The sequence below is a fragment of the Providencia sp. CIM-Carb-044 genome (assembly GCF_033901115.1).
Lineage (GTDB): Bacteria > Pseudomonadota > Gammaproteobacteria > Enterobacterales > Enterobacteriaceae > Providencia > Providencia hangzhouensis.
Map to the genome: position 1 here is coordinate 161,402 of NZ_JAXADV010000001.1, position 230,686 is coordinate 392,087.

Annotated in this window: 193 protein-coding genes, 5 tRNA genes and 3 pseudogenes (1 of these 201 only partly in view); 103 read left to right on the forward strand and 98 right to left on the reverse strand. The window is 39.8% G+C overall.

Features of this window, described 5'->3' with window-relative positions; genetic code table 11:
* The 5 genes from SJ312_RS00720 to SJ312_RS00740 all read left to right on the forward strand — a co-directional run.
* A partial coding sequence (locus SJ312_RS00720; protein WP_259471128.1) for a DNA translocase FtsK occupies window positions 1–1,626 on the forward strand: 1,626 nt, incomplete at its 5' end.
* A gap of 88 nt (window positions 1,627–1,714) precedes the next feature.
* Window positions 1,715–2,335: an outer membrane lipoprotein chaperone LolA gene (gene lolA, locus SJ312_RS00725; protein WP_004256331.1), complete on the forward strand. Its 621-nt coding sequence runs from the start codon at window positions 1,715–1,717 to the stop codon at window positions 2,333–2,335.
* 84 nt (window positions 2,336–2,419) lie between these two features.
* The gene (locus tag SJ312_RS00730; protein WP_110591398.1) at window positions 2,420–3,763 is read left to right on the forward strand and encodes a replication-associated recombination protein A; all 1,344 of its coding nucleotides are present in this window, start codon (window positions 2,420–2,422) and stop codon (window positions 3,761–3,763) included.
* Between the two features lie 108 nt (window positions 3,764–3,871).
* Window positions 3,872–5,164, forward strand: coding sequence for a serine--tRNA ligase (gene serS, locus SJ312_RS00735; RefSeq protein ID WP_004256329.1), 1,293 nt, complete (start codon window positions 3,872–3,874; stop codon window positions 5,162–5,164).
* Window positions 5,165–5,348: 184 nt separating this feature from the next.
* Window positions 5,349–6,077, forward strand: a complete 729-nt coding sequence (locus tag SJ312_RS00740; RefSeq protein ID WP_096864169.1) for a sulfite exporter TauE/SafE family protein — start codon at window positions 5,349–5,351, stop codon at window positions 6,075–6,077.
* Here SJ312_RS00740 and SJ312_RS00745 read toward each other — a convergent pair.
* The 3 genes from SJ312_RS00745 to SJ312_RS00755 form a co-directional block, all read right to left on the reverse strand.
* Window positions 6,063–6,956, reverse strand: coding sequence for a LysR substrate-binding domain-containing protein (locus tag SJ312_RS00745; protein WP_096864170.1), 894 nt, complete (start codon window positions 6,954–6,956; stop codon window positions 6,063–6,065). The two genes, SJ312_RS00740 and SJ312_RS00745, sit on opposite strands and share 15 nt — an antisense overlap.
* Before the next feature lie 151 nt (window positions 6,957–7,107).
* Window positions 7,108–7,914 (reverse strand): BPSS1780 family membrane protein, encoded by an 807-nt coding sequence (locus SJ312_RS00750; protein ID WP_004256309.1) that lies wholly within the window; start codon window positions 7,912–7,914, stop codon window positions 7,108–7,110.
* A 346-nt stretch (window positions 7,915–8,260) separates the two neighbouring features.
* Window positions 8,261–8,728 carry an Lrp/AsnC family transcriptional regulator gene (locus SJ312_RS00755; protein ID WP_004256307.1) on the reverse strand — a complete coding sequence of 156 codons (468 nt, stop codon included), beginning with the start codon at window positions 8,726–8,728 and terminating at the stop codon, window positions 8,261–8,263.
* Window positions 8,729–8,877: 149 nt separating this feature from the next.
* Between SJ312_RS00755 and SJ312_RS00760 the strand changes: the two genes are divergently transcribed.
* On the forward strand, window positions 8,878–9,300 hold the full coding sequence (locus SJ312_RS00760) for a DUF2000 domain-containing protein (RefSeq protein ID WP_004256305.1): 423 nt from the start codon (window positions 8,878–8,880) through the stop codon (window positions 9,298–9,300).
* 47 nt (window positions 9,301–9,347) lie between these two features.
* Here SJ312_RS00760 and pflA read toward each other — a convergent pair whose 3' ends face one another.
* The 4 genes from pflA to SJ312_RS00780 form a co-directional block, all read right to left on the reverse strand.
* Entirely contained in the window at window positions 9,348–10,145 is a 798-nt protein-coding gene (pflA, locus tag SJ312_RS00765; protein ID WP_004256303.1) for a pyruvate formate lyase 1-activating protein, read from the reverse strand.
* A gap of 281 nt (window positions 10,146–10,426) precedes the next feature.
* Window positions 10,427–12,709, reverse strand: a complete 2,283-nt coding sequence (pflB, locus tag SJ312_RS00770) for a formate C-acetyltransferase (protein WP_096864172.1) — start codon at window positions 12,707–12,709, stop codon at window positions 10,427–10,429.
* Window positions 12,710–12,779: 70 nt separating this feature from the next.
* The gene (gene focA / locus SJ312_RS00775; protein WP_004256299.1) at window positions 12,780–13,637 is read right to left on the reverse strand and encodes a formate transporter FocA; all 858 of its coding nucleotides are present in this window, start codon (window positions 13,635–13,637) and stop codon (window positions 12,780–12,782) included.
* A 462-nt stretch (window positions 13,638–14,099) separates the two neighbouring features.
* A complete protein-coding gene (locus SJ312_RS00780) occupies window positions 14,100–14,873 on the reverse strand; it encodes an IclR family transcriptional regulator (RefSeq protein ID WP_094960677.1) in 774 nt (257 codons plus the stop codon).
* Between the two features lie 345 nt (window positions 14,874–15,218).
* Between SJ312_RS00780 and SJ312_RS00785 the strand changes: the two genes are divergently transcribed.
* From SJ312_RS00785 to SJ312_RS00795, 3 genes are read left to right on the forward strand one after another with little or no spacing between them, the layout of a single operon-like run.
* On the forward strand, window positions 15,219–16,112 hold the full coding sequence (locus SJ312_RS00785) for a dihydrodipicolinate synthase family protein (protein WP_319866700.1): 894 nt from the start codon (window positions 15,219–15,221) through the stop codon (window positions 16,110–16,112).
* Between the two features lie 51 nt (window positions 16,113–16,163).
* The gene (locus SJ312_RS00790) at window positions 16,164–17,477 is read left to right on the forward strand and encodes an MFS transporter (protein ID WP_004256294.1); all 1,314 of its coding nucleotides are present in this window, start codon (window positions 16,164–16,166) and stop codon (window positions 17,475–17,477) included.
* Window positions 17,478–17,501: 24 nt separating this feature from the next.
* Window positions 17,502–19,097 (forward strand): altronate dehydratase family protein, encoded by a 1,596-nt coding sequence (locus SJ312_RS00795; RefSeq protein WP_319866704.1) that lies wholly within the window; start codon window positions 17,502–17,504, stop codon window positions 19,095–19,097.
* 67 nt (window positions 19,098–19,164) lie between these two features.
* On the opposite strand, the gene ycaO is transcribed toward SJ312_RS00795, so the two are convergent.
* The gene (ycaO, locus tag SJ312_RS00800) at window positions 19,165–20,919 is read right to left on the reverse strand and encodes a 30S ribosomal protein S12 methylthiotransferase accessory factor YcaO (protein ID WP_110731821.1); all 1,755 of its coding nucleotides are present in this window, start codon (window positions 20,917–20,919) and stop codon (window positions 19,165–19,167) included.
* Window positions 20,920–21,113: 194 nt separating this feature from the next.
* On the opposite strand from ycaO, the gene ansB reads away from it, so the two are divergent.
* Together ansB and chiP are read left to right on the forward strand one after the other, a co-directional pair.
* Window positions 21,114–22,157: an L-asparaginase 2 gene (gene ansB, locus SJ312_RS00805; RefSeq protein ID WP_004256291.1), complete on the forward strand. Its 1,044-nt coding sequence runs from the start codon at window positions 21,114–21,116 to the stop codon at window positions 22,155–22,157.
* 537 nt (window positions 22,158–22,694) lie between these two features.
* Window positions 22,695–24,092: a chitoporin ChiP gene (gene chiP, locus SJ312_RS00810; protein WP_136134456.1), complete on the forward strand. Its 1,398-nt coding sequence runs from the start codon at window positions 22,695–22,697 to the stop codon at window positions 24,090–24,092.
* A 175-nt stretch (window positions 24,093–24,267) separates the two neighbouring features.
* Here chiP and SJ312_RS00815 read toward each other — a convergent pair whose 3' ends face one another.
* The 8 genes from SJ312_RS00815 to ybfF all read right to left on the reverse strand — a co-directional run bounded on the left by SJ312_RS00815 (window position 24,268) and on the right by ybfF (window position 33,853).
* The gene (locus SJ312_RS00815) at window positions 24,268–24,801 is read right to left on the reverse strand and encodes a bactofilin family protein (protein WP_231135914.1); all 534 of its coding nucleotides are present in this window, start codon (window positions 24,799–24,801) and stop codon (window positions 24,268–24,270) included.
* A 635-nt stretch (window positions 24,802–25,436) separates the two neighbouring features.
* Entirely contained in the window at window positions 25,437–25,886 is a 450-nt protein-coding gene (gene fur / locus SJ312_RS00820) for a ferric iron uptake transcriptional regulator (RefSeq protein WP_004256285.1), read from the reverse strand.
* A gap of 269 nt (window positions 25,887–26,155) precedes the next feature.
* Window positions 26,156–26,683: a flavodoxin FldA gene (gene fldA, locus SJ312_RS00825; RefSeq protein WP_004256261.1), complete on the reverse strand. Its 528-nt coding sequence runs from the start codon at window positions 26,681–26,683 to the stop codon at window positions 26,156–26,158.
* Between the two features lie 154 nt (window positions 26,684–26,837).
* Complete coding sequence (gene ybfE, locus SJ312_RS00830) at window positions 26,838–27,131, reverse strand: LexA regulated protein (protein WP_004256256.1); 294 nt, start codon at window positions 27,129–27,131, stop codon at window positions 26,838–26,840.
* 169 nt (window positions 27,132–27,300) lie between these two features.
* Complete coding sequence (locus tag SJ312_RS00835) at window positions 27,301–29,400, reverse strand: type I secretion system permease/ATPase (RefSeq protein ID WP_153673633.1); 2,100 nt, start codon at window positions 29,398–29,400, stop codon at window positions 27,301–27,303.
* 3 nt (window positions 29,401–29,403) lie between these two features.
* Window positions 29,404–30,732: an HlyD family type I secretion periplasmic adaptor subunit gene (locus tag SJ312_RS00840; protein ID WP_165879808.1), complete on the reverse strand. Its 1,329-nt coding sequence runs from the start codon at window positions 30,730–30,732 to the stop codon at window positions 29,404–29,406.
* On the reverse strand, window positions 30,729–32,834 hold the full coding sequence (locus SJ312_RS00845; RefSeq protein ID WP_094960684.1) for a peptidase domain-containing ABC transporter: 2,106 nt from the start codon (window positions 32,832–32,834) through the stop codon (window positions 30,729–30,731). Before SJ312_RS00845 ends, SJ312_RS00840 begins: the two co-directional genes overlap by 4 nt.
* Before the next feature lie 242 nt (window positions 32,835–33,076).
* The gene (ybfF, locus tag SJ312_RS00850; protein WP_110591447.1) at window positions 33,077–33,853 is read right to left on the reverse strand and encodes an esterase; all 777 of its coding nucleotides are present in this window, start codon (window positions 33,851–33,853) and stop codon (window positions 33,077–33,079) included.
* Window positions 33,854–34,178: 325 nt separating this feature from the next.
* Here ybfF and seqA point away from each other — a divergent pair, with 325 nt between their 5' ends.
* The 13 genes from seqA (at window position 34,179) to kdsB (ending at window position 49,438) form a co-directional block, all read left to right on the forward strand.
* Window positions 34,179–34,724 (forward strand): replication initiation negative regulator SeqA, encoded by a 546-nt coding sequence (gene seqA, locus SJ312_RS00855; RefSeq protein ID WP_004256238.1) that lies wholly within the window; start codon window positions 34,179–34,181, stop codon window positions 34,722–34,724.
* A gap of 56 nt (window positions 34,725–34,780) precedes the next feature.
* The gene (pgm, locus tag SJ312_RS00860) at window positions 34,781–36,415 is read left to right on the forward strand and encodes a phosphoglucomutase (alpha-D-glucose-1,6-bisphosphate-dependent) (protein WP_112308212.1); all 1,635 of its coding nucleotides are present in this window, start codon (window positions 34,781–34,783) and stop codon (window positions 36,413–36,415) included.
* Window positions 36,416–36,702: 287 nt separating this feature from the next.
* Entirely contained in the window at window positions 36,703–37,794 is a 1,092-nt protein-coding gene (gene serC / locus SJ312_RS00865; RefSeq protein WP_036957913.1) for a 3-phosphoserine/phosphohydroxythreonine transaminase, read from the forward strand.
* A 121-nt stretch (window positions 37,795–37,915) separates the two neighbouring features.
* Window positions 37,916–39,193, forward strand: coding sequence for a 3-phosphoshikimate 1-carboxyvinyltransferase (gene aroA / locus SJ312_RS00870; protein ID WP_094960687.1), 1,278 nt, complete (start codon window positions 37,916–37,918; stop codon window positions 39,191–39,193).
* 187 nt (window positions 39,194–39,380) lie between these two features.
* Complete coding sequence (gene cmk / locus SJ312_RS00875) at window positions 39,381–40,064, forward strand: (d)CMP kinase (RefSeq protein WP_094960688.1); 684 nt, start codon at window positions 39,381–39,383, stop codon at window positions 40,062–40,064.
* A 173-nt stretch (window positions 40,065–40,237) separates the two neighbouring features.
* Window positions 40,238–41,911 (forward strand): 30S ribosomal protein S1, encoded by a 1,674-nt coding sequence (gene rpsA, locus SJ312_RS00880; protein ID WP_004909559.1) that lies wholly within the window; start codon window positions 40,238–40,240, stop codon window positions 41,909–41,911.
* 56 nt (window positions 41,912–41,967) lie between these two features.
* A complete protein-coding gene (gene ihfB / locus SJ312_RS00885; RefSeq protein ID WP_004256221.1) occupies window positions 41,968–42,255 on the forward strand; it encodes an integration host factor subunit beta in 288 nt (95 codons plus the stop codon).
* 413 nt (window positions 42,256–42,668) lie between these two features.
* Window positions 42,669–44,972: a DNA internalization-related competence protein ComEC/Rec2 gene (locus SJ312_RS00890; RefSeq protein ID WP_319866710.1), complete on the forward strand. Its 2,304-nt coding sequence runs from the start codon at window positions 42,669–42,671 to the stop codon at window positions 44,970–44,972.
* 36 nt (window positions 44,973–45,008) lie between these two features.
* Complete coding sequence (gene msbA / locus SJ312_RS00895) at window positions 45,009–46,754, forward strand: lipid A ABC transporter ATP-binding protein/permease MsbA (RefSeq protein ID WP_004256213.1); 1,746 nt, start codon at window positions 45,009–45,011, stop codon at window positions 46,752–46,754.
* Window positions 46,751–47,749: a tetraacyldisaccharide 4'-kinase gene (gene lpxK, locus SJ312_RS00900; RefSeq protein ID WP_110591452.1), complete on the forward strand. Its 999-nt coding sequence runs from the start codon at window positions 46,751–46,753 to the stop codon at window positions 47,747–47,749. The genes msbA and lpxK overlap by 4 nt, the downstream gene beginning before the upstream one ends.
* A 402-nt stretch (window positions 47,750–48,151) precedes the next feature.
* Window positions 48,152–48,367 carry a cold-shock protein gene (locus tag SJ312_RS00905; RefSeq protein ID WP_004256206.1) on the forward strand — a complete coding sequence of 72 codons (216 nt, stop codon included), beginning with the start codon at window positions 48,152–48,154 and terminating at the stop codon, window positions 48,365–48,367.
* 139 nt (window positions 48,368–48,506) lie between these two features.
* Window positions 48,507–48,686, forward strand: a complete 180-nt coding sequence (locus SJ312_RS00910) for a Trm112 family protein (RefSeq protein ID WP_004256203.1) — start codon at window positions 48,507–48,509, stop codon at window positions 48,684–48,686.
* A 5-nt stretch (window positions 48,687–48,691) separates the two neighbouring features.
* Window positions 48,692–49,438, forward strand: coding sequence for a 3-deoxy-manno-octulosonate cytidylyltransferase (gene kdsB / locus SJ312_RS00915; RefSeq protein ID WP_096864230.1), 747 nt, complete (start codon window positions 48,692–48,694; stop codon window positions 49,436–49,438).
* Window positions 49,439–49,525: 87 nt separating this feature from the next.
* Here the strand turns inward: kdsB and elyC are convergent, their stop codons facing one another.
* On the reverse strand, window positions 49,526–50,353 hold the full coding sequence (elyC, locus tag SJ312_RS00920; protein ID WP_112308209.1) for an envelope biogenesis factor ElyC: 828 nt from the start codon (window positions 50,351–50,353) through the stop codon (window positions 49,526–49,528).
* 354 nt (window positions 50,354–50,707) lie between these two features.
* Here elyC and cmoM point away from each other — a divergent pair, with 354 nt between their 5' ends.
* The 9 genes from cmoM (at window position 50,708) to SJ312_RS00965 (ending at window position 69,229) form a co-directional block, all read left to right on the forward strand.
* Window positions 50,708–51,496 (forward strand): tRNA uridine 5-oxyacetic acid(34) methyltransferase CmoM, encoded by a 789-nt coding sequence (gene cmoM, locus SJ312_RS00925; RefSeq protein WP_140170786.1) that lies wholly within the window; start codon window positions 50,708–50,710, stop codon window positions 51,494–51,496.
* Window positions 51,493–52,818, forward strand: a complete 1,326-nt coding sequence (mukF, locus tag SJ312_RS00930; RefSeq protein ID WP_096864228.1) for a chromosome partition protein MukF — start codon at window positions 51,493–51,495, stop codon at window positions 52,816–52,818. Before cmoM ends, mukF begins: the two co-directional genes overlap by 4 nt.
* Window positions 52,799–53,524 carry a chromosome partition protein MukE gene (gene mukE, locus SJ312_RS00935; RefSeq protein WP_272514797.1) on the forward strand — a complete coding sequence of 242 codons (726 nt, stop codon included), beginning with the start codon at window positions 52,799–52,801 and terminating at the stop codon, window positions 53,522–53,524. The genes mukF and mukE overlap by 20 nt, the downstream gene beginning before the upstream one ends.
* The gene (mukB, locus tag SJ312_RS00940; protein ID WP_319866712.1) at window positions 53,524–57,966 is read left to right on the forward strand and encodes a chromosome partition protein MukB; all 4,443 of its coding nucleotides are present in this window, start codon (window positions 53,524–53,526) and stop codon (window positions 57,964–57,966) included. Before mukE ends, mukB begins: the two co-directional genes overlap by 1 nt.
* A gap of 413 nt (window positions 57,967–58,379) precedes the next feature.
* The gene (gene ldtD / locus SJ312_RS00945; protein ID WP_319866714.1) at window positions 58,380–60,131 is read left to right on the forward strand and encodes a L,D-transpeptidase; all 1,752 of its coding nucleotides are present in this window, start codon (window positions 58,380–58,382) and stop codon (window positions 60,129–60,131) included.
* Between the two features lie 390 nt (window positions 60,132–60,521).
* Entirely contained in the window at window positions 60,522–61,070 is a 549-nt protein-coding gene (locus tag SJ312_RS00950) for a YcbK family protein (protein WP_004256173.1), read from the forward strand.
* A 39-nt stretch (window positions 61,071–61,109) separates the two neighbouring features.
* Complete coding sequence (locus SJ312_RS00955; RefSeq protein ID WP_110591458.1) at window positions 61,110–61,757, forward strand: MBL fold metallo-hydrolase; 648 nt, start codon at window positions 61,110–61,112, stop codon at window positions 61,755–61,757.
* A gap of 232 nt (window positions 61,758–61,989) precedes the next feature.
* Entirely contained in the window at window positions 61,990–64,017 is a 2,028-nt protein-coding gene (locus SJ312_RS00960; protein WP_319866717.1) for an anthrax toxin-like adenylyl cyclase domain-containing protein, read from the forward strand.
* On the forward strand, window positions 64,010–69,229 hold the full coding sequence (locus SJ312_RS00965; RefSeq protein WP_319866718.1) for a calcium-binding protein: 5,220 nt from the start codon (window positions 64,010–64,012) through the stop codon (window positions 69,227–69,229). The genes SJ312_RS00960 and SJ312_RS00965 overlap by 8 nt, the downstream gene beginning before the upstream one ends.
* Before the next feature lie 101 nt (window positions 69,230–69,330).
* On the opposite strand, the gene SJ312_RS00970 is transcribed toward SJ312_RS00965, so the two are convergent.
* The 4 genes from SJ312_RS00970 to pncB all read right to left on the reverse strand — a co-directional run bounded on the left by SJ312_RS00970 (window position 69,331) and on the right by pncB (window position 75,713).
* Window positions 69,331–70,521, reverse strand: a complete 1,191-nt coding sequence (locus tag SJ312_RS00970; RefSeq protein WP_110591460.1) for an amino acid aminotransferase — start codon at window positions 70,519–70,521, stop codon at window positions 69,331–69,333.
* A 409-nt stretch (window positions 70,522–70,930) separates the two neighbouring features.
* Window positions 70,931–72,040, reverse strand: a complete 1,110-nt coding sequence (locus SJ312_RS00975; RefSeq protein ID WP_319866720.1) for a porin — start codon at window positions 72,038–72,040, stop codon at window positions 70,931–70,933.
* Window positions 72,041–72,608: 568 nt separating this feature from the next.
* Complete coding sequence (asnS, locus tag SJ312_RS00980; RefSeq protein ID WP_319866721.1) at window positions 72,609–74,009, reverse strand: asparagine--tRNA ligase; 1,401 nt, start codon at window positions 74,007–74,009, stop codon at window positions 72,609–72,611.
* A 489-nt stretch (window positions 74,010–74,498) separates the two neighbouring features.
* Complete coding sequence (gene pncB, locus SJ312_RS00985; RefSeq protein ID WP_272672083.1) at window positions 74,499–75,713, reverse strand: nicotinate phosphoribosyltransferase; 1,215 nt, start codon at window positions 75,711–75,713, stop codon at window positions 74,499–74,501.
* 544 nt (window positions 75,714–76,257) lie between these two features.
* Here pncB and pepN point away from each other — a divergent pair.
* From pepN to SJ312_RS01000, 3 genes are all read left to right on the forward strand, one after another.
* On the forward strand, window positions 76,258–78,876 hold the full coding sequence (pepN, locus tag SJ312_RS00990) for an aminopeptidase N (RefSeq protein ID WP_319866722.1): 2,619 nt from the start codon (window positions 76,258–76,260) through the stop codon (window positions 78,874–78,876).
* A gap of 324 nt (window positions 78,877–79,200) precedes the next feature.
* Window positions 79,201–80,211, forward strand: a complete 1,011-nt coding sequence (pyrD, locus tag SJ312_RS00995; protein WP_319866929.1) for a quinone-dependent dihydroorotate dehydrogenase — start codon at window positions 79,201–79,203, stop codon at window positions 80,209–80,211.
* Window positions 80,212–80,482: 271 nt separating this feature from the next.
* Entirely contained in the window at window positions 80,483–81,028 is a 546-nt protein-coding gene (locus tag SJ312_RS01000) for a cell division protein ZapC (RefSeq protein ID WP_004256145.1), read from the forward strand.
* Between the two features lie 125 nt (window positions 81,029–81,153).
* Here SJ312_RS01000 and SJ312_RS01005 read toward each other — a convergent pair whose 3' ends face one another.
* Entirely contained in the window at window positions 81,154–82,269 is a 1,116-nt protein-coding gene (locus SJ312_RS01005) for a YcbX family protein (protein WP_110591464.1), read from the reverse strand.
* Between the two features lie 98 nt (window positions 82,270–82,367).
* Between SJ312_RS01005 and rlmKL the strand changes: the two genes are divergently transcribed.
* From rlmKL to rmf, 6 genes are all read left to right on the forward strand, one after another.
* Window positions 82,368–84,476 (forward strand): bifunctional 23S rRNA (guanine(2069)-N(7))-methyltransferase RlmK/23S rRNA (guanine(2445)-N(2))-methyltransferase RlmL, encoded by a 2,109-nt coding sequence (gene rlmKL / locus SJ312_RS01010; protein ID WP_319866724.1) that lies wholly within the window; start codon window positions 82,368–82,370, stop codon window positions 84,474–84,476.
* Between the two features lie 11 nt (window positions 84,477–84,487).
* Window positions 84,488–86,395 carry an ABC transporter ATP-binding protein gene (locus SJ312_RS01015; protein WP_004256139.1) on the forward strand — a complete coding sequence of 636 codons (1,908 nt, stop codon included), beginning with the start codon at window positions 84,488–84,490 and terminating at the stop codon, window positions 86,393–86,395.
* Between the two features lie 30 nt (window positions 86,396–86,425).
* Window positions 86,426–87,700 (forward strand): membrane integrity-associated transporter subunit PqiA, encoded by a 1,275-nt coding sequence (gene pqiA / locus SJ312_RS01020; RefSeq protein WP_071585858.1) that lies wholly within the window; start codon window positions 86,426–86,428, stop codon window positions 87,698–87,700.
* Window positions 87,697–89,346 (forward strand): intermembrane transport protein PqiB, encoded by a 1,650-nt coding sequence (pqiB, locus tag SJ312_RS01025; protein WP_110591467.1) that lies wholly within the window; start codon window positions 87,697–87,699, stop codon window positions 89,344–89,346. The genes pqiA and pqiB overlap by 4 nt, the downstream gene beginning before the upstream one ends.
* Window positions 89,346–89,900: a membrane integrity-associated transporter subunit PqiC gene (pqiC, locus tag SJ312_RS01030; RefSeq protein ID WP_096864217.1), complete on the forward strand. Its 555-nt coding sequence runs from the start codon at window positions 89,346–89,348 to the stop codon at window positions 89,898–89,900. The genes pqiB and pqiC overlap by 1 nt, the downstream gene beginning before the upstream one ends.
* Before the next feature lie 350 nt (window positions 89,901–90,250).
* Window positions 90,251–90,421 carry a ribosome modulation factor gene (rmf, locus tag SJ312_RS01035; protein ID WP_004256131.1) on the forward strand — a complete coding sequence of 57 codons (171 nt, stop codon included), beginning with the start codon at window positions 90,251–90,253 and terminating at the stop codon, window positions 90,419–90,421.
* A 129-nt stretch (window positions 90,422–90,550) separates the two neighbouring features.
* Here rmf and fabA read toward each other — a convergent pair whose 3' ends face one another.
* The 3 genes from fabA to SJ312_RS01050 form a co-directional block, all read right to left on the reverse strand.
* The gene (fabA, locus tag SJ312_RS01040; protein WP_004256129.1) at window positions 90,551–91,069 is read right to left on the reverse strand and encodes a bifunctional 3-hydroxydecanoyl-ACP dehydratase/trans-2-decenoyl-ACP isomerase; all 519 of its coding nucleotides are present in this window, start codon (window positions 91,067–91,069) and stop codon (window positions 90,551–90,553) included.
* A gap of 96 nt (window positions 91,070–91,165) precedes the next feature.
* A complete protein-coding gene (locus SJ312_RS01045; RefSeq protein ID WP_110591468.1) occupies window positions 91,166–92,902 on the reverse strand; it encodes an AAA family ATPase in 1,737 nt (578 codons plus the stop codon).
* Window positions 92,903–93,110: 208 nt separating this feature from the next.
* Entirely contained in the window at window positions 93,111–93,287 is a 177-nt protein-coding gene (locus SJ312_RS01050) for a GhoT/OrtT family toxin (RefSeq protein ID WP_071585857.1), read from the reverse strand.
* Between the two features lie 173 nt (window positions 93,288–93,460).
* Here SJ312_RS01050 and matP point away from each other — a divergent pair, with 173 nt between their 5' ends.
* Window positions 93,461–93,928 (forward strand): macrodomain Ter protein MatP, encoded by a 468-nt coding sequence (gene matP / locus SJ312_RS01055; protein WP_004256123.1) that lies wholly within the window; start codon window positions 93,461–93,463, stop codon window positions 93,926–93,928.
* A gap of 171 nt (window positions 93,929–94,099) precedes the next feature.
* On the opposite strand, the gene ompA is transcribed toward matP, so the two are convergent.
* Both ompA and sulA read right to left on the reverse strand, forming a co-directional pair.
* Entirely contained in the window at window positions 94,100–95,191 is a 1,092-nt protein-coding gene (gene ompA, locus SJ312_RS01060; RefSeq protein WP_004256113.1) for a porin OmpA, read from the reverse strand.
* 355 nt (window positions 95,192–95,546) lie between these two features.
* Window positions 95,547–96,068 (reverse strand): SOS-induced cell division inhibitor SulA, encoded by a 522-nt coding sequence (sulA, locus tag SJ312_RS01065; protein WP_036957904.1) that lies wholly within the window; start codon window positions 96,066–96,068, stop codon window positions 95,547–95,549.
* Window positions 96,069–96,299: 231 nt separating this feature from the next.
* Between sulA and SJ312_RS01070 the strand changes: the two genes are divergently transcribed.
* Window positions 96,300–96,914 (forward strand): TfoX/Sxy family DNA transformation protein, encoded by a 615-nt coding sequence (locus tag SJ312_RS01070; RefSeq protein ID WP_094960708.1) that lies wholly within the window; start codon window positions 96,300–96,302, stop codon window positions 96,912–96,914.
* A gap of 98 nt (window positions 96,915–97,012) precedes the next feature.
* Here the strand turns inward: SJ312_RS01070 and yccS are convergent, their stop codons facing one another.
* Window positions 97,013–99,163, reverse strand: coding sequence for a YccS family putative transporter (yccS, locus tag SJ312_RS01075; protein ID WP_172767335.1), 2,151 nt, complete (start codon window positions 99,161–99,163; stop codon window positions 97,013–97,015).
* A 122-nt stretch (window positions 99,164–99,285) separates the two neighbouring features.
* Between yccS and helD the strand changes: the two genes are divergently transcribed.
* Entirely contained in the window at window positions 99,286–101,337 is a 2,052-nt protein-coding gene (gene helD / locus SJ312_RS01080) for a DNA helicase IV (protein ID WP_164565376.1), read from the forward strand.
* A gap of 56 nt (window positions 101,338–101,393) precedes the next feature.
* On the opposite strand, the gene SJ312_RS01085 is transcribed toward helD, so the two are convergent.
* Complete coding sequence (locus SJ312_RS01085) at window positions 101,394–101,852, reverse strand: methylglyoxal synthase (RefSeq protein ID WP_110591470.1); 459 nt, start codon at window positions 101,850–101,852, stop codon at window positions 101,394–101,396.
* A gap of 114 nt (window positions 101,853–101,966) precedes the next feature.
* Here SJ312_RS01085 and SJ312_RS01090 point away from each other — a divergent pair, with 114 nt between their 5' ends.
* Window positions 101,967–102,380 (forward strand): CoA-binding protein, encoded by a 414-nt coding sequence (locus tag SJ312_RS01090; RefSeq protein WP_096864214.1) that lies wholly within the window; start codon window positions 101,967–101,969, stop codon window positions 102,378–102,380.
* 83 nt (window positions 102,381–102,463) lie between these two features.
* On the opposite strand, the gene hspQ is transcribed toward SJ312_RS01090, so the two are convergent.
* Entirely contained in the window at window positions 102,464–102,784 is a 321-nt protein-coding gene (gene hspQ, locus SJ312_RS01095) for a heat shock protein HspQ (RefSeq protein WP_004256095.1), read from the reverse strand.
* Between the two features lie 220 nt (window positions 102,785–103,004).
* Between hspQ and SJ312_RS01100 the strand changes: the two genes are divergently transcribed.
* On the forward strand, window positions 103,005–103,283 hold the full coding sequence (locus SJ312_RS01100) for an acylphosphatase (RefSeq protein WP_004256093.1): 279 nt from the start codon (window positions 103,005–103,007) through the stop codon (window positions 103,281–103,283).
* Between the two features lie 7 nt (window positions 103,284–103,290).
* Here SJ312_RS01100 and SJ312_RS01105 read toward each other — a convergent pair whose 3' ends face one another.
* Window positions 103,291–103,620 carry a TusE/DsrC/DsvC family sulfur relay protein gene (locus SJ312_RS01105; protein WP_004256090.1) on the reverse strand — a complete coding sequence of 110 codons (330 nt, stop codon included), beginning with the start codon at window positions 103,618–103,620 and terminating at the stop codon, window positions 103,291–103,293.
* A 182-nt stretch (window positions 103,621–103,802) separates the two neighbouring features.
* Here SJ312_RS01105 and SJ312_RS01110 point away from each other — a divergent pair.
* From SJ312_RS01110 to SJ312_RS01205, 20 genes and pseudogenes are all read left to right on the forward strand, one after another.
* A tRNA-Ser gene (locus SJ312_RS01110) sits at window positions 103,803–103,890 on the forward strand.
* Window positions 103,891–104,051: 161 nt separating this feature from the next.
* Window positions 104,052–104,243 (forward strand): annotated as a pseudogene (locus SJ312_RS01115) (IS3 family transposase); the annotation flags it as partial.
* Window positions 104,244–105,209: 966 nt separating this feature from the next.
* Entirely contained in the window at window positions 105,210–106,454 is a 1,245-nt protein-coding gene (locus tag SJ312_RS01120) for an ammonium transporter (protein ID WP_319866731.1), read from the forward strand.
* A gap of 103 nt (window positions 106,455–106,557) precedes the next feature.
* Entirely contained in the window at window positions 106,558–108,147 is a 1,590-nt protein-coding gene (locus SJ312_RS01125) for an ABC transporter substrate-binding protein (protein WP_004256085.1), read from the forward strand.
* Complete coding sequence (locus tag SJ312_RS01130) at window positions 108,147–109,115, forward strand: ABC transporter permease (RefSeq protein WP_196725202.1); 969 nt, start codon at window positions 108,147–108,149, stop codon at window positions 109,113–109,115. The genes SJ312_RS01125 and SJ312_RS01130 overlap by 1 nt, the downstream gene beginning before the upstream one ends.
* On the forward strand, window positions 109,112–109,918 hold the full coding sequence (locus SJ312_RS01135; RefSeq protein WP_004256081.1) for an ABC transporter permease: 807 nt from the start codon (window positions 109,112–109,114) through the stop codon (window positions 109,916–109,918). The genes SJ312_RS01130 and SJ312_RS01135 overlap by 4 nt, the downstream gene beginning before the upstream one ends.
* Window positions 109,918–110,703, forward strand: a complete 786-nt coding sequence (locus SJ312_RS01140) for an ATP-binding cassette domain-containing protein (RefSeq protein WP_004256080.1) — start codon at window positions 109,918–109,920, stop codon at window positions 110,701–110,703. Before SJ312_RS01135 ends, SJ312_RS01140 begins: the two co-directional genes overlap by 1 nt.
* A gap of 205 nt (window positions 110,704–110,908) precedes the next feature.
* Complete coding sequence (locus SJ312_RS01145; protein WP_004256079.1) at window positions 110,909–111,211, forward strand: urease subunit gamma; 303 nt, start codon at window positions 110,909–110,911, stop codon at window positions 111,209–111,211.
* An 18-nt stretch (window positions 111,212–111,229) separates the two neighbouring features.
* Complete coding sequence (locus tag SJ312_RS01150; RefSeq protein ID WP_004256072.1) at window positions 111,230–111,655, forward strand: urease subunit beta; 426 nt, start codon at window positions 111,230–111,232, stop codon at window positions 111,653–111,655.
* 61 nt (window positions 111,656–111,716) lie between these two features.
* On the forward strand, window positions 111,717–113,435 hold the full coding sequence (locus tag SJ312_RS01155) for an urease subunit alpha (protein WP_004256069.1): 1,719 nt from the start codon (window positions 111,717–111,719) through the stop codon (window positions 113,433–113,435).
* Window positions 113,436–113,497: 62 nt separating this feature from the next.
* On the forward strand, window positions 113,498–114,160 hold the full coding sequence (gene ureE, locus SJ312_RS01160; protein WP_036957902.1) for an urease accessory protein UreE: 663 nt from the start codon (window positions 113,498–113,500) through the stop codon (window positions 114,158–114,160).
* Window positions 114,161–114,189: 29 nt separating this feature from the next.
* Complete coding sequence (locus SJ312_RS01165) at window positions 114,190–114,876, forward strand: urease accessory protein UreF (protein WP_036957901.1); 687 nt, start codon at window positions 114,190–114,192, stop codon at window positions 114,874–114,876.
* 29 nt (window positions 114,877–114,905) lie between these two features.
* Complete coding sequence (gene ureG, locus SJ312_RS01170; RefSeq protein WP_036957900.1) at window positions 114,906–115,538, forward strand: urease accessory protein UreG; 633 nt, start codon at window positions 114,906–114,908, stop codon at window positions 115,536–115,538.
* A gap of 2 nt (window positions 115,539–115,540) precedes the next feature.
* The gene (locus tag SJ312_RS01175) at window positions 115,541–116,506 is read left to right on the forward strand and encodes an urease accessory protein UreD (RefSeq protein ID WP_004256062.1); all 966 of its coding nucleotides are present in this window, start codon (window positions 115,541–115,543) and stop codon (window positions 116,504–116,506) included.
* Between the two features lie 170 nt (window positions 116,507–116,676).
* A complete protein-coding gene (yut, locus tag SJ312_RS01180; protein WP_004256061.1) occupies window positions 116,677–117,666 on the forward strand; it encodes an urea transporter in 990 nt (329 codons plus the stop codon).
* A gap of 31 nt (window positions 117,667–117,697) precedes the next feature.
* On the forward strand, window positions 117,698–118,873 hold the full coding sequence (locus SJ312_RS01185) for an ion channel (RefSeq protein WP_004256060.1): 1,176 nt from the start codon (window positions 117,698–117,700) through the stop codon (window positions 118,871–118,873).
* A gap of 100 nt (window positions 118,874–118,973) precedes the next feature.
* Complete coding sequence (locus tag SJ312_RS01190) at window positions 118,974–120,209, forward strand: SLC13 family permease (RefSeq protein WP_110591473.1); 1,236 nt, start codon at window positions 118,974–118,976, stop codon at window positions 120,207–120,209.
* 18 nt (window positions 120,210–120,227) lie between these two features.
* Window positions 120,228–120,827 (forward strand): ATP-binding cassette domain-containing protein, encoded by a 600-nt coding sequence (locus SJ312_RS01195; RefSeq protein WP_004256058.1) that lies wholly within the window; start codon window positions 120,228–120,230, stop codon window positions 120,825–120,827.
* 149 nt (window positions 120,828–120,976) lie between these two features.
* The gene (crcB, locus tag SJ312_RS01200; RefSeq protein WP_004256057.1) at window positions 120,977–121,357 is read left to right on the forward strand and encodes a fluoride efflux transporter CrcB; all 381 of its coding nucleotides are present in this window, start codon (window positions 120,977–120,979) and stop codon (window positions 121,355–121,357) included.
* A 12-nt stretch (window positions 121,358–121,369) separates the two neighbouring features.
* A complete protein-coding gene (locus SJ312_RS01205) occupies window positions 121,370–121,747 on the forward strand; it encodes a CrcB family protein (protein WP_110591474.1) in 378 nt (125 codons plus the stop codon).
* A 407-nt stretch (window positions 121,748–122,154) separates the two neighbouring features.
* Here the strand turns inward: SJ312_RS01205 and SJ312_RS01210 are convergent, their stop codons facing one another.
* Window positions 122,155–123,165: an FUSC family protein gene (locus SJ312_RS01210; RefSeq protein ID WP_110591475.1), complete on the reverse strand. Its 1,011-nt coding sequence runs from the start codon at window positions 123,163–123,165 to the stop codon at window positions 122,155–122,157.
* Between the two features lie 795 nt (window positions 123,166–123,960).
* Here SJ312_RS01210 and SJ312_RS01215 point away from each other — a divergent pair.
* From SJ312_RS01215 to SJ312_RS01250, 8 genes are all read left to right on the forward strand, one after another.
* Window positions 123,961–124,479: an Hcp family type VI secretion system effector gene (locus SJ312_RS01215; RefSeq protein ID WP_004250011.1), complete on the forward strand. Its 519-nt coding sequence runs from the start codon at window positions 123,961–123,963 to the stop codon at window positions 124,477–124,479.
* Window positions 124,480–124,563: 84 nt separating this feature from the next.
* A complete protein-coding gene (locus SJ312_RS01220; RefSeq protein ID WP_319866737.1) occupies window positions 124,564–126,705 on the forward strand; it encodes a type VI secretion system Vgr family protein in 2,142 nt (713 codons plus the stop codon).
* Between the two features lie 9 nt (window positions 126,706–126,714).
* Window positions 126,715–127,710, forward strand: a complete 996-nt coding sequence (locus tag SJ312_RS01225; RefSeq protein ID WP_004256048.1) for a DUF2169 domain-containing protein — start codon at window positions 126,715–126,717, stop codon at window positions 127,708–127,710.
* Between the two features lie 14 nt (window positions 127,711–127,724).
* On the forward strand, window positions 127,725–132,239 hold the full coding sequence (locus SJ312_RS01230; RefSeq protein ID WP_319866739.1) for an RHS repeat-associated core domain-containing protein: 4,515 nt from the start codon (window positions 127,725–127,727) through the stop codon (window positions 132,237–132,239).
* Between the two features lie 16 nt (window positions 132,240–132,255).
* Window positions 132,256–132,636, forward strand: coding sequence for a hypothetical protein (locus tag SJ312_RS01235; protein ID WP_110591481.1), 381 nt, complete (start codon window positions 132,256–132,258; stop codon window positions 132,634–132,636).
* Window positions 132,633–133,079 (forward strand): hypothetical protein, encoded by a 447-nt coding sequence (locus SJ312_RS01240; protein ID WP_319866741.1) that lies wholly within the window; start codon window positions 132,633–132,635, stop codon window positions 133,077–133,079. The genes SJ312_RS01235 and SJ312_RS01240 overlap by 4 nt, the downstream gene beginning before the upstream one ends.
* A 30-nt stretch (window positions 133,080–133,109) precedes the next feature.
* On the forward strand, window positions 133,110–133,739 hold the full coding sequence (locus tag SJ312_RS01245; RefSeq protein ID WP_319866743.1) for a GAD-like domain-containing protein: 630 nt from the start codon (window positions 133,110–133,112) through the stop codon (window positions 133,737–133,739).
* A gap of 18 nt (window positions 133,740–133,757) precedes the next feature.
* On the forward strand, window positions 133,758–133,937 hold the full coding sequence (locus tag SJ312_RS01250) for a GAD-like domain-containing protein (RefSeq protein ID WP_144140139.1): 180 nt from the start codon (window positions 133,758–133,760) through the stop codon (window positions 133,935–133,937).
* 501 nt (window positions 133,938–134,438) lie between these two features.
* Here the strand turns inward: SJ312_RS01250 and SJ312_RS01255 are convergent.
* Genes SJ312_RS01255 through tssB form a run of 16 tightly spaced genes read right to left on the reverse strand, consistent with a single transcriptional unit; the run spans window position 134,439 to window position 155,778 of the window.
* A complete protein-coding gene (locus SJ312_RS01255; protein WP_112308196.1) occupies window positions 134,439–136,175 on the reverse strand; it encodes a type VI secretion system baseplate subunit TssF in 1,737 nt (578 codons plus the stop codon).
* Window positions 136,168–137,511 (reverse strand): VasL domain-containing protein, encoded by a 1,344-nt coding sequence (locus tag SJ312_RS01260; protein WP_036957892.1) that lies wholly within the window; start codon window positions 137,509–137,511, stop codon window positions 136,168–136,170. The genes SJ312_RS01255 and SJ312_RS01260 overlap by 8 nt, the downstream gene beginning before the upstream one ends.
* Before the next feature lie 45 nt (window positions 137,512–137,556).
* Complete coding sequence (tssM, locus tag SJ312_RS01265; protein WP_164565371.1) at window positions 137,557–141,105, reverse strand: type VI secretion system membrane subunit TssM; 3,549 nt, start codon at window positions 141,103–141,105, stop codon at window positions 137,557–137,559.
* Complete coding sequence (gene tssA, locus SJ312_RS01270; protein ID WP_319866746.1) at window positions 141,105–142,553, reverse strand: type VI secretion system protein TssA; 1,449 nt, start codon at window positions 142,551–142,553, stop codon at window positions 141,105–141,107. Before tssA ends, tssM begins: the two co-directional genes overlap by 1 nt.
* Before the next feature lie 5 nt (window positions 142,554–142,558).
* On the reverse strand, window positions 142,559–143,209 hold the full coding sequence (gene vasI / locus SJ312_RS01275) for a type VI secretion system-associated protein VasI (protein ID WP_004256010.1): 651 nt from the start codon (window positions 143,207–143,209) through the stop codon (window positions 142,559–142,561).
* 1 nt (window position 143,210) lies between these two features.
* A complete protein-coding gene (locus SJ312_RS01280) occupies window positions 143,211–143,999 on the reverse strand; it encodes a helix-turn-helix domain-containing protein (protein ID WP_004256008.1) in 789 nt (262 codons plus the stop codon).
* Window positions 143,996–146,617 carry a type VI secretion system ATPase TssH gene (gene tssH / locus SJ312_RS01285; RefSeq protein WP_319866749.1) on the reverse strand — a complete coding sequence of 874 codons (2,622 nt, stop codon included), beginning with the start codon at window positions 146,615–146,617 and terminating at the stop codon, window positions 143,996–143,998. The genes SJ312_RS01280 and tssH overlap by 4 nt, the downstream gene beginning before the upstream one ends.
* An 8-nt stretch (window positions 146,618–146,625) precedes the next feature.
* Window positions 146,626–147,381, reverse strand: coding sequence for a type IVB secretion system protein IcmH/DotU (icmH, locus tag SJ312_RS01290; protein WP_110591488.1), 756 nt, complete (start codon window positions 147,379–147,381; stop codon window positions 146,626–146,628).
* Window positions 147,374–148,732: a type VI secretion system baseplate subunit TssK gene (gene tssK, locus SJ312_RS01295; protein WP_004908045.1), complete on the reverse strand. Its 1,359-nt coding sequence runs from the start codon at window positions 148,730–148,732 to the stop codon at window positions 147,374–147,376. The genes icmH and tssK overlap by 8 nt, the downstream gene beginning before the upstream one ends.
* Before the next feature lies 1 nt (window position 148,733).
* Window positions 148,734–149,285: a type VI secretion system lipoprotein TssJ gene (tssJ, locus tag SJ312_RS01300; protein WP_004908047.1), complete on the reverse strand. Its 552-nt coding sequence runs from the start codon at window positions 149,283–149,285 to the stop codon at window positions 148,734–148,736.
* A 1-nt stretch (window position 149,286) separates the two neighbouring features.
* The gene (gene tagH / locus SJ312_RS01305) at window positions 149,287–150,552 is read right to left on the reverse strand and encodes a type VI secretion system-associated FHA domain protein TagH (RefSeq protein ID WP_004908049.1); all 1,266 of its coding nucleotides are present in this window, start codon (window positions 150,550–150,552) and stop codon (window positions 149,287–149,289) included.
* A 5-nt stretch (window positions 150,553–150,557) separates the two neighbouring features.
* Window positions 150,558–151,595, reverse strand: coding sequence for a type VI secretion system baseplate subunit TssG (gene tssG, locus SJ312_RS01310; RefSeq protein WP_165879842.1), 1,038 nt, complete (start codon window positions 151,593–151,595; stop codon window positions 150,558–150,560).
* Window positions 151,559–153,286 carry a type VI secretion system baseplate subunit TssF gene (gene tssF, locus SJ312_RS01315; RefSeq protein ID WP_319866755.1) on the reverse strand — a complete coding sequence of 576 codons (1,728 nt, stop codon included), beginning with the start codon at window positions 153,284–153,286 and terminating at the stop codon, window positions 151,559–151,561. The genes tssG and tssF overlap by 37 nt, the downstream gene beginning before the upstream one ends.
* 55 nt (window positions 153,287–153,341) lie before the next feature.
* Window positions 153,342–153,773, reverse strand: a complete 432-nt coding sequence (gene tssE / locus SJ312_RS01320) for a type VI secretion system baseplate subunit TssE (protein WP_094960750.1) — start codon at window positions 153,771–153,773, stop codon at window positions 153,342–153,344.
* Window positions 153,774–153,778: 5 nt separating this feature from the next.
* The gene (gene tssC, locus SJ312_RS01325) at window positions 153,779–155,257 is read right to left on the reverse strand and encodes a type VI secretion system contractile sheath large subunit (protein ID WP_036957880.1); all 1,479 of its coding nucleotides are present in this window, start codon (window positions 155,255–155,257) and stop codon (window positions 153,779–153,781) included.
* A gap of 20 nt (window positions 155,258–155,277) precedes the next feature.
* Window positions 155,278–155,778 (reverse strand): type VI secretion system contractile sheath small subunit, encoded by a 501-nt coding sequence (gene tssB / locus SJ312_RS01330; RefSeq protein WP_319866757.1) that lies wholly within the window; start codon window positions 155,776–155,778, stop codon window positions 155,278–155,280.
* 1,045 nt (window positions 155,779–156,823) lie between these two features.
* On the opposite strand from tssB, the gene SJ312_RS01335 reads away from it, so the two are divergent.
* The 5 genes from SJ312_RS01335 to SJ312_RS01355 all read left to right on the forward strand — a co-directional run bounded on the left by SJ312_RS01335 (window position 156,824) and on the right by SJ312_RS01355 (window position 160,306).
* On the forward strand, window positions 156,824–157,507 hold the full coding sequence (locus SJ312_RS01335) for a hypothetical protein (RefSeq protein WP_187367839.1): 684 nt from the start codon (window positions 156,824–156,826) through the stop codon (window positions 157,505–157,507).
* A 204-nt stretch (window positions 157,508–157,711) separates the two neighbouring features.
* Window positions 157,712–157,990: a GNAT family N-acetyltransferase gene (locus tag SJ312_RS01340; protein WP_004255982.1), complete on the forward strand. Its 279-nt coding sequence runs from the start codon at window positions 157,712–157,714 to the stop codon at window positions 157,988–157,990.
* A 27-nt stretch (window positions 157,991–158,017) separates the two neighbouring features.
* Window positions 158,018–158,911, forward strand: coding sequence for a pirin family protein (locus SJ312_RS01345; RefSeq protein ID WP_096864199.1), 894 nt, complete (start codon window positions 158,018–158,020; stop codon window positions 158,909–158,911).
* Window positions 158,912–159,102: 191 nt separating this feature from the next.
* The gene (locus SJ312_RS01350; protein ID WP_110591491.1) at window positions 159,103–159,861 is read left to right on the forward strand and encodes a YnfC family lipoprotein; all 759 of its coding nucleotides are present in this window, start codon (window positions 159,103–159,105) and stop codon (window positions 159,859–159,861) included.
* Window positions 159,862–159,877: 16 nt separating this feature from the next.
* Entirely contained in the window at window positions 159,878–160,306 is a 429-nt protein-coding gene (locus SJ312_RS01355; RefSeq protein ID WP_004255976.1) for a TOBE domain-containing protein, read from the forward strand.
* Between the two features lie 50 nt (window positions 160,307–160,356).
* Here the strand turns inward: SJ312_RS01355 and SJ312_RS01360 are convergent, their stop codons facing one another.
* Window positions 160,357–161,025, reverse strand: a complete 669-nt coding sequence (locus SJ312_RS01360) for a Crp/Fnr family transcriptional regulator (RefSeq protein ID WP_165879732.1) — start codon at window positions 161,023–161,025, stop codon at window positions 160,357–160,359.
* Between the two features lie 135 nt (window positions 161,026–161,160).
* On the opposite strand from SJ312_RS01360, the gene add reads away from it, so the two are divergent.
* Window positions 161,161–162,189 (forward strand): adenosine deaminase, encoded by a 1,029-nt coding sequence (gene add / locus SJ312_RS01365; RefSeq protein ID WP_207951446.1) that lies wholly within the window; start codon window positions 161,161–161,163, stop codon window positions 162,187–162,189.
* Window positions 162,190–162,500: 311 nt separating this feature from the next.
* Entirely contained in the window at window positions 162,501–162,791 is a 291-nt protein-coding gene (locus SJ312_RS01370; RefSeq protein WP_165879731.1) for a putative quinol monooxygenase, read from the forward strand.
* A 65-nt stretch (window positions 162,792–162,856) separates the two neighbouring features.
* On the opposite strand, the pseudogene SJ312_RS01375 reads toward SJ312_RS01370, so the two are convergent.
* Window positions 162,857–163,245 (reverse strand): annotated as a pseudogene (locus SJ312_RS01375) (NAD(P)H-dependent oxidoreductase); the annotation flags it as partial.
* Between the two features lie 98 nt (window positions 163,246–163,343).
* A pseudogene (locus SJ312_RS01380) lies at window positions 163,344–163,472 on the reverse strand (helix-turn-helix domain-containing protein); the annotation flags it as partial.
* Between the two features lie 322 nt (window positions 163,473–163,794).
* Between SJ312_RS01380 and SJ312_RS01385 the strand changes: the two are divergent.
* The 5 genes from SJ312_RS01385 (at window position 163,795) to fdnI (ending at window position 169,454) form a co-directional block, all read left to right on the forward strand.
* Window positions 163,795–164,061 carry a DUF2798 domain-containing protein gene (locus tag SJ312_RS01385; RefSeq protein WP_094960756.1) on the forward strand — a complete coding sequence of 89 codons (267 nt, stop codon included), beginning with the start codon at window positions 163,795–163,797 and terminating at the stop codon, window positions 164,059–164,061.
* Window positions 164,062–164,124: 63 nt separating this feature from the next.
* Window positions 164,125–164,448: a YnfA family protein gene (locus SJ312_RS01390; RefSeq protein WP_004255956.1), complete on the forward strand. Its 324-nt coding sequence runs from the start codon at window positions 164,125–164,127 to the stop codon at window positions 164,446–164,448.
* Between the two features lie 411 nt (window positions 164,449–164,859).
* Window positions 164,860–167,907, forward strand: coding sequence for a formate dehydrogenase-N subunit alpha (fdnG, locus tag SJ312_RS01395; RefSeq protein WP_137019095.1), 3,048 nt, complete (start codon window positions 164,860–164,862; stop codon window positions 167,905–167,907).
* 10 nt (window positions 167,908–167,917) lie between these two features.
* A complete protein-coding gene (gene fdxH, locus SJ312_RS01400; RefSeq protein ID WP_004909723.1) occupies window positions 167,918–168,805 on the forward strand; it encodes a formate dehydrogenase subunit beta in 888 nt (295 codons plus the stop codon).
* Window positions 168,798–169,454, forward strand: coding sequence for a formate dehydrogenase-N subunit gamma (gene fdnI / locus SJ312_RS01405; RefSeq protein ID WP_004255903.1), 657 nt, complete (start codon window positions 168,798–168,800; stop codon window positions 169,452–169,454). Before fdxH ends, fdnI begins: the two co-directional genes overlap by 8 nt.
* A 79-nt stretch (window positions 169,455–169,533) precedes the next feature.
* Here fdnI and SJ312_RS01410 read toward each other — a convergent pair whose 3' ends face one another.
* Both SJ312_RS01410 and SJ312_RS01415 read right to left on the reverse strand, forming a co-directional pair.
* The gene (locus tag SJ312_RS01410) at window positions 169,534–170,100 is read right to left on the reverse strand and encodes a GNAT family N-acetyltransferase (protein ID WP_004255898.1); all 567 of its coding nucleotides are present in this window, start codon (window positions 170,098–170,100) and stop codon (window positions 169,534–169,536) included.
* A complete protein-coding gene (locus tag SJ312_RS01415; protein ID WP_036957876.1) occupies window positions 170,097–170,543 on the reverse strand; it encodes a GNAT family N-acetyltransferase in 447 nt (148 codons plus the stop codon). The genes SJ312_RS01410 and SJ312_RS01415 overlap by 4 nt, the downstream gene beginning before the upstream one ends.
* 221 nt (window positions 170,544–170,764) lie before the next feature.
* Here SJ312_RS01415 and agp point away from each other — a divergent pair, with 221 nt between their 5' ends.
* The gene (gene agp / locus SJ312_RS01420; protein WP_110591497.1) at window positions 170,765–172,018 is read left to right on the forward strand and encodes a bifunctional glucose-1-phosphatase/inositol phosphatase; all 1,254 of its coding nucleotides are present in this window, start codon (window positions 170,765–170,767) and stop codon (window positions 172,016–172,018) included.
* A 90-nt stretch (window positions 172,019–172,108) separates the two neighbouring features.
* A complete protein-coding gene (locus tag SJ312_RS01425; protein ID WP_226617109.1) occupies window positions 172,109–172,603 on the forward strand; it encodes a GNAT family N-acetyltransferase in 495 nt (164 codons plus the stop codon).
* A 194-nt stretch (window positions 172,604–172,797) separates the two neighbouring features.
* On the opposite strand, the gene SJ312_RS01430 is transcribed toward SJ312_RS01425, so the two are convergent.
* The 11 genes from SJ312_RS01430 to ttrS all read right to left on the reverse strand — a co-directional run bounded on the left by SJ312_RS01430 (window position 172,798) and on the right by ttrS (window position 185,121).
* Complete coding sequence (locus SJ312_RS01430; RefSeq protein WP_004255887.1) at window positions 172,798–173,235, reverse strand: universal stress protein; 438 nt, start codon at window positions 173,233–173,235, stop codon at window positions 172,798–172,800.
* 198 nt (window positions 173,236–173,433) lie between these two features.
* Complete coding sequence (locus SJ312_RS01435) at window positions 173,434–174,003, reverse strand: tetratricopeptide repeat protein (RefSeq protein ID WP_004255883.1); 570 nt, start codon at window positions 174,001–174,003, stop codon at window positions 173,434–173,436.
* Window positions 174,004–174,517: 514 nt separating this feature from the next.
* Complete coding sequence (locus SJ312_RS01440) at window positions 174,518–174,925, reverse strand: acyl-CoA thioesterase (RefSeq protein ID WP_004255881.1); 408 nt, start codon at window positions 174,923–174,925, stop codon at window positions 174,518–174,520.
* 207 nt (window positions 174,926–175,132) lie between these two features.
* Window positions 175,133–175,489 carry a hypothetical protein gene (locus SJ312_RS01445; protein WP_094960759.1) on the reverse strand — a complete coding sequence of 119 codons (357 nt, stop codon included), beginning with the start codon at window positions 175,487–175,489 and terminating at the stop codon, window positions 175,133–175,135.
* A gap of 110 nt (window positions 175,490–175,599) precedes the next feature.
* A complete protein-coding gene (locus tag SJ312_RS01450) occupies window positions 175,600–177,018 on the reverse strand; it encodes an NAD(P)/FAD-dependent oxidoreductase (RefSeq protein ID WP_004255876.1) in 1,419 nt (472 codons plus the stop codon).
* Between the two features lie 274 nt (window positions 177,019–177,292).
* Window positions 177,293–178,081, reverse strand: coding sequence for a PhzF family phenazine biosynthesis protein (locus tag SJ312_RS01455; protein ID WP_110591498.1), 789 nt, complete (start codon window positions 178,079–178,081; stop codon window positions 177,293–177,295).
* A gap of 153 nt (window positions 178,082–178,234) precedes the next feature.
* Window positions 178,235–179,764 carry a peptide MFS transporter gene (locus SJ312_RS01460; RefSeq protein ID WP_004255871.1) on the reverse strand — a complete coding sequence of 510 codons (1,530 nt, stop codon included), beginning with the start codon at window positions 179,762–179,764 and terminating at the stop codon, window positions 178,235–178,237.
* 383 nt (window positions 179,765–180,147) lie between these two features.
* On the reverse strand, window positions 180,148–181,374 hold the full coding sequence (gene mdtG / locus SJ312_RS01465; RefSeq protein WP_004255869.1) for a multidrug efflux MFS transporter MdtG: 1,227 nt from the start codon (window positions 181,372–181,374) through the stop codon (window positions 180,148–180,150).
* A 263-nt stretch (window positions 181,375–181,637) separates the two neighbouring features.
* Window positions 181,638–182,582 (reverse strand): Kdo(2)-lipid IV(A) acyltransferase, encoded by a 945-nt coding sequence (locus tag SJ312_RS01470; RefSeq protein WP_096864193.1) that lies wholly within the window; start codon window positions 182,580–182,582, stop codon window positions 181,638–181,640.
* A 59-nt stretch (window positions 182,583–182,641) separates the two neighbouring features.
* Window positions 182,642–183,238 carry a tetrathionate respiration response regulator TtrR gene (ttrR, locus tag SJ312_RS01475; protein WP_004255863.1) on the reverse strand — a complete coding sequence of 199 codons (597 nt, stop codon included), beginning with the start codon at window positions 183,236–183,238 and terminating at the stop codon, window positions 182,642–182,644.
* A gap of 125 nt (window positions 183,239–183,363) precedes the next feature.
* Window positions 183,364–185,121: a tetrathionate respiration histidine kinase TtrS gene (ttrS, locus tag SJ312_RS01480; protein WP_319866768.1), complete on the reverse strand. Its 1,758-nt coding sequence runs from the start codon at window positions 185,119–185,121 to the stop codon at window positions 183,364–183,366.
* A 254-nt stretch (window positions 185,122–185,375) separates the two neighbouring features.
* Here ttrS and ttrB point away from each other — a divergent pair, with 254 nt between their 5' ends.
* Genes ttrB through ttrA form a run of 3 tightly spaced genes read left to right on the forward strand, consistent with a single transcriptional unit; the run spans window position 185,376 to window position 190,208 of the window.
* Entirely contained in the window at window positions 185,376–186,113 is a 738-nt protein-coding gene (ttrB, locus tag SJ312_RS01485; RefSeq protein WP_036957869.1) for a tetrathionate reductase subunit TtrB, read from the forward strand.
* A complete protein-coding gene (gene ttrC, locus SJ312_RS01490) occupies window positions 186,095–187,141 on the forward strand; it encodes a tetrathionate reductase subunit TtrC (RefSeq protein ID WP_110591500.1) in 1,047 nt (348 codons plus the stop codon). Before ttrB ends, ttrC begins: the two co-directional genes overlap by 19 nt.
* On the forward strand, window positions 187,134–190,208 hold the full coding sequence (gene ttrA / locus SJ312_RS01495) for a tetrathionate reductase subunit TtrA (protein WP_004255849.1): 3,075 nt from the start codon (window positions 187,134–187,136) through the stop codon (window positions 190,206–190,208). The genes ttrC and ttrA overlap by 8 nt, the downstream gene beginning before the upstream one ends.
* Before the next feature lie 168 nt (window positions 190,209–190,376).
* Here ttrA and SJ312_RS01500 read toward each other — a convergent pair whose 3' ends face one another.
* On the reverse strand, window positions 190,377–191,384 hold the full coding sequence (locus tag SJ312_RS01500; protein WP_036957865.1) for a nickel/cobalt transporter: 1,008 nt from the start codon (window positions 191,382–191,384) through the stop codon (window positions 190,377–190,379).
* Window positions 191,375–192,010, reverse strand: a complete 636-nt coding sequence (locus SJ312_RS01505; RefSeq protein ID WP_094960764.1) for a DUF1007 family protein — start codon at window positions 192,008–192,010, stop codon at window positions 191,375–191,377. The genes SJ312_RS01500 and SJ312_RS01505 overlap by 10 nt, the downstream gene beginning before the upstream one ends.
* A gap of 253 nt (window positions 192,011–192,263) precedes the next feature.
* Here SJ312_RS01505 and SJ312_RS01510 point away from each other — a divergent pair, with 253 nt between their 5' ends.
* Window positions 192,264–193,310 (forward strand): rhodanese-related sulfurtransferase, encoded by a 1,047-nt coding sequence (locus SJ312_RS01510; RefSeq protein ID WP_004255839.1) that lies wholly within the window; start codon window positions 192,264–192,266, stop codon window positions 193,308–193,310.
* A gap of 328 nt (window positions 193,311–193,638) precedes the next feature.
* Entirely contained in the window at window positions 193,639–194,097 is a 459-nt protein-coding gene (locus SJ312_RS01515; protein ID WP_036957864.1) for an Hsp20 family protein, read from the forward strand.
* Between the two features lie 147 nt (window positions 194,098–194,244).
* Here SJ312_RS01515 and SJ312_RS01520 read toward each other — a convergent pair whose 3' ends face one another.
* From SJ312_RS01520 to SJ312_RS01535, 4 genes are all read right to left on the reverse strand, one after another.
* Window positions 194,245–194,838: a LuxR C-terminal-related transcriptional regulator gene (locus SJ312_RS01520; RefSeq protein WP_153673605.1), complete on the reverse strand. Its 594-nt coding sequence runs from the start codon at window positions 194,836–194,838 to the stop codon at window positions 194,245–194,247.
* Between the two features lie 209 nt (window positions 194,839–195,047).
* Window positions 195,048–195,302, reverse strand: coding sequence for a biofilm formation regulator BssS (bssS, locus tag SJ312_RS01525; RefSeq protein ID WP_004255804.1), 255 nt, complete (start codon window positions 195,300–195,302; stop codon window positions 195,048–195,050).
* 220 nt (window positions 195,303–195,522) lie between these two features.
* Window positions 195,523–196,572, reverse strand: a complete 1,050-nt coding sequence (gene pyrC / locus SJ312_RS01530) for a dihydroorotase (protein ID WP_166184882.1) — start codon at window positions 196,570–196,572, stop codon at window positions 195,523–195,525.
* 212 nt (window positions 196,573–196,784) lie between these two features.
* Window positions 196,785–196,860 (reverse strand) — tRNA-Asn (locus SJ312_RS01535).
* Between the two features lie 294 nt (window positions 196,861–197,154).
* Here SJ312_RS01535 and SJ312_RS01540 point away from each other — a divergent pair.
* Window positions 197,155–197,640 carry a LysR substrate-binding domain-containing protein gene (locus SJ312_RS01540; protein WP_228677251.1) on the forward strand — a complete coding sequence of 162 codons (486 nt, stop codon included), beginning with the start codon at window positions 197,155–197,157 and terminating at the stop codon, window positions 197,638–197,640.
* Between the two features lie 111 nt (window positions 197,641–197,751).
* On the opposite strand, the gene SJ312_RS01545 is transcribed toward SJ312_RS01540, so the two are convergent.
* From SJ312_RS01545 to SJ312_RS01555, 3 genes are all read right to left on the reverse strand, one after another.
* Window positions 197,752–197,827 (reverse strand) — tRNA-Asn (locus SJ312_RS01545).
* A 255-nt stretch (window positions 197,828–198,082) separates the two neighbouring features.
* Window positions 198,083–198,158: transfer RNA gene (locus SJ312_RS01550), tRNA-Asn, on the reverse strand.
* A 135-nt stretch (window positions 198,159–198,293) separates the two neighbouring features.
* Window positions 198,294–198,797, reverse strand: coding sequence for a YlaC family protein (locus SJ312_RS01555; protein WP_004265669.1), 504 nt, complete (start codon window positions 198,795–198,797; stop codon window positions 198,294–198,296).
* 479 nt (window positions 198,798–199,276) lie between these two features.
* Here SJ312_RS01555 and cspE point away from each other — a divergent pair, with 479 nt between their 5' ends.
* From cspE to mgtA, 4 genes are all read left to right on the forward strand, one after another.
* The gene (cspE, locus tag SJ312_RS01560; protein WP_004909801.1) at window positions 199,277–199,489 is read left to right on the forward strand and encodes a transcription antiterminator/RNA stability regulator CspE; all 213 of its coding nucleotides are present in this window, start codon (window positions 199,277–199,279) and stop codon (window positions 199,487–199,489) included.
* Between the two features lie 102 nt (window positions 199,490–199,591).
* Entirely contained in the window at window positions 199,592–199,783 is a 192-nt protein-coding gene (gene dsrB, locus SJ312_RS01565) for a protein DsrB (RefSeq protein WP_004255792.1), read from the forward strand.
* Window positions 199,784–200,176: 393 nt separating this feature from the next.
* On the forward strand, window positions 200,177–200,875 hold the full coding sequence (locus tag SJ312_RS01570; protein ID WP_004255789.1) for an MgtC family protein: 699 nt from the start codon (window positions 200,177–200,179) through the stop codon (window positions 200,873–200,875).
* A gap of 149 nt (window positions 200,876–201,024) precedes the next feature.
* Window positions 201,025–203,727 carry a magnesium-translocating P-type ATPase gene (gene mgtA, locus SJ312_RS01575; protein WP_110591504.1) on the forward strand — a complete coding sequence of 901 codons (2,703 nt, stop codon included), beginning with the start codon at window positions 201,025–201,027 and terminating at the stop codon, window positions 203,725–203,727.
* A 159-nt stretch (window positions 203,728–203,886) separates the two neighbouring features.
* Here mgtA and SJ312_RS01580 read toward each other — a convergent pair whose 3' ends face one another.
* The gene (locus SJ312_RS01580; RefSeq protein WP_004255760.1) at window positions 203,887–204,198 is read right to left on the reverse strand and encodes a DUF5339 domain-containing protein; all 312 of its coding nucleotides are present in this window, start codon (window positions 204,196–204,198) and stop codon (window positions 203,887–203,889) included.
* Window positions 204,199–205,244: 1,046 nt separating this feature from the next.
* Between SJ312_RS01580 and fliZ the strand changes: the two genes are divergently transcribed.
* Window positions 205,245–205,763, forward strand: coding sequence for a flagella biosynthesis regulatory protein FliZ (gene fliZ / locus SJ312_RS01585; RefSeq protein ID WP_004255757.1), 519 nt, complete (start codon window positions 205,245–205,247; stop codon window positions 205,761–205,763).
* 220 nt (window positions 205,764–205,983) lie between these two features.
* Here the strand turns inward: fliZ and putA are convergent, their stop codons facing one another.
* Window positions 205,984–209,967: a trifunctional transcriptional regulator/proline dehydrogenase/L-glutamate gamma-semialdehyde dehydrogenase gene (putA, locus tag SJ312_RS01590; protein ID WP_110591505.1), complete on the reverse strand. Its 3,984-nt coding sequence runs from the start codon at window positions 209,965–209,967 to the stop codon at window positions 205,984–205,986.
* Window positions 209,968–210,466: 499 nt separating this feature from the next.
* Between putA and putP the strand changes: the two genes are divergently transcribed.
* Window positions 210,467–211,951, forward strand: a complete 1,485-nt coding sequence (gene putP, locus SJ312_RS01595; protein ID WP_004255751.1) for a sodium/proline symporter PutP — start codon at window positions 210,467–210,469, stop codon at window positions 211,949–211,951.
* Window positions 211,952–212,026: 75 nt separating this feature from the next.
* Here the strand turns inward: putP and cycA are convergent, their stop codons facing one another.
* Window positions 212,027–213,427, reverse strand: coding sequence for a D-serine/D-alanine/glycine transporter (gene cycA, locus SJ312_RS01600; RefSeq protein WP_004255748.1), 1,401 nt, complete (start codon window positions 213,425–213,427; stop codon window positions 212,027–212,029).
* Window positions 213,428–213,682: 255 nt separating this feature from the next.
* Here cycA and SJ312_RS01605 point away from each other — a divergent pair.
* Together SJ312_RS01605 and SJ312_RS01610 are read left to right on the forward strand one after the other, a co-directional pair.
* Window positions 213,683–213,755 (forward strand) — tRNA-Lys (locus SJ312_RS01605).
* Between the two features lie 204 nt (window positions 213,756–213,959).
* Window positions 213,960–214,133, forward strand: coding sequence for a hypothetical protein (locus SJ312_RS01610; RefSeq protein ID WP_319866775.1), 174 nt, complete (start codon window positions 213,960–213,962; stop codon window positions 214,131–214,133).
* Between the two features lie 497 nt (window positions 214,134–214,630).
* On the opposite strand, the gene SJ312_RS01615 is transcribed toward SJ312_RS01610, so the two are convergent.
* The 22 genes from SJ312_RS01615 to SJ312_RS01715 all read right to left on the reverse strand — a co-directional run.
* Complete coding sequence (locus SJ312_RS01615; RefSeq protein ID WP_319866777.1) at window positions 214,631–216,307, reverse strand: hypothetical protein; 1,677 nt, start codon at window positions 216,305–216,307, stop codon at window positions 214,631–214,633.
* 2 nt (window positions 216,308–216,309) lie between these two features.
* Complete coding sequence (locus tag SJ312_RS01620; RefSeq protein WP_240105478.1) at window positions 216,310–216,876, reverse strand: hypothetical protein; 567 nt, start codon at window positions 216,874–216,876, stop codon at window positions 216,310–216,312.
* The gene (locus tag SJ312_RS01625) at window positions 216,821–217,597 is read right to left on the reverse strand and encodes a hypothetical protein (protein WP_319866779.1); all 777 of its coding nucleotides are present in this window, start codon (window positions 217,595–217,597) and stop codon (window positions 216,821–216,823) included. The genes SJ312_RS01620 and SJ312_RS01625 overlap by 56 nt, the downstream gene beginning before the upstream one ends.
* Window positions 217,579–218,193 carry a tail fiber assembly protein gene (locus tag SJ312_RS01630; protein WP_319866781.1) on the reverse strand — a complete coding sequence of 205 codons (615 nt, stop codon included), beginning with the start codon at window positions 218,191–218,193 and terminating at the stop codon, window positions 217,579–217,581. The genes SJ312_RS01625 and SJ312_RS01630 overlap by 19 nt, the downstream gene beginning before the upstream one ends.
* A complete protein-coding gene (locus tag SJ312_RS01635) occupies window positions 218,193–220,046 on the reverse strand; it encodes a phage tail protein (protein WP_319866782.1) in 1,854 nt (617 codons plus the stop codon). The genes SJ312_RS01630 and SJ312_RS01635 overlap by 1 nt, the downstream gene beginning before the upstream one ends.
* Before the next feature lie 12 nt (window positions 220,047–220,058).
* Entirely contained in the window at window positions 220,059–220,676 is a 618-nt protein-coding gene (locus SJ312_RS01640) for a phage tail protein (protein WP_319866784.1), read from the reverse strand.
* On the reverse strand, window positions 220,663–221,853 hold the full coding sequence (locus SJ312_RS01645) for a baseplate J/gp47 family protein (protein ID WP_319866785.1): 1,191 nt from the start codon (window positions 221,851–221,853) through the stop codon (window positions 220,663–220,665). Before SJ312_RS01645 ends, SJ312_RS01640 begins: the two co-directional genes overlap by 14 nt.
* Window positions 221,843–222,178 carry a DUF2590 family protein gene (locus SJ312_RS01650; RefSeq protein ID WP_048608849.1) on the reverse strand — a complete coding sequence of 112 codons (336 nt, stop codon included), beginning with the start codon at window positions 222,176–222,178 and terminating at the stop codon, window positions 221,843–221,845. The genes SJ312_RS01645 and SJ312_RS01650 overlap by 11 nt, the downstream gene beginning before the upstream one ends.
* Entirely contained in the window at window positions 222,171–224,270 is a 2,100-nt protein-coding gene (locus SJ312_RS01655) for a phage tail tape measure protein (protein WP_319866787.1), read from the reverse strand. The genes SJ312_RS01650 and SJ312_RS01655 overlap by 8 nt, the downstream gene beginning before the upstream one ends.
* The gene (locus tag SJ312_RS23485) at window positions 224,267–224,440 is read right to left on the reverse strand and encodes a DUF6890 family protein (RefSeq protein WP_413776468.1); all 174 of its coding nucleotides are present in this window, start codon (window positions 224,438–224,440) and stop codon (window positions 224,267–224,269) included. The genes SJ312_RS01655 and SJ312_RS23485 overlap by 4 nt, the downstream gene beginning before the upstream one ends.
* A 17-nt stretch (window positions 224,441–224,457) precedes the next feature.
* The gene (locus SJ312_RS01660) at window positions 224,458–224,721 is read right to left on the reverse strand and encodes a putative phage tail assembly chaperone (protein WP_096864679.1); all 264 of its coding nucleotides are present in this window, start codon (window positions 224,719–224,721) and stop codon (window positions 224,458–224,460) included.
* 101 nt (window positions 224,722–224,822) lie between these two features.
* Window positions 224,823–225,200 (reverse strand): hypothetical protein, encoded by a 378-nt coding sequence (locus SJ312_RS01665; RefSeq protein ID WP_319866789.1) that lies wholly within the window; start codon window positions 225,198–225,200, stop codon window positions 224,823–224,825.
* Window positions 225,197–225,607 carry a structural protein gene (locus SJ312_RS01670; RefSeq protein WP_048608857.1) on the reverse strand — a complete coding sequence of 137 codons (411 nt, stop codon included), beginning with the start codon at window positions 225,605–225,607 and terminating at the stop codon, window positions 225,197–225,199. The genes SJ312_RS01665 and SJ312_RS01670 overlap by 4 nt, the downstream gene beginning before the upstream one ends.
* The gene (locus SJ312_RS01675; protein WP_048608858.1) at window positions 225,604–225,897 is read right to left on the reverse strand and encodes a phage holin family protein; all 294 of its coding nucleotides are present in this window, start codon (window positions 225,895–225,897) and stop codon (window positions 225,604–225,606) included. Before SJ312_RS01675 ends, SJ312_RS01670 begins: the two co-directional genes overlap by 4 nt.
* 16 nt (window positions 225,898–225,913) lie before the next feature.
* Complete coding sequence (locus SJ312_RS01680; protein WP_048608860.1) at window positions 225,914–226,369, reverse strand: phage protein; 456 nt, start codon at window positions 226,367–226,369, stop codon at window positions 225,914–225,916.
* The gene (locus SJ312_RS01685) at window positions 226,369–227,487 is read right to left on the reverse strand and encodes a DUF2586 domain-containing protein (protein WP_319866792.1); all 1,119 of its coding nucleotides are present in this window, start codon (window positions 227,485–227,487) and stop codon (window positions 226,369–226,371) included. Before SJ312_RS01685 ends, SJ312_RS01680 begins: the two co-directional genes overlap by 1 nt.
* Window positions 227,488–227,499: 12 nt before the next feature.
* Window positions 227,500–228,198 (reverse strand): hypothetical protein, encoded by a 699-nt coding sequence (locus SJ312_RS01690; RefSeq protein ID WP_319866794.1) that lies wholly within the window; start codon window positions 228,196–228,198, stop codon window positions 227,500–227,502.
* Window positions 228,188–228,667, reverse strand: coding sequence for a phage tail protein (locus SJ312_RS01695; protein ID WP_164455410.1), 480 nt, complete (start codon window positions 228,665–228,667; stop codon window positions 228,188–228,190). The genes SJ312_RS01690 and SJ312_RS01695 overlap by 11 nt, the downstream gene beginning before the upstream one ends.
* A complete protein-coding gene (locus SJ312_RS01700; protein WP_048608868.1) occupies window positions 228,664–229,116 on the reverse strand; it encodes a head completion/stabilization protein in 453 nt (150 codons plus the stop codon). Before SJ312_RS01700 ends, SJ312_RS01695 begins: the two co-directional genes overlap by 4 nt.
* A 13-nt stretch (window positions 229,117–229,129) precedes the next feature.
* Window positions 229,130–229,354, reverse strand: a complete 225-nt coding sequence (locus SJ312_RS01705) for a hypothetical protein (protein ID WP_048608870.1) — start codon at window positions 229,352–229,354, stop codon at window positions 229,130–229,132.
* A 102-nt stretch (window positions 229,355–229,456) separates the two neighbouring features.
* Window positions 229,457–230,164: a phage terminase small subunit gene (gene gpM, locus SJ312_RS01710; RefSeq protein WP_048608872.1), complete on the reverse strand. Its 708-nt coding sequence runs from the start codon at window positions 230,162–230,164 to the stop codon at window positions 229,457–229,459.
* 3 nt (window positions 230,165–230,167) lie between these two features.
* On the reverse strand, window positions 230,168–230,686 hold the 3' portion of the coding sequence (locus SJ312_RS01715; RefSeq protein ID WP_048608874.1) for a phage major capsid protein, P2 family. Its footprint extends 510 nt past the window's final position; only the last 519 of its 1,029 coding nucleotides appear in the window; its start codon lies beyond the right edge, outside the window — the gene reads right to left on this strand; its stop codon occupies window positions 230,168–230,170.

The window sequence follows — 230,686 nt, forward strand, 5'->3', positions numbered from 1 at the left end:
CAGCAGCCACAGCAGCCACAGCAGCCACAGCAGCCACAGCAGCCACAGCAGCCACAGCAGCCACAGCAGCCACAGCAGCCACAGCAAGATAGCTTATTCCACCCGTTCTTAGTGCGTAATGACCAACCATTACCAAAACCAACAACGCCAATGCCGTCTCTTGATTTGCTGGCAAGTCCGCCAGCACAAGAAGAGCCAGTGGATATGTTCAAACTAGAACAAACAGCAAGGTTGATTGAAGCAAGGCTTAATGATTACCGCGTTAAAGCTGAAGTGGTTGGTTTTTCTCCAGGCCCTGTCATTACTCGGTTTGAACTTGACCTCGCACCGGGAGTAAAAGCTGCACGGATATCCACATTGTCACGTGACCTTGCTCGTTCGTTATCAACCGTAGCCGTACGTGTTGTAGAAGTGATACCGGGTAAACCTTATGTAGGCCTCGAACTCCCTAATGAGAAACGGCAAACCGTTTACCTAAGTGAAGTCTTAGACTGCGATGATTTCCGCAAAAACCCATCTCCTCTCACTATTGTATTGGGTAAAGATATTGAAGGTGACCCTGTTGTTGCGGATTTAGCGAAAATGCCTCATTTACTCGTTGCGGGGACAACCGGCTCTGGTAAGTCGGTTGGGGTGAATGCAATGATCCTCAGTATCTTGTATAAAGCCAAACCCGAAGATGTTCGCTTTATCATGATTGACCCGAAAATGCTGGAGTTATCCATTTATGAAGGTATTCCGCATCTATTGACTGAAGTGGTTACTGACATGAAAGATGCGGCGAATGCCTTGCGCTGGTGCGTGAATGAAATGGAACGCCGTTATAAACTCATGTCTGCATTAGGGGTACGTAACCTAGCGGGTTATAACGACCGCATTAAAGCAGCAGAAGAAATGGGGCGGCCAATTCCTGATCCACATTGGAAACCCGGTGATAGCATGGATGTAGAACACCCAATGCTGAAAAAAGAACCTTACATTGTTGTCATGGTTGATGAATTTGCCGATTTAATGATGACAGCAGGTAAAAAAGTGGAAGAGTTAATTGCACGGTTGGCACAAAAAGCACGTGCCGCAGGCATTCATTTAGTATTGGCAACTCAACGGCCATCGGTTGATATCATTACTGGACTAATCAAAGCAAATATTCCAACGCGGATTGCATTTACGGTATCCAGTAAAATTGACTCGCGCACGATCCTTGACCAAGGCGGCGCGGAATCTTTACTAGGCATGGGGGATATGCTGTATTTACCACCAAACTCTTCAATTCCAGTGCGGGTGCACGGAGCCTTTGTCCGTGACCAAGAAGTTCATGCCGTTGTGAATGATTGGAAAGCTCGCGGTAAACCACAATATATTGATAGCATTACAACCTGTAGTGATGATAGCGAAGGTGGTGGTTATGATAGTGGTGGCGAAGAGCTTGACCCACTGTTTGACCAGGCAGTTGAGTTTGTTGTTGAGAAACAACGCGTTTCCATTTCTGGGGTTCAACGCCAATTCAGGATAGGTTATAACCGTGCTGCAAGGATTGTTGAGCAAATGGAGCTCCAAGGTATTGTCAGTGAGCAAGGGCACAATGGTAACCGTGAAGTTCTTGCTCCTCCGTCAATGGGGCATTAATAATTTAGTGTGCTAATTGCTGGTTTAATTTAAGGGGTGTATAAAGACGTAACACCTCTTATGGTAATAATTTTAAGGTCTCTCATCGATGAAAAAAATGATGTTATTGGGTGCGTTAGCCCTGAGTTTACATATTGGCCAAGTATTGGCAGACGCAAGCCAAGACCTTCAAGAACGTTTGAATAAGGTCAATAGCTTCCAAGCTAGCTTCTCGCAAAAGGTGACGAGTCCTGAAGGGGATTTGGTTCAAGAAGGTGTTGGGGATTTATGGCTTGAGCGCCCAAATTTATTTAATTGGAACATGACATCACCTGATGAAAGCGTATTGGTGTCAGATGGTAAAGATTTGTGGTTTTATAATCCGTTCGTAGAACAAGTGACGGTGACTAATTTAGCGGATGCTACGCAGGATACGCCATTTCTACTAATTACACGTAACGACCCGAAAGATTGGAAACAATACTCAATCATTCAGCAGGGAAATACGTTTGATTTAAAACCAAAACAAACTAATGGGACTCTAAAACGTTTCTCCATTACGGTTTCTCCCGAAGGGACGATTGAGCAGTTTTCAGCGGTTGAACAAGATGGCCAAACCAGTGCTTATCAATTAAAAGAGCAAAAAAATGGTCGCGTTGATGCGAGTAAATTCAAGTTTACAGTACCAAAAGGCGTCACTTTAGATGACCAGCGTTCAAATGCTAAATAAGCTTGATTAGAGAAAATATGAGCCAGCAGTATTCATATTTGCTGGTTAATATAAGATATTTTAAGAAGTAAAAAAGAGGATATAGTGGGTAACCTGTCTCTTGATTTTTCGCAGAATGAATTTCAACCTTTAGCAGCAAGAATGCGGCCTGAAACCCTTGAACAGTATATTGGCCAAAAGCATTTATTGGCTGAGGGGAAACCGTTGCCACGTGCGATTAAAGCGGGTCATCTGCACTCCATGATTTTATGGGGGCCCCCTGGAACAGGCAAAACAACCCTTGCCGAAATTATTGGTAATTATGCGCAAGCCGATATTGAACGTATTTCAGCAGTTACTTCTGGTATTAAGGAAATTCGAGAATCCATCGAAAAAGCCCGGCAAAATCGCAGCGCGGGGCGGAGAACCATTTTATTTGTCGATGAGGTTCATCGTTTTAATAAAAGCCAGCAAGATGCATTTTTACCGCATATAGAAGATGGCACGATTACATTTATTGGTGCAACAACTGAAAACCCATCATTTGAATTAAATTCCGCGTTGTTATCACGTGCTAGGGTGTATTTGCTTAAATCCCTTGAAGAAAATGATATTGAACAGGTCTTGTTACAAGCACTGGCAGATTCATCTCGTGGCCTTGGTGGGCAAAATATTGTTCTGCCTGATAACACGCGCAAAATGGTCGCTCAGTTGGTTAATGGGGATGCTAGGCGTTCATTAAATCTCCTGGAAATGATGGCAGATATGGCAGAGGCTGATAGCCAAGGGCAGCGTATTTTAACCGCTGATCTGTTAAAAGAAGTTAGCGGTGAACGTACTGCACGGTTTGATAACAAAGGCGACCGTTATTACGACTTAATCTCTGCTCTGCATAAGTCGATTAGAGGCTCAGCACCAGATGCTGCACTGTATTGGTTTGCAAGGATTATTACTGCGGGTGCTGACCCTCTGTATGTTGCCCGTCGGCTACTTGCAATTGCATCAGAAGATGTGGGGAATGCGGATCCTCGTGCGATGCAAGTCGCCATTTCAGCTTGGGATTGCTTCACGCGAGTGGGGCCAGCCGAAGGCGAGCGTGCAATTGCCCAAGCTATTGTTTATTTAGCTTGTGCGCCGAAAAGTAACGCGGTTTATACCGCCTATAAAGCAGCGATTAAAGATGCACAAATGCAGCCAGACTACGATGTGCCAGAACATCTTCGAAATGCCCCAACTAAACTATTAAAAGAAATGGGTGCAGGGAAAGAATATCGTTATGCACATGATGAACCTAACGCATATGCTGCGGGAGAAAATTATTTTCCTGAACCTATGCAAACAACACGTTATTACTACCCTACGAAACGGGGCCAAGAAGGCAAGTTTGCTGAAAAATTAGACTGGTTAGCCCAACAGGATCAAATTAGCACCACAAAACGCTATCGCTAAACTAGGCAATGCGGTAAGGTTATATAGCGAAATACTTTACTTTATTTGTTGTGCTGGAATGCACCTCAAAAAGTATCATTAATTACTAACAATAATCACAGGATAAGCATGCTCGATCCCAATTTACTGCGTACGGAGCTAGACGCGGTTGCTGAAAAACTGGCTCGCAGGGGTTTTACCCTTGATGTGGAAAAGCTGCGTGAATTAGAAGAACGCCGCAAAGTTTTACAAGTTGAAACTGAAACCCTGCAAGCAGACCGTAACTCGCGATCGAAAACTATTGGTGCGGCGAAGGCACGTGGTGAAGATATCGAACCATTACGTCTGGAAGTTAACCAATTAGGCGAAAAATTGGATTCTGCAAAAGCAGAGCTAGATAAGCTGCAACAAGAAATCCGTGATATTGCCTTGAGTATCCCGAACATCCCTGATGACCAAGTACCTGATGGTAAAGATGATTCTGACAACGTTGAAGTTGCTCGTTGGGGTGAACCTCGCCAGTATGACTTCGAAGTTAAAGACCATGTTAGCCTTGGTGAGTTATCTGGTGGCTTAGACTTCCCTGCTGCGGTAAAACTGACAGGAGCACGTTTTGTTGTCATGAAAGGGCAAATTGCTCGCATGCATCGTGCCTTGGCTCAATTTATGCTTGACTTACATACTGAACAACATGGTTACCAAGAGTTGTATGTTCCATATTTAGTCAACCATGACACACTGTACGGAACTGGCCAATTACCAAAGTTTGGTGAAGATTTGTTCCATACTAAACCACTGGAAGAAGAAGCTGACAGCAGTACTTATGCGTTGATCCCAACCGCAGAAGTTCCAGTGACTAACTTGGTTCGTGATGAAATTTTAGATGAAGACTCACTTCCTCTGAAAATGACGGCACATACGCCTTGTTTCCGTTCTGAAGCAGGGTCTTATGGCCGTGATACACGCGGTTTGATCCGTATGCATCAGTTCGACAAAGTTGAGTTAGTACAAATCGTTCATCCAGAAAAATCCATGGATGCATTGGAAGAGCTGACTGGTCATGCAGAAAAAGTATTACAATTACTGAACTTGCCTTATCGTAAAGTGATTTTGTGCACCGGTGATATTGGTTTTGGTTCACGTAAAACCTATGACTTAGAAGTGTGGTTACCAGCGCAAAATACTTATCGTGAAATTTCATCTTGTTCAAACATGTGGGACTTCCAAGCGCGTCGTATGCAAGCGCGTTTCCGCGGTAAGAGTGATAAGAAAACACAACTTGTTCATACCCTGAATGGTTCTGGTTTAGCTGTTGGTCGTACATTGGTGGCGATTTTAGAAAACTACCAATTAGCTGATGGCCGTATTGAAGTTCCAGAAGTATTGCGCCCATATATGAAAGGGCTAGAGTTCATCGGTTAATTTCCGTTACTCTTTCAAACATAAAGCGCGACTGACGACAGTCGCGTTTTTTTTGTGTAAATTTAAAGTGTTCTGGAAAAAGCATCCTCAGGTTAAACCTGATCCCCCCTCAATATTTTCCAAATAGCAGCATTCAATGTATGACATTAATCTACGGTAAAATAAATTTATCGGAGTGATATTGATGGGTGTAATTATTGGTGTTTTCTTATTAGCAGGTATTGTAAAAGGGGTGATCGGGCTAGGCCTACCAACAATCGCGATGGGGTTATTAAGCACATCAATGGAGCCTGCTGCAGCTGCGAGCTTATTAATTATTCCATCGTTAATTACTAATATATGGCAATTATTGATTGGCCCACAATTTATGGCACTAATCAAACGGCTCAGTGGTTTTATTATTGGGGTCATGCTTGGCACATTATTCAGTTTTTTACCTTCTTTAACCTCGGCATCTCGTTGGACACTACCTACACTGGGTATCGTGCTTATTATCTATGGAATTTGGGGCTTAATTGCTAAAAAAACGCCATCTTTCGAGAAACATGAAACATGGCTTTCGCCAACAGTGGGTTATATTACAGGTGTAATTACAGCAGCTACAGGAGTATTTGTTATTCCAGCAGTTCCTTATTTGCAAACCTTAAAATTAAATAAAGATGAGCTTATTCAGGCTCTAGGGTTAGCATTTACCGCATCAACAGTTGCATTAGCCATCAAGTTATCCATTGACCATCAACAATATGATATTAATTGGAGTTTATCTGCCTTTGCCTTAATACCTGCTATTGGTGGAATGTACCTTGGTCAATATTTACGCAAGATTATTAGCGAGAAATTATTCCGTCGTTGCTTTTTTATTGGGTTAATCGGATTAGGTATTTACATGACGGCAAAACTAGCTTTCAGATGACCAGTTAATTAAAAAATGAATAAACTCGTTGGTATAATCAGGTAATTGGCTGAAATCTCGTGCGCAGATAACTAATTTTCGGCATGCCCAATCTTCGGTCAATTGCAGTATTTTACTAGTAGAAAATTGACTACGCTGTGCCGCTTGTTTGGGAATAATAGCAATGCCAATTCCATCGTTAACCCCTTGCATTACCGCATCTAGTGTTGGCATGCGTACCCGGTAGTTGAGCCGCTTGCCTTGCTGTTTGGCGTTATTATCAATATGCTTTTGTAATGGGTTATCTTCCATTAAACCAATAAATTCAGCATCAATAATATCAGAAAATAGAACGCTTTTTTGGCTTACCCAAAGGCTATCTTTATGGGCAAAAACGACTAATTCATCTGAGCTGAATGGCCGAATATCCAGACCAGTGAGGTCAGTAGAATCTGTGATAATACCAATATCTGCAATTTTATTTTTGATGGCAGTGACGATATTAGCACTTGGCATTTCTTTCACAGATACAGACATAGTGGGTTGTTGTCGTAAATAAGCGCTAACACGGGCGGGTAAAAATTCCATTTGAGCTGAAGTATTACAAAGAATATTAATATGCCCACGCAGGTGTCGACTATATTTTCGCAGTTCATCTTGCATTAATTCAATTTGCTGCAAAATTGTTTTCGCATGCTCAATAAATGCATGACCTGCATTCGATAATGAAACCCCTTTCACTGAACGAATAAATATATCGATGTTTAATTCATTTTCTAACCCACGTATTCGTTCACTTGCAGATTGCAGTGTAAGATAAGTTAGTTTTGCTCCTTGGGTGATGCTTCCTGCATTGGCGACATTAACACACAGTTTTAAATCAGTGGTATCGAAATACATGGAAAACAACTCCAAATTATGAAAAGAAGAGGGAAATTATCATTTAAAGGAATATATGTGAATTTTTTCGGAATAGCAAAAAGGAAAGCTATTGCTTTCCTTTTTTTAGATTTAATGATTTAACAAAGTCGTCAAATCATTAGATTTTGGTTTATTTTACTTGTGAGAAAAACAGGCTGCGATAGCTGCTGTAATAGCAAACATACATAATTGGCATAGAAACTAATAAACCTAAACCTAATGGGATAACTGAAATTATCATTAAGATTGATAAAACGATAAAGAACAGGATACCTGGTAGGAGGTTTTTCTTAACAGCTTGTAAGCTTGCTGAGATTGCAGCGCCAACAGTGAAGTCATGGTTCATCACTAATGCAGGAGCAAACCAAGTTAAGGCTGTACCCACTAATGCTGCAATGGCCATTATGATGATTGCAAAGAAGAATGTACCTGAAGACGCAAGGATAGCCGCGTCAGATGGCGAACCGTATTGGTTGCTTTCCATCAGTAAACCGAACATTGCAGAACCACCGATAATAAATGCGATGATCATTCCTACTAAGTTAGCAGCAAAGTTGATGGCTCCAACGGCAAATAGGGTACCAAATTTATTTTGGAAGCCTGCAAATAATAAGCCGATTTCTGCTTGGCCTGTTTTACGTTGATTTTCACTGATAGCAATAATACCACCGATAAAAATAGGTGTAATAAAAGTAATCAGTAAGTTCAAGAATGGGATCATTGAAATGATAAAGATCACCGCAAACAGAACGATGTTAATTAGGATCCACATTCCCAGTTTTTCTTTAACGAGAGACCATGATTGGCTGATCCAGTTAACACCTTCACCTGCATCTACTGCGCGAGGTTCTGCGTGAAAAACGAATGTATCGGCTTGAGTTTGTGCGTTAATTGTAGGTGCAGGATTGTTATCTGCACTGAAGTTTTCATTATTCATGATAAAAAAGGAACCTGTTAGTCGTAGTGAATTAGCGATATATTATTATTAATAAGTTTTTTGAGCTTATACTCATTCTTGTAACTTATCGGCAGTAGTATGCAGATAAGTTAGCTTATTATAAAGCAGACTATTCTGGTAAGATATTTTTGATTAAAATTTTCTTGTATAAAATATTTTCTATCAAAATAAGAAGGTTATCTATTCCTTAATGTACTGAATAAAATACGAATATTTAGTATATTTAGTGAAAAAAACTATTTTTTGGTTCTATCAACAAGGTTAAATCGTCAATTAAATAATCACGATTCATAATAATTAAGTAAGATTTTATTTAATTTAAAAGCTAAATAAGTGATATTGGGTAAGCATCCAGCGGCTTAATTTCTTTAAGTACAAACATACTTTGCATTTCTTTGATACCCGGTAACCGGCGAATAACCGTCATAGCAAAGTCGGCATAGGAGTCTAAATCATGGGATACAACCTGTAATAAAAAGTCAGTATCACCACCAATACTGTAGCAAGCGACGACATTTTCTAGCTCAGTCACTTCTTGTTCAAATTTTTGTGCTTCAGCCTCGCTATCACTATCAATAATGACGCGAACAAAAACCATCACACCTAAGCCAATCTTTTTACGATTGAGAATGGCGCGATATCCTTGAATAATATTTTCTTCTTCTAATTTTTTAACCCTTCGCCAACAGGGAGAGGCTGACATGCCTACTTTTTCGGCAAGCACTTGGTTAGTTATTCGAGCGTCATCTTGTAGTAATTTTAGTATTTTTATTTCTGTCTTATCTATTGCCATAAATGAAAATCTCTACCTTAAAAATGCTTTAAATGGGATAAATTTACCTAAATCTTAGCGTGTAATGACTGAGTTAGAAAGCCTATTTCTTTCTTTAAATGCCATAATTATTGGGAAATTGAATACACATAAAATCATAGGGGACAGGAATGATATTTAATCCAGCTGAGCATCGTTGCGCTATCGTCGTTAATCAGGATTTATCTAACGGGTTGGCAATGAATGCCGCTAGTGTGATTGGCGTGAGTTTAGGAAATAAAGTTAACAATATAGTAGGGGAAGATTTGAACAGTGCGGATAATATCAATTATCCCGGTGTGATTTATGCGCCATTACCGATTTTAAAATCACCGGAGCAGTATATTAAAGAGATTGAAGTGGCTGCATTAAAGGTAAATGAAATATACATTATTCCTTTTAGCTTATTGGCACAATCGTGCCGGACTTATGATGAGTATCAGCAAAAATTATTAGAACACGAATATAAAAATATTCAGTTAGCTGGTATTGGGTTGGTAGGAAATAAAAAGGCGGTGACGCAGCTTATTGGCCACTTACCTTTGTTTAGATAGGAATAATGGCAGATAAAGCAGAGGCTCTATAAAGAGCCTCAAATTGGTTAGTACATTACTTTGTGACCATAACTTTCTAGAATACTTTTAACTCGTTCCATCACTTCTTTTGATGGTGGTCTAACGCCATCTAGTTTGTATTCTTCACCCATGGTTTCCCATTTGTGTTTACCGAGTTCGTGGTAGGGCAGTAATTCGATTTTTTCGATATTGCTCATATCTTTGGTAAACTCGCCCAGTAAATGTACTGAATGGTCATCATCACTCCAACCCGGCACGACAACATAGCGTACCCAAGTTTTCTGGTTGCGTTTGGCAAGGTAACGAGCAAATTCCAAAGTACGATGGTTAGAAACACCCACTAATTTTTGATGAATTTCATCATCGATTTGCTTTAAATCTAACATCACTAAGTCAGTGACATCCATCAGTTCATCAATCACTGGGTCGTAGCGGCGCACGAATCCATTGGTATCAAGGCAAGTATGAATATTTTCTTTTTTACAGGCACGGAACCAGTCACGTACAAATTCAGCTTGTAAGATAGCTTCTCCGCCTGAGGCGGTAACACCTCCGCCAGTCGCATTCATAAAGTGGCGATAGGTTACGGCTTCTTTCATTAATTCTTCAACGGTAACAATGTTGCCACCGTGGGTATCCCAAGTATCGCGGTTATGGCAATACAAGCAGCGCATTAAGCAGCCTTGGAAAAATACAATAAAACGGATCCCAGGACCATCAACGGTTCCGCATGATTCAAACGAATGAATACGACCGAGTGTGGTTGGGGTTTCTGTCACATTAGTCGTCGCTATTGTTTTGGTTTTAGTATCATCGATAGACATAGCAGGCACTCCAAAATATCCTTCATACCGCAAACTTTAGAGCAAAAATATCGTTGCTGGTATAGATAAAAAGCCCCCGTGAGGGGGCTCAGACTGCTGACAAACATATTATGTTTGGCGGCAAGTTTAATAGGTTTTGAAAATAAACTAGGAAAATCAATTTATTGATTTTCGGCTGATAACACAAAGCGGGAAAAACCACGTTTTTATCCCGCTTTGTCAACAACCTCAGACCCCGTAAAGCGGGGTCTTTAATTTACTTTATTTTAATGAGCTAATTATTACATTGTACTGGTGAAAGTACGAGTAATAACGTCTTGCTGTTGTTCTTTAGTCAGTGAGTTGAAACGTACAGCATAACCAGATACACGGATAGTCAGTTGTGGGTACTTCTCTGGGTTTTCCATTGCATCTAACAGCATTTCACGGTTCATAACGTTAACGTTCAGATGCTGGCCGCCTTCGATAGACGCTTCGTGGTGGAAGTAACCATCCATCAGACCCGCTAAGTTCGTTTTACGAACATCATCATCTTTACCTAACGCATTTGGTACGATAGAGAAAGTATAAGAAATACCATCTTTCGCGTAAGCAAATGGCAGTTTAGCAACAGAAGTCAGTGAAGCTACCGCACCTTTTTGGTCACGACCGTGCATTGGGTTTGCACCTGGTCCGAATGGTGCACCTGCACGACGGCCATCTGGTGTATTACCTGTTTTCTTACCATACACTACGTTAGAGGTGATGGTCAGGATTGACTGAGTTGGTACCGCGTTACGGTAAGTAGGCAGTTTCTGAATTTTCTTCATGAAACGTTCAACTAAGTCACACGCGATATCATCTACACGAGAGTCGTTGTTACCAAATTGTGGATATTCACCTTCGATTTCGAAGTCGATAGCGATACCATCTTCATCACGAATTGGTTTAACTTTCGCATATTTGATTGCAGACAGTGAGTCAGCAGCAACAGATAGACCCGCAATACCACAAGCCATGGTGCGATAAACATCACGGTCATGTAACGCCATCAGTGAAGCTTCATAGCTGTATTTATCGTGCATGAAGTGGATGCAGTTCAGTGCAGTGACGTACTGAGTTGCTAACCAATCCATGAAGTGGTCCATTTGGTTCATCACAGTATCGAAATCTAAGATCTCGTCCATGATTGGTGCATGTTTAGGACCAACTTGCATTTTCAGTTTTTCATCAACACCACCGTTGATGGTATACAGCATGGTTTTCGCTAAGTTTGCGCGAGCACCGAAGAACTGCATTTGTTTACCAACAATCATTGGGCTGACGCAACATGCAATTGCGTAGTCATCGTTATTGAAGTCTGGACGCATCAGGTCATCATTTTCATACTGAACTGATGAGGTATCGATAGACACTTTAGCTGCGAATTTTTTGAAATTCATTGGCAGTTTTTCTGACCACAGGATAGTCATGTTTGGCTCAGGAGATGGGCCCATGGTATACAGTGTGTTCAGGAAACGGAATGTGCTTTTCGTTACCAGAGTACGGCCATCAAGGCCCATACCTGCTAATGATTCAGTTGCCCAGATTGGGTCACCAGAGAACAGCTCATCGTATTCAGGAGTACGTAAGAAACGTACCATACGCAGTTTCATGACTAAGTGGTCAATCAATTCTTGCGCTTGTTGTTCGGTGATTTTACCTGCTTCTAAGTCACGTTGGATATACACGTCTAAGAAGGTAGAAACACGACCAAATGACATTGCAGCACCGTTTTGTGATTTAACAGCGGCTAAGTAACCGAAGTAAGTCCACTGTACTGCTTCTTGTGCGTTTGTTGCTGGTGCAGAAATATCGTAACCGTATTTTGCAGCCATTTCTTTCATTTGACCCAATGCACGGTGCTGTTCAGCAATTTCTTCGCGCAGTTGGATAGTCATTTGTAGGTCTTCACCTTTTTCTAATCTTTCTTGCAAAGAGGTGAATTGGTTAAATTTGTCTTTCATCAGGAAATCAATACCGTACAGTGCAACACGACGGTAGTCACCGATGATACGACCACGACCATATGCATCAGGTAGACCAGTCAAGATACCTGATTTACGGCATTTTAAGATGTCTGGCGTGTAAACGTCGAAAACACCTTGGTTGTGAGTTTTACGGTATTCAGTGAAGATTTTTTTGATTTCTGGGTCTAAAGTACGGTCGTAAGCTTTGCATGAGCCTTCAACCATTTTGATACCACCGAACGGGATAAGACCACGTTTCAGAGGTGCGTCAGTTTGCAAGCCAACGACTTTTTCTAATTCTTTAGTAATGTAACCTGCATCATGAGAAGTGATGGTTGAAGCGACATCAGTGTCAAAATCAACTGGCGCATGAGTGCGGTTTTCGATTTTGATCCCTTCCATGACTTTATCCCACAACGTGTCAGTTGCTGGAGTAGAGCCTGCTAAGAAAGATTCATCACCTTCATATGGAGTGTAGTTTTTCTGGATGAAGTCACGTACGTTGACGTTATTCTGCCAGTCACCTTGGTTAAAACCTTGCCATGCTAAAGCGAATTTTTCATTTAACTCGGACATGATACTTTTACCTTTTAACAATGGATCTTTTAGGGATCTTAATAAATCTTTTCGTGTGTGTCAGTGGCTATTAATGTTTTTGGCCACTACGTAAATGCATAAACCAATAAATGAGGCCGACTAAAATCGCACCGCCAATAATATTTCCGATAGTGACTGGAATTAAGTTATCTGTAATAAAGTTACCAACCGTTAGGTGTGAAAATTGGTCAGGAGACATATTTATTTGAGACCAATATTCAGCGGGGGCGAACTCTTTAATCATAATGCCTAACGGGATCATGAACATGTTTGCGATACTATGCTCAAAACCGCTCGCTACGAACATCGCGACAGGTAACACTAGAACGACCAGTTTATCAGTTAAACTACGGCCGGAGTAACTCATCCAAACCGCAAGGCAAACCATTAAGTTTGCTAAAATTCCTAATGTAACCGCTTCAATAAAGGTATGGTGTAATTTATGGCTGGTGGTTTGTAATACATTTAACCCCCATTGACCATTGGCTGCGGTGTATTGTCCTGCAAACCAAATCAGTGCAACAAAGAATAACGCACCAATTAAGTTACCAATATAGACATTAAACCAGTTACGGAACATTTGCCCCCAAGTAATTCTTCCTGTGGCTTTTGAGACGATAGTGAGTACGGTGGAGGTGAAAAGATCTGCGCCACATACAACCACTAACATCAGACCTAAGGAGAAACAAATCCCGCCAATAAGTTTAGTGAAACCATAAGGCGCTTCAGCTGCCCCGGTTGTTGCTGTGATATAGAATACAAACGCGATAGAGATAAAAATACCGGCAGTGAATGCTGACAAGTAAGTAATTGCAGGATGTTTATTTGCCTTATAAAAAGAGGCATCATCTGCGACTTGCGCCATTACAGCAGGTGGCAATAAATTAAAAGGGTTGTCAGCTTTCATACCAACACTCTCTTACAAAGTTGATTAATTATAGCACGCAATAATAGTAACAAAGGGGTGAATTGATAAATTTGATATGGATCATGAACTCTCTAGAGAGAGCGGTGAAAATGGTTAGTAAATTGTTAAATTTAAATCTATCTTGTTGATATATAAGGTATAAATATTTTTTAAAATTTATTAAAAATTTTTATAAAGTCAGTTTTGAGCATTAAAATAAGTAAAAATATACGCGTAAATGTTAACTATTTAAGATGAATATGATCCTTTTGGCATATAATTTAACTTATGTTTGCATAATACCCTATTTAATTCGGGGGGATTCCGATATATATTCCTTAACCAAACCTTATTTCTGCAATATTTATCTAACAATAATGTAAATAATAAAAGATTCGTATAAATGAATCTACAAATGAAAGTGATATATGTTAACTAATCAAACAGCTTTTAATGTTATGGCTAGGTATAAAACTCAATATCTTCGAGTGTGTTCAATTCTTGCTCAATACGTTCACGACTTGCTAAAAGTGTTTTGATGACTTGGTTCACTTTGGATTCATCAATGCGGAAAGTTGGGATAGACACACTAATTGCAGCTATGATTTTATCCCGCTGACGCAATGCAACAGCATAGCAGGTCGTTTCTTCATTTATTTCTTTATTATCAACGGCATAATTATTTTCACGAACTGCGTTAAGCTGTAGGCGCAGTTCAGCCAAAGTTTGCACACTGTATTGGGTTAACGGGGTAAAACCTGAAGGATAAAGCTCGGAAATTTGTTGGTCACTGTAGTTAAAAATCATGGCCTTACCAAGTGCCGAGTAAATAGCAGGCAAACGAGTACCAATATTAGAGATTAATTGGACCTTTTGGGCTGATTGGACTTTATCAATGTATAGTACATCGGCACCGTCTAAAATCCCCATTTGACACACTTCATTGCATTCATCAACAATGTGTACCATTTCCCGATGAACCATTTTTAGCCAATAGGATTTTTCGAAAAATGAGCGGGAAAGGAGTGAGCAGGCGATACCTAAATAATACAGCTGGCTATTGTCATCATAATTAATATATCGATGTTCAACCAACGTTTTTAAGATAGGATAAATAGTCCCCTTTAAGATTTGTGTTTTATCAGAAAGTTGTGTCAAAGAAAGCCCAGTATTTTCAGCCGATAAAACTTGCAGTATTTCTAATACCCGAATTGTCGGCATGTGCCCCGTAGACATTAAACCACCTCACTGATTAATTTTGTCGCTATTTTAGGTTTAAAATACCACTATGTAAATCATCTCAGGAATACGTTTAATCTCAAATTGGTCATACCTGTTAATGGCTCAAGTCGCAATAAAGACGTGATTCTGTTCAAAATTTAGTAATAAAAAAATCATTTTTTAGCCAGTCTAATTGCTATTTCTTTTCTTTAAATTCTTTTTAATCAAATAATTATGTGAGATTTATATATAAATTGGATGAATTTGACTCAATCCATAATTCATGATTTCTTGTTTATTGTTTTTATTTATGAATGCAGTTTGTATATATGAACAATAATAGGTAAGGAGATTACCGGTATGGAAAGTCGTTATATCACTCCAGTAGTGACCATCTTTGATGACAAAGGTCGAGTGGATATAGAACAAAACATACGTGTTTATGATTCATTGAAAGGCAAAGTCTCCGGTTTTGTCACAATGGGAAGCACGGGGGAATTTTTTGCGCTTAATATGCAGAGCTCAAAAACACTAATCGACCTATGTAGTCGTTACCCAAAGGAGGAAATGCGTGTTTATGCAGGAGCAAGCCGCCTTGATGTGCAAGAGTCGGTTGAATTGGCTAACTATGCATATGAAAAAGGAATCGATGGGGTGATGATCATTAGCCCATATTATTTTCCGCTGGATGATGAAGGTGTTTTCCGTTTTTACAGCACGATAGCAGCCAAAACATCTGCTAACATTTTCATTTATAACTTCCCTGAACGAACAGGTTATTCTGTCTCTCCAGATGTTTGCCTACGTTTAGCGGATAAATATTCCAATATCATCGGGTTGAAAGATACCATTCCTGACACGACTCATACCGCCCAAGTGATTGAAACGGTGAAAACCCGCTTACCTCATTTTGAGGTATATGCAGGTTACGATAATAACTTTGCTCATGTGGTTTTATCGGGGGGAAATGGTTGCATTGGTGGGCTTTCAAATATTGTTCCACAGTTTTTTGCATCGTGGATGCAGGCGTTTATCCAGGGTGATTTAGCATTAGTGGCAAAACACCAACAACGAGTAGACCAATTGATGGCTATATATGGTGTCAATGCACCATTTATCCCAACCTTTAAAAAAGCATTGCAGCTAAAAGGTGTGGTTAATTCAGACTATTGTACAGCGCCATTTATTGGCTTGAACAATATACAGATTGAGCAACTTCAGCAGTTATTAACCCTTGCTGATTCACCGCTCTGACCTTTCCTGAATCAAACACAATAGAACATCTTACCAACAGGGAAAAATATCATGGCGACAACGAAAGCTTATAACAATCCTGTTTTAAATTCTGCGATAGCCAAATCGTGGAAACGTTTAGTACCTCTGATGTTTATTTTGTATTTTGTTGCATTTATTGACCGTGTGAATGTCGGTTTTGCTAAAGATGCGATGCAAGTCGACATTGGTTTATCCGATTCTGCTTTTGCATTCGGCGCAGGGATTTTCTTTGCTGCTTATGCATTGTTTGGCATCCCTGCAAACCTGATTTTAAACAAAATAGGGGCGCAAAAATGGCTAAGTATTACGACAGTTATCTGGGGCGTTCTGTCTGCAATGACAGGTTTTGTCACCAATGAGACGCAATTTATTATTTTACGTTTCTTATTGGGGTTGGGGGAAGCCGGTTTTTATCCAGGTATTCTATTATTAGCTTCCATTTATTTCCCCAATAATGTACGCGGGTCCGTAATTGGAATCTTTGTTTTAGGCGTACCTTTGGCGTTGACACTGGGCTCGCCATTATCCGGCGCGTTACTCGAATTGCATGGTTGGTTAGGTCGGCCGGGTTGGTTCTGGATGTTTGTCATTGAAGGCCTTCCCGCTGTTGTGATTGGTATTTTTGCCTTCTTTTATTTGGATGATAGCCCTGAAAAAGCCCGTTTTTTAACCGAAGAAGAGAAAAAAGCCCTAACTGAACAATTAGCTAAAGAAAATGCAAAAACTGAAACCACATCAGTATTATCTGCACTAAAAAATATCAAAGTTTGGCACCTTGCACTGATTTACGGCACGATCCAAATTTCAGTATACGGTTTGATGTTCTTTCTGCCTTCCCAAGTTGCGTCCTTAATGGGGGAAAGTTTAGGCTTTAAACAATCCTTAGTTGCTGCCATACCTTGGGCTTGTTCTGCATTCGGGGTGTATTACATTCCTCGTTTTGCTGACCGCCATCCAACTCGTCGCATCGAAATCTCAGTGCTGTGTATGTTAGCCGCAGCATTAGGTTTGGCACTGTCAGCATTTGCGAGCCCTGTTTTTGCTATTGCAGCATTATGTTTAAGCGCTGTTGGTTTTTTATCCGTTCAACCAGTATTTTGGACGTTTCCTCCTCAGTTATTAAGCGGCCCTGCATTAGCAGCAGGAATTGGTTTCTGTACCACCATGGGGGCATTCTGTTCATTCCTCGCACCAATCATTCGCGTGGAAGTCGATAAAATGATGAATAGCAATACCGCAGGTATCGTGACATTAGCGGTGATCACCGTCGGCTGTGCCGTTTTAATCGCATTACTTAAAAAAAACACTCATAACAACAACCTCAAAGCATTGTCATCTAACTAATGACAATTTTTAGGAAGGTGTGACATGCAAAAAATTCTCAAAATTGATGAGAGCGACAACCTAATTGTTGCTTTGAAAGACCTGCAAGCAGGCGATATCTACCACTGGGGAAGTGAAGAAGTGACCCTAGTGACCGATGTGAAAGCAAAACACAAGTTCGCCATGGAAGCGATACCCGTTGATGGCATTGTTTCGATGTATGGTACTGCAGTAGGAAAAGCCACAAAGCCAATCGCAAAAGGTGAAGTTATCACAGTCGATAATATTCGCCACTATGCAGCTCCGGTTTCTTTAGAGCAAGATGCGCCATATGAGTGGAATGCGCCAGATGTATCGGTATATCAAGGACGTACATTTAAAGGCTATATACGTGAAGATGGGCGAGTGGGAAATGCAAACTATTGGTTAATCTTTCCATTAGTATTTTGTGAAAACCGCAATGTAACAAAGCTCACTGATGCCTTAAATGAAGCATTAGGTTATACCAATAATAGTTTGAAAAACTTTGCGTTAGATTTAACCGCAGGGGAGCAAAGGGAAGCAGCAAAACCTAAATTATTCCCATATATAGAAGGCGTGCGTTGCATTACGGTCACGAGTGGTTGTGGTGGGGCGACTTCTGACAGTAAGACAATGTGTGATGTGCTTGCTGCCTATGCAGATCACCCTAATGTGATTGGTATTACGGTGTTTAGTTTGGGCTGCGAAAAAGCACAGCGCAAAATGTTTAAAGAGTCACTGGCTGCTCGAAACTCCAATTTTAATAAGCCTGCACTTTACTTCCGCCAGCAAGAATGGAATAGCGAAGAAGAAATGATGCAAACCGCTTTGAAGCAAACTTATGAGTGCATGAAGGCTGTCGAACCACAGTCCCGTGTGGATGTTCCGTTGTCTCATTTAAAACTCGGTGTGAAATGTGGCGCTTCTGACGGTTTTTCTGGTATTTCGGGTAACCCTGCGATGGGGCTAGTTTCTGATTGGTTAGTGACCTTAGGGGGTGCATCAGGTTTAGCTGAATTTCCTGAATTGTGTGGTGCAGAAGGGGATATGGTGAAACGGTGCGTGTCTTTTGAGGATAAGAAAAAATTCTTGGACTTGATGGAGCGTTATGAAAAGACAGCGAATTTCTTTAATACTACGATTGCCGATAACCCGAGCCCCGGTAATATTGCAGATGGACTAATAACAGATGCAATTAAATCGACTGGAGCGGCTAAAAAAGGCGGAACGTCGCCGATTAGTGCGGTGTGTGATTATGCGGAGCCTATGCCTGACAGCGGGTTATCATTAGTTTGCACGCCGGGTAATGATGTTGATGCGGTTACCGGCCTTGTTGCTGCGGGGTGTAATGTGGTTATTTTTTCAACAGGGCTTGGAACTCCTACAGGGAACCCGATTGTGCCAGTTTTAAAAATATCGACTAATAGTGCCATTGCAGAGCGTCTGTCAGACATAATTGATTATGATTGCGGGCCAATTATTGATGGGGTTCCACTACCAACAATTAGTAAAGGGTTATTTGAACGGGTGATTGAAACGGCAAGCGGTGACTATCAGGTTCAAGCGGACCGATTAGAACAGTTTGATTTCTTATTATGGAAACGTTCATTGGATTTATAATTAATATAAACCAATAAATTGTGAAAATGTTGACGGGGTAATCTCCCCGTCAACGATTCAATTCACATTATGCATTATCACGCTTTGCTTTTTGCAGCTTTTCATAAGCTGCCAGCAAGGCTTGGTGCGCAGGAAGTGCTTTAAGTTCTTCGTCAATAGACCACAAGCCATAGAAGCATGATTCCCCAGCGATAGCGGCTGATGCAGCATCTACTGCCTCTTGACCATACATACGCACAAAGGCGTTGTAGTATTGCGCAGGGTCACGTTCTTCTTCTTGAGATAACAACAACAGGGTTTGCAAGCAACGATAATAATTTGCGCGCTCGGCAGTAAATACTGAGCTATTGAAGTCTTGTGTCCATTCAACCCAAGCAAGTGCTTGCTCGAGATCACCACCCGCTAGTGCCAACATGGATTTTAACTCACCAATACGCAGGTTACTCCACCCATTGTCTTTACCTACTGCCAAACCAAGTAATTCACGAACACGGGTAAAATCATCTAAACCGTCGTCATCTAATTGCTCGATAAGGGCAAGATAGTCTTGTTTTTCCCATTGGCTATCAGGTAGGTTGATAATCGTGTCGCGTAAATAAGCGCCCATCGCGTTATTGGCGATATGTAAGTCTTCAACTGGGTAAATATCAGACATACCTGGGACTAAGATTCGGCAAGCGTAGACACCCAAGTGGTTATAATCTGCAATATAGACTTCAGCATCTAATGTATTGAAAATACTAATAAGCGTTGCAAATTCTTCTTGAGTTGTGCCTTTAAAGCTCCAATCTGCAAAGGCATAATCGGCATCATCTTTAAACAGATCCCAGCTAATTAAACCGCTTGAATCAATAAAGTGAGTTTCAAGATTCGTGTGCTCAGCCACTTCTTCGTCATCAAAGGTCGGTGCATTAAACACATCGAGGTCTTTTAAGCCACGGCCTTGCAGTAATTCCGTGACGGTACGCTCAAGGGCAACACCAAAGTCGGGGTGAGCACCAAATGAGGCAAAACAAGTCCCATTTTGTGGGTTAAATAACACCACACAAATCACAGGGTACTGGCCACCGAGTGATGCGTCATAACAGAAAATTGGAAAACCTTCTTTTTCTAAGGTTTCAACCGCTTCAACTACCGCAGGGTAGCGTGCCATGACGTCTGCTGGGATAGCCGGTAGGCTAATACTTTCAGCAATGATTTTATTTTTTACAAAGCGTTCAAAGACTTCGGAAAGCCCTTGTACACGAGCTTCGTTGGCTGTATTGCCCGCAGACATTCCGTTGGAAACATATAGGTTGCCAACGATATTCATTGGAATATATACGGTTTGATTGTCTGATTGGCGGGTAAATGGCAGGGCGCAGATACCACGTTCTTCATTGCCGGATTGTAAGTCAATTAATTGGCTGGCGGCTAAGGCGTTATCGGGGTCATAAAATTTAATCAAACGATTGTCTAATAACCCTTCAGGTAAACTATCATCTTCGGTTAGTGGAAACCATTTTTCATTAGGGTAATGAACAAAATCCCCTTCAGCGATAGATTTACCAAGGTAAAAGTCCGCAAAGAAGTAATTCGTTGATAAACGCTCAAAATACTCACCAAGCGCTGAGGCTAATGCGGCTTTTTTGCTCGCTCCTTTACCATTAGTAAAGCAAAGGGGACACGCTTTATCGCGGATATGTACAGACCAAACGTTGGGTACAGGGTTTAACCAAGAGGCTTCTTCAATATCAAACCCTAATTTCTTTAATTTGGTTTGAAATGCATCGATAGAATCTTCAAGAGCGGCATCTTTGCCGGGAATAAAAGTTTGGCTCATTGTCAGTCACTTGTGAATAGAGTGTTTCAAACGGCCTATGATACGGATTTTTGTCGCAAGCCTCACGCTTTTTATTTATTCACAGATAAATCATCTTAAAATTCATTATTTATCCTAAAATAATTGTATAGGTCACATAAAATTCAGCATAATTCCACATAATAACTGAAGTTTATTAATGAAAGGAAAATAGGATGAAAAACAGAAATAAAGCGCTTTTGGCGACATTGGTTTCACTGTTTGCCGTATCCGCTATCGCTCAACCTAATATTACAGTATTGGCGACAGGGGGAACGATAGCAGGTGGCGGTGATTCAGCCACATCTTCCAGTTATCAAGCGGGTAAAGTAGGGATTGATGCTTTAATTAATGCAGTGCCAGAAACCAAAAAAATTGCCAATTTAAGTGGTGAGCAATTGGTGAATATTGGCTCACAAGATATGAATGACCAAGTCTGGCTGAGCCTCGCGAAAAAAATTAACCAAGATTGCGATAAAACAGATGGTTTTGTAATCACTCATGGTACTGATACTTTAGAAGAAACGGCATTTTTCCTTGATTTAACCACGCAATGTAAAAAGCCAATTGTCTTGGTTGGTGCAATGCGTCCTTCAACAGCTTTGGGCGCTGATGGTCCTTTGAACCTGTATAATGCAGTAGTTTTAGCGACGGATAAGTCTGCTGGAGAGCGCGGTGTTCTGATGGCAATGAACGATAAAGTCGTGCAAGGCCGTAATGTGATGAAAATGAGCACCACTGAAGTACAGGCATTTGATGCAGTTAATGGTGGGGCAGAAGGTTTTATTCATGATGGTAAAGTCACTTATTTCCAAGCAGCGCAACCTCGTGGTGACAAAGCGGCATTCGATGTCAGTAAACTCGAAAAGCTCCCTGCGGTAGGCATTGTTTACAATTATGCCAATGCATCAGCGGCTCCGGTGAAAGCTTTGAGAGAAGAAGGGGTTGAAGGGGTTGTAAGCGCAGGTGTGGGTAACGGTAATATGTATAAAGCGGTATTTGACGCTTTAGCAAAAGCAGCGAAAGAAGACGTGGTTGTCGTTCGTTCAAGTCGTGTACCAACAGGTTATACGACAAGAAATGCCGAAGTGGATGATAACTTATATGGTTTTGTTGCTTCAGAAAGGTTGAACCCGCAAAAAGCGCGTGTATTGCTTCAGTTAGCCTTAACTCAGACTAAAGATCCTCAGCAAATTCAGGCATTATTCGAAAAATATTAATTATCAAAACAAGTGTTAATTTAATACAGCGGGGTGCAGTAGCCTGTACCCCGTTAGCTTTATTGTTTGTTAAGAAATTTTATATTTACGTATGTTATTTTTCAGTACAACAACATTTATCCTAATTATTTGACTCAGTAATCTGAGCTTTTTTAAGGCAATTAGGTCAATGTGGTGATAGAACTTTGAGAATTCCTACAAAATAGGAAAAATTAAGGTACAAACAGTTAATTTATTGATTTTATCTTGAACCCTTTCTTATGTGTATTCTCTATATATTTTTTATATTTATCAATTTATTACATTTTATTTTTAGCAAGGTCATCACTGGTGATAATGGCAATTAATTAAAATTAATGTGTCGTTGATCATATTTTGGCAACAAAGCCTGTATCTGTGTTGATAATTCGCGTTGCAAAAAATAGGCTAAATACATCGCAAGAGGCATAACTCATTGTGAATATTTAGATTTAAATGGAAAGTTAAATCGTATTTCGGCCGAAAAATAAAATTAAAAAATATTAGAGGAATACAAGAATGGTTAATAAAAATGTCAATACTGGCAGGAAATTGCTCGTCTTAAAAATCGCAATAGCGATGCTGCCTATTGGTTACCAGCCAATCATGCATGCGGAGCAATTTTTTGAAGATTCAAAACTTACTGGTGGCCTTTACTACTGGCAACGAGATCGTTCACGTAAAGATTTAGACCCTAATAGTGATAAATATAAAAAGTATGCGGATAATCTTAAACACTCAACGTTTAATGCCAGCCTAGATTTCTCATCCGGCTATTTTCAGGACATTATTGGGCTTGATTTAGCGGGTTTTACAGCTATTGAGCTATCGAACAGTGGGCCTGCTGCACCAAATGAAATTGGTTTTAGTGACGCAAAATCACGTTGGGATGAAAAATGGACAGGGGATCGTAGTGGTGTGACTTTTTATAAAGCGGCCGCAAAATTGAAATATGGCCCTTTCTGGGGGAGAGGTGGCTATATTCAACCAACGGGGCAAACGCTATTAGCATCCCATTGGAGTTATATGCCTGGAACATACCGTGGATTAGAGGTGGGCGGGGTGTTTGATTTTGAGCAAAATGGTGAACTCAGCATGTCCTATATGTGGACCGACCGCTATAAAGCACCTTGGTACCGCAGTATGTATGATTTTCGTGAAGCGGATGGTAAAACTGGGATCAGCTATTTACAATCAATTGGTTTCAAATATGACTTTAAAAACAACTTAGTTCTTGAAGGGGCATATGGGCAAGCAAAAAGCTATATGGACCAATATTTTGCCAAGGTTTCCTATGCTGTTCCTGTTGTAGACCGTGATTTACGTATGTCTTATCAATTTTATGGAGCAAAAGACAAGGTTTCAGACGGCGGAGTTAATGATGTTTATGACGGTTTAGCTTGGTTGCAAGCGATGACATTAGGTTACACTTACGATGAATTTGATTTTAAATTAGAGGGAACCTATGTAAAAGCTAAAGGTAATCAAGGTTATTTCCTACAGCGTATGACCCCTGGTTGGGCAACATCAAATGGCCGCATGGATATCTGGTGGGATGGCCGTTCAGACTGGAATGCTAATAATGAAAAAGCCGTTATGGCTGGTGTTATGTATGATTTAAAAAATTGGGATTTAGCTGGATGGAAAGTCGGAACCTCATATATTTATGGTTGGGATGCTAAACCAAGTACGAATAGCCAATATGCTCAAGATGTACGCTTAAAAGAAAGTGCATGGAACTTTGATATTTTATATACCGTGCAGTCAGGTAGAGCAAAAGATACGCTATTTAAGCTGCATTTTACCAAATATGATAATCATACAGATATTCCGAGTTATGGTGGTGGTTATGGAAATATTTTCCAAGATGAAAAAGATATTAAGTTTATGGTAATGATGCCATTTACTGTATTCTAGAGTAGAAAATATTTTAGTAACAAATGACTGCTATAGGGGAACTATGGCAGTCATTTGCCTAGATAGGAAAGAGGTTTGTTATATATTTTAATATTAATGAGATGTTTTAATAGGTGTAAATACTGATATAAAAATTGAAAATAAGGTGGGTATATTCACCTTATTTTTATGGTGACTACAAAGAAGCGTTATTTACACTTTCATTGGGTATGATAGCGTCTTGTTTTAACTTATCTTTTAATATGGTAACTTTTTCCGATTGATGAGGAGGATTTTTAATTTGAGCATGGCCAGATAAAACCCCACCTTTTTTAATCGATAAGCTACTGTAATGGATAGTACCGTGGATTTCGCCATTATTTTCAATACAAATAGTATCAGATAAGCACTCACCTTCAATACGCCCATTAACTACCAGTTCTTTACAGGTGATATTTCCCGTGACTTGGCCGTTTAACATGACTTTAACAGTATTATCTTTTCCTGTTATATTTCCAATGACTTTTCCATAGATATGTACTTGCTCATTAGAGGTAATATTCCCTTCAAAAATAACGTCCCTAGAGATAACCGTATTCGATTTTTCTTCACTAATAGTAGGCGTTGATAGTGTAATTTGTTCTTCTATCTTTGCAGTCACTTCAGGCTCATTACTTATAGAAGGGGGCGTCGATGTAGGCGTGGGCTTGTTTTGTCTTTTGGTGAACATTTTACTTACCTTTTTTTGATTGAAGTATACGATCAAGAATAGCACTGATAATACGAACGAAAATAAGGTGATAGATAAATAGCTAAAAAACCACCCTATTAAAGTAAGAAACCAGAAGAAAAAACTTGTGTTGAGAAAAAGATATGTTTTTTTCATCAGATAATCTCTTACAAATTACTAAAATACGTAATTAGTTTAGTCAATAAATGTAATTGTGCATTTAAAGTGTATTTTAACTTTATGACTACATTTGAATCATCAACTTTCTAAATTATAGTTAAAATAATAGAAAGGAAATAAAATAATTTTTATATAGTATGAAAAATTAGAAAACATCTATAATGTTATTTATATACCACTTTGATATATAAGTATAATTCTAGATGATAGAATATATTCATCAGTGAAATAATATAAGGGTTTTGATTTGAATTGCAACTATTATAGTTTCTAGGAAAATTTTTTTTTAACTAAAAATTGTAGTGATAAATAGTTAAATTTAAGTTACTCATCATAAATTATCACTAATTGAGTGAAAAAATATGGATATTTGAAATAAAAAACCCTGATAAAGTTTATTATCAGGGTTTTGGTATTTTTAACCATTACGTTTTATCAGCGATGGTTGAATACTATTACTCTTTTGCTTCGTGTGCGTCAGCATTATCACGGCAATCACCATCTGCGCAATGACCATATAGATATAAACTATGGTTAGATAGTTTAATGCCATGGCGAGCAGCGATATTTTTTTGGCGAGTTTCAATGGATTCGTCAGTAAACTCAATCACTTTTCCACAATCTAAACAGATTAAATGGTCATGGTGATGTTGCTGAGTTAACTCGAATACAGATTTACCACCCTCGAAGTTGTGACGGGTTACGATACCTGCATCATCAAATTGGTTTAACACGCGGTATACGGTTGCTAACCCGATCTCTTCGCCCATATCGATCAGCTTTTTATAGAGATCTTCCGCACTGACGTGGTGGCACTCAGGCTCTTGAAGTACTTCCAAAATTTTTAATCTTGGAAGAGTGACTTTGAGTCCAGCATTTTTCAATGCTTTGTTGTTGTCTGTCATGCGGGTTTGTCCTGTATCTTAAATCATAAATTTAACAATAATGAGACATTTTTAACATCAATACAGTTGTCTTCTAAACTGATTTACAATTATAGGCATGGAAAATAAAAATAGAAACCATGCATTGTCTCATTATTTTGATAATCTCTTGAGAACCTATCCTATTAGGATACCTTATCGGTTATTTTAGATTACGCCACTGGCTTAAGTGATTCATTTTGTACAAGACAGTGGTGCAATCTATGGGTAAGGTTTCTTTATATGATCTATTAGCCTAAAATTTCAGCTAAAGACATTTCTTCAGAGATTTGTTTTACCCATGCATCAACACGTTCATCAGTTAGCTCAGGTTGACGATCTTCATCAATAGCTAAACCAATAAAGTGGTTGTCATCTGCCATACCTTTGGATACTTCAAAGTGATAACCTTCTGTTGGCCAATGACCAACAATAACAGCACCACGAGGCTCAATAATATCGCGGATCGTACCCATAGCATCACAGAAATATTCAGCGTAGTCTTCCTGGTCTCCACAACCAAATAAGGCGACAAGTTTACCTTCGAAATCAATTTCTTCGAGAGTAGGGAAGAAATCATCCCAATCACATTGAGCTTCACCATAATACCAAGTTGGAATACCGAGAAGTAGAATATCAAAAGCTTCAATATCTTCTTTACTGCATTTTGCGATATCGTGAACTTCTGCTACATCTTTGCCCAATCTTTCTTGGATCATTTTGGCAATATTTTCTGTGTTACCTGTGTCACTTCCGAAGAAAATGCCTATGACTGCCATAAAGTGATTAACCTCTTGTTTTTCTAAGAGGACTAGAAGTGAAAATTCGCCTTCTAGAGCCCACTTAGAACGAAAATAGATAGAATATTACGCCTTATTCTGGCGAAAAAATGATGCTAAGTCTGTCAAATTTGTGTGATTTATCAAGATAACGTTATTTGAGTATTGATGTGTTAACATGCTCAAGTTGTGACATCAAAATTTCTTCGATCAATTCACTACGGCTTATATTTTTATCTTCAGCTAACTGATTCAATATCACGACAGCTTCTTCGTTCAGTTTCAATTCAACTCTACGCAATCCTTTCACTTTATCTCGTTTCAGTTGGTTGCGTTTGTTGATCCTCAGTTGTTCATCCCGTGATAGCGGGCTTGTTTTAGGTCGCCCAGGCCTTCGTTCCTCAGCGAACAAATCTAGTGTAGTTCGATCCGTTTGTTCTTTTGCCATGTCTATAACTGCTAAAAGGGTGTGCCAGTAATTCAGCGCGCCATGATACCCTAGCTAATCCCCTTGTGCTATAGCTTCATCTACGATGATTTGGTTTAATCGGTTGTAAAATGAGCGCTTTTAGTAAAAAAGCACCACTTGCTATAGGTGTGATGCTTTTTTATCCGTGTTATTGCGTTTGTTGGCGCCATAAATTGGCGTATAAGCCATTTGATTTGAGCAAGTTTTCGTGTGTATCCATTTCGTGTACTTCTCCTTGGCAAATAACACATATCCTATCAGCATGCATAATCGTGTTGAGTCGGTGAGCAATACTAATGACTGTTCTTCCTTGCGTAATTAAAGGCATATTTTCCATAATGGCAGCTTCTGACTCGTAATCGAGCGCAGAAGTGGCTTCATCGAGAATTAAAATGTCTGGTTCGGTGAGTAAAGCGCGCGCAAGTGCAATTCTTTGACGCTGACCACCTGAAAGGTTCAAGCCTTTTTCTGATAAGGGATAATTAAAATTATCAGGCAATGCCATAATAAAGTCATATGCTCCAGCTAATTTTGCTGCGTGAATAACTTGTTCGTGAGTCGCTTGTGGGTGGCTTAAACGGATATTCTCTGCGATAGAACCGACGAATAAAGTGCTTTCTTGTAATACAACGCTCATTTTTCGGCGTAATGACACTGTATCTGCGACAGCTAAATCCATGCCATCAACAATAACTTGCCCATGTTGTGGTACATAAAGTCGTTGTAATAGTTTCGTTAAGGTGCTTTTTCCAGAACCAGAAGGGCCAGTAATCCCAATAAATTCACCAGAATTAACCATTAATGACAAATTATTGATAACTTCAGGCGTATCAGGTTGATAACGAAAGCGGATGTTTTGAAACTCGATTTTTCCGTGAATATTTGAAGTGTTTGCAATCCCTTTACGTTCATTTTCTACAGGCTCATCAAGAATATCTCCCACCCGACGCAATGAAATGATGGTATGTTGGAAATCTTGCCAAACCTGGGCAAATCGCAATACAGGTTGTGTAACATGCGCGCTTAGCATATTAAATGCCACTAATTCGCCAGGAGAAATCCCACCGTTTAATACTTCCTTGACACCAACCCACAAAAGAATTGCGGTAGTTATTTTACTCACAAGTGTCATTAACTGAGAGGCAACTTCACTGCGCATTGATACTTTAAAGCTTTGAGTTAGCTGCTTGCTAAATATTTTTTTCCAGCGTTGATTAAAGTATTTTTCTGTTGCTGTCGTTTTTATGGTTTCAATCCCAGTAATACTTTCGGTGAGAAAAGTGAGACCATTTTCATCGGCTTGGTAAGATTTTTGAGTTTGTTGGCGAATGATTGGGCCTAAAATCATCCATAAAACAAAAAATACCCCCATAGAGCCCAATAAAATCCAAGCCATCAAACTACTGTAGGAAAATAAAACCGCGACAAAAAGGATAACAAAGATAAAGTCAATGAATAGCATCAGTGTCGAGCCCGTTAAAAACTGCCTTATATGAGCTAATTCACGGATCCTTGCGATAATTTTCCCTGTTGGCCTTAGCTTAAAATAATTTAAAGGTAAGGCCATTAAATGGCGATAAATTTTCCCTGATAATTCAGCGCTTATCTGGCTACTACTATGACTAAAAATCTTATTACGAATAAAACCATATATCGGCTCTGCAACAGCAATGGCAAAAATCGCCAATGCAATAACGTGTAAATTTGAGAGACTGCGGCCAACTAACACTTTGTCGATTAAATTTTGAAACAACAGTGGGCTAATTAAGGCGAAAAGCTGAATAATGGCAGAGAGAATAAAAATATTTCGTAATTTAACATGTTGTCGCAAAATAGAGGGAATAAACCAGCTAAAACCAAAGGCCTTTTTTTGCTCCGGTTCTAATTGCTCCTTAATGAGTACTATGTCAAATTCAGCTTGTTGATGCCCAATCGAATTATAAATAGGTTTTCGTTCATCATTAGTCGGGTTAATGAGTACCAATTCATTTTCTTGGCTAATTACTTGCCAGAAACCATCTATATAGATTAAAGCGGGCAAAGGTAGTGTTCTTAATTGCTTATATTGTGCTGCAATAAGCTCGGTTTCATACCCCAATATTTGTGCGCATTCTCTAATTTCCCACTCAGTAGGGGATAAAGTTTGCATACCAATAGCATGTCTTAGTTGGTCAGATGAAACATTGTTTTGATAATATTTAGCCACCCAAACTAAGGCATCCAAACCATGATTATTTAACTGTTCCATCGATTATTTTTCTCTCATCGCGTTTGAGGTGTATTCATTGATTGGGCTAAGTAAGTAATCAATAATACGGCGTTTATCTGTTTTTATTTCTGCCACAATGGATAAACCGGGTGTCAGTTCAATAGACTCACCATCAACTACTAGTTCTTTTTGCTTAAGACCGATTTGCCCTAAGAACACTAATCCAAGATTTTCATCGAGAGTACTGTCACGAGAGACGGAAATCACTTCCCCTTCAACTGTGCCATAACGAGTGTAAGGGAAAGCATCTATTTTCACCTCTGCTCTTAACCCTTCATGGATGAAACCAATATCTTTATTTAAGATTTTAATTTCAGCTAGTTGAACATGATTATTAGGTACTACAGCCATTAACTGCTGTGCGGGTTGTAACACTGCACCTATAGTGTGTGTAGCAAGTTGTTGTATCGTGCCATCAACGGGAGCCCGTATGATTTCTAATTGGTTTCTTTCTTTATTTTTTAATAGTTCTTGCTCAAGGGAAGCCCGCTTAAAGTCAGCTTGTTTGTATTTTTCATCCCACTCTTGGTTTTTTTGGGCTTTAATTCTGTCTACCTTTTCATTTAAGGCTTGATACTGGCTTTTCAGAATGGAAAGCTCAGATAATTTGGTGACTTTTTCTTTTTTAGCGATTAATAGTTCTCGCTCTTGTTCTAAAAATTCCTTCTGGCTGATCAACTGCTTTTTAGTTAACGAATGGTGTGCATCGAGACGCTTTTTGATGTTTACGATGAGGGAATTGATAGTGAGTAATTCGTCTTTTCTAGCTTGCTGATTGACAGTATTTAATTGAATTTCATTATTAAGTTCATTAATTAATGAATCAAATTCTATTTTTTGTGTTTGATAGCTAGCCCGTGTATTGTTTTGTTCTAGTTCAGTTAATTGGTTAAATAAAGGTAATTGCTCAATAGGCTGTTGTGAAATCAATGCTTGATAAATTAATATTTCGGCTACATGGAAGTTATGTTGGTAATTTAAACTTAGGATATCTTGGTCAACACCTAATACATTGACAGTTATTAAAGGATCCCCTTGTTTTACTACTTGCCCATCAGTGACATGAATATGTTCTAAACGACTTAATTCAAACGCTTGAATTAACTGTGTTCGTCCTGAAACAATAAGTTTACCTTGCGTGGTTGCTTGAATATCCAACTTACCAAAAAACGACCAAGTTATAGCAATAAAAACGCCTACACTAATAGAAATAGCGACGTATAGTGCCAAGTAAGACGGTGGTGTTTTTAATATCGCCAAGTGTGAAGGCAAAAAGCTGTTATAACGGTTTTTGTCTAATCGATGTTTCATTTTACGTCCATGTCTGATTTCAGAGACTGTTGTAGAGTCCACAAATGTTTATAAAAATTACCTTGTTCAATAAGTTGCTGATGGCTACCTTGCTCGATAATTTCACCATTTTGCATCACAATGATCCGCTGGTGATGGCGAATAGTTGATAGGCGGTGAGCAATTGTGATGATGGTCCTTCCTTTTGCAATAATATGCATATTTTCTTGAATAACGGCTTGGGATTCGTCATCTAAAGCGCTAGTTGCCTCATCAAAAATAATCACTTTAGGGTTGGAAAGCAGTGTTCTAGCAATAGCAATACGTTGGCGTTGGCCGCCAGAAAGTGATGTTCCCCCCTCGGCAAGAACGGTGTCGTAACCTTTTGGTAATTTCAAAATAAAATCGTGTGCTCCCGCCATTTTGGCGGCATGAACGACTTCGTCCATGGAGGCATCCGGTGAGGTTTGAGCGATATTGTGAAAAACAGATTGGCTGAATAAGAAATTTTCCTGTAAAACAATACCAATTTGTTGTCTAAGGGAGTGCAAGTTAATCGCAGACATGGGGGTTCCATCCACAAAAATAGCACCACTTTCAGGGGTATAAAGCCGTAGTAATAATTTAGCGAGGGTGCTCTTACCTGACCCTGATGTCCCAACAATACCAATAGTTTCTCCCGCTTTAATATTTAAATTAAAGTTTTTTAGAACAAATGGCATGTTAGGTTGGTAGCGGAACGAGATATTTTTTAGATTTAAATGCCCTTGAAGAGATAACTTATTTTCTTGCTGTGATTGTTCGGTAGGTAAGTTAATAATTTGGGAGAGCTTTTCGATAGCGACACTGGTTCGAATGTAGTCCCCCCATAATTTAGTTAGTTTGATGAGGGGCTGGTTAGCGTGGCTAACCATCATGTAAAAGGCAATAAGCTGGCCAATCGTCATCTGCAACGCTAAAACTTCAGAAGCACCAACCCACAAAACAATAGCACTGGTGATTTTTTCAATAGCCATCACTAGATGTTCAGAGCGGGAGCTTATTTGCCCTGATACAAAGTTAGTTTGGCTCATATCAGCGGTTTGGCCGTCCCAGCGACGAGTGAAATTTGGTTCGACGGATAAGCTTTTGGCTGTTTCGATCCCATTGATACTTTCGGTCAAAAAAGAGGTATTGATGGCAATATTGGTGAATTGTTGCTGTGCAGCAGATTCAATTTTAGGCGTTAACCACCAAGCTAATAAAAGATAAAAAGGAATAGAACACAAAAATATTATTGTGAGTGTTGTGGAGATCAAGTTCATCACAAAAATAAATACAAATAAAAATAGCACATCGACACATAGAGTAAAAAAGCTGCTGGTTAAAAATTCACGAATAGTTTCGAGCTCTTTTACTCGGGTGACAATTGCGCCTATTTGCCTGCTTTTAAAAAAGGGAATAGGCAGTCTCAGTAAATGATTTACCAGCTTCAAGCCCAGTGTCATATCAATGCGGTTAACAGTGTGATGATAAATATACTCACGTAACCCTTTCAAAGTCACTTCTATTAACGCCGCAATAATTAACCCAAAAATTAAAACGTCCAATGTGACTAAGCTATTATGAACGAGTACTTTATCCATAATAACTTGCATAACAATAGGGGAAACTAATGCGAGTATTTGCAATATAAATGAAAAGAATAAAACCCACAAAATAATGGGTTTGTATTTCATAAATTCGACTTGGAACCAGGTAATGTCAAATTGACCCTGCTTAAGGTTTACTTCTAACCAATGACCATTCCATTGTTGATTCAGCTCATCAATACTCCATATCTCTGGCGGCGTATTCCCAAATTGCTGAATGAGTACTTGTTCTTGATTGCAGTTAGCTAATAGAATGGCTTCTCCTTTGGTATTATATAAAATAGCAGGGCATACGATTTTAGTTACATTTTTATTCTTCTGATATTTATTCCTACAGCGAATGGCATGTTTCGATTTAATAATGTTAAGTTTTTCATTATAACCAATAGATTGATTGAGTGTTTGTTCTAGTTCTTTAGGATTTACTTGCCCTGATAACTTAGCAATAACACTAATGAAGTATAATGTTGATTTTGATTTGAGACTATCCATTTTCTATATTAATAAATTCCTTAAGTTATTTGAATTTTTAATTCCAAATTTGCATTGATAAAATATGCACTAGATAGTAATAAGGTGGAGTAGAATTTGGATAATACAGGGTTTGTAATTCGCTGTGTATTGAAGTTAGTCTTATTATGTAATTAATAAAGTAATTATATTTAACTACAAATATATTTAAAGATATTGAAAAGTTATATATCTTTTCAATATCTATATTTAAATGTGAACAATTATTCAGGGATAGATAAAAAACGATGAATGGCTCTTAAAACATGGTCTGGTTTTTCTGCATGAACCCAGTGCCCTGTATCAGCAACAACCCACGCTTTGGCTTGCGGAAATTGTTGTGCGATTTGTTCTTTATATTCAGCTTGTACATAAGGGGAATTTCCTCCTGGGATTAACAGCACGGGTTTATTCCAGGCGGGTACTATTTCCCAACCAATAATACTTTCATAATTAGCTTTTAGGGCAGGTAAATTAAATTTCCACTCACCTTGCTTAAAGGATTTAAGCAGAAATTGGATAACGCCATCCTCATTAATGTAATCACGCATAATCATAGTAGCTTCTTGGCGAGTTTTTGCATTTTTTGCTGTGACGGCATCAAGCGCCGCGAATATTTTATCATGACGACGGACTTGGTAAGCGACAGGCGCCATATCAATAGCAACGATACTATTAATAAAATTAGGGGCTATTGCTGTTGCCGCCATGGCGATTTTGCCCCCCATAGAGTGACCAATTAAAATAGCATTTTCGTAACCTAAAGACTTTATTAGAGTAATAACATCTTGGGCCATTTGTTGGTAACTCATTTGCTCATCACGAAATGAGTCACCATGATTACGAACATCAATTTGAATCGTATCGAAATATTGTTGTAGATTACGTCCTAAAACACCTAAGTTATTGAGGTCACCAAATAACCCATGTATGAGTACAATAGGACTATTTGAGATTGGATTTTCAGGTTTATGGATAGTATGGTTAAGTAACACAGTCATATTTGTTTGATCAATTCGTCAGCGGTACATGTGGTCTTATCATGTCACGGCTATGAATAAAATCCAAATGGTCAAATAAGCTGCGATTTTGGCTGAGGTAAGTCAATGAGTCGATAATCAAAATATCCTTAGCCAATGAATTTCAGAAAATTGAAGTTGATCACTGAGGCAAAATACTGGAAGTCATGGCATGATAACCCACTGAATTATCTTTGAACTTAGAATAATGTTTACTTTAAGTTATTGAAATTTTAATTGTTTTGTTTTTTTTAAATCTGTCTTATAATCACACCGCAAATTTTAGTTAAAAAAGTACTGGGAAAAAATGAAAACGATAGAAGTTGATGAAGAGCTTTACCGCTATATTGCGAGCCATACACAGCATATCGGTGAAAGTGCATCGGATATTTTGCGCCGTATGTTAAATTTCAAATCCGGGCAGCCAGTACAAGCAAAAGAAATTAGTCAGGAACATGCTGTTATTAAGGCTGAACCTGCGATGAGTACACCTGCTGTTGCATTAAACCCTGTTAGAGTCATTAGAGAGCTTCTGTTATCTGACGCTTATGCAGAAAAAAGTAAAGCGATTGACCGCTTTATGTTGATTTTATCTACTTTATATAGTTTAGATGCGAATCGTTTTGCGAGTGCAACAGAGTTAATGCATGGCCGAACTCGTATTTATTTTGCTGGTGATGAACAAACATTACTTGCAGCTGGTAAGCAATCTAAGCCGCGTCATATACCAGGAACACCCTATTGGGTGATCACGAATACGAATACGAATCGTAAACGTAGCATGGTTGATGCGATCATGCAGGAAATGCAATTTCCAACCAATGTGATTGAAAAAGTTTGTAATACTATTTAAAAACTGAAAGGCCACTGATGTTGATAACAAAGCATCAGTGCTTTGGGAGAAAACAAGTGACAATACATGAACGTGCAGGGCAGCTTCCGTTTCAAAGTGACTTGATCAATGTCGCTCAATTAACCGCTCAATATTATACGCAGCAACCACAACCCGATAATACATCTCAAGCTGTTAAGTTTGGCACATCAGGGCATCGTGGTAGTTCGTTGCGTAAAAATTTTAATGAAAACCACATATTAGCCATTGCACAAGCAATTGCCGATTTACGCAAAAAGCAAGGTGTAACAGGTCCTTGTTTTGTAGGGAAAGATACCCATGCGTTATCAGAAGCAGCGTTTATTACAGTGGTTGAAGTGTTAGCGGCAAATCAAGTTCATGTAATTGTTCAGGAAAATAATGGTTTTACGCCAACTCCAGCTATCTCTCACGCTATTTTAAGTTATAACCAATCACACCAAGATGTTGCGGATGGCATTGTGATTACGCCTTCACATAACCCACCTGAAGATGGCGGTATTAAATACAACCCTGCGAATGGCGGGCCGGCTGATACCGATTTAACTTCTGTTATTGAAAAAAATGCAAACCAATTGCTAGTCAATAACCTGGAAGGGGTTAAAAGAGTCAATTTTGATACAGCGATGGCGAGTGAATACGTTATTCAGCAAGATTTGGTTATGCCTTATGTCTCTGCATTAGGCGAAGTTGTTGATATGCAAGCGATTGCTAAGTCTGGTTTGAAAATTGGTGTTGACCCACTAGGCGGTTCCGGTATTGAATACTGGAAAAAAATTGCTGAATATTATCAATTAGATATTGAAATCGTAAATGACCAATTAGACCAAACGTTCCGTTTTATGCCTTTGGATCATGATGGTGTTATCCGTATGGATTGCTCATCAAGTTGGGCAATGGCGGGTTTGCTTGGGATGAAAGAAAAATTTGATTTAGCTTTCGCTAATGACCCTGACTATGACCGTCATGGCATTGTTACCCCCGATGGTTTAATGAATCCAAATCACTATCTTGCTGTGGCAATCGACTACCTATTCCAACACCGCCCTCAGTGGGGAAAAAATGTTGCGGTAGGGAAAACACTTGTCTCAAGTGCGATGATTGACCGTGTTGTTAATGATATCGGTCGTGAATTAGTTGAAGTGCCTGTAGGGTTCAAATGGTTCGTTGATGGGTTATTCAGTGGACAACTAGGTTTTGGCGGTGAGGAAAGTGCTGGGGCATCATTCTTAAAATTCGATGGCACACCTTGGTCAACAGACAAAGATGGTATCATTCTTTGCTTACTAGCTGCGGAAATTACGGCGGTTACCGGTGAAAACCCGCAGCAGCGTTATAATAACCTTGCCAAAAAATTTGGGGCACCGATTTACAACCGTATTCAAGCGAAAGCTACTCACGAAGAAAAAGCGAAGCTAAGTAAATTATCACCGGAAATGGTTGCAGCAGATACATTGGCAGGAGATAAAATTACACAGCGTTTAACCGCAGCCCCCGGTAATAATGCGCCAATTGGTGGTTTAAAAATCATGACTGATTATGGCTGGTTTGCAGCAAGGCCATCAGGTACGGAAGAAGCGTATAAAATTTATTGTGAAAGCTTCCGTGGAGAAGATCATTTACGCCAAATAGAAAAAGAAGCGATTGAGATCGTAAGCAAAGTTATTCGCTAATTTTTAATCTTCAATAAAAGACATTTCAATGAATATCCCGAAACACAGCGCAATGATGTAATTCGGGATATTATCGCTTATTTATTGTTAATTTCTCCATAAAATGGTGCTTGTCGAGAGTGTGACAAGATTAACAAAATTCTTTTCCCCATTATCAAAAAATAACCCCCCTTTCATTTTTGGGATTGCTGACAATAACCGTTGCAGCTAAAGGCTTGGAGTGGTACAACTTTAACTATCTGAGTGAATTTTATTAACCATAATTGAAGATGGATAGGGTGAGGTCAATGAGTCAGGTTTATAATTTCAGTGCAGGTCCAGCTATGCTACCTGTTGAAGTCATGCGTCGTGCTGAACAAGAGTTTTGTAATTGGAAGGGTTTAGGCGTTTCTGTCATGGAAGTTAGCCATCGCGGAAAAGACTTTATCGAAGTGGCAACAGAAGCAGAGCAAAATTTACGTGATTTATTAAACATCCCTGATAACTATAAAGTTTTATTTTGTCACGGTGGAGCTCGAGCCCATTTTGCAACGTTACCAATGAATTTACTAGGTGATAAAACGACCGCAGACTACATTGTAAGCGGCTATTGGTCAGAGTCAGCAGCAAAAGAAGCTGAAAAATACTGTACACCTAATGTAATTCAAATTACTGAAGAAAAAGATGGCATTGTTAGTTTAAAACCTATGAAAGAGTGGCCATTAAGTGATGATGCCGCTTATGTTCACTATTGCCCAAATGAAACCATTGGTGGCTTAGCTATTCATGAGGAACCTGATTTCCCTGAAGATAAAATTATTGTTGCTGACTATTCCTCTTCTATCTTATCTAAACCGATTGATGTAAGCCGTTATGGTGTAATTTATGCGGGAGCTCAAAAAAATATTGGGCCAGCTGGATTAACTATCGTTATTATTCGAGAAGACCTGCTCGGTAAAGCTTCGCCTCAGACTCCATCTGTATTTGATTACACGGTATTAGCAAAACACGATTCAATGTTTAATACTCCACCGACTTTTGCTTGGTATCTCGCGGGGATGGTCTTCAAATGGTTAAAAGAGCAAGGTGGTTTGCAAGAAATGGCTAAGCGTAATTATGAAAAATCACAATTACTCTACAATGCAATTGATGATAGCCAGTTCTACATTAACCGTGTTGCGGTTGAAAACCGTTCTTGGATGAACGTACCGTTCCAAATGCAAAACCCGGCACTTGATGCGAAATTTATTGAAGAAGCCAAAGAGCAAGGCTTACTTTCTCTAAAAGGCCATAAAGTGGCTGGTGGTATGCGTGCGTCAATCTATAATGCGATGCCATTAGCTGGTGTACAGGCTTTGGTTGATTTTATGGCTGATTTCGAACGCCATAACGCTCAATAATGAGATTTGCCGACTGAAATAGGATGTTCAGTCGGTTATCTGTGCTCTTCTTATTTGACTTAAAAGAAAATAGAGCCAGATTTTATTTACTTGCAAAACTTCACTGGAGAAACTGCTTTTTATGCAATCCCTGACATTACAACCTATCTCTTCAATCAACGGCACAATTAATTTGCCAGGGTCAAAAAGTGTCTCAAACCGCGCACTATTATTAGCAGCGATGGCTAAAGGAACGACCACACTCACTAACTTATTGGACAGTGATGATATTCGCCATATGCTGAATGCATTAAGCCAGCTAGGTGTTAACTACCAATTGTCTGAAGATAAAACACGTTGTCGTGTGGAAGGTTTAGGTGGAAATTTATCTCATCCAGATGAAACAGAAATCTTTTTAGGCAATGCGGGAACTGCAATGCGCCCACTGACCGCAGCACTATCACTAAGCCGTAATAATATTATTTTAACGGGTGAGCCTCGCATGAAAGAGCGCCCAATTGGGCATTTGGTTGATGCGCTGAGGGAAGGCGGTGCAGAGATTGAATATTTGGAACAAGAGAATTACCCACCATTACGTTTAAAAGGTGGTTTTATCGGTGGCCAAATTTCAGTTGATGGGTCTGTTTCCAGCCAGTTTTTAACTGCGCTGTTAATGGCGGCACCGCGTGCAGAGCAAGACACAACAATTACAATTATTGGCGAGTTAGTCTCCAAACCTTACATTGATATCACATTAGCATTAATGAAAACGTTCGGTGTTAATATCGAAAATCATCAATATGAATATTTCGTTATCAAAGGGCAGCAACAATACCAATCACCAGGCGAATATTTAGTGGAAGGTGATGCTTCATCAGCGTCTTATTTCCTCGCTGCGGCCGCCATTAAGGGGGGCGTAGTGCGTGTAACAGGAATTGGGCGCAATAGTTTGCAAGGGGACACTAAATTTGCCAACGTATTAGAAAAAATGGGCGCGACTATTCGTTGGGGTGATGACTACGTTGAATGTGAACGCGGAACGTTGACAGGTATTGATATGGACATGAACGCGATCCCTGATGCGGCAATGACCATTGGAACGGTTGCCCTGTTTGCTGAAGGCGAAACGGTTATTCGTAATATCTATAACTGGCGGGTAAAAGAGACCGACCGGTTATATGCGATGGCGACAGAGTTACGAAAAGTTGGCGCTGAAGTGGAAGAAGGGCATGATTATATTCGTGTTGTTCCACCGAAAAAATTACAACATGCTGAAATTGAAACCTATAACGACCATCGTATTGCAATGTGTTTTTCGTTAGTTGCATTATCAGATACACCAGTAACAATTTTGGATCCGGGCTGCACTGCAAAAACTTTTCCTGATTACTTCGAACAGTTGGCACGTCTAAGTCATTAATCTATTGATTGGGTTGATATTATTTTCTTTGATATCAACCTGATTTTTACGATTCAAATATCAACTTTTTCTTATTTTTTAGCAATCATCAGAACCTGCTTATTTCACAAATCTACTGAATTGGTATAATACCTTCACAGATTTTAATTGCGGGTAGCTAGGCTATTTGCAGAAAAGGAGATTTTTTATGGTGGCGATAGCCCCTGTAATCACCGTTGATGGACCAAGCGGAGCAGGTAAAGGTACGCTTTGCCAAGCATTAGCAAACGAGTTTGGGTGGCAACTTTTAGACTCGGGCGCAATTTATCGTGTATTAGCGTTAGCTGCGTTACATCACCATGTTGATATCCAATCCGAAGATGCGTTAGTTCCCTTGGCTGCAAATTTAGATGTGAAATTTGTTCCTGAAGATAATGTACTGAAAGTTATTCTGGAAGGGGAAGATGTTTCAAATCAAATTAGAACCGAAACAGTAGGAAACACTGCATCCCAAACAGCCACTTTTCCTCGCGTACGTGAAGCTTTACTTCGACGCCAACGTGCATTTAGAACCCATCCTGGGCTTATTGCTGATGGCCGTGATATGGGAACGGTGGTTTTTCCCGATGCACCGGTAAAAATTTTTCTTGATGCCTCCGCGGAAGAACGGGCTCATCGGCGGATGAAGCAGTTGCAAGAAAAAGGTTTTGATGTTAATTTTGAACGTCTTTTAAGCGAAATTGAAGAGCGGGATTTTCGTGATCGTAATCGCTCTGTTGCACCTCTTATTGCCGCGAAAGACGCATTAGTGCTGGATTCCACAAGTATGTCTATTGAGGAAGTTATTGAAAAAGCACACACCTATGCAAAAAAAATTCTACAATTATCGTGATAATAGGCTTTATTTTAGCTTATAATTAGATAATATACGCAGTTACCGCTATGTGATTATATTATTAGCATAGCATCAACCTTGCGACATGGAATGTTGTGGGGTATGTGAAACAACCCCATTTGGCGGGAAGCTAAGTGGACGTTAATTTAAAACTCTTGAAGATCATTAATATGACTGAATCTTTTGCTCAACTCTTTGAAGAATCCCTGCAGAATATTGAAACTCGTCCTGGTTCTATCGTCCGTGGTACTGTTGTTGCCATCGATAAAGACGTAGTCCTTGTTGACGCAGGTCTTAAATCAGAATCTGCTATCCCAGTAGAACAGTTCAAAAATGCTCAGGGTGAGCTAGAAATCCAAGTTGGCGACGAAATCGATGTAGCTCTGGATGCAGTAGAAGATGGTTTCGGTGAAACTATCCTGTCTCGTGAGAAAGCTAAACGTCATGAAGCATGGCTGATGCTGGAAAAAGCTTACGAAGAAGCTGAAACTGTAACTGGTGTTATCAACGGTAAAGTTAAAGGTGGTTTCACTGTTGAGCTGAACGGTATTCGTGCGTTCTTACCAGGTTCACTGGTTGATGTACGTCCAGTTCGTGATACTACTCACTTGGAAGGCAAAGAGCTTGAGTTCAAAGTAATCAAGCTGGATCAGAAACGCAACAACGTTGTTGTTTCTCGTCGTGCTGTAATTGAATCTGAAAGCAGCGCTGAGCGCGATCAACTGCTGGAAAATCTGCAAGAAGGCATGGAAGTTAAAGGTATCGTTAAGAACCTTACTGACTACGGTGCATTCGTTGATCTGGGCGGTGTTGACGGCCTGCTGCATATCACTGACATGGCTTGGAAACGTGTTAAACACCCAAGCGAAATCGTCAACGTTGGTGATGAAATCAATGTTAAAGTTCTGAAATTCGACCGTGAGCGCACTCGTGTTTCTCTGGGTCTGAAACAACTGGGCGAAGATCCTTGGGTCGCAATCGCTAAACGTTACCCAGAAGGTACTAAACTGACTGGTCGCGTTACTAACCTGACTGACTATGGTTGCTTCGTAGAAATCGAAGAAGGCGTTGAAGGTCTGGTTCACGTTTCAGAAATGGATTGGACTAACAAAAACATCCACCCATCTAAAGTTGTTAACGTTGGTGATGTTGTTGAAGTTATGGTTCTGGATATTGATGAAGAACGTCGTCGTATCTCACTGGGCCTGAAACAGTGCAAATCTAACCCATGGCAGCAATTTGCAGAAACTCACAACAAAGGCGACCGCGTTGAAGGTAAAATCAAGTCTATCACTGACTTCGGTATCTTCATCGGTCTGGACGGCGGCATCGATGGCCTGGTTCACCTGTCTGACATCTCCTGGAACGTTGCAGGCGAAGAAGCAGTTCGTGAATACAAAAAAGGTGATGAAATCGCAGCTGTTGTTCTGCAAGTCGACGCAGAGCGTGAACGTATTTCTTTAGGTGTTAAACAGTTAGCTGAAGATCCATTCAATAACTATTTAGCAGCAACTAAGAAAGGCGCAATCGTAACTGGTAAAGTAATCGCAGTTGATGCTAAAGGTGCAACTGTTGAGCTGACACTGGGCGTTGAAGGTTACCTGCGTGCATCAGAAGCTTCACGTGACCGTGTTGAAGATGCAACACTGGTTCTGAACGTTGGTGATGATGTTGAAGCTAAATACACTGGTGTTGATCGTAAAAACCGTGTAATCAACCTGTCTGTTCGCGCTAAAGACGAAGCTGATGAGAAAGACGCTGTCGCAGCTGTGAACAAACAAGAAGATACAGCATTCGGCAACAATGCTATGGCTGAAGCTTTCAAAGCAGCTAAAGGCGAATAATTAAGTGGGGGCAACAGTAGCGTTGCCCCTTTGTAACGGTAGTTTAGGGAGGTACTATGACCAAGTCTGAATTAATTGAAAGACTGGCTAGCCAGCAGTCTCATCTTTCAGCAAAAACCGTTGAGGAAGCTGTAAAGGAAATTCTTGAGCATATGGCGGATACGTTAGCTAACGGTGAGCGTATTGAAGTCCGTGGTTTCGGCAGTTTTTCTCTTCACTACCGTGCTCCACGCGTTGGCCGTAACCCAAAAACTGGTGATAAAGTGGAACTAGAAGGTAAATATGTTCCTCACTTTAAACCAGGTAAAGAATTACGTGATCGTGTAAATATTTACGGCCAATAATCGGGCTGTAAATCTTAATTATTACATCAAAACAGTGCTTGTATTTTATACGGCACTGTTTTTTATTTCTGATCAACACCAACACCAACACCAACACCAACACCACTTCTATACTTTTAAAGCCTATAAAAATAATAAAATAAATCCAAAAGCAGCTTTAGAGATATATACGTGTTTTGCGAAGCTCCTCGCAAACTAATATGTATATTTTTATCAGTAAAAAACATATTGGGAAGCGCTACGAAAAATAAAACAAAGAGACTTAAAAAATTCATAGGAATAAATAAACTAAAGCAAATAAACGCTATGTAGGGATACAAAAGTTGATAAAAAATATCATCTACATAATAAGATGGCTAAATAACTCAATCAAAAAATGTAATTTAATCTTTAATGGGAAATTGTCTGTTTCGATGACAATGGCTTCTATTGCTTTGATTTTAGGTACATTACCACTTTTATTTATACCTAAAATTTTAATGCTGAGTGAATTATTATTTGTTTCTTTGTTTGTATCGGTATTAATAATATTCTTTATATTTGGTAAATCAGGCAAATTTTTAGCACTAATTATTATGTTTTTTCTATGGGGTAATTGGCATGGAATTAATATCATTAACCATATCAATTATCTATCTACAAAAAATAACGATATTAATATAGTTATTGTTGGTATTTCATTAAGTGACAAAGAACAAAAAATCAAAGTACGTATTGATAAAATTAACAACCGCATTGTTTTCCCTCCTTTATATGCTACGTGGAAAACAAAGGAAACTGTTTGCGCTGGGCAGTTGTGGCGAATCAATGGCACTGTAAAGCCACTACACAGCTCACTAAATGAAGGAGGATTTAACCTACAACGTTATTATTTGGCTAATAGAATCATTGGGGTTTTGAAAAGTAAGAAAATAGAATTATTAAAAAAGGATTGTTCTGTAAGACAAAAAGTTATCCATAATTATATGGAGCTAATTAATTCATTATCTAATAAAGGGATTATTTATGGACTAATGTTTGGAGATAGAAGTTTGTTGGCAGTAGAACAAACATATTTACTACAGAGAACAGGTTTGACACATTTAATGGCTATATCAGGCTTGCATATTGGGTTAGCTTACTTGTTTGGCTTTCTTATCACTCGAGGGATTCAATATTTTTTACCAATAAAGTATGTCAATGAAACACTACCAGTAGTAATTGGTATAGGGCTAGCAATTTTTTATGCATGGATCTCTGGCTTTGCTATCCCTGCGACTCGAGCATTATTTGCCCTACTATTATGGGTATATATCAGAAATAAGCCTGCAAGGTATTTTGCTTGGCAATGGGCACTGTGGAGTATCGCAGGAATATTATTATTAGACCCATTAGCTATTTTGTCAGATAGTTTTTGGTTATCTAGTTTCGCTGTGCTAGCCATTCTTTATTGGTTAACCATATTTCCACTACCATATCATTTATCTAAAGGTGTAAAGGGGAAAATTATAGGGTTAACCCATTTACAAATTGGCTTACTAGTCTTACTGATCCCAATGCAACTTAGTCTATTTAATGGTATTAATGTAATGGGGTTAGTGGCAAATATCTGGTTTGTCCCGTTAGTTTCTTGGTGTGTTGTTCCTGCTATTTTGCTCTTGTTTTTAGTACCAATAAAAGTGGTTCAGCAACCTATTTTATATACGATAGATAGGGTTATAGATATGGGGCTAGAACCATTACCTTATTTAAGTACCTTTTGGTCAGAATTTATCAATGTTCCTTATTATTTATTTTTAATATGTTGGCTAAGCATTATTGTTGTCTTATTTAAGTGGTATAAACGTTATTTTGGGCTTATTGGTTGTGTGGTTATTTCAATTTTCTTAGAAAGGGGAAGTGGTAAGCAATTCAAAGAAGGCTGGAAAATTACGGTATTAGATATCGGCCACGGGTTAGCGGTTGTGATAGAACAAAACAACTTGGCATTACTTTATGATACTGGAAACGCTTGGAAAGGGGGAAGCAATGCACAGCGTCAAATTGTTCCTTTCCTTAAATATCACGATATAACCCCAATTGGAGTCATTTTAAGCCATAATCATTTAGACCATACTGGTGGCGCAAATTATTTAATCCAGCAATATCCATGGCTAAGTGTAAGAAGTAGCTTTGGCCCACAAAAAACGTCGGTAAATAGGGAAAAAACTAATAATATAAAAAGTATGGAACACCTTCCGTGTTTTAAAGGCCAAAAATGGCAGTGGGGGATATTAACTTTTGAAGTATTATGGCCTGAAAAGCTAGCACTAATATCACATAATGATGATTCTTGTGTTATTCAATTAACGGATGGGTTTCATAAAATTTTATTAACAGGAGATATCGAAAAACAAGGGGAAAAATCACTGGTCGCAATGTACAAGAATCGGTTACGTTCGACTCTTCTTTTCGCTCCTCATCATGGAAGCAGCACGTCATCAACTGATTTATTATTAAGAAATGTTCAACCTTCAATGGTGGTAGTCTCATCAGCAAGGTATAGTGCATGGAAAATTCCATCGCCAAAAGTCTATTTTCGGTATAAAAATAATAATATTAAATGGTTAAATACAGCGGAAGATGGCCAGTTAACTATATGGTTTAAAAAGGAAAAAATTAAAATTTCACGTTATCGCTATGAAATTCAGCCCCGCTGGTATCATCTGTGGTTTGGCTTACCGCTATTTCCCGAGTAGAATAGTGCGCTTACATTAAGTCTGGTAATTAAAAGTATGAATGATAAAGACCTTTCGACAAAACAAACTTTTCGTCGCTTGTGGCCGATAATTGCGCCTTTTAAAGCGGGTTTAATCGTTGCAGCAATAGCACTTATCATAAACGCAGCGGGTGACGCGTTTATGATTTCTTTATTAAAACCTTTATTGGATGAGGGCTTTGATAAAGCAGATAATGACGTTTTAAAATGGCTTCCGCTTGCGGTGTTAGGTTTAATGGTTGTTCGTGGTGGGTCTAGCTTTGTTTCAACCTATTGTGTTTCCTGGGTTGCAGGTAAAGTCGTGATGAACATGCGGCGTAAATTATTTGGTCATATGATGGGAATGCCTGTTAGTTTTTTTGACCAGCAATCAACAGGAACACTATTATCTAGAATTACCTATGATTCAGAACAAGTTGCATCTTCTTCTTCTGGAGCATTAATTACAATTATTCGTGAAAGTGCTTATATCATCGGGTTGTTTGCGATGATGTTTTATTATAGCTGGCAACTTTCTCTTATTTTAATCGTAATTGCCCCGATTGTATCAGTCACTATTCGTATCGTCTCTAAACGTTTTCGTAAGATTAGTAAAAACATGCAAACCGGAATGGGGCATGTGACGGCAAGTGCTGAACAGATGTTAAAAGGCCATAAAGAAGTTTTAATTTTTGGGGGACAGAAAGTTGAGACTGAACGCTTTAATAAAGTCAGTAACAACATGCGCCGCCAAAATATGAAAATGGTAACCGCTTCAGCAATTTCAGACCCTATTGTTCAGTTAATTGCATCATTTGCACTAGCATTTGTCCTTTATGCAGCGAGTTTTCCTGAAATTCGTGATGAATTAACATCGGGTACAATTGCAGTTGTTTTTTCATCAATGTTTGCACTGATGCGTCCTTTAAAATCATTAACTAACGTTAACTCACAATTCCAGCGTGGTATGGCGGCTTGCCAAACTTTATTTGCCATCTTAGATTCCGAACAAGAAAAAGATAACGGAAATAAAGTACTTAAAGAGGTTAAAGGAGATATTAAATTTGAACATGTTACCTTTACCTATGCAACCAAAGAACATCCTGCGTTAGACGATGTTTCGTTTACTTTGCCAGCAGGGAAATCAGTTGCTCTGGTTGGGCGATCAGGTTCAGGTAAGTCCACAATTGCAAATTTGATTACACGTTTTTATGACATCGACGAAGGGTCTATTCAAATTGATGGGCATGACATTCGTGAATACACGTTATCTTCATTACGTAGTCAAGTCGCGTTAGTTTCTCAGCATGTTTATCTATTTAACGATACGATAGCCAATAATATTGCCTATGCAACAGACGGCAGCTACAGCCGTGAGCAAATAGAGAAAGCTGCAGAAATGGCTTATGCAATGGATTTTATTGCTAAACTTGAAAAAGGCTTGGACACGGTTATTGGTGAAAATGGTGTTATGCTTTCTGGAGGGCAACGTCAAAGGATCGCGATTGCTCGAGCACTGCTACGTGATGCCCCAATTCTTATTCTTGATGAGGCGACATCCGCGCTAGATACAGAGTCTGAACGTGCTATTCAAGCTGCTCTTGATGAGTTACAGAAAAATAGAACATCTTTGGTCATTGCCCACAGGTTATCGACGATAGAAAATGCAGATGAGATATTAGTTGTACAAGATGGCCGAATCATTGAGCGTGGTGACCATAAATCGCTATTAGCTCAAGATGGCGCATATTCACAGTTACATAGCATTCAGTTTAAACAATGATAGAACGCATTTGGTCTGGCAAGTCATGGCTGTATCTTTTATTGCTGCCGTTATCTTTCCTTTATGGGTTGGTAACGGTAATTAGGGATATAGCTTATAAAATCGGGCTGAAACGTTCATGGAAAGCGCCAATTCCAGTGGTAGTGGTGGGAAACCTGACAGCGGGGGGAAATGGTAAAACCCCTGTTGTTATCTGGTTAGTGGAATCACTCACCAAAGAAGGCTACCGCGTGGGGGTTGTTTCTCGAGGGTATGGCGGTAAAGCTGAAAAGTACCCGCTGATACTCGATGAAACGACGAAAACTGAAGTTGCTGGGGATGAACCCATACTAATTTTTCATCGTACTAAATCCCCCGTGGCTGTTGCGCCTAAGCGCAGTGATGCAGTTAAAGCGTTATTGGAAAAATTCCAATTAGATGTAATTATTACTGATGATGGGTTGCAGCACTATGCATTGCAACGTGACTACGAGATTGTCGTTATTGATGGCCAGCGTCGTTTTGGTAATGGTTGGTGGCTACCCGCAGGGCCTATGCGTGAAAGGGCTGGGCGTTTAAAGCGTGTTAATGCTGTCATTGTTAACGGTGGTGAAGCTCAAGAAAATGAAGCCGTAATGGCCCTTGAAGGCGATGTTGCTTATAACTTGGTGACTGGTGAAAAACGTGCAGTTACACAATTACCTGCGGTTGTCGCAATAGCAGGTATTGGTCATCCTCCTCGTTTTTTTACCTCATTAGAAAACAAAGGGGTCGAAGTTATTAACACTCATGCTTTTGCTGATCACCAATCGTATGAATTAAAACAGCTTTCACCGTTAGTTAAAAATGAGCAAAACTTATTAATGACCGAAAAAGACGCGGTGAAATGCCGTGCTTTTGCACAACCAAATTGGTGGTTCCTTCCAGTACAAGCACAATTGCAGCCGATTGACGCTGAAAAAATCTTAAGCGGAATAAGAAAACTTATCACAAATAACAAAAAAACTTGTCTATAACGTTCCTCTGTGATAATAATATCTCCAATGTGATATAGATCTACTTATTATGTATCTAGATACAATACATTGATAATTGGATTTTATACTAGCTTAAATTTCACGCTCCGTTCTTTAGTTAGTCTTCATATCCTCGCGTAATCTACATTGTAAAGTCGCTGTCACTGCGTTTTGTCATCATAATGTCAAAATAGACTGTTAACTTCGCAGTAGATTAGCGGTGTCTGAAATCTATATATATGGGCGTTATAAAATATGCGCAATGATTTGTGCGCATGAATTGGTAAAGTTTAATTACTCTTTGATGTATTAATAGATCGGCATTTTATAAATGGGAAGCAAGAAAGAGTAATGATACAAAGATAAAAAAAATATTGTTCTCAGAACAAAAGGAGTTTTAATATGAATTTTCAATTACATATGGGTCGAGTTAAATGGTTTGACGCAAAAGAAGGTTACGGTTTTATTTCACCATTCAATGGTGGTGATGATGTATTTGTGACAACAAAGTCAATTGCTAATAAAAAAATCAAATCATTATTCGAAGGTCAAAACGTTGAGTTCTCTGTTACTCGTAATTCGGATGGCATAACGGCAGCTGACGTTATTGCTTATTAGATAATAAACAGAACAATTTCTCCTGCTTTTATCCTCTCATCTCTCGCAGGAGATCTTATTCAGGAAGATTAAAGTTAACGGTGATATCTGCATGTGATATCCTAACTCCAAGTGAGTTAAAATCCATTCGGGAGAAAACATGGATCACCGTTTACTTGAAATCGTTGCCTGTCCTGTATGTCACGGCAAATTAAGTTATAACAAAGAAAACCTCGAACTTATCTGTAAGTTTGATCATTTAGCCTATCCAATTCGTGACGGCATCCCTGTATTACTAGAAAATGAAGCGCGCCCCGTTTCATTAGATGAAGGTCAGTAATCCTCATGTTTACGGTTATTATTCCTGCTCGTTATGCCTCAACACGCTTACCAGGTAAACCTTTGGCTGATATCCATGGCAAGCCAATGGTTGTTCGAGTAATGGAGCAAGCTGTTAAATCAGGGGCTAGCCGAGTGATAGTTGCGACAGATCACTCTGATGTTGCTAAAGCGGTGATTGAAGCAGGTGGTGAAGCTTGTATGACTAACCCAAATCATCAGTCTGGGACAGAAAGACTAGCTGAAGTTATTGATACCTATGCTTTTTCTGACGATGAAATCATCGTGAATGTGCAAGGTGATGAACCTTTAATTCCACCTGAGATTATCAGCCAAGTTGCTCGTAATCTTCAGGGGAGTAAAGCTGAAATGGGGACGCTAGCTGTACCTATTAATGATGCTCATGAAGCGTTTAATCCAAATACTGTCAAGGTTGTTACTGATCACGAAGGTTATGCATTGTATTTTTCTCGGGCAACTATTCCTTGGGATAGAGACAACTTTGCGAAAAGCCATGATGTAATAGGGGATACCTTTTTGCGTCACATTGGTATATACGCTTATCGAGCAGGGTTTATTCGTCGTTATATTAAGTGGGAAGCAAGCCCATTAGAGAAAATCGAAATGCTAGAGCAACTTAGGGTGCTTTGGTATGGCGAGAAAATTCATGTGGATGTCGCGAAAACTACGCCAGGTGCTGGTGTTGATACCCCTGAAGATCTTGAACTCGTTAGAAGCCAATTTATTCAGTAGCCCACATTTTCCTAATAGCTCAAATAGCCAATATGCGATTTAGCTAAACAAAAGGTGTAATCTCAATAGATTACACCTTTTTTGCTGCTATTCAGCGGTAACTGCCTCAGGCGTAGCAAGTTGCTCTTCTAACGCCTGTGTATTATTGGGTTTTAAATGCCACCAAAGCGTACCAAGAAATTCATACCAAGCACGTTCACTATGGCCAAAGAAATAAGAGGAAGGGATATATTTCTCCCATGGATTAATTTCACTCGTGATAACCAACTGATTTGCGGGGGCAGGGAAAGGGTTCATTCCTCGTTGAGTAAACATAGTCATCGCTCGAGGTAAATGGTTAGCAGAAGTTACTAATAAAAAAGGAGATTTCCCAATGATTTTTTCAACTTCATAAGCTTCCTCTTGTGTATCTTTGGGTTCAGTGAGTGGAATAGTATCTTGTGCGGGGACACCCAAGGATTGAGCAACTTGTGCAGCAACTTCGGCACTGCTGATAGGACTACTCGCTTTACCGCCAGTGAAAATTAGTTTACTACCAGGGTGTTTAAGGTAAAGACGAACACCTTCAGTCACTCTAGGTAGGCTATTATTCAACAGATTGGAACTTGGACTCCAATCAGGGTTATACGTAAAACCGCCACCGAGAACAACAATATAACGTACATCTTGAGGTGGATTCTCAGTAATTAATTCATAGCGCTTATTGAATTGTTTTTCTGCTGGGGCAAGTAAAGTATCTGAAACAGGTTGTAACCCCAACAGAGTTATTAAAACTAAACTTAGGGTAGTAAACGCCTTTCCACAACGCTGCCAGCGTGTAAACCAAAGCAAAAGCAATCCGATAAACCCGATGATGAGTAATAATGGTAATGGCATCAATAGAGAACCAATATATTTTTTTAAGATAAATAACATAACTAAGCCTATTTTTAAGGGTTATCGATTAATCATTGTGGCAGAATCTACGGAAAAATATGCAATAACGCAGCGAAATTAGAGGGAAAATAACAGAATAGTGTTTAATAGTAGCAAACTGAAATTTGCTGAGCACAATGAAGTACTATGCAAAAATATAGCTATTATCTGTTATAATTCCTGTTTTAACAGTCGCCTCGCATTGTATGTGATAAATACGCTGCAATATGAGAATATTTCTGGTTAGAGTTAATTTTCTCAATATCAGGATGTAATCAACCATTTTACGTTTTTTCGCGACAAATTGGCTCATAAACCGCTTTAAATAATAGATGATAGGCAACCGGATAGCACATGGCAGACCGCAACTTTGATGATATTGTCGATAAATTTGCAAAAAATATCTACGGAACGACAAAAGGAAAAATACGAGAAGCGGTAGTTTGGCAAGATTTAACTCAATTATTAAGCAGCCAATTTGAGGGTAAAACTCTAAAAATACTTGATGCAGGTGGTGGTGAAGGACACTTTTCACGCAAACTCGCCGAAATGGGGCATCAGGTGATACTTTGCGATTTATCTGAAGAGATGTTGGAACGAGGCAGTGAGCTTGCCAAGGAACAAGGTATTAGCGATAACATGCGTTTTGTTCATTGTGCAGTGCAAGATATCGCACAATATATTGATGAACCTGTTGACCTTGTTTTATTTCATGCGGTACTTGAATGGATTAGCGATCAAAAATATGCAATTGAACAACTGGTAGATATAATTAGACCAGAAGGCGTATTTTCTGTCATGTTCTATAATGCAAATGGTCTGGTGATGCGTAATGCAATTTTGGGAAATTTTCATCTTGCAACGCCACATATTCAACGTCGTCGTAAACGCTCGTTATCACCACAAAACCCGCTTTTTCCTCATCAGGTTGATGCTTGGTTAGGCGAGTGTAATATGCAAATCATCGGTAAAAGTGGTGTCAGGGTATTCCATGACTATTTACAAAGTCGGCAGTTACAGCAAAAAGATTTTCCGGCATTGTTGGCATTAGAACAGCAGTATTGCCGTGAAGAACCCTATATTAGCATGGGGCGTTATATTCATGTCATGGCACGCAAACAAATACAAAAGGACGATTTATGAGTGATTTTTCCCAGACCGTCCCTGAACTTGTGTCTTGGGCACGAAAAAATGATTTTTCGATTTCACTTCCCGCTGAACGTTTAGCATTTTTGCTTGCGGTGGCGGTATTAAATAGTGAAAGAGTCAATGGTGAAATGAGTGAAGGGGAACTGGTTGATGCCTTTCGTGAAGTTTGCAAAGGGTTTGAGCAGACAACTGAATCATTGGCAGTAAGGGCCAATAATGCCATCAATGATATGGTTCGCCAGAAGATTTTTAACCGTTTTGCCAGTGACATTGTTGAAGGTAATGCAATTTACCGGTTAACCCCTTTGGGGATTGGCATCAGCGATTATTATATTCGTCAGAGAGAGTTCTCAACATTAAGACTTTCCATGCAACTTTCTATTGTTGCAGGAGAGTTGCAACGTGCCGCTGAAGCCGCAGAGGAAGGTGGTGATGAATTTTATTGGCATCGTTACGTGTTTGCCCCACTAAAATATTCAGTTGCTGAAATTTTTGACAGTATTGATTTATCTCAACGTATTATGGATGAACAGCAAAATTCAGTAAAAGAAGATATTGCCGCATTATTAAATCAAGACTGGCAGGCAGCTATTGCTAACTGTGAGCAATTATTATCAGAAACATCAGGTACATTGCGTGAGTTGCAAGACACATTGGAAGCCGCAGGGGATAAACTGCAAGCGAATTTATTACGTATTCAAGAAGCTAATATGAATGCGCCGGCGTTCTCTGACTTAGTGGATAGGTTGGTTTTTGACCTGCAAAATAAACTAGACCGTATTGTTAGCTGGGGTCAACAATCTATCGATTTATGGATTGGTTATGACCGTCATGTTCATAAGTTTATCCGTACAGCTATCGATATGGATAAAAATAGAATATTTTCTCAGCGGTTACGTCAATCCGTTCAGCACTACCTTGATAGCCCTTGGGCACTCACTTACGCTAATGCGGATCGGTTATTCGATATGCGTGATGAAGAGCTCGCGTTGCATGATGAAGAGGTCATGGGTGAATTACCACCAGAGCTTGAGTTTGAAGAGTTTAGTGAATTAAATGACAAGCTTGCTGAGCTAATGGAAGTTGAGTTAGCTATTTATAAAGCAGAGCAACGGCCGCTCGATGTTGGCCGTGTGTTGCATGAGTACTTACTGCAATATCCACAAAAACGTCATTTTGATGTTGCTCGAATTATTATCGACCAAGCTGTTAAATTAGGTATCGCAGAGGCTGATTTGGCGGGATTACCGGCAGAATGGCAAGCTATTAATGATCACGGAGCCAAGGTACAGGCACATGTCATCGACAAATATTGAACAATTTATGCCAGTTAAACTGGCTCAAGCATTAGCTAACCCGATTTTTCCAGAGCTAGACAGCCAATTGCGTTCAGGTCGCCATATTAGTGTTGATGACCTTGATAACCACGCATTTTTAATGGATTTTCAGGAAGTATTAGAACAATTTTATGCACGATATAACGTAGAATTAATTCGTGCCCCTGAGGGGTTCTTCTATTTACGTCCGCGATCAACAACCTTAATACCTCGCTCTGTGTTATCTGAATTAGATATGATGGTTGGGAAAATTCTTTGTTATCTCTATCTCAGCCCTGAACGCTTGAGTAACCAAGGTATTTTTACCTCACAAGAGTTATTTGAAGAATTATTATCATTAGCGGATGAAAGCAAACTACTTAAATTTGTTAATCAACGTTCGACAGGCTCTGACCTAGATAAACAAAAATTGCAGGAAAAATTAAGAACATCACTCAATCGTTTACGTCGCTTGGGAATGGTGCATTTTCTGCAAAATGATTCGAGTAAATTTATTATTAGTGAATCTGTATTCCGTTTTGGCGCCGATGTGCGCAGTGGCGATAACCCACAAGATGCACAGTTACGGATGATCCGTGATGGTGAAGCTATCTCTCTTGACGGTGAATTATCACTAAAAGATAGTGATGAAGAGGATGGCGAAGAGAGTCAAGAACCGGCAGAAAGTGATGAGGATGAAGAATAATGATTGAACGCGGAAAATTTCGCTCACTGACGCTGGTGAATTGGAACGGTTTTTTTGCCCGAACTTTTGACCTTGATGAATTAGTGACCACGTTATCGGGTGGTAATGGTGCGGGTAAATCAACAACCATGGCGGCATTTATTACCGCGATGATCCCAGATTTAACCTTACTTCACTTCCGTAACACAACGGAAGCCGGCGCGACCTCAGGTTCTCGTGATAAAGGCTTGCATGGTAAGTTACGTCCTGGTGTCTGTTACGCTATTTTGGATGTGTTAAATTCGAAGCATCAGCGCGTCATGGTGGGGGTGCGTTTACAGCAAGTCGCAGGGCGCGATAAAAAAGTCGATATTAAGCCATTTATGGTACAAGGCATTCCATTAGCGACAGTTCCAACGGAAATATTGACGGAAGTTATCGATGGCCGCCAAGCAAAAGTGATCCCACTCAATGAGCTAAAAGAACGTCTTGAAGAACAGGAAGGCGTTTTGTTTAAGCAGTTTAGCTCAATTACCGATTACCACTCGACACTGTTTGAATTAGGCGTGTTACCGAAACGCTTACGTTCCGCGAGTGACCGAAGCAAATATTATCGACTGATTGAAGCGTCACTATATGGCGGTATTTCTAGTGCCATTACTCGCTCATTACGTGATTATTTGTTGCCAGAAAACAGTGGGGTACGTAAAGCATTCCAAGATATGGAAGCGGCTCTGCGTGAAAACCGTTTAACATTAGAAGCCATTCGTGTCACTCAATCAGACCGCGACTTATTCAAACATTTGATTAGTCAGGCGACTGATTATGTTTCTGCGGATTATATGCGCCATTCCAATGAAAGACGCATTCACCTTGATGCAGCACTGGCTGCGCGCAATGAGCTATTAGCTAGCCGTAAACAATTACGTGTTGAACAAGTTCGTAGCGTCGAAATGGCGCGTGAATTGAATGAGCAAAATGGGGCATCTACAGAATTAGAAGCTGACTACCAAGCTGCCAGTGACCATTTAAATTTAGTGCAAGCCGCGCTGCGTCAACAAGAAAAAATCGATCGCTATCAAGCAGATATCGAAGAACTGACTTATCGTCTTGAAGAACAAAGTGAAGTTGTTGCTGAAGCGACTGAAACTCAAGAAGAATATGAAGCACGAGCTGAAGCTGCTGAAATTGAAGTTGATGAATTAAAAAATCAATTAGCTGACTACCAACAAGCACTGGATGTACAACAAACACGTGCCATTCAGTACCAGCAAGCCTTGCATGCCTTAACGCGTGCTCGTGAATTGTGCCAGCTTCCTGAATTATCCATTGATAACGCAGATGAATGGCTAGATACCTTCGAAGCGCGTGAACAGCAAGCTACCCAAGCGTTATTAGCGCTTGAGCAAAAAATGAGTGTGGCGGATGCCGCACATAGCCAATTTGAGCAAGCCTATCAATTAGTTAGAAATATGGTAGGGGAAGTTAGCCGCAGTGATGCATACCAACAAGCGCGTACATTATTACGTGATTGGTCATCACAACAACATTTAGCGGATCGTGTACAACCATTACGTATGCAGCTATCTGAATTGCAACAACGTCTGAATAGCCAGCAAAATGCAGAACGCTTATTGGCGGAATTCTGTAAACGTCATGGCCAAAGCTATGAGCCAGATGAACTTGATGCACTGATGGCTGAGCTGGAAGCGCAACAAGAAGAGCTCAGTATTGGTGTGAATGAGAGTGGCGAAAGACGAATGCAAATGCGCCAAGAACTGGAACAAATTCGCCAGCGTATTAGCCAACTTTCATCTAAAGCCCCTGCATGGATTATGGCTCAAGAAGCGCTAACGCAGCTTAATGAGCAATCCCATGAAACGTTTGAGTCAAGTACTGCTGTGACTGAGTTTATGCAGCAACTCCTTGAACAAGAAAGGGAAATAACGGTTGAACGAGATGAAGTTGCTGCGCAACGTAAAGATCTCGAAAAGCAAATTGAGCGGTTAAGTCAGCCAAGTGGTGCGGAAGATGGCCGCATGTTAGCGTTGGCTGAGCGTTTTAATGGTGTTTTGTTATCAGAAATTTATGATGACATTACCATCGAAGATGCGGCTTATTTTTCTGCGTTATATGGCCCAGCTCGTCATGGTATTGTGGTTCAAGACTTATCTGTGGTCCGTGGCCAGCTCGAAACATTACAAGATTGCCCTGACGATGTTTATTTTATCGAGGGGGATCCTCAATCGTTCGATGACAGCGTTTTTGATGCGCAGGAATTTGAAAATGCGGTATTAGTCCGTTCGTCTGAGCGTCAATGGCGTTACTCTCGTTATCCTGAATTACCTTTGTTTGGTCGTGCTGCTCGTGAAAGTCATTTAGAGTCATTAACTGCTGAACGTGATGAGCTTGCTGAGCGTTACGCGAACCTGTCATTTGATGTGCAGAAAATTCAGCGTTCTCACCAAGCATTCAGTCGGTTTATAGGCCAACACATTTCCGTGGCCTTTGAAGATGATCCTGAAGCTGAAATTCGTTCGCTTAACCAGAAACGCACGGAAATTGAACGTGCTTTGGCACAATTTGAAGAGCAAACTCAGCAGCAACGCCAACAATTTGCACAAGGTAAAGAAAGCCTTGCGGCTCTTAATCGTTTATTACCTCAAATGGGGTTATTACTCGATGAAACATTGGCGGACAGAGTCGAAGAGATAAACGAAGAACTAACGGAAGCAGAAGAAGCGGCACATTTCCTGAATAAACATGGTCATGCGTTAGAAAAGTTAGAACCGATTGTGACAGTGTTACTCAGTGATCCTGAACAACATGAACAATTACGCAAAGATTATGAGTCAGCAAAACACAGCCAACAAAATGCAAAACAGCAAGCCTTTGCATTAGTTGAGGTTGTTCAGCGTCGTGCTCACTTTAGTTACAGTGACTCAACAGGAATGGTGAATGAAAACGCGGACTTGAATGAAAAATTACGTCAGCGTTTAGAGCAGGCAGAAACCGAGCGTACACGCGCTCGCGAACAGCTGCGTCAGCACCAAGCACAAAGTGCACAATTCCATCAAGTTCTCGCCTCGTTACGCAGTTCTTTCGATACCAAACAAGAAATGTTGAAAGAGCTCGAAGTTGAGATGCAAGAGATCGGCGTAAAAGCTGATCCTGATGCTCAAGAGCGCGCTCGTATTCGACGTGATGAGCTGCACCAGCGCGTCATGGAAAATCGTAGCCGTATTAACCAGTTAGAAAAACAGCTGACATTATGTGAAGCTGAAATGGATAACTTACAGAAGCGGCTTCGTAAGTTAGAAAAAGACTACTATATGCTGCGTGAGCAGGTAGTGACGGCAAAAGCAGGTTGGTGTGCGGTAATGCGCTTGGTGAAAGACAATGGCGTCGAGCGTCGTTTACATCGCCGTGAGCTGGCCTATACTGACGGTGACAGCTTACGTTCCATGTCGGATAAAGCCTTAGGTGCGTTGCGTTTAGCGGTTGCGGATAACGAACATTTACGTGATGTACTGCGTTTGTCCGAAGATCCAAAACACCCTGAGCGGAAGATCAAATTCTTTATCGCGGTATATCAACACCTACGTGAACGTATTCGCCAAGACATCATTCGTACAGATGACCCGATTGATGCAATCGAGCAAATGGAAATTGAGCTGGCGCGCTTAACGGAAGAGCTAACGGCGCGTGAGCAAAAATTGGCGATCAGTTCAAAAAGTGTGGCGAATATTATTCGCAAAACCATTCAGCGCGAACAGAATCGAATTCGTATGCTAAACCAAGGGCTGCAAGCCGTGGCATTTGGTCAGGTTAAAGGGGTTCGCCTCAATGTGAATATTCGAGAAAGCCATGCGCTGTTACTCAGTGTCCTTTCTGAAGAAAGTGAAATGCATCAAGACTTGTTTACCAGCCAACGGTTAACTTTCTCTGAAGCGATGGCGAAATTATACCAACGCCTTAACCCTCAAGTGGATGTTGGGCAGCGGTTGCCACAAACCATCGGTGAAGAATTACTCGATTACCGCAACTACTTAGAATTAGAAGTTGAGGTTAATAGAGGTTCAGATGGCTGGTTAAAAGCAGAAAGTGGTGCGTTATCCACCGGTGAGGCTATTGGTACAGGTATGTCCATCTTAGTGATGGTAGTACAAAGCTGGGAAGAAGAGTCTCGCCGTCTGCGTGCTAAAGATATTATTCCTTGCCGGTTATTATTCTTAGATGAAGCTGCGCGATTAGATGCTAAATCAATTGCAACCTTATTTGAACTGTGTGACAGGTTAGAAATGCAGCTAATTATTGCGGCGCCTGAGAATATTAGCCCTGAGAAGGGCACAACCTATAAGCTAGTTCGTAAAGTGGTTGGTAATCATGAGCATGTGCATGTGGTTGGCTTAAAAGGCTTCGGACAAGAAACCCCGAACGTACAAGCACCAACATTGCAGTAATAGTTTTTGTGAATGAAATGAAAGCCGGTATTTAGGAATAAATATCGGTTTTCTTGTATTTAACAAATAGTGCAAATGCAATTTAACAAGATTATTAATTAATTTGAATAAAACCCGATGTTTAAAACATATTTTTTCATGATGAAAACCTCTTTTTCTATATGGAAATTAAGTGAGAAAGAAAGCGTTAGCTAAAGCTTTTAATTAAAATAAAATTCATCTATGTTTAAAGCACCAATAAATACCCACTAATAATGAAAATAATTCTTTTTCTCATTAAGTGGTTATCTGTCTATAATCCGAAAAAAGGAAAATTAGTCTATTCCTATAACATTACTGCTAAAATTAAATACAATAAAATTGTAATTATAATAAAAAATATTGTTATCCATGTAGTTAATTAAGGTGGATGTATGGCAAAGAGAAGAGTGCGAGCTCTGCAAGTCTCAGTAATATGCGGGTTGATGGCGTTACAGTTTCCTGCATTTTCAAATGAAGAAAATACGCAGCAAAGTGTTTCTGAAGTTCAAGCGGTAGCTCCAGTTACACCAACAGAAAGTTTAGTAAAAATAACACAATCACTTCCTACGGATGTGAAACCTATTTTTTCTACGCAATTAGCAAAACTATATGCTGATAGGAAAATGCAGCTATTGTGGCAAGATGAAACGGCAATTAGCCAATTTCAACAACAATTGGCAGAATTATCCCTTGCTGGGGTTCAGCCTCAATTTGGGGAATGGTTGGCAATACTGGAAAATAACCAGTTAAATGAACTGGGCCGCGACGTTATTTTATCTGATGCCATGCTTGGCTATTTACAGTATTTGTCATCAATAGAGGCGAGCGGGCAGTACTGGCTATATACTAATCGGCCATATAAAATTATTGCTCCAACAACGGCTCAAATGAAACCATGGATAGACGCCGTTGAATCTAATAACCTAAGTAGTTGGGTAAAATCACAGGCACCGAATCATCCAATGTATTTGCCAATGCGCAAGGAAATGCTGAAATTATTAGCGATGCCTGAAGATAACCTAGAAATAGTAGGAACGAAAACATTAAAGCCAGGGCAGTCTAGTGATGATGTGGTTATTTTACGTCAAATATTACAACGTGAAGGGTTACTTGAAGGTGGAAATGTAACCGAAGAAGTTGCGCCTCCTGAAACAATGGCTCAAGTTGCAGAACTGGCAGTTGAACAAACCGTCGAACCAACAGAACCAAGTGATGCACCTGCAAGTACCGTGTCCAAAGTATATGACCAAGAACTCGTTGATGCTGTAAAAAAATTCCAATTACAATATGGTTTAGAGGCCGACGGCGTAGTTGGAAAAGGCACGCGTGTTTGGTTAAATATGCAGCCAAAACAAAAAGCGGGTTTAATGGCGCTTAATATGCAACGTTTACGTATTATTCCTGCAAGTCGTGGTACAGGGATATTAGTTAATATTCCAGGCTACTCTTTAGATTTCTATTTAAATGACGAAGTCATTTTAGATTCTAAAGTGATTGTTGGTCGTGCAGATCGCAAAACACCGATCATGAGCAGTGCGCTAAATAACGTGGTAATTAACCCGCCTTGGAGTGTGCCAACCAGTATGGCACGTAAAGATATCGCCCCAAAAGGGAAGCAAGACCCAAGTTATTTTAGTCGAAAAGGCTATACGGTTTATTCTGGTTGGGGGGCTGATTCATATGAAATCAACCCATATGCTATTGACTGGGATAATATCACCCCAGCTAATTTCCCATATCGAATTCGACAAGCTCCGGGCCCAACTAACTCATTAGGGCGCTATAAGTTTAATATGCCGAGTTCAGATGCGATTTATTTACACGATACACCAAACCATAGTTTGTTTAATCGTAATGCACGTGCAATAAGCTCTGGATGTGTGCGTGTGAATAAAGCAAGTGAGTTAGCCAGTATTTTGTTAGGTGATGCAGGTTGGGAACAAAAACAAATTGACGGTGCATTGAAAGAGGGGTCAACACGGTATGTGAATATACCAGATAGGATCCCAGTTTTTCTGTACTACCAAACGGCTTGGGTAGATAAAGACCAGCAACCACAATATCGAGCCGATATTTATCAGTATGATAATTCGATTAATAATGCAGATAAATATTTGCCAATATTGAAAAAGATTTTACACTAATTGTAGGTTTTAATTTGAAGGGGGGGGATTTTCTCCCCTTAATTATTTTAAGAGTTAACTGCTTGAGCGCTGTTTTTTACACATTTTCATTCCGTGACGTTTCCTCTATTCTCCGTTTTTATCCTGTTTATTCCATTGTTTTATAGTTATTCAGCTATGGCTATTTTACTTACTTTGATAAAGGCAGCATATTTTGTGTCTAAGATTGCATGTTTCGAGCAGTTTGAGTGACAAAACTCTATTACTGACGAAAACTGCAATAAAATTCCTGTTAAGTATGCATATCTTTACATAATTATACATTAAAGCTAAGCATGATTTGCTAGACTCAATAGGTTGCCAAAATTTTATCGATTAATACTGAAATTATTAGAGTCTGAGCTATCACCTATGGATATAATTGATCAATCCCGCAGAAAGTGGTTAGGTATTGGGGCTGCAACGATTGGCCTTAGTTTATTACCAAGCCATGTCTTTGCTGCAATGACGACCCCTCGACCACGAATTTTGCGTTTTCAAAACATTAATACAGGCGAATCGTTAAAAACCGAATTTTTTGACGGGCGGCGTTATAATAAGTCTGAATTAGCACGTTTAAATCATTTTTTCCGTGACTACCGTTGCGACAAAGTGAAAACTATTGACCCAAAATTGTTTGACCAAATCTATTTATTACAAATGATGATGGGAACAAACAAACCTGTCCAACTGATCTCTGGTTATCGTTCTTTAGAGACTAATAATAAATTACGCAGTAAAAGCTCTGGGGTGGCAAAGAAAAGCTACCACACACGCGGGCAGGCGATGGATTTCCATATCGAAGGGTTACAATTGAGTAATATCCGTAAAGCTGCGCTGAAAATGAAAGCAGGTGGTGTTGGTTATTATCCTCGAAGCAATTTTATACATATTGATACAGGGCCTGCAAGAACGTGGTAATCTGTGCATAGGTGACACAGATTACGGAGTAATTGCTCGATGAAATATACTATTATCCCAGTAACACCATTTATGCAAAATTGCCACGTTATTTGGGATGAAAATACGTTAGATGCAGTCGTTGTTGACCCCGGCGGAGAAGCTGAAAAATTAATTTCTGCTATTGAAAACCTTGGGCTGAAGTTAACTAAAATTCTGTTAACGCATGGTCATTCTGATCATATCGGTGCATCGGCTACCCTTTCTAAGCACTTTTCAGTGCCTATTTATGGTCCACAAAAAGAAGACGCCTTTTGGATTGAAAACCTCGCAGAGCAAAATGCAATGTTTTATATAGGCGAATGCCCTGACTTCACACCAGATTACTGGTTAGAAGAAGGGGACAAAGTGACTTGTGGCAATATTACATTTGATGTACTGCATTGTCCTGGCCATACGCCCGGTCATATTATTTTTGTGAACCATGCTGATAAATTAATTTCCATGGGTGATGTATTATTCAAAGGTGGTGTTGGTCGTAGTGACTTCCCACGAGGTAATCATCAAGATTTAATTTCATCAATTAAAAACAAAGTATTACCGCTTGGCGATGATTATCAATTTATTCCTGGTCATGGGCCGATGTCTAATCTCGGTTTTGAGCGGAAAACAAATCCTTTCTTACAAGATGAGTTACCTGTTTGGTAATTATCTAATCTAACTTAACCCCCCTTAATTACAGGGGGTTTTTTATAACTTCATATTAATCACGCCATAAAAAAATAATAGTTAACACTATGTCCTAATTGTTCCCAACTTAGTTTGGGAACACCTCGAATTTTGCTATTTTCCTATCGAACAAATAATTGCTTGTTTTAATAATAAACAAATAATTAATTGAAATAATTAGTGAATTTGTAATTTTCAGGGAAATAAGAACATGAATGATAAGGATGTTAACGCTATAACTCAAAGTAATGGTAAAACAGGGCGAGATTATTCGAGTATCAATTTACAACTTAAACCGCTGGCAGAAACGAGCCCGCAGGTTAAAACGGGTATTCCAGCTAGCCATCAACGCATTTTTACGAAAATAGCTAGTGAAGAAAATATTATTATTGGTATACGGCCAATAGATGCTAAATCAACGAGTTTAATTGAATCGGGGGAGTACAGTAGTAAGGGATTGGCTATCAAAGGTAAAAGTGCAGATTGGGGGCCTCATAGTGGTTTTATTCCAGTACAACAGGAATTTGCTAAAAAATCAGGCCGAACTAATAGTGATAAACTTAATCGCCAGCTTCAAGAGCTACTTCAATCCGATAAGGCGATTAGTGTCCATTTAGAGCTTAGCACTCAGCGAATAAATGAATTATGTCAATTTAGTGCTATCTCACCATTAGAACTCGCCAATGATGAGGGTTATCATCGTACTACATCCATTGTTGATGATAATGAAAAAGTCTTTTTCCTGAAAAAAAGTGCAGACAGAACATCGGATAACTGGAAAGTTTATCATCTAGAAAATGGAGAACTTACAGAGTTTCTAGTTGTTGGCGATACTAAGACTGGCAAGCCTGTCACGGCAGATTATGATTTATTTAGCATTATATTTCCAATGTCAGATTTAGAGCATTATATCAATGTGAGAGAAATGCCATCTTGGGAAACATGGAAAGCAAGTGTCAATTATGATGAATTATCAGCAAAGGAAAAAAAACTATTTAATAATAAAGCGGAATATGATCGTTATGAGGGGCAGGATAACGGTGTTAGCAATAAGAAAATAAAACAACTCAAAGATAAGATGAACCGCCAGCTAGGCCGTGAAAATGGGTTTGAACTGGTTCACCACGGTGCTGATGATGCCAACCCTGCCAGTGTGATGAGTGAAAATTTTCCGATAACTTTTTTCTTACCTGAAAACTTGAAGGGGAAAAATAAACTTAGAGGGTCAACGGAATCAATTGAGACGTATTTTCCAATGAATTCTAATGGTTCTATTATTATTGATAATGTAGAACAACTATCTAATTTCCAGCAATTATTAATTAATCAGGGGTATCGTGCTCCGTTAAATAAAAAATGGAGTGAAGGTGATAATGGAGAATTATTTGAACCCAAAAGAAAAATATCGGATACCTATTTAAAAGGACTAGCAGAAATTAGTCGAAAGAAAAGCCTTAACGACAATGCTGAAAATAAAGAAAACAAGCAGCAATCTAATGAGAACGTTATGCTAGATACTGACGATGAATTTAAAGATATCCATCTAGATAACAATAAGCGTAAAACTATTCTTGCCGAAGAGCACGGAACAGAAATAAAGAATGCAGATCTCTTTGATAACGCTTTGAATAAAAATAAAAAAATAAACGAACTGGAAATGGTTGAAAATTCACATCATTCTATTATTAATACATTAGAAAAAATAGCACTAAAAGAAATTTCCATTCAAGAAATCAATAAGGTTGAACACACTTATTTATTGAAATATTTTTCTGATGAAAATGGAAATATTGATATTAAAAAATTAAAAATTGCAGTCTTTGACCCGTTAATAAACCGAAAACTAAATGCAGCGTTAAGTCAAAGACTTGAAGTTAATACATTATCACTGAAAGTAATTCTAGAACTAAAAATATCAAGTAGTTATCAACAACATGCGAGTGATATTCAGACATTATTGACCGCGATAAAAAATGACTTATTAATATTAAATCACTTAAGTGAGCGTTCGCAGAAGATATTAATGGAACTATTTTCTGCTGGGGATGGAATAGATAAAGGTAAAATTTTAGAGTTAGTGGCTGATAATCATAAACTCATTTCATTTAACAATAGGTTAAATGAGTTTAGTGAACTAGCTGCAGCCAATTTTATTGGGGAAAATGCGCTTTTAAAAAAACATTCTTTTGCAGATGCACTTAGTCTTTATAAAGATAACCAAGCCCCAGCGATTGGCTAAATTTAACCAACAATTAATTTATGGTAATAAAGTTGAGTTAGTAGATCATGGAGTTATTCGTTCAGGCGCTCAAAGCCGAGAAATGGATCAAACTTTGGGGGGAACATACGCGGTTGAACTGTATTTAGGAGAAGGCCATTCAGCACGAGATTTTATTGAACGTAAAGGGCAAATAGAGCAAGCCACAGTGAAAAATGCATCGACATCAGCAGAAAACTCACTGCTGATAAAGATGGAGCAGTACAGCCAAGATATTAATACTGTACTCCACAAAAATGGGATATCAGTGGCGGACCAATCACTTGGCAGTCTATTTACAACGCTTCGCGAAGTGGATAACGCAATAATCTTCTTAAAGGGGAAATCGGTCACTTATACCGTAACTTATGTACAACGTAATGGCGGTTATAAAATCAGCTTATTTGATCCCCATGGGCTCCAATTTAGTGTAAAAAACAGCTCTTCTCAACAAGCTCAGCAGCAATTCCAACAGCAAATTAAGCATTACTTTAGTGAAAATAACCAACTTTCTGAAGGGGAATTTAGAGTAGACTTTCAGCTTATTGACTTAGACTCAGCTGGCTTTAAAAGCGCATTGTCTTCTTTACGTAGCCAGCGGCAATCAATTATTGAACAAACTGAATTTACGTTACCAAAAAACGGTTGGGTCACTATTAACGGTGAAAAAATTGCCTTTGCCAAATTACAACAATTAGGTGCCACTATTGATGGAAAACCTATTTCTTTAGGTGATATTAATACGGCTGATTTACATAATAAAATTCGTTTTTCCCCAGATAAACTAACAATGTATTTTACGTTGATGGAAGGAGGGAAAGAAGATCTCTCTTTCATTAAAGTGTTCCATGAGCAATTAAAATCAGCGGATATCCACCAATTAGTCGATCATCAAGCTAACTTTGCTGAGTCGGGAGTGCTAAAAAAACAGTTTAAATATTTAGCGGATAGTATTGATGTTCAGAAAAATAGCATCCCATCCCCAGTCTTACTTAAGACTCGTCAAGCAGGTAAGAGACTTCCTCAATTTCAACGTTTGGCAAATCGTTCTGGGCAAGCAATGGGGGCAGCCGGAGCTACTCAAAGTTTGATTAGTGCTTATGCAATTTTGGATAAACTAGATAACCCCGATATTAGTGATGAGGAAATTAAAGAGTTAGAAAAACAGTTTTATTTACTTGCTGCGTCAGCCTTGTTTAATTACGGCGATATGATAGTGCAACCGATGCTATTAAATATTGCATCCAGTAAGGGAGCAACTTCGTTGGTCCGTGCGAGAATTGCAACGGGGACGGTGGTAATTTTCAATTTGGTAGGGATGGGAATTGATGTTTACCAAGCCTACGACAGCTTATCTAAATTAGACAGTGTCACAGACCCGAAACAACGCCAAGATCTTATCGTAAATGCATCTTTCTCTATTGCTAGTGCTGTGATCAATGGGGTCACTGTTATTGGCATCTTAGTGGGCTCTTCCGTTATCCCCGTCGCTGGGTTAGTTATTGGAGGTATACTGCTGGTTGGGGGCTGGGCTTATAGCGGTGTTCGTGCGGTTCAAAACATCAAAGAAGTTATTGATATTGATTGGGATCGTGAATTAGAGGAGGGGATCCGCGGCGCTTTGAGTTTAGAGCCAACTATACGTAGCCAGCAAGAAATGAATATACAACATTATATTAATGCGTTTAAAGAGCAAGATTGGAATATGGATCTCGCTTTATTTGAAAGTCATATTGTACAGGCGGGGTTTTCTCATCACCTCAGTGTCATTGAAAAGCCGACCTATGAAAATGAGTCTCGATATTATTTAGTTGATAACTATGATAATTATTTCTACGGTAAGCTGGGAAATCTATATATAGGGGTGGGAAATACGACGGTACGTTTTTTACGCAAAGGGGCACCCTCGTTTACTGCTGATGAAGTTAAATTTATTTTACAAAATAAAATTGTCAGAACGACGGCGTGGTTTAAAAATTTAAAACATCTTTATGAAAAGATAGGATGGTCTATTCACCATGACTTTCATCTGCAAGCAAAAGAGAAAGAGATATTTGACCTTAGAAATACGGGTAGCATAGCGACTCATGAGCGTTACTCTTTAAATTCTACCTATAAGAACTCGTTATTAGATGAATTTAAAGTACGGCACCAAATTTTAGATAATGAGTTATCACTACCTCTTCAAGACCAGTTAATAAATTCTAAGCCGGAACAAATTAGTTTTTATTCGAAAAAAACGGAATTTGGTGTATTAGGGCAACAAATGCTAAGGGAAAATGAACGTGTTTTCAGTGAACATTTAGTGAATAACAGCCAACGGACAGCGTTATATATTGAAAATTCCACTAGTGGAGGAACTAGCTGGAATACAGCTAATGGTAATGACGTTGTAATTGGTAAAAAAACACAGAAAAATGCCTTTCAAGTACTATCTGGTGAGAAGTATTTTGCAGGGGGAGATAAAAACGATCTATTTTTTATCCGAGATAGCAGTTTAGCATCGTTAACTTCACGAGAAGGAAAAACGCCGACTAAGTACCTAGATGGCCAAGACGGGCAGGATACAATCATTATTGATAACCTACCAGATAGCCACCGTGTCTATGTAAATTTAAACAAAAATACGGTGCTTTATCAGCGGGAGCGAAATCACTCTTTTATTCCAGTTGCCCATTTGCAAAGTATGGAAAATGTGATGATAAGAGGGAATAGCGATGATCATTTACGGGGAAATGATACGGTGAATATATTGGATGGTGGGTTAGGAAAAGACATCGTAGAAGGAAAAGGGGGAGATGATAAACTTATTTTAACTCAAGGTATTGCAGCTGGTGGTGACGGTAATGATAGTTATCATATTCGCCGTTATGAGTGGCTTGACCATGCTGACGATTTGTACCTAACAGAGCGCTATTTTGATAGAAAAGAAAAATCAGTTAAAACGCGAAAATACCTAAACCCTATTTATACACAAAGTAACCATAAGTTTCAGGCGAAAGTGGTTATTAAAGAACCTAATTACCAACAAAGCAAAGTCGCTATAGAGTATTTTATAGATGAAATAAGGCAAGTTCAGTTAGACGGCAACAACTTGGTTTTAACAATCAAACAACCCAAAAATAGTATTGATGGTCACTTTTTTCAAAATGTGGAAAGTGAGGTCATTATTGTCCTCGAAAATGTGCAAGATGCGGATTCGAAGGTGCCACATCATGTCTATCGATTACAAACCCTTGATGGTTGGATGATGACAACGGTAATAGATGAAAAATATCCTAACAAGTATTTTAGTTTAAGCTATATACAAGAAGGGGATCAATTATCATCTATAGACGGAAAATCTGTCAAAATAGATGAGTCAATGGGTACCATAACGATAAACCAATCACGTCATTATAAGGAGCCTAATTGGGGATGGTTTACGCCCATAGGCCGTGCTGAACACTTAACCTACCGTGGAAATAGTCAAAATAATATATTACCCCTAATAAAATTAGGTAGTTATATTGAAGTTAGCCATGGAATCGATACCTACCAAATTGTACAAAGTAAAGAGGAATATGGTGAGGTTGAGTTTGATTTTTCTAAAGTCAATGACAGTTTTACGGATAAGGACAGCCTGTGCCTATTGCTGCCTACCGAAAATGGTTATTCGCTGAATATGGACGATGGGCAGCTATACCGTTTAGATAAATTCGGGCAAAAACAATTGACTATTAAGTTTACGAATGTAGGCAATAAGCTCTCCGATGTTGTTTTACTTCAAGACAAGCATAGCAATTTATTTAAAGTCAACTTACAGGAAAACCGCTTAACACCAGTAACCCCAGTTAATGAAAGTAGCGCAGATGATGATCAAATTATAATGCCAATGGGCTATCGAACCGAAAAACATGTCATTGATGCTCAAAATGGTGATGACACTATTATCAATAAAGGCTTAGAAAGCTATGTCCTGTTGGGAGGGGATGGTGATGATAATATTAAAGCCAGCGGTGGTAATAATCTATTATATGGTGGTTCTGGGGACAACTTTATTAGTGGTGGCTCTGGGGATGATTTGCTGTTATCCAGTCAAGGGAACGATACGTTAATGGGCGGGGCAGGTGATGACCACTATTTAATTGATGGTCGTCAGGCAGGTGCCATTTATATTGAAGACCAGATTGGCAATAACCATATTCATTTAGTCAATTTTAAACGTCAACCAATTGAAGAAAGTGACTCAATATACCAATTTTATGCTTCACCAGCCGGTAAACTGGTAAAAATTAAGGCTTCTAACGATGATGGTGAGGGGAGCTTCAATATTCACCACTATGAGCGGCTGGACGAAAAATTTAACTCCTCCACGAGCCACGGGATGACTCCGCTCGTTAATTATCTCTCTGAAAAACTCCATAAAGCCAAACAGTCAGGGGAGTTCACCACTTGGAAACCCGTTGATGAGCTTGCAAGCACATTAAATGGCGTGGTAGTTGATGGTGTAGCAAGGCCTTTAAACCTAACGTTGAGAGATGATGGGATTCTATTACAGCAGGATAGCCCTAGAAATAATTGGCTTATTGATACTTTAGCTGGCAATGATAGCGTCATGGATATGAGTGAATATGGGCGTATCATCAAAGGAGATAGTGGTCACGATAAGCTGATAACTTATGGTGGTGAAAATGTGCTATATGGTGGGCAAGGTGATGATATTTTATGGGCGCAAGGCATGCATCAAGATGTGCTCATCTCTTTAGATGGAAAAGACCAATTAGCAGCAGCTCAAGGGGACGACCTCTATATTGTCAGCGGTCACGGTAAAGGCGATGTGAAGATCACTGATTCTGAGGGGCGCAATCAGGTGGTTCTAATTGATTTTGATACTGAAGAAGTCAGTTATAAACAATTGTCAGCTAAGGTTACCGAAACAATATATCGCTCAAAGAGTGGCAGGCAAGTGACGCTATCTCATAATAACCATATAGGGTCAATGAATAGTGTCATGCAGGTGCGTCATCTCAATAGTTACCAGCTGTTATCAGAACAACATATAGAGCAAACCATCGACCGTTTGGTTCAGTTACTTGTTGAGGAACGCATTGATTATGAAAGCAATCTCGACCTTAGTATAAATAACAGTAATTATAGAAAGAACTGGGGGGCGGTACAAATAACTGAGCGCTTCCTTAGCCACCTTAAATAGTTATTTATAAAAATAGCCAGTCAGTAATGGGACTGACTGGCATGATATTAAAGGTGCTGTTTTATTATTTTCAAAGGTTAAGCGTTAACACATTTGAATGATTACAGCACTTTAACGATGGCATCACATAATGGAACCATGTTCTCTAATGTTAAGCCTGCCACGTTAATACGGCCAGAGCTTACGGCATAGATACCAAATTCGCTACGTAGACGCTCTACCTGCTCTTTTGTTAGGCCACTGAAGGAGAACATACCGTTTTGGTTGATAATGAAGCTAAAGTCCTGTTTAGCGCCTTTTTCTTCCAATGTTTTCACTAACAGTTGGCGCATGCGTTTAATACGCTCACGCATTGCGGTTAACTCTTGGATCCACTCAGCTTTTAATACGTCATCAGAAAGGATGGTTGTTACCACTGCAGCACCGTGCGCTGGTGGGTTTGAGTAGTTTGCGCGAATAACCGCTTTCGCTTGGCTAAATGCACGCTCGGCGTTATCGCTGTCTTTGGCTATGATGGTACAAGCACCAACACGCTCATTGTATAAACCGAAGTTTTTAGAGAACGAGCTCGCAACAATCATTTCAGGGTTGTTTTTGGTGAAAATACGCAGGCCTTCGGCATCTTCATCTAAGCCTTTTGCGAAACCTTGGTAAGCAAAGTCAAAAACCGGCAATAAACCTTTTTCCGCACATAATGCCGCCAGCTTTGTCCATTGCTCAGAAGTTGGGTCAATACCCGTTGGGTTATGGCAGCAACCGTGTAGAACAATTACATCGCCAGCAACAGCGGATGACAGGCTGTTAAGCATACCGTCGAAATCCATACCGTGGTTGGCTGCATCATAGTAATTGTAGGTCAGCACTTCTAAGCCAGCCGCTTCAAAAATATTTTTGTGATTAGGCCAAGTTGGGTTGCTGATCCAAACGCGTTTTGCATTAGTTTGCTTCGCAATAAAATCAGCTGCGATACGCAGGGCACCAGTACCGCCGGGTGCTTGCGCTGTACGTGCACGTTTTGAGGTGACAATTTCATGTTGTGCACCGAATAACAGTTCTTGTGTTACACGGCCGAACTCTGGCATTCCGCTAATCGCAAGATAGTTTTTGGTGTTTTCGTTATCCAGCAGGAATTTTTCTGCTTTTTTAACGGTATCAAGCACAGGGGTTTTCCCTGATTCGTCTTTATAGACGCCAATACCTAAGTTGATTTTATTATCGCGGGGATCAGCACGGAAACTATCAGCAAGACCTAAGATTGGGTCAGCAGGGGCAGAAGTAATTTTTTCAAACATGTTGTCGATTCCAAAGCTCTGTAGTGGTACCCACACAGTTCCTAAGGTATGAAGGCATAAGTGAGAATGCGGTTGGCTATCCTTGCTTGTAATCTGCCCATACCATACGAAACTCGCGGGTGTAGCTGAAAACGGGTTTAGTCGAACGAGTCGAGTTCTCAGGGTAACGTGATAAAGGCTTTTTGCCAACCGTTTTACCAAAAATCGGCGAGATCTTGTGAACTAGGTAGGAATTGCATGTAATCTAACCATAAATATCTATAAAGACGGTGAATCAGTCTGTCTTACCGATAATTTAGGTGTTTTTAGGGGCGCAGTTTGAGGAGGGGAGAGCGAAATAAAAAAGCAGCGCCGAAGCGCTGCTTACAAAAACATGTTACCGTTTTCTAACTTATCAGTTAACTGATAATTAGAATTGGTAAACTAAACCTAAGCCCAGAACGTTGTCAGTCATCAGACCGTATTCTTTGCTGAAGTCGTTGTCTTTTAACAGGTTGATTTTGTAATCAACAACTGCAGACATGTTTTTGTTGAAGTAGTAGTAAGAACCAACAGAGATATATTTAACGATATCGCCGTTCTCACCGTTTACGTTTTTAGCTTTAGATTGGTTATAACCTAAAGATGGTTTCAGACCGAAGTCGAACAGGTACTGTGCAACTAACTCAACGTTTTCAGTTTTGTTAGCGATAGTATCGTCATTACCGAAGTGAGTAGTGTTCAGTGCTTGACCGTACATCGCTGCTAAGTAAACATTGTTAGCGTCGAATTTACCACCAACGTTCCATACTTGAGCTTTGTTTCCACCAGCATCAGAGAGTTTTTGTGATGGAGTACGAGATGAGTTAGCATAGCTACCACCCAGTGTTACGCCCCAACCTAAGTCATAAGCAGCCGCTAAACCGTAGCCGTCACCGTTATTTTCCCAAGCGTTTTTACCGCCTGATTTGTTGTTATCGCCGTTTTTACCTTGGTATTGCAGGGCAAAGCTTAGGCCATCAACATAACCAAACGCGTTGTTGTTACGGTAAGTTAACAGGTTACGGTTACGGCTAGTCATGAATGTGTCTGACTGATCCATAGTGTCGCCGCCCCATAAAGGCATAACGTCGGTCCATGCGTTCACATCATAGTTAACACCGTAGTTACGGCCGTAGTCGATTGAACCGAAATCAGCGAATTTCAGACCTGCGTATGCTAAACGGTTTTTGTTTTCGTTGTTAGTTTCAGTTTTGTTAGTCTTAGTTTCCCACTCGAAACGACCGAAACCAGTCAGTTGATCAGTGATTTGAGTGTCACCTTTCAGACCTAAACGAACACGTGAATCATCACCGTCTTGGCTTGGCTTAGCTGTGCCATCAGCGAATTTTTTATCTGCAGAAGCAAAGTAGTGACGAACGTCAACTTTACCGTAAACGTCTAATTTGTTGCCGTCTTTGTTGTATACTTCAGCTGCGTTTGCTGCACCAGCAGCTAACAGAGCTGGGATAACCATTGCAAGAATATTGCGTTTCATCATTATTATTACCCTCATTGGTGTTATTCGGACACCTGCCACTGCCAAAAATAATTCGCAAAAAATAATTGGAACTATTTGTGAGAGATTAGTGTCGTCTATGTCGGCGACCAGTGTTCCATTGCTAAATAAAATTATCTACCCTCAAAGTGCTACAAAATCAAAGATTCTGAAACAAATGGTAACTAGATGTTTCAAAATGTAAAAAATAGCTCAATAAACAACCACTCATCGTACCAGTTTAAAAAATATTACAAAAATTAGGGAACTTTTTCAAAAGACAAATTGAGTTTTTTTTGAGCAGTTTAGCGAATGCAAAGCGGTTATTTATCACCAGTAAAAAGAGAATAGTGAGATTAAAAAGCAGATTATTCTTAGCGGTAGCAGATTGCTGGCTGTTTACGGAGAATAATAAGGTGATAACGTAAAAATTGTGACCTGGTTATCATGTGGCTGTAATTTGATGTAACAAGATGAGATAGTTGTATAGTGAAAGTATATTAGGACTGAAAAGTAACGGGCCAACATTAGTTGGCCCGTATATTAAGGTGTTAACATAGAAAAGCAGTTATTAGAACGCTGCATTTCTTGGGGTACGTGGGAATGGAATCACTTCACGTACGTTACCGACACCAGTGACATAAGCCACTAAACGCTCAAAACCAAGGCCGAAACCTGAGTGAGGAACGGTGCCATAACGGCGCAGATCACGATACCACCAGTAATCTTCTTTATTCATACCCATTTCTTCAAGACGGGCATCTAACATATCAAGACGTTCTTCACGCTGTGAGCCACCGATGATTTCGCCAATACCCGGTGCTAATACATCCATCGCAGCAACAGTTTTTCCATCTTCATTGAGGCGCATATAGAAAGCTTTGATGTCTTTCGGGTAGTTTTTCACAACCACAGGGGCTTTAAAGTGTTGCTCAGCAAGGTAACGCTCGTGCTCAGACGACATATCGACACCCCAATAAACTGGGTTTTCGAATTTTTGACCACAAGTTTCTAGGATTTTAATGGCATCCGTGTAATCAACTTGTGCAAAGTCTGAGTTAACAAAGCTTTCTAAGCGGTTGATAACGTCTTTATCAACACGTTGTGCAAAGAATTCTAAGTCATCACGGCGTTCTTCAAGAGCGGCTTTGAAGGCGAATTTCAGCATTTTTTCTGCAAGGCCTGCGACATCATCTAAAGAAGCAAATGCCACTTCAGGTTCGACCATCCAGAATTCAGCTAAGTGACGGCTAGTATTTGAGTTTTCAGCACGGAAGGTTGGGCCGAAAGTGTAAACTTTGCTAATTGCTGTTGCATAGGCTTCACCGTTCAGTTGGCCTGAAACGGTTAAGAAAGCTTCGCGACCAAAGAAATCTTCGCGGAAATCGACTTCACCTTTGTCATCACGTGGCAGGTTATTGTAATCCAATGTAGAAACACGGAACATTTCCCCCGCGCCTTCGGTGTCTGAGGCAGTGATCACTGGAGTTGAAACCCAGAAGTAGCCTTGCTCATCAAAGAAACGGTGGATAGCTTGCGCTAAAGTGTGACGCACACGTGCAACGGCACCAATTAAGTTAGTACGTGGGCGCAAGTGTGCGGCTTCACGTAAAAACTCAACACTATGACGCTTCGCTGCCATTGGGTAGGTGTCAGGGTCTTCAACCCAACCAACAACTTTTACAGCAGTGGCTTCAAGTTCAAATGATTGACCTTGCCCTGGGGATTCTTTTACGGTACCCGTAACTTCAACAGAACAACCCGTTGTTAGGTGCAGGACTTCGTCATTATAATTCGGTAAATTATTATTAATGATAGCCTGTAACGGATTAAAGCAAGAACCGTCATAAACGGCGAGGAAAGAAAAACCAGCATTTGAATCTCTCCTTGTACGTACCCAGCCTTGAACGGTGACTTCTGTGCCTACCGCCACTCGGCCTTGCAGTACGTCGACTACAGGCGCTACTATCATATAATTCACTCTCTTCATATTTAACGATATCTACTTCGACTATCTCAATCCGTCATACTTCGAGCCGTAGATGCGTTGACTTCACAAACCGACCCTAGTCACATACTTATGTATGCTCCTAGGGCTCACTTTGTTTGCCGCCTTCCTACAACTCGAATTATTTAGGATGTAATTCAAATTGTTTTAAATCCATTCGACCGCTTATATCTATGAATATTATTCAAAAAATGTCATCGGTTTATGGCGATTAAAATAGTTAAAGTAGGGATATTAACGAAATCCCATTTTTCAGGGGCCAAAGCTCTATGTTACTTGCCATTTATTAGGAAACAAGTAAAAAATCGCGATAAAACATTTCTGTTGAAGCGAAGCGTGGTTATTGAGCTTAAAAGCTATAGTAATAGTAAGTGAATAAAAGAAAAAGGGGTTTTGAAGCTCTGGGCAAGAAAAGTGCAAATTCTTACTCAGAGCTAGGGAAAAGAGACTTAATTAGCTGGCTTTTTCCATTTTAGGGAGGTCGAACGCTTTTCTGAGTTGATTGACGAACTCATCATCTTCACAAATGGTTTTTCCTGGGCTATCTGAGAGCTTAGCGACAGGCTTACCATTGCACTCTACCAATTTGATCACAATATTTAGCGGCGTAACATTGGGAATATTGCAGGTTAGACGAGTGCCGATACCAAAAACAAGGTTAATTCGTTGGTGGAAATAACGATATAATTCAAGTGCTTTTTGTAAGTCTAAGCTGTCAGAGAACACCAGTGTTTTGCTCATAGGGTCGATACCCAATTTTTGGTAATGAGCAATGGCTTTTTCGCCCCATTCGATCGGGTCCCCTGAATCATGACGCAACCCTTGGTAGCGGTTAGCAAAGTTAGCATCAAAATCACGCAAAAAGGCATCCATGGTGATACAGTCAGTTAATGCGACACCTAAGTGATTAGGGTATTCATCTAGCCAGCTCTGCAATGCCTCGCGTTGGCTATTTGCCAATTCAGGGCTGATTTGCTGGTGGGCTTGGAACCACTCATGGGCTTGTGTGCCAACAGGGGCTAGGTCTAACTCGTGAGCAAGTTTGTAATTGCTCGTCCCCACAAGATAAGGAAACTCTTGTTTAAGCATTGAAACAATGGCGGATTGCACATCGTAGGAGAAACGGCGGCGTGTCCCGAAGTCCATTAGCTTAAAGTTAGACAAATCAAGTTGGTGCTCATCAGCTTGTTGATAAAAAACATTTAACAGCTTTTTAAGTTGCTGAACTGCATCATCAGGATGAATGTTTGGGTGCCTATCTTTTTGGATGATTTCACTGACCAATGCAAGGAGTGGTACCTCCCACATGATCACTTCACGCCAAGGCCCACTAATGCGAATAGCCAATTGGCCTTCGTCGGTGGTACTGACAACGACTTGTTCAGGGTTAAAGCGGAATGATTTTAACCACGTAAGATAGTCTTCTTGGAAGAAAGGTAAGCGGCGGAGAAAATTCAGTTCATTATCAGAAAGTGATAAGTTAGCCATCAACTGAATTTGTTGCCTGATTTCATTGGCGTAAGCACCTAAGATCTCACTGCTACGACAGCGGAACTCAGCGACAACCGGTACCTGGTGGTAACGGTGGAAAACGGCCTGCTGCATATGAAGCTTGTAAGCATCGGTATCAAGCAGTGATGTAATAATTGGTGTAGCGTCTAAATTCATGGCACGCAGACATCCTCGCGGAGCTTATCTTTACCACTAATGCTATTCATTTTTACTCTTGTTTCCCTTGAAACCTGTTTGATTTTTCAAAAAGTCACAATGAGATAAAAGCAGCAATAGTCGTTAGCTAAATCGTTAAAGTTGCAAAAGTATACCCACTTTAGCAAAAGATAGAAGTGTTATTCTACCTCTTGGTTTCAAGGAGCACGGCAACCTAAATTCGCGCATTGCTTTTTTGTATTACTATAAAATCAAATAAATACGTTTTATTCGTATTATGTTCCATAGAAATAGACAAAAAGCATTAATCACGAAAAGATACTAACACGCTATAAAATATTTAATAGTACTATAGCACCAACAAACAAACGAATTTTTAACAAAGTTAAGCAGGGTGTGACATACAAAGCTAACATTGCCATAAAAATAGATAACATTTTTTGATGAAAATGTTTCTCAAATCCATTCACATTATTGTGGCTTATAGTATTGTATAAGTAATAAAGCAGTACGATATTGAAAATAACGAATTAAAAGGTTACTTATGACCCAGCTAAGACAAGCGAAATATCGTCAGGATTATCAAGCACCTGATTACACAATTACAGAAATTGACCTCGATTTTAATCTTGACCCAGTGAAGACAGTCGTTACCGCAATAAGCAAGGTAAAACGCCTTAACTCTCAGTCATCAACACTTGAACTCAATGGTGAAGATTTATCACTAGTCAGTATTGAAGTCGATGGCAAAGCGTGGAAAAACTATAAAGAATCTGAAGGTAAATTGATTATTGAATCATTACCTGAATCTTTTACACTGCGGATTGTGAATGAAATTAGCCCTGAAAAAAATACAGCGTTAGAAGGGCTATATGTTTCAGGTGAGGCGTTATGCACACAATGTGAAGCGGAAGGTTTTCGCCATATTACCTATTACCAAGACCGACCAGATGTGTTGGCTCGCTATACCACCACAATTACAGCGGATAAATCACGTTATCCTTATTTATTATCAAATGGTAACCGTATCGCAGAAGGTGAGTTAGAAGACGGCCGCCATTGGGTGAAATGGGAGGACCCATTCCCAAAACCAAGTTATTTATTTGCCTTAGTCGCAGGCGATTTTGATGTTTTAAAAGACACCTTTGTGACTCGTAGTGGCCGTGAAGTTGCGTTAGAACTTTTTGTTGATAAAGGTAATTTAGACCGTGCACCATGGGCAATGCAGTCCCTTAAAAATGCCATGAAATGGGATGAAGAACGCTTTGGTTTAGAGTATGACCTTGATATCTATATGATTGTTGCCGTTGATTTCTTCAACATGGGAGCCATGGAAAATAAAGGTTTGAATGTCTTTAACTCTAAATATGTTTTAGCTAAAAGTGAGACAGCGACGGATAAAGACTATCTGAATATCGAATCTGTGATTGGTCACGAATACTTCCATAACTGGACTGGTAACCGTATCACTTGCCGTGACTGGTTCCAATTGAGCTTAAAAGAAGGGTTAACTGTTTTCCGCGATCAAGAATTTAGCTCTGATTTAGGCTCTCGCTCTGTTAACCGTATCAACAATGTTAAAGTGATGCGTTCAGCCCAGTTTGCTGAAGATGCAAGCCCAATGGCGCACCCGATCCGCCCTGACAAAGTCATTGAAATGAACAATTTCTATACTTTAACAGTGTATGAAAAAGGGTCTGAAGTCATTCGCATGATCCATACGCTGCTCGGTGAGGAAATGTTCCAAGCGGGAATACAACTTTATGTTCATCGCCATGATGGCAGTGCGGCAACCTGTGACGATTTTGTGCAGGCGATGGAAGATGCGTCAAATGTTGATTTATCACTATTTCGTCGTTGGTATAGCCAATCAGGGACGCCAGTTTTAACTGTGCGTGATGAATATTCACCAGAAAAACAGCAATATATGCTACATGTTAGCCAAATGACGCCAGCTACAGCGGATCAAGCTGAAAAGCTGCCATTACATATCCCATTGGATATTGAGCTCTATGATGAGCAAGGTGGAATTATTACGCTAAAACGTGATGGTAGTGTGGTAAATTCAGTGCTAAACATTACGCAAGAAACTCAAACGTTTGTTTTTGATGAGGTGACAAGTCGCCCAGTTCCCTCCTTATTGCGTGAGTTTTCAGCCCCTGTAAAATTAGATTACAACTACACAGATGAGCAATTAGCTTTCTTGATGCAGCATGCAAGCAATGAATTTGCTCGTTGGGATGCTGCTCAGCAACTCATTAATAATTATGTAAAAATTAACGTGGCTCACTATCAAAATGGCGAGACTTTAGTTTTACCTGAGCCTGTGGTTGATGCTTTTCGCGGTGTATTATTAAGTGATTCGATTGACCCTGCGTTAGTCGCCTTGATCTTAACGTTGCCTTCCGAAAATGAACTTGCAGAATTATTTACGGTTATTGACCCGGTAGCGATCCACGAAGTGGTGAATTTTATCCATCATCATTTAGCAGTAGAAATGCATGATGAGCTTCTCACCGTTTATCGCTCCATTAATATTGATGGCTATCGTGTTGATCACCAAGATATTGCTAAACGTTCATTGCGTAATATTTGCCTGCAATACTTAGCGGCGGGTGATGATAGCGAACTGGCGAATAAATTAGTGCTGGAACAATACCAATCTGCCGATAATATGACTGATTCATTGGCCGCATTGACAGCCGCTAATGAATCACAGTTAGCTTGTAAAGAACAGTTAATGGCAGACTTTGATGAGCGTTGGCACCATGACGGGTTAGTCATGGATAAGTGGTTTACATTGCAAGGGGCAAACCCTGCAAAAGAAGCGCTTGCCAATGTACGTGCATTATTGAATCACCGCTCATTTAGCATGAGTAACCCTAACCGTGTTCGCTCACTTGTCGGTGCTTTTACAGCAGGGAATCCCGTTAATTTCCATGCGAAAGATAGCAGTGGTTACCAATTCCTGTATGAAATTTTAGTCGATCTGAATACACGTAACCCGCAAGTGGCTTCGAGGCTGATCGAGCCGTTGATCCGTTTAAAACGTTATGATGAACAGCGCCAAGCACAGATGCGCAAAGTGCTTGAGCAATTAAAAGCGCTCGATAACCTTTCTGGTGATCTATTTGAAAAAATTACCAAAGCGTTAGAAAGCTGATTTATATATAGCTAACCAATTATTGGTTTTAATAAGCCGCTAAAATTTAATTTAGCGGCTTATTTGTTTATGACAATAATGGAATATTAAATGAGAGATAACTGTCATAAAGTGGTTGTTTTCCCCCAAAAAACCAGGCAAATGAATTTTTATTGATTTTTTCATGGTAAAAGCGCGGTGAGATAGGGTAATCTATAGCGCGTTTTATCCGACGAAAAATAGTTCGCACAGTGAAAACTCGGCAATCAGTCTTTGGCGAGGGTTTTGGCGCGCGACATAATGTCTATTTTATTGAAACGCACTAGTAAAAATAGGTTATTGGATATGTTATATCATCTTGCCCGCAAGGCACTGTTCCAGCTCGATCCTGAAAAAGCTCATGAATTGACTTTTCGCCAGCTTCAACGTTTGAACCATTCCCCTTTCCAATGTCTTATTCGCCAATCTGTTGCCACTAAACCCGTTCAATGCATGGGGCTTTCCTTTAAAAACCCACTAGGGCTCGCCGCGGGTTTAGATAAAGATGGTGAATGTATTGATGCATTTGGTGCAATGGGTTTTGGGTTTATAGAAATTGGTACGGTAACTCCTCGTCCACAGTCTGGTAATGACAAACCGCGGTTATTTCGACTTGTAGAAGCAGAAGGTTTAATTAACCGGATGGGTTTTAATAATAAAGGTGTCGATAACCTTGTCGAGAATGTTAAAAAATCGAATTACGGCGGGGTCATTGGTATCAATATTGGTAAAAATAAAGATACACCTGTTGAACAAGGTAAAGATGACTATTTAATTTGCATGGATAAGGTCTATGCTCATGCAGGTTATATTGCTATTAATATTTCCTCACCAAATACGCCAGGCTTGCGTACATTACAATATGGCGAAGCACTAGATGATTTATTAAGTAGTATAAAAGCAAAACAACTGGAATTACAATTACAGCACCAAAAATATGTACCTGTCGCTGTAAAGGTTGCGCCTGATTTATCTGAAGAGGAACTTATCCAAGTTTCAGATAGCCTAGTTAGGCATAATATTGATGGCGTTATTGCAACGAATACCACGCTAGATCGTTCTTTGGTTCAAGGGATAAATCATTGTAATGAGGCTGGTGGGTTAAGTGGCCGTCCTGTACAATTAAAAAGTACACAAGTTATTGAGATTATTTCACGTGAGTTAAATGGAAAGCTGCCAATAATTGGAGTAGGTGGAATTGATTCCCTTACCGCGGCGCGTGAAAAAATGGAAGCGGGTGCCTCTTTAATTCAAATTTATTCTGGTTTTATTTATCATGGGCCAAAATTAATTAAAGATATTGTTAATCATATCTAGTAATAAATTGTAAATTTACGTATCAAGGGGGTTTATTTATTCCCCCTTTTAAACTATATTGCTAATAGTGGCTATTTTTGTATCAAGTTGAACTCAATTTTCAGTAGATTTGCTATTTAGATAACAATATTATCCAGTTATTTCTAACGCATCTTCTTATTTAGCAGATCCAATTTTTAGCATATAAAAATAGCCTTAGAGTAAATTTAGAAAGGATCATTATAGAGATCATTTCTACTTTATTTACCGGTAAATCGCTAAAGGATCGTTTATGAATATTAAACCTGATGATCATTGGCGTTGGTATTTTGATCATGACCATAATAGGGTGATGTTAGATCTCGCCAACGGCATGATATTTCGTTCATGTTTTCCTGCTAAGATGCTAACGGTTTTTGCTCGTAATGAGATGCCTTTTAGTATCGAAGATGCAGGTGAATATTATTTATTTGATGAGCAGGCTAAAAGGCTAAATATTACTCAAGAAGAAAGAGCTGAATTAGTCTTAAATAGTTTAGTTGCTTTTCGTTTTTTAAAGCCACAGATGCCAAAGAGTTGGTACTTTTCTTCATTTCACTATATTAATGAGCCTAAGCAGGGGCAAATAATTCAAGTGTGTTTAGAAAATACGAACCATTATTCCACATTTATTATTGCTGAGGCTGGCCCTTCTGCGAGTTTATGTTTATTAGCGGAACCAATTTTAGAATTACCCGATCGAACTTTACGATTTTGCGATCCAATTAAGATCATGAACGATCGCATGCTTGAGTATTCATCTAAAGTGAAACGTCAATTATACGGTAATGCTATTTAAATGATCGCTAGAGATCAAAAAAGAATAGTGAAACAAAAAGTTTTTTTGCTAATTAATCTAGTTTTGAGCGTTTAACACCATCGTAGAATTGAAACCTTGATGGTGTTAAAAAGCAAAATCAACGCTTAATTAAACGCTAATTTAACGGATGTTTTCGGGATACAACTACAGGCGAGTATATAACCGTTTTCTTTAATGGCGCTTTGTTTTAACGGGGTGACTTCCCCTGAAATAAGTTTAATTTTACAGCGACCACAGATGCCAGCTCGACATGAATAAGGGATAGTTAAACCATTGGATTCTAATTGCTCCAGGATCACATTTTGGTTATCACCGGTATATTCTGTTTCTTCAAAAACTAAACTGACCTTATTGGCTTGAGTATTTAAACTATTAGCTGCTAGGTCACTTTCCCGCTCTTGAACTAAATACTGTTTTGCTGGTTTAGTTTCTAATACCGTCAGAGTATCGCCGACACGAATAACACCGGTATTTTTAATAATCACATTTTGGCCAAAATCGACATCCCCTGTTTCATCTGAACGGAAGGTTTGTAATGTCGCAAGTGGCTCACTGTGGGGATGTTTGATCCCTTTCTCTGGGCTAACGGTAGTTAAAATGCATCGGCTACATGGCCTATCTAATGTAAAGATGACATCACCAATTTGAATGGTTTTCCATGTATCTTCTTCAAAAGGCTTGGCGCCTGTAATAATTAAGTTGCCACGAAACTGTTCTAATTTAATACTGGCAGGGCAACGGCGTTGCAGTTCTTGGACAGAAGCTTCGTTGATCAGTAAGAAAGGGTAGCCGTCAGCAAAAGACATCGGCACATCTTGGTGTTCTTTGACGCGACGAGAAAGCTGCGGGCTTAGCCAGCGTAGTTGTACCGGTTCGTCAAAAAAGGTACTTAACCAGCTATTTATCGCTTCAGGTGCAATAAGTGCATGAAAATGATTGCCCCAAACTTCAGTAGGGCTCTGCTTCTCATCAAAGTCCTGATACAATACCGTCGCACTTTCGCCATTTGGTGCTCGCAAGTGAAGACCATTATTGAGCATTACCGGTGTAAAAAGTAACATTTGTGGATATTTTCTCGCCGTAATAAATTTACCTTCCAGCGTGGTTACCATAAAATTACGATCAAAAGTCAAACCGCTAATATCAGCGAAGGCGTGGGATAAACGAACTCCTCGCATAGATTTAACTGGGTGTGTGTAAAGGCGCGAAAGCGTTATCATTTTTTAATCCTTATAATTGTGCGTAGCAACTTTATGACAACTGCATAAGATTAGCTATAATGCGCAACAATTTTTCATCCAAATTGGTAATAAATACTATGAATTCTCTGTTTGCCAGCACAGCTCGCGGCCTTGAAGAACTACTGAAAACGGAATTAGAATCGCTTGGCGCTAGCCAATGCAAAGTGGCCCAAGGGGGTGTCTATTTTCAGGCCGACGAACGTGTGATGTACCAAAGCCTACTGTGGAGTCGGCTGGCATCGCGTATTTTATTGCCACTGAATGATTTTGACGTCTACAGTGACTTAGATTTGTACCTCGGTGTACAAGCAATCGACTGGAGTGAGATTTTCTCCGTCAATGATACCTTTGTTGTTCATTTTACAGGGACTAACGAAGAAATTCGCAACAGCCAATACGGTGCATTGAAAGTGAAAGATGCTATCGTAGACAGCTTCGTACGCAAGCTAGACCAACGTCCTGATGTCGCTCGCCAGCAAGCGGATATCCGCATCAACGTCTACCTTAATAAAGAAAAAGCCAGTGTAGCATTCGATTTAAGTGGTGATTCATTACATATTCGTGGCTACCGTGATTTGGCAGGCCAAGCCCCCTTAAAAGAGACGCTGGCAGCCGCAATTATTAACCGTTCAGGTTGGCAGCAAGGAACCCCCTTGGTCGACCCGATGTGCGGTTCAGGAACCTTGTTAATTGAAGCTGCAATGATGGCAACAGATAAAGCCCCCGGGTTACACCGTACGCATTGGGGCTTTTATGCATGGTCGAAATTTAACGCGGAACTTTGGCGTGAACTAACCACGGAAGCGCAAGTGCGTTTCCGCCAAGGTTTGAAAGAAACGACATCGCGTTTTTATGGTTTTGATATCGATAAGCGCGTACTGGAAATGGCTCGTGCGAACGCGCGCCGTGCAGGGTTACAAGATTTAATCACCTTTAAGCAAGGTGATGCCGCTGCATTGGAAAACCCAGTTAAGGCCGATGCGTTAGGCACGATTATTAGCAATCCCCCTTATGGGGAGCGTTTAGAAAGTGAGCCTGCTTTAATTGCGCTACATAGCCAGTTAGGGCGGATCGTGAAGGCACGCTTCCCTGGTTGGCGTTTATCGATTTTTAGTGCTTCTCCTGAGTTACTCAGCTGTTTGCAACTGCGTTCAGAGCGTGAATTTAAAGCTAAGAATGGTCCTTTAGATTGTGTCCAGAAAAACTACCAGCTAGCGGCTACGCCATCAGAAACGATAGCGGAAATTTCACCTGATTTTGCAAATCGTTTACGTAAAAATATCAAGAAATTAAGTAAATGGGCAAAACAACAAGGCATTGATAGTTACCGTGTTTATGATGCAGACTTACCTGAATACAATGTTGCGGTTGATATTTATGGCGACAAAGTGGTTATCCAAGAATACGCGCCACCGAAAACTGTTGATGAACGCAAAGCTCGTCAACGCCTATTTGATGTGATCACTGCAACAATGAATGTGCTAGAACTGACATCGAATCAGCTAGTGTTAAAAACGCGCCAGCGCCAAAAAGGCAAGCAGCAGTATGAGAAATTAGCGCAAAAAGACGATTTCTTTTTAGTGCAAGAATACAATGCGAAAATGTTGGTGAATTTGACGGACTATCTGGATACAGGGTTATTTCTTGACCATCGTATTGCCCGTAAAATGTTAGGCCAGATGAGTAAAGATGCAGATTTCTTAAATTTGTTCTGTTACACCGGCACTGCCACTGTGCATGCAGGGCTTGGCGGCGCGAAAAGCACCACTTCCGTAGATATGTCACGCACTTATCTTGAGTGGGCTGAGAAAAACCTACAAGCGAATGGGCTAACAGGTCGCCAACATCGTTTAATTCAAGCGGATTGCTTGAGTTGGCTGGCGAATAGCCGGGAACAATTTGATTTGATCTTTATTGATCCCCCAACATTTTCAAATTCAAAACGCATGGATGGTACGTTTGACGTACAACGAGATCATATCCAATTGATTACCCACCTAAAGCGGTTATTACGCGGTGGTGGAACCGTAATGTTTTCTAATAACAAACGCGGTTTCAAAATGGATCTTGAAGCAATTAAAGAATTAGGATTACAAGCACAAGAAATCACAGCGAAAACACTGTCAGAAGATTTTGCTCGTAACCGCCAAATACATAACTGCTGGCTAATTAGCCACGCAGAGTAAGGATAGAATCAATGGCTTTAATTAATTTGTCGGGTGCATACCTTTCGTTTAGTGATGCCCCATTACTGGATAATACCGAAATTCATATCGAAGATAACGAACGTGTATGTTTGGTTGGCCGCAATGGTGCGGGTAAATCAACGTTAATGCGTGTGTTAACGAAAGAACAGCCGTTAGATGATGGCCAATTGGTTTATGAGCAAGATTTAGTTGTTGCACGCTTGCAGCAAGACCCACCGCGTAATATTGAAGGCACTATTTTTGATTTTGTGGCTGAAGGTGTTGCAGAACAGGCTCAGTACCTCAAAGATTATCACCATGTTGCAAAAGAGGTCGAAACCGACCCGAGTGAAAAAAATCTAAATAAATTGGCTGAATTGCAAGAGGTGTTAGATAACCGCAATTTATGGTTGCTGGACTCTCGTATCAGTGATGTGCTGAAAAAACTCGGTTTACCTGCGGATGCAGAACTGTCTTCACTATCAGGGGGTTGGCTTCGTAAAGCCGCTTTGGGCCGTGCGTTAGTGAGTAACCCACGAGTACTATTTTTAGATGAGCCAACCAACCACTTAGATATAGAAACAATTCTTTGGCTGGAAAACTTCTTAAAAGATTTCCAAGGCAGCATCGTATTTATCTCCCATGACCGTTCGTTTATCCGTAATATGGCAACACGTATTATTGATTTAGACCGTGGGCAGCTGTCTTCTTGGCCGGGTAATTATGATGACTACTTGGTGAATAAAGAAGAAGCATTGCGTGTTGAAGAGATGCAAAATGCAGAATTCGACCGTAAATTAGCCCAAGAAGAGACGTGGATCCGCCAAGGTATTAAAGCGCGACGTACTCGTAACGAAGGTCGTGTTCGTGCGCTGAAAGCGCTACGCGTAGAGCGTTCAGAGCGTCGTGAAGTGATGGGCACAGCGAAAATGCAAGTGGGTGAAGCAGCCCGTTCTGGCAAAATTGTGTTCGAAATGGAAAATGTGAATTACCAGATTGATAATAAAGTACTGGTAAAAGATTTTTCAGCTCAAGTATTACGTGGCGATAAAATCGCGCTAGTTGGGCCAAACGGTTGTGGTAAAACAACATTATTGCGCTTAATGCTAGGGGATTTACAAGCAGATAGCGGACGAGTTCATTGTGGGACTAAGTTGGAAGTTGCTTATTTCGACCAGCATCGTGCGGCGTTGGACCCAGATAAAACCGTGATGGATAACTTGGCAGAAGGCAAACAAGAAGTCATGGTCAATGGCAAGCCACGCCATGTTTTAGGCTATTTACAAGACTTTATGTTTCCACCAAAACGTGCGATGACTCCTGTTAGGGCGCTTTCTGGTGGTGAGCGTAACCGCTTGTTGCTTGCGCGTTTATTCCTAAAACCAAGTAACTTATTGATCCTCGATGAACCGACTAACGACCTTGATGTCGAAACCTTAGAGTTACTCGAAGAGCTAGTTGATGGTTACCAAGGAACGGTTTTATTGGTTAGCCATGACCGAGAGTTTGTTGATAACAGTGTGACAGAATGTTGGATCTTCGAAGGTAATGGGGTTATTAAGCGTTTTGCGGGCGGATATTACGATGCTCAGCAGCAAAAAGCACAAACAGTGAGTTTGAAAGCAGAACAAACGGGTAAAGTGACTGCCCAAGATAAACAGACGAAACCGAAAGAAACGGTAAAACGTTCAAATAAGCTCAGTTACAATTTATTACGTGAATTGGAACAATTGCCAGCAAAATTGGAACAACTTGAAAGTGAAATTGAAACATTGCAAACTCAAGTTGGTGATGCCGATTTTTTCAATCAACCACATGATGTAACAGAAAAAACGCTGAGTCAGCTAGCTGCAAAAGAAGCTGAACTAGAGCAAGCATTTGACCGTTGGCAAGAGCTTGAATTGCTGAAGAACGGCTAATTACGTTTTAATTAAAGGAGCAAATACACTTTGTGCAACCATGCGTCTCATGAACATGTGCTTTGTCCTCAGTGTGACATGTTGGTTGCAGTTCCTGAGTTGGAACAAGGGAGCAAGGCAACGTGTCCACGCTGCGAAACCACATTGGTCTCAAAGTGGCGATATCCGTATAAGCAGCCGGCAGCATATGCATTCAGTGCATTAATTATGCTGTTTGTTGCCTGCTTGTTCCCTTTTGTTAAGATGGGCGCCGCAGGGATTGAAAATGAAATTTCACTATTCCAAATCATTGAAATTATAGCAACCACGCGTTATAGCGGTCTGGCACTATTTTTTCTATTCTTTTCATTGATTATTCCTGCATTTTGTATGGTCACCATTATCCTTTTAGGGTTGCAAGTTCATATTCCTAAAGGTATTAAAGTGGTGATCACCCGTATACTGTTCCAAATGAAAGCGTGGTGTATGGCTGAGATCTTTCTAGCGGGGGTCTTAGTCAGTTTTGTTAAATTGATAGCTTACGGCGATATTGGCATCGGGTTAAGCTTTTTACCTTATTGCGCGTACTGCATGCTGCAAGTAAGGGCTTTTCAATGCTTAGATCGTCACTGGCTATGGAACCGAATTGAAGCGGCTCCGAAATTAGATAAGCCGTTAATCGTGGGCCAGACGGGTATTAAACAAGATGTACGTTTATGTCTTGTGTGTACGGCGATTTTACCTGCCGAACAATCAAAATGCCCACGTTGTCACTCCCATGGTAGTGTACGGAAAAACCAAAGTTTACAATGGACTTTGGCACTTTTAGTGACATCAATTATGTTGTATATCCCTGCTAACGTACTGCCAATGATGACCACAAATACGTTGGGAACCGCATTAAACTCGACCATTATTGACGGAGTCATTTTGTTGTGGGAAGACGGGTCATACCCTGTTGCCATGGTGATTTTTGTGGCCAGTATCATGGTGCCTACATTGAAAATGATAGGAATTGCATGGCTTTGCCTAGATTCCAAGGGGTACGGTAATCGTGACCCACATCGTATGCATTTTATTTATGAGTTGGTGGAATATGTTGGTCGTTGGTCAATGATAGATGTATTTGTTATCACTATTTTAGCCTCTTTGGTTCAAATGGGGCAGTTGATGAATATTGTCCCTGCTATGGGGATTATTTTCTTTGGTGTGGTTGTTATTCTCACAATGTTTGCAGCGATGACCTTTGACCCTAGATTAACTTGGGATCGCTGTGAAAGAAAAAATGCAGTAAATACTGTTGAACAAGAAGGAGTCATCGGGTGACTGAAAAAGAAACACCGCAGGCCAATGCCAAAATTAGCAAGCTAAAAAGTTGGTCGCCTGTATGGGTGATCCCAATAGTGACGCTCTTGCTTGGTGCTTGGGTTTTATTTTACCACTTTAGCAACCAAGGCCCTGAAGTGACATTAATCACTTACAATGCTGAAGGAATAGAAGCGGGTAAAACGAAAATTAAAAGTCGCAGCGTTGATATTGGCGTTGTGGAAAGCGTGACACTTGATGACAACTTTAGTCGAGTGATTATAAAAGCGCGCTTGAATAATGAAATGAAGGAATTGTTGCGTACCGATTCCGCGTTTTGGATTGTAAAACCGACAATTGGGCGAGATGGTGTCACTGGTCTTGGCACATTACTTTCAGGTGCTTACATTGAGCTTCAACCGGGGTTAGCGGCAAAAGAACATTTCGAGTTCACCTTATTGGATACTCCGCCTCTTGCATCACCAGATGCTAAGGGAATTCGTGTTGTATTGGTGAGCGATAAGGCAGGGCAACTAAACCCAGGTGACCCAGTATTATTCCGTGGTTACCGAGTTGGTTCTGTTGAAACCAGTGACTTTGATATGAACAAGCGTGATATGCGCTACCAATTATTTATCAATGCGCCTTATGACAAATTGATTAGTTCAAATGTACGTTTCTGGAAAGACAGCGGTATTGCTTTTGATATGTCATCCCAAGGTGTTCACGTTGAAATGGGCTCAATAGCCACATTACTGACCGGTGGTGTGAGTTTTGATGTTCCAACAGGGTGGGTTCCAGGTGCAAATGTGAAGGAAAATACTGAATTCCAACTGTTTGATAACCAAAGTAGTATTCAAAATTCCTTGTATACGCAGTATCAAGATTTTGTTTTGTTTTTCTCAGACTCAGTGCGAGGCCTGCAACCCGGAGCGCCAGTAGAGTTCCGTGGTATTCGTTTAGGTACCGTTGCACAAGTGCCTTTTTATACGGAAGGTTTAGACCAATCACTGGATAATGACTTTAGAATTCCGGTTTTGATTCACATTGAGCCAGAGCGTTTCTCTAAAGATGTCGGTAAGAATTTTAATTTGAAAAATGAATTAAATTTAGCCTTGAAAGATGGCTTAAGGGCATCATTAAAATCAGGAAACTTGCTAACTGGCGCATTATTTGTTGATTTGGATTTTGTGCAAAATGCAGAGCCTTATAAAGGCCCAACTGTAGTTGCTGGCTATAAAATTATCCCGACAACCAGTGCAGGGTTAGCGCAAATTCAACAAAAAGTCATTGCAGTGTTGGATAAAATTAACAATATGCCAATTGAACCAATGCTTAATCAAACCACACAAACATTGGCAGAAGGGCAGAAAGTTGTTAAAGAAGCTAATGCCATGTTGGCACAGCTCAACAAAGTGATGGCGAGTAAAGAGTTCCAAAATTTACCTCATGACTTGCAAAAAACACTGCAAGAAATGAACCGTGCAATGCAAGGTTTCCAACCTGGTTCACCAGCCTATAATAAAATGGTGGATAACATGCAGCGTTTAGACCAAGTATTGAGAGAAGTTCAGCCACTTTTACGTACTTTAAATAATAAGAGTAACGCATTAGTTTTTGAAGCTGAGCCAACGAAGGATGTTGAGCCTAAAGGAGTGAAAAAATAATGAGATATTTATTATCGATATTTGTTTTATTATTGGCGGCTTGTAGTAGTACTCCTGAGAAAAAGTATTATCAATTGCCAATGAAAACTCCTCAGACACAATCTGCAGAGGTGATGGATAAAGGCCAAGTATGGTTACAGCGCATCATGTTATCGGATGTATTGACGTCAAATGGTATTACTTACCAAACGACAGATGTCAGTTATACCAATGCGAGTACACACTTATGGGCTAGCCCATTAGAACAACAGCTTGGGCAGTCGATGGTGAGAGAATTATCTGCGGCATTACCTGAAAAACTAGTTTCTTTGCAGCCATTACAGAACTCGCCGGATACGCTCGATATCACTTTAACGGCCTTTAATGGGCGGTATGACGGTAAAGTATTAGTTCAAGGCTTTTGGACTTACTCTCATAATAATAACGTGATCCGCCGTAATTTTGATGTGCAATTAGATCAAAATGAAGATGGTTACCCGGAGTTGGTCCGTACGTTATCGATGGGCTGGCAGCAAGTGGCTGAGAGTATTGCGAAAGAGATAGGTAAATACTAGTTATTACCTAAGTATTTTATATTAAATGCACCTTTAATATATATGGTTTATATATTTTAGGTGCATTATTATTTTTATTAAATATAGATATCTTTTTAATTTATATATTAGTGAATGATAAATTCTTTTGTTCTCTAATATGATGATAAATAAAAGGATATTTTTATTTATGATTAAAATCAATAGATTATATTAATTGCCACATACAAGTCACATTTATGCTATTTATGACAAATATATGAAAATCTTTACTTGATTTTTTTATCAACGGGCGCTATTTCTATAGTGTACCTATTAAAAAATAGTAGGTGCTGTTTTCTTTTCCATTTAAATGATGAGGGAAGTAAGGCATGAAAAGACAGAAGCGAGACCGTTTAGAAAGAGCTTTATCAAGAGGTTATCAAGCAGGTTTAGCAGGGCGCTCTAAAGAACTGTGCCCATATCAAGCAGTAGATGCTCGGTCGCATTGGCTAGGTGGTTGGCGAAAGGCGATGGAGGATCGAACCATAGCGGTAGTGTAACCCCACATTCTTTTAATCTTTTAGGTTAAATAGCCTGTACTCGTTTATTTGAGTATTTTCGGGTTTTTAAGTTAAAGATATCAATCAATTTAAGAACCTCCGCCATTGCGGAGGTTTGCATTTCAAAGCTTAGAATGCGCTCGTGTCTTTAAAAAGACCCACTTTTAAGTCTGTTGCAGTATAAATTAATTTACCATCAACTAAGACTTCACCATCTGCTAACCCCATGATCAGCTTACGGTTGATCACGCGTTTAAAGCTGATGCGGTAAGTGACTTTCTTCGCAGTAGGGAGGACTTGGCCTGTAAATTTAACTTCGCCAACGCCTAAAGCACGTCCTTTTCCTTCACCACCAAGCCAGCCAAGATAGAAGCCAACTAACTGCCACATTGCATCAAGGCCTAAACAGCCAGGCATGACAGGGTCGTTTGTAAAGTGGCAGCCAAAGAACCAAAGGTCTGGATTAATATCCAGTTCAGCTTCCACATAACCTTTATTAAATGTGCCACCATCTTCAGTCATACTGACGATGCGATCCATCATCAACATGTTTCCTGATGGCAGTGGAGGACCATTTTCTCCAAATAATTCGCCTTTACCAGAAGCAATTAAATCATCTTTTGTGTAGGATCCGCGTTTATCAACCATGTTCTTAAGATAGCCTTTATTATGTGTAGGGCTACAGGATAGCTTACACTTGTACGCTGAACAACTCCGATCTGCTATTTTTTACGCAATCTTTACTTAACTCATCCATTTTAAGAACCAAGGAAGTCTAGCCTTATCCGGTGAATTTGCTTGATTAATGCGTTCTTGAATTAAAGCTAACAGGTGTACATTTTCCTCTTCAGCTTGCTGTTCAAAGTAAGGTTGTTTAGTGAGTAAAGTAATGGCTTGGGCGACATGTTCAACGGGCCAAATATGGAATTGGCCTTCTTTTACGGCTTCAACGACAGCAGATTTGGTGCATAAATGGCGGACATTTGCCATTGGGATGATGACACCTTGGTTGCCAGTTAACCCGCGTTTTTCACAGATATCAAAGAAACCTTCAATTTTCTCATTCACCCCGCCAATAGGTTGGACATAGCCAAATTGGTCAACCGCACCAGTGATAGCAATTTGCTGGTCAATAGGCTGTAGTGCTAATGCACTAATTAAAGCGCACAGCTCTGCGAGTGATGCGCTATCACCATCAACTTCACCATAAGATTGCTCAAAGACGATAGAGGCTGAGAAAGGTTGAGGTTGCTCTAATTTAAGCTCGTAATTTAAATAGGCTTGCATGATCATCATGCCTTTGGCATGGATATTACCACCTAACTCTGCTTTGCGTTCTACGTCAGTGAATTCGCCATCACCTAAATGGGCGACACAGGTAATTCGAGAAGGTTCACCAATAGCGTCAGGGTGCCCCGGGTATTGCAAAACAGATAAACCATTAACTTGGCCGATAACTTCGCCTTCGGTTTTAACAAAGATCTGTTCTTGCAAAATATCATCTTGAGTACGTTCTGCTAGGAAACTATGGCGCCATTGGCGATTTTCGTTAGCTTGGTTAAATGACTCTTTAGTGAGCAAATGGTTGACATGGTAATGGCTGGCATCTACAAGGGAGCGAACTAACCAAAGATTATCAAGAGGAAGATTAAATTTATCCTCACAGTAACGTACAGCTTGTTGGATAAAAGGAAGCCACCCATCAGGAGAAATATTCGGTAATTTATTGGAATCAATAATGGATTTAATATAACGCATCCATAAGGCCAATTGTTCTTCATCTTCGAAGAACATAACAGGCTCATATTCGCCATAAATAGCGCAGCTAAATAACTCTGGTGATGTAAATTCAAATTCTTCTAGAGCGAGTCGGTCACCAACAATTATGACTTTAAGTTCTAAAGGCTGTGGCTCAATTTCAATGGGTAAAGGTTGATTATCCGAATAAGGTAGCCATTCAAGCTGTTGACGGTTAACCATATTTTTTAGGCGAGCCCACATTAAAGGTTGATTAATTAATGTGCTAGCAGCGATAACTAATATGCCACCATTGATTTGGTGAAGTAAGCCTGGGACTAAATTCAAGGAAGGGGTAACATAGCCAAATAATTGTTCGGGTTCTATCCAATTACGGTAAGCGATTTTATCACGAGAAGAAAAACGGCTTGTAACACCATTTTCCCACTGGAAAACGCGGTTATCTTCAGATAATTGATAGTCACCATCAATAGTATTTATCTCTGCCAGTAATGGGGTAATTGCATTAGCATAAAGGCTAAGATATGTCTCACTTTCATCAGACTTGATAAACATAAAGCGCGTTTGGGCAAATTCATCAACAAAATGTTGTATGCCATCAGATAGCCTAGGCTGAATGTCTGATAAAATTGCAGGGGTCAACGTTTCTGAAGATACAAATTTCGTCTGAAATGACGATAAGTTAGGAATTAGGCCTTGCCATGTTAGTTCTTGACTGATCACTATAATTATCTGCTATTAATAGAGTTATAAATAAAATGCCTGCCAGTAAGCTGGGCGTATATGCCTGAAAAAGGTTTATTTAATAAATTTGCTAAATAGCATTGTTTGTTTTATAAACAAATTTCAGGCTAATTCATTACCCAATGGGCAAGCTTGTTATATTAGCCTTTGATAGGCAATCTTGCAGCAATAATTGTTGAATTATCGACTAGAATAACGAAAACATAAATACAATGGGTAGTGTCATTGGCCAAGTTAAGCCAATAAGTATGGCGCTCAGTAGGCGCATAAAAAAGTTTGGATCTTTTGTTACGAGTAGGGTAAATAGCATTGCGCATACACCGCCAATCCCATAGATGACGAGTATGTATTCAAATGTGGACATGCAGTTTTATTAATTTGTTAACAGATAGGGGCGGATTGTACACTATTTTTACAAGGTAGGCTTACCTTCTTTATTGAAAAAGTGAATATTCCACTAAATCGAATATCTGCATGAGTATTTTGTTTATAATCTTGCTAATATAAAAATAGGTTCAATTTTCTTCAGGAAAAATTATGAAATATCAGCAGCTTGAAAATCTTGAATGTGGCTGGAAATGGGAATACCTCGTCAATAAAGCAAGAGGTGGCGAAGCAATTACCCGCTATATAGAAAGAAGCGCAGAAAAAGAAGCCATAGACTTGCTGCTAAAAATGGAAAATAGACCGGTTGATGTACTAAAGTGGATCACTCAGCATATGAATCCAGAGCTTGATAACCGAATGAAACAGAGTATTCGGGCGAGGCGTAAGCGTCATTTCAATGCCGAGCATCCACATACACGTAAGAAATCAATAGATTTAAATTTTTCAGTATGGCAGCGTTTGTCTAATCTTGCTGTGAAGCGTAATAAAACGTTGTCTGAAACTATTATTCAGTTGATTGAAGATGCGGAACACAAAGATAAATATGAAAGCCAAATGAGCTCATTAAAACAAGATTTGCAAGCGATCCTTGGAACACCAAAGGAAAAAGATAATTAAAGAAGATCTGTGAGGATCCGTGCTGGTAATTCAAGCTATATGACCTGATTGCGGGAAGTTTAATTTTAAAAATGAATTTTTGTATCGTGTCTATTATTTTTAGTAATAAAAAACCCCAATATTAATTGGGGTTTTTGTATTTCAGTTCGAAATTCAAACTAGGGCTAAGAATTAAGCACCTGGCTGAGTTACAACTTCAGTTGTACCTTGGATTTCGATTTCAACGCGACGATCTGGCGCTAAACACTCGATCAGAGCTGCACGGCCTTTAACGTTGTCACATTTGTTACCAGTTACTGGATCTTCTTTACCACGGCCTTCTGCAGCGATTGCGCTAGCTGGAACGCCTTTAGATACTAAGTAGTCAACTACTGACTGAGCACGTTTCTGTGACAGTGGCAGGTTGTAGTTTTGTGAACCGATACGGTCAGTGAAACCAACTACCAGTACGCGACCTTGAGTTGGGTCGATGCTGCTCAGTTCGTTGTACAGTTCATTCAGAGCTTGCTGACCTTCTGGTTTCAGAGATGCTTTGTTGAAGTTAAACAGAACGTCTGAACGCAGTGTGAAACGTTTGTTTTCAACAACTGGAGCTGCTGGCTCAACAACTGGAGCTGGAGCAACAACTGGAGCATCAGCTTGACCGAAACGGTATGCAACACCAACGCTCAGCATGCCGTTGTCTGGACGAGTACCGATGTTGTCTTTATCACCTAAGTTGCTAACCCACTGGTAGTCTAAACGAGTAGCCCACTCTGGAGTGATTGCATACTCAAGACCTAATGCGTATACAGGTGCAACGCCAGTGTCAGTTTCTTTGAAACGTTGGCCATTTTGGTGAGCTTTAGCTTCTGTACGGTAAACCATACCACCTAAACGAGTGTAAACATCTAAGTCATCCATGATTGGATAGCTTAATTTGGTAGTTAATGAAACACCCATAGATTTCAGGTCACCGCTGTTACCAGCGCCTTTGTATTTCATTTTACCGAACCAATCATAGCCAAGCTCGAAGCCTAAGTATTGGTTATATTGGTAACCAGCGTAGGCACCTGCACCGATTGTGTCACGGTCAGTGCTGTTACCAACAGTGCCCCAACCTGCATAGTCTGTACCAGTTTTTGCTGGATTCAGGCTAGTGTCTTCATAGTGAGACCAACCTAATTTAGCACCGGTATACCAAGTGTTATCTTTTGGAGCTGCTTGTGCAACGGTTGCAAAAGCTGCTACTGCCACTGCTACTGCGATAGCTGTTTTTTTCATTTTTACGCCTCGTTATCATCCAATATTGGCTTGGCTTCGCTGAGCCTTATTATATGCCATTGGTTTAATTTACTTGCTAGGTTTCGCAGACATTATCTACAAAAAAATAATAAAAGTAAAAAAATAATGCCATAAGCCGAACAAGCTAAAGTCTACAACGAACTTAAAAAGATACAAGTAGAGTGAGCAATAATCGTTAAAAAAAGTATTTTTTTAGTGTATAAATCAGAGAGATATGTATATTTTCTGTAATGATTATTTTTTATCTATCTGATTGATCTACAATACATTTAATTTAACTTTAGAGGAAAATATTTCTAAAGGTTAAATTTAGTAAGAAAATTCTTAATCTTGGCTAGTGGTAATGATTTGAATGAATTTTTAAGTGGTTTGGCTGTCCTGCTAGTGTATTAATCATATTAAACGTTTTCTGTGGGCGCATAATTAAACCGATAGAACGGCCTTCTTGAGCTGCGTATTGCAAGCGAACAAAATCTTGCTCGCTTATTTCAGGTAGCCACCCTAAAACCACACTGTAATTACCACTTCTTAGTGCTTTTTCCATGGCGCCAATCGTAGTGATATCTTCCATATGGTTTAATTGCATAACTTTATGAGTTGGTATTCCTGATTGTTCTAACCAGTGCTTACTGAGTTTCTTATTAGGGCTTAACCAGAGCAACCAGCGTGATTGAACCCCAAACTGGCGAAGCATTGGCAACAAAATGTAATCCATAATAGGGTGTTTTTCATCGTAAACAAGCTCGCTCACCATACCTTGTTGCATAGAGCTGTTAGTAAGCCCTGTCGCAGGGATTGATTGTGCGTAATTATTAAGAGAATGTTCTGTTGAGTTGTTCCAAGAATAGATGCTCATAATTTACCTCGTTACAATGCTGTATGAACATACAGTAACTGTATATCCATCCAATATCAAGACTATTTTTTCAAAGCGCTTCGCAACTTTGTTGTTTTTTTCTGCATTCTTCTTGGCATTTTTTATGGAAGCTCTCAAAATTAGTTATGCGTAATTATCTGTAAAAAAAGAAGTTATAAAATTATTTTTCTCAAGGATGAAAATTGAGCATACCCAAAAAGGAGTTTGGTAATGTTGTTAGAAGAAGAAAAAATTTTTTATTTATCTCGTTTGTTAAGTCAGTTTGGCGAGCTAAAACGCAAAAATCATTTTGGTGGATTTTGTCTATTAGTCGATGATGCCATTGTAGGATTGGTACTCGACGGTTGTTTTTATTTGCGTGGCTGCTTAGTGGCAAGAAGTCACTTTGAAGCGTCAGGGTTCAATCGGTTAGTTTATAGTAAAAAAGGCATTCCATTGGAAATGCGCTACTATCTACTTTCGGAACAAGTTTGGCATGACGAGTCCTTGTTTCTCCAATATATTGAGTTGGCGTACCGTTCAGCTATCGAGGAATTAAAACAAAAGCAATCAATGACTATGCGCATAAAAGATTTGCCTAATATGAATATGTCGGTTGAGCGCGCACTAGGGAAAATCGGAGTATCGCATGTTGATGAGCTGCGTATGATGGGGGCAAAGGCTTGTTTTATGAAGCTAAAAAAACATGGTAGGAATAACCCAAGTATTAAGTTACTCATTGGCTTAGCCGCTGCAATAGAAGGGTGTCATAGTGCTGTTTTACCCAAGGATATCAAACAAGAGTTAATTGCTTGGTATAATAGTTTTGAGTTGACATCAGCCTAAACCTGCGGAAAGCGACTGTTATTATTATAATTAATATTACATTACGCGATATGAAATGGGCGGGTATTTAGGATTTTAATACCCGCTCATCGGTATATTTATGACGCACTAATGGTTCGAATTATCTGTTTTATCTCAGGGATTAATTCGAGTAATAACTTAGTTTGTTCCATGATAAGTAACGTTTTTTCGTCATCACTAGTTGAAATATTATCTATTCGGTTTAATAAACTATGGCGAAGCTCATCTGATTTTTTATCAATAACTAGTGGGTCAATGGTGGTGATTTGTAACGACGATTCAACATAGCAAATTGCGTCGTTGAGTAATGAAAGGTTACCTTCATTTTGCATTTTTTCACGATGTGCGCCTAATGCAGAAATATAACTGAGTAAGGTATGGTTTAAGCAGAGTAGGCGAAAAGCTTGTTCTTGGGTGATTCGATAAGACTTAGGGTCAGAAGCCATATTGGACACAATAGAAGCGAACTCTGCATCATTATTATGTGCATCTCTACGTGCAATTCGGTACTCAAGGCGGTTGTCTTTACCTTGGTAGTATTGTTGTAAAATAGCATCTAAATAGCGGCAGTTGCTATCCATAGTTTTTTGAATGACTTGGGGAAGTTGGCGGAACTTCCAGTCTGGCCAAATAAAACTCACTGCAAGTAATGCAATAAAACAACCAATTAATGTGTCAATGATCCGTGGAAGTGCAACATCAAACCCCTCGCCCAGTAGGTTAAAACAAAACAAAACGAGAAGTGTGATAAATAATGTTGCTTGGGCATATTGACTACTGCGAAACATAAAAAACAGTAAACCAGAAATAACGATTAGCGTAAGTTGCCCTTCCATTGAGGGGATTAAATTCAGCAAAGGTAAGCCAATAAGAATACCAACGATAGTTCCTATTATGCGAAGGGCTAAGCGCCGTTTAGTGGCACTGTAGTTTGGTTGGCATACAAATAAACTCGTGAGTAATATCCAATATCCTCTTTCCATATCAAATAGTTGTATGATGATATAGCCAGTACAAAGGAGAATTGACATTCTTACTGCATGGCGAAATAAAGAGGATTTTGGTGTTAAATGGTGCTTAACTCGCGAAATAATATCACTAATACCTGATAACGATTCGTCAGATAACTGTTCTATTTGCTTATTATTTTGCTGCCATGAACTCTGCTCAAGGCTTAGGCCTTTCAGTTGGACGTCAATTCCTTTTAAGTTTTTAAGTAAGTTATATAGGGCCTTAATTTCATGAAGCTCAGGCGATTGCTGTTTTAGTAGCTGTAGCGATTTTTCAATGTAAGTGAAAGTACGCTCAAAACGAGGGTTATGTTGGTATTGTTTACGCCATAAAACAGATTGAGCAACTTGCTGGCAGGCTCTCGCTTGCATAGTTAATAGGCGTTGGAAACGAAATAAAATATCACAATGACGTAAAGTACGGCTAAGTTGTTGATATTGAATATGAGACGAACTCGCTCGTTCGTGAATATCTTGGGCAACAAAATAGTATTGTAGCGAATTTCGGGTACCTTTTTGCCCCCGGTCTCCTTTTAACCGACTCAGTAATGCAATTTTTGCTTGGTTCATGGTACTGACCAAGTGACTGTTCACTAATGCCAAATCATAAACTGAGCGTTGGTAGTCATCTTCTAAGTCAGGGTCAAATAAGTTGGCTTTTGCATCTAGATAAGCTGAAAGTTGCTGATAGCATTGGGTTATTGCATCTTGTAATGGCCTAACAGGAAATAAGATATGCCCAATCAAGGTTAAAATATTATACCAAATTGCCCCTGTGAGTAATAATGCAGGTTGTTGGTACCAAGTATCAAAAATGGGTACGCCGAGCATGGTATAAATGGCAATTAACAGCGCACCAAATGCGATGGTTGCGTATCGCTGCCCTAAAGCGCCAAGAAGAATAAAGCCACAGGTAGAAAATGCGAGGCCAAAAAAGAAAAATAAAGGGTAGGGAAAAAGTAGTTCAATAGAAACTGATGCAATAAAAAAACAAAAAAGTGTAATAATTAAATTTTTTATTCTGCCAGTTAGCCTATCATCTAAGTCAGTTAGTGCTGCAGCAACCACACCCAATGTCAGTGGGATGGTGATTTTAGGCTCTTGGTTTAACAACCACGGCACTAAGGTTGCGCCTGTCAGGGCTATAAATATTCGGATATAATATAAAAAATGGCTGTTATATAGCACACGACGATAACTGGTAAGCAGTGTTAACACAAAGTACCTCAAAGGTAAGACAAGCCCTAATCTATATAGGATAGCTTGTTTGCAAGGAATAAAAAACCGTTTGGAATCAAGCCAACCGTATTTTGTCATTGATTTTCTCAGGTGCAGGACGTATGGAACTGAAATCAACACAGATTGGACAGCGTCTGGCTCAGCATCCCTACAATCGGGTTCGCTTACTCAACGCAGGTATTGAAGTGAGTGGTGAAAACCACCAATATCTTATCCCATTTAATGAACTTATCGATCTTCGTTGTAAGAGAGGGATTGTTTGGGGGGAGTTAGAATTTGAAATTGTGAATGAACAAGTTGTTCGTTTACATGGTACTGAATGGAAGCAAACTCAGCGCTTTTACCATTATTTGAATGAAAAATGGCAACAATGGAGCACTGAAATGAGTCAAGTCAGTGCTAGTGTATTGACTGAATTAGTTAATTCGATTGAACAATTGACACAACAAGACAGGTGGCTAACATTACGTCATCTATCTGAAATAAAAGATAAAATATCACAAAACTTTTCGTCTCTACCTATGCCTTTGGCGCGCATTTCATTATATGAAAATTGTGCAGCACAATATCACGAGTGTCTGAATTGGCTGAATAGCGGTCAAGAATGCCGAAAACAAATTAACGATCACTGGTGTGAGTCTGTATTAGTTCGTTATCACGATTTTTTCCAGCAAGTAGAAACATCACCACTCAATTATTCACAGTCCTTATCTGTGATTAATGGTGAGGATAATGTATTAGTACTGGCGGGGGCTGGAAGTGGTAAAACATCAGTCCTAGTTGCAAGAGCGGGTTGGCTAATCTTGCGAGGTTTGGCAAAACCAGAACAAATTCTTTTGTTGGCTTTTGGCCGTAAAGCTGCAGATGAAATGAATGGGCGTATTCACTCGCGTTTACAACAAGATATTGAAGCTAAAACTTTCCATGCGCTTGCTCTACATATTATTCGTGAAGGTAGCAAAAAATCGCCAGTGATTAGCGAGTTAGAAACAGACACTCAAAAACGACAAACACTGTTATTAAACGAATGGCGAGAACAATGTTCAGCAAAGAAAGCGCAGGCAAAAGGATGGCGAGAATGGCTTTCTGAAGAGTTGCAATGGGAAATTCCAGACGGTGAATTCTGGAAAGACGAAAAAATTAGCACTAAAGTCACTGCCCGTTTAGACCGTTGGCTAAGCTTAATGCGTATGCATGGCGGTAGCCAGAAGGACATGATTGATAATACGTCGGAAGAAATAAGAGATCTTTTTCAAAAACGTATTCGTTTAATGGCGCCGCTATTGAAAGTATGGAAAAGCGCTTTGAAAGATGAAGGTGCAATTGATTTTTCTGGATTAATTCATCAAGCCATTAATATTTTAGAAAAAGGGCGTTTTATTAGCCCATGGAAACATATTTTAGTTGATGAGTTTCAAGATATTTCACCTCTCAGGGCGAAGTTACTGCAAGCACTACGTCAGCAGAATAAGCAAACCACATTATTTGCGGTTGGAGATGATTGGCAAGCCATTTACCGGTTTAGTGGTGCAGAATTAGACTTAACGACATCGTTTGAACATAACTTTGGTATTGGGGAACTTTGCGCTTTAGACACGACTTATCGTTTTAACCAACGTATTGGTGAGGTTGCAAATCAGTTTATTTTACAAAACCCTATGCAGTTAGATAAGCCATTGAATAGTTTAACTAAAGGGAATAAAAAATCTGTTATTCTTCTTTATGAAGATGCCTTGGAACGCTTATTGGATAAAATGAGTGGTTATGTCCTTGATGATGAAACGATATTAGTACTAGCCCGCTACCATTATTTAAAACCTAATATTTTAGATAAAGCCAAAACTCGTTGGCCAAAATTAAATATTCAGTTTATGACTATTCATGCCTCAAAAGGGCAGCAAGCAGATCATGTGATAATTTGTGGTCTGAATAGCGGAAAGGATGGTTTCCCTGCTCCTGCGCGCGAATCAGTTATTGAGCAAGCATTATTGCCTAAGCCCGAAGATTTTGACCATGCAGAAGAAAGGCGTTTGCTATATGTCGCATTAACACGGGCTAAGCAGCAAGTTTGGTTGCTTTATCACCCAGAAAAACCGTCAGAATTTGTCGATGAACTCAAGCAATTGGGCGTTCCAAAACAAAAGAAACCTTAAAGCTATATTATGATCTATTAAGTGCCAGAATACTCTGGCGCTTAATAGAGATAGAATTAGTTAGTTCGTTTGGTTAAATAGCTTTCGTAATCAGGAATAACGACGTCTATCGTATTATCAAAATAGGGTGAGGTGATTAAAAAATCAGCGGTTGCAGAGTTGGTTGCGACAGGAATATTCCAAACGGTGGCTAAACGTAGTAGTGCTTTAACATCTGGGTCATGAGGCACAGCATTAAGAGGGTCCCAGAAGAAAATTAAAAGGTCAATTTTTTGCTCCGCAATCATTGAGCCTATTTGTTGGTCTCCCCCCATTGGGCCACTTAGCATACTCTTAACAGGCAACCCAGTGTGCTGGTGGATTAAATTGCCTGTAGTTCCTGTTGCGTATAAATTGTGAGCTTGAAGCCGTTCATTATTTTTCTTAGTCCAAGATAATAATGAAGGTTTACAGTGGTCATGGGCAACCAAAGCAATATTTTTTGAGGCTGTAATTTTACGGGTAGTTGATTCCATGATATTCCCTTAAATAAGATGCGAGATAGACATCTTTAAAAATTGAATGAGCAAAGATATACAACATATATCATAATGCTAATGAATAGTTTATAGGTTTTGGGAGATATTTTGATGAGAGATCAAGAAATTGCTGAAATTTTAAAGCGTGTCCGGACAATCGCTTTAGTGGGAGCGAGTGATAAGGCAAATAGGCCGAGTTATGAAGTAATGGAATATCTTTTACATCAAGGTTATACCGTTATTCCTGTCAGCCCTAAATTGGCAGGTCAAACCTTGTTAGGGCAGCTAGTATACGAAAAGCTTAGTGATATACCTGTGCCTATTGATATGGTCGATGTGTTTCGTAATGCAGAAGCTGCAGTAGGAGTGGCCAGAGAAGCCGTGGAAATTAAAGCTAAAGTTTTGTGGTTACAAAAAGGAGTGATTAGCGAAGAAGCACAGCAAATCGCTTTGCAGGCTGGTTTGCAGTTTGTTATGGATAAATGTCCGAAACAAGAAATACCCGCTTTAGGCCTTGAAAAATAAAGTATTTCTAGCGTTAAAAAGTAAAGCAGCTAGTGAGCTGCTTTACGGTTGCGTTCATAAATAACAATATAGATAATTGAAGGTTAGTTGCGAAGGCGAGGAGCTTGCAACTGAGACCTTATGGATTCCGCTAGTTCATCCATTGATGGTTGTTCTGGATGGTCTTCTACGGTTTCATAAGTAATTTGAGCTTCAGCCAAATATGTATGAACTGCATCCCCATTGTCATCTTCCATAACAACATGATACCAAGGTAGATCGCGTAGTGTGCTGTTAGCGGCAATATCATCATCATGTGGTTGTTCGAGCGAATACTCAGCGTCAACATCTACAACGACGCCTAAGTAGCCGAGAAGTTTGTGCCTAACTTGTTGCCCGATTCCATATTTACTGGTGATCATCATAGCGACCTCCTAAAAGCCTTGCTTATACTTCAAACTATATATGGGCAGTGCTACGCGTTTTCAAGCTAATATATGGACAATTATTAATAACGCAATACACTGTCTTTATACGCAACTATGAAAAGCAGTGCCTCATTTAGCAGATTATCTGTTCAATGAATAAAAAACAACTGTTAAAAAGAAGGTATCAATACATTATGCTCTGACAACGGAGGCTCACATGACTGCATCAGGTCGATATTTTTATATTTATGGTCGTGTTCAAGGGGTTGGGTTTCGTTACCAAACCTATCATTGGGCTAATCAGAACGGCATAAAAGGTTTTGTGTGTAACCGAGATGATGGCAGTGTTAAGCTAGCCGTTTACGGAACAGAGCAAGATATTGAATTTGTTGATGAGTGGCTAAAAGCTGGGGGACCACCGGGAGCAAAAGTAGACCATTTTTTCACAGAAAACTGGAAGACCGAGCCAATAGCGGACTTTAGTGTCCGCTATTAGTGAAAAATTAAATACATTTCACCGGTTTTGGCAGGCCAGCAAGTTTAGTGGCTTGCTTAGCTGGCCCTTTTGGAAATAGCCGGTATAGATAGCGGCTATTGCCTTTTTCTTCGCCAAATTGTTGAGAAACTGCTTTAACCAACATGCGAATAGCAGGTGAGGTATTAAATTCCAAATAGAAGTTCCTGACGAAACGGATAATCTCTAGGTGTTCATTGGTAATTTCAATATCTTCTTGCTGCGCTAGCAAAGGAATTAATTCTTCGCTCCATTGTTGGCTATCAAGCAGGTAACCTTGCGCATCTGTTTCTATCTCTTGATTATTAAAAACCAACATACTCTTTTCAACTCAAATAAAATTAGAACGTAAATTTAGCAAAAATCGAGATATAACCCAAGTAAAGTCGTTAGAATGTCGATATTTTCACCCAACAGTATGAAAGGCGTATATTTTTAAAGCGAATGATCAAATTAGGGGTTTACATCCAATGAGAGGATGTTTATAGTGCACGTCATTGCGGAGGGGTGGCCGAGCGGCTGAAGGCAGCGGTCTTGAAAACCGCCGATGGGAAACCATCCGAGAGTTCGAATCTCTCCTCCTCCGCCATCTTCACTTCTAGCAACATTTTCTAAAGTCTTCCAATTCCCTGAAGTTATACAAACAAGCAAACAAGCAAACAAGCATTCCAACTAAATCCCATTATTCCAATATCTACTATCGTCTATTGAAAACTACCCCCCTTCAGGTGGTACATATGGGGGTACATCAATGCGGTGATGGAAAAAATTTTTAGGAGTTTAAAGACAGAAAGACTCAATCATTTATCGTTTATGAATCATCAATCTGTTATCGATGAGGTTGAAAATTACATTTAGTTTTACGATTATTATCGATGCCATTCAAAGATTGGTTATTTAGCACCACATCAAAAATATTGTGAATTCAAAGATGCCGCTTAGATCTTCTACTGAATTTGTTGATCATTTCAACGATCATAATGATGGAACAATGGTATTTCTGAATGTCGTTTTTTAATGCATAGAGCAACGATTTCTTCACCGTCTTCATTCTCATGTTGTCATCTAAATGATAACCCAAATTTTTTATGAATAAGCATCTGTAATTAAACTTAAATCAGTATTGCCTTCATGAGTTTATAAATAGGTAATATAAGCGACACAAGATTGTATTGGTTGCGTGGGAGTAAATCCTGACTTAATTAAATTTGGATGCTGATGAAAGCAATGATGATTTAATGTTGTTAGATGATAATTTCGTTTAGTTGGCACCAATAATCGATGTTTTTTAAATAAAGAAAATAATCGTTCACGTCCAATAATTAATTGTTTTTGTTTGAAAATAAAGTGCAACTACGAACACTTAATAGAGGCATGAAAAATGCGCTCAGATTTCACTGAATAGACAATAATATCATCTGACTTCTCTTTTTATCAGATGTATCTTGTCGTTTGTAATAGGCTTGACGGCAGATCCTCATAAAGTGACAAACTGTGGTGATTGTGAGTTTTTTAATCATTTTTTCTTTAATAACACCGCGTTGCGCTTGTTTGATAAGCGAACTCAAAATCTCTATCCATGTGCCACTCTGAACCTCGGCGGCGTTTAGTCTTAAAGAGCTAATTTAAATTTTAACACTTCATCAGTGTTAAAATTTAATCTACCAGTACTATTTATTATTGACTATTTTATATTAAATTTTTAACGTTAAAATGAATATTCCATTATTTTTATTTTGGTTAATAATTCTATTGATTATCTCACTGAATGTTATATTATGAAAAAAGATAACTATGTGATTGAACTGTAAATATATAAATCAATTATTAAACTGCTATAAATATGAAATAATCATTTCCTATTTCGATATTCTAAATATGAATACATTCATTGGAGAGTATTAATTAATGAATAATATACTTGCAGTATTGGATGTCCCAAATACAGCATTTATGCTGCTTTGTACAAGTCTTGTTATGCTAATGACTCCTGGACTTGCTTTTTTCTATGCTGGATTAGTCTCTCGTAAAAGTGTTATTACCATTATGTCCCAGAGTTTCTTTTCTATGGGGTGGGTGGCAATTATTTGGTTCGTGGTTGGTTATTCATTATCGTTCGGTCCCTCGATTAATGGGATTGTCGGCGACCCATTTTATTATGCATTCTTGAATAACATAAGCCCTCAAACGATGTATACCGGTAATGATGGCGGTTTACCAATACTGGTTCATTTTGGATATCAAATGATGTTTGCGATTATTACCCCAGCCTTGATTACAGGAGCTTTCGCAAATAGAGTTAATTTCCCTGCTTATCTCATCTTTTTAACCTTATGGACATTATTTGTCTATGCACCGTTCGTTCATATGGTTTGGAGCCCAGATGGCATTTTTGCTAAGTGGGGAGTTGTTGATTTTGCGGGTGGTATTGTCGTTCACGCAACAGCCGGTTTCGCTGCAATAGCTTCAGCGTTATATGTAGGTAAAAGAGTCGTTAAGTCAGATGGTACTCATAATATTCCTTATATTGCACTTGGCGCGGCTTTATTGTGGTTTGGTTGGTATGGTTTTAACGCTGGGTCTGAACTGCAAGTCAACACCGTAACCGTTTCGGCATTTATTACTACTGATATTGCGGCTGCATTTGCGGCAATTACTTGGTTTATTATTGAACGCTTGCATACAGGCAAACCTAAACTTGTCGGCTTTTTAACAGGGGCAGTAGCCGGTTTAGCCACTATTACACCTGCTTCAGGTTATGTTTCAATTGGTTCTGCAGCAATTATCGGGGTTATTGCCAGTATCGTCTGTTATACCTGTGTTTTCTTAGTCCGACGCCATTTAGACGATGCATTAGATGTATTCGGTGTGCACGGTGTTGGTGGTATTACAGGCTCGATTTTAGTCGGTGTATTTGCATCAACGGTTTGGAATGCGAAAGGGCCAGCAGGGTTAATTGAAGGAAACGGGATGCAAATTGTGAAGCAAACTGTGGCCGTTGTCTTTACCAGTATTTGGTCCTTTGTCTTTACAATCTTAATTCTTTGGATAATCAATAAATTTACGCCAGTCAGAGTTGACCAAAGTGCTGTTGGTGACAATTTAGATACCGTTGAATTTGATGAAGACGCATATCGAGAAAAAGCAGATTAGTTATCAAATATATTATTTCTTGCAGTTTATCCTAATTGGTGGGTTTATTTGAACTACCGGTTGGGATAGCTGCTAAATACAGCTGGTAATTTAGGATGGGTATATGAAAAAGAAGATAGCAATAGCTATTCAGGCTATTTGTTTTATGGGGCTATCGATGGGGGCAAATGCTGCGACCGATACACAGCAACCACAAACTTTGCGTCTAGCGATTGGTTCTGAGCCAACTGAAGGGTTTGACCCGATGTTAGGCTGGAGCCACGGCAGCTATTTACTTTTACATAGTCCATTATTAAAACAAAAAGCTGATTTATCTTGGCATAGCTATATGCTTGAAAAATATGAGCATTCAGATGATGGTAAAGAGTGGACGTTAAAATTAAAAGACGGACTAAAATTTTCCGATGGCTCCCCATTAACCGCAAAAGATGTTGTTTTTACCTATAACAACGCCGCCGCAAGTGGTGGAAAAGTCGATATGGGGAACTTTGCTAAAGCAGAGGAAATCAACCCATCTACTGTTAGAATGACTTTATCTGCTCCGCAAAGTACCTTTATTAACGTATTAGGTTCATTAGGGATTGTTTCTGCGGATAAATATGATGCGAAAAAATACGCCCATAATCCTATCGGAGCAGGTCCCTATCGCTTAGTGAACTTCCAACCAGGTCAGCAATTAATTGTTGAAAGAAACCCATTTTATGCGGGGCCTAAAAACGATTTCGATAAAATGGTTTTTGTTTTCTTGAATGAAGATGGTGCTTTTGCTGCCGCTCAAAGTGGTGAATTAGATATTGTTCGTATTCCTGCTGCCGTGGCGAGTAATGCGAAAGATGTGAAAAGCATGAGATTGATTGAGCGCCACAGTGTTGAAAACCGAGGAATTTCCTTCCCAATTCCACCTGCGGGAGAGAAAAATGCGTCAGGCGACCCAATTGGTAACGACATTACTTCCGATGTTGCTATTCGCAAAGCGATCAACTACGCCATTGACCGTAAGCTATTAGCAGACGCGGTATTAGAAGGTTTTGCGATCCCTGCATATACTGGCGTTGAAGGCCTACCTTGGAATAACCCTCAATCTTCATTTAAAGATGGGGATGTCGAAAAAGCGAAAACTATACTTGAAGATGCTGGCTGGAAGCTGAATAAAGACGGCTTAAGAGAAAAAGATGGCAAAGTGGCGAAACTGACGCTTTGGTACGCCAGTGGGGATAGCACTCGTCGTGATTTAGCTCAAGCCGTAAGGGCTAGCTTAAAGCCAATTGGTATTGAGATGGATTTAAAATCAGGCAGCTGGGAAACCGTGGAAAAGTACATGCATGCCAACCCAACATTATTTGGGTGGGGGAGTCTTGACCCAATGGAGCTTGTTCATAACTACAGCAGCAAAGCCGCTGGTGTGGGGTTCTATAACGCGGGTTACTACAAAAATCCAGCAGTCGATAAGGTGATAGAAGAAGCACTTCGTCAGCCAGACCAAGATGCGGCAATTCCATTTTGGCAAAAAGTGGATTGGGATGGCAAAACAGGAACAGGTATCCAAGGTGACGCCGCTTGGGCTTGGTTAATGAACGTACAACATCTTTATTTATTGAATAACTGTGTTGAACTAGGTAAGGGGGCACCTGAAATTCATGGTTCATGGTCAGTATTGAATAATGTGGATGATTGGGCGTGGACCTGTAAATAATGCGGACAACCATCGGGCTTTTATTGCGGTTTGTCTGTTTATTATTAGTGACAGCATTTGGGGTTTTTATTCTCCTAAGCTATTCACCAATAGACCCAATTAAAGCCTACATTGGCAATGATTTAATGCATGTTCCCCCCGAGCAATATCCATTGATTGCAGCTCGTTGGGGGCTTGATCAGCCATTATGGATGCAGTTCTGGCATTGGTTTTCTCAGTTATTACAAGGTGATATGGGGTACTCCATGCTCTATAACACCCCTGTTTCACAGGTGATTGCTGATAGGTTAGCGCCTTCATTAGCTTTGTTATTATCGGCATGGCTATTTTCTGGGGCGATGGGTTTTGGTTTGGGGTTGGTAGCCGGGCGTTACCTAAATAGATGGCCGGATAAAGTCATTTCAACACTGTCTTATTTATTGGCTTCAATTCCTGTTTTTTGGGTTGGCTTACTTTTATTGTCACTTTTTGCTGTTTCATTACAGTGGGCGCCAATTTGTTGCGCTTGGCCGATAGGCTTAGATGAACAAACATCAACATTGTCACAAAAAGTGCATCATCTTGTGTTACCTGTAGTGGCTTTAGGGATGTTAGGCATTGGTAATATAGCTCTGCATACTCGTTCGAAAGTTGCTGAGGTGATGAACAGCGAGTTTATCCACTATGCGAAAGCACAAGGGGATAAAGGGTGGCCGATGGTCAGCTTTCATGTAGTAAAACATGCGGTTACACCTGCAATATGTTTACAGTTTGCCTCAATGGGAGAATTGCTCAGTGGCGCATTGCTAGCAGAAAAGGTGTTTGCTTACCCTGGCTTAGGACAAGCAACCATTGATGCGGGTTTGCGGGGTGACATCCCTTTATTAATGGGGATTGTGATGCTATGTGCGGTAGTGATTTTCTTTAGTAATAGTATTTCTGACATTATGCTCAAGAGCGTGAATAAAGGGGTACTCCGAGAACCATGACTTATAACCCAAATAAGGCTTTAATTAAGTTAGTTATATCCTTGTTGTGTTTATTCGCTTTAGGGGCTTATGCAGCATGGCTTTCCCAAACAGATGTAGAAGTGAATTTACTCGACCGTCGACAAGCGCCATCGTGGATACATTTATTTGGTACTGATAATTTAGGTCGAGACTTGTGGGATAGAGTATTCCAAGGAATAGCGACCAGCTTACAAATTGGCACCATCGCAGCCGTATCGAGCGGAGCGATAGCACTCGTGATGGCAAGTTTATCCTCATTTAGTAAGACGATGGATTATGTTATACGTGGATGTATTGATTCGTTATTAGCACTACCTCACTTGTTATTGCTGATATTGATTTGCTTTACATTAGGTGGTGGCAAAGTGGGTGTAATTTGGGCGGTTGCGTTGACACATTGGCCAAAGTTGACGTTGATCTTACGTTCCGAGTTGCTCCGAGTGCAGCAAACAGATTACATCATGTTATCGAAACGGATTGGAAATAGTGCGCTCTACCGATGCCGGTATGACTATTTACCGATGATCCTTTCACAATGGTTGGTGGGGACATTATTGATGTTCCCACATGCGATATTACACAGTGCAGCACTGAGTTTTTTGGGTTTTGGTTTGTCTCCACATGAAGCATCGTTAGGTATTTTGCTTTCCGATGCCTTGCGTTACTTGAGCACAGGAGCATGGTGGTTAGCCATGTTTCCGGGCATCGCATTAGTTGGTTTAGTGCTGTTATTCGATCAATTTGCTAAAGCAGTACAACAATTATGGTTGAGGAGCGATTGATGCTAAGTTTTGATAACCTTACGATTGATGTAGCGAAATTTCGCTGGCTAGGCAAAAAACAGTGGTCTCCGCTTTTACAAGATATTTCATTGGATGTGGCTCCAGGTGAAATGGTTGCATTGGTAGGAGGAAGCGGGGAAGGGAAAAGTTTACTACTGCAAAGCAGTTTAGGTTTGTTACCTGAAAATATGCGTTGCCGTGGTGATATTGTGTTAAATGGAAGTCAGTTAACAGAAAAGTCAAAACAGCAATATCGCGGCAATTCATTATGCTATATCCCTCAAGGAGTTAGCGCATTAAACCCTCTCATTAAGATAGGGCCTCAACTTGAACGTGCCGCTGTCTTAAGTGGGCAGCATATTCAAATGCACGACGTCGCGTTGCACTTACAACAATATAATTTACAAGCAGATTTAATCCATAGTTATCCCAATAAGCTTTCCGGGGGAATGGCAAAACGAGTTCTGGCTTGTAGCGCGACACTTTCCCAAGCTGAATATATTCTTGCGGATGAAATTTCATCTTGGCTAGACGATGAACATGCGATGCAACTTCTACAACATATCAAGTCTCTTTGCTTTGATGGTAAAGGTGTTTTGTGGGTTACTCACGACCTTGCAATGGCTGTTCGTTTCGCTGATCGCATTGCGTTATTACGTAATGGTGTTTTAGAAGAAGTACTCAGTAGTGAAAGATTAAAGCAAGGCGGAGGCGGGAAATGGTTTCAATCTCTATGGAATTCTTTGCCTGAACAACAATTTATGAATTGGACTAATACTATTTAAAAATTAAACATAAGGAATAGCCAATGTATATCCAGTCTTATTTTGATTAATTAAATTGGAATGTTTATTGGTTAGAGTTTTATTTAATTTGTCGTTATTAGATGTTTAACTCAATTTATATTTTATAAACAAAGCGAGTATTAGCTCGGAAAATGATTATTTATCAATATTAACAATGTTAAGTTTTATCAATTGAGGAGGCGTTATGCAATTAACCCCAAGAGAAATTGAAAAATTGATGGTTTATACACTCGCAGATGTGGCTGAAAAACGCCGTGCACGTGGTGTGAAATTAAATTATCCAGAAGCTGTTGCCATTATTACAGTCACGGCACTTGAAGGGGCGCGTGATGGTAAAACTGTTGAAGATGTAATGAAAGAAGCGGCGACTGTTTTAACAAAAAAAGACGTTATGGATGGCGTAGGGGACTTAATTCCAAATGTGCAGGTTGAAGCGATTTTTACTGATGGTACTCGCTTAGTGACAGTCCACAATCCGATTAAATAAATGAAGGAGAGGTGAATCATGAGTAATTCAAAAGCAGACATTAAAGTTCCGACTCCTTTAGGTGGTGTTATTTTTGCTGATGAGCCTATTGAGTTCAACGTCGGTAAACCTGAAACAAAAATTAAAGTTCGTAATACGGGTGACAGACCAGTGCAAATTGGTTCCCACTTCCATTTTTTTGAAGTTAACCATGCATTAGAATTCGACCGTGCAGCGGCTTACGGTAAGCGTTTAAATATTGCCTCTACAACGGCAATTCGTTTTGAGCCAGGTGATGAAGTTGAAGTTTCACTGATCCCTTACGGCGGAAAACAAAGTGTATATGGGTTTAATAACCTTGTTGATGGTTGGGCGGGTGATAACGTTGCCGCTACTGAACGTCCTGCTAAAGCAATCGCCTTAAATAAAGCAATTGCTCGTGGTTTTAAGCATAAGGAACAGTAAGCGCGTTAGATGTCAGTAATGATAAATAACAATTCACCTTCTTCACATTAAGGTAAATAACATGCCAAAAATTTCTAGACAAGAATACAACGGTTTATTCGGGCCAACAGTTGGCGATAAAATTCGTTTAGGCGATACTGACTTATATATTGAAATCGAAAAAGATTTACGTGGATATGGCGAAGAGTCTGTCTATGGTGGTGGTAAATCTTTACGCGATGGTATGGGCGCGAATAATACTTTTACTAGCGATAATGGTGTTTTAGATTTAGTAATTACTAACGTCACCATCGTCGATGCGCGTTTAGGCGTGATTAAAGCGGACGTGGGGATTAAAGCGGGTAAAATCGTTGGTGTCGGTAAAAGTGGTAACCCAAATATTCAAGATAACATTACACCGGGCATGGTTGTTGGGGTATCAACAGATGCTATTTCTGGTGAACACTTAATTTTAACAGCTGCGGGTATTGATACTCATATCCATTTAATTTCTCCGCAGCAAGCTTATGCGGCGTTATCAAACGGTGTGACAACCTTCTTTGGCGGTGGTATTGGTCCAACAGATGGAACTAACGGTACAACAGTAACCGCAGGTCCTTGGAACATGCGTTCTATGTTACGTGCAATCGAAGGCTTACCAATCAACGTGGGTATTTTAGGGAAAGGCAACTCTTATACGCGCGAACCATTGATAGAGCAATTGGTTGCGGGTGCAGCGGGTCTGAAAGTGCATGAGGACTGGGGCGCAACAGGGAACGCTATCCGCCATGCGCTACGTATTGCTGATGAGTTTGATGTACAAATTTCTGTGCATACAGATAGTTTGAATGAAGGTGGTTATGTTGAAGATACCATCGAAGCATTCGAAGGCAGAACTATCCACACTTATCACACTGAAGGTGCAGGTGGTGGACATGCCCCTGATATTATTAAAGTTGTTAGCCAACCTAACGTATTACCAAGCTCAACAAACCCAACATTACCGTTCGGTGTTAACAGTCAATCAGAGTTATTTGACATGATTATGGTATGTCATAACTTGAACCCAAATATTCCGTCGGATGTTTCATTTGCAGAAAGCCGTGTTCGCCCTGAAACCATTGCAGCAGAAAACGTACTACATGATATGGGGGCTATTTCGATGTTCTCAAGTGACTCACAAGCGATGGGGCGTGTGGGTGAAAACTGGTTACGTATTGTTCAGACTGCCAACGCGATGAAAGCTTCTCGTGGCAAGCTACCTGAAGATGCACCGGGCAATGATAACTTCCGTGTTCTACGTTACGTGGCAAAAATCACTATTAACCCAGCAATTGCTCAAGGTATCAGCCATATCTTAGGCTCGATTGAAGTTGGGAAAATGGCCGATCTCGTATTATGGGACCCGCGTATGTTTGGGGCTAAACCTAAACTGGTTATTAAAGGTGGTATGATCAACTGGGCTGCAATGGGCGACCCAAATGCTTCCTTACCAACACCACAGCCAGTTTTCTATCGCCCAATGTTTGGTGCGATGGGTAAAACTGTTAATGACACTTGTGTGACTTTTGTTTCACAAGCCGCATTAGATGATGGTATTAAAGAAAAAGCAGACCTTGAACGCCAAGTGATTGCTGTCAATAACTGCCGAGCGATCGGGAAGCGTGATTTAGTGCGTAACGGTGAAACACCAAATATCGAAGTTGATCCTGAAACTTTTGCTGTAAAAGTGAATGGTGAACATGCAACTTGCCAGCCGATTAGCGAAGCCGCAATGAACCAACGTTATTTCTTTAGCTAATTGTACATGTTTGGATTATCTGCCTGCCAGTGGTGGGCAGAATTAACATAAAAGGTAATATTATGATCATTATTGAACATATTCTTGGCAATGTTAAAAAAGACCCAATGTGGCAAGCACGCCAGAAAAATGCCGATGTTGATACGTTGATCCTCGATCAACGAGAAGCACAGAAAAGCCGCTGTCGAAAAAATACGGAAAAAGGCCAAGACTTGGGTATCGCGCTGGACAGAAACGTCTTGTTATCTGATGGCGACGTTCTGCTATTTGATGAAGCCACCAACACAATGACGGTAGTTCAGATCTCTTTACGTGACGTCATGATGGTCAATTTATCCCACCTGAAAAACTTGAGCACAGAAGAGCATATTCGTATTAGTTTTGAATTAGGGCATGCTTTAGGAAACCAACATTGGAAAGCTGTTTTAAAAGGTGATCTTGTTTACGTGCCATTAACGGTAAGTGAAAAAGTGATGGGATCAGTGATGCGTACACATGGGTTCGGTGAAGAAACATTTGCCTTTGTGAAGGGTGAAAGCATTTTACCTGAATTGAGCCACTCTGAAGCACGCTTATTATTTGGTGGTGCAGAGGAAACGGATACGCATGTTCATGTGGAGTTAGGACAGATCCACGGACACAACCACAGTCATGATCACAGCCATGGACACGATCACAGTCATAATCACCATCATGACCATGGGCACACTCATACACACAAATAACGTTCGTGTCCATGAGTAAGGAAAGTGATATGGAAGCATCTGACCTAATTAGAATTATGCAGTTTGGTGATTCAGCGCTGCCAATTGGTGCGTTCACATTTTCAAATGGGGTTGAATCCGCCATTCAAAAAGGTGTTGTCCACGACAAAGAAACGCTGAAATCCTTTGTTCACACGTCTTTGAAGGTCGCAGCACATTCAGATTGCATTGCGATTGTGGCGGCACATCGTGCCGTTCTTGCACAAGATCATGACGCATTAGCGAAGATTGATTGGGCAGTGCATAATCGCAAATTGAATGAAGAAGCGCGAATAATGACGACTCGAATGGGAAAAAAACTCGCTGAAATCTCAGTTCATATTTTTGATGACCCACAAGTGAGTGGGTGGCTTGCGAAAATCAAAGCCAATGAGGTTCCAGGGACCCAGCCAGTCATACAAGCCATTGTTATGGCGGTACAAGGGATCACCGAAAGAGATGTTGTTGTGATGCATCAATATGGTATTGCCATGACAATCTTAAGTGCCGCGATGCGATTAATGCGTATCACACACTATGAAACACAGCATATTCTTTTTGAATTAAATGAAGAAATTAAGGCTTTTTGTGACATCGCAGCCTGTGGTGATATAGAGCAAATGTCCTCATATGTTCCTGTTATTGATGTCTTAGCTGCGGTACACACTAAATCGTTTGTTCGTTTATTTATGAATTAGCGAACAACTAAAAATTTTGGGGAAAAATGATGAAAAAAATGACTCGGATCGGAATTGGTGGGCCTGTTGGTTCAGGAAAAACAGCCATTATTGAAGTGATCACCCCGATCCTTATTGAAAGAGGCATTAAACCACTAATCATCACAAACGATATTGTGACGACCGAAGATGCGAAACAAGTAAAACGTACCTTGAAAGGTATTCTTGATGAAGAGAAAATTTTAGGTGTTGAAACCGGGGCATGTCCTCACACTGCGGTACGTGAAGACCCAAGTATGAACATTGCTGCAGTTGAAGACATGGAAGAACGTTTCCCTGATAGCGACGTGATCATGATTGAAAGCGGTGGAGATAACTTAACATTGACCTTTAGCCCTGCACTCGCGGACTTTTACATCTATGTTATTGATGTGGCTGAAGGTGAAAAAATCCCACGTAAAAATGGCCCAGGCTTAGTACAAGCTGATATTTTAGTTATTAATAAGATTGACTTAGCGCCTTATGTTGGTGCTAGCCTTGAAGTGATGGAGCATGACACTAAAGTTGTTCGTGGGGAGCGTCCTTACGTACTAACTAACTGTAAAACAGGGGAAGGGGTTGTTGAGCTAGTTGATATGATCATGGATAAATTCCTCTTTACGCACCAAGTTCCAAGGGGGTAAAGATGACGAATTTCAGGGCAGATATAGCAAATACTCCAACGCGTGTTAAAGCTCATATTTTAGGCTGCAATGCCCCTGAACTCGCCGCATATCAAGATGAACCGAAGCAAATGCAAAGTGGTGCTGTGGGTAAAAGTGGTTACCTAAAATTAAGGTTTGCTCAGGGAGAATATCGTAGTGAGCTGGTGGAAATGGAGCGTCGTGTTCCCTCTTTAGTGCAAAAAGCACTGTATTGGGATGAATTGATGCCCCAGCTACCCTGCGTCACTATGATCTCTACCTCTGGCAGCTTATTACAAGGTGATAGGCAAGCCCTTGATATTATAGTTGAAAAGGGTGCTTGTGCTCATGTGACAACGCAATCTGCGACCAAAGTTCATATGATGGAAGCGAACTATGCTACTCAGTACCAAAATATTATTGTTGAGGAGGATGGGTATTTAGAATATTTACCCGATCCTATCATTCCTCACCGTAATTCTCGGTTTATTACTGACACGCGGATTAATATTCACCCAAGTGCAACGATGATTTACTCAGAAATATTGATGTCAGGACGAAAGTATCATCATCCTGACGAACAGTTTGGCTTTGATGTTTTCTCATCACATATTCGAGCGGAGTCATCGTCCAATAAAGAATTATTTGTTGAGAAATACATTTTAGAGCCAAAAAAATCACCGCTAAACATTACCGCAGTTATGGATAGCTTCGATACGTTTGGCAATGTGATTTTATTGACACCTAAAATTCACCATGAACGTATTTTAGAACGTCTAGATGCGATATATGACCCGAAAAATGAAATTGCTTTTGGTGCAACTCAATTACCGAATGATTGTGGATTAATATTTAAAGCGTTGGGTGTTGATAGTCCAAAAGTAAAGGATGCTGTTAGGTATTTTTGGCAAATAGCGAGAGAAGAAATATTAGGTATTTCGCTACAAGAGCCTTTTTTATGGCGTTAAATATGGTTCGATGTATTAAATGTATCTTATTGCATTTAATACAATGTGGTAATGATTGTCATAAAATGACTGAAATAACCTGCTAGGTTATCAAGGTAATTTATTAATATATTATCAGTAGAGTGATTTTTATAAATTCTCTACTGATATTCCTATTAAGGAATTTCACGATGGAAAAAATAATAAATCAGAACGCTTGGAATAAGTTAGCCAGCAAAAATATGACGATTCAATTTATTGATGTCGTCTTGCGTGGATGTGCTCAAGTTATGTTTCAAAATAACGCACTAACCGGACTTCTATTTTTTATTGCGATTTTCATCGGTGCGTTTTTAGAAGGAATGCCACAAGTCGCTTTAGGCTGTTTGTTAGGTACCGTTGTCGCTACACTGACAGCTTATATTAGTAAATTAGATACTGAATCGTTGCGTTCGGGGCTTTATGGTTACAATGGTTGTTTAGTGGGTGTTGCATTACCGACTTTCTTAGAGAATACCCCATTTGTTTGGGTAACTATCGTATTGGGGAGCATCGTTTCGGTTATAGCGACTATCTCTTTAATGGATTTTCTTAAGAATTGGAAAGTTGCAGCATTAACAGCACCTTTTGTTTTAGTATCATGGATTATTTTGCTCGCGAGTTACAATTTCTTAGGTATTGAAGGCGTTGCATTACCGACTCCTGCACTACCTAAACAACTTATTGAACCTATTGGGTTAATTCCGCATAGCGATCTGGTTGCTGATGTTTTCCGTGGTATTTCTGAAGTTTTTTTACTTAGTAGCATGATTGTTGGCATCATCTTTGTCATTGGCTTAGCGGTTAGTTCTATATGGGCAGCGATATTTGCGGTATTTGGTTCTCTTCTTGCCTTTATTGTTGCAACTCTTTTAAAAGGTGACTTTGCGAGTATTCATACAGGGTTATATTCGTTTAGTGCTGTATTAACCGCAATTGCTTTAGGTTCTACCTTTAACAAGCCGAGCTATCGCGTGGTCGTCTATGCCATCGTTGGTGTGATATTTACCGTATTTGTTCAAGGGGCACTCGACATAATTCTTGAACCATTTGGTATTCCGACCTTAACGATGCCATTTGTTCTCGCATCATGGTTATTTCTAGTACCGAACCAAGATATTATGCCTAAACATCGACAGTAATATTGGCACTAAAAACTTTTGGTACTCAATTATGAAAAAAAATGCAATATATAAATATATTCAAAATATGAGAATGCTACGCTTAGTGCTCGCATTATTAATACTTGCTGATGGGATATTGATTATTCTCCCCATCATCTCAACTTATGATCTTCATTTATATCCTCAACATCTAGGTTTTGTTGATTGGCTACAATCATTAGGGCTGGTTAAATTATTAGATATTCCAAGGTTTGCTATTGGCGTTGTACTCATTATTCTTGCTATTCCTATTTACTTAGGTCTACGTATCGGTTGGTTATTTAGCTGTTTTATGCTGTTTATTATCATGTTAATTAACTTGGTATTAGCAAGAGAAAATGTCCTGACTGGAACTTTTTCACTAATCGTTCTGATTATTGCTGTTGCAAATTGGAAAGCATTTAATCGCCATAGCTTATCTGGTGCAGGCTTTGTTGCTTTCATGAGCTTAAGCGTACTATTGGGTTATTCTGTATTTGGTACTTTATATTTAGGCGAGCAATTTCAACCCCATGTTACTGACATCTCATCTGCATTCTATTTTGCTTTGGTATGTATGACGACGGTGGGCTTTGGTGACATTATTCCGATTAGTGTTGAGGCAAGACTGTTTACAATTTCGATTGTTATTTTAGGTATTACAATTTTTACAACCTCTATTGTGTATTTTCTAGGGGTATTTGCAAAAAGCACACAAGAAATTGTTAAGAAGAGATTATTCCGTATGAAAAACCACTATATTATTGTTGGCGCAAGCCCTTTAGCTTTAAACACCTACCACGGATTAAGAAAGCGTGACTTAGACGTCATGGTACTTTGCCATGAAGATCAAAAAAAGAGCTATCCAGATAATGCGCAAGTTATTACCACGGAACAAATCAATAAACATGCATTAAATAGTGCTAACTTAGGTCAGGCAAAAGCCTTATTTATTCTTGGTGGTTCTGATTCGGAAAACACCATCTCTATGTTAGCTGCGAAAGAAATTGTCGGTGGAAATATTAAAAGCGTCATTGCTGTAAATGATGATAAAAATTACGAAAATATGCAGCTATTACATGCAGATTTACTTATTTCGCTTTCATCTTTAGGAAGTGAAGTTTTGATTAAAATGATCTTTGGTGAAAACATTAATAACCAAGTGATGGAGAATATTATTTTTTCAAACAACATATTAGATTCGTAATATGCTGGGGGGCCCAATGGTAAAATTGCTACTTGAGTATCTACAGTTTTATCATTTATACGAAGAAATAAAAATATAGATAAGAGATAGAGAGTTTATTATGGATCTAACCGTTATTATTTTTATTTTAGTGTATGTCGCAATGGCTTTTGGGACTTTTCCAGGGATTAAAATTGACCGTACTGGCGCATCTGTAGCGGGTGCATTAGCCATGATAGGGTTTGGGATTATCTCGCCAAAATTATCTTGGGATGCAATTGATTATAGTGCAATTGGGCTATTATTTGGCTTAATGGTAGTATCTGCATCATTTACAGTATCCGGTTTTTATCACCAAGCGGCACAAAAAGTGGCGAGCTTAAATATTAGCCCTCCTAAATTAATGGCTGTTTTTATCATTGTTGGGGCACTTCTTGCTTCGGTACTTACAAACGATATTGTGGTGGTGGCGATGACACCTTTATTAGTTTCCGTCACATTATCCCGTGGGCTTAACCCTATTCCATTTTTACTTGGTTTTTGCTTTGCGGCCAATAATGGTGCCGCAGGATCTTTAATTGGTAGCCCTAAAAATATGGTTGTGGCACAAGGATTGGATTTATCTTTTATTGGAATACTCAATATTACAGCCATTCCAGTCTTATTTTCAGTTCCTATTGTATGGTGTGTGATTACCTTGCTTTATCGTAATCGTTGGTATTTATCTGAAGACAAAAAGTCATTAATGCCCAATGTTGAGCCTTCGATTATTGAATTCAATTGGTGGGAAACGATAAAAGCCGCTACGGTTTTATTTATTGTTATTTTGGCGTTTTTATTTAGTGATTTTCCGCGTGAGCTTGTTGCATTATCGGCAGCCTGTTTTTTATTGTTAAACAGAAAAATAGCATCCAGTGACATGTTAAAGCATGTTAATGGTGACTTAATTCTTCTAATGATGGGCCTATTTATTATTAATACCGCATTTTCCAATACAGGTATCCCTCAGGAGGTATTGCACTACTTATTGGGTAAAGGTATCGATCTAAATAGTCCTATTACGTTATTTTTGGTCACCATCGTGATGAGTATTTTTGTAGGGACAACACCAACGGTGATTTTATTAATCCAGTTTGTTTACCCCCATGGAAATGTTGATTTATTAGGTGCTGCTTTAATTTTAGGTGCTTGTTTTGCAGGTAATATATTTATATTTGGCAGTATTGCTGGGATTATTGCTGTTGAGCAATCCTCAGCTCATGGTATTAAAATATCGTTTTTAGAGTTTACAAAATCAGGCGGTATTATTTCCATTATTTGTATTTTTATTGCTGTTGTTTGGTTATCCATCTATTAGCTTATAGAGAGTTTCAGTATGTTTGAAGTCAAAAACTTATGTATAAAGCAAGATAACCGTACATTATGGGATTCAGTGTCATTTTCACTGAATAAAAATGAGCGTCTAGGGATTTCAGCACCGAGTGGTTTTGGTAAAACAACATTAGGTCGTGTATTAGCCCAATGGCAAATGCCTACGCAAGGCGATGTGCTATTTAATGGAAAAAAATTAACTCAAAAAGGGTATTGCCCTATTCAGTTAGTTCCTCAGCACCCTGAAAAATGTTTTAACCCTTATCGAACAGTCGGTGAAAGCGTGAAGGATGCTTGGGAGCCTGATCCATACTACCTTGAACGGTTGTTTATTAAATCAGAGTGGTTGGCTAGAAGGCCCAGTGAACTTTCTGGTGGCGAACTTGCTCGAATTGCCTTATTAAGAGCATTAGACCCAAGAACAAAAGTTTTAATTGCAGATGAAATTACTGCACAATTAGATGCGCATCTGCAGAAAGATATATGGCAGTTTTTAATTCAACTTTCTGAAGAAAGACCATTATCGATGATTGTTTTTAGCCATAATAAATTTCTATTGGAAAAGGTGTGTACCTCGATTTGGAATATGGCCATATCAGAATGAACTGTTTTATAAGGCTAAATAAAATTACGGGTCATTTAATATTATCATTTAACGACTAGTGATTAATAATGTTGAATTAATGTGTGTAATTTAAATTTTATTTTAAAAATGATGTCTTTAATTTATGATATTAAATAGAGAGGACCGCAATGGTAGCTATTGATATTTTATTAGTTGGCTCAGGTGGCGGTATTGGTTCACTACTTCGTTGGTGGATTGGTCGCCTGGTGGGGGAACGTTATCATGGGACGTTTCCATTATCCACATTCATTATTAATATTTCTGGCGCATTTGTTATTGGTTTTTTAAGCCGTTATTTTGCGATCGATTGGGATGACCGTTATGGGACATTTCTTCAATCAGCGGTTTTAACTGGGCTACTCGGTGGCTATACGACGTTCAGTAGTATGCAACTTGATGCTTTAAAATTGACTCAAACTAAACAGAAATTACTCGCACTATTTTACTTATTACTTTCGGTTTTATTTGGGTTAGCTGCGGCATTTATTGGTGCTTGGTTAGCAAACTAACAGGGGCTAAAAATGAATATTATGATCTTAGTTTTTATTGGTGGTGCAATTGGGGCAATTTCCAGAGAACTACTGATGGTGTCTGTTCCTACCATGAATAATCATTTCCCTCTTGACATATTTGTAGCAAATATTGTTGCTTCCTTATTATTGGGTGTTGTTGCAGGCTTACTTATGAGAAATAAAATAAGCCAAGGGATGAATGCCTTTTTAGCTACGGGGATCATGGGAGGATTATCGACATTTTCTAGCTTCGTTTACGGTGCAGTAGAAATAATGAAGTCTCCGCAGTTTTTATTGGTTGGAATGAGTTATTTGGTTTTAAGTATCGTTATTGGATTTGTTGCTATTTATATCGGATATTCAGTAGGTAATAGACAATACAGTTAGCTCTCATGCTGATATTTTAAAATTTATAAGTGAGTAAGAGGTTTTTGATATGAAAATAGGTAAATCAATATGGCATGGGATCACTTCAAAGCCTTATAGATTACAATTATTATTTGATATAATGCTTTTAATATTATCACCCGTGATCTTCATAAGTATAATTGGATTTGATACTAAAACTCTAGATATGGATGTTTTTATTGTTACATTAGTTATTTTGATTTATATTTACATTACACGTTGGTTTAGCCATTGGTATTGTAAGAGACGTGAAAATAAATAATGTATATGCGACAATTTGATAAAACCACATTCGCTTTTTTATCATAACTTGCGTTTGTTATGGTCTAAAAAGAGGGGAAGCTTCATAGTTTATTAAGAAGAAGCTTCCCTGTTTTTCCTTGCTATTAATTTATAATTTCACTTTTCTTTATAATTCTAAAAATGTTTAAAACTAAACTAGCAAGGATTGCAATAGCACCACCAATAAATGTCTCGTATGCCCTTGATATCGGTAGTAAGTAACTTGGATCATGTAAAAATTGAGTTTCTTCAAGAAGAAGCAGAACAAAAACAGTAATAGAAAATGTTTTTAGTAGATAATTTAAACGAAAAAGTGTTGGAATTAAAAATACAATTAAAGCTAAAACTGCTAAGTAAATATAAGTTTCCTTTGATTTTGTTATGCTAAACATGGAAATGACAAAAACAGCCGCCAATAGGCTTCCTAAAAATCTAAGTAAAGTAGCCTTTATTATATGCATTTCTTTTGGATGGAGTAACATAATGAATGTAAGGGGAGCCCAATAAGGTTTATATAAATTTAGATAGTCAGGTATTGAAAGGCTTAAAAATAGGAAAAAACTGAACAAGAAAGCTCGTATATATATTTTTTCGTCACTATGATATATTTCTTTTGAAAATAATCCGTTTTTAAATGCATGACTTTCAAAGTTTTTATGTTTTAGTAAGCTAAAAATAGTTAGACTAATAGCAATCCCTGAGATATAGGCCATTGGCAGGTCAATGCTAATAGAGTCAAGTGTTGTTCCCATGGAAGAAAAGATAATTAAAAATGGAAATGTACGGTCTAAGTAATCATCTTTTTTATAAAATAGATAATAGCAATATGATAAGATAAATAAGTATATATAAAAATAAACTGTTAACTTTAGTATAAAGCCAATGCCCCCACCAACGATGACCAAACATAATAAAAAAAACACATAAAAAATATTACTACTATCAGGTTTTGTATCATAAACGATATTAGAGAATAGAGTTGTTAAAAGACCAAATGTTCCACCAATGACACCAAATAAAAAAAAGCAGGCAGTTGAATTGACTATTGCGGTAATCAAAAAAACTCCGTTATTTCTAAAACTGATATATTTATTTTTTTTACTTATAACTTTCATATTGGTCGCTCATTTTGTCTTTTTTAGTCGTTTTTTATCATGTTTTAATCGAATTATATCATAGGCTAACGCATTTTTTATATATTACGATATTTAGAATCTGATGAGATACGGGGATTTAAGATTATAAATATTGGCTCTGAGGAAGATCGAGAATAACAAGTGACGGGCAGGCCACAATCAACGCCATCTTTCTTATAATCGGAACAGATTGCTAGTTGAATGCGATAAAATTCACAGGGTATTGAATGGGATAAATAAGATTAGAATTCCTTTTTCCTCATCGGCAAATTGGCTGCTCACCGATGAAAATTATCTGTTACACCTTAAGTGAAACTAATCACTATTAATTTGAGATTAGCAGATAATTACACTGCCAGCTTAAGCTGATAATTTTATTAGTAGTGAAGATAACTTGAGTTTTTTGTTTTATTTATATTAAATCATATAGTTATGATGGTTTTGTAGATTGAAATATTTGGTTACATAGTTTATTTCTATGTACATTAGAACTTACTGGGCTTATCGCAGTTTGGTCTATTTTTTGTTCGATGATAATTCGGTTATGATTCATTTTTAGTGTTTTTCTGAAATTATATAGCGATATTTCAACCAGTTTACGCTAAGTCACTTATCCTAGGGAGATACAAAAAGGCCGCTAGGTTTACAGCCTATCCATAAGCTTTTATTATCCTTAACTCAAATATTACCGTGCGCACTGGCTGAGATGACGGAAATTAACAGTTAATTATATTTACTTAACTCAATTTGTCATTCTTGATAAAGGATATCGCTATGCCAACTCCATGCTATATTTCCATTGAAGGAAAAACCCAAGGCAACATCACTGCCGGTGCATTTACTGCGGATTCTGTGGGTAACATCTATGTACAAGGTCATGAAGACCAAATGTTAGTGCAAGAATTTTCTCACGTTGTGACTGTGCCGACAGACCCACAATCCGGCCAACCTTCAGGCCAACGTGCACACAAGCCGTTCCGTTTTACTGTTGCGTTAAATAAAGCCGTTCCGCTACTGTATAACGCCTTAGCATCAGGCGAAATGCTGCCGAAAGTGGAACTGAAATGGTACCGCACCTCAGTTGAAGGTAAACAAGAGCATTTCTTCACCACCACGTTAACCGATGCAACCATCGTCAATATTGACTGCCAAATGCCTCACTGCCAAGACCCTGCAAAAGCCGATTTCACGCAGTTAATCGAAGTATCTCTGTCTTACCGCAAAGTGGACTGGGAGCACACGGTTGCAGGCACATCGGGTGCTGATGACTGGCGCGCACCGCTCGAGGCGTAATACCTTTTTGACGGGCTCTTTTGGGCTCGTCATCGCTTTTATTTCGTTCCCCGCTTCTTATCCATTTTGTCATGGAGACTAGTGATGTTTAGCAAAGACCCCAAAAAAACCACCATTGACCCCGTTTCTATTGTCAAAGATGAAGCGGTAAATCAAGTTAAAAATAAAGTGCAATCTAAAGTCAATGAGTTGGTGTCCGGTAAAGTACAAAAAGCGACAGCATTAGCACAGCAAGGGGGGGCTTTGGCATCAACTGCGGCCTCCATGGCAACTCAGGCGACATCCCAATTGAACAGTGTAGCCAATAACCCGCTTATCCATGGCGGTGGATTTGGTGGTGGATTAAAACTTGGTGGTGGACAAACTTTTTCAGAAAGTCAGGCATTACAAGCCGCTCACGGGGCATTGTTAGATGCACTAGGCATGGGAAGTCTGGAAAGTGGCTTGGTGTTTACATGCTCAATTGCTGGGCTACCCGATGAAACTTTTCAAGTTACCGAATTTAATTTAACGGAAGGGTTGTCTTCGTTATTTTCCCTTTCGATTAGTGCTGTTAGTGCCTTACCGTTTATTGATTTTCAGAAACACCTTGGCGTCGCCTCTTCTTTAACAGTCAAGCGTGATGGTGTCCAAGTCCGTAAAGTGAATGGCATTTTAGCCGGGGCGGTTCAAGGGAATACGGATGGCGTAAAGACGTGGTATCACTTTGATATTCGTCCAGAAATGTGGGTAATGACCCTTAATCAAGATAGCCGTATTTTTCAAAATCAAAACGTACTGACCATATTAAAAACCTTGCTGGATGAAGCGCATGTGAAGTCGGACTGCAAGTTTTACCGTGATGACTTACATCCCAAACGTATTTACACCACCCAAAAGCGAGAATCCGCCTTTGATTTTTGGTGTCGTCTCGCCTTTGAGGAAGGGATTAACTTTTGGTTTGAAGAAAACCAATTGTTTTACAGTGACGAACACATGGGGATGACGGCGGGAATTAACCTGATGTATAACCCGCAAGCGGATACGGATATCAGCGACAGTACCGCCATGACATGGCAGTACGGTGAATACTTGTGTGTGGATGAAACCATTCATAAAGACAATAATTTCATTCGCCCTTCCTACCCGCTTAGACATGAAAATAAATTGGAAAAGGGTGGGCAGCACAGCGTCTTTGAAAGTTACGGTCGCTTTCAATTAGATGAAGAGGGCAAACCACTCACCCAAATTCGTTTTGAACAGTTACGTAATGGGAGCAAGGTGGGTAGTGCCACAACAAACTGCTTTGCGCTGATGCCCGGTAAAATCTTCACCTTATCAAATCATCCTCACCTCCCAATGAATGACAGTTGGCAAGTTATTAGCGTGAGTCATCATGGTGTCCAGCCTCTGGCAGACAATGGCGGAGGGGATGGTACTCAGTTGTCGAACAGCGTTTCTTTTATCCCTGGTACGCAAGAGTGGCGGCCACCTTATCGTTATAAACCAACCGCGGATGGTGATGAAGTTGCGACTGTCGTGGGCCCTCCGGGTGAAGAAATCTATGTCAATGAACATGGTGCGGTGAAAGTCCATTTTCACTGGGACAGACGTGGAGAGCCTGACCATAGTGCTTCGTGTTGGGTGCGTGTTGCGATGGGCTGGAGTGGCGGCGGCTATGGTTTTTCTGCGGTTCCACGCATCGGAACGGTCGTTCAGATTAGTTACCTCAATGGGGATATTGATAGGCCGATTATCACGGGCTGTACTTATGATGGTCGCAATGCGACTCCAATCAGTTTTCCTGAAAATAAAACCCGCACCACGTTTCGGACGAAAACCCATAAAGGGGAAGGGTTTAACGAGCTGCGCTTTGAGGATGAAAACGGCAAACAGGAAGTGTTTATACATGCCCAGAAGGATATGAATACCAAAGTCCTGAATGACCGTACCACACATGTGCTTCATGACCATATAGAGGTTATTGATAACAATCAAGCCATGCTGGTCAAAGGCAATCGAACTGAAAATATTGATAAAAATAATACGGAAACGGTGGGGCAACACAAGAGCATCACGGTGGGGAATACCTTATCAATCAATGTGGGCGATGTGATTGAACTGCGTTGTGGCGCAAGTGTTCTACGTATGGACAGTGGCGGTCATGTCACGATTAATGGCACGGAATTTAAGTTCGAAGCATCAGGCCCAGTGCAGATTACGGGTAAAGATGTGGATATTAACTGAGGTCTTTTCATGTTGGCTCAAGTGATAAATAAAACGCCGTTTCCTCATTTTGCGTTTGAAAAGCTCGGTTATATGAATGAGCACTGGTTTACTGTCGTTATCAAGGCAACGTGTGATATTAACCCCACGACAAACTATTGTGAGTTTTCCGATACACAATTGCCTATTGTGATGGCTGATAAATACCGTACTACACCCGAAAATAGCAGCTTATTAGTCGAAACGGATTTAGTGCTCCATAAACCGCGAGGGGAACTTTATCTAACGGGTACCGCACGTGCACTCGAAGGGCAAGCCGTTCCTCATTGGGAAAGTGGGTTTACCCTTGGTTCACTCAATAAGCAACTGACCTTGAGTGGGCCGCGTTATTGGGAATACCAAGATACATGGCGACTCACAGAGTCATTGCCGATTACGGCATTGCCGTTAATTTATGAGCATGCATTTGGTGGTCACCATGAGAAGCAAGCTTATCCCGATAACCCGATAGGGGTAGGTTGGTATGACGTGACAAAATTGAATACGTCTGAGAAATATGCAGCACCGCAAATTACCTATCCACAATTAGAAAATGAAATTGGTGTCTCTTCTCCCGTTGCCGGGTTTGGTTTATATAGCCGATGGTGGCAACAGCGGATGCAATATGCGGGAACGTATGATGACTTGTGGCTCAATGAAACTCGCCCTTATTACCCAGCTGATTTTAAGAATGATTTTTTAATGGGAGCGCCTGTTGACCAACAGCAAGCCTATTTTAAGGGGGATGAAACTCTCACGCTAAAAGGTGTATTTGCTGAAAGCCCCGTAGTCACGCTCTCCTTACCGAAAATCGGTTTTTTAGCAGAGCAGCAAGTACCGGAACAAGCCAGTGAATATCATCAACTCAATCTTGATACCGTGCATGTGTCATTAGATGAGCGAAAGTTGTATTTGACATGGCGATACAGTCAAGCGGCTTTACAGGCAGATACAGTGCTGCAACTTAAGGCTTACAAGCTACCATAAGGATAATGTCGGGCATGAAAAAAGTCGTCGGAAATAAAAAAGGGGATTATTGTGTTGTCTCATCAGGGCCTGATGTTTGTAAAGTGGGTAATAGCGTAGTTCCCTTTGATAGTTATCAGCAATTAAGTTCAGAGCAGTCGTATGTCAAAAGTGTTCGTGTCAATGGCGTGCCGACGTTAACCGTCGGGAGTGTTATTAAAGGCACTCAGAGTAATGCGGGTTCGGGCATTATTTCAGGTACAAGCCAAGGTGGCGGTAATTGTGTTATCACCAGTGGTTCCCCAACCGTTCGTTTTTGTGGTAACGCTGTGGCTTATCACGGCTCTGATGTGATGATGAATAACGGTAATGTGCCAGGCCTGCTGTATACCGTAGAGAAAGCGCATAATATTGCAACCGAAGCAGCGTTAATTAATAGACAAGAAGAAAAAGATGATGATGAAAAATCTTTTTTTGAGCGTTGGGGAGATGCATATGTTCAAATGAATGAAATGGAGAGGATGGCTAACGAGCAATCTGGTGAAGTCATCATTGGTGGTGCTAAAAACTTTGCTAATTCACTCATTTCACTAAGTGAATTGTTATTGCAGGGCGCGGCACTGCAAGGTGCTTATGAAATGGAATCTCAAGCCTATCTTGCAGCCCCTTTTCTTCCAGAAGAACACACTAAAAAAACGCTGGAATTGGTTGAGGAACTCAAGAAAAAAGAAAATTTGCCAACTCTTCCACAATTTGAGTTAACCACTGAAGGGCAAAAAATGGGGGCGGTAGCAGAGGAAATCATTGAATACGCTTTTTTGACCAAAGCTGCTGCAAATTTAATCAAGACAGGATTCAAAGCACTTCCTCGATTATTCAAAAAAGAAGCTCCAGCAGCAAAGAATGTCACGATTGCCACACCCCCTAAAAATGAAAATGTGGTAAATACGAAAAAACCTGATGGGCCTACGGGCAGTGCCGTGTGTAAACTCGACCCAGTGAATGTGGCGACGGGTGATTTTATCCAGGTTTGGTCAGTTCTCTCGCTGCCAGGGCTGCTGCCAGTTCAATTACAAAGAACCTACCGCTCAACGGCTTCGCAAATAGGATTGTTCGGCGCCAAATGGACGGATAACTGGTCAACCCGTTTAGATATCACGTCTAATAAATTGGTTTATTGGAACGAGGAAGGCGTGGCGATCACTTACCCTGTATATAGTGAGCGCTTTACTATTCGTCATACCCATTATGCTCACGCCTTGCTATCGGGTGATCTAAAGGGAGAAATCTCCCTCTTCGACAATCGCACTCAACTGACTCAGCATTTTAATTATCACAGTGGCACAACCCGTCGCCTTTCTGCTATTACGGATAATAATCAGCAGCGCATTGATTTCCATTATGATGAGGAACACCGACTAAATCTCATTGCGCGTAATGGGCAAGCCTTATTACGTTTGGAATACCAGCAACATCAACTCCAGACTATCTCGTTAGTTGATTCATCAATAACGCAACCTTTAGTGACGTGTCAGTATGATGAACTGGGGTATTTAAGCGAATGTGATGCTTTTCAGCAAAACCATTTGTGGCACGAATATTCTCCCGAAGGGTATATGACCCGTTGGCATGATACTGGCCAAACGGATTATTACCTAGAGTATGATGAACAAGGGAGAGCCATCCGTAATCACTCTCCATCAGGCTATTGGTGCGGTGGGTTTATCTATGATGATATTCATCGCATGACCACCTTCTATGATAATGAAGGTGGGCAATCTTATTATTACTACAACGATGCGGGGCTGGTCACCCATGCCATTGACCCATTAGGGCGAAAAACCTTAACAGAGTGGGAAAATAATCTCAAAATCAGTGAAACCAATGAGTTAGGGGAGACGGCTCGTTTTCTTTATCATTATGACGGTAACTTAGCCCAAGTTATTTATCCCGATGATCGCTCAGTTGAATATCAATATAATAAACGTGGACAACTTATTGAAATGGTGTCTCCGACTAGTGATGTCTGGCAGTTAAGTTATGATAGCCAAGGTAACCTAACGACCCTCACTGACCCTCAGGGTCACATTCAAGCCTACGAATACAGCCAACACGGTGAACTGCTTAAAGCCATTCACCCCAATGGGGCGCAGTGGCAATATGAATACAACAGCACCCATCAATTAATCAAAACAAAGAATCCATACCAAAATAGCACCGAATATCAGTTTGATGAGCTGGGGCGCTTGCAAGAATATACCGATGCACTGAAACACACGACGCGTTACCACTATAGCCAAGAGCATGCCAGTGAAAACGGCAGTGTCAGTGATATTCTTTTACCTGACGGTGTTCATCAACATATCGAGTACGACAGCGAACGCCGTGTGGTTGCTGTCACGGACGGTGAAGGCAAAATCACCCGTTATCGTTATGGCCCCTTTGATTTACTGCTGGCGATGGTACGTCCCGACGGTACAGAAGTCCGTTTTGAATATGACTCTTTGACGCGTTTAAAAGCGGTGATTAACGCTACAGGGGATAAATACACCTACGAGCGTGACCGCGCGGGGCAAATTATTCGTGAAACCGACTTTACAGGGCGAGTGCAAGAGCACCGTTATGATCAGTTAGGTCGCCGAATAGCAACACGTTATCCAGACCAACACGAATTACGTTGGCGTTATGATGTATCTGGGTTGGTTGTTGAACAAAGTGAATGGCTGGATAATGGCGTTGAAAATAAATGTTTATCGACCACGACCTATGAGTACAACGCACGTTTGCAATTGGTGAAAGCCACCAACCCCGATTCAGTGGTTGAATTTGAATATGATGAGCAGGGGCGTTTAACGTGTGAGCGAATCAATGGTCAAGAAATCAAATATGATTGGGACAGCGACCATTCGACGTTAGCGCGTACCACTTTCGGTGATCGTGAACTTCATTATGCCTTTGGGCAGCTCGGCGAACTCACCTCACTGCAAATCAATCAGCATGCGCCACTGGAATTCGGCTACAATGCGGTCGGGCAAGAATACCTTCGCCGCAGTGACGCGGGGTTTGTCAACTCTAGCCATTACACCGCCACCGGGTTACTCGCCCATCAACGGGCGGGGCGTGGCAGTGAAAACTTCTTGCAATCACTGCAACAGAATCCGCAGCAGCCGCCATTTTGTACTGATGTGCATCGTTCTTATCAATACGACCGTGCACACAATGTGGTGCGTATTGAAGATGACCGTTGGAAGCAAACAACTTATCGGTATAACGCGAACGACCAAATCACCGAAACCCAATACAGTAACCAAATTGGCAATCGCGATGAAAAGTTCCTTTATGATGCGAACCTGAATCTCACCGAGCACATGACATTGCCGTCGGATGCGAAAGGGGCGATGTTGCAGTTATTCCAGCAACAACAAGCAGGACGTGTTACGCGGCGGGATACGGCAAGGGGGTATCAACTTTACCATTACGATGTGAATGGGCGGCTAGAGAAGAAAATCGTTTATGAACATGGTTACCGCCCAAAGGAATGGCGCTATCTGTGGAGCACACAAAACCAACTGACCGCGTGTTTCACACCAAAAGGGGATTGTTGGCGCTATACCTACGATGCGTTTGGTCGCAGGCTGAGTAAAACGCAAACCGTGGATAGCCAAGCGGCTTATGTCAATCCACTGTTTCCCCAACTTAAGCCCAAAGTGACGGCATGGCACTATTTGTGGTCGGGTGACCAGCTGGTGGAAGAAACGCCGATTTATGCGGATGGGACAATCGCTTATGACTCGCAAGTGCAATGGCTGTACGAACCGGGTGCAATCACACCGACGGCGCGCTATCAAAATGGCAAGTTGCATTATGTGGTGACTGACCACCAAGGCACGCCCCGAGAGATTTTTACCGAAGCGGGCAAGGCGAGTTGGGCAGGGCGGCTGAATACGTGGGGGCAGATGCAGTTTTGGCAATCCCGCGATGGCCTTGCTGACAATGACCCCAATTATACGGAGTGCCACTTTCGTTTTGCGGGTCAATATGAAGACTCGGAATCTGGCTTGTATTACAATCGTTTTCGGTATTATGATAGGGACAGTGGGCAGTATATCTCCCCTGACCCAATAGGGCTACTGGGTGGGTTTAATCCTTATGGGTATGTGCATTGTCCGACAGGGTTTGTTGATCCGTTTGGGTTGGCGGGAGACTGTTGTGATAAGCTGAAGTGGGGAAATCCTAAAAGCAAACCAACTTATGGACATACATTTATTGATCATGGTCAAAAATTAAAACCTCAGCAACTTATGGATAGAGCCAGGGCTAAAAATCATCAGATAGGGCAGTATTTAGATGATAATGCGGCTGCTAATTTTATTTCTGATGTTGCTAAAAAAGGACCTGGTGTACATGATGTCCCCTTGCCCAATAATATAAGCGGTCGTGGATATTTACCTAATGGAGTAGAAATAAAACCGGATATGGCTAGAGTAGTTGTAAAGCCTGATGGCTCGATTAGGACATCGTTTCCATATAGCTCATCTCATCCCAATTAAATGGAGGTTTTATTTTATGTGTATCAATCAATTAGCTATGGACTTAGGGTTGCCAATGGGAGATGAATACACTCAAGATTGGGCCTATGAATTACCAGAACTATATCGAACAAAAGAATGGCTAAAGAAATACATTCAAGCATACTCGAATGATAAATATAATACATTTGAAAAGAATGAATTAATGGAATTAATGCTTGATATTGTAAATGATTTATTGCTTCAAAATAGTAAGAAAGATGATTTGATAATAAAAGTTTTGACTTTATTATCTGATAATCATCAAATTCATTTACAACTAATAGAACACTGGTCTTTAGATGATGAATCATTAGAAAATTGTTTTGAATTAACTCCAGCTGTTAGAGAAATTAGAGATAGCATACTAATTAAATGATTAAGAATGGCCAGAAGATTCTTCGATCTTCTGGCTTCTTCATTTTTAAGGTCCATTCAGCTTTCCCTTTAGCCGCTGATAGACTCCGCCATCAGCTCGCGCATGGTGTGCTGTGCGCGCTGGATGGTTATGTATATATCGGTGGTGAAGGCAGCAGCTTATGGCGTGGTCGTGAATTTCAATGGGAAAAATTGTACCACGGTGGCTCGACGATTTTACTGAATCAGCTGCGCAGGTTTGAAGATAAAGTCTGGGCTTGTGATGACTACCGTTTGCAATGTTGGGACGGCAATGAAATGGTACGCCCGATGGATGGTGATGAAACCGTTCTTCTGTCTGGTCATATGGATGTGCGTGACGGTATTTTAGTGGTAGCGGGTGATTATAGTGTAGACCTTTATGATGGGACGGCATGGCATAAGATTGTTAGGCCTTATAGTTAATAGAAGTCTGCCGAGGAAAAGGAAAATAAGATGCGCGATGAAGCTTTTGAATTATTTGTTGATAAATTTGGCGAAGCCTCAACATCACGTTATGTTTCTGAAGAGAAAATTGAAAAGTGGCGAGGCAAGTTACCTGAATTACTCTTAACTTATTGGCACAATGAAGGATGGAGTAGTTATTATAATGGATTATTTACAATTGTAGATCCTGATGACTATGAGGATATTGTCGATGAGTGGTTGGAAAACACCTATTTAGAGGAAATTGATAGTTTTCATGCAATTGCCATTAATGGATTTGGGAATATCTATTTATGTGGTGAAAAAACAGGGCAGTGTGTAGTTATTAACACGGCATTTAATACTCTATTTGTACAAACTAAGGAATTGAAAAGACAGCATACTGAAAAAAGTTTAAACATTAGTATAGAGACTCTATTTGCATTTTCTAAGATAGATAGACACAGTAAAGAAGGTCTTTTTGAAAAAGCGGTAAAAAAATTTGGGCCTCTTGGTGATAATGAAATATTTGGTTTTGAACCTGCGATTATTTTAGGTGGGGAACTTGATATTAAATACATACAAAAAGTCGATGCACGTATTCATTTGTCTATTTTAGCCCAATTGGCTGAACCAGAAATTAATGAAATTAATATTTAGATTCAAATGGATAGCATAATGAGAGATCTTTACTTCGCATCAATAATCGATAGTCTTGGTGAAGCAACAACTTCTCGTTATGTTTCACCTGAATATATTGTGAGATGGAAAACTATTTTACCCGATAACTTACTTAATTGTTGGGTAAATGAAGGCTGGAGTCGTTATCAATATGGTCTTTTTTCTTTCTTTAGTTGAAAAATATGGGGGATTAAATAAAAATGAAATTTATTGCTTTGATCCCATTATCCAAAAACTAGAAACATTAAATTTTAATGCATCTAACAAAGTAAATGCTATTGATTATTTATTAGAATTAAGGAAAATAATTACACCTGTAATCAAGTTTATCTAAAATATCATTCTTATTTTCTATGATATATTTACTGAAATAATATAAATTAAATAATAGACTGAGTTCTTGTGATTGCGAGCTGAACAATGAGTTTGGGCAAGAATACCTTCGCCGCAGTGAGATGGGTTTTATGAATTCTAGCCATTAAACAGAGATAGGATTATTCGCCCGTTACAACAGCGAGTCACTGCAACCTTGAAACTTTAAAAGCAGGCAACGCTGCCTCATAGGTTCATGGGGTGGGGATGCAATTGAAGCGTTTTTGCGCCACACTTTTTATGCTCCCCTTTACTATATTGAGGTAGTCTTTGGGATACTTTAATTAGTTACTCATTAAGAGATAGTTAAATCATCGACTTATGTCCTTTTAGGGGGGATGGGGATAAATGCCACCTTGTTTTTTTCTCGTTATTCAGTGTCACCGACATCTCTAATAACATATTCGCGGATAGGCAAAATGGGAAAAAGTGATAGAGGTGAGTGGTAAATACAAAGGCTTCACCTTCGCTTTCATATTGAGCGTTATCAAGTAGTAGAGATAAAGATAAGCACCGGTAGGGTTTACCTTTTAAGATATGGTCATATAAATGTGTTTTCAGCTCAATGAGCCCAGATAATAATCGCTCACATCTTCGTGTCACTTGCCTATCAGTATCTCGATAGAGAATATAATCAGCAATTAAGTGTTTTACGCTTTCTAATGACATTAGCATTGAGGCATTAGCACTGTAATGGGATAATAATTGCCAAAAATGGTGGTTATTAACGATGGGAGGATAGCAAGGTGACAACAATGTGATATTTCCTGTTTTAATTCCGTCAGGCATTTTTTCACTGTGTTGGTTTAATAAGCCAATTTCGTTTTTTTGGTTACGTTCAAAGCCTATATAAACACATGAAAAATGTAAGCTGGGCGGTGTTACCATAGGGGCGCCTTTATTATCAAAAAAGTTTAAATAATAAAGAGTATGCCCCGTGATATTTTTCTCCATCGTTAAGGAGTAAAAAAGGGTTTTATGGTATTGAGGCATAAGGCGTGAAGATGCCGTTAATTCTGTCGTAGGATAAAAATGACAATATATGCCTCTCTCTTGTTCATGTGGCTCAAGTGAAAGTTGAATTTCAAAGAGGTCAGCCAAGTAGTGATGGCTAGGGATAGGAAGCAAATAACTTGATTTATTTTCTTTAAAATCAATTAGCAAGGTGTGTTGTGCTTCGGTATCCATTGCCGGAGCACAGTTTAAATAAAAGCTATTTTCACATTCCTCTTGTGTCAAAGGAAGCTGTTGATTGAAATAGATGTTAACTGTAAAACGCCTTTCTTGCTCCCAATCTAACTCAGTGACAACTTGGGGAATATTGAGCTCAACAAAATGATGAACATGAGGTAAATAAAGGCCTTCCAATAATTGCTGTGGAGCGCTGAGTGATGCATTTTCTTGTGGGAATATTTTATAGGGTTTTCCGATTTTGGGCTCGAAAGCGTAGTTAAGTGGATCTCCCTCATAGCGAATATGATTATGGACGACTTCAATTTTTTCAAAATACTGGCTAAATGCGAGTAGTAAGGTTTCTGATGTTTTTTTATTGGCTCCTAAAAAAACATCAAGTGAACTTGTTGAATGAAATTTAGTTTCACCTCGATACTGTAATTCAAGTGAAATACAAGAACGATTTGGGTGCTGAATCACTTTTCTAGCGAGAAGGCTATAGGGTGCTACGACGAATTCATGACAAAAACTAAAGCGAGCCCCATTATTACCTAAGACAAGATGGTCTTTATTTATCTCTACTGGAAAAGAAAGCAATTCACTTTGGTCAATTTGTACAATAGTCGTTGCTGGAAGCCCTTTTATAGCTTGGGAGTCTAGTCGTTGCAGTAGGGGCAATGTAATTTCAGGAAATGCATCGTCAATTTTATCCTGTAAACGCGCAGATAAAAAAGCAAACCCTTCTAATAGGTAGCTTGTCTGCGGATCTTGAGGATCTAATACATCAGCTAAATGTGGCTTTTTATCTGCATATTCACTATATAGCTTTTGTAAGTATTGCTTTTCTTTAATATATTTTATTTCACTCATGACTTAATCCAAAAGATGAATATGAGCTGGGTTTTAAACCTTTTTGCTCTGCTTGTTTTTGTAATTCATAGTAACGAGCTAATAATCCATTAATTTTATTATCAATATTGATGAGTGTGGCAGGGGGAACCGGCTGCCCATTTTTAATTTGTAGCGATAATTGACGGAGCTTTTCTTCAATAGGCTCCACTTTATTGTGCTGTTTTTGAATGTCATAGATGGCAGTTTTTAAATAGGATAATGTAAAACTACCTCGGTTTTTTTCTTGTTGAATAATTTTATTTGAAAGTTGCTGTAACAACATTGCTGTTTCAGACCAACTATCATTAATAGGCATATTTTCTAAACGCGCCTCATATTGGTTTTGCCAATTTCGGCTGAAGTAAGCCTGATCAGCATCCGCAGGCCAATAAGATTTTGCTTTTTCTTGCATGTTCTCGATCAGTTTCAAGTTAGCGAGAGGGGAACGCTTTTCGAGCAAAGCTAAATGATATTCATAGGTATTTATTTCGGGTTTAAATAACCATTTGGCAACAGCACCTTCAGGAATGGACGTTATAGCCTCCATCTCATGTTTAAAATAAACATAGGCGCTAAATCCACTGACTAAAAAGAGTGCACTACTAAGCACACAACCCCATATAAAACCACGGGTAGCGCTCATTTTTTTAGTTGTTACTGTTAATGTTGATGCGGGCTCTGGGGGTTCAAAAATAAATGTTGGTGATGGTTGTTCTACCTGTTTAGCAGGTTGTTGGATATACACTAAAGGCGGGAGCGTGACAGATTCGGATGTATTCTGTTTTGCATATTCTTCCTGTTTTTCAAGTTGTTTGGCTAAATTTTGAAAGAACCATAACAAGTTTTCAATTTTAGGCAGTTTTTCCCACGTTGTTTTAGCCAGTTTATCAATGATTAATTGTAGCGCGCGTTCTGAGCGGTAAACCAAACGGAGGTCTTTTGTTTCATAGGTTTGCTGGCGTAGCAGGGCGCTAGCCTTTGTATTAAACCAGTTGAGTGCTTCTGTTCGTTGATTCGGTTTTTCAGGCCATAACGCATCCCAATGAGTAACAATAACACTCGCTAATAATTCGCAGCCTTCAGTAAAGCCACTGAGTCCATGGCGTTGTAGTCGTGCAATTGTGTAATAAGCACCGCTTTGTAGGTCAATACCATGATTTTTAAAAAGAGACAAACAAAGTGATTCAATAAGCGTCCAACTGACCTCCGGACGTGCAGGATGACTTAACTTGTTAAATTCTGTTTTAAGAGCAATAAATTCAGGAGTATCTAAAGGGGAGCTCCCGATTTTAATGACTAAATGTTCTGATTTCATCTCGTTGAATATCCTATGCCCCCACATAAAGTGGAGGCAATCACATTAGTAAAGGGTTTCAGGTAAACGGAACTTTGTGAATAATCCTCCGAAGAAAGGATTATTAGACTCATCAACGAGTACTCGATAAGTCATATCTCCGCTATCAATCGTGAAACGAATATCGAATGAATTGGATTTGATATTCATTAACTTCGCACTGTCGACTAAGCGCATTTGTGCCCACGGTCCTGAGAAACTAATTGAACGAGGCGATTTATCGCCGGAAAGCGGAACTAGAGTCAGTTTACTTTCAATATTTGAACGCATCGAGTTTGGCCAAACGAGATGCGTGACATGGCTGCGGCTATGGGCATAATCAATAAGCTGACCGTCAAGATTTAAGATACTACGGCGTTTATTGCCACTTAATGAAAGGGGTTCAACTGCAAATTGTGCTTCTAAATTACCTTGTGCATTAAAGAAGGTTTCTCTTATGCGATTTGCAGTTTCAATTTGCGCTAAAACATCAGAGCGGATCAGTGATTGACTATCCCTATTATCGACTAAGTTATTTTCAACAAATAAACGTAAGTTCTGTTGATAGAAGCTATCGAGTGTGCCATTAGGTTTAAAGAAGCGTTCGAACTCACTTAATGGAACATCTTGTTTTGAGTTTGGATTAAACGGATAGCGACCAGCAATATAGGTATTATATTGTTTTACAACATTTTCATTCCATTCAACTTCCATATGTCGAATAGCTTCTTTCTGGACAACATTCCAGGCTTGTTCTGCAAGTTCATCTACCCAACGATTGAGCGGTTCAGGCAATGTTTTAGCCATTTGTGATAGTTCAAATATGGCATCTTTATTATTATCATTGAGTCGCATGGAAACTGCTTTAAGTGCCGCTTTGCCCGGTACTGGAGAGTTTTGTATTCCCAACAAATATCGATGCAAATCATTCAATTTTTGATTGAGATTCTGTAAGTTTTCTCCTTGATTACTGACCAGTATTTCTGTTTGGGGTGTGAATTCTCTATCTAAACGTGTTAATAAACGGTAAGAAGGTTCTGCCATCAAGGCTTTTTGTTTCTCAATAGGTAAGTTTTCATCAATGGATGGAATGACCGTATTATCACGCAAAACTTGTAAGGCACGACGTAAAGGCTGCTCTCCGCTGATGATTTGTTCAAGAGCGATGATTTCATCTTGGATTGAGTCAAATTCACGAATTTCTAAATTACTCATTCCGTTACGCCATTGAGCGATATAATCACTGATATATTGCTCACTGATTTGACGTTGAATTTCTTTACGGTCATTCTCACTATATTGGGTATTTGATGTGAGATTGAGCACCCAAGCATCAAGCAACGTGAGTTCAACTAATTTGTCATTTTGGCGAATAAAATAGTTTAATAATCCTGAACGTGTTAAAAACTGTGGGATTTCTAATTTATCCTCATCAATAGCGGTAAAAACAGTATTAAAACTTGGGCCTATCTGATATTGCAAATTTAAAGGCGCTGAAAGTTCTTGGTTGGCTTTTAGCCGTAATGCCTGGTACACACGTTGATAAAGCGATAACACACTGAGTTCTTTCTGGGCATTTTTAATGGGGGTCGCAAAAGGCGTGAAGGCCTTAATCGCAGTCATCAGACCGTTGTCTCGTTCCGCTTTCCAATCCGTGTGTTCAAGAGCATAACGTAAGTGTGCTTTTAATAGCATTTGTTTTTCACGTTGCCCAGTGAAGAGATGGCTCCAATAATTCGCCATAAAGTCTTCAACCATGCCATTATTGCGCCCTGTTTTATCTTCTAACATGCGCATAATGCGTAAAATTTCGAGTTTATCTTCACTGCCCTTATCTGCATTATTAAGTTCAATTAAAAGCCCTGACATAATTGCGGGTAAGAAACGTTCGGTCAGTAATTGCAGATAAACTTGCTCAACTTGTGGGCCGACTTTTTGGCCTTGATACAGCCCCATATCAGAAAACAGCGCATTTTTATCGCGGTGGTTCCCATAGGCAAGTGTCGCTTCACGCAATGGGTTGAGGACGGGAAGTTGTAAGCTACCATCAGTATCTTTTTGGACGTTATTATCTATCGTTCTAAAGGCTTTAACCTCATTAAGCACACTCTCACCGGCGCGGTAGTTTTTATCATAATAGTGATTCCAACCACTCCAAAGCGCAATTAAACCGGCAAAACTGGCCAGTGTTGTGACTAAGAGACGAGAACGGTGTTTTTTGACCCAATATTGATTTTCAGCTGCTAAATTGGGCTCACTGAAAAGGACTTGGTCAAATAAATTATGTGTAAAGTAAGGGTGGCTATCATTGATTGGCCAAGTTGTTAGTGGGGCTGTCGGTAAATGGTATTGCACGGATGCCGTTTGGCTAAAGACATCGTCTATTTGGCCAATCTGTAATGCAGAGGTGAGATAAACACCCCTTAAACAAATGTTATGTTGTTCGTTATTAATCAACAGTGCATTAATTAATGTTATAACGTGGCTCTGTAACCCTTCTATTTGACGTACAAAGCTGAATAAATCACTACGTTGATTACCTTCCGCTCGTTGTAGCATCATTTCAGGTAGTGCGCTATTCATTTGGTTAACCCACTGTAACCAGAAGTGCGTTAAACCCGTCTTCCAATCTTTTTGGGATTTAAGGTCGAAAGAAACACCCAATACTTGGTTACGTTGTTGCGCATCCAATGACTGGTACATTGAATCGAAACCACGTAATAAATCGAGCTTCGTTAATACGATATATAATGGTAGTTGACTATTAAAAGTCATTCTAATTTCTTCAATACGCATTTGCAGGTCAGCAATCAATTGGCTGTTTTGCTCTTTCGTATTGGTGAGTAGGGATAAGGTATCTACCGTTAAAATAATCCCGTTCATGGGTTGTCTTGAGCGATTAGTCTTTATCCAATTAAGTAGCTCTTCCCACAACCGATGATAGAGTTGAGGTTTCTCATTATGTTCATTTGGTTGAGTCAATAGCTTGCCGTTAGGAACAAAAAGAACGGCACTATCCGTCAACAAGCACTCAATATTTAAAGGCAGCTTTTGTTCATTAACGATATTGTCACTTGGCGCGATATCCAATGGATTCAGCGTATTTTTCAATAAGCTATGTTTTCCGCTTTGGTTTGCACCTAAAACAAAATACCAAGGACGCAAATAAACAGCCTTAGAATGGCCATTTAGGTGACGAGTAAATTGAGATTTCCAATAGTCTAAATAACGATTTTGGAAATCAATATCCTGCCTAACGGGGTCAACAACGGCTAACTCAACATCGAGTTTTAACGCTTCAAGTTTTTTTACTCGACGCCATGTAACTAAACCTATCCAACTGACGACAAGCAAAATAATAATTAGCGTAGCAAGCCAGCGTGAGGTGAGTGTACTAAATGGCATTGAGTCTTGATAAGTGAATGTCGGCCCCCACCACCAAATCCACACAATGACGAGCGCAGGGAGTAACGCTAATAAAAATAGGAAAAAGGAGGCAATTTTGGGCCTATCAGCAAAAAACAGTTTTTTTACCGAATTGGTTATGTTTGAAATGGAGAAAAACGGTAATTTCATTATTGTAGATCCCTATCCATAGTCATTGTTGTTTCTGGTATTTTGTCTGTTTTTTGAACGAGTTGTCTTACGAGGCTGGGTTCCCAATCCTCGAGTGAAAAGTGTAAAGTAGCGGTATAAAGTTGCTGATATAAGTGGGCCGCCATATAGCCCATTCCTGAGAGCTCGAATAGTTGCGCTGACAATAATTGCCCATAAAATTTATCTCTAGGCTCTATTGCAGCTACAAGGCTTGATTCAATGAGCTTCAATGCGGCTTCAAGCCCTTGTTGTTCATAGCACAGTAAAACGTCTTGCTGTAATAATGTGGTATTTGAATGAGATAATTGGCCACTCTCTGTTTTGCGACAATCTTCTAACCATTCTTTCACGCTGTCGGGGACGAAAGGGCTCATATCAGAAAAATGCAAGTTGACGAGGTTTGGAAGGCGAGCTAAAAAAAGACGTAACTCTTCTGCGATACCATCCGCGACTTCTGAATAACCCAGTTTAGCTGCTGCTTGTGCTGCGAGCATGTGGCCTTCTAGCCAATAAGGCGATAGTGATAAGCTTTGCTCTACATTATTTAATAGGGAGTTTGATGGTTGAGAAAGTTGGGCTTTGTAATCCATTATGCGATCCATCGAAACCGGCGCTAAGGGGGTTTTACCTTGACGATCGGCTTGGGGCAACATTGTAATGGAATGCCAGATAGCATAACGTCGTAAGCGATAACCAACTGAACTTTCAGGCATTTGTAAACAAATAACTTCTGAAACTTGGAGTAGCGTTTGCTTCCATTGTCTTTCGTCATGCTGATTTATATTGATTGCTGGCATGACAAAGCTATTTGCTGGTGGTTGTACAGTTTCAGTAATAGGCATTGCGGCTTCTTTTGGTGCTGAAGCTAACACTATGGGCTGTTCGCTTTCTTCAATTCGCTGATAATCTCGACTCAATGCATCAATTTGTTCAGAAAGTTCAGGGCTCTGTTCATGCCAAAATTGCGCTAAATAGGCAAAAGATCCCAGGATATCATCACGCATTTTGCTATTAGCAGAACGGCAAAAAATATCGTTTACTGATTCGAAGCGTTTTATAATTTGGTTCGCTAAGCGTAACTTGAGCTTAATATTCGTTGGATAGCAGACATGCCAATATTGGCGCGTAAAATCAGAAAGGATCTGCGCTGCTAAAACTAATTCTTTAGGTTCACCTGCATGCTGTAAGGTACGTAATAAGTGAACGATTAAGCGGAAATCCTTTGTCTGTGTTTCAAGCAACCGCAAACACCGACGTTGAATTTCTTTAACATCTAATTGGCTGTGACTGAGAGAGCCGAATTTTATCATTTCACTATCGATATACTCCCAGTCGGGGTCACTATCGTTCACAGCACTACACACCAGCTGTTCATCAAGATGGGCAAGTAACTGTTCTTTCCAAGAATAAGGGGTATTGTTTGTCATTATTTTTACCAGTGGCAAGCGGCTCTTAATGGTTTAATTTCTTGGGACATCCCTGAAATATTGAACGTTAGTTTTTCGTTATTAGTTAATTTTAAAGTCAATTTTTCGCCATTTAATAAACGCTTGATTTCATCTATGCCAGGTAAACCACGGCTTGATTCCAATACATAGCCATTTTCGCGTAAAAACCATTCTGCAGTGAATTGCGTTCTATCAGTCGAGACCATGACACTGCCTGCATCTTGTTTATTGGGTAAAATAATTTGCATACGGGTAATGTTGTCGATGCAGCTCAACATGAGAACAGGGCGCGGAGGTTGAAAACCAATGGCAGGGATAGTCATAATGACGGGGTAATCACCATTTTCAGGTACTGAGACTAAGAAACCCGCACTATTTTCGACACGTTTCATTTCGTGTTCATAAGCTTGGCGCCAAGTTTTCCCCATTTGAGCAATATTAGGTGAAGTATTTGCTGCAGGCGTCGAGGACAGCGCTATTTTGTCATAGCAATCTAAGCGAATAAGCTGAGAAGATTCTAGACGACACTGGGTGAGTTCTTCTGCGATCTTCTGGCTAATATTGCTTTCAGCTTTTCCAGACAAAGCGAAGAAAACTAGCATCAAAGAGCAAAAAAAGAGTTTCAGTATTTTCATTTTATACTCCGTACTTCTTCAATTTATATATCAGCGCACGCTTAGATATGTTGAGGTGTTCTGCCATTGCGTTGATATCTCCCTTTAGCTCACGCCGCTTGTTTAATAAAATTTCTTTTTCATAGCTCTCTACAGCAGCCTCTAAATCATTAATATCTTTTGGGTTATTTGTTATTGGTTCCATACTTGTGATTGATGCCGTTAATATGTTTAAGGCCTCATTGAGGCTTACTTCCTTTTCTTTCTGCAACTGATTGAGATATTGCAAGTGCGAAATTTTTTGTTGCGTATTTGCCAATTCAAGAATGCGTTTTAATTGCTGATGAAAGAGCTCGCAATAAATAGGGAAAATGCCTTGCTCGAAATTTTCTAACTCTTTGGCCTGCCCTAAAAGAATAATGGCACCGCATGGTTTATGGTTCAGATCATGCAGTGGTAAGCTATACAGCCCAGTATTAACAGGAAGCTGCGAAATAAAATCACGTAATGACGCGTTATTAATGTAGCTACCTTGCTGTAAATTCTTCCAAAATGTGGGTTCACCCTTTAATACAAGTTGAATTAAAGGGTGATCGGCATCAGTAATATCAGTGTCTAAAAAATGGCTTTGAACTTGGAGTGAGTGGTCAATGTTCCAGCTTTCTAATCTATTTTCGGTTTTATTGACCAATGAAATAATTAGCCCGCTGAATACGCTACGCGAAAAACTATATGTCAAAAATTGAACGGCTAGCGCTTCTACGTCACGGCACTCAAGAAGAGCAAGTGCATTTTTTAGTCTTGCTTTCATTTTTCTTTGTTAACCTCCGCAATAAATTCATCATTTTCCGTTGTTAAACGAATATGGGAGATGGTTTCATTACGGGCACTGAATTGAAGGAGCAACAAAGAAAGAGGCGGTAATAAGGCACCGTCAATAATTGATTCTAAGATACGAGCACCATTTTCAGCGCGAGAAGCTCGACGTAAAATTTCATTAGGGACGCTTTCTTCTAACTGGATTTTTGCATTAAAACGTTGTTTCAATAAGATCATAAGACGCGTCAGCTTACTATCAACAATTTGCCGTAAAATATCAGCCGAAAGAGGTAAATAAGGGACAATTTCCATGCGGGCCAGTAGGGCGGGTTTAAAAAATGTGGTGAGCTCAGGATAAAGTGCATCTTGCAGCTCATCAGGTTTGTCCGCATACGCGGTAATCACATGGTCACCTAAATTAGACGTTAGGAAGAATGCGATATTTTTACAATCAATGACTCGTCCTTCACCATCGGCTATCTCGCCTTTATCAAATGCTTGATAGAACAAATTTAGAACGTCTGGATGGGCTTTTTCGACTTCATCAAGTAGTACAACAGAATAAGGCTTCTGACGAATAGCTTCTGTTAATACCCCCCCCTCACCATAGCCGACATAACCTGGTGGCGAACCGATGAGACGAGATACCGTATGCTTTTCTTGAAACTCAGACATATTAATAGTCGTTAGGTATTGAGTTCCACCAAACATTAATTGTGCAATTTGGATCACAGTTTCTGTTTTACCGACACCACTTGGCCCTGCCAATAAAAATGCACCAAGAGGGCGACCTGGGCGGCGTAAATCAGCGCGTGCCGTTAACAAATGTTTATGTAAGCACTGTATTGCTAATGATTGCCCTTTAATGCTTTCTTCTAAATAGCAGGGAAGGTCTGTAACAATAGATAAAGCATCTTGCGATAATCGGTTTAATGGTACGCCTGTCCATTCTGCGATAACGGCTGCAATTTGTTTTTTATCGACGTGTGGCGAAACAAGCAAATGTGTTTCATGTAGTTGAGCAAGTTGCTGGTCTAATGTTTGCAATTCCTGTTTCAGCTCATCAACTTGGCAAGTTTCTTCAGATTGGGGCTCAGTATTCTCATCGTCTAATAACGTTGAGCGCAAAGTAATAATTTGCGAAACAAGCGCTTGTTGTTGTTCCCATGCTTGTTGTATATCGGACGCTTTTTGCTCAATCTCATTTGCTTTTGATGCTAATTCCTCAAGGCGTTCTGAGTGATTATCCAAGCCAAGATGATGTTCTCTTTTTAATATCGCTGTCTCCATCTCTATTTGCTGGAGATCTGTTTTTAATGAAGAGAGCATTTTTGGCGGCGAAGATAAATTGATCGCTGCCCTTGCACATGCGGTGTCTAATACGTCAATGGCTTTATCAGGTAATTGACGTCCTGAAATATAACGTTCACTGAGTTCAGCACTGGCTCGAAGTGCTTCATCATCGATAAAAACATTGTGTGCTTTTTCATAAATAGCGCGTAAACCACGCATAATGATAATTGCGTCCGCAGATGTGGGCTCTTTAACTTGAACTAACTGAAAACGGCGGGCTAGCGCAGCATCTTTTTCGAAGTATTTTTTATACTCGCTCCAGGTGGTTGCGGCGATTGTTCTCAATTCACCGCGCGCTAATGCAGGTTTCAATAAATTGGAAACATCTAGGCCACCCTGTTGATTACCTGCACCAATCAATGTGTGCGCTTCATCAATGAATAGAATTATGGGGTGAGGAGATTGAGAAACTTCTTGCATGATGCCTTTAAAGCGTTTCTCAAATTCACCTTTAACCGCTGCACCAGCTTGCAATGCACCTAAATCTAAGGTTAGAAGTTCACATCCTCTTAATTTTTCAGGGATTTCACCGGCGATAATACGCAATGCGAGGCCTTCAATAAGCGCGCTTTTCCCAACGCCTGGTTCCCCAACGACGACAGGGTTATTTTTCCGACGGCGGCAAAGGATATCAATCATAAGGTCGATTTCATGATCGCGACATAAAACAGGGTCGAGCTCATTATTTCGAGCTTGTTCGGTCATGTTTTGCGTAAATTTTGCTAACAATGAGTCCGACGCGATTTTGCCGTTATTTTGAGGTGCTTGTTCGTCAAAAGGCGATTCAGCAGACCCTTCTGTCCACTTATCAAAACTGAGTTTTAATTGCTCTCGATTAACTTGTGAAAGCATGTCTGCAACCGGTTTTGGGAGGTAACGCAACGGCATTTGTAATAATGTGAGAAAGAGAACACCTGAGCGAAGTTCACTGTGGTTGAATTCTGTCGATGCAAGTAACCAGCTGTCTTTCATCCACTCTACCAATAAAGGAGAGAAGCTCGGATAGCTCTGTGTAATGGCTTGATGAGGTGGAATTTGAATATCTAATAATTCTGACAGCTTATTAATATCCAAAGTGCTCTTCTGGCTGATTAGGCGAATGTCAGTTAATGGCGTTTCAATGAGTTTCTGAAGAAACTGAGCAATCGTAATTTCAGGTTGTTGATGGCTTACACAGTAGGCTGCTGCGCTTTCTAACGCATGCTTAGCAATCGGGTGTAATCGGTTAACAAGTGTTGAGAGATCAATTTGGATCATAATGCGTCCTAGCCGAGTAAAGTATTAAGTTGTTCCACAATTCTGAGTGTTTGGTAATTCAGTTGGGATGAGTAAATCTGATAAATAATAAATGCTAATATTGCCGCACCAATGATGATGTAACGTACGCCTAACCGCTTACCTAAACGGTAGCGGCTCTGCTTGTTATTCCCTTTTTCAAACAGGATAATCGGTTTTGCATCGCCTTTAAGTTGTTGTATTTGTTTTTGTAAGCGTCTAAGCAAATGGTTGAATTCATCATTTTGCCCCGCAGATACTTTGTAACGACCTCGGTATCCAAGACAGAGACAAAGGTAGATAAACTCAATGAGGTCGAGGTAACGTTTGGGCTCACCTAATAATCTTTCAATTAAGATAAAGACCTTTTCGCCACCCCATGACTCATTATGAAAGTGGACAAGTAATGACTGTTTTACCCAGCCATTTTCTTGATCCCAGCCCAATCCAAGAGCTGTTTCATCAATGAAAGTGCACAAGACATAACGAAACGAAACAATGGCCCCAGGCTCGTAACCTTGTATTTGCAGTTGCTGTTCAATAGACGTGATGTCCATGACCACTTGCTGGTAAAGTTTCTCTGAAAGTGGCGTTTCAGACATCGCTTTCATTCGTAAAACCATACCTAAAAGTGGCGTTGCAGCATCGATCATTGGGTTAATGTTGTTACCCCTAAGTGGGATTTGGTAATTCTTCTGTGAAATACCGCTATCAACATCGTGATTAAGCAAAATATTATCAGTCATAGAGTGCTCCATCTCTTATTGCCCATAACTGAATATCTAAATCAGGGAAATTGCCAGAAACGTGGAAGGCGATATTGCCATCCTGCTGGATCCCCTTCCATTCATTACCTTGTTGATCAAAATGGAAGTAGTTATACCCAGAATGATAAGGTAATTGCCGTGGAGCAGTTGAAAGAGGGGATAAAGGGACTCCCGGTATTTGAACACTGACCAAGCTACGAATATTATTTACCGTGGTCACTTTAGTTTGCTGTGGGAACTGCCGGCGTAGTTGTTCCTGTGGCATCTGTGACTTAACTGCAATAATAAATTCCGCTTTTTGGAGCAGTTGTTTGTCATGAATAGTCGCCACTCGAATACCGTGTTCTTGGATTTGTAACGGAATAGGAATTGCACGCGGCGTCAAGACAACACTTAATGCTTCACGGATACTTTTTATTAATGGGAGAAAACTATCTGTTAAATCAAAGTGCTTATATTTTGCAATGGTATCGGGTAAGCGAGACGAATTCGTGAATGTTTGCAGCTCGCCACAAAGTTCCAATAAATCCCGAAAAAGCTTTTCAGGGTGAATGACTGGCTCTTGCGCATAATGTGAATAAAGTGGATAGGTACGGTTGAGTACTTGTAGCATCATAAATTCAGCGACATCCGCAACACCTTGCTGGCCAGGGGCACCAATTCGGGAGGCTATTTGTTTACCTCGTTCATACAAAGTGCCTTCAATCTCAGTAAGAAATTCATTGAGTAATAGCGATGCCCGAATATTCAGGAGGCTTGGAATATAATCGTTATCAAGCGTTAAGCTTCCGTTGGCATTACGTTCTCTAATACGGCATATGGGCAATGCCACGTAAGCGTCTAAGCCACTTTTACCTTGCTTGAGGATAGGGTTTAATCGTGCAACGTGGATAGTACTTAAATCACCATTTTCAGTATGTAAATCACGAACATTTTCTGTACTTTCACTATAACGTGAAAGTAAACGGCTCCCATTATGCTCATTTGAGATTTCACCAACGTTCCCATTAGCTAAAGGAAAGGCAAGGTAGATGACATTACTATCACTATCAGTAATGTTTTTTATATCAATTGGTTGTGGTGATAAATCTTGGTTTGGAATAGAGAAAATTGTGCCGTCTGGCATAACGCCAGAAGCTTCTTGAATACCAATACGACCTAACGAATATAAATCGTTACTTAACGATAACGTACTGAATCCCCAAAAATGAGAGATAAAGCTCTTTAAAATACTTTCAGTAACGTAATCTTGATGACGTTGCTGTTGCTGAAAATGTTGAGGTTTGATAAATAGCCCTTCACGCCAAATTACTCTATTTTTAGTCGACATATTAATCATCCTCTTCTTGTCTAAATTCGATTTCGTTTTCTCTAATGTGAGCTAAAATAAAGTAGTGTCGTCCTTTTCCTCGGGCTTTAACTATTTTTTTCCATTCCGCATTATCAGGGTCTGAATAATAGGCAATAATGCCGATATAACGATTAGATGCCTGTAGTGTCATCGTCGGGAAGGGCTTATATTGGCCCGGCAAGATAGTGTAATCTTGGTGGTCTATATAATTTTTCTTCAGAACTTTCTCTAAGTCCCCATCTTTAGCTTCTATCTGGTCATGATCTAAAGAGCCAAATAAAGAATCTTCATTAAGATAAACAATTTGGATATTTATCGGTGCAGCTTCATCTTCCTGATTAGGATTAATATAGGGTTCAGCGAGGATGGTTAAATCAACAGTGGATGGCTGATCTTTTGGATAGCCAACGGGAATCGACGGGTCCAATAGAATTTGCCCCACTTTTGACGCTGTCTGTAACGTTTTACTGCACCCACTCAAAATGAAAAATGAGGCAAATAACAGTAACACTGAGAAAGTTCTAAGCTGCATTTTAAGCTTCCTCTAGGCCTTTTCTTAATGCTCGGTCATAAGCATGGGAATAAACTTCATAGAATAATTTTTCAAAACCCTGCTGCCGTGATGAAGAAAGCTCTTTGTAATAGTTACTGTACATTTCCCATGCCCAGCCATCAGTCATTGGCGTGTTATCTGAAGCACGTCGGTATTGGGAAAAACGGTTTAATAAATGTTCTGGAGAAAAAGCCGCAAGCATTGTTGCTAAAGCTGTCGATATCGCTTCTTGATTTGCATGGTAATGTAACTGCATATTGTGCAGACTTTCAGTGACGGCGGAAGGTGCTGAAAGGTGAACAGGGCTACGTTCATCTGTAAACATCAATTTCATCGTATCTTCATAACTACTGTTTAGACGTAGCGGGTTATCTTCAATAGGGCGAAGTTGCTTATCCTGTAAACTCTCCTGCTGTTGCTGCAAAGCGAGTAAACCTTCAACAGCAGCTTTCATTGTTTTACCGAGTTCTATGAGAAAGTCATTAGCTTGTTGAGAGCTCGCTAAATTAAGATGGATACCTAAACCATTCATGAGAGGGTTAATTGCAACATGATCAATATCGGTCATGTGTTCATCTTCGAAAGGTGTAATTTTGGGTAAATCAATAAATTCTTGTACCATGGTATTCTCTTGATTATCTGATATCGCAAGGGCAGGTGAATAAGAGAGTGGGTCACTCAATAAAGAAGGTTCTGAGACGACGGATTGACTCTTAGAAATTAAACTGAGATTTTCATTTTCTAGTGCTTGTAAGGGATCTGTAGTGAGAGCACCTTGAACAGTTGGAACAAATGGGGACTCTTTGTTTTCATTATTTACTGTATCAATATCAAATAATGAATCTAAAGGATTATGATCTTTTGCAACAATAGATTGCGGTGTCGCTGCCATCATATTTTGTACAGGCTGCCCAGTTAAACTAATATTGGTTGTAATAACCAGTTTGCCCACTCTAATTTGATCTCCTTGGGCAAGCTTCACCGCATCAAGATGTAACGGTATAATCGCGTGATTAATGTAAACAGAGCCTGAGTTTACTTTTAAACAAAAATGCTGATCTTTCCAGAAAACAGTAAACTGGCTGGCAGAGATAGCACCATCACCGTCTTGAATTTTCCAGTCACATTGATTGCCACTACCAATTAGGCCGCCATGTTGGGTCAATGTTGCACTCGGTAGGTAACCACTTTCTAGTTGTTCACTATTCGTTATGCTAAATGAAATTGTTGGCTGATGTTTATCCATGTCTTTTATTCCAATACCGTAATGGTGACACTTGGCTTTTTAGCCGGTTTCCCTAAAAAGCTTTGCCAACCTAATTGGTTATGATTTTTTTTACCTAAACAGAAACCTTCAGCTTGATCTTCGGCAATACTAAGACGTAAATCCCAAGCTAATTGCTCATGAAAAATGTAAGAAACGAAGGCGACGAGAGGAGCGAAATCACTACCGTTAGGTAAAAAACGCATATAACGCTCTATAGTTAACTCACTGATTTCTATAGTGCATTTTCCGTTGCAATCATGTATATGAGATCCAAGACTAAAATTTTCACCTAATAACATTCGAGGGCGAGATTTTTGTCCGGGTTGATGAGAAATAATACCTAACTTATTTTGTTGTGATTCTGGGATAGGAACACGGCGCGTTTCCCAACCAATAACCGATACATTTTCTAAGTCAAAACAATGGGATATTAGACTGCTAATGACATCTGCTGAACGGCTCGGACTCGCTAAAAGCCCTGCATAAGCGAGCATTTTGCTGTGATTGATTTTAATCCGTCCGCGATTAACTCCATTTCCTAAACCAACAAGAGAAAACATATATTGGGAGAAGGAATCTTGGCCTTTATTCTCAAAACAGATGTAGTAGCGATATTTCCGCCAGATACGATAGAGCAATGAGAGCAATCGATGATTAAAAATATTTAAAAAATCAGAAATCCCTGGGATTTGCTGTGCATCTTCCCAAGCAAATTCATCAAGGTAATAACCAGGAAGTGGTGACTGGCTTCCTTGTAGCCCGAGAAAAGCAACTTCTAGTTCATATTGATGAGTGGCATTTTTTTCAAAAGACACGACATCTCTCGTTGGGAACGCAACATTAGAGTGTGATTTAAAGCGAATAATATCGCTACCATCACGAGTGATATCCATGTCTTGATGAATCATTTTATTTAATAATTCAACAAGTTGATAAAAATTATACTCTGTAACCGATGGGCCAGCTTGTTCCAGCCAGCGATCGATTATTTCAGTATGTGCTGGTTGATTTGTGCTGGCCACTGATAAATTTCCTTATTATCAAGGTTAAGAACCTCTAACTCATGGAACATATTAATGCTGGTATACAAGGTAAAAAATTGAGCAATAACAGTGCAAAACAAGAACAAGCTTCCCTCAGAAAGAAAAGCGTTCTGACGTACTACCAAGGTTGTTTTTAAACCACGAACTGGCAGCCCTTTGTAGATACGTTCGATATGCTCTGAATGTAAATCAACTAATGCATCTAAACGCTTTTGGGATTGCCTTGCGGTCTGCTTGTCATAAACTGAAGGTAAATCATAAAGTTGTAATATTTTTTTTAATGAATCTAGGTTCAGTAAAGATTGATAATTTAGGGATAAATTAGTTAGCTCTGACCAATACAACGTTTTATCGAGCAGTGGGTATAAGGGAACTGTTGGTTTGAATAAATTTTTAGCTGATAAAGGCCCATAAGGCATAAATGAACGGTCTAAATCAATTGAGCGTGTAGATAACTGGGATGCGATATAGCGATTAGTACAATTGAGTGAAATCGAAACCGTTTCTTCGCATTGTTGTAATTGGTGTTCGTGTTGACGAACAAAAGAAAGCCGATGGGCGTAACCATAGGTACGCTCTTTTTGAGTTATTTTTAAACGATAATATCCATCATTTTGCTCGTGATGGTTTTGATGATAAAAACTTTCAAATGCGGTATAGGTGACCGGGTAAGCTTTAGCTTCAGATGGATAGCGTAATCCATAAACTTCATTAACGGAAAAAATATCAAAACAGTGGGCGTATTGGTAATTAGGGCTTAATACATATTCCTCATCTTTTCCTGTGAGATTGATTGCTTCACTGTCAGCACGGAATAAATTCACTATGGGAGTGCAATTCAGTTTAATACTATCGTTATGAAGAATAACCCCATCGGGGATTTCTTTATCAAAATTAATAACAAGTTTGAATTGCTTGGTTTGGATAGCTAAGGGAATGTCATCCATTCCTTGAATATCCAAAAATAGAAAGGCTTCAGGAAAACAGAAAAACTCTTGTAAGATGCGGTAGCCATCATAACTATTTTTTGGGTAAGGGAGTAATGCATCCTGTTTTTGAAAACCGACAGGTTTCACTGCAAACTGGTTAAGTGGCAATACATGCTCATCTGTGACTAGTGAGGCATTCTGTATATGCTGACTTAATAAAAAATAAAGCTGATTTGTTGTAAATGGAGAACCATTTAAATAAAAACATAATTTATTTAAACCAATGTTTGCGAGAGGTTGTATTCCATCCAATTCAAATGTTATTTCAATGGCGGTTGTTCTTTGTAAAGTTTGCATAATTTTCGCTGGTATTAACCAGAGATCACGACTTTGGCTAAATCGACATTGAAATAAAGTTTCTTGGTTGGTATTTTCATTTTGTACATAAATAGGTGTTGCATTAAAGAGTTGGCCTGCTGAAATTTTTATCGCGTGGTGGCATTCAGAATAATTAGGCTGGTATTCAACAATTGTCATACTAGGCACAGGACGTGCGTAATTTGGCCATAGCATATTTGCTAAGCTATTGGTTAATTCAGGGAATTGCCTATCGATTTGCTGCCGTAAATTACCCGATAAATATGATAATCCGTCGATAATACGGGCACTATCAGGATCTTGAATTTTATTGGATAACAGATTAACAAGCTGCGGTTTTTCTTGCGCAACTTGTTCTGCCAAATCCTTTAAGTATTCTGATTAATTCGTAAAATAGTTTTTTGATGACATAAGAGTGCTACTTTAACTGATATCTACGATTACTATCCAAATACATATTAAACTCAATGAGTTGCTGTTGATTATCTAAGTCAATACAAGCATTAATACTGAATTGTAAAGATAAACTATCTGCATCATTTTCAATGAATTGCACATCAACACTTGTGATCCTAGGTTCATAAGTGAGGATACAACTTGCAATGCTATTCTCTAATTCGGTTTTAAAATCAACCGCAGATTGAGTCGCATCATTTAAATCAGGTATCCCTAGACATGGTGAGCCTTGGCAACCATTCGGCCGACTATTCAGGACATAATTTAAATTTTGTTTAATTGATTCAATGAGTGTATTTGTGCGTGAACGAGAGGAAAAACTCGCATTTTTCCTCTTAATTCGATCGAATAAGCTGGCTCCGCTGTTAGGGGACCAGCCATGATTGAATGACATCACTGTTACTCTTTATCAAGGCGACCAACAAGTGATAATTCAAAGTTTGCGCCCATATATTTGAAGTGTGGACGAACTTGAATTGCGACTTGATACCAACCTGGATCACCTTCAACATCAAGCACTTTAATTTCAGCTGAACGAAGAGGGCGTTTACTACGAACATCTGCTGGCGGGTTTTCTTGGTCCGCAACATATTGTTTAAGCCAGATATTCAGTTCACGCTCAAGGTCTTGGCGCTCTTTCCAAGAGCCAATTTGCTCACGTTGTAGCACTTTAATGTAATGAGCTAATCGGTTGATAATAAACATGTATGGCAGTTGTGTTCCTAACTTATAGTTAGTTTCTGCCATTTTACCCTCTGGGGTATTTGGGAAGGTTTTGGCTTTTTGAACTGAGTTTGCAGAGAAGAATGCCGCGTTATCACTACCTTTACGCATTGTTAGGGTAATAAAGCCTTCTTCTGCCAGTTCAAATTCTCTACGATCAGTAACTAAAACTTCGGTTGGTATTTTAGTTTGTAATTCACCCATCGCTTCGAACATGTGTACAGGGAGGTCATTGACGGTACCGCCACTTTGTGGGCCAATAATATTTGGGCACCAACGGTATTGTGCAAAACTATCATTGATACAGCTTGCGAGTAAGAATGCGGTATTACCCCATAAGTAGTGCTCATGGTCTTGTTTAACATTTTCGGAATAGTTAAACATTTTCACTGGGTTTTCTGTTGGGGAGTATGGTAAGCGTAATAAGAAACGTGGTGCCGTTAATCCTAAGTAACGCGAATCCTCTGCTTCTCTCAGAGAGCGCCACTTCGTATGTGCAGGGCCTTCGAAGACAGATTTAAGATCTTTAATCGCAGGTAATTCAGCATAACTATTAATGCCGAAGAAATTAGGGGAAACAGATGATAAGAATGGCGCATGTGCCATCGCTCCGACAGTGCTGACATATTGCATTAACTTCATATCAGGCGCTGTGTTGTTAAATGCATAGTTCCCAACAATTGCTGCAACTGGCTCGCCGCCAAATTGTCCATATCCTGAAGAATAAACGTGCTGATAAAAACCAGACTGAACAATTTCAGGAGAAAATTCAAAATCTTCTAATAACTCTTCTTTTGTTGCATGAAGAATATTGATTTTGATATTTTCTCTAAAATCAGTACGGTCAACGAGTAATTTCAGGGAGCGCCATGATGCTTCAATTTCTTGAAATTTAGGCGCGTGAATAATTTCATCAACTTGGGCGCTTAGTTTGTTATCAAGCTCAACCAGCATTTTATCAATTAATAATCTATTGATTTGTTGGTCTTCTGATTCATTTGCGAAAAGATTACTAATGAAAGCTGCAACGCCTTGCTTTGCAATATCATACGCTTCAGTCTCAGGTGACATACGTGACTGAGCCATGATTTCATCTAAAAGAGAGCCGTTAGATGCTGGGGCTTGTTGGCCTAGAGCTTCTGTATTTAGTGACATGAAATAATCCTCTATAAACATTATTTTTGATTAGCGGCAATATCGAGTTCTTTTAGAAGTTGTTCGCGTGTTTCTTTATTTTCAAGTAATTCTTGAAGACGCTTTCTAAAAGCAGGGACATTGCCTAGAGGACCTTTTAATGCAACTAAAGCTTCTCGTAATTCAAGAAGTTTGTTTAACTCAGGAACTTGGCGAGCAATATTATCTGGTGAAAAATCTTGCAGAGATTTTACATCTAGATTGACATTAAGCTCAGAATCACTGGTGTTTTCAAGTGTATTACGGACGTTGATATTTAAATTAATACCTGCACTTTCCATAACTGAATTGAAATTGTTTTGATTAATTGAAATTGCTTTTCGTTCTTCCATTGGGGTATCTTCAGTTTTACCTGTCATATCACCCACAATCAGCATATTTAAAGGAAGTTCAACTTCAGCCTGAGCTCCACCTGTATTAGGTGTATATTTGATATTAATTCTTTCTTTAGGGGCAACACTACCGAGATTTTTCTTACTCATTTAAGTGAATCTCCTTGTATGAGTATACGATAACTTCATTCCATAAATTCAAATGCCTAAATTAAAAATTAATAATAAATTTAGAGCATACAGTTCCCTACACAGAACAGATTCTATGTTAAGAATTTTTTTCCCAGAAAGGTGTTTAAACTATCAAATTTTTATGTTGTATTTTTTAGTTTGTTAATAATATACAAATTTAACTTAGGATCAACATGTAAATTGTTATTTGAATATAATTTCGTGATATTTAGTTTGAAATGTATTCTATTTTCATGGGGTATTTTAGTTGAAAATTTTACTCATAATCTCATAATGCGTATTCATAGTGTATATGGCGATTTTTTTATCAGAATAATGATAAGTATAAGTATTTTTGCACGCTAGATAAATCTTGTTTAAGAAAATTAAGTATGAAAAGTCTGTGATGTAAATCAATTTTTTACAGCATGTAACATATTCATATATTTTTCTTACATAATTTAATTTGATTATCTATTTAATTTTATTAAAGAGAAATGAGATTTATTTTTTTACAAAATTAATATGAAATTTATAGGGGTATCATCTTATGTTTTTATATGAAAAGTTTGAAAATGAACGGAAGTATTAATGTTGACATGATGAAGTCATAATTACCTCTTGATTGAGTAAGAAATGAAATTGTAAATCACATAAATTAGGATGATTGGGAAACTCTATGAGGTAAAAGACAAATTTCAACAAGTTATAAAAATAAATATTTTATTATTTGTAACAAACCCTATTCAGCCAACGGAAGAGCCTGGACTATAAATTCAATAACTCTTTTTCTTTTAACGCCTTAAGGTAAATCTATTATCACAAATGATTATCATAATCATTTGTGGGCAATGTATCAGTTCTATTATTGTAGTTGTTGGCTTCATTAAAATGGAAAAATTTCAAAGTGAATGATAAGCCGAAGGTTTCCTATCTATTAGCTGGCAGGAACATAAGTAGTAACTTGTTGAAATTGTTTTATAAAGATAATATTTAATATCTTAATGCCATGGATTTTATCAAGATGAATAAATTATTAGTTCCAGTTTTTTGTATTGTTTCTTTATCTGGATGTGCAGTGACTGAGTATAACTATGTTCCTGAATCACAGAAAATTAGTGAACCCCGAATAGGTCAGGTGAACCATATTACAGTAGGGCAACCCTTAGTAAGAGAAGGCAACATTAGCGAAATAGACGGAATTAAAATATTAAACCCTGTGCAGATAGATTTGGCTTACAAAATTATTCCAGGTGTATTCAAAAAAGTGGGGTCAAGTGATAAAGGCGATTTTTATATGCCAGACCAAATAGTTGACTCTGGTTCGGTCGTTGTTGAGGTTTTAGGGCAGCCTTGGAATTCACTTTTAATTAAAAAAGACTCTACTCCTAATGAGATTTGTATCGTAACAGATGTTAATGTTGCTGTTTGTAGTGATAAAGCACAAATCGAACAAGTAAAACTAAATAATACTGATGGTAACTCATTTGAAGAAGCCTTAATTTTCAATGGGATAAATGGCCATGTTGTTGATGTTAGTTATCAGAAAATAGGTTCGAATATTGAGAATCAAGGGTTTGGCGATACTATTCAGTATAACCTCAAGAATAGCGATATTATTTCTTATCGAAATGTAAAATTAAAAGTTATCGATAGTTCAGAAAACTCATTAACCTATACAGTGATAAGTAATTTTTCTGAAAATTAATGTGCTGAACATTAATTAACCAATTGAAAAACAGCGTTAAACTAAATTTAATCTCTAGTTAAGCGCTGTCGCAACATTTTTTCTCCTTTTATCCACATTCTAACTTCAAAATATTTGGATCACATCGACAATTGTAGAATATTGTCTTTTTAGCATACGTCACATACTCTAAGTTAAATTGATTTAATTTAGAGGGCGTTATTTATGATGAATATCCAATCTGATCACCATAGCTTTTTTATTTTATCTGATGACAAGCAAACTCGCATTGCTGAGATAACCTTTGTTTATACTGGCGATGATCTGGTGATTATTGACCATACAGTAGTTGATGAAAGCTTAAAAGGACAAGGCATTGCAAAGTTACTAGTTGCTAAGGTTGTTGAGCGAATGAGAGAGGAGGGTCGAAAAATTATTCCGTTATGCCCTTTTGCAAAAGCAATATTCGATAGAACACCTGAATACAATGATATCCGCCAATAATATTTGCTAATTACTGATGAGGTCAGCATGAGTATTCAAAATAATGATAAAATACTTAATTTACAGTTAATTACAGCACGCTCAAAAGATGTTGGTGGGCTTCCTGTTGCACGAGTTTTACCGACAAGAGAACGTAGACTAATAGGTGCTTGGTGCTTTCTTGACCATGCTGGACCTACGGTTTTTAAAGGAGATTCAGAGGGAATGAAGGTATCACCTCACCCTCATACCGCTTTACAAACATTCACTTGGATGATTGAAGGTGAAGTATTACATCGAGATAGTCTTGGTTATGAACAGGTTATTCGGCCAGGACAGGTCAATTTAATGACGGCAGGTTATGGGATCAGCCATTCCGAAGATACCTACGGAGAAAGTCGCCAATTACATGCTGTACAACTGTGGATCGCTTTACCGGAAGCAGTTAAAGATATTTCTCCACGTTTTGACCATTATCCTACGCTACCTCGATGGTCTGAAGGAGAAATGCATTTCAACTTATTAGTTGGGGAATATGGTACTTATAAAGCACCAACACTGACATTTTCCCCTTTGGTCGGGCTCGATATTATTGCTAAGAAAACCGCTCGACAAGTTTTAACGTTATGCTCTGAATTTGAATACGGTATTTTTGTTGTAAGTGGAAGTGCCGTTATTGAAGGGCAGCAAGTGAATAGTAATGAATTAATTTATTTAGGCAAAAGTATCACTGAAATTTCTGTAGAGCTAGCTTCAGATAGTCATATTTTATTGCTCGGTGGTGAGCCTTTAAATGAATCTGTACTAATGTGGTGGAATTTTATTGGTCGAACTAAAGCTGATATTCATGCTGCTGTTGAGGAATGGAACCAAGGAAACCCACGTTTTGGCCGTGTTTTTAATGATGAACGCAACCCTACACTTGCTCCAATTATGCCATAATCAATTTAAGTAACTTCTTTGTTATTTATTTTAAGCAAACCGAGAATGGCCTTAAATTTAATTTAAGGCTCGTTTTTAGTACTAAGTTTATGAGTTCATAACCTGACTTTTATCGAAAAACTGATAATATGTATACAAAAGGCTATTTTTAAGTCAAAACAAGCCGTAGCCGTTAGAGGTAGACGATAAAAATGAGTAAAAAATACCTATTGGGAATCATTTATTTAAGTTTATTCCCTGTTTCTTTTGCATCATTAGCGTTTCAAGAACAGCAATATAACCCAGTGGTGTTTAATCTGGCTCAGCTTTATGATTTCAATCCTGTTAGAGGTGCTGTTAAGCAAATAAAATCAGTTGTTTATAATGAGGATAAATCAATTAATTATGAATCAATGTTAAAAATTGGTCATGATGGTTGTGTGGAAAGTTTTTCTTTTGATCAAAAGAAAGATGAGTATTTAAATGGTGCTCATAACTATCTTTTTGTAAAGCGAGTTAAAAATAAATTGATTGGTCGAGACGTTAGTGGGCCTGTCGAAATGGTGATAGGTGATAACTGTCAAATAATGTCTAAAAAAGATTCGAATGGTGAATTAATCTACCAATATAACCAAGATGGCATTATTGCTGGCTCACTGCTTGCTGACACGAAAAAACAATATAGCAAAAATGATTATAATGAATTTAAACTTCCAACAACGATAAAATATTTTAAAGATAATGCAATCATATCAGAGACTATAGTAACTTATGGGAAAGATATGAGTAAGCCGTTTGATCACATGATGGACATACGCGCGTTGGGGCAAACAATATTACTCGTCAATTCTAAGTGTGATTATAACGCTAAGAATATTGCCTATAAATGTGACTTTATTTTAAGTCTTAATTCTAATGGTAATGAGATTAAACTACTAAAAAACAGTACTACTGAAGTCGACTTTTATTAAGTATAGGAGATATTCAATGGCTATTTCTGCAAGAAACCAATTGTCAGGTGTTGTTGATTCAATTGTAATGGGAGCGGTAAATGATGAAGTTATACTCGATTTAGGTCATGGTGAAAGCATTGCGGCAGTGATTACCAAAAATAGTACTAAACAACTCGGTTTAGAAAAAGGTAAACTGGCGACAGCAGTAATAAAAGCGCCTTGGGTTGTATTAGTATCTAACGCTGAAGAGTATAATTTCTCTGCTCGTAATCAATTTAATGGTGTAATTGAATCCATTGAAAAAGGAAGCGTTAATTCTGTGGTAAATTTAAAAACCACTGCAGGAACTTTGTTATCTGCGGTGGTGACAAATAATAGTACCGTAGAGTTGGGGTTAAATGTTAAAAGTAAAGTGACTGCGATTATCAAAGCTTCCAGTGTTATTTTGGCAACTAAGAAGTAGTGCAAAATATTTAAGGGCTGTCATGGCAGCCTTTTGTAATTCGTTTGTAATCATGACGCGCTTTCTAGGTCAATAATTTTAATGTGTTTACCTTTAAGTTCAATAAGTTTCCTTTCAATTAATTTCACTAATGTACGGTTTAATTGCCTGACAGATATACCAAGCATAGCAGCTAATGAATCGCGATTTTCCAATTTAAATTCAGAACCATACTGGCTTTCGGCAAAAATTAAATAGCGCCTCAATTTATATTCAGCAGAGAATGAAGAGGAAGAGTGTAGCTGTGATGCATTAAAAAGCTTTTTGCTAAGATGTTGACAGATAAACTGTAAAAAAATAGGGGAGTTAAGCTCTTTTTTCTGAATAACCTGTAACGGAAATGCCAGCAAATAACACTCTGTAATTGCCTGTATTGTGCTATATATACGGTTGTTTTTGCTGTTATTATTCTGAAATAACTCTAAATCACCAATAACTGAAAAGGCATTTTCAAATGAAAAAATAACATGCTTACCGTTTATTTCATAACGTTCAACCTGTAGTTTCCCCACAACAAGAAAGTAAATAAAATTAATTTTGTCATTTTGTGATATTAAGTATTCAGACGTATCTATTCTAAGCAGTTTTACTGACTTTATTGTTTCCTCAGATAGAATTTTATCAAGCTGATAGAGAGTAAAATATTCTTCAATTTTTTCAGAAGAGGTAATTTTTTTCACAATTCATTCTCTCAGTACAGGTACTTTCGGAGAACAGTATGACATAAATTGGCGTGTGTAATAAAGGACATATGTCCTTTTAAAAATGGCAATAACTCTGCAAGCTTATTCAAAAATAACTCTCAGGATATTAACATGAAAACGCCTTTAAAACCTTTAAGCGGATTTACTCAAAGTATAAAAACAGCAATTAACGTTATGCCAAAAGTGGAACTACATGTGCATTTGGATACGTGTTTAAGTTTTTCTTATGTTAAACAGGCTATTCCGACACTCACGTTTAATGAATTCAAACAAGGTTTTATTGCGCCAACGAGATGTGAGGATCTTGGCGATTTTCTACGGTGTATTGAACCGCAACTTAATATATTACAGACAAAATCTGCAATAGTATTGGCTGTTGATGATTTGTTTGAGCAATTTAAAATGGATAATGTGATTTATGCCGAAATTCGGTTTGCTCCTTTATTACATACTCAGCAAGGCCTTTCAAGCCGAGAAGTTGTTGATATAACATTAGGTGCGATTAATTCAGCAGTTAAAAAGTATGAAATAGAAACGGGCTTGATTTTGTGTACCTTGAGGCATTTTACTGCCTCTCAAAGTCTTGAAACGGCAAATTTAGTTGTGGAGTATCAATATCGTGGTGTTGTAGCGCTAGATTTAGCGGCAGATGAGGCTCGTTTTTCACTAGACAATCATGAAATGGCATTTAAGTATGTCAGGGAGCATGGAGGGAATATTATCGCACATGCTGGTGAGGCTTTAGGCTATGAAAGTGTGATTGAAACATTGGATAAATTAAAAGTGTCACGCATTGGACACGGGGTAAGAAGTATTGAAAATTCAAATACGATTAAAAAACTCAAAGCATTAGATGTATTACTTGAAGTTTGTCCAAGTTGCAATTTAGTGTGCAATGTCTTTGACAGTATTGAAAACCATCCTATTAATGAGTTGAAGAAGCAGGGCGTTAAATTAAATATAAATACTGATGCGCGAACAGTGGCGAATGTAACATTAAATAAAGAATACCAATTATTGCATGATATATTTGGTTGGGGTATTGCTGATTTTACTGAGTGTAATATAAATGCATTACAGGCAAGCTTTATTGAGGAAGAAAAAAAAGCCCTATTGATTAAAAAGGTATTAAATCAATAGGGTAGAATGAAAGAGAAGGAGGATTTTATCTTCCTTCTCCGATTAGTATCAGATAATAATGAGCATAAATTAAAATTTGCCACATTACGATTGACTGAGACTTATCCTATGCTCATTATTAGGATAAAATATAATGTAATTAAAAACCAATCATATTATATTTTGATTTTACACTATTTTTGCAATATGGTGATGTAATTGAAATTAGAAAAATATTTTCTAATTTATAGAATAATAAAGATTAAATTCTAACTTAGAATTATGTTATAAATAGATGAGTTGAAATTATCTATTTATAACAGGATGAGCTTATGCCAGAAATAAGAATTGTTGCGACAGTAATTGCAAAAGATAATGAAGTCGAATTTGTGAAAGAAGCAACTAAATCAATCGTTGAGCCAAGTAATAGGGATGAAGGTTGTCTTCAATATGAATTACATCAAGATAATGCTAATCCAAATATTTTTATTTTCTTTGAAATTTGGAAGGATCAGGAGTCATTAGATAAACATAATGTTACAAAGCATTTGCAAGATTTTATTAAGAAGATAGAAGGTAAAGTCGATTCATTAGATGTGAAATTAATAAGTAAAATTGCATAATGTTAATTAATGATTACTAAATAATAATAAAAAGGAATACAAATGTATTCCTTTTTGAATATGGATTAATTAAAAATTTCAGTGAGATGTATTTTATAATCATTGATATATTTTTCAATATTAGGTTCTTTGATCACGTCGTTAACCATAAAGGTTGGGAATTTTTTCAATCCGAGAAATTGTTGTGATTTATGAAAGGCAAAATAGACACCATCTACACCTCGACCGTCAAAAAAATTATCAAATTCATCAAATGCATCGATAGGAGCATTCCAATCCACTGAAAGCATATACTTTTTCCATGAAGTAGGCCCCCGGTACCATATTGCTTGCTTGGATTTTGGCGGGTACGGCCATCATTTGCATATAAATGACCGTGACGGAGGGTATAAACGTCATCCATATATTTTTTTACCATCCAAGGCATCATCTTCCACCAGCCAGACATTTGGTAATAATCGCATCTGCCTAAAGAAATTTTTTAACCTCATTTTCCTCAGCAGTTAGGTCAATTTACCTTGTGGTGCGGTTAATTAAATTGACATCCAGTTATTCTTCCAGTTTTTTGACTATTCGGCTTACCGCGAAATTTGCTAAATTAAGTTTATCAGCCGCTTTACTAAAACTTTTTTGTTCTACCACTTCAATAAATACACGGGCTTCTTCAGATGTTGCTCTCATAATGATTTTGTTAGCCAATAAGGTGATAGAAAAGGTGTTTATTATAATAACAAAGATAGGCATTAAAATTTAAACTAAAAGTTTTAAAAGATGGAGTTTTATTAGGCTTTTAACCTAATCATATTGGAGTCTGATCTATCGCTTTTCTTAAAAGAACTTTTAATGCTTCTATTTTGTTAAATTTTGACAAAAATCTTACAAATTATAGAATAAGAAGGAATTGGTCATAGGACTCGTAAGCGTTTACGTTAGCCAACGCATATAACTTTTGGCCACACATAGGTTATGTGCTTTGTGTGTCTGTTAACCTTGGAGTTTTTTTATGCCACATCGAGACCGTAATTATATTTTAGGTATCCCAAAGTTACCTGCTCGGGCGATGATTTTTCTTGTTCCTTTCTTTTTATCCCTTGTCATGAGTGGAATTGTTTCGCTGATTAGTACCATAAGAGCCTTGGGCTTCACGAGTGACGTGTTTTCACCTTGGTTGAGCTCGTGGATGCTTTCTTGGATGATAGCTTTCCCAACCGTATTTTTTGTTTTACCAATTGCAAGGCGTATTTCATTGATGTTAGTGAAAACCACATAACCGTGTTGATAAAAGTTGCTAATATAATAGTGAATTTATGGGTATTATTTTGAATGGGTTGCTATGTCGATAAAAATTATTGGTTTGTTCTTTATCACTGCGTTGGCTGAAATTGCAGGCTGTTACTTTCCTTATCTTTGGATGAAAAAGCAAGGTGGGGCTTGGCTATTGATCCCGGCAGCCTTAAGTTTAATGCTATTTGTCTGGTTACTCACATTACACCCAGAGGCAAGCGGACGAATTTATGCGACTTATGGTGGAATTTATATTGTCACGGCATTAGCTTGGCTAAAAGTGGTTGATGGTGTTTCTCTTACCGTGACTGACTGGGTTGGTGCTTTAGTCGTACTGATCGGAGCCGGTATCATTATTAGTGGTTGGAAATAGAATTCAGTGTTATCACGTCACCTTAAAAAATTAATTATTTATTTTAAAGTGACGTGGAATTTAAGCCGACAACAGAATTATTTCTTTATGTGGATTTCAGTAAATGATTACTAAATCCATAGTTAAATTTTAAATTAAATACAAGGGTTATTCTTTTCTAAGAAATAACATTATTTTCTTTTACGAAATGTTAATTGAAATAATGTTTAACTTAAATTTTTAAAATGTAACATTTGATCCAAATCAATTTAACAATAAATACTCTATTGGTAGTAATTTTAATTGATGTTTAACTACTCAGTTAATATTAATTAAACTTTTATTTTCACTTTCATTGATTTTAGGCAATATCTAATCATATTAGGCTGCTATTCTCTCACCGATTTATACAAAAAATATAAAGAGGTAGCAATGAACGTTAGTCGCAGAAAGTTTTTTAAAATCTGCGCTGGCGGGATGGCAGGTACAACTGTAGCTGCGTTAGGTTTTATGCCTGGAATGGCAATAGCTAATGTACGTGAATATAAATTACTTCGTTCTAAAGAGACGCGTAATACCTGTACTTACTGTTCTGTCGGTTGTGGATTACTAATATATAGCATGGGCGATGGCGCCATGAATGCTAAGTCCGCGATATTCCATGTCGAAGGTGACTCAGACCACCCGGTAAACCGTGGTGCTTTATGCCCTAAAGGGGCTGGCCTACTCGATTATATCCAAAGCGAAAATCGTTTACGTTATCCTGAATATAGAGCACCAGGCTCTGATAAATGGGAACGCATTAGTTGGGATGATGCTTTCACACGCATTGCACGCTTAATGAAAGATGACCGCGATGCAAATTTCATTGAAAAAAATGCGGAAGGAACAACAGTAAACCGTTGGTTATCAACAGGGATGCTTTGTGCATCAGCTGCCAGTAACGAAACGGGAATGTTGACGCAAAAATTCGCTAGATCGCTAGGAATGCTAGCAGTTGATAACCAAGCGCGTGTCTGACACGGACCAACGGTAGCAAGTCTTGCTCCAACATTTGGTCGCGGTGCGATGACCAACCACTGGGTTGATATCAAAAATGCCGATGTTGTCGTCGTAATGGGCGGTAATGCTGCGGAAGCACACCCTGTTGGGTTCCGCTGGGCAATTGAAGCGAAAAATAATAATGATGCCACACTGATTGTCATAGACCCGCGTTTTACGCGTACTGCATCAGTTGCTGACCATTATGTGCCAATTCGTTCAGGAACCGATATTACCTTTTTATCGGGCGTTTTGCTGTACCTGATTGAAAACCAAAAAATCAATGCTGAGTATGTTAAGAACTATACCAATGCGTCATTGATTGTTAGAGACGATTTTGACTTTAACGATGGCTTATTTAGTGGTTATGATGCTGATAAGCGTAGCTATGACAAAACCAGCTGGAACTATAAGTTTGATGAAAATGGTCACGCATTACGCGATGACACATTACAAGATCCGCGTTGTGTGTGGAATTTACTTCACAAACATGTATCACGCTATACGCCTGATATCGTTGAGCAAATTTGTGGAACGCCAAAAGCCGATTTCTTGAAAGTCTGTGAAATTTTAGCAACAACAAGTGCAGCAGATAAAGCTGGGACTTTCCTGTATGCATTAGGTTGGACACAACATACTGTTGGCGCACAAAATATTCGCACTATGGCGATGATCCAGTTACTGCTAGGTAATATGGGGGTTGCTGGCGGCGGAGTGAACGCGTTACGCGGGCACTCGAACATTCAAGGCTTAACCGATTTAGGGTTACTATCAACCAGTTTACCGGGTTACCTGACATTACCTTCTGAAAAACATCAGAACATTGATAGCTACCTGTCTGCGAATACACCAAAAGCGACCTTGCCAAATCAGGTGAATTTCTGGAGTAATTATCCTAAATTCTTCGTGAGTTTGATGAAGTCTTTCTATGGGGATTCAGCACAAGCAGAAAACCAATGGGGTTATGATTGGTTGCCTAAATGGGACCAAGCTTATGATGTGATGAAGTATTTTGACATGATGAGCAAGGACCAAGTGACGGGTTATATCTGTCAAGGGTTTAACCCTGTGGCTTCATTCCCTGATAAGAATAAAGTGGTTAGCTGCCTCAGTAAATTGAAATACCTGATTGTCGTTGACCCATTAGTCACTGAAACAGCGAATTTCTGGCAAAATCATGGTGAGATGAATGACGTTGATACGGCTTCGATTCAAACCGAAGTGTTCCGTTTACCATCAACTTGTTTTGCAGAAGAAGATGGTTCGATAGCCAACTCAGGCCGTTGGTTACAATGGCACTGGCAAGCCGCAGATGCCCCAGGCGAAGCGCGTAACGATGGCCAAATCTTAACCGGTATTCTGTATAAGATCCGGGAATTGTATGAGAAAGAAGGTGGCCAAGGCCAAGATCCTCTGATGCAAATGAAATGGAATTATAAACAACAATTCCATCCTGAATCAGAAGAAGTGGCGAAAGAAAACAACGGTGTTGCACTGGTTGATCTTTATGATGCAGACGGTAACTTACAAGCGAAAAAAGGCGAGCTGCTCAGCTCATTTGCCTTATTACGTGCGGATGGTTCAACGGCATCTTCTTGCTGGATTTACACTGGTAGCTGGACCGAGAAAGGCAACCAGATGGCTAATCGTGATAACAGCGACCCATCCGGTATCGGTAACACACTAGGTTGGGCATGGGCATGGCCTTTGAACCGCCGTGTGATTTATAACCGTGCTTCTTGTGACACCCAAGGTAAACCGTGGAATAAAGACCGCGTGCTTATCGAGTGGAATGGTAAAAAATGGGTCGGTAATGATATCCCTGACTTCAATGCTTCTGCACCTGAAGTGGGAACAGGGCCATTCATCATGCAACCAGAAGGTTTAGGTCGTTTATTTGCTATCGATAAGATGGCAGAAGGGCCATTCCCTGAGCATTATGAGCCATTTGAAACACCACTTGGCACTAACCCGTTGCACCCGAATGTGGTTTCTAACCCAGCGGCGCGAATTTTTGATGAAGACAAAAAACGTCTTGGCGACCACAAAGATTTCCCTTATGTAGGTACCACATACCGTCTAACAGAGCATTTCCACACATGGACCAAGCATGCTCGCTTGAACGCGATTGCTCAGCCAGAGCAATTTGTTGAAATCAGCGAAACACTAGCGAAAGCCAAAGGAATTGCGTTAGGCGATAAGGTCAAAGTCAGCAGTAAACGTGGTTTTATCAAGGCAGTTGCGGTTGTTACTCCTCGATTACAAACACTGATGGTGGATGGAAAACCAATTGAAACTGTTGGACTACCGATTCACTGGGGCTTTGAAGGCGCGACTCAAAAAGGGTTTATCACCAATACGTTAACGCCGTCTGTCGGCGATGCTAACTCTCAGACACCTGAGTATAAGGCATTCTTAGTTAACATTGAGAAGGCGTAAGGGAGGGAACATGTCCATGCAATCTCAAGACATTATTAAACGTTCCGCGACCAATAGCATTACGCCTCCGCCACAAGCGCGTGATGATAAGCTTGAAGTCTGTAAGCTCATTGATGTGTCATCTTGTATCGGCTGTAAAGCTTGTCAGGTGGCATGTTCTGAGTGGAATGATATCCGTGACGAAGTTGGTCACTGCGTTGGGGTTTATGATAACCCAACGGATTTAAGTGCAAAATCGTGGACGGTGATGCGTTTTAGCGAAACCACTGAAATGGGTAAGTTAGAATGGTTGATCCGTAAAGATGGCTGTATGCACTGTACCGACCCTGGATGCTTGAAATCTTGCCCATCAGCAGGAGCAATCATTCAGTACGCAAATGGTATTGTGGATTTCCAATCAGAGCACTGTATTGGTTGTGGTTATTGTATCGCAGGTTGCCCATTCAACATTCCTCGTTTAAATCCGAAAGACAATCGAGTGTACAAGTGTACCTTGTGTGTTGATAGGGTGAGTGTAGGCCAAGAGCCAGCATGTGTGAAAACCTGTCCAACGGGTGCTATCCGTTTCGGTACGAAAAAAGAAATGTTGGAATACGGTGCAGAGCGCGTAACGAAATTGCAAAATCGGGGTTATGCGCAAGCGGGAATTTATGATCCTGAAGGCGTTGGTGGTACGCATGTTGTTTATGTACTTCACCATGCTGATAAACCTGAACTGTATCATGGCCTGCCTAAAGACCCACAAATTGATACGCCAATCAATCTGTGGCAGGGCATCTTGAAACCACTTTCTGTCGTTGGATTTATCGCGACCTTTGCAGGGTTGATTTTCCACTATGTGGGAATTGGTCCGAACAAAGAAGTGAGTGATGAAGAGGAGAAAGATGACCATGAGTAAGAAAAGCAAAATGATTGTGCGGACTAAGTTTATTGACCGCGCGTGTCACTGGACGGTTGTCATCAGCTTCTTCTTGGTTGCTTTGTCGGGGATCGCGTTATTTTTCCCAACACTGAAATGGTTGACGGAAACCTTTGGTACACCACAAATGGGGCGGATTTTACACCCTTTCTTTGGCGTACTCATTTTCGTCGTGCTGATGTTTATGTTTGTTCGCTTTGTGAAGCACAATATTCCAGATAAGCAAGACTTACCTTGGATCAAAAATATTGTCGAAGTATTGAAGGGCAATGAACATGAAGTGGCTGATGTCGGTAAATATAATGCCGGCCAAAAAATGATGTTCTGGAGTATCATGAGCCTGATTTTTGTGCTCTTGGTCACCGGTATTATTATTTGGCGCCCTTATTTCGCACATTTATTCCCAATGTGGATGGTGCGTTGGGGGCTGTTGATCCATGCTGTTGCTGCGATTGTCTTGATCCATGCTATTTTAATTCATATGTACATGGCATTTTGGGTTAAAGGTTCAATCAACGGAATGATCGAAGGGAAAGTTAGCCGCCGTTGGGCGAGAAAACATCACCCTCGTTGGTACCGTGATGTCGAAGCGAAAGAAGCTAAAGCGGAAGCTGAAAGTAAAAAATAATTTACGCAGCAGACGCTAAATAACTTAAAGCCATCACATTGTGATGGCTTTTTTGTGGGGGTTTTTGCGAGTTTAGTTTTTATTGATGAGACGATTTTAAATAGTCACTTGCCTTGATGCGATACAGCACATGTTCTTGTAACCAATGGCCATCAGGAAGTGCAGGGTGATAAAAATTATTTGGGTGTTTTATCATTCCAAGTCTTTGCATTACGGATTCTGATGGTAAATTGACCACAGCGGTGAACGCAACGAGCTCTTCTAGTTTTAGTTGTTCAAATGCAAATTTGATCGCGGCGTGAGCCCCTTCAGTCGCATAGCCGTGACGCCAATACTCGGGAAGTAAACGCCAGCCAATTTCAACACAAGGGGAAAAGGGCAGATTAGCAGCAGGAATATTTAAACCAATAAACCCAATAAATTGTTTGTTGGATTTCAATTCCACAGCCCATAGTCCCCATCCTCCTTGTTGAGCAAATTTATCTATGATGGTTTCCATAAATTGTGCATTTTGCTGCTCATTTAATACTGAAGGAAAATAGCGCATGACATCGGGGTGGCTATTCATTTGGTAAAGTGGTTGCTTATCTTCTTCTTGCCAGCCACGTAACCGCAAACGTGCAGTTTCTAATCCAGTGATTTTCATGCCGACTCTTTATTAAGGCGCATGTGCAGAATAGGGAATGGATTGCCTTCACCATCTAATTCAGAACGTGCATATTGTTTAAAACCCATATGCTGATAAAACCCGATAGCTTGAGGGTTTTGTTCGTTAACGTCCAACTCAGTAATACCTAAGGTATCAATAGCATATTGAAGAAGTTTCTTCCCTGTGCCTTGGCCTCTATTTTCTTGAGAAATAAATAACATTTCAAGACGGTGTTTATCGCACCCTAGAAAACCGGTCATATTGCCTGCGCTATCGAATGTCACAAAAACAGCTAAATGTGGTAAATAAATATCTTTGATAGCAATTTTTAGTTCAGCAATTTTTTCTTCAGTTAAAAAATGGTGAGTTGCCCTCACTGAAGACTCCCAAACACGAATAATATCATCATCGTGTGCACGTGTAGCGCTTTGGACTATCATTATATTGTCTCCGTATATTGACTGGAAAATATTAACTTTTGCTTTTCTTATGTCAACCGCTGGTTTTAAATTTACTTTAAGGTTGTTTTTGAGATATTTATCGCAGAAAAAAAAGTCAACTTCGTCATTATTAGATAAGTTACGGCGTAATTTTCTCGCCAAATTTTTTATATAGCGATAAACGTATTTTTCTTTGTTGATTTAATCGTAGGGGTATCTTAATGAAATATAAATTACTAACTCTCTGTTTATCCGCGGCATTATTAACGCCTATTGCACCTGCATTGGCGAATACAGAGACCAAAGCAGATATGGTTTTGGATCAAGTTTTAGTCCTTAGTCGCCATAATTTACGTACACCTATTGTAAATACCGGTATTCTTACTGAAGTAACTGATAAAAAATGGCCTGCTTGGGATGCACAAAGTGGATATCTCACAACGAAAGGTGGCGCACTTGAAGTCTATATGGGGCATTATTTTAGGGAATGGATAGACCAAAATAAATTACTTGCAGATGAACTGTGTCCAACGAGTAACGAAGATATATACCTTTATACAAATAGTCTACAAAGGACGATAGCAACTGCCCAATTTTTTGCAGCAGGAGCCTTTCCTGGATGCAAAGTAAATATTCATCATCAGCCTGAAATTGGTAAGATGGACCCTGTTTTTAACCCAATTATTACGAATGCCTCTCCTGAATTTAAGCAACAGGCACTCGCTGAGATGGAAAAATATTTTAAAGGTTTATCACTAACTGCGGGTTATGAAGAATTAGATAGTGTATTGAACATTAAAGATTCTCAAAAATGTAAAACAGATAAGTTATGTAATTTAAATAGTCAAAAAAACAGTTTTATTATTGAAGCAGAAAAAGAACCGGGCGTCAGTGGTCCATTAAAAATTGCAAATTCAGCGGTGGATGCAATAGACCTTCAATACTATGAAGGTTTTCCTGCAAATGAAGTCGCTTGGGGGCTTGTGAATACCCCTGAAAAATGGAAAAAACTGAATACGTTAAAAAATGCTTACCAAGAAACGTTATTTACACCAAAAATTATTGCCAAAAATGTCGCACATCCAATATTAAATTATATCGATAAAGGTTTTGTTTCGGCCGATAAAGGAGAAACTGCAAAATTTATATTCTTAGTCGGTCATGATTCGAATATTGCGTCATTGATGTCAGCAATGGATTTTAAGCCATATCAATTACCAGAGCAGTATGAGCATACCCCGATTGGGGGGAAATTAGTATTCCAACGCTGGACGGATAAGCAAGCTAATAAAGATTTTATGAAAGTAGAATATGTTTATCAAACAGCAGATCAGCTGAGGGATAACACCTATTTATCATTACAGACCCCTCCTAAACATATCACATTAGAGCTAAAAGGGTGTCCAATTGATAAAAGCGGCTATTGTTCTTGGGAGGATTTCCAAAAAGTCATGGCGACAGCCCTAGAGCAGTAATAACAAAGCCTAAGTGCCCCGCTAACTTGAGTGGGGCATTATTTTTTGGGATGATAGCTAAATTATATTTTCGGTTTATGAATCTCTTATGTGGACAAAACAGTCACGATGCCTATTCAGTTTTTACAGCTAAATCAAATTAGTATTGCAGATCTTATCGCATTAAATACTCATCCAGCCGTACTCGAACATATGCCTTTAGGGAGTAATCAATTCGATGAACAGGCCTGCCGTCAGTGGGTCATAGGAAAAGAGCAGCATTGGGAGCAATATGGCTATGGCGTATGGGCCATTATAGTTGATGGCCAGTTTGCTGGTTGGGGAGGGCTACAAAATGAAGCGGGCGATGCGGATTTAGCTTTAGTTTTACATCCTAAGTTTTGGGGAAAGGGAAAATATATTGTTAATAATATAATTAATAAGGCATTTACATCATTGAAGGTTGAGTCAGTCACGATACACTTACCGTTAACACGTAAGAAAGTATCAGCAATTTTGCGTTATGGTTTTATTGAGGAAGCCATCGTTGATTTTGACGGTATTCCTTTTAAGCGTTTTAGATTAAAACATTCATCAGTTTTATAGCATAAAAAAACCCTGCTAAAAAAGCAGGGCGTGAAAGTCACGAAAATGTTTATGAGTCTTTAATTTACCCTAAATGAGTGCATAAATAGCCTCATAAAGTGTGTGTCTTTGCTGTTTTTTGTAACAATCATTAAGGCTAAACCTTTTATTTGTAAAATGCGTTTATTTGGCAGAAAATAGCACTTTAGCCTTTATTATCGAACGACTAATACGCTAGTTTTCGCATAGCGAACTACTGATGCGGCATTAGAACCGAGCAAATAGGTTGACATACTCGGGCGGCGCGAACCTAATAAAATTATATCGGCGTTAATATCTTCTGCTGTTGCCAAAATTTCGTCTTTAACAGAACCGACGGTTGCTTTTGCCTTTACTTTATCTGCAGGGATATCAAATAATTTAATTTTTTCTTTTAACTCGCTAAGAATGATTTCAGCTTGTTTTTCATCATCAGGGAAGTCCCCTGGTAAGATTGTGCCACCGTAGCGCAAATAATTTGAAATTGGTGCGGTTACGGCAAGAAAGTGTACTGTTGCATCGTTCAATTTTTGTAGTGAGTTAACATGAGGAACTAATAAATTAGTGAGAGCATCTTCGGTTACATCGATCGGTACTAAAATTGTATTGTACATAATATCTCCCTTTTTCTTTTATATTATAAGCTTAGACCAATATCATACATTGTGAATTTGATTATTAATAGTAATGAATTTATTGGTGAAAGGGTGTGAGCAAGTAGCCGTAATAAGATTTTTTATCAAAAAATAGAAGTGCCCGATGTCATTATAATGAGCGACATCAGGCAAATGGCGGGAAATACTAAGTCAGATTTATTTTTTTACGCAGGCTTCTTTTAAACCAGCTTTACAGGCTTGAGCTAGATATTCAGCTGCAGATTTTTCGTTTATTTCAATTCCTTCACCACTTTCTAGCATTTTACCTACTTGATATTGCGCTGGTGGGAATTTTTTATCAGCAGATTTTTTGAACCATTCAAAAGCCGTAATATAGTTTTGTTTTACACCAATACCTTGATAGTAAAATTGGCCCATATAATTCTGAGCTTCAACATTGCCTTTATTGGCTGATTTCTCAAACAGATCCATGGCAGTTTCGAGGTTGGCTTCAACACCATTACCGTTTAAATACATATCACCTAAAAATAACTGAGCATCAGAATTACCTTTATTTGATGCCATTGTTAGCCATTTTTTTGCTTTACCATAGTCCTGTTTAAGCTCATTCCCAAGGTAATAGCCAATTCCCAACATGACTTGCGCTTTTATATCCCCTTTTTGTGCCTCCTGTTCGATACGTTTGATGGTTTCTTTGGGAACTGCAGCAACACTTAGGTTAATTGAAAAAGCACATAAAATAATAAATGAGAGAATTCTAAGCATGATTGATGTCTTATATTAGCGTTGTTTATTTCTATTTTTTAATAAAATGTCTCGATGAGATTTACTGTCAACAAAGTATATTATACAAAGAGAATTTACATCAAAATACGTAATGTAAAATAAGCTACACGCTCATCTTTTTACGCATTTTTAGGATAATTGATTACTTCTATACTCTACGATTTTAATTGAAAAATATCAATATGTAATAAAAATTACAATATATTGAAGTATGAAATTTAATGTTTCTTAGTCATTTTATGTGTTTATTGTAACAAGATCTTAATAAAGAAAGTGGTTGAAAAATCATATAAATCAGGTGGTAATATAAGTAAGCTTTGGGCGATTATTTTAGAAAAATATCTTATGCTAATAAAATCTCGATATAAAACACATAAAAAGTGAAAAAATAAATTAAATAGTATGTGCTATAAGAAAGGTGTGAATCGAAATTTACAGAATTCACACCTTCAGCAATATGCGAAAAATTTTTACTTTAACGGCTTAAGAAAGCTTATGACTCAAATAATGGCGTGGGTTTTCCGTTGTCATCAATTGCAACAAAATTAAACTGGCCATGTATTACTTCTTCACGACCATCTGAATACATATCTTCTAGAAAAATCGATACGTTGACCGTTAAACTGGTTCTTCCGACTCGAATAACTTTACCTACTAACTCAACAATGGTCCCTGAAGGGATTGGGTGGGTAAAGTTAATTTTCTCAGTTGATACCGTAACGAGGCGTTTACGGCTAAACCGTGTTGCGGTAATAAAAGAAACTTCATCCATCCAAGCTAGGGCGGTACCACCAAACAAAGTACTGTGGTGGTTAGTCGTTGTTGGAAATACGACTTTAGAGACGCGAGAAATGGATTGCTCAATTTTTTGTGCGATGACATCGTCAGCGATGGAGCTCATGGTCTGCCTTACAATTGTTACTGGGTGTATTAGAAATGTTAAAGACCAAGTGTAATACTCCTCTCAATTTAATTCAGCAATAAATGTGAAGTGAATCGTTCCAGTTGAAAAGTTTTTTCATATTTTCGTATTTAGGAAAAATAGGGGGAAATATTAAAGGCTCAAAACTAGACAATGAGCCTTTAAATTGCTGAAAAAAGATGGGGGTTAATTATCTAAATATTCGGCGCTCATGCGAACTGCTTTTGCATTGCTGCCACTTTTAACGCAAGAAACTAAAAACGCATTAGATTCAGCCCAAATAGTTGCAGAAAAATCTTCGCCATCAATATCTTTTTCAATGGTAACAGGGTATTTTTCAACGCCTTCAAGCCACTCGATTAACCCTGATTTACACGTTGGAAAGTCGTCTTTTGCTATTGAGCCATTTAAAACCGGCACGGCAATTTGTGGTTTATTGTTGTCAGCAATCATGTCCTCTAATTGCTCTACGGTATACGTTTTTTCAGCGAAAGCAGTGGCGCTTAATAGTGAAATCGTTATTGCTAATAGTAATTTATTCATAATCACTCCATTTGATTTAAGTTTCGAATACTAAGCAATAGAGCCACAATAGGCAATAAAAAAACCCTTCATATAGAAGGGTTTTTGTGAGCAAATTTTACAAACATGTATTAACTAAATCTGTACAGACTAAATGGTTTCACATTCAGTGAGGGTTCTTTGCCTAATAGCAAGTCAGCTGTGAGCTCGGAAGAAACTGGGCTTTCGGTCATCCCCCAGCCTGTGGCAGTATTGATAACTAGACCAGGATATTCATTGACTTGAGAAATGATTGGGTGCTCATCTGGTGCGATGGCCATAGCACCACTCCATTGGTCAATCAGTTTAGAATCCTTAAATGCAGGGAATTCTGTTTTTAATTTCTCAAATGATGCATTCAGCTCTGGTAAATCAGGTAATGCCGTCATATTTCTGTGTTTTTCAAATGGTGAAACTTCATCCAGTTTCCAGCTTGTTGGCTCAGTAAATGAATTAATTAATTGTTCATTTAATGAAATATGCACAGGGAAATCAGGCATAGATAGCAGTGGAATGTATTTATAGCCATAGACGAAGGAGTCTTTAACAACCGGTGCAACAATCACACGAGGAGATGTTGCATAGGTACCATCTGCTTGTTCACGGAAGAAAATATTACCCGGTAAAGCAACGTTACCCCCCGGTGCAGTTGGTGAACCGGTGATCAGTTGTTGAGATTGATAAGCCGGTAATGTTGGGACATCCACACCTAAGTTTTGCATAAACAGCCTTGACCAGACGCCACCTGCCACAACAACACGTGAGGTCTTGATAGGCCCTTTCTCGGTGACGACATCAGAAATTACGCCTGCTTGAGTTTCTAAACCTCTTGCTGCACAGTTAGTATAAATTTTTATTCCTAATTTTTTCGCGTAATCAGCCATGACGAAGGTTGCAATTTCAGCATCTAAGCTACCAGAGTCTTCTTCAAAACCTGCGATTGTCCATTTAGACTGTGCACCGTTTAAACGTTGGTTGAGTTCAGCACCTTCGATAATGCGTGTTTTGAATGGAATATCTGAACCGACATTTTTACTGCGAGTATCAATCCACTCTCTAACATTGACAAGATCTTCTTCATCGAATGGCACTTCAACGCGGCCTTGAGTACGGTAGCTTGTATCTGCACCGACTTTCGCGTTCATCTCTCTCCAACGTTGTTTGCCTAAGTGGTGGAGTAAGAAGGTTTCATCTGGCATTTTATAAGTGATAACTTGGCCGTAGAAGCGGGATGATTGCTCGCCTGCGATGTTACCTTTTTCAACAATAACAACATCTAAACCACGTCCAACCAGCTCAATTGCGGTCATGATCCCCAGAATTCCAGCACCAATAACAACGACGTCAGCTTGCTGTGGTAGAGGGCCTTCAGTTCCTGCAACAAAGCCATGTCGTGGCTTACCAGGAACAAATCGACCTTCACGAGTTAACATTGGAGTTAAAATTCCAGCCCCTGCAGCAACGGCAACAACACCACCGCCAATCAAAAATTTTCTTCTAGTTATAGCCATCTTATTAAGTTCCTTATATCGAATGAGTTTTTAACAATTGACCAAAGCTTCAATTAGAAATGTTTATAATTGTAATTATATCTTTAATAATAATTATAATTGTAAACCAAATTGAGTTGAAATTAAAAGATTTGTTTAAATGTTAAAAAAATTTATTTTTAGATAAGGAATGGACGCCAATATTTCGAGAAAAATAATGGCGCTGGTAGAATTCGGATAGAGAAACAGATAGGAAAATAAATAGTTTTGCACCTATCTCTTTGACTTGTAAGATTTAAATGTGGATTTGGCCTGTTAAAAATAAAACGGCTTTACCTGTTAATTTTACTCGGTCAGAGGTTAGCTCACATTGAACTACCCCTCCGCGCGATGAAATCTGTTGGCCTATTAACTGCGATTTATTCAGCTGTTTGGCCCATATTGGAGCAATGGCACAATGTGAGGTGCCTGTTACAGGGTCTTCGTCAACCCCTTTGGCGGGAGCAAAGTAACGAGAAACAAAGTCACAATCGCTATTAGCACTTTCTGCTGTAATTGCTAACCCGGGTAGAGAAAGCTGCGCAAGTTTTAACATGTCTGGCTGACAGTTTTGAACGTGCTCTGCACTTTCAAGAAAACACAGATAACGGTCTTTTGCTATCCAAAGATCTTTGATTTTGACACCAAGAATATCGACGAGGTGTGGGTAATGGTTTGGATGACTTTGTTCGGATTCAAGAATTGGAAAATCAAGTGTAAATCCTTGTGCATTTTGTGTTACAACGAGCTCACCCGACAGAGAATTAAATGTTAAAGGATGAATGTCTTGCTGTAGCACTTGATTTAACACAAAAGCAGCGGCAAGTGTTGCATGGCCACAGAGTGTTACTTCAACTTTAGGGGTGAACCAGCGAATATGATGGCCGACTAAAAATGCGGTTTCTGACAAGTTAACCTCTGCGGCAATGGCAATGAGCTGTTCATCTGGTAACCAGTTATCGAGTAATACAATCGCTGCTGGGTTACCGCGAAAAAGGGTATCTGTAAAAGCATCAACATAGTAAATAGGGGCGGAAAGGCTCATTGTATGATTTCCTAAAGTCATTATGGGATGATGAGAGAGCAGTATAGCGCCTATTTTATCAGAAATAATAAGCAAACTATTAAGTGGGGAATGATGCGGAGGATCCGGTAGCGTGTGGGCTGCTACCGGATAGAAGACAATTAATCAGCGCTATTAAGCATTAGCTTCATTTTTGTCTGCATTTTTAAGCATTTTTCTGACAGGGATAATCAACGCTGCTAATACGACCGCACAGATCACCAGTGCAATAGAGACGTGGGAGAATAGCTCAGGCATCGAATCTAATTGGTCTTTGCGAATGTTACCCCCCATGATACCAGCTGCAAGGTTACCCAATGCGCTAGCACAGAACCATAACCCCATCACTTGGCCGCGCATTTTTTGTGGTGCGAGCAAGGTCATGGTTGCTAACCCGATAGGGCTTAAGCACAGTTCCCCTAATGTCAGCAATAAGATACTGCCAACTAACCAGAAAGGTGAAACGCCGCTTTGGGTTGCGAGTACTTGGTTTGCGGCCACCATCATGATAGCAAAGCCGCCCGCAGCAAATAAGATACCAATCACGAACTTGGTCATACTGCTTGGGTTCATATTGCGTTTAGCCAACGAAGGCCAGAACCAGCTAAATACTGGTGCTAACAATATAATGAACAAGGCATTGATTGATTGGAACCAAATGGTTGGAATTTCAAAACTCCCCATTTGGCGGTCAGTATAGTCACGAGCAAAGATATTAAATGAAGTGGGTTTTTGCTCAAAGGCTGACCAGAAGAATGCGGCTGCAATCAGTAAAATCAAGCATGCCAGTAAACGAGAACGTTCGCTGCTGTTTAAACCGCCAAGGAAGAACATAAATAAGAAATAGATGCCCACACAGGTCGAGATAACATAAGCAGAACTTTTCGCAATTATTGAGGCATTAAATGGGATCGTACCATTATCAATCAAGATAACCAGTATGGCTAATAGCACCATGGCAAAGGTAACCCATTTCCCCACGTTTTTGCGCTCAACCGTTGGACGGTTCCAAGTAGAATCAAGGCCAACTTCTTTATCATAACGGCGCATTTGAGGAATGGCGTAAAAGCGGAAAATTAACAGGGCAATTAACATTCCTAAACCACCAAGGCCAAAACCTAAATGCCACCCATATTTTTCATGAAGTGGGCCAATAATTAACGGGGCAATAAAGGACCCCATATTGATACCCATATAGAACAGGGAGAAACCGCCATCACGGCGTGTATCTTCTTTCTTATACAGGGTTCCTACCATCACGGTAATACAGGTTTTAAATAACCCTGTACCTAATACAATGAGCAATAAGCCGACGAAAAAGAAAGTATTTGATAAAAACGCAGACATTGCGATGGATAAATGGCCAAACGCAATGATTAATGAGCCGTACCAAACGGCGCGGCGTTGGCCTAACCAGTTATCGGCTAACCAACCACCCGGTAACGAGGTGATATAAACCCCTCCAGCGAAAATACCGACGATAGCCGAAGCTTGTTCAATAGGTAATTCCATTCCGCCTTGTAATAATGCCGCACTCATAAATAAGATAAGTAACGGTCTAACTCCGTAAAAAGAGAAGCGTTCCCACATTTCTGTGAGGAAAAGCGAACTCAATGGGTATGGATGCCCAAAAAAAGTTTTTGTTTTAGTCGCAGAATTATTCATCTGTGAACTCCCATAAATACTCTCTTGAGAGGTTGTGCATGATATAAAACACCAAGCCGTGCGCCTGAGTGCCAATTGTTATTGATATGTTAACATGAATATATGAAACATATTTTTAACATACATTATTATAGAATCACCTATATACAGAATGAATTTATTGTAAAAGGTGTGTTTTTAAGGTGAAAAGTCGATATAACTCTCATTTCTCACGATAAGCTAGGGGAAGATACAGGATTTTAGTTGACAATAAAAGAAAGAATTTTGAATCGATTAAGTTATTTAAAATCAATCGGTTATATGTACTAAAATTTGATTTTAAGGAAAGCAAGGCAATAAAGCTTATAAATCATCAGGTTTTTGTACAAAAAATAGCAAGAGGCTTATTGGTCGGTAGGGGAGGCTCGCAGGCCATCGGATTGGCGCCTGATGACTAACCATGAATAAATTAAGTTGAAGAGAACTAACGCAGCGGTGAAAAAGAATACGGCTCTGAAACCGTAAGTTGCAGCGACGAACGACCCCATCAATGGCCCTGTCACATTCCCAACATCTCGCAATGCTTGGTTATAGCTGAAAATACGTCCCGTTACTTGATGGGAAATATTATAGATAATTAACGTTTGTACTGCGGGTAATAGCGCAGCATTCAGAGCCCCAAGCATAAATCGGAGAAAGCCTAGCTCCCAATAACTACTTACCAGCCCCATTGGGAATAATACAAAAATAGATGCGCCCAGCACGGCGAGTAAAACTTTTTCAGGGCCTATTCGGTCACTGAGTTTACCTAACATGGGCGCACTGATTAAAGCCGCAACACCAGGAATGGAAGCTATCACACCACTGACAAAGGCCAAGTTTTCAAGGGAATCAGATAAGTCACGTACATAAAGCGTGATGACAGGGTTGATTGAGCCCATAGCAGCTTGAATAATCATGGTGGTAAAAAAGAGGCTGATAACTAAGTTTTTATTACGTAAAGAGGCAAAAACTTGTTTGCTCGTTAATGCATCTTTGCGAGAAACAGGCGTGAAGCGTTCTCTAACATAAAAAAGCGTGACAAAAAAGCAGATAAACAGCACCGTTGCGGTAATAAAAAAGACGGGACGTAAGCCATACTGGTCAGCAAGAAAACCGCCAATGAGTGGGCCAATAAGTGCGCCACTTACTGCACCAGTAGCGAGGACACCCATAGCCCAACCACTTTTTTTCACGGGAACCTGAGTTGCAATCAGCGCGTTAGCATTGGGAACAAAACCACCCAATAAACCTAATATGGCTCTTAAGGCTAAGAGCTGCCAAATATTTTGTGCAAAACCAATAAGCACCATCACGATAGCCATCCCTAGTGCTGAACGCAGCAGCATGAGTTTACGGCCTTTACGGTCGGATAATCGACCCCAAAATGGCGCAGCAATCGCGGAAAATAAGAAGGTGATACTAAAAACTGCCCCTGTCCATAGGTTCAAAGAGGCATGGTCTTTAACGCCTAGTTCTTCAATATAGAGGGGGAGAAAAGGCATGATCAGGCTAAAGGCGGCACCTGTTAAAAAACAGCCGAACCACACGACGTATAGGTTACGTTTCCAATACTCTGTTTTTCCCGTCATAATTTTCCCGTTATATTCAGTTCTACAGCGTTGTTGGCTTCATTTGCCTAATGTACGCTCTTTGGGATGTCTTCATTTTCCCGCCTAGCTGTAGACCCGACTATTTAGGAAAAACAGTATGAAAAACAGTAAGAAAAGCATCATAAAAAACAGTTGAAAAATCACGCCATATATTTAGAGAAAACAGTATAAAAAACAGTAAGAAAAGCATCATAAAAAACAGTTGAAAAACCACGCCATAATTTATCTGCTTACACTAATTATTAATGATGGATTTTATCTAAATCTCCGTATAACGAAGGCTCCCCTTCAGGACGCGTTTTAAAACGGCGATGTAGCCACATATATTGTTCTGGTGCTCTGAGGATTTCTTTTTCAATAATTTGGTTCATCATGGTTGCGGTAGCCACATTATCTTCAATTGGGAAATCATCAATGGCAGGTTGAATGATTAATTCATAACCTTTACCCGCAGGTAAACGTCTTGGTGTAAAAGGCACCACTAAAGGGGAAGCCAGACGTAAAATAATTTGCGAGCCATTGGTTGTCGCTGCATCTTTTACGGCAAACAAAGGCGCAAATGTACTATTGCGAGGGCCGTAATCATGGTCGGGGGCATACCATAAAATTTCCCCATTTTTTAAGTCACGAACCATGCCTTTCATATCTTTGCGATCCAACATATATTTGTTGGAACGTAACCGCCCACGGGTTTGTAGCCAATCAAGGAGGTCATTATCATTGGCGCGATATACACCAATGCCCGGATTTAACATGCCAAAGGCACGCGCACCCATTTCCAAGGTTAAAAAATGAACACCAAGCGCGATAATGCCTCTACCTGTTTGGCGGGCAGCAACAGCATTTTCTTCCCCAATGACTTTGACCCAGCGACGAACGCGCCAATCAGGCCAAAACCAAGCCATGCCCGTTTCAAATAAGCCCATGCCGACAGATTCAAAGTTTTTGTCAACACAGCGTTGCCGTTCTTGCTCACTCATGTCTGGAAAACATAATTGCAAATTTCGCTCTGCGACTTTCACCCGCTTTTTCAAAAAGCGTTTAGAAAATAACCCTAAACGCGTTCCCATCCAATAAATGAGAGGATAAGGCAATAATACAAGAAGATATAACACGCCAATGCCTAGCCAAGTTAGCCAGTAACGAGGGTGGAGAAACCGTTTTTGAAATTTTGGAGCTAGTATCATTGTTATCCGAATATATTAGTCACAAATTAATAAAAAGGCATGATATAAACTATATCAAATTATTCGTTTAAAGCGTTAATTGCCTGCATGGTGCTCATTAACTCAGCTAAGTTACGAACCGCCATTTTTTCCATGACGCGAGAGCGATGAACCTCAACGGTGCGTACAGAAACACAGGTTGCCTCAGCAATCTCACGGTTAATTAAGCCTTGCAACACATAACCACAGATATCTTTTTCACGAGGGGTGAGCGTTTCATAGCGCTGCTTAATTAAATGCCCTTCAGTGGCTTTGGTGGTTTGTGATTGAGCTTGTTCTAAGGTCTTAGCAAGTTGTTGGCTATCAATGGGTTTTTGTAGAAAATCAACAGCGCCAAGTTTCACTTGTTCCACCGCCATCGGTATATCGCCATGGCCAGACAAAAATATCACAGCCAATGTACTGTGTTGTTCCCTAAGGTATTGGTGAACTTGTCGTCCATCTAATTTAGGCATGCGCATATCCAATAACACCACACCTTCTTGGTGTAATGCCGCATTTTGGATAAATGTTTCACTGTCATTCCAAACGGTAACGCTATAGCCCAATGTTTCTAGTAAGAATTGGCAGGCATCCGTCACATCGGGGTCATCATCCACGAGATGGATTACTGGCATACATATACCTCGTCGTGTAGAGGGTGACAAATAAGGTGCTTTATATAATGAGCATTGATTATCGCAATAAAGCCATTGTCACATATAGTTAATGTGAATGTTATCAATTACGTGGCAAAACATGCTTAATCTACGATTTTATTGTGATAATTGAAAATAAGAGTGACCATTAAGCCATGTAACCCATCATCACTTAGGTTATTTTCGATACGAATGTCTCCGCCTTGGCTTTGTATCAAACGCTGGCAGATCACTAAACCTAACCCTAAACCTTCTTTTTTAGTTGTCGCAAATGGCGTGATACCTTGCTCTAATTGACCCGCAGGCATCCCTCCAGCATTGTTCTGTAAAACAAGTAAAAAATGTTGCTGCGAAAAATGAAACTCGAAACGCAGTAGGGTTGCCCCTGCTTGCAAACTGTTACTGATTAAATTAGAAAGTAATTGTTCTAGTAACGTGTCTGGCAACATCAGGGAGACGTCAGGGGTTTCAGGTAAAATTAACCTCGAATTGGGATAGTGCTGGTCTGCACGCAATAATTGCCAAATATGATTAATAGCCTGTTTAACCGATTGCTGGCTCAATGTGATTGCGGGGTCATGGCTTGGTTTACCCGCCCAGAGACGCAAATTGCGAATGATATCGGCTCCACGTTGAGCTTGGTCGTCGATTTTAGTTAATGCGCTAATTAATGGGTGGCTTTCAGACTCTTTAGTCAGGCGTAGAATACACCCTTGGGCATAATGGCGGATTGCAGACAGCGGTTGGTTCAATTCATGGGCAAACCCAGATGCCATTTCCCCCAAAATATTTAACCGTTGTGCCTTTTGTAAATTGGCTTCTTGCTCTCGCAAGCGATTATGCGCTTCTTCTAATTGGCGGCTGCGACGTCTCACCAAAAAGGCAATCCAAACATGATTTATTCCAAGTAACACAAAAAATAAAGCGACAAGGCTGATAGTGATTTGGTTTTGAATGGTCCAACTGACGATATCCTGCCAGATTTGACGCTGTTGCGGATGTTGGTTAACGTCTCTGAGTAAGGTTTCGACTTGAGTCACCGACGCGGGAGCTCCCCAACGCATAGCGGCTTTATCTGTTGATAATAATGTCTTGGTGACTTTGTCGACTAAATTGTCCGGCACTTCACTTAAGGCGGCAAAAGACCAATTTGGATACAGTTCTGTGCTAGTTAAACAAGAGAGAGAGCTTGGATGTTGAATCAATGGGCGAAATTGTGTTTTATCAATCAACCCTTCGCTATGCATGTTTTCTAATAAACAGACAGGAACTATAGCTGCGGATAATGAATCATCACGCAATGCGTATAATAATGCATCTGCAGGGAAACCTAAAAATTGCATCTTAAAGTCTTTGGCAGCGTCGTAGCCCATATCCCTCAACACTTTGTAACCTAACAAATAGCCACCAAAAGCATCTGGTGAAATTGCTCCGACTTTCTTGCCTATTAGGTTTTTAACTTCTGAAATATCACTGTCTTTTCGAACTAATATCAAGCTGCCAATAACATTACGCGTTGTGCTGTTGGGCTCCACGTCTGAGCGAAGGGAGAGCAACCAACGTAAATGATAGCGGTTATCTAACTGAATAAATTGGGCAGGATTCGTCAACAAAAAATCTATCTTGCGATTGGAAATCGCCTCTTTCATCTCATCTAAATTGAGAGGTTGTAACGTAAAACGCTCCCCAGGAATCGACTCATTGAGTGTATCAATCAAAGGCTGCCAATGAGATTGGGTTGAACTGGGGCCACGTAAGGCCAATACCCCGATAGTCCACTGGGCCGAAATTGCTGGCAAAGACCACGTCAGTAGCATGATTAACAGTATGTGATACAACGGTCTAGACGATTTTTTTAACATATTTGAGTTATTCGTTGCGTTAGATCAATTTAGCTACGGGTATGTGGTAAACCACAATAGGGCAGTGGCTCCACTCTTCTTACAATGGCACTACAAGCTTTATCAAGATAACCCATCGGGTTTAAAGAGAAATAACAATTTCAGTGGTTATCTTAACGAGACTGTACCCATTGTCAATAACGCATGTAATACAAATAACATATTGATTAATAACTTTTATTTTCGCATTAGCAATGTCAATACTGGAGCCAATTATGGATCTGAGTAAACGAAAATTTCTACAACAAATTGGAGCCGTAACTGCGGGGGCATCGTTGATTCCCATTGCAGAAGCAGGGCTAAATTTTTCCCCGACACGCAGAGAAGGCAATCCAGAAAAACGCTATGGAATGTTGATTGATTTGCGCCGTTGTATCGGTTGTCAATCTTGCACGGTAAGCTGTTCGGTTGAAAACCAAACCCCACAAGGTCAATTTAGAACGACAGTGAATCAATATCAAGTCGCAGTGAAAGGTGAAGAAGGGTTTACCAACGTACTGTTACCCCGTTTATGTAACCACTGTGATAACCCTCCTTGTGTACCTGTATGTCCAGTTCAAGCGACTTTCCAACGTGAAGACGGCATTGTTGTCGTTGATAACGAACGCTGTGTTGGGTGTGCTTATTGTGTGCAAGCCTGCCCATATGATGCTCGCTTTATCAACCACTCTACGCAAACTGCAGATAAATGCACATTCTGTGCTCATCGCTTAGAAGTGGGTTTATTACCTGCTTGTGTTGAATCCTGTGTCGGTGGTGCGCGCATTATTGGGGATTTAAAAGACCCGAACAGTACTATTCGTAAAATGCTGACAGAGCACGAGGCTGAAATAAAAGTACTCAAACCGGAAAGTGGCACATTACCACAAGTTTTCTATATAGGTTTAGATGACGCATTCGTGCAACCGCTGCAAGGCAAAGGGCAGCCCGCATTATGGCAGGAGGTGTTCTGATGAATGGCCAAGTGACTTATATTTCAGAAATAATGGCTCAGCCACAAGAATTCTTTTGGCTACCTTGGGCGGTACAATATTTCTTCTTCATTGGGATTGCGTCTTGTGCGGTTCTGTACGCGTGCTATCTTCATTGGAGAAACAAACCTGAAAACAGCCGTTTAGAAATGATCGCCGTATTTATTGCTATCACAATGGGGATCACCGCACCGTTAGCACTAACCGCAGATTTACACCAAACTGCAAGGGTATGGCATTTTTACGCACATCCAACAATATGGTCTTGGATGTGGTGGGGCTCTGTATTACTACCATTATTTACCACATTTATTGGTTTATATTTTGTCGCATTAGTGGTGAAGCTGATTTGGAAAAAAGAATTCAAAGCAACGCGTTGGGTTGCCTTGTTGGCCGCACTTTCAGCTATCGGTTTATTGTTATATACCGGCCGTGAAGCCTCAGTGTTAAACGCACGTCCAATTTGGTATAGCTGGTGGATACCGGTATTGATGTTCCTTAGTGCTCTGCAAGCATTACCAGCACTGGTTGGTTTAGGCGCTCGCCGTGAACCTCAATATCAAAATCGCTTAGCGCGTTTTCAAGTTGTGACATTATTATTGTTTGCGGTGTGCTTTGCGTTGTGGTTATCAGGTGACACCACTTCAGGTATCGCAGTACGCCAACAGTTAGATACGGCAAGCGCAGGCTGGTGGATGCTAATGGGGGTTTGTGCACTGTGGTTAATCACTTTCGCAATGTCCGTCAGTAATTTAAAAGCGACTCGTTCCGTTCCATACATTACTGTTCTAGCTTTAATTTCAATGGCTTTTGCTTGGTCATTACGTTGGATTTTCCTGATGGAAGTTCAAGCGGTTCCAAAATATAACATTATCGCGAACCCATACCATTTCCCACTGGGAACAGATGGATTATTGGCTATCGTCGGTACATTCGGTTTATGGATTGCGTTAACAATTATTGTTCGTGAAGGTGTTCGCTGGTTTGCGAGGAGAGTGCAACATGGCTAAATTCTCAAGACGTCAATGGCTTAAAGGTGGTTTGGTTGTCGGTGGTATCGCATTATTTGGTGCAAGCTACCGTGATGTTGCCAAACGTGCAGTCGATGGTCTGGTTAATGGTACGTCAGGTAAAGTCACTCTTGATAGGCTTAATGGTAACTCTTTACGCCCTGAAGGACAGGCACTTAAAGGCTGGCAAGAAAACCCAGAACAAGTAGTTGCGATGACCCAGTGTTTTGGTTGTTGGACCCAGTGTGGTATCCGTGCTCGCGTCGATACAGCAAAAAATGAAGTATTGCGTATCGCGGGGAACCCTTATCATCCACTTTCCCATGAAGAGCACTTTCCTTATGGAATGCCACTGAAAACGGCATTTAATAAAATGAGTGGAGAATCAGGCCTTGAACACCGTTCGACAGCCTGTGCTCGTGGTGCGACGTTAATGGAAGGTTTAACGAGCCCATTGCGTATCCTTGAACCGATGAAACGTGTGGGTAAACGCGGCGAAGGTAAATGGGAGCGCATCAGTTTTGAACAACTGATTAAAGAAGTGGTTGAAGGGGGCGATTTATTTGGTGAGGGGCATGTGGATGGCTTACGGGCGATTCGTGACTTAGAAACGCCTTTAGACCCATCTCAACCTAAACTGGGGCCAAAAGCTAACCAATTATTAGTGACCAACGCAGGTGATGACGGCCGTGATGGCTTTATCCGTCGCTTTGCACAAAATGCTTTTGGCAGTAAAAACTTCGGTGCTCACGGTTCTTATTGTGGACTGGCTTACCGTGCGGGTTCCGGTGCATTAATGGATGATTTGGACAAAAATGCCCACGTTAAACCCGATTGGGATAATGTCCGTTTCGCGCTATTCCTAGGGACATCACCTGCACAATCAGGTAACCCATTTAAGCGCCAAGGCCGCCAGTTAGCCACAGCGCGTTTACGTGATTCATTTAACTATGTGGTGGTATCACCTGCATTACCATTAACAACCACTTTAGCGAATGACCACGGTCATTGGGTTCCTGTGCAACCGGGTACGGATGCGGCATTGGTGATGGGGATGATCCGCTGGATCATTGAAAATAACCGTTACAACGCAAAATACCTCAGTGTGCCAAGTGAGAAATCCATGGAAGCCGTGGGGGAGAAAAGCTGGACTAACTCAACACATTTAGTGATCACGGATGATAACCACCCATTAGCAGGTAAATTGTTAATTTCTTCTTATATCACAGGGGAAGGTGACAATGAGAAAGCTTATTTAGTGCAAGATGCTGCGGGTGAATTAAAACTGGCTGATGAAACGCCTACAGCCGAGCTCTTTGTGACACGCCAAGTCACCTTGCACGATGGCAGTGAAGTGACCGTTAAATCTAGCTTCCAGTGTTTAAAAGAAGCGGCAAATCGTATGACTTTGGAAGAATACAGTCAGCGTTGCCATGTTCCAGTGAAAACGATTGAATCGCTGGGTAAAGCATTAACTTCTTATGATAGAAAAGCCGCTGTCATCTCTCATGGCGGTATGATGGGCGGTAATGGTTTCTACACTGCATGGTCAGTTATCATGCTTAACGCATTGATCGGTAACTTGAACTTGAAAGGCGGAGTCTCTGTTGGTGGTGGTAAATTCAATGGGGAAAACGATGGGCCGCGTTATAAAATTGCCAGCTATAAAGGCAAAGTGAAACCTAAAGGTGTGGTGCTGTCGCGCAGTAATGAAGTGTATGAAAAATCAGATGAGTTCAAAGCACGTCAGGCAGCGGGTGAAAATCCATACCCAGCAAAAGCCCCTTGGTACCCGTTTGCTAAAGGTCAATTAACAGAGCAGTTAGCATCTGCCTTGATGGGATACCCCTACGCACTGAAAGCGTGGATCACCAATATGACTAACCCTGTATATGGTATTGCAGGTATTCGTCAGGTGATGGAAGAAAAACTGAAAGACCCTAAACACCTGCCGCTGATTATTGGTATTGATGCCTTTATGAATGAAACCACGGCATTGGCAGATTACATTGTGCCAGATACCCATAACTTCGAAAGTTGGGGGTTTAGTGCACCATGGTCTGGCGTGCAGGTCAAAGCCAGCACAGCACGTTGGCCGATTGTTGAGTCACGTACTGCGAAAACAGCGGACGGCCAGCCAGTTTCGATGGAGAGTTTCTGTATTGCTGTAGCGAAAGAACTTAATTTACCCGGCTTTGGCGATAACGTGATTGAGGATATGGATGGCAACATGCATTCACTCAATACAGCGGAAGACTATTACTTAAGAGTTGCTGCAAATATGGCGTGGTTAGGGGAGAAACCAGTCCCTGAAGCCGCAACAGAAGATATCCAAATCAGTGGCGTGGAGCGTATTTTACCGGCTATTACACGGACTTTAAAACCAGAGGAAGTTCGCCGTGTTGCCTATATTTTCACACGAGGTGGCCGTTTTGCGCCTTATGAAAAAGCGTGGGATGGCGATGCAACAGGTCCTCAATGGAAAAAAGGCTTACAAATTTGGAACCCAACGGTGGCCGTTAATCGCCATGCCATAACGGGTGAACGTTATAGCGGTTGCCCGACGTATTACCCGCCTCGTATGGCGAATGGGGATGATGTGAATGCAGTATTCCCAGAAAAAGAGTGGCCGCTGAAGCTGATGTCATTTAAATCCCATGTGATGAGCAGCTCAACCACCGTTATTGAACGGCTCCGCCATGTGAAACCGACGAATCTTGTTGCTATCCACCCCGATGATGCAGCGAAAATGGGGGTAAAACATGGAGATTGGATTAGGATCACCACACCGGGGGGGCATGCTGAAGCCCAAGTAAGCGTACTTGATGGCGTAATGCCTGGAGTGCTTGCGATTGAACATGGCTATGGGCATACCGAGATGGGAGCGAAACAGCATTATCTGGATGGCCAACCTATGCCAATGAATGCGGCAAATGGTTCAGGAATTAACTTAAATGACCTTGGGTTTGCTGACCCAACACGTGAAGTTGCTAACACGTGGTTAGATTGGGTTTCGGGGGCATCGGTACGCCAAGGCTTACCTGCTCGCATTGAGTTAATTGGTTAAATGAAGTAGTAAGGATGGCTAGTGGTGGGGACCTGCATAGCTTCACCATTAGCCATCTGGTAGTTGGCAATAAGTAGTAAGCAGTTGACATTGCGCATAAAACGGTGTGCTACCACACCGTGACTTCGGCAAATGCCTGGGAGGGGGAGCCCTCCCTTTTTTAATGGTTTATCGCAAGAGTGGCGAAACCGACTGTTCTAAGCCGATGCTTTGTAGCATCAAAACCCCCATCAAAATAAATAAAATACCTGCCAAAATTTTCAGTGTGATTGCCCAATATGGGGAAAATGACTTTCCTTTTAAGCGTGATACTCGAACCGCATTATCACGCATTAAATGAACAAAAATAGCGATTAAACAAATAGTTAATGCAGTCCCCATTGCCATTGCTAAGGCAGCGATAACCCCCCACGCATAGACCTCAATGACATAAGAAAACAGCAATACAAGAATTGCCCCAGAGCAAGGGCGGATACCCATCGATAGGATAATCAATAGCTTACTTTTAAAACTGGATTGTAATTGATGGGACTGGATAACGTGTTGGTGCCCACAACCACAGTTGTCCGAGTGGCTATGGGCTTTTGTTTTACTTATTGCTTTCGTTGATGAATTCAGTGGTTGAATGCTTTTTATCTTGAGTGGTGCCAAGTGTCTTGATTTGCGGATTGACCAGCCACGACGCAATGCGCTGATGCATAAATAGCTACCCAGCAAAATGACAAATAGATAACTCGTTTGCTCTGCATATAAACTGGCTTGGTTGAGATGCTTAGTAGAGAGTTGGAATAGGATCAAGACTAAGGAAACTAAAGTAATCGCAACAAGCCCTTGTAAGAGCGAGGCAAGTAAACTAATGATAACACTCTGTTTTAAATGAGTCGCTTGGGTGGCAATATAAGTGGTAATAATTAATTTGCCATGCCCCGGCCCAAGGGCATGCAAAAAACCATACGCAAAACTGGCAACCACCAGTAACCCGCCTGCATACCATGGACGAGAGGTGGTTTCTTGCAATAGGTAAGATAACCCTTGGTTTAACTGTTTTTGCCAAGCTAGGCTAAGTTGTAACCATGATCCCCAGTGGGTGTATAGCTGCCAAGCGGCATAGGTAATAAGCCCCATAAACAGCGCAGTAATTATTAGTCTTTGCGTACGTAAAGGCATTATGGACATTGAATATCAACCCGTTGTGCAAATTGTTTGCCAAGTGCCAAATCTTCTTCTGGGCTATCACTTTTGTCTAAAGAGAAAGCGTAGGCGCGCATTGAATCGGTCACATTTGCTTCTTGTAGTTCCATCTGGCAATTTGCTGCAATATCTAAAGGTAGGTTAACTTGCTGTTTATTTTGGTAAGTCATGCTGACGTAGAATGTTGGGTCGTAAGTTTGAATTTCCACATGGGAACCTGCTATAGGCAGGGGTTGCATAAATGAAGCGGTAAAGAAGAAAACTAAAGAAAAGCCATCTTTTTCTAAATGGTAGCTATCAGGAATACGTTTAAAACTGACTTTCTTCCCCTGATAATAAAAATCAGTGAAATAATCTTGCATCAATACATTCGCCATAATAATAGCTTCTTGCTGTTTCCAACGCGGGTCATCCGGTTTAATGCCTTTTAATTCATACGCGATATCCGCTGATGTCATTGGATCCATTTTCCAAACATAGCTAATCCCTGAGTATTTATCTTGTTTACTTTCAAGGGAAATTTGCATTTCAATAAAACTATGAGGGTGTGCCGCTACTTGTGGAGCAACCATAAACAGAAATAGAAAATAGAAAGGAAAAAATCGCATCATTCAGTCAGCTAAATTGGTTTATCAAAAAAATGTTATAACATAACGAAATGCAAACTAAAATATCTCGTAGTGATTTAAAATTCAACCTAAAACGATTGGTTAATATTTTTATCACGATAACCCTACAAATAAAGGGTTTTTTATTAACATAATAAGAGGGATAATACTCACCAAGATTTAAATAGGGTGGCAGCTCGCCTGAATTTATTTAAATTAAAATATTATCAATGAGTTAAATAGGATTAAGAACACCATGCCAGTGTTACATAACCAAATTTCAAATAAAATATTAAAAGAACGTATGTTGGCAGAAGTTGAGCCGCGCACCACTATCTCTTTTTATAAATATTTTAATATCCAAGACCCAAACGAATTTCGTAATCAATGGTACCAACAATTTAAAGCATTAAGCGTTTTTGGACGTGTTTATATTGCAAAAGAAGGTATTAACGCGCAAATCAGTGTGCCGGAATCTAATGTGGGCGCATTGCGCGAACTTATTTATGCAACAGACCCCGCATTAGATAACTTACGTTTAAATATTGCGATTGATGATGACGGTAAATCGTTCTGGGTGCTGCGTATGAAAGTCCGTGAGCGCGTGGTGGCTGATGGTATTGAGGACGAAACATTTAACCCTGCAAATACAGGTCAATATCTAAAAGCTCACGAAGTGAATGAAATGATTGATGACCCAAATACTGTTTTCGTCGATATGAGAAATCATTATGAGTACGAAGTAGGGCGTTTTGATAACGCGATTGAAATACCTTCAGATACATTTAGAGAGCAACTGCCAATGGCGGTGGAAATGCTGCAAGAGCAAAAAGACAAAAATGTCGTAATGTATTGTACTGGTGGGATCCGTTGTGAAAAAGCCAGTGCTTATATGCTGCATAATGGCTTTAAAAATGTTTACCATGTTGAAGGTGGGATTATTGAATACGCACGTAAGGCGAAGGAACAAGGGTTGCCTTTGAGGTTTAAAGGGAAAAACTTTGTTTTTGACAACCGAATGGGAGAGCGTATTACAGAAGACACATTAGCACAATGCCACCAATGTGGTGCACCTTGTGATACACACACCAATTGCCGTAACGATGGCTGTCACTTGCTGTTTATCCAATGCCCTAGCTGTGCAGAAAAGTACGAAGGTTGCTGCAGTTCGTCTTGCACTGAAGAAATGAAACTTCCAGAGCAAGAACAACGCGCACGCCGTGCAGGTCGCGAAGTCAGTAATAAAATCTTTAATAAGTCACGTCACCGTTTATCCGATGGATTATTAAATAAAGATAACTAATTATTGATGTTCTCTATAATAAGAAAGCCCTGTAATTAGGGCTGATTAGAGCAAGATAAAATTAATTGAAATAAAAAATTTATTTCATTCGATGTCATTACGTTGCTTATACCCCATACATTTCGTATGAAATTCATGGGGTATTTGTTTATGGTTTACAGCAGGTAACGCCATTTTGTAAAGAAGTGTAATTTAAGACTTGAAATACGCGTAACTGGCACTATATAAGAATTGCACCAAGAAAGAGCATTATCCCATACTAGGTACACAGGTAATGGTGCATAGTCGTATGTGTTTAGTTTGATATAAAAATATTGAAGGAGAAATTATGTCTAACATTAGATCTTTTTCATTATTCCCAACATTATCCGATAGCTTACTTTCTAACAGATTTGACCAAATGGATCGTTTGTTTAGCCAGCTAACAGGTAATAGGCCTTTAACTTCAGAGCATCCGTATAATTTAAAACAAATAAATGAAACAAGCTATCAATTAACGGTTAGTGTTCCAGGTTATAAGGAAGAGGACTTAAGCGTATCCCTAAAAGGCGGGAAATTGTATGTTCAAGGTGAGCAATCAGCAGAATTAGTTAATGATTCTGAGAAATGGATCCATCAAGGAATAACGCAAAATAAGTTTTCCCTTGAATTTAATCTCGGTAAAAATGTGAAGATAGAAAGTGCTGAGTTATCTAGTGGTTTACTAACTCTGGATATTGAATATGAAATCCCGGATGAAGAAAAACCTCGAGTTATCGCTATTGAAAATAAAGATATAAAATCATAGAACTAAAATTTATGACTCGTCAGCAGCAGTTAGAGTGACTTTATAAAATTGGACACTTTTGCTGACCGGTTTGTAAGGCCTGATTTCGTTATTCAAACGGAGTCAGGCCTTTTAGTTTTGTTTTAGTCGATTTAAATTAAAACATTTTTAATATAAATATTTAAATACATTATATATAAAAAATAACTCAATTCTATTTTTGACGAAAACTTTAGATGCGATATGTCTTTTCTGTGAATAGACAGTACTATTGCTAATTCCTAGTTTTCGAGAAATAATATGATTGGGTGTCTCATTCATCCAGTTATTAATAATATTTTGTTCTTTAATCGTGAAAATGGATGACTCAATATTATTAGCAAGTTTGGTGATTTTTTCTATTTGTTCATGGTCACGAATAACTTTATCAAGCGTTTGAATGATAATGCTTTTTGATAGAATAAAGTAATTATCCTTTAATAATAATGGGTTGTTTGTTTGCGGATAAGGAGCATTAATATAAATATAAAAGCGTGCATTATTAGTATTACTTAATAACTGCTGTAGAGTAGGGCAGTAATCAGAGTAATTACAATAGTAGGTTAGATTCACCAGTATAATGCTTGGTAGGTTTGTGTTCATAAAACCAATGGCTTCTTTTATACATCCTGTACTAATAAATTCGAGTTTTTTATTTTTAGATAAATATTCTGTAATGCCAAGACGTGTATAATAACATTCATCAATAACTAATATTCGCATTGGAACATCCTTGTTCAAGAAGATGGCTTACAATAAATTGGAATTGATAGAGAAGTCAACCAAGGATTAATAAAAACAATAAATAGTGTTCTTATTTGAAATTGCTAATTAGTAATTAATTAATAAGATAATTATATAAAGACATATAGTTATCTATATAGATGAATAAATTAAATGGATATTAGTGGCACTAATATCCATTTATTTTCCTAGTGTGTTTTAAAATCAAACTCAACATATTCCCCTGATTCTATCTTGTCTACGCCTGCTTGGAGAATATGAATAAGTTGTTTAGCCACATCAGTCGTTAGCCACATGGTTTTATCCACAATAGCATCACCTGTGTGTTTATCTTGCTCGGGGAGGTAGTGCAAACGCAACATCATAGCGTCGTAATCATCGACTGTGCTGATGTCCCAGCCAACTACTGGGTGGGTTTGAATGACATCATTTTTTTTATTCATATAAACCTCCTAATCAAACATCGTGATAAATAATAAATATCTATAACTGACTAAGAGCAATGACCTCGTGATGAGTCCACTTTTAGTATAAGGAGATTTCGCTAATAAGAAAGCAAATAAAACATTTTTTTTGTTTATATAGCAGAAAATGCATAAAACAGATAATAAGGATTGTAAAAATAGAATGGGAAGCATTTTGAACTTCCCATTGGTGTATAAACTACTGACCCAGAGCGACACTCCAGCGAGCATCTTCCCCTGCTAAGAAAGGAACTAATTTATCATTACAGCAATCAATCGATTCGCAAGTAATATTTTGTTCTTTAGTTAGCGTAATGGTTCCTTCATTTACGGATAAGTTATAGAATTTAGGACCATTTAGTGAACAAAAAGCTTCGAAATGTACCAAAGCACCAAGCTCTTCAAAAACAGTCGCGTAAGCCGCTAATGCAGTGGGAGCATTAAAGACCCCAGCACAACCACAGGAAGACTCTTTACGTGATTGTATATGTGGTGCGGTGTCGGTACCAAGGAAGAAACGGTCACAACCTGAAGCAACGGCTGCACGTAATGCTTCTTGGTGTACATTACGTTTCAAAATAGGCAAGCAAAATAAGTGCGGCCTTATACCACCAACTAACATATGGTTACGGTTAAACATCAAATGTTGAGGTGTTAAAGTTGCAGCTGTAAATTCATTTGCTTCTTGGACATATTGAGCCGCTTCTTTGGTGGTTATATGTTCAAAAACGACTTTGAGTTTTGGAAACTGTGCCCGTAATGGCAACATAACTTGCTCAATAAACAACGCTTCGCGGTCAAAAATATCGATATGGCTTGCGGTGACTTCACCATGGACCAGCAATGGCATTCCTGCTTGTTCCATCGCAGCTAATACGGGATAAATTTTTTTAATATCAGATACGCCATGACTAGAGTTTGTTGTTGCATTAGCCGGGTAGAGTTTACAGGCAGTAAATACCCCTTCGTTAAAGCCACGAACCACTTCAACAGGATCTGTGCTATCAGTAAGGTAGCAGGTCATTAAAGGGGTAAATTGATGCCTTTCTGGAACCGCTTTTAGGATGCGTTCACGATAAGCTTTTGCGGCTTCAATCGTTGTGACTGGTGGCACTAAATTCGGCATGACAATCGCACGGCCAAAAAATTCACTGGTATAGGGAACGACCGTTTTTAACATATCATCATCGCGAAAATGAACATGCCAATCATCAGGGCGGCGGATCGTTAGGGTAGTTACAGTTGACATTAAACCGGCTCCATAGGGGAAGAGTGAATGATGAGCGAGTGCTCAAGCCGGAATAGAATGATAAAGGTAAAGTAAAAAAATAGCTATGAGAAATCACGATTATAGCTTATTTCAGGGATAGATCGCGCAAATAACGTAAATAGGTGGCTTATTTAGTTCGTTCAATAGCAAAAAACCTGCTTAAGTTTCCTTAAGCAGGTTTTTCTAAATTTTGGCTCCTCCAGCTGGACTCGAACCAGCGACATACGGATTAACAGTCCGCCGTTCTACCGACTGAACTATGGAGGAACTCCTTGGCACGCAGAGGATATTAGCTTTCTCTCACCGCATTGTCAAAGGAGAATATCGAAAAAATTGTTTGTTTGCCTGTTATCTGTGCGAACTGTCGGAAGTTTGATCGAAAATAGAGTGGTGGTGATTAATCAAGGCCATACACTAACGAAAAGACTGAGACAAATCTGAGTTGATGAGCGGTATATTATTTCAAGTTTAGAGGTTAATCGTAGTTAATCACTACTAAGTCATGGATGGATATAAAGTAGTTTAATTTTTATCGCGGAAAGTGATACTGAAGATGATTCCTTGCGCAGTGGCAAGGTGGATTTGGTTATCGGTTCCTCTCGAGACTGGCACCCTGAAATAAAGGCTCAGAGCTTATTTAATAGTACTTTTCAAGCATTAGTTCGCCCAGGGCATCCAATTATCGGGCAGGTGACGCCTGAAAGCTTAACACATTACCCACATATTAGCGTATCGCGCCGAGGGCGTACATTGGGGCCAATTGATGACGCATTACGCGACCTTCAATTACAGCGTAATGTTGCATTGACTTTGCCTAGTTTTCATTCAGCCATGATGTTAACCATGAACTCTGACTATATTTTGCCGCTCCCTCGTCATGTACTGCAAGGGGTAAAGAGTGTTAATTTGCCATTGGTTGAAATTGAACTTCCTTTGGGATTGGTGCCTATATTTATCGTGCAAGCATGGCACCCAAGGTTAGATAGGGACCCTGCGCATCAATGGTTACGCCAGACGATTAAACAATTTTTTCTAGAGAAAGAGTAAGAATTTATTTTATGGTGGGAACTCTTGTATTTGCCGTAAGTAAAGTAATGCTAAGAAGAGTGATTTTTAGGTAGATAGCAAAAAGCCCGCATTAAGCGGGCTTTTTAAATTTGGCTCCTCCAGCTGGACTTGAACCAGCGACATACGGATTAACAGTCCGCCGTTCTACCGACTGAACTATGGAGGAATTGCTTTGTTCCTGAGAACGAGGCGCATATTACCCATCCTGTTCACTGTTGTAAAGTATAAAAATGAAAAAAATAGCCAAGTGGGCGTTAAGTAATCGATTTGGTGGTTATCTATCCTAATATATGATGCGTAATGCATACCAGATGGATTATGAGAGGTGCTAGGGGAGCATTGATAGTAGAGATGAATTATATAATGGTGATATATATTTAGCAGATAGCAAAAAGCCCGCATTAAGCGGGCTTTTTAAATTTGGCTCCTCCAGCTGGACTTGAACCAGCGACATACGGATTAACAGTCCGCCGTTCTACCGACTGAACTATGGAGGAATTGCTTGTTCCTGAGAACGAGGCGCATATTAACGATATCATCTCAGGCTGTCAATCATAAAAACAGAAAAAATATCCAACTGCTCATTCAATGCACATTATGACGAAGTTTTACTCTAGTTAATTGATATTGAATTAATTTTGAGTTGCAAGTGTACCAGGTAATTGCGTAGAAACTTCAGGATAAGCGACATGATAGATATCATAAAAGGAAATCATTCCTTTTAATGCAATTAAACGCGATATTTCTTGTTTTATAGCAGAGCTAACATCTTGTGAATCAATGATTTTGCTTATCGCATTATCAGAAACTGGTTCAGTAACAAACCATTCCCCGTTATAACAGACACGTAAATCTAAGACGCCAATATCTTCAAAGTGATAAACAGGTTTGATGTCAAAAAGTAGTACACTTGCTAATACAATAAAAAGAATGGTGATACCCAGAGCCCAATAAGGACCAAAATAAGGGGCATACCAAAGAATAATGGCTAGGGGGACATAAGCCGCAACCATGCCAATACATAAATAAGGGTGGTTGGCGAGAAATTGGCTATTAAAATAAGGTTTCCCATCACGGTTTTCACGTTTATTGATGGCATCCAAATCTTCGACGAGTATTTGTTTGATAATATCCATGTGTATAACTCTCTGTCAGATATCTATACTAGGAGGGTATCACGAGCCGTTGAGATTGTTATATATCAGTTAAAAAAAATATTTACACAGATTGTCATCGTATCGGATAATTCTTACTGACATTTATTAGGTTGTTGGCTTTTTAAATTAAAGTTTTCTTTAAACTATCAACTAAATGCAGCGTTTTTGTTAACGTTATAGCCGATAAAAGTGACGCAATCGAAAAAACAGCATATTTTTGAGGTTTGCTCGTATAAAATAGTTGCTATTATCTTTAAGTCATGAGTTAATGAGTGTCGGCCTGTTTAGCAGTCCTATTTGATGTATGATTACTGAGTTAGTGTGTTCTAAAGAAGAAAGTTATCACAGATAGCCTTTGACCGTGACGCTTCATCTTGGTGTTTCCCTGATTAAATAGTTGACTCTGGCCCGTATATGCCAAAAGGCAAGTTTTTTTGATGTTATATAGGAAAAGTCAAATGTCCGACAAAATGAAAGGTCAAGTTAAGTGGTTCAACGAGTCTAAAGGCTTCGGTTTCATCACTCCAGCTGATGGTAGCAAAGACGTTTTCGTCCACTTCTCTGCCATTCAGGGCAATGGTTTCAAAACTCTGGCTGAAGGTCAGCAAGTTGAATTCACCATTGAAAACGGTGCAAAAGGCCCAGCAGCTGCTAACGTAACTGCTATCTAAGCTAATTGCTTAACTGATTTTCTAAAGCCCGTCATTTTTAATGACGGGCTTTTTCGTATGCGCTACATTTATGGTTAATATATTTTGTTGGAAAAGAATGTTATGAATATTAATGACCGTGTTTATGTAAAAACAGACGGAGAAGAGCGTCGAGAAGGAACTATTTTACTTATTGAACCCTTCAATGAAGGGGTAATGTATTTAATTGCATTACCTGATTACCCTGAAGGTATTTGGTTCTTTAATGAAAAAGAAGGCGATGAAGGGATTTTTGTTACGCCAATTGAAAGATAAGTTCAATTTAATGGGCACTTTGTCCTTTACTTAATAATTTTCCCCACTTATACTCCTTCCATCTTTTACTTAGGAGATTATTACTTGGACAGTCAGAGTTGGAATAAAAACTTAATTTAATGGCAAGTCAGTAATCGTCTTTTCTTTTCACTGCTTGCCATAACGGCGGGCGGTGTCTGATGTCTCCTCATCATACTACTCCCTTATAATTGTATTTCATTAGATAGCGTATTATAGCTGTATTGAGTGTGTATTATGTTGGTCTATATTTATTCTTTATTTCCTCCAGGCAATAGCTAATGGTTTTTGAGTAATTATTTTACTCAAAATATGGCTATATGCTTTTTATTAAGCATATGAATCATTATCCAAGTTATTTTTGGAGGGATTATCATGCTTTTTTCCCCTGATATTTTAAATTTGCTGTCTGCTATGTGTTTTGGTGCATTAATTGGTGCTGAGCGCCAGTGGCGTCAACGAATGGCGGGCTTGAGAACTAATGCACTGGTTGCAACCGGAGCGGCGGTATTTATTTTAAGTTCTGTAACAACATCACCTGATAGTCCTGGTCGTATTGCTGCCCAAGTGGTGTCAGGAATTGGTTTTCTCGGTGCGGGAGTGATTATGCGTGAAGGCATGAACATCCGAGGCCTAAATACTGCGGCAACGCTTTGGTGTTCCGCGGGGATCGGTGTTTTATGTGGATTAGGCCAGTATTCTTTGGCCTTGATGGCAACGTTATTAATTTTATGCGCCAATATTTTATTAAGAGAAGCGGCTTCACGAATTAATAAACAACCACAACAGCAAGCACTCGATGTAGAGCAACGTTATAAAATTCGCGTGATGTGCCATCAAACGGATGAAATTTTAGTAAGAACTCTTATTTTACAAGCAATTAATGGACTGCATATTCGGCTGCAATCGTTAAGTAGTGCAGACACACTAAAGCCTGAGCAGCTAGAAGTGTGCGCTGAATTTCTTGCGACACCTGCCGAGCAAAAAGAAATTGAAGCATTGGTATGCAGAATAAGCCTTGAGCAAAGTGTTAGTGCTATCAATTGGAAAGTGGCATCAGAGCTACCGGCTTGATGACTTTAAATTAACTCACTATAGGAGCTGAAATGGACGACCACCCTCCGTCATGGAGTAGTAAATCGCAGCTATCTAACTGATAATAAGATAATTTTATTTCAGTTGGATAGCGTTAAAATCACGAGTGTTGTATTCGAGACAACGTTATGACTGAAATAAGACAACCGCGCAAAAGCGTCAAAGCAGCTGCACGCCAAAAATTTATTGTTGGCGAACAAGCGAGTAAAAATATTGAGCAAGTGCTCAATGAATATCAAACAAATCTATTAGGCTTATCAGAGAATGAGGCGATGGACCGTCTTGTGACTGAAGGTGAAAATGAAGTTGCTCATGAAAAAGCCCCTCCAGCATGGAAGCAACTACTCACTTCTTTTAAAAATCCATTTATATTCGTACTGATTGTATTAGCTGTTGTTAGCTTTTTTACGGATTATGTTATTCCTGAACGCCAAGGCGAAGAAACAGATTTAACCGGCGTGATTATTATTGTCACAATGGTTTTATTGAGTGGTTTTTTACGTTTTTGGCAAGAGTATCGTACCAACAAGGCTGCGGAAGCATTGAAATCCTTAGTTCGTACGACGGCTACTGTATTTCGTCGTGATAATAAAACGGGGCGTTCTGTTAGAAAAGAGGTACCGATCAAATGCTTAGTACCTGGGGATATTGTGTTGTTATCCGCTGGAGATATGGTTCCTGCTGATTTAAAGCTAGTCGAATCAAGAGACTTGTTTATCAGCCAAGCCATTCTAACAGGGGAATCAATACCCGTAGAAAAATACGACACATTAGGTGATGTTTCAGCCAAAAATTTAGATCCGGTATCGCCAACTGAAAATGAACTGTTAGAAATTTCAAATATTTGTTTAATGGGAACCAATGTTACCAGCGGGACGGCGCGTGGAATTGTGGTGGCAACAGGCGGGAAAACCTATCTAGGCTCGTTGGCCAAATCTATTGTGGGGAGTCGTGCGCAAACTTCGTTTGATCGTGGTGTGAATAGCGTAAGCTGGTTATTGATTCGCTTTATGTTAGTCATGGTACCAATCGTCTTACTTATCAATGGGTTTACAAAAGGAGATTGGTTCGAAGCAACACTATTTTCACTGGCGGTTGCCGTGGGTTTAACACCGGAAATGTTACCGATGATTGTTAGCTCGAATTTAGCCAAAGGTGCAATTGCCATGTCAAAGCACAAGGTGATTGTTAAAAGGTTAAATGCTATCCAAAACTTTGGCGCAATGGATGTGCTGTGTACGGATAAAACGGGGACATTGACTCAAGATCGTATTATTTTAGAGCATTATTTAGACAGTAATGGGCAAAAAAATAGTAAAATTTTGCAACTAGCTTGGCTAAACAGCTTCCACCAAAGTGGGGCTAAGAATATGATGGATCAGGCAATTATTCGTCGTGGTAGAGGGAACAGTGAAGTTGAGCAGCTAAAAGCATTCCAAAAAATTGATGAGTTACCCTTTGATTTTATTCGACGCAAATTGTCAGTGACAGTACGAACACCGAAAGGCGAAGCCCTACTTATTTGTAAAGGTGCCGCGGAGGAAATGTTAGCTGTCTGCCAAAGTTACCAACAAGATGGTGAGCTGCATTTACTTGACGACCAAGCAAGGGTAAAAATTACTGAGCTAGTGAGTGATTACAACAGACAAGGATTTCGTGTATTGTTACTTGCAACTCGTCGTTTGAATGATGCAGAAGCCAGCTTACCGCTTTCTGCTCAAGCCGAGTATCAGTTAGAACTACAAGGCATTTTAACTTTTCTTGACCCAGCAAAAGAAAGCGCAATTTCAGCCATTGCAGCACTACGTGAAAATGGCGTTACGGTTAAGGTGTTGACGGGTGATAATGCCATTATTACCGAAAAAATCTGTCATGATGTTGGCTTAAACATCAGCGAAATCATGACGGGTTTAGAAGTTGAAGAACTGACAGACGAAGAGTTAAGCCAGAAAGTTGAGCAAGTTTCAGTTTTTTGTAAATTAACACCATTGCAAAAATCCCGTATTTTAAAGCGGTTACAAGCAAATGGACATACCGTTGGTTTTCTCGGTGATGGGATCAACGATGCGCCCGCATTACGTGATGCTGATGTAGGAATTTCAGTTGACACAGGGACGGATATTGCTAAGGAATCTGCGGATATTATCCTACTTGAAAAAGACTTAATGGTATTAGAGCAGGGGGTAATTAAAGGGCGTGAAACTTTTGGTAATATTATTAAATACTTAAATATGACCGCGAGCTCTAACTTTGGTAACGTATTTTCTGTATTAATTGCCAGTGCATTTATTCCCTTCTTACCGATGCTAGCCATTCATTTGCTCGTTCAAAACTTACTGTATGATATTTCCCAGCTTGCATTACCCTGGGATAAAATGGATAAAGAGTTTTTAAAACGTCCTCGCAAATGGGATGCGAAAAATATTGGCCGCTTTATGATTTGGATTGGACCAACCTCATCTATCTTTGATATCACAACTTTTGCGTTAATGTGGTATGTATTCCAAGCGAATAGTGTCGCTCATGAAGCGTTGTTCCAATCAGGTTGGTTTGTTGAAGGATTACTTTCACAGACGTTAGTTGTTCATATGTTAAGAACACAAAAAATACCGTTTATACAAAGCACTGCCGCATTACCTGTTATGTTAACAACAGGGTTAATTATGGCTCTTGGTTTATATATTCCATTTTCTTCATTTGGTGAAATGATAGGGTTACAACCGTTACCAATAGAATATTTCCCATGGCTCGCTCTCACATTAGTCAGTTATTGTGTTGTAGCTCAACTAATGAAGCAATTTTATATTAAACGTTTTGGAACGTGGTTATAAAATAATGTTAAAAGGTGTGAGGCTAAAGGAGTCTTGCACCTTTGGGTAGCTATATCGTATGGGTTATTTGATATTCATTGTAACTCATTAATATTCATAAAATAAAAAGAGCCACAATAATAATGGCTCTTTTTGATTACAGAATAAAAAGAATAGGGCTTATTGCAGGCCTAAAGCAGTTTTCATCTGTTTCATTGCATCAATACCCTGTTGGCAAGCTTTATCTTGCTGGTCTTTAGGTAGTGCAGCAACCTGTTTTTTACCCTCTTCCAGCTGACCTTTCATTGCGTCTAACTGAGCTTTTGCTTGCGGGTTTTCTGAAGCTTTAGCAATTAAGCTATCAACTTCAGCGAAGTAAGCGTTACAAGTTTCAGTTGCGCCAGCAACTTCACCTTTTTTCTCTTCTTCTGAACAAGCAGTGATTGTCAGTGCCAATAAACCCATACCACAAGCTAAAATCAACTTTTTCATAATCAACCTTATTAAAATTATTTATATAGCGAATTGAGTATATAAGAGATGTTTTTAATATCAAACGTGACAAATCCTAAAATAATACATCGGTTAATTAATTAAATTTCAATTTAATTGGGCTATCGTATTTTGTTTTAGCTCATTTCCGTTACATAAATTCACGGAGATAAATAAGTTGTTTTTTATCATTATGTTATAGATTTCCTTTAACTATTCTATGTTTGTCTAGAGTAATTGGTAAGTGGAAGAAAAATGGAAAGCAGATAAAAGAAGTATGAGGGCTATTAGGGTAAGGGGATAATGGTTAGTTAATTTAATAAATATATTTTTTGACGAAAATTATGTTTTAGCTACCAAGATAGAATAATACGTCATACGTGTATTTACCTATAAAAATGCCTATATAAGCCTTTTTAATATCGTTATAACGTTTTTTTATATGCGATTAAATATATTAAAAAATCGTTTGTTTGTAACAAAATGTTTACGGTGAATGATAAGTTTTTACTATGAAATATTTATAGAATTAACGGCTGTTCATTTAAGATGCAATTATAGATGTGAAAGGTGAGCTAGTTCACAAATTTAAGAATAAAACCTTTGTATAGGTACCAGTTTGATTTTTAAATTAAATTTTCTTTGTACGAAGATGAAATTATCAGGTAGAGTCTTTGTTTTTAAGCGAACTAATGAAGAAATATCGCTTAACTTATGGTTAATGATAAGTGTACAGGGTTAACGACAATTAAGTTAATTTTGTTGACGCTAACTCAAATTCATACCAAAATTGACTCACCGTAGAAATTCGCCAAAGAGCGAGAGACGGGTTAGAATGTTTTTAACAAAGGGCGATAACTTTTCTTACTGTACATTTTTAGAATGATGAGTTCTCTAAAGGTAAAGTAAGGATATATGATATGGGTTCACCATATCGCAATGCAACATAGCAGATATTATATTAATGCTATGGGCATACAATGTATGTAGCCTGACTTATCTGGTTACAATTTTATATTTAGACTTACACACAGGGCTTTACCATTATGTCTGCTTCTATTGTAAAGAAACGGCCTCTGAGTCGTTACATCAAAGATTTTAAACACAGCCAAACTCATTGTGCACACTGTCACAAAACCCTTGATCGCATCTCTTTAGTTTTCAACGATGACATCTTAAATAAAGAAGCTATCGCTGACATGACTGAATTGGTTGATGAAGGCACTTGGGGGGAGCTGCAAGATAAATTTACTGCACTTTGTCGTTTTTGTAGTGAAATTTATTGCAATAGTAATACTGATTATTTTGATATTATGTCATTTAAACAGTATTTATTCTTACAGACTGAGATGAGCCACAGTACGGTTCGTGAATATGTTGTTCGCTTACGCCGTTTAGATGAATTGTTATCTTCCTCTAATTTTTCTATGAAAGAATTTACTGCGAGTAAAGTTCAAGAAGAGTTGAGTGAAAAAATGACAGATTCTGCATTTAGTAATTACAATATTGCATTACGTAAATATGAACAATATTTATTCTGGGAATCAGAAAAATGCAATAATTAGAATAACATATTGAAAATAAGCGTTGCTATTTTCTTTGTTGTTTTTAAGTAATGGTGTCCCCGTGGGCACCTTTTATGTTTTTAGCGGGCAGCTCTTTGGGATAGCACTTATCTGATAGGAACACTGACGGTTATTCTTATGAGATAAGTGTATTTTTAAATAAATATGTAATCATGTATGGCCTGGCCTTCGTAGATAACGAAGCCAGGCCTTTTACTTATTACCCAATAGTCATTAAGCTAGCATTACCACCTGCTGCAGCGGTATTGACACTCAATGAACGTTCATGAAGTAGGCGTTCAGTCATCAGGTTAGTTTCACCACGTTCAAAGCCTTGAACTGAAATAATTGGCCCTTTACGTTGTGCAACCACTGCGCAAACTTCTTTTAACTGATCGCTGTCACCATGATAAATAACCCCTTCGATTGGCTCTTTCGATTCTATCCAGTTTTTAGTTATCGATATGGTTTTTCTCACTTTTTCAGGTAGTGACTTAAACAGCTTCTGATGGAGCTCACTATCTGGCCATAACACCTGACAACCCGCAGAAAGTACAGCTGTTAGCTGGGTTAAGCAATCTTGTTCATTATCGCTAAGGCATAAAATCAAACCACGCGGGCGCAAGGTATAGGTATTTCTTTCTCCTGTTGGGCCCGGTAATACACGGGTGGTTCCTGTTTGACTATGGCGTGTAAATAGCTCAATCACGGAAGGCGAAATAACCGAGTTTTGTTTTTCAGACCATTGTGTAAGTGCTTCAAATGGTTCAAGTAAAACAGTTTTAGCACTGGCATCCATGGGTAAATGGCTATCTTGTCGCTCTAAGGTATTTGAAACTGCGTTATCTGGACGTTCGCTTAATAAACGGTAAAGGTATAATGGCCCACCTGCTTTAGGCCCAGTTCCAGATAAACCTTCACCACCAAAAGGTTGCACCCCAACAACGGCACCAACCATATTGCGGTTTACGTACAGATTGCCAACTTTAGCTTTTGAAACAACTTGGTTGATAGTTTCATCGATACGAGTGTGAACACCAAGTGTCAGTCCATAACCGGCTGCATTAATTTGTTCAACAAGTGCTTCTAACTCATCTCGTTTAAAACGTACAACGTGCAGAACAGGACCAAAGATCTCTTTTTTCAGATCACTAACATCATCAAGTTCTATTAATGTTGGCTTAACATAGGTTCCTTCCTGTTGCTCTTGCTGATCATCATGGTTCTCAAATGCTGCTTGGAAGACCGATTTCCCTTTGCTGCGCATTTTTTGAATATGTTGATCGATATTCTCTTTTGCTTCATGGTCAATCACAGGGCCTATATCGGTTGATAAATGCTCAGGGTTCCCCATACGGCACTCTTCCATTGCGCCTTTTAACATACGAATCGTTCTATCTGCGACATCCTCTTGGATACATAAAATGCGCAGGGCCGAACAACGTTGACCCGCACTATCAAAAGCAGATGCGACGACATCAGTGACAACCTGTTCTGTGAGTGCAGAAGAATCAACTATCATTGCATTTAATCCGCCGGTTTCTGCAATCAGCGGGGTAGGCCGTCCTTGTGCATCTAAGCGCCCTGCAATATTACGTTGAAGTAACCCTGCGACTTCTGTTGACCCTGTAAACATGACCCCGCGAACACGAGTATCACCAACGAGTTGAGCGCCAATGGTTTCACCTTTACCCGGTAAAAATTGCAGTACATCGCGAGGAATACCCGCTTGATGCAAAATAGATACCGCGATAGCGCCGATTAATGGTGTTTGTTCAGCTGGTTTCGCGAGTACGGTGTTACCTGCTGCGAGAGCCGCAGCAATTTGGCCTGAAAATATTGCTAACGGGAAGTTCCACGGACTAATACAGACCACAGGCCCTAAAGGACGGTGTGTGTTGTTATCAAAATCATTCTTGACTTGGGTTGCATAGTAATTAAGAAAATCTACCGCTTCCCTAACTTCCGCAATCGCATTGTTGTAGGTTTTACCGGCTTCACGTACTAAAATATCTAACAGCGGTTGTAACTGTTGCTCCATGAGGTCAGCGGCTCGTAATAAGATGGCCGCTCGTTCAGAAGGAGGCGTTGCGAACCAGATAGTACCTGCATTGTTAGCGGTATTTAATGCATGTTCAGCTTCTTGTTCTGTTGTTTCACGAACGTGGCCGACAATATCTTTGTGGCAGGCAGGGTTAATAATTGGTGTCGCATCGGGCAATGCTTGCGAAGCTTGGAAGTCGCCCCCTAACAGTGGTTCTGCCATTTTTTGCTGCATAGCCGCACTCAGTAGGGCACTTGATAGCGAAGCCAGTCGATGCTCGTTTGATAGGTCAAGCCCCATCGAATTCACACGCTCTTGCCCATATAAATCACGTGGTAACGGAATTTTTGGATGCGGTAAGCCAATTTGTCCTTCAGTTTTAGACAGTTCTAAAACATCTTTAACTGGGTCGGCAACTAATTCATCTAGAGGAATAGTGGCATCAGCGATACGGTTTACAAATGAAGTATTTGCGCCATTTTCTAACAATCGACGCACCAAGTAGGCAAGTAGCGTCTCGTGAGTACCGACTGGTGCATAAATACGGCAAGGGCGGTTTAGTTTGCCATCAGCAACCTTACCAACCACTTGTTCATAAAGTGGCTCACCCATTCCATGTAGGCATTGGAATTCGTATTGACCAGGGTAGTAGTTTTTACCTGCAATTTGGTAGATAGCAGAGAGAGTATGTGCATTATGTGTTGCAAACTGCGGGTAAATTAAATTGGGAACCGACAACAGTTTTCGTGCACAGGCAATATAAGAAACGTCAGTATACACCTTACGCGTATAAACAGGATAACCTTCTAGCCCATCCATTTGTGCGCGCTTGATTTCACTGTCCCAATAAGCACCTTTTACTAGGCGGATCATTAAGCGACGTTGGCTGCGTTCAGCTAAATTTATGATTGAGTCAATCACAAATGGGCAGCGTTTTTGATAGGCCTGAATTACAAAGCCAATCCCATTCCAACCCGCGAGTTGTGGCTCAAAACAGAGTTTTTCTAGCAAATCTAAAGAGATTTCTAAGCGGTCGGCTTCTTCTGCGTCAATATTAATCCCTACATCGTATTGGTGCGCTTGTAATACGAGGGATAATAGGCGTGGATAAAGTTCTTCCATCACGCGAGAGTATTGTGCGCGACTATAACGTGGATGTAATGCAGATAGCTTAATTGAAATACCAGGGCCTTCATAAATGCCGCGGCCATTTGATGCTTTACCAATCGCGTGGATAGCTTGTTGGTAAGACACCATGTAATCTTGTGCATCTTTTTCCGTTAATGCGGCTTCGCCCAGCATGTCGTAGGAATAGCGGAAGCCTTTATCTTCGAGCTTTCGCGCGTTAGCGAGTGCTTGGGAGATAGTTTCGCCAGTAACAAATTGCTCTCCCATAAGGCGCATCGCCATATCAACACCTTTACGCACCAGTGGTTCACCACTTTTACTAATGATGCGATTAAGTGAGGTTGAGAGTTTAGCTTCATTATGCGTAGAAACTAATTTCCCCGTAAATAGCAGACCCCAAGTTGCAGCATTAACAAACATTGAGCTACTTTGGCCGAGGTGTGATTGCCAGTTTCCATTGCTGATTTTGTCACGGATAAGTGCATCACGAGTTGCTTTATCAGGAATACGTAATAAGGCCTCTGCGAGACACATTAATGCGACACCTTCCTGAGATGAAAGTGAAAACTCTTGAAGTAGGCCTTGAACTAAACCCGACCGGCCGATGCCATTTTTTTGATTACGCAGTTTTTCAGCGATTGAATAAGCTAACTTATGAGCAGCTTCAGCTTGTTCTGTAGGGAGCTGTGCTTGTTGTAACAACATTGGCACGGCTTGTGTTTCAGGAATTCGGTAAGCAGAAGTAATTGCAGAGCGTTTTACAGATTGTGGTAAAATGTGCTCTGCGAAATCTAAGAATGGTTGATAGTTAGATTCAACGGTGGTGTCTTCATCAGAAGTTTGATTTTCTTTTACATCGATACCCGGTGCGAGCTCTGGAAAGGCTTGGCCATTATCGAGTTGTTCTAGGTAATTATAAATAGCTTGTTTGATAAGCCAGTGTGATGTGCGGTCAAGACGCTGAGCGGCATTTTTAATGCGTTCACGAGTTGCTTCATCAAGTCTCACACCCATAGTTGTTGTGCTACTCATCTTAATTCCTCTAGGTCACGAGTCATTTTAATCAAAAAGTTACACCACATTATCTTAATGTTGCAACTTTGTGCAACATTGTTAAGCGTGATTTCTGAAGAAAATGTGAAACATATCGGGTTTTTTAAGTTTTAATATTTTCAAGTAAATCATTTTTGATTTATTTATTATATTTTACATGTAGTTATATTTATTTTGTTTTAGGTGGAATAGTTAAACATTCGATTGTGAATTTAAGTTTAAATTTTAACATTTGTGATATGGATTCTATTTATGCAATAAAAAATAGTTAATTTCTTGTTAATTTAATACGACTCTGTCTAGGATGTGGCAGCTAAGATATTAAGTTAGTGCAACACAAACAATCACAACCTATTTGGTGTTCGCACAGATAAATTAAATATGTGCAATAAAGTGCAACACTATGAAGTTACAAGTTATCAACGGAAACTTATAAAGATAACTAACAATTTTAAAGCTACTCAATGGAGAAAACAGGATGACTGTAAGCACTCCGATGATCATTATGTTCGTCGTATACATTACTGGCATGTTATTAATTGGCTATATGGCCTATCGCTCAACGAAAAACTTTGACGATTATATTCTGGGTGGAAGAAGTTTAGGCAGTGTTGTAACTGCATTGTCTGCTGGTGCTTCAGATATGAGCGGTTGGTTACTCATGGGGTTGCCAGGTGCGATTTTCTTGGCCGGGATTTCTGAAAGTTGGATTGCTATCGGTTTGAGTCTCGGTGCATATCTTAACTGGTTATTTGTTGCTGGGCGTTTACGTGTCCAAACAGAAAAAAATAATAATGCGTTAACATTGCCAGACTACTTTACTAGCCGTTTTGAAGATAACAGTAAGATTTTACGTATTATTTCTGCTGTTGTGATTTTAGTTTTCTTTACGATTTATTGTGCATCAGGTGTGGTCGCTGGTGGTTTGTTATTTGAAAGCACATTTAATATGAGTTATGAGAAAGCGATGTGGTTAGGGGCATTAGCGACTATTGCTTACACTTTTTTAGGTGGCTTTTTAGCCGTAAGTTGGACCGATACTGTTCAAGCTTCATTAATGATCTTCGCATTGATTCTTACACCTATTGTTGTAATCCTTTCTTTAGGGGGAATAGATACCTCTATTGAAGTGATCAAAGCTAAGAATCCTGAATATCTTGATATGTTTAAAGACATGAATATCATCGCAATTCTGTCATTATTAGGTTGGGGATTAGGCTATTTTGGTCAACCCCATATCTTAGCGCGTTTTATGGCGGCGGACTCTGCTCGTACTATTCGTTCTGCTCGACGTATTAGTATGACATGGATGGTGTTATGTTTAGGCGGAACGATTGCGGTTGGTTTCTTTGGTATCGCTTATTTTGAAAATAACCCGGCTTTAGCGGGCTCGGTAATGCAAAATAATGAGCGTATATTCATGGAACTAACGGGAATTTTGTTTAACCCATGGATCGCCGGTATTTTATTATCAGCTATATTAGCAGCGGTAATGAGTACACTAAGTTGCCAATTACTAGTTTGTGCGAGTGCGCTAACGGAAGATTTATATAAGCCTTTTATCCGTAAAAGTGCCAGCCAAAAAGAGTTAGTTTGGGTAGGGCGTTTTATGGTGTTATTAGTCGCTGCAATTGCCATTTACATTGCTCGTGACCCAAATAATAAAGTTTTGGCTTTAGTGAGTAATGCATGGGCGGGCTTTGGCGCTGCATTTGGCCCTGTTGTTTTAATTTCTGTAATGTGGAAACGAATGACGCGTACAGGTGCACTTGCAGGAATGATAGTCGGTGCTGTGACAGTATTAGTTTGGATAAAATACAAATGGTTTGATTTGTATGAAATCATCCCAGGTTTCTTATTAGCAACAATCGCTATTGTTGTTGTGAGTTTAATGACTAAAGCACCAAGTGCAGCAGCTCAAGCTCGTTTTGATGAGGCTGAGGCAGAATATAAAGCAAGCTAATCGAGCAAGTTTATAAACGAAAAAGGCCGAGTAACGATACTGTTATTCGGCCTTTTTGCTATTTATTATTCATCATTATTGGTTCTTTCTGCGCTTAGCGAACTGGTAACCAATGAATAGTAAAATAAACCAAACTGGTGTGGCAATTAAGGCTTGTCTTGTATCGTGCTGGAATGCCAATAGCACGACCATAAAAGCGAAAAAAGCGAGGCTTAACCATGACATCACAATTCCAGCAGGCATTTTGTAATGAGATGTTTTGTGCATTTCAGGGCGTTTTTTACGGAAATTTAAATAGCTATATAAAATCATGCTCCAAATAAACATAAAGAGAATAGCAGACACGGTGGTGACTAGCGTAAATGCATGCATAATATCAGGAATAAAATAGATCAGAACAATACCAAAGCTGAGGCAGATACAAGTAAAAATTAGCCCAGTAGCCGGCACGGCTTTTTTCGATAATTGGCTGAACTGCTTTGGCGCATCCCCTTCTTTTGAAAGCCCAAAAAGCATTCGACTGGTGGAAAATACACCACTATTTGCGGAAGAGGCTGCGGAAGTTAGCACCACAAAGTTAACAATGCTTGCCGCTGCGGGTAGGCTTATCAAGACAAACATCTCTACAAATGGGCTTTTATCGGCCAATATGGTTCGCCAAGGTGTAACAGCCATAATGACAATTAAAGATAAGACATAAAATGCAATAATCCGGATAGGGATCGCGTTGATAGCTTTTGGCAAAGATTTTTCTGGATCGCGTGTTTCTGCTGCTGCCGTACCCACCAATTCAATTCCCACAAACGCAAAAATAGCAATTTGAAAGCCAGCAAAGAAACCACTGATCCCCATAGGGAACATTCCGCCATCATTCCAAATGTTACTTAAAGATGCCGTGTGACCCGTAGGGGATTGGAAATTCATGGCAATTAATGTGCCACCTACTGCAATGAGAGCCACAATGGCAACAATTTTTATCATGGCGAACCAAAATTCGAGCTCACCGAAAAGCCTGACAGAAACTAGGTTAAGCGTTAATAAGGTGACCACGCAAATAAATGAGGTTACCCATTCAGGAAAATCAGGCACCCAAAAGCTCACATAGGATGTAATGGCAATGATATCGGCAATACCGGTGATAACCCAGCAGAACCAGTACGTCCAACCGACAAAAAAACCTGCCCATGGACCGATAAGGTCAGCAGAAAAATCACTGAATGATTTGTAGTTCAGATTAGAAAGTAGCAGTTCACCCATTGCGCGCATCACAAAAAATAGCACAAAACCAATTATCATATACACAAAGATAATCGATGGGCCTGCGAGTGAAATGGTTTTGCCAGACCCCATAAATAAGCCTGTTCCAATTGCTCCACCAATCGCAATAAGTTGTATATGGCGGTTACTAAGGCTGCGTTTTAGCTGATTACGATCAGCATTGGGTTGTGTTGATAGTGAATTCGCATTTTCTTCCATACTAAAGATGTCCGTAGTGGTTTGTGATAATTAGCCACAGTCTTTTTTTTAATTTTGTGGTTATGTTTGCGTGAAATATTGTGACACAAATCTCAATTAGAGTAAGGAAAAGTTATCTTGTTAGGAGCGAAGTGATGTTTATTCAAGCATTAGTTTTCTTAAATTTTACATTCGCAACTTAAAATTAACTTAGGTAATAAAAATAGCAGAATCATATTGACTGTAGCAATTGTTAGGCGTTAAATATTTTGTATCGGGTTGTTAGCTCAGTTGGCAGAGTAGGTGACTCTTAATCATTAGGTCGGGGGTTCGAACCCCCCACAACCCACTAAAATTAAACTGTAATATCAGTATGATAAGCCACTTTTAACTAAGTGGCTTTTTTGTATCTAGTAGGCATTGCCCCTTTTTTGTCCCCTGAAGTTTTTTACCGTCTTTGATTTTCGTGACATGTCACATTAATAACTTTTGAATCTATTGTTTATTTAGTTTGGATGTATCATCTATATTCACCTACTTTTTGGAGTTAAATATGACTACAGAGACATTTGAAATTAATAGCGTTAAAGAAGTTAAAGAGACTTATCAGCCATATGAGGTGAATAACTACTTAGAAACTAAAGAATGGGTTTTATTAAGTACAGCTGATGGTAAAGACGAAACAGGTTATCCAATGTTCAAATACTCTTTAGGTAGAATAAAGTAACACTCATTTCAGTTTTTCATTTCTTCTCAAGCCGCATGGTTACTGACTTTTTGAAATTATGCGGTTTATTTCATGATCCAATAAAACCCACGTAAAATAGAAATTTCTTTTTTCTTTCATCGGGTTGCGTTTTTGGCGCGATCCATTTCGTGATCTAAAAACTGAAATCTATTGAAATTCTTTTCAAACATTTCAGTTTGAGATTTTCGGCAACTCCCTAGTATTGGCGCTGCTTGGCGATATGTTTTGTAGAATTTTAAAACTGAAATAATTTTTAGATCCAAATTGTGCAGGCGGGTGCGGTGTAGTGCGTTTTACGTGGTGAAATCTTTTCTTTCGTGGGCGCAGTGACTCGCCAGCGCAATGCAGTGAGTGCGATCCATTTTATTTATTGCGTGGTGTAGTTTGGTGATTGGTGCGCTCTGAGTTGCGCTCAGGCTGCTATATTGGATGCATAAAAAAGCCCACACTCGGTGGGCAAATGGTGGACGATAACTTTACTTCCCAATGACGGGAGAATACTTTTTATTCAAGGTGTCTGACTTGGTGCCAGTGCCTTTGATATCTTGCGCGTTTAATGGCGCACCTGTATTGCCGTGAGTGTGCGCGGCTGTCAATTCAGCTAATTCTTTCACTACATCAAGTGTGTCTATCATTAGCTGTGCGACGTTGATTTGCTGGCTACCTATCCAAATAACAGGCGCTATAATTTGTTGCTGTGCGCCTGCAATGCTTTGTTTTATTTGTCCAACTTTCTCTATCAGCTTTTGTCCCACGGTGATACTTGAGTTTTGCCCAACATCAAGGGTCATGTCTTTTTCAATACTGGCGACATAATTTGATGATGTGGCGATTGAGTAGTCACCCTCAGATAATAGCTGTATTGCGCCTGCTAATAATTTCTTGGTACCTAAAATGGTTAATGTATCATTAGCCTGTACCGTGGTTTCCCTCGCGACCAGTTCGCGCTGTTCTTTGTCCGCTTTGATAATACGTAACATTGACGCTTCATTAATGCTTTGGTCAGTTTCACGGTTCCAACTACCATCTTGGGTTACACGCTGAAAAACTTCTTTGCGCTGTTGCTGCAATTGCTCCCCTGGTTGTATGTCCGGTAGGGTATTATTTTGACTGAGCGTTTGCCGGATAAACGGTTTATCTGGCCTGCCGCCCTCAAAAGCAATTTCGACTAATGTTCCCTCCGGTGGAAATTGAAACATACCGCTTTCACCGCCTGCCATTGGTAGTGGTAAAGGTACGGCTTTGTAAGTTGGTGCGGCTGATTCGTTACCGTCACTATCTAGCAATTGTACGTCAACGGCATATTTCGGTCTGAATGGGTCAGAAATATCACCGGCACTAACTGACTCGCTCGGTGATTCAATTCGCGCGAATTTTGGTAAATGCAAACCCGCTGATAATTCGGGATAAGCTTTATCAATTTGCTTTTGAATTGGACTCTTATTTTCGGCTTTCCCTGTCAGTGGATTTGCGGCTGTCCAATAGAGCGTAATATCGTCATTTTCAAGCTGAATTTTATTAACCCGCTGATTATTTACCACGGTTCCAGCACGTAAAGCGGGGATTAATGGATAAGTGGCGCTGTTACCAGCAGATTGATTTTTCGAAAACTCTGTAGGTATTTCGTGGTTATCGGCTGTGAACATCGAATCAACCCAACTGCCGACAAAAACTTTACCATCGGGCATTTGGTACCACACATAATCAGTGATACTAAAAACTGCCCCTAAATTAGTGAGTAGTTGATATCCGGTACCATTGTGGGTGAAATGAGGAATAGGTGTATTGATATATTGCGCATCGGGCAAAATAAAGGTTAGGCCGCTATTTTCGTGTAGATAGTCGGTGATGGTTTTTAATGTAGGGTGCTGGAATGAACATGGCCACATTTTATCAAACAAGCCAACGAGCTCACGAACAAATAATTTTTGAAAGCCATTATCGGCAGGTTGTGACCGCTCAACATATCCAGTGAAATATCGATACAATGAATCCGTGTACCCCGTATCAAAGCGAACTAATTTACCTGTGTAATCATTTTCTGTCTCAACCGTCAAAAAACCACGACCACAGGCTGATAGTTCAAGCATGATTTTAGCATCCACAATATGGACTTCATCATTAGATAAATAACAGCGGCTAATGGGTTTCATTATTATTTATTCCCTAAATCATCAATCGGTTTCAAAACCGTGCTTTCAAACCAACTTAATTCGTCTTTTTCTTCTTGTGACCCTGCCGTCGGTGCTTTCGGGTTGCCCGTTTGTTTTTTCGCTTTGACTTGGGCTGCGGCTCTGGCGTCTTTTTTCTCAGATACGGATAAATGCTCTCTTAATGTGAACGTGACTTGCCACGCCATTTGCCCGTCGATTTCGCTGGCATCAATATTGTTGGTAAAAGTACCAATGCGAAAATTAATCGCTTTAGCGGTATGATTTGCTACCCGATAACGTTTTAGCTTCCCGTTTTCTGTGGCTCTCGCTAAGGTAAATAGGCGCGTGAGGATTTTTTCATCAATAAAATTAATCACACCCGTGATGCGCAACTCTTGAGGCTTAATACCTTGCTCCGCTACGGATGTGCTAGACGTTTGACCGGACTGGTCTTTATCTTGAAATTGAATAGACGAATTAACTTTGATGTTTTTCAGCGGAATAGCTTCACCATCAAGGGCGAGCGTGATTGTCGGGTTCTGTGCTGTTGATTGATTTTGTTGGATCATGAAGCATTCCTTTTAGTGGTGCCAGTTCGCTTCCTGCAAACAGTGTAGCCAATGTAAAAATGGCATCTGGCTCAGGGATATCTTTTTGTAGCCGTTCCGCTAAATAATCGCCTGTACCTTTGCCCGTAAAACTCCAAATAACCACGGATTTCCCGAGTAAATCAGTGAGTTTATTGCCAATCTCTTTAAGTGCGTTCTCTCTTGCTGATTTAAAGCCGGACATAGCAGATTTCATGGCATCAATACCGCTTGCGCTGCCTGCGCTATTTTTTGCCTGTTCTATCAATTGGGCATTAATTGTTGCCCGACTTGTTGATGTTGATAGTGCCTGCGGTTTGGGTAAGCCGCCAAACTGTTTGCCCGGCAATTGCATTTTGGTGACTTGCAGATTAGCCGCTGTTTTTGCCATGCGTTCCACCTGTGAGAAAACAGGCAATGGAAATACAGACGAAAACACTTGCAACAATGACATAAATTCGACCTGCGATTTAGCGCAGACCATCATGATAACAATGTCAGTTTCACCCGCACCCGCCAGTTTCTTTGCAATATGATTAATGGCGTTGGTTGGGCTTAAATAGCAGCCTGTATCGGTTTTTTGCCCAAGTCCGTAGACAAACGGATGTGCTGGCACCATCGAACATGTTAACCCCGACATAGTCGGGGACATTTTCATCAATGATTTACGCCATCTTGGGTGAACTATGGTTTCACTGGCCATTCGATATCCGGTGCGGTTGATGTATCAATATCAGATACTTTGACACTATAAATTTCCCACTGCTTAAGAAGTTCAATTTCTTCAGCGGTTGCCATTCCTAATCGCACTTTGCGCTCAAGCATTAAGATATTTTGCTCTGCCTCTTCTAAACGCTGAGTTTTTTCCTGTTCTGCTTGTTCGACTAGCATCGCTTTTTGCGCATCAGTATCTGTTACCCATTTTTTACCATTCCACATATCAAATTCAGTTTTAGGCTCTAAAAGAGTTAGTGTGTCAGGCAAATCACCAATAAAATCAATTTCAATCGGTTGGCGGGTTTCCGTACTGTAAGCAGTTTTACCGCGATAGTCAGCAACATGAATCCATGATTTATCATCTTCACTGCGAAGAATGGCGACATTCTCTTTTGTTGGTAAATCGGGTTTATCCAAATACGCATCAGCAACAACTGAGCCACAAAATGGAACATTATCTAATGAAGCCCGGACATATTCGCGGGTCATTGGGTCACAAAGATAAACCTCTGCCCACCCTGCAATAATAGCTAACCCATTATCATCAAATTTAGCTTTTTGAATTTCAGTTGAATATTTCATTATTTCATTCTCGTTATTAAAATTTTAGCTACGTTTTTCATTCTAAACTCATGAGAAGTTGGAACGACTCTCGATGTTTTAAAATCGTAAATTGCATTAGCCTTTTCACCCCAATGGGCACCAGTTGTTTTTGAATTTGTATACTCTAAAAAACCAAATGCCCCATCAGCAACGGGGGAATTATTTCCATTAATGGTTGATGATAATTTTCCTGTAATTTCTCTTGTTGCATCTTCTTGATACGTTCCTACAGTACGCCCAGAATCAATGCCTCGACCGTTATCCGCAATTCGAATTGCATATCCTCTATCATCGGGTAGACGCAAAGATGGAAATATTTTTGCGGCTTCCGGATATTCAGTAGCCGAAAAAGCCCTTCCTTCATTAGCCCAAAAATTATTAGGTATTGAAGTTGCAACATTCCAAAGAATTGAAGCACCGATGGGAACTGCGATTAAATCGACCTCAGTTTTGCTGTAAAGGCTTAGATTTTGCCTTGCTTCATTAACTGTTTTTGCGCCAGTTCCACCATTGCCAATCGGGATTAGTCCATCCGTCATTGTTCCGTTTTCACTAAAGCGCCAAACATGTAACCCCGTAGTGTTGTTAACCAATCCCGAACTACCCGAATCACGAGCAACTATTTGATGTTTATTTTCAGGAGATATTAGAGCCGTTTGACCATAGCCAATATCTTTAACTAAATGCTTACTTGCAAATGCTTTAGTCGCTGCGTCTTGGCTCATAACTTGTGTTGTGGATGTACCAATACCTTGCACAACATTCGTTTTATCAAGCTTTCCATTTAGCCCGTTGTTTAATGCAGTGTTGGTTGCATAGTCACCCGCTGGGGCGTAATTTCCTGCTGGTTGTTTCTTGCCTAATTCGGTAGCCAGAAGCTGTTGGCTAACTACCAACTCAGTACTATTCCCCATTTGATGGGTAATATTGGCTTTATCAATTTTTTTACTTAAATCTAATTTTAAACGAGTTTCTAATGCGCTGATTTCTTGGCTACTTAAAGCCCCCATTGAGCGCAAATCTTTTACATTCCCTGATGCATCAATGCTTGCAATGGCAAATACTTGGTGAGTAAATCCAGCCGCATCAACATAATTATTTAATGTTGCTGTTGATGTGATTTTAACAACCGTGTTCCACTGGCTAACAATGTTCCCTTGATAACTAAAATCGGCATACACTTTAGTGTTGCGTAAACCATTTAAAATCTGGTTTTGTGCCAATTCACCGCGCAAACCGCCAACATAGCCCAAGCCTTTTTTAACGGTATATTGTTCACCACTGCGGGTGACTTCAAAACCATCATTAAAGAATGCAGCCGCGCCATAGCTATCAACATTAATCAGGCGCTGCATTTCATCAATTCCAGACAAGCGGGCAGTAAAATCAATCTGCCACGTTTCTGCACTGGTTTTAATTTGGGTTTCTTCGGCTGCACCTTGGAATTCCAATATAAATGAGCGGGTTAATACGTTCCCTTGCTGCCCATTTTGGTTTTTGAGTTTCTTTTGGGTTGGTGCATGGGTAATCATTGCAACCGTACCGGATGCTTTATTTAATAAGCCTATCCAGTTGAAATCAAAGTTACCGACGTCAGCGCCCATAGTGACACTATAGGCCACAGCATTTTCACTGGCTAACCCTGCTTTGTTGACTGCTTGACGGTGAACTATTTGATTTGCAGGAGGTAATTTTTCGTTGCGGTCAATCGGTTGTGTCGGGTCTAAATTCGGCACATTGGCGAACACGAATTCATCCAACAATACGGCCTTACCGCTTGCCGCTTCTTGGGCTTTCCAATTTTCGAAAGCTAAAGTAATAACTGATGCCATGAATGTAGTCCTTTACATTAATGATGCGCCAAAGGTTTCACTTGACGCGGTAATTTGTCCAATTCGAATAAACAATGGCTGGTTGGGCAGCGTGGCGTAATAGCAAATATAATCAGCTTCAACAAAGCCCACGCGCATACCTAACTCATGCACCGCTATGACTTCAAAGCGATAGCGCCTACATGTTCGCCCATACTGCCTAATGATTTGTAATAACAAATCCGGGTTATTGGCGATTTGACCGTCGCTGACACGTAAAATAATGACGTCCCAGTCAATATCCGGCTGTCGCTCGTTAATTTCGACATAGCCGACGCCAAGGCGTTTAAATATCTCAATAAACCCCGCGACGCTGCCGGAATCTTTAGCGTTGATAAACGCATATTTCACGCGCTTGCGGTATAAATCCAACGGTTCATTATTAAAGAGGTGGATATCGCGCTGATAGGCCAACAAGTTTAATAATGGCTCAGTGCATGTGTCGGGGTCTAATTGCGCTAAAGGCCACGTTAACCAGCTATAAATAATTTCCCAAAACCGCTTTGCTGCACGCAATAATGTGGCGAGCTCACCAAGGTTCATCCATGATGGCAACTGCAATCGCTTTAATCGTTCTTTAAACTCGGGCATTTTGTACCTCTATCGTGAGCGATTTTAGGCGTGGGACGCTTAAATCACTGACAATGTCGGGAATGCTAAACACAATAGAATCCAAGACGGAAAACTGTTTATGTAACTCACGACCTAAATTTGAGAATGAAAAGCGCGAATATGGCCATGTTTTTTTGACATCATAATTGGTGTTTTCACGAAACGCACAACGCACCAAATCGCCCGTATCTTGTTTGAGTTTTTGCAGTTCCTCAGTGGTGAGGTTTTCCACGCTTTGCACAAATAACGTGATTTTTAATATATGTTGCGTTTCCGGCATAGGAAAGCACTGCATATCATCACCGTGCCCGTGGTGGCCTTGTGCATTAATATAATCATTCACTTTGTCGATAAAAGGCTGACTGGTGACGCCACTGTCCAATAACAAATACGCATTGGCGGTACCTGCACCACGGGGCGCATCATGCAAAAAGAAAATGCGGTCAATACTCAAGCCAACAACATTCGCTATCATTCCACGATAAACCGCATCAGTGTGATATTGACCGACTAAGTTATATTGATTGCGGCAGCGGTCACGCAAATCATTGTCGCTTTCTGCGTTAGCACCCGGAACTAATAACCAATTATCTTCACTTTGAACACGCTCAATACCTGCAATCGCCACGGGTAAAATACGAAAATAACCAGGAGCAAGATTATAAGCCCCTCCGGCATTTTCAGCGATAACCGGCACTAACGCGCTATCGGTGTTTATCGCTTTTGTTTCAACGGTTTTCATGCTGTAAATAATTCCGTTGATGCGTTCTGTTTGCACGATAGTTCCGGCTGGAATGGTGACCGTTCCCGCACCTACGGCACGATAAAAACGGATGACGCCTTTTGCTTCGGTGGCAGGCTTGCGCGTTAAATTGACGCCCCATGCAAACATATCTAGCCATTGCCCTGATGCAGTGGCTAAATACATATTTTTCAAGGTGACATTAATTAATGCTTCCGTAAGCCAGCGAACAGGCTTTGTCACAATGGTATTAATTAAACGCCAAAATGGGGACATGTCTGAGGTATTGGTGACAAAGCCCTCATCGTGGACAATTTCCGCAAATTTATCGCTAATTTCGTCCTCTGAGACTGGCATCCCGCTATCACGTAAAACCTGCTCATAATCAATTTCAGGGATATTTTTACTGTTCATAATTTACCCCTAAATTGATACGGCCAAAATCATAAGTATCAGCCGTCACCCAAAGTCGCTTGGTATTTTCTTCATCAATCACAACGGTACCCGGAACTAACCGTTCATCACTTTCAACCAAGATTTCCATTTGCGTGCGAATGTCCGCGCGTAATGTTGGGCTACGCTCTGCCACTAATTGGGTGGCGAGTCCGCTTTCAATAATACGGTGTGCCACATCTTGGGTGATTGATTGACGGTTATTGCATAACTCCGGCTCATTGCCGGAGTTTAATGTCAAATCTCGGTTTGTAATTAATAAATCAATGTAGAGTAAATTATCCATTATCAAGCGCAGTCCATTCCGCTAAATCCGTTGGCGACATTCCGTTTGTCACATTGATATTTACTGTATCGTATCGCTTGCTGTTATCAATCGATTGGGTTCGGTTATTGCTGATTTGCCGACTAATGCCGCCTTTCTCTACACCACTAAGTTGCCCTCCGACCAACAAACCTGCTGCACCTGCTGGGGCGGGTGAGCCGTCAACGGTTCCGGTGGTTTTGGTTTCAATATTGACGCCCGGCAGATAATTTAACAGGTCGATAATGCCGTTAAACGTTTTAGCAAAGGATGATTCGATAGTTTCCCATGCGTCAAAGAACAGCTTAACAACCCCCTTAATCATGCTGTCGAATGTGTCAATTAATGAGAAGTTTTCAAATGCGCCCCAAAGTGCCGCCCAACCATCTGCAATGGCATTCCATGCGGTATTAAACGCTTGGCTAATTAGTTCAGACATGGCAATAATCGTTTTGAAAACCAACGTATCACCGAAATAGTCTTTAAATTCTTGCCATTTTTGTGCCATCCATTCCCACGCTTGTGCGGCAACTAATCCAACCATGCGAACAGCTATCGCTACCACTTTAAACGCTGTCGTGTTCATTACTGCGGCTTTTACTGCATCCCAATGTTTAATAAGTTTATAGATGCCATAAGCGAGTAGGGCGATAGCACCAATAATTAGTAAAATAGGCCAGCTCATAAATGAAAAACTGACACCTGCCGCCATTGCAGCAATACGCACAGCTAATAATGTGCCACGAATAAATTTAAGGGCGGTATTCCATGCCAATATTGCAGTGCGATAAAGCCAGATAGCGGCAGTGCCCATTTTTAGCACGCCACTAAAGACCCCCATGATGATACTTAACCCTGCCATGATAAATTTGGAAATACCCATCACGATATTGGCGGCAGCACCTGCGGAAGCAAATCCGAGTGTTCCCATAGTGATATAACCGACCCACCGGGCGATATTGGGGAATAACGTAAACCATCGTACAAGGGTTTGACCACCTTCCGCGAGTTTATCGATTAATGGGGTAATGACAGGTAATAACGTCATACCAATGGCAATACGGATAGATTGCCAAATAGACATAAGCCGTTCCCACGGATTGGCTAATTTTGCGGCTTGCTCCGTGGTACGCTTCATTCCATCACTGGCACCTAAGAAACCAATATTTTTACGCAAAATATCAACATTGCCATAAAGCTGTTTGACCACGACGGCAGAATCACCAAAGGCCGCTTCAATTTCTTTTTGGGCTTTTAAATTGCCCTCAATACTCTTGCCATACTTGGCCTGCAATTTATCCAGCATTTCAGGCATGGATAACATCTGACCTGACGCATTGACGAATGACAGGCCGAGTTTTTTACCGCTATCAGTAGCTGTTTTGAGGAATGCTTCATACGCTCCCGATGACTCACCGCCTAGCGTTCTTTGCAGCTCACCCAATACCGCAAGCTGCTCATCAATCCCGACGCCAAATTGCGTACCTGCATTTTTTGCGCCCTCCATCAAACCTGTTATTTCAGCCATCGAAACGCCAAATGCTTTTGACATATACACGGCCTTACCTGCCAAATCTTCAGCAAATTTAACATGCCCAACGGCATTGGCTTGGTTTTCAAACTGATTGAACATTTGCCCCATGTATTCGGTGGCTTCGGTTGATGTGGTTTTTAATGCCGCGGCTGTCGTATTAGTAATACGGGTTAATTGTGGCAAATCTTGCTGCGTGACATTGTTAATGGCTTTGCTGATTGCCGTAGTGGAATTGACAAAATCAATGGATGATTTTCCGTATTGGGATGCGAATTTCAGGGCGTCTTTAGACACTTTAGACATGATGCCATCATCAATACCCTGTAATGATGCACTCATCATGGCGTCATTCATTTCAATGGCAGGGTCAAGGATGCTTTTAATAGACCAGAACGCCCCGGCAAGACCTGCACCGCCTACAGCAATTTTACCAAAGGCGACTTGGCTGTCTCTAGCAAAATTAGAGACAGCCGATTGCACTTGTCGAATAGGCTTTGTGATATTGTCGATAAGGCTGAGAGTAAAATCTAACTCGCTCATGAGTCACCTTTAAACGCTAATACAATTCCATTTGCGACTGCAATTTGCGTGTTTTCCCAGTGGCGGTTATCTAACCAGATTGCAGTAGCGAGATTTTCTTCCGTGTCCGGCTCATGAGGTAAATAGTGTTTTCTGAGCGCAATGAATTGCTCTAACTCATTACGCTCAATTGCACGAACACGGTTTTTTAGTTTTTTACGCTAATTTCCAGCTTTGGCGCGTATTCTTTGTTTACTGCTTCGGCAAGTTGTGCGGCAGCCCCCGGAAAGCTGAGTAATTCGTCTAAATATTCCTTGCTTTCAGCGGTGACAATACGTTTTAAATAAGTGGTCAGCGGAGCAACTTTATTGTCCATCGACATATCGTTAATCATGCCGTTATAAGCCGTGATATTTGGCTCAAAGCTAACGTCTTTTTCGTTAATCGTTAAAGTGATAATTTTTTTAGTCATGAGATAGTTCCTTTCTCTTTCTGATTTCGTCCGTTAATTGGTTGTGCCGTGCGGCACATTGACCGTATAAAATAGCCATTTTTTCTAATGGCTCTGAGATATCACGGCCTGTTGTTCCTGCGAGTCTCGGAATGTCCGTCGAGCATTTTTTTAACAGGTTTTCCTGATAATTCACGCTCGATATTGTCGGCGGTTTGGTTGTACATGCTGACAAACTCATCACTAACACAAACGTTAGTAAACACAGGCTTAATAATTTCAGTGCGTATTTCTCTGGGGGCAGCATTGGCAATCCCCTCCAATTGTTCTTCCAGCTTTTGACCGGACTCACTTGATATTTTTTCAATATCCCCTTTGATTTTTGCTGCTGTCCTACTTGCGGTTAGCTCAATGCTATCGTGATATAAGCTGTTGACTTTCCAACCCGCGCCAAAGGCACAGGCCAATAAAGCAATTATCAGCGCGAGTTGTTTTGTCATATTAATGCATATCCTTTTTCGAATTCGGCAATGCCCCAAGGTTGCTGCCCCGCATTTTCGACACGAGTAATGGCATCCGCTAAAGCAAACAAAACGTCTTTTTGCATAACAGATAAGCAATCATCAGGACTAACCCCTAACTCTTTTGCGACACGCTGAATATAGCCCTCAGTGTTATTTTCCACTGGTGGTGCATAGCGGTTAATAATTTCACGAATAGAGCAAATTTTGTGTTTTCGCTCATAGGTACGCATTAAAATAAACAGCGCCCGATACCCCCATTCCGGTGCGATAAATCGGCAAAATGATTTATCTGTTTGCTCAGGGTGTAAACCTCGCCATTTATCACCGTGGCGAATATTACCGGGGTTATTGTTACGAATGCCTCTTGGTGGTAATTTGCTCATTGCTTAAATTTCCCTTTTAACAGTGCGCTTCCACGTTTTCTAATCCACATTTCAACCGCTTGATATCCGGCAATCCCTAATGCGGACGCACATCCAACAAGGGCAAGCGGTGAAAGGTCGGGGATCCAAATTAAAAGTGCAGCGGCAGCGACAGAGGTTGCCGCCCCTAAAATTACCCGACTCACAAATAACTTGATGGTGATAGGTTCAGCCCCTGTTAGCATTTGACCAATGCTAATTAGCGCCCCGATAATAACCATTGTAATAAATGTTTTTTCGTGTTCTTCCATGAACAAATTATCCCTATTATCCGATAAGGGTTTGAGTTAACTCAGATTCCAAATAAGGAATGCCTTTAATACGCACAAAATCAGGACTCGTAACCAGATATTTAATTTTGTGAGTAGTGAGTGCGCCACCTTTGGGATCGGTATCTAAAATATCAGTCAGAATCAATTTATTACCGAATGATTCGACTTTCATTTCTTCATTGCCTGCCTTGGCGTACCAAAGGAAATCCATTGGCTTAATCCCACGCCATGAACCTGCCGCCCGCGCTTTTGCGACGATAATCTCAAAATATTTTGTACTAATTTCGATTTCACCCTCTGCGCTCACATCACCCGCGACAAAACCGTCGGGCATACCTTTGGTTTGCGCGGCTGCGGTATTATCAGTAATGGATAGGCTCACTTTTTCGACGTGAATTAAGTCACCATCAATATTAAAGTCAAAGGATTGACCAGATAAACGTTGGCTCATTATGCGCTCTCCAAGCTAGCATCCAGTAAGATACTGACCGTAATTCCTTTCGGACATTCATACGTTCTTACTGTGATATAAATTTCAACCGTATTTTTGGTTTTCCACACAATCACGACGTCATTGTCTTGCGGTGGCTTGCACTCACCGGGGAACGTAACCCCGTTAATTTCTGCACTGCGTGACATTTCACGCATAGTGCGAGCAAAATAAGATTTGTGGTTTTCAATGCTGTTTGGTGTACTGTTTAAGCTACGGTCTGCAATTTTTGCAATAGCTTGTAAACGAACGCGACGCGCGACTTTATCAACAATACGCAGGTTTTCAATCGCTTGAAAATCACCGCCCTCAACATCTAAAGTGCGACCATCTGACCAATACATGCCGTCATAGTCGGGGTACCACATTGGCACGCTATAACGGAGTTTTTCCAACGCTTGCAAGGTGGCTAAGTCAATCTCCACACCGCTATCGTCTTTGGGTTTATCAACGCTGCCTAAATCAAGCAGAGCGCCTGTTTTTACCCGAGCCGGGCTATCGGCAATGGTAACCGCACGGTTACATAAACGCCCCGCCAATACGCCCGCTTCATTTCCCCAAAAAGTAGGCACTAATTGAATAGATTCAACCGCTTCGCCTTTTTGAAGCTCACCAAGGCGCGTTAAGGCTAGTTGCCACGTTTCTTTTGCTTGTAACCCTGCGACAGAAAGAATTGCCCATGTCCAGCGCCCAAACTTCGCCATTAGATTTGCGCGGAGTGTTTGCGCAGCTTTAATTGTTGCTTTGGTGGCATCACCGATATAGACATAGCCCTCAACACTGGCAACAGATTGCGCTTTCATTACCGCATCAACAAAATCGGTTTCGGCTGCGCTCTCGGGCAAGACGTGAACATAACCAAACCAATTCTGCCCAGCATTCGCCATTGCTGCCTTGATATTCGACTTTAAAGGGCTATTTTCTACCCCCAATAATGTATCTAAATCAGTTTGAGTATTAACAGGTAAGGTTTCACCAATATGGCTCTTCCCTTTGCCCACAAACAGCAAAACACGCTCAATTTCTTTGGTTTCGCCTTGTAACTGATTGACTTGATTAACCTGAATGTTAGGCCACATAGTTAAGTCCTTTTATTTAATATCCTGCGCTTTAACATCAGCGCCAAATCCAATCCCTTGTAACTGCCTTGCGAGTGCCTTTTTAAAATCGCTATCGCTCATGCCTAAAAAAACACGGGATGGAACATCTATCGACCATGTATTTTTAGGTGGTTTTTCACTTAACTTTCTAATTAATAAACCTGCTTGCCCCATATCCATATTTTCACAAATATGCTTTACAGTTGGTTTTTTCCAACGTTTCCCAGATTTAACCTGATATCCTAAATCACGTAATTTTTTTGCTTGTTTCTTTGTGGCTTCACGCTCAGTTGTTTTTTTTGATTGAACATCACGTTTTCTTATTGTTGCTTTCATTCCATGTTGTTGAGTGAAACCAACAACACCCGCACTTAATTTTTTACCGCCACTATGATAATTTCCACCTTGTAAATAAATTCTTACCGAATCTGTTTCAGGCATCTCCCTGATATGCAATAATTTAGGCATATTACGAAGCATTTTTTTCTTATAATTACTTTGCCTTTTTTTCCAAGCTTGACCATCAGGCGATTGTTGATTTTTAACATTTCGTTTTGCTGATGCAATTACGCCATATTTCGCCATGCGCCATAAAAAACGCTGTTTTTTCTTTTCTGGTAATTCAAGGTTTTTTAACGCTTTTTGCATTTCTGCAAATTGCTCTTTGCTCAATTGGCCTTTAATTATCATTTTTCACGTCACTATAAATTTCAGCGTGTTCTGCGTATCCAAATTCGGTATCTGCCAGTGACCAACGTTTACCATCAAAAGGAACAATCCCGTTTATGTCTTCTTTCATCACAACGGGCTCAGCGAGTGAAATTGACACAATGACAACGGCTGTTTCGTCATCAACTTCAACAATCATAGATGGCGGTTCTTGTTCGATATTGCTATTGCCTAACTCGTTATCTTGTTCACATGCCCACGCATCAATTAGCAAAGGGATATAATCAGGGTGAATCAGTCGATAAGGAAAACGCCCCCATGAAATGACAGCTTCACTTTGTCGTATCATCATTTGATATTGGTCTAAGCCTAAATCCCGATGCGCGCGGATAAACTGTATTTCGTCCATTTCGCTTTTAAATTCAACATCACAGACGCGTGGCGGTAAATTGGCTTTTAAAAAATCAGTTAGGCTTTTTAATTTATTCATATCATCGCCACCGTGACACGTTTTAAGCCTTTCATATTGCGGATCACAAATGCGGCTTCTGCGAGTAAATTATTCTTTGTTTCAGGGTTTTCTTGCTTCGGATTTGCCGCACGGCTGACAATTGATGTTATTTCGCCTATCAAATCCGCTTTAGCCCGTGCATAGAGCGCCTTTTTATATTGTGCACACAATGCGTTTTGCCCATTGGCTTTTGCTCCCGGAGCATCATTTGCAGTGTTATACCCTTTAGACAACAATTGTTTTTTCAGTGATTCGAGCGATAAATTAATTTCAGCAACACTGGCTAATAACGCATCCGTTAATAACTCATGATTTAAATCCGGTGGTATTTGGCGCTGTCTTTGAAAGTCAGCTAAATTAATATCAGGCCAAAAACCATCATTAGTTATTTCGACCGATTGATAATTTAAATCGTTGCCATTAAACATAATTTATCGCTCGCTACTTTGAATCACTCCGCCAGAATATACTTCGCAATACAAATAAAATGACTGATAGCCCAATAACCGTTCCCCAATTTACAGGCACTACCGTATTTAATTCGGCTGAAATTGAGAACCAATTCCAGACACTTAATATTCCCCAAGAAAAGCCCAGAGATAACAATAAACACACTGCAATAATGAGTAATATCAATATCGCGCCAACCATTGTTTCTGATTTCATTTTCTATCCTTGTAATAAAAAAAACGGGCAGTCCGGTTTCCACGGTTAATGACATGATTGTCATACCTCCACCGCGCCCGTTTCGGCTTGCGGTAGTCGTTTTTATTCGGTTGTTAACGCTCGAATGCGCATGGCGATCCGTTTTAAATGCGTATCAACACCCACTTTCGGATTAAGCTGTCGTGCTTTTTCCATATAGGATGCGGCTTGCTCCAATGTATCAACACAATCAATGGCGCTGGCTTTCGCATCCTGATTGATATTGCTTCTTAGCAAATTCAATGCAGCAAATTTGTAGTATTTAGCCCTGATTTTTTCGTGAACTCGCCACTTTTCAGTGACATTTTTAAAGGTTCTTGAAAAATAAGGCTCAATACTGTTTCCCGCTTCATTTTCCAATGTTGCCCACGCTAAGATAGTGTCAGCAACAAAGGCCGGAAAATTACTGCGGAAATTGTCTGGGGTGAGCTGTCCTTGCTCAATGGCAATATCTGCCCAATCCAATCCCTTGTCGAAATCCCCAACATCAAATAGCCAAACGGTGCAGTAAGCAAAAATCGGGTTTCGGTAGACCTCCCCCTCGGACAAATAGCGTTCAGCGGTGGGAAGATAAGCGGGGAGTAACTCCCGCTTTTTCATTTCCACGCGGTCAGCTGTTGTCGGTTGCTCACGCAGTCTTTTGACATCCTGCTCAATCGCTCTCGCCTGTAAGTGCATACTGGCACCATCTGCGATAGTGACGGCCTGTTGCTGTTCTAGCTTTTGGCGTAGTTCAACGCTAGCCCGATGACGTTGAGCAGGTGATAGCATGGTTTATTCACCGACCTTTTCAGCAGGTTCAGTAATTTCACCAATTGTGACCGCGCTTTCATCATAAGCGGCATATAACTCTGGATATTCCAGTGCATATCCTTCATTACGCAGATATTTGTTTTCATACTGCTTACGGTCTTCTACAAACTCCGCTTTACGCTGACGCGTATTGCGTTGGGTGTAGATATGCAGGTTTGACAGATATGTCACAACCATGCGTTTGCCCGGCATAAATGGCGGGATAATCGCAGGGCGACCTGCAATTGTGGTTCCCAACATTTGAGCCGCGATTTTTTCGGTTGGCTTATCAGCCGCTTGATAAAGTCGGTATTGTTCAGCCGCGACTAAATCAGGCCCAACTAATACAACTAAGCGTGGGTCACTGCGGTATTGCACCGGAATACAGGTATTAATCAGGTCTGATGCCATTGCATCTAATGACCGATAATCCCCTTTATCATCTAACTTGACTGGGTCAGTAATTACCTGTTTACCACCGTCCCAATCTTTTGCGATTTG

Excerpts from the sequence above, each read along its gene's own strand:
- lolA (WP_004256331.1), top strand. The coding sequence starts at position 1,715 with ATGAAAAAAATGATGTTATTGGGTGCGTTAGCCCTGAGTTTACATATT.
- serS (WP_004256329.1), top strand. The coding sequence starts at position 3,872 with ATGCTCGATCCCAATTTACTGCGTACGGAGCTAGACGCGGTTGCTGAA.
- SJ312_RS00740 (WP_096864169.1), top strand. The coding sequence starts at position 5,349 with ATGGGTGTAATTATTGGTGTTTTCTTATTAGCAGGTATTGTAAAAGGG.
- SJ312_RS00745 (WP_096864170.1), bottom strand. The coding sequence starts at position 6,956 with ATGTATTTCGATACCACTGATTTAAAACTGTGTGTTAATGTCGCCAAT.
- SJ312_RS00750 (WP_004256309.1), bottom strand. The coding sequence starts at position 7,914 with ATGAATAATGAAAACTTCAGTGCAGATAACAATCCTGCACCTACAATT.
- SJ312_RS00755 (WP_004256307.1), bottom strand. The coding sequence starts at position 8,728 with ATGGCAATAGATAAGACAGAAATAAAAATACTAAAATTACTACAAGAT.
- SJ312_RS00760 (WP_004256305.1), top strand. The coding sequence starts at position 8,878 with ATGATATTTAATCCAGCTGAGCATCGTTGCGCTATCGTCGTTAATCAG.
- pflA (WP_004256303.1), bottom strand. The coding sequence starts at position 10,145 with ATGTCTATCGATGATACTAAAACCAAAACAATAGCGACGACTAATGTG.
- pflB (WP_096864172.1), bottom strand. The coding sequence starts at position 12,709 with ATGTCCGAGTTAAATGAAAAATTCGCTTTAGCATGGCAAGGTTTTAAC.
- focA (WP_004256299.1), bottom strand. The coding sequence starts at position 13,637 with ATGAAAGCTGACAACCCTTTTAATTTATTGCCACCTGCTGTAATGGCG.
- SJ312_RS00780 (WP_094960677.1), bottom strand. The coding sequence starts at position 14,873 with ATGTCTACGGGGCACATGCCGACAATTCGGGTATTAGAAATACTGCAA.
- SJ312_RS00785 (WP_319866700.1), top strand. The coding sequence starts at position 15,219 with ATGGAAAGTCGTTATATCACTCCAGTAGTGACCATCTTTGATGACAAA.
- SJ312_RS00790 (WP_004256294.1), top strand. The coding sequence starts at position 16,164 with ATGGCGACAACGAAAGCTTATAACAATCCTGTTTTAAATTCTGCGATA.
- SJ312_RS00795 (WP_319866704.1), top strand. The coding sequence starts at position 17,502 with ATGCAAAAAATTCTCAAAATTGATGAGAGCGACAACCTAATTGTTGCT.
- ycaO (WP_110731821.1), bottom strand. The coding sequence starts at position 20,919 with ATGAGCCAAACTTTTATTCCCGGCAAAGATGCCGCTCTTGAAGATTCT.
- ansB (WP_004256291.1), top strand. The coding sequence starts at position 21,114 with ATGAAAAACAGAAATAAAGCGCTTTTGGCGACATTGGTTTCACTGTTT.
- chiP (WP_136134456.1), top strand. The coding sequence starts at position 22,695 with ATGGTTAATAAAAATGTCAATACTGGCAGGAAATTGCTCGTCTTAAAA.
- SJ312_RS00815 (WP_231135914.1), bottom strand. The coding sequence starts at position 24,801 with ATGTTCACCAAAAGACAAAACAAGCCCACGCCTACATCGACGCCCCCT.
- fur (WP_004256285.1), bottom strand. The coding sequence starts at position 25,886 with ATGACAGACAACAACAAAGCATTGAAAAATGCTGGACTCAAAGTCACT.
- fldA (WP_004256261.1), bottom strand. The coding sequence starts at position 26,683 with ATGGCAGTCATAGGCATTTTCTTCGGAAGTGACACAGGTAACACAGAA.
- ybfE (WP_004256256.1), bottom strand. The coding sequence starts at position 27,131 with ATGGCAAAAGAACAAACGGATCGAACTACACTAGATTTGTTCGCTGAG.
- SJ312_RS00835 (WP_153673633.1), bottom strand. The coding sequence starts at position 29,400 with ATGGAACAGTTAAATAATCATGGTTTGGATGCCTTAGTTTGGGTGGCT.
- SJ312_RS00840 (WP_165879808.1), bottom strand. The coding sequence starts at position 30,732 with ATGAAACATCGATTAGACAAAAACCGTTATAACAGCTTTTTGCCTTCA.
- SJ312_RS00845 (WP_094960684.1), bottom strand. The coding sequence starts at position 32,834 with ATGGATAGTCTCAAATCAAAATCAACATTATACTTCATTAGTGTTATT.
- ybfF (WP_110591447.1), bottom strand. The coding sequence starts at position 33,853 with ATGACTGTGTTACTTAACCATACTATCCATAAACCTGAAAATCCAATC.
- seqA (WP_004256238.1), top strand. The coding sequence starts at position 34,179 with ATGAAAACGATAGAAGTTGATGAAGAGCTTTACCGCTATATTGCGAGC.
- serC (WP_036957913.1), top strand. The coding sequence starts at position 36,703 with ATGAGTCAGGTTTATAATTTCAGTGCAGGTCCAGCTATGCTACCTGTT.
- aroA (WP_094960687.1), top strand. The coding sequence starts at position 37,916 with ATGCAATCCCTGACATTACAACCTATCTCTTCAATCAACGGCACAATT.
- cmk (WP_094960688.1), top strand. The coding sequence starts at position 39,381 with ATGGTGGCGATAGCCCCTGTAATCACCGTTGATGGACCAAGCGGAGCA.
- rpsA (WP_004909559.1), top strand. The coding sequence starts at position 40,238 with ATGACTGAATCTTTTGCTCAACTCTTTGAAGAATCCCTGCAGAATATT.
- ihfB (WP_004256221.1), top strand. The coding sequence starts at position 41,968 with ATGACCAAGTCTGAATTAATTGAAAGACTGGCTAGCCAGCAGTCTCAT.
- SJ312_RS00890 (WP_319866710.1), top strand. The coding sequence starts at position 42,669 with ATGACAATGGCTTCTATTGCTTTGATTTTAGGTACATTACCACTTTTA.
- msbA (WP_004256213.1), top strand. The coding sequence starts at position 45,009 with ATGAATGATAAAGACCTTTCGACAAAACAAACTTTTCGTCGCTTGTGG.
- lpxK (WP_110591452.1), top strand. The coding sequence starts at position 46,751 with ATGATAGAACGCATTTGGTCTGGCAAGTCATGGCTGTATCTTTTATTG.
- SJ312_RS00905 (WP_004256206.1), top strand. The coding sequence starts at position 48,152 with ATGAATTTTCAATTACATATGGGTCGAGTTAAATGGTTTGACGCAAAA.
- SJ312_RS00910 (WP_004256203.1), top strand. The coding sequence starts at position 48,507 with ATGGATCACCGTTTACTTGAAATCGTTGCCTGTCCTGTATGTCACGGC.
- kdsB (WP_096864230.1), top strand. The coding sequence starts at position 48,692 with ATGTTTACGGTTATTATTCCTGCTCGTTATGCCTCAACACGCTTACCA.
- elyC (WP_112308209.1), bottom strand. The coding sequence starts at position 50,353 with ATGTTATTTATCTTAAAAAAATATATTGGTTCTCTATTGATGCCATTA.
- cmoM (WP_140170786.1), top strand. The coding sequence starts at position 50,708 with ATGGCAGACCGCAACTTTGATGATATTGTCGATAAATTTGCAAAAAAT.
- mukF (WP_096864228.1), top strand. The coding sequence starts at position 51,493 with ATGAGTGATTTTTCCCAGACCGTCCCTGAACTTGTGTCTTGGGCACGA.
- mukE (WP_272514797.1), top strand. The coding sequence starts at position 52,799 with ATGTCATCGACAAATATTGAACAATTTATGCCAGTTAAACTGGCTCAA.
- mukB (WP_319866712.1), top strand. The coding sequence starts at position 53,524 with ATGATTGAACGCGGAAAATTTCGCTCACTGACGCTGGTGAATTGGAAC.
- ldtD (WP_319866714.1), top strand. The coding sequence starts at position 58,380 with ATGGCAAAGAGAAGAGTGCGAGCTCTGCAAGTCTCAGTAATATGCGGG.
- SJ312_RS00950 (WP_004256173.1), top strand. The coding sequence starts at position 60,522 with ATGGATATAATTGATCAATCCCGCAGAAAGTGGTTAGGTATTGGGGCT.
- SJ312_RS00955 (WP_110591458.1), top strand. The coding sequence starts at position 61,110 with ATGAAATATACTATTATCCCAGTAACACCATTTATGCAAAATTGCCAC.
- SJ312_RS00960 (WP_319866717.1), top strand. The coding sequence starts at position 61,990 with ATGAATGATAAGGATGTTAACGCTATAACTCAAAGTAATGGTAAAACA.
- SJ312_RS00970 (WP_110591460.1), bottom strand. The coding sequence starts at position 70,521 with ATGTTTGAAAAAATTACTTCTGCCCCTGCTGACCCAATCTTAGGTCTT.
- SJ312_RS00975 (WP_319866720.1), bottom strand. The coding sequence starts at position 72,040 with ATGATGAAACGCAATATTCTTGCAATGGTTATCCCAGCTCTGTTAGCT.
- asnS (WP_319866721.1), bottom strand. The coding sequence starts at position 74,009 with ATGATAGTAGCGCCTGTAGTCGACGTACTGCAAGGCCGAGTGGCGGTA.
- pncB (WP_272672083.1), bottom strand. The coding sequence starts at position 75,713 with ATGAATTTAGACGCTACACCAATTATTACATCACTGCTTGATACCGAT.
- pepN (WP_319866722.1), top strand. The coding sequence starts at position 76,258 with ATGACCCAGCTAAGACAAGCGAAATATCGTCAGGATTATCAAGCACCT.
- pyrD (WP_319866929.1), top strand. The coding sequence starts at position 79,201 with ATGTTATATCATCTTGCCCGCAAGGCACTGTTCCAGCTCGATCCTGAA.
- SJ312_RS01000 (WP_004256145.1), top strand. The coding sequence starts at position 80,483 with ATGAATATTAAACCTGATGATCATTGGCGTTGGTATTTTGATCATGAC.
- SJ312_RS01005 (WP_110591464.1), bottom strand. The coding sequence starts at position 82,269 with ATGATAACGCTTTCGCGCCTTTACACACACCCAGTTAAATCTATGCGA.
- rlmKL (WP_319866724.1), top strand. The coding sequence starts at position 82,368 with ATGAATTCTCTGTTTGCCAGCACAGCTCGCGGCCTTGAAGAACTACTG.
- SJ312_RS01015 (WP_004256139.1), top strand. The coding sequence starts at position 84,488 with ATGGCTTTAATTAATTTGTCGGGTGCATACCTTTCGTTTAGTGATGCC.
- pqiC (WP_096864217.1), top strand. The coding sequence starts at position 89,346 with ATGAGATATTTATTATCGATATTTGTTTTATTATTGGCGGCTTGTAGT.
- rmf (WP_004256131.1), top strand. The coding sequence starts at position 90,251 with ATGAAAAGACAGAAGCGAGACCGTTTAGAAAGAGCTTTATCAAGAGGT.
- fabA (WP_004256129.1), bottom strand. The coding sequence starts at position 91,069 with ATGGTTGATAAACGCGGATCCTACACAAAAGATGATTTAATTGCTTCT.
- SJ312_RS01050 (WP_071585857.1), bottom strand. The coding sequence starts at position 93,287 with ATGTCCACATTTGAATACATACTCGTCATCTATGGGATTGGCGGTGTA.
- matP (WP_004256123.1), top strand. The coding sequence starts at position 93,461 with ATGAAATATCAGCAGCTTGAAAATCTTGAATGTGGCTGGAAATGGGAA.
- ompA (WP_004256113.1), bottom strand. The coding sequence starts at position 95,191 with ATGAAAAAAACAGCTATCGCAGTAGCAGTGGCAGTAGCAGCTTTTGCA.
- sulA (WP_036957904.1), bottom strand. The coding sequence starts at position 96,068 with ATGAGCATCTATTCTTGGAACAACTCAACAGAACATTCTCTTAATAAT.
- SJ312_RS01070 (WP_094960708.1), top strand. The coding sequence starts at position 96,300 with ATGTTGTTAGAAGAAGAAAAAATTTTTTATTTATCTCGTTTGTTAAGT.
- helD (WP_164565376.1), top strand. The coding sequence starts at position 99,286 with ATGGAACTGAAATCAACACAGATTGGACAGCGTCTGGCTCAGCATCCC.
- SJ312_RS01085 (WP_110591470.1), bottom strand. The coding sequence starts at position 101,852 with ATGGAATCAACTACCCGTAAAATTACAGCCTCAAAAAATATTGCTTTG.
- SJ312_RS01090 (WP_096864214.1), top strand. The coding sequence starts at position 101,967 with ATGAGAGATCAAGAAATTGCTGAAATTTTAAAGCGTGTCCGGACAATC.
- hspQ (WP_004256095.1), bottom strand. The coding sequence starts at position 102,784 with ATGATGATCACCAGTAAATATGGAATCGGGCAACAAGTTAGGCACAAA.
- SJ312_RS01100 (WP_004256093.1), top strand. The coding sequence starts at position 103,005 with ATGACTGCATCAGGTCGATATTTTTATATTTATGGTCGTGTTCAAGGG.
- SJ312_RS01105 (WP_004256090.1), bottom strand. The coding sequence starts at position 103,620 with ATGTTGGTTTTTAATAATCAAGAGATAGAAACAGATGCGCAAGGTTAC.
- SJ312_RS01120 (WP_319866731.1), top strand. The coding sequence starts at position 105,210 with ATGAATAATATACTTGCAGTATTGGATGTCCCAAATACAGCATTTATG.
- SJ312_RS01125 (WP_004256085.1), top strand. The coding sequence starts at position 106,558 with ATGAAAAAGAAGATAGCAATAGCTATTCAGGCTATTTGTTTTATGGGG.
- SJ312_RS01130 (WP_196725202.1), top strand. The coding sequence starts at position 108,147 with ATGCGGACAACCATCGGGCTTTTATTGCGGTTTGTCTGTTTATTATTA.
- SJ312_RS01135 (WP_004256081.1), top strand. The coding sequence starts at position 109,112 with ATGACTTATAACCCAAATAAGGCTTTAATTAAGTTAGTTATATCCTTG.
- SJ312_RS01140 (WP_004256080.1), top strand. The coding sequence starts at position 109,918 with ATGCTAAGTTTTGATAACCTTACGATTGATGTAGCGAAATTTCGCTGG.
- SJ312_RS01145 (WP_004256079.1), top strand. The coding sequence starts at position 110,909 with ATGCAATTAACCCCAAGAGAAATTGAAAAATTGATGGTTTATACACTC.
- SJ312_RS01150 (WP_004256072.1), top strand. The coding sequence starts at position 111,230 with ATGAGTAATTCAAAAGCAGACATTAAAGTTCCGACTCCTTTAGGTGGT.
- SJ312_RS01155 (WP_004256069.1), top strand. The coding sequence starts at position 111,717 with ATGCCAAAAATTTCTAGACAAGAATACAACGGTTTATTCGGGCCAACA.
- ureE (WP_036957902.1), top strand. The coding sequence starts at position 113,498 with ATGATCATTATTGAACATATTCTTGGCAATGTTAAAAAAGACCCAATG.
- SJ312_RS01165 (WP_036957901.1), top strand. The coding sequence starts at position 114,190 with ATGGAAGCATCTGACCTAATTAGAATTATGCAGTTTGGTGATTCAGCG.
- ureG (WP_036957900.1), top strand. The coding sequence starts at position 114,906 with ATGAAAAAAATGACTCGGATCGGAATTGGTGGGCCTGTTGGTTCAGGA.
- SJ312_RS01175 (WP_004256062.1), top strand. The coding sequence starts at position 115,541 with ATGACGAATTTCAGGGCAGATATAGCAAATACTCCAACGCGTGTTAAA.
- yut (WP_004256061.1), top strand. The coding sequence starts at position 116,677 with ATGGAAAAAATAATAAATCAGAACGCTTGGAATAAGTTAGCCAGCAAA.
- SJ312_RS01185 (WP_004256060.1), top strand. The coding sequence starts at position 117,698 with ATGAAAAAAAATGCAATATATAAATATATTCAAAATATGAGAATGCTA.
- SJ312_RS01190 (WP_110591473.1), top strand. The coding sequence starts at position 118,974 with ATGGATCTAACCGTTATTATTTTTATTTTAGTGTATGTCGCAATGGCT.
- SJ312_RS01195 (WP_004256058.1), top strand. The coding sequence starts at position 120,228 with ATGTTTGAAGTCAAAAACTTATGTATAAAGCAAGATAACCGTACATTA.
- crcB (WP_004256057.1), top strand. The coding sequence starts at position 120,977 with ATGGTAGCTATTGATATTTTATTAGTTGGCTCAGGTGGCGGTATTGGT.
- SJ312_RS01205 (WP_110591474.1), top strand. The coding sequence starts at position 121,370 with ATGAATATTATGATCTTAGTTTTTATTGGTGGTGCAATTGGGGCAATT.
- SJ312_RS01210 (WP_110591475.1), bottom strand. The coding sequence starts at position 123,165 with ATGAAAGTTATAAGTAAAAAAAATAAATATATCAGTTTTAGAAATAAC.
- SJ312_RS01215 (WP_004250011.1), top strand. The coding sequence starts at position 123,961 with ATGCCAACTCCATGCTATATTTCCATTGAAGGAAAAACCCAAGGCAAC.
- SJ312_RS01220 (WP_319866737.1), top strand. The coding sequence starts at position 124,564 with ATGTTTAGCAAAGACCCCAAAAAAACCACCATTGACCCCGTTTCTATT.
- SJ312_RS01225 (WP_004256048.1), top strand. The coding sequence starts at position 126,715 with ATGTTGGCTCAAGTGATAAATAAAACGCCGTTTCCTCATTTTGCGTTT.
- SJ312_RS01230 (WP_319866739.1), top strand. The coding sequence starts at position 127,725 with ATGAAAAAAGTCGTCGGAAATAAAAAAGGGGATTATTGTGTTGTCTCA.
- SJ312_RS01235 (WP_110591481.1), top strand. The coding sequence starts at position 132,256 with ATGTGTATCAATCAATTAGCTATGGACTTAGGGTTGCCAATGGGAGAT.
- SJ312_RS01240 (WP_319866741.1), top strand. The coding sequence starts at position 132,633 with ATGATTAAGAATGGCCAGAAGATTCTTCGATCTTCTGGCTTCTTCATT.
- SJ312_RS01245 (WP_319866743.1), top strand. The coding sequence starts at position 133,110 with ATGCGCGATGAAGCTTTTGAATTATTTGTTGATAAATTTGGCGAAGCC.
- SJ312_RS01250 (WP_144140139.1), top strand. The coding sequence starts at position 133,758 with ATGAGAGATCTTTACTTCGCATCAATAATCGATAGTCTTGGTGAAGCA.
- SJ312_RS01255 (WP_112308196.1), bottom strand. The coding sequence starts at position 136,175 with ATGAGTGAAATAAAATATATTAAAGAAAAGCAATACTTACAAAAGCTA.
- SJ312_RS01260 (WP_036957892.1), bottom strand. The coding sequence starts at position 137,511 with ATGAAATCAGAACATTTAGTCATTAAAATCGGGAGCTCCCCTTTAGAT.
- tssM (WP_164565371.1), bottom strand. The coding sequence starts at position 141,105 with ATGAAATTACCGTTTTTCTCCATTTCAAACATAACCAATTCGGTAAAA.
- tssA (WP_319866746.1), bottom strand. The coding sequence starts at position 142,553 with ATGACAAACAATACCCCTTATTCTTGGAAAGAACAGTTACTTGCCCAT.
- vasI (WP_004256010.1), bottom strand. The coding sequence starts at position 143,209 with ATGAAAATACTGAAACTCTTTTTTTGCTCTTTGATGCTAGTTTTCTTC.
- SJ312_RS01280 (WP_004256008.1), bottom strand. The coding sequence starts at position 143,999 with ATGAAAGCAAGACTAAAAAATGCACTTGCTCTTCTTGAGTGCCGTGAC.
- tssH (WP_319866749.1), bottom strand. The coding sequence starts at position 146,617 with ATGATCCAAATTGATCTCTCAACACTTGTTAACCGATTACACCCGATT.
- icmH (WP_110591488.1), bottom strand. The coding sequence starts at position 147,381 with ATGACTGATAATATTTTGCTTAATCACGATGTTGATAGCGGTATTTCA.
- tssK (WP_004908045.1), bottom strand. The coding sequence starts at position 148,732 with ATGTCGACTAAAAATAGAGTAATTTGGCGTGAAGGGCTATTTATCAAA.
- tssJ (WP_004908047.1), bottom strand. The coding sequence starts at position 149,285 with ATGCAGCTTAGAACTTTCTCAGTGTTACTGTTATTTGCCTCATTTTTC.
- tagH (WP_004908049.1), bottom strand. The coding sequence starts at position 150,552 with ATGGATAAACATCAGCCAACAATTTCATTTAGCATAACGAATAGTGAA.
- tssE (WP_094960750.1), bottom strand. The coding sequence starts at position 153,773 with ATGTCATTCAATCATGGCTGGTCCCCTAACAGCGGAGCCAGCTTATTC.
- tssC (WP_036957880.1), bottom strand. The coding sequence starts at position 155,257 with ATGTCACTAAATACAGAAGCTCTAGGCCAACAAGCCCCAGCATCTAAC.
- tssB (WP_319866757.1), bottom strand. The coding sequence starts at position 155,778 with ATGAGTAAGAAAAATCTCGGTAGTGTTGCCCCTAAAGAAAGAATTAAT.
- SJ312_RS01335 (WP_187367839.1), top strand. The coding sequence starts at position 156,824 with ATGAATAAATTATTAGTTCCAGTTTTTTGTATTGTTTCTTTATCTGGA.
- SJ312_RS01340 (WP_004255982.1), top strand. The coding sequence starts at position 157,712 with ATGATGAATATCCAATCTGATCACCATAGCTTTTTTATTTTATCTGAT.
- SJ312_RS01345 (WP_096864199.1), top strand. The coding sequence starts at position 158,018 with ATGAGTATTCAAAATAATGATAAAATACTTAATTTACAGTTAATTACA.
- SJ312_RS01350 (WP_110591491.1), top strand. The coding sequence starts at position 159,103 with ATGAGTAAAAAATACCTATTGGGAATCATTTATTTAAGTTTATTCCCT.
- SJ312_RS01355 (WP_004255976.1), top strand. The coding sequence starts at position 159,878 with ATGGCTATTTCTGCAAGAAACCAATTGTCAGGTGTTGTTGATTCAATT.
- add (WP_207951446.1), top strand. The coding sequence starts at position 161,161 with ATGAAAACGCCTTTAAAACCTTTAAGCGGATTTACTCAAAGTATAAAA.
- SJ312_RS01370 (WP_165879731.1), top strand. The coding sequence starts at position 162,501 with ATGCCAGAAATAAGAATTGTTGCGACAGTAATTGCAAAAGATAATGAA.
- SJ312_RS01385 (WP_094960756.1), top strand. The coding sequence starts at position 163,795 with ATGCCACATCGAGACCGTAATTATATTTTAGGTATCCCAAAGTTACCT.
- SJ312_RS01390 (WP_004255956.1), top strand. The coding sequence starts at position 164,125 with ATGTCGATAAAAATTATTGGTTTGTTCTTTATCACTGCGTTGGCTGAA.
- fdxH (WP_004909723.1), top strand. The coding sequence starts at position 167,918 with ATGTCCATGCAATCTCAAGACATTATTAAACGTTCCGCGACCAATAGC.
- fdnI (WP_004255903.1), top strand. The coding sequence starts at position 168,798 with ATGAGTAAGAAAAGCAAAATGATTGTGCGGACTAAGTTTATTGACCGC.
- SJ312_RS01410 (WP_004255898.1), bottom strand. The coding sequence starts at position 170,100 with ATGAAAATCACTGGATTAGAAACTGCACGTTTGCGGTTACGTGGCTGG.
- SJ312_RS01415 (WP_036957876.1), bottom strand. The coding sequence starts at position 170,543 with ATGATAGTCCAAAGCGCTACACGTGCACACGATGATGATATTATTCGT.
- agp (WP_110591497.1), top strand. The coding sequence starts at position 170,765 with ATGAAATATAAATTACTAACTCTCTGTTTATCCGCGGCATTATTAACG.
- SJ312_RS01430 (WP_004255887.1), bottom strand. The coding sequence starts at position 173,235 with ATGTACAATACAATTTTAGTACCGATCGATGTAACCGAAGATGCTCTC.
- SJ312_RS01435 (WP_004255883.1), bottom strand. The coding sequence starts at position 174,003 with ATGCTTAGAATTCTCTCATTTATTATTTTATGTGCTTTTTCAATTAAC.
- SJ312_RS01440 (WP_004255881.1), bottom strand. The coding sequence starts at position 174,925 with ATGAGCTCCATCGCTGACGATGTCATCGCACAAAAAATTGAGCAATCC.
- SJ312_RS01445 (WP_094960759.1), bottom strand. The coding sequence starts at position 175,489 with ATGAATAAATTACTATTAGCAATAACGATTTCACTATTAAGCGCCACT.
- SJ312_RS01450 (WP_004255876.1), bottom strand. The coding sequence starts at position 177,018 with ATGGCTATAACTAGAAGAAAATTTTTGATTGGCGGTGGTGTTGTTGCC.
- SJ312_RS01455 (WP_110591498.1), bottom strand. The coding sequence starts at position 178,081 with ATGAGCCTTTCCGCCCCTATTTACTATGTTGATGCTTTTACAGATACC.
- SJ312_RS01460 (WP_004255871.1), bottom strand. The coding sequence starts at position 179,764 with ATGAATAATTCTGCGACTAAAACAAAAACTTTTTTTGGGCATCCATAC.
- mdtG (WP_004255869.1), bottom strand. The coding sequence starts at position 181,374 with ATGACGGGAAAAACAGAGTATTGGAAACGTAACCTATACGTCGTGTGG.
- SJ312_RS01470 (WP_096864193.1), bottom strand. The coding sequence starts at position 182,582 with ATGATACTAGCTCCAAAATTTCAAAAACGGTTTCTCCACCCTCGTTAC.
- ttrR (WP_004255863.1), bottom strand. The coding sequence starts at position 183,238 with ATGCCAGTAATCCATCTCGTGGATGATGACCCCGATGTGACGGATGCC.
- ttrS (WP_319866768.1), bottom strand. The coding sequence starts at position 185,121 with ATGTTAAAAAAATCGTCTAGACCGTTGTATCACATACTGTTAATCATG.
- ttrB (WP_036957869.1), top strand. The coding sequence starts at position 185,376 with ATGGATCTGAGTAAACGAAAATTTCTACAACAAATTGGAGCCGTAACT.
- ttrC (WP_110591500.1), top strand. The coding sequence starts at position 186,095 with ATGGCAGGAGGTGTTCTGATGAATGGCCAAGTGACTTATATTTCAGAA.
- ttrA (WP_004255849.1), top strand. The coding sequence starts at position 187,134 with ATGGCTAAATTCTCAAGACGTCAATGGCTTAAAGGTGGTTTGGTTGTC.
- SJ312_RS01500 (WP_036957865.1), bottom strand. The coding sequence starts at position 191,384 with ATGTCCATAATGCCTTTACGTACGCAAAGACTAATAATTACTGCGCTG.
- SJ312_RS01505 (WP_094960764.1), bottom strand. The coding sequence starts at position 192,010 with ATGATGCGATTTTTTCCTTTCTATTTTCTATTTCTGTTTATGGTTGCT.
- SJ312_RS01510 (WP_004255839.1), top strand. The coding sequence starts at position 192,264 with ATGCCAGTGTTACATAACCAAATTTCAAATAAAATATTAAAAGAACGT.
- SJ312_RS01515 (WP_036957864.1), top strand. The coding sequence starts at position 193,639 with ATGTCTAACATTAGATCTTTTTCATTATTCCCAACATTATCCGATAGC.
- SJ312_RS01520 (WP_153673605.1), bottom strand. The coding sequence starts at position 194,838 with ATGCGAATATTAGTTATTGATGAATGTTATTATACACGTCTTGGCATT.
- bssS (WP_004255804.1), bottom strand. The coding sequence starts at position 195,302 with ATGAATAAAAAAAATGATGTCATTCAAACCCACCCAGTAGTTGGCTGG.
- pyrC (WP_166184882.1), bottom strand. The coding sequence starts at position 196,572 with ATGTCAACTGTAACTACCCTAACGATCCGCCGCCCTGATGATTGGCAT.
- SJ312_RS01555 (WP_004265669.1), bottom strand. The coding sequence starts at position 198,797 with ATGGATATTATCAAACAAATACTCGTCGAAGATTTGGATGCCATCAAT.
- cspE (WP_004909801.1), top strand. The coding sequence starts at position 199,277 with ATGTCCGACAAAATGAAAGGTCAAGTTAAGTGGTTCAACGAGTCTAAA.
- dsrB (WP_004255792.1), top strand. The coding sequence starts at position 199,592 with ATGAATATTAATGACCGTGTTTATGTAAAAACAGACGGAGAAGAGCGT.
- SJ312_RS01570 (WP_004255789.1), top strand. The coding sequence starts at position 200,177 with ATGCTTTTTTCCCCTGATATTTTAAATTTGCTGTCTGCTATGTGTTTT.
- mgtA (WP_110591504.1), top strand. The coding sequence starts at position 201,025 with ATGACTGAAATAAGACAACCGCGCAAAAGCGTCAAAGCAGCTGCACGC.
- SJ312_RS01580 (WP_004255760.1), bottom strand. The coding sequence starts at position 204,198 with ATGAAAAAGTTGATTTTAGCTTGTGGTATGGGTTTATTGGCACTGACA.
- fliZ (WP_004255757.1), top strand. The coding sequence starts at position 205,245 with ATGTCTGCTTCTATTGTAAAGAAACGGCCTCTGAGTCGTTACATCAAA.
- putA (WP_110591505.1), bottom strand. The coding sequence starts at position 209,967 with ATGAGTAGCACAACAACTATGGGTGTGAGACTTGATGAAGCAACTCGT.
- putP (WP_004255751.1), top strand. The coding sequence starts at position 210,467 with ATGACTGTAAGCACTCCGATGATCATTATGTTCGTCGTATACATTACT.
- cycA (WP_004255748.1), bottom strand. The coding sequence starts at position 213,427 with ATGGAAGAAAATGCGAATTCACTATCAACACAACCCAATGCTGATCGT.
- SJ312_RS01610 (WP_319866775.1), top strand. The coding sequence starts at position 213,960 with ATGACTACAGAGACATTTGAAATTAATAGCGTTAAAGAAGTTAAAGAG.
- SJ312_RS01615 (WP_319866777.1), bottom strand. The coding sequence starts at position 216,307 with ATGAAACCCATTAGCCGCTGTTATTTATCTAATGATGAAGTCCATATT.
- SJ312_RS01620 (WP_240105478.1), bottom strand. The coding sequence starts at position 216,876 with ATGATCCAACAAAATCAATCAACAGCACAGAACCCGACAATCACGCTC.
- SJ312_RS01625 (WP_319866779.1), bottom strand. The coding sequence starts at position 217,597 with ATGGCCAGTGAAACCATAGTTCACCCAAGATGGCGTAAATCATTGATG.
- SJ312_RS01630 (WP_319866781.1), bottom strand. The coding sequence starts at position 218,193 with ATGAAATATTCAACTGAAATTCAAAAAGCTAAATTTGATGATAATGGG.
- SJ312_RS01635 (WP_319866782.1), bottom strand. The coding sequence starts at position 220,046 with ATGGCATCAGTTATTACTTTAGCTTTCGAAAATTGGAAAGCCCAAGAA.
- SJ312_RS01640 (WP_319866784.1), bottom strand. The coding sequence starts at position 220,676 with ATGCCCGAGTTTAAAGAACGATTAAAGCGATTGCAGTTGCCATCATGG.
- SJ312_RS01645 (WP_319866785.1), bottom strand. The coding sequence starts at position 221,853 with ATGAACAGTAAAAATATCCCTGAAATTGATTATGAGCAGGTTTTACGT.
- SJ312_RS01650 (WP_048608849.1), bottom strand. The coding sequence starts at position 222,178 with ATGGATAATTTACTCTACATTGATTTATTAATTACAAACCGAGATTTG.
- SJ312_RS01655 (WP_319866787.1), bottom strand. The coding sequence starts at position 224,270 with ATGAGCGAGTTAGATTTTACTCTCAGCCTTATCGACAATATCACAAAG.
- SJ312_RS01660 (WP_096864679.1), bottom strand. The coding sequence starts at position 224,721 with ATGACTAAAAAAATTATCACTTTAACGATTAACGAAAAAGACGTTAGC.
- SJ312_RS01665 (WP_319866789.1), bottom strand. The coding sequence starts at position 225,200 with ATGACAAAACAACTCGCGCTGATAATTGCTTTATTGGCCTGTGCCTTT.
- SJ312_RS01670 (WP_048608857.1), bottom strand. The coding sequence starts at position 225,607 with ATGAGCAAATTACCACCAAGAGGCATTCGTAACAATAACCCCGGTAAT.
- SJ312_RS01675 (WP_048608858.1), bottom strand. The coding sequence starts at position 225,897 with ATGGAAGAACACGAAAAAACATTTATTACAATGGTTATTATCGGGGCG.
- SJ312_RS01680 (WP_048608860.1), bottom strand. The coding sequence starts at position 226,369 with ATGAGCCAACGTTTATCTGGTCAATCCTTTGACTTTAATATTGATGGT.
- SJ312_RS01685 (WP_319866792.1), bottom strand. The coding sequence starts at position 227,487 with ATGTGGCCTAACATTCAGGTTAATCAAGTCAATCAGTTACAAGGCGAA.
- SJ312_RS01690 (WP_319866794.1), bottom strand. The coding sequence starts at position 228,198 with ATGATAATTAAAGGCCAATTGAGCAAAGAGCAATTTGCAGAAATGCAA.
- SJ312_RS01695 (WP_164455410.1), bottom strand. The coding sequence starts at position 228,667 with ATGAATAAATTAAAAAGCCTAACTGATTTTTTAAAAGCCAATTTACCG.
- SJ312_RS01700 (WP_048608868.1), bottom strand. The coding sequence starts at position 229,116 with ATGTTTAATGGCAACGATTTAAATTATCAATCGGTCGAAATAACTAAT.
- SJ312_RS01705 (WP_048608870.1), bottom strand. The coding sequence starts at position 229,354 with ATGAAATCAGAAACAATGGTTGGCGCGATATTGATATTACTCATTATT.
- gpM (WP_048608872.1), bottom strand. The coding sequence starts at position 230,164 with ATGCTATCACCTGCTCAACGTCATCGGGCTAGCGTTGAACTACGCCAA.